General features: G+C 41.3%; 180 protein-coding genes and 1 riboswitch. Of the genes, 96 read left to right on the forward strand and 84 right to left on the reverse strand.

The genetic code is table 11. The features are described from left to right. Positions 1-189 precede the first annotated feature (189 nt). Positions 190-915, forward strand: coding sequence for an SH3 domain-containing protein (locus AACZ87_RS16265; RefSeq protein ID WP_339868749.1), 726 nt, complete (start codon positions 190-192; stop codon positions 913-915). A 70-nt stretch (positions 916-985) separates the two neighbouring features. On the opposite strand, the gene AACZ87_RS16270 is transcribed toward AACZ87_RS16265, so the two are convergent. Both AACZ87_RS16270 and AACZ87_RS16275 read right to left on the reverse strand, forming a co-directional pair. Beyond that, positions 986-1480, reverse strand: coding sequence for a DUF6265 family protein (locus tag AACZ87_RS16270; RefSeq protein WP_339868751.1), 495 nt, complete (start codon positions 1478-1480; stop codon positions 986-988). A gap of 149 nt (positions 1481-1629) precedes the next feature. Next, complete coding sequence (locus tag AACZ87_RS16275) at positions 1630-1950, reverse strand: iron-sulfur cluster assembly accessory protein (RefSeq protein ID WP_339868753.1); 321 nt, start codon at positions 1948-1950, stop codon at positions 1630-1632. 110 nt (positions 1951-2060) lie between these two features. Between AACZ87_RS16275 and AACZ87_RS16280 the strand changes: the two genes are divergently transcribed. The 6 genes from AACZ87_RS16280 to AACZ87_RS16305 are packed head-to-tail and all read left to right on the forward strand — an operon-like array spanning position 2061 to position 6340. Further along, positions 2061-2582: a hypothetical protein gene (locus tag AACZ87_RS16280; RefSeq protein ID WP_339868755.1), complete on the forward strand. Its 522-nt coding sequence runs from the start codon at positions 2061-2063 to the stop codon at positions 2580-2582. Positions 2583-2589: 7 nt separating this feature from the next. Continuing rightward, complete coding sequence (locus AACZ87_RS16285) at positions 2590-3003, forward strand: DUF1232 domain-containing protein (protein WP_339868756.1); 414 nt, start codon at positions 2590-2592, stop codon at positions 3001-3003. Between the two features lie 31 nt (positions 3004-3034). After that, the gene (locus AACZ87_RS16290; protein ID WP_339868757.1) at positions 3035-3655 is read left to right on the forward strand and encodes a thioredoxin family protein; all 621 of its coding nucleotides are present in this window, start codon (positions 3035-3037) and stop codon (positions 3653-3655) included. Positions 3656-3660: 5 nt separating this feature from the next. Continuing rightward, positions 3661-4380 (forward strand): NAD-dependent epimerase/dehydratase family protein, encoded by a 720-nt coding sequence (locus AACZ87_RS16295; protein ID WP_339868759.1) that lies wholly within the window; start codon positions 3661-3663, stop codon positions 4378-4380. Beyond that, positions 4377-4829 (forward strand): D-aminoacyl-tRNA deacylase, encoded by a 453-nt coding sequence (gene dtd / locus AACZ87_RS16300; protein ID WP_339868761.1) that lies wholly within the window; start codon positions 4377-4379, stop codon positions 4827-4829. The genes AACZ87_RS16295 and dtd overlap by 4 nt, the downstream gene beginning before the upstream one ends. 38 nt (positions 4830-4867) lie before the next feature. Next, the gene (locus AACZ87_RS16305; protein WP_339868763.1) at positions 4868-6340 is read left to right on the forward strand and encodes an ATP-binding cassette domain-containing protein; all 1473 of its coding nucleotides are present in this window, start codon (positions 4868-4870) and stop codon (positions 6338-6340) included. Positions 6341-6361: 21 nt separating this feature from the next. Here the strand turns inward: AACZ87_RS16305 and AACZ87_RS16310 are convergent, their stop codons facing one another. Together AACZ87_RS16310 and AACZ87_RS16315 are read right to left on the reverse strand one after the other, a co-directional pair. Further along, entirely contained in the window at positions 6362-9064 is a 2703-nt protein-coding gene (locus AACZ87_RS16310) for an alginate lyase family protein (protein WP_339868764.1), read from the reverse strand. A gap of 44 nt (positions 9065-9108) precedes the next feature. After that, positions 9109-9393: an RNA polymerase alpha subunit C-terminal domain-containing protein gene (locus tag AACZ87_RS16315; protein WP_339868766.1), complete on the reverse strand. Its 285-nt coding sequence runs from the start codon at positions 9391-9393 to the stop codon at positions 9109-9111. 172 nt (positions 9394-9565) lie between these two features. On the opposite strand from AACZ87_RS16315, the gene AACZ87_RS16320 reads away from it, so the two are divergent. After that, positions 9566-10834, forward strand: coding sequence for an aminotransferase class V-fold PLP-dependent enzyme (locus tag AACZ87_RS16320; protein ID WP_339868767.1), 1269 nt, complete (start codon positions 9566-9568; stop codon positions 10832-10834). Between the two features lie 101 nt (positions 10835-10935). On the opposite strand, the gene AACZ87_RS16325 is transcribed toward AACZ87_RS16320, so the two are convergent. The 5 genes from AACZ87_RS16325 to AACZ87_RS16345 form a co-directional block, all read right to left on the reverse strand. After that, a complete protein-coding gene (locus tag AACZ87_RS16325) occupies positions 10936-11316 on the reverse strand; it encodes a DUF1801 domain-containing protein (protein WP_339868768.1) in 381 nt (126 codons plus the stop codon). 11 nt (positions 11317-11327) lie between these two features. Further along, on the reverse strand, positions 11328-11684 hold the full coding sequence (locus tag AACZ87_RS16330; protein ID WP_283414501.1) for a helix-turn-helix domain-containing protein: 357 nt from the start codon (positions 11682-11684) through the stop codon (positions 11328-11330). Between the two features lies 1 nt (position 11685). Next, complete coding sequence (locus AACZ87_RS16335; RefSeq protein WP_339868770.1) at positions 11686-11979, reverse strand: type II toxin-antitoxin system HigB family toxin; 294 nt, start codon at positions 11977-11979, stop codon at positions 11686-11688. Between the two features lie 55 nt (positions 11980-12034). Further along, the gene (locus tag AACZ87_RS16340) at positions 12035-13597 is read right to left on the reverse strand and encodes a M81 family metallopeptidase (RefSeq protein ID WP_339868771.1); all 1563 of its coding nucleotides are present in this window, start codon (positions 13595-13597) and stop codon (positions 12035-12037) included. Positions 13598-13750: 153 nt separating this feature from the next. Then, positions 13751-14833, reverse strand: a complete 1083-nt coding sequence (locus AACZ87_RS16345) for a VanZ family protein (RefSeq protein ID WP_339868773.1) — start codon at positions 14831-14833, stop codon at positions 13751-13753. Between the two features lie 149 nt (positions 14834-14982). Here AACZ87_RS16345 and AACZ87_RS16350 point away from each other — a divergent pair, with 149 nt between their 5' ends. Then, entirely contained in the window at positions 14983-15321 is a 339-nt protein-coding gene (locus AACZ87_RS16350; protein WP_283414497.1) for a nucleotide pyrophosphohydrolase, read from the forward strand. A gap of 7 nt (positions 15322-15328) precedes the next feature. Here AACZ87_RS16350 and AACZ87_RS16355 read toward each other — a convergent pair whose 3' ends face one another. The 5 genes from AACZ87_RS16355 to AACZ87_RS16375 all read right to left on the reverse strand — a co-directional run bounded on the left by AACZ87_RS16355 (position 15329) and on the right by AACZ87_RS16375 (position 20859). Then, entirely contained in the window at positions 15329-16807 is a 1479-nt protein-coding gene (locus AACZ87_RS16355) for a sulfatase (RefSeq protein WP_339868775.1), read from the reverse strand. Positions 16808-16953: 146 nt separating this feature from the next. Further along, on the reverse strand, positions 16954-18432 hold the full coding sequence (locus tag AACZ87_RS16360) for an alpha-amylase (protein WP_339868777.1): 1479 nt from the start codon (positions 18430-18432) through the stop codon (positions 16954-16956). A gap of 184 nt (positions 18433-18616) precedes the next feature. Then, on the reverse strand, positions 18617-19330 hold the full coding sequence (locus tag AACZ87_RS16365; protein ID WP_339868778.1) for a 2-phosphosulfolactate phosphatase: 714 nt from the start codon (positions 19328-19330) through the stop codon (positions 18617-18619). Then, on the reverse strand, positions 19331-20425 hold the full coding sequence (gene gcvT, locus AACZ87_RS16370; RefSeq protein ID WP_339868780.1) for a glycine cleavage system aminomethyltransferase GcvT: 1095 nt from the start codon (positions 20423-20425) through the stop codon (positions 19331-19333). 107 nt (positions 20426-20532) lie between these two features. Beyond that, positions 20533-20859, reverse strand: a complete 327-nt coding sequence (locus AACZ87_RS16375; protein ID WP_192348245.1) for an iron-sulfur cluster assembly accessory protein — start codon at positions 20857-20859, stop codon at positions 20533-20535. A 90-nt stretch (positions 20860-20949) separates the two neighbouring features. On the opposite strand from AACZ87_RS16375, the gene mce reads away from it, so the two are divergent. Together mce and thiL are read left to right on the forward strand one after the other, a co-directional pair. Beyond that, positions 20950-21351 (forward strand): methylmalonyl-CoA epimerase, encoded by a 402-nt coding sequence (gene mce / locus AACZ87_RS16380; RefSeq protein ID WP_339868783.1) that lies wholly within the window; start codon positions 20950-20952, stop codon positions 21349-21351. A 254-nt stretch (positions 21352-21605) separates the two neighbouring features. Next, the gene (thiL, locus tag AACZ87_RS16385; protein WP_339868785.1) at positions 21606-22634 is read left to right on the forward strand and encodes a thiamine-phosphate kinase; all 1029 of its coding nucleotides are present in this window, start codon (positions 21606-21608) and stop codon (positions 22632-22634) included. 232 nt (positions 22635-22866) lie between these two features. On the opposite strand, the gene AACZ87_RS16390 is transcribed toward thiL, so the two are convergent. The 9 genes from AACZ87_RS16390 to AACZ87_RS16430 form a co-directional block, all read right to left on the reverse strand. Then, positions 22867-24444 carry a M1 family metallopeptidase gene (locus tag AACZ87_RS16390; RefSeq protein ID WP_339868786.1) on the reverse strand — a complete coding sequence of 526 codons (1578 nt, stop codon included), beginning with the start codon at positions 24442-24444 and terminating at the stop codon, positions 22867-22869. Positions 24445-24611: 167 nt separating this feature from the next. After that, positions 24612-25442, reverse strand: a complete 831-nt coding sequence (gene tsf / locus AACZ87_RS16395; protein WP_283414489.1) for a translation elongation factor Ts — start codon at positions 25440-25442, stop codon at positions 24612-24614. Between the two features lie 208 nt (positions 25443-25650). After that, positions 25651-26415 (reverse strand): 30S ribosomal protein S2, encoded by a 765-nt coding sequence (gene rpsB, locus AACZ87_RS16400; protein WP_283414488.1) that lies wholly within the window; start codon positions 26413-26415, stop codon positions 25651-25653. Between the two features lie 33 nt (positions 26416-26448). Then, the gene (gene rpsI, locus AACZ87_RS16405; RefSeq protein ID WP_111612705.1) at positions 26449-26835 is read right to left on the reverse strand and encodes a 30S ribosomal protein S9; all 387 of its coding nucleotides are present in this window, start codon (positions 26833-26835) and stop codon (positions 26449-26451) included. Between the two features lie 9 nt (positions 26836-26844). Continuing rightward, positions 26845-27288 (reverse strand): 50S ribosomal protein L13, encoded by a 444-nt coding sequence (gene rplM, locus AACZ87_RS16410; protein ID WP_091697417.1) that lies wholly within the window; start codon positions 27286-27288, stop codon positions 26845-26847. Positions 27289-27469: 181 nt separating this feature from the next. Further along, positions 27470-28180, reverse strand: a complete 711-nt coding sequence (locus AACZ87_RS16415; protein ID WP_283414487.1) for a pseudouridine synthase — start codon at positions 28178-28180, stop codon at positions 27470-27472. Positions 28181-28259: 79 nt separating this feature from the next. After that, entirely contained in the window at positions 28260-29336 is a 1077-nt protein-coding gene (locus AACZ87_RS16420; protein WP_339868790.1) for an ATP-binding protein, read from the reverse strand. Further along, positions 29337-30029 (reverse strand): response regulator transcription factor, encoded by a 693-nt coding sequence (locus AACZ87_RS16425; protein WP_339868792.1) that lies wholly within the window; start codon positions 30027-30029, stop codon positions 29337-29339. A 151-nt stretch (positions 30030-30180) separates the two neighbouring features. Then, positions 30181-30972, reverse strand: coding sequence for a DUF3108 domain-containing protein (locus AACZ87_RS16430; protein WP_339868794.1), 792 nt, complete (start codon positions 30970-30972; stop codon positions 30181-30183). A gap of 180 nt (positions 30973-31152) precedes the next feature. On the opposite strand from AACZ87_RS16430, the gene recA reads away from it, so the two are divergent. Further along, positions 31153-32184, forward strand: a complete 1032-nt coding sequence (gene recA, locus AACZ87_RS16435; protein ID WP_339868795.1) for a recombinase RecA — start codon at positions 31153-31155, stop codon at positions 32182-32184. A gap of 80 nt (positions 32185-32264) precedes the next feature. Here recA and AACZ87_RS16440 read toward each other — a convergent pair whose 3' ends face one another. Continuing rightward, positions 32265-33512 carry an ABC transporter permease gene (locus tag AACZ87_RS16440; protein WP_339868797.1) on the reverse strand — a complete coding sequence of 416 codons (1248 nt, stop codon included), beginning with the start codon at positions 33510-33512 and terminating at the stop codon, positions 32265-32267. Between the two features lie 208 nt (positions 33513-33720). On the opposite strand from AACZ87_RS16440, the gene queA reads away from it, so the two are divergent. From queA to AACZ87_RS16465, 5 genes are all read left to right on the forward strand, one after another. Further along, positions 33721-34770: a tRNA preQ1(34) S-adenosylmethionine ribosyltransferase-isomerase QueA gene (gene queA, locus AACZ87_RS16445; protein WP_339868798.1), complete on the forward strand. Its 1050-nt coding sequence runs from the start codon at positions 33721-33723 to the stop codon at positions 34768-34770. A gap of 100 nt (positions 34771-34870) precedes the next feature. Then, positions 34871-35560 (forward strand): 2-C-methyl-D-erythritol 4-phosphate cytidylyltransferase, encoded by a 690-nt coding sequence (locus AACZ87_RS16450; RefSeq protein ID WP_339868800.1) that lies wholly within the window; start codon positions 34871-34873, stop codon positions 35558-35560. 126 nt (positions 35561-35686) lie between these two features. Further along, the gene (locus AACZ87_RS16455; protein WP_339868802.1) at positions 35687-36526 is read left to right on the forward strand and encodes a DUF5668 domain-containing protein; all 840 of its coding nucleotides are present in this window, start codon (positions 35687-35689) and stop codon (positions 36524-36526) included. A 30-nt stretch (positions 36527-36556) separates the two neighbouring features. Then, a complete protein-coding gene (locus tag AACZ87_RS16460; protein ID WP_339868804.1) occupies positions 36557-37597 on the forward strand; it encodes a histidine kinase in 1041 nt (346 codons plus the stop codon). Beyond that, positions 37594-38319: a LytTR family transcriptional regulator DNA-binding domain-containing protein gene (locus AACZ87_RS16465; protein ID WP_339868805.1), complete on the forward strand. Its 726-nt coding sequence runs from the start codon at positions 37594-37596 to the stop codon at positions 38317-38319. The genes AACZ87_RS16460 and AACZ87_RS16465 overlap by 4 nt, the downstream gene beginning before the upstream one ends. Positions 38320-38534: 215 nt before the next feature. Here the strand turns inward: AACZ87_RS16465 and AACZ87_RS16470 are convergent, their stop codons facing one another. Beyond that, positions 38535-38756 carry a DUF2795 domain-containing protein gene (locus AACZ87_RS16470; RefSeq protein ID WP_024284896.1) on the reverse strand — a complete coding sequence of 74 codons (222 nt, stop codon included), beginning with the start codon at positions 38754-38756 and terminating at the stop codon, positions 38535-38537. Between the two features lie 78 nt (positions 38757-38834). Then, the gene (locus tag AACZ87_RS16475; RefSeq protein ID WP_339868807.1) at positions 38835-40082 is read right to left on the reverse strand and encodes a DUF349 domain-containing protein; all 1248 of its coding nucleotides are present in this window, start codon (positions 40080-40082) and stop codon (positions 38835-38837) included. A 132-nt stretch (positions 40083-40214) separates the two neighbouring features. Here AACZ87_RS16475 and ettA point away from each other — a divergent pair, with 132 nt between their 5' ends. Further along, a complete protein-coding gene (gene ettA, locus AACZ87_RS16480) occupies positions 40215-41894 on the forward strand; it encodes an energy-dependent translational throttle protein EttA (protein WP_339868808.1) in 1680 nt (559 codons plus the stop codon). 205 nt (positions 41895-42099) lie between these two features. Here the strand turns inward: ettA and AACZ87_RS16485 are convergent, their stop codons facing one another. Both AACZ87_RS16485 and AACZ87_RS16490 read right to left on the reverse strand, forming a co-directional pair. Then, positions 42100-42402 (reverse strand): type II toxin-antitoxin system RelE/ParE family toxin, encoded by a 303-nt coding sequence (locus AACZ87_RS16485; protein WP_339868811.1) that lies wholly within the window; start codon positions 42400-42402, stop codon positions 42100-42102. Then, complete coding sequence (locus AACZ87_RS16490; RefSeq protein ID WP_339868812.1) at positions 42390-42572, reverse strand: hypothetical protein; 183 nt, start codon at positions 42570-42572, stop codon at positions 42390-42392. Before AACZ87_RS16490 ends, AACZ87_RS16485 begins: the two co-directional genes overlap by 13 nt. Before the next feature lie 204 nt (positions 42573-42776). Here AACZ87_RS16490 and AACZ87_RS16495 point away from each other — a divergent pair, with 204 nt between their 5' ends. Together AACZ87_RS16495 and AACZ87_RS16500 are read left to right on the forward strand one after the other, a co-directional pair. Then, complete coding sequence (locus AACZ87_RS16495; protein ID WP_339868813.1) at positions 42777-43943, forward strand: hypothetical protein; 1167 nt, start codon at positions 42777-42779, stop codon at positions 43941-43943. Positions 43944-44595: 652 nt separating this feature from the next. Next, positions 44596-45042, forward strand: coding sequence for a hypothetical protein (locus AACZ87_RS16500; RefSeq protein WP_339868815.1), 447 nt, complete (start codon positions 44596-44598; stop codon positions 45040-45042). Positions 45043-45193: 151 nt separating this feature from the next. Here AACZ87_RS16500 and AACZ87_RS16505 read toward each other — a convergent pair whose 3' ends face one another. Together AACZ87_RS16505 and AACZ87_RS16510 are read right to left on the reverse strand one after the other, a co-directional pair. After that, positions 45194-45838: a DUF6266 family protein gene (locus tag AACZ87_RS16505; protein ID WP_339868817.1), complete on the reverse strand. Its 645-nt coding sequence runs from the start codon at positions 45836-45838 to the stop codon at positions 45194-45196. Between the two features lie 269 nt (positions 45839-46107). Beyond that, on the reverse strand, positions 46108-46365 hold the full coding sequence (locus AACZ87_RS16510) for a hypothetical protein (RefSeq protein WP_339868818.1): 258 nt from the start codon (positions 46363-46365) through the stop codon (positions 46108-46110). Positions 46366-46900: 535 nt separating this feature from the next. Here AACZ87_RS16510 and AACZ87_RS16515 point away from each other — a divergent pair. Continuing rightward, complete coding sequence (locus AACZ87_RS16515) at positions 46901-47314, forward strand: XRE family transcriptional regulator (protein ID WP_339868819.1); 414 nt, start codon at positions 46901-46903, stop codon at positions 47312-47314. Between the two features lie 282 nt (positions 47315-47596). Here AACZ87_RS16515 and AACZ87_RS16520 read toward each other — a convergent pair whose 3' ends face one another. The 3 genes from AACZ87_RS16520 to AACZ87_RS16530 all read right to left on the reverse strand — a co-directional run bounded on the left by AACZ87_RS16520 (position 47597) and on the right by AACZ87_RS16530 (position 53157). Next, a complete protein-coding gene (locus AACZ87_RS16520) occupies positions 47597-49414 on the reverse strand; it encodes an AAA family ATPase (RefSeq protein ID WP_339868820.1) in 1818 nt (605 codons plus the stop codon). A gap of 140 nt (positions 49415-49554) precedes the next feature. Further along, the gene (locus tag AACZ87_RS16525; RefSeq protein ID WP_339868821.1) at positions 49555-51339 is read right to left on the reverse strand and encodes an AIPR family protein; all 1785 of its coding nucleotides are present in this window, start codon (positions 51337-51339) and stop codon (positions 49555-49557) included. Positions 51340-51942: 603 nt separating this feature from the next. Then, complete coding sequence (locus AACZ87_RS16530; protein WP_339868822.1) at positions 51943-53157, reverse strand: metallophosphoesterase; 1215 nt, start codon at positions 53155-53157, stop codon at positions 51943-51945. A gap of 371 nt (positions 53158-53528) precedes the next feature. On the opposite strand from AACZ87_RS16530, the gene AACZ87_RS16535 reads away from it, so the two are divergent. Continuing rightward, positions 53529-54845, forward strand: coding sequence for a pyridoxal phosphate-dependent aminotransferase (locus tag AACZ87_RS16535; protein ID WP_339868824.1), 1317 nt, complete (start codon positions 53529-53531; stop codon positions 54843-54845). Positions 54846-54978: 133 nt separating this feature from the next. Here AACZ87_RS16535 and AACZ87_RS16540 read toward each other — a convergent pair whose 3' ends face one another. Together AACZ87_RS16540 and AACZ87_RS16545 are read right to left on the reverse strand one after the other, a co-directional pair. Continuing rightward, complete coding sequence (locus tag AACZ87_RS16540; RefSeq protein ID WP_339868826.1) at positions 54979-55350, reverse strand: four helix bundle protein; 372 nt, start codon at positions 55348-55350, stop codon at positions 54979-54981. Between the two features lie 110 nt (positions 55351-55460). Further along, positions 55461-56402 (reverse strand): zinc dependent phospholipase C family protein, encoded by a 942-nt coding sequence (locus tag AACZ87_RS16545; protein ID WP_339868828.1) that lies wholly within the window; start codon positions 56400-56402, stop codon positions 55461-55463. 212 nt (positions 56403-56614) lie between these two features. Here AACZ87_RS16545 and rpsT point away from each other — a divergent pair, with 212 nt between their 5' ends. The 9 genes from rpsT to AACZ87_RS16590 all read left to right on the forward strand — a co-directional run bounded on the left by rpsT (position 56615) and on the right by AACZ87_RS16590 (position 65217). After that, positions 56615-56869 (forward strand): 30S ribosomal protein S20, encoded by a 255-nt coding sequence (gene rpsT / locus AACZ87_RS16550; protein WP_057937416.1) that lies wholly within the window; start codon positions 56615-56617, stop codon positions 56867-56869. 96 nt (positions 56870-56965) lie between these two features. Continuing rightward, the gene (gene radC, locus AACZ87_RS16555) at positions 56966-57661 is read left to right on the forward strand and encodes a DNA repair protein RadC (protein WP_339868832.1); all 696 of its coding nucleotides are present in this window, start codon (positions 56966-56968) and stop codon (positions 57659-57661) included. Between the two features lie 106 nt (positions 57662-57767). Then, positions 57768-58385: a DUF1684 domain-containing protein gene (locus tag AACZ87_RS16560; RefSeq protein ID WP_339868833.1), complete on the forward strand. Its 618-nt coding sequence runs from the start codon at positions 57768-57770 to the stop codon at positions 58383-58385. Positions 58386-58503: 118 nt separating this feature from the next. Next, positions 58504-60915 carry a phenylalanine--tRNA ligase subunit beta gene (gene pheT, locus AACZ87_RS16565; protein WP_339868834.1) on the forward strand — a complete coding sequence of 804 codons (2412 nt, stop codon included), beginning with the start codon at positions 58504-58506 and terminating at the stop codon, positions 60913-60915. Positions 60916-60917: 2 nt separating this feature from the next. Beyond that, complete coding sequence (locus AACZ87_RS16570; RefSeq protein WP_283414465.1) at positions 60918-61202, forward strand: hypothetical protein; 285 nt, start codon at positions 60918-60920, stop codon at positions 61200-61202. Between the two features lies 1 nt (position 61203). Next, complete coding sequence (locus AACZ87_RS16575; protein ID WP_233754250.1) at positions 61204-61488, forward strand: cell division protein ZapA; 285 nt, start codon at positions 61204-61206, stop codon at positions 61486-61488. Between the two features lie 67 nt (positions 61489-61555). Further along, on the forward strand, positions 61556-63121 hold the full coding sequence (rny, locus tag AACZ87_RS16580) for a ribonuclease Y (RefSeq protein WP_339868836.1): 1566 nt from the start codon (positions 61556-61558) through the stop codon (positions 63119-63121). 85 nt (positions 63122-63206) lie between these two features. After that, positions 63207-63956, forward strand: coding sequence for a zinc-dependent peptidase (locus AACZ87_RS16585; protein WP_339868837.1), 750 nt, complete (start codon positions 63207-63209; stop codon positions 63954-63956). Between the two features lie 121 nt (positions 63957-64077). Further along, entirely contained in the window at positions 64078-65217 is a 1140-nt protein-coding gene (locus AACZ87_RS16590) for a glycoside hydrolase family 43 protein (RefSeq protein WP_339868839.1), read from the forward strand. A 94-nt stretch (positions 65218-65311) separates the two neighbouring features. Here the strand turns inward: AACZ87_RS16590 and AACZ87_RS16595 are convergent, their stop codons facing one another. From AACZ87_RS16595 to kduI, 4 genes are read right to left on the reverse strand one after another with little or no spacing between them, the layout of a single operon-like run. Continuing rightward, positions 65312-66721 carry a tagaturonate reductase gene (locus tag AACZ87_RS16595; RefSeq protein ID WP_339868841.1) on the reverse strand — a complete coding sequence of 470 codons (1410 nt, stop codon included), beginning with the start codon at positions 66719-66721 and terminating at the stop codon, positions 65312-65314. A gap of 27 nt (positions 66722-66748) precedes the next feature. Next, positions 66749-67780 carry a LacI family DNA-binding transcriptional regulator gene (locus AACZ87_RS16600; RefSeq protein ID WP_339868843.1) on the reverse strand — a complete coding sequence of 344 codons (1032 nt, stop codon included), beginning with the start codon at positions 67778-67780 and terminating at the stop codon, positions 66749-66751. Positions 67781-67820: 40 nt separating this feature from the next. Then, the gene (locus tag AACZ87_RS16605; RefSeq protein WP_339868845.1) at positions 67821-68606 is read right to left on the reverse strand and encodes a gluconate 5-dehydrogenase; all 786 of its coding nucleotides are present in this window, start codon (positions 68604-68606) and stop codon (positions 67821-67823) included. A gap of 1 nt (position 68607) precedes the next feature. After that, positions 68608-69447 carry a 5-dehydro-4-deoxy-D-glucuronate isomerase gene (gene kduI, locus AACZ87_RS16610; protein ID WP_339868846.1) on the reverse strand — a complete coding sequence of 280 codons (840 nt, stop codon included), beginning with the start codon at positions 69445-69447 and terminating at the stop codon, positions 68608-68610. Positions 69448-69772: 325 nt separating this feature from the next. Between kduI and AACZ87_RS16615 the strand changes: the two genes are divergently transcribed. From AACZ87_RS16615 to AACZ87_RS16690, 16 genes are all read left to right on the forward strand, one after another. Beyond that, the gene (locus AACZ87_RS16615; protein ID WP_339868847.1) at positions 69773-71017 is read left to right on the forward strand and encodes a DUF4861 domain-containing protein; all 1245 of its coding nucleotides are present in this window, start codon (positions 69773-69775) and stop codon (positions 71015-71017) included. Positions 71018-71058: 41 nt separating this feature from the next. Beyond that, positions 71059-72276, forward strand: a complete 1218-nt coding sequence (locus AACZ87_RS16620; protein ID WP_339868849.1) for a glycoside hydrolase family 88 protein — start codon at positions 71059-71061, stop codon at positions 72274-72276. Between the two features lie 2 nt (positions 72277-72278). Further along, positions 72279-73253 (forward strand): pectinesterase family protein, encoded by a 975-nt coding sequence (locus tag AACZ87_RS16625; protein ID WP_339868851.1) that lies wholly within the window; start codon positions 72279-72281, stop codon positions 73251-73253. A gap of 50 nt (positions 73254-73303) precedes the next feature. Beyond that, the gene (locus tag AACZ87_RS16630; RefSeq protein ID WP_339868945.1) at positions 73304-74899 is read left to right on the forward strand and encodes a glycoside hydrolase 43 family protein; all 1596 of its coding nucleotides are present in this window, start codon (positions 73304-73306) and stop codon (positions 74897-74899) included. Positions 74900-74920: 21 nt separating this feature from the next. Further along, complete coding sequence (locus AACZ87_RS16635; protein ID WP_339868853.1) at positions 74921-76597, forward strand: glycoside hydrolase family 28 protein; 1677 nt, start codon at positions 74921-74923, stop codon at positions 76595-76597. A gap of 1 nt (position 76598) precedes the next feature. After that, positions 76599-77357: a rhamnogalacturonan acetylesterase gene (locus AACZ87_RS16640; RefSeq protein ID WP_339868855.1), complete on the forward strand. Its 759-nt coding sequence runs from the start codon at positions 76599-76601 to the stop codon at positions 77355-77357. Between the two features lie 115 nt (positions 77358-77472). Continuing rightward, positions 77473-78258: a rhamnogalacturonan acetylesterase gene (locus AACZ87_RS16645; protein WP_339868857.1), complete on the forward strand. Its 786-nt coding sequence runs from the start codon at positions 77473-77475 to the stop codon at positions 78256-78258. Positions 78259-78375: 117 nt separating this feature from the next. Beyond that, the gene (locus tag AACZ87_RS16650; RefSeq protein ID WP_339868858.1) at positions 78376-80289 is read left to right on the forward strand and encodes a pectinesterase family protein; all 1914 of its coding nucleotides are present in this window, start codon (positions 78376-78378) and stop codon (positions 80287-80289) included. A gap of 369 nt (positions 80290-80658) precedes the next feature. Beyond that, entirely contained in the window at positions 80659-83946 is a 3288-nt protein-coding gene (locus AACZ87_RS16655) for a TonB-dependent receptor (RefSeq protein WP_339868860.1), read from the forward strand. A gap of 20 nt (positions 83947-83966) precedes the next feature. After that, positions 83967-85772 carry a RagB/SusD family nutrient uptake outer membrane protein gene (locus tag AACZ87_RS16660; RefSeq protein WP_339868862.1) on the forward strand — a complete coding sequence of 602 codons (1806 nt, stop codon included), beginning with the start codon at positions 83967-83969 and terminating at the stop codon, positions 85770-85772. A gap of 29 nt (positions 85773-85801) precedes the next feature. Further along, a complete protein-coding gene (locus AACZ87_RS16665; RefSeq protein WP_339868863.1) occupies positions 85802-87463 on the forward strand; it encodes a DUF4957 domain-containing protein in 1662 nt (553 codons plus the stop codon). Positions 87464-87543: 80 nt separating this feature from the next. After that, complete coding sequence (locus AACZ87_RS16670) at positions 87544-89034, forward strand: pectate lyase (RefSeq protein ID WP_339868864.1); 1491 nt, start codon at positions 87544-87546, stop codon at positions 89032-89034. Positions 89035-89058: 24 nt separating this feature from the next. Continuing rightward, positions 89059-89442: a VOC family protein gene (locus tag AACZ87_RS16675; RefSeq protein WP_339868866.1), complete on the forward strand. Its 384-nt coding sequence runs from the start codon at positions 89059-89061 to the stop codon at positions 89440-89442. Between the two features lie 9 nt (positions 89443-89451). Further along, a complete protein-coding gene (locus AACZ87_RS16680; RefSeq protein ID WP_339868867.1) occupies positions 89452-90807 on the forward strand; it encodes a pectate lyase in 1356 nt (451 codons plus the stop codon). Between the two features lie 72 nt (positions 90808-90879). Further along, positions 90880-91902, forward strand: coding sequence for a 3-dehydro-L-gulonate 2-dehydrogenase (yiaK, locus tag AACZ87_RS16685; protein ID WP_339868868.1), 1023 nt, complete (start codon positions 90880-90882; stop codon positions 91900-91902). Further along, positions 91889-92929, forward strand: coding sequence for a Gfo/Idh/MocA family oxidoreductase (locus tag AACZ87_RS16690; RefSeq protein ID WP_339868870.1), 1041 nt, complete (start codon positions 91889-91891; stop codon positions 92927-92929). The genes yiaK and AACZ87_RS16690 overlap by 14 nt, the downstream gene beginning before the upstream one ends. On the opposite strand, the gene AACZ87_RS16695 is transcribed toward AACZ87_RS16690, so the two are convergent. After that, entirely contained in the window at positions 92926-94572 is a 1647-nt protein-coding gene (locus tag AACZ87_RS16695) for an altronate dehydratase family protein (protein ID WP_339868871.1), read from the reverse strand. The genes AACZ87_RS16690 and AACZ87_RS16695 overlap by 4 nt on opposite strands. 292 nt (positions 94573-94864) lie before the next feature. On the opposite strand from AACZ87_RS16695, the gene AACZ87_RS16700 reads away from it, so the two are divergent. The 5 genes from AACZ87_RS16700 (at position 94865) to AACZ87_RS16720 (ending at position 98329) form a co-directional block, all read left to right on the forward strand. Continuing rightward, positions 94865-95851, forward strand: coding sequence for a TRAP transporter substrate-binding protein (locus AACZ87_RS16700; RefSeq protein WP_339868872.1), 987 nt, complete (start codon positions 94865-94867; stop codon positions 95849-95851). A 24-nt stretch (positions 95852-95875) separates the two neighbouring features. Beyond that, positions 95876-96364 carry a TRAP transporter small permease gene (locus AACZ87_RS16705; protein WP_339868873.1) on the forward strand — a complete coding sequence of 163 codons (489 nt, stop codon included), beginning with the start codon at positions 95876-95878 and terminating at the stop codon, positions 96362-96364. Continuing rightward, positions 96364-97659 carry a TRAP transporter large permease gene (locus AACZ87_RS16710; RefSeq protein WP_111610881.1) on the forward strand — a complete coding sequence of 432 codons (1296 nt, stop codon included), beginning with the start codon at positions 96364-96366 and terminating at the stop codon, positions 97657-97659. Before AACZ87_RS16705 ends, AACZ87_RS16710 begins: the two co-directional genes overlap by 1 nt. Positions 97660-97803: 144 nt before the next feature. Next, positions 97804-98007, forward strand: coding sequence for a hypothetical protein (locus AACZ87_RS16715; RefSeq protein WP_339868875.1), 204 nt, complete (start codon positions 97804-97806; stop codon positions 98005-98007). Next, positions 97997-98329 (forward strand): type II toxin-antitoxin system RelE/ParE family toxin, encoded by a 333-nt coding sequence (locus AACZ87_RS16720; protein ID WP_339868876.1) that lies wholly within the window; start codon positions 97997-97999, stop codon positions 98327-98329. Before AACZ87_RS16715 ends, AACZ87_RS16720 begins: the two co-directional genes overlap by 11 nt. 194 nt (positions 98330-98523) lie before the next feature. On the opposite strand, the gene AACZ87_RS16725 is transcribed toward AACZ87_RS16720, so the two are convergent. Together AACZ87_RS16725 and sucD are read right to left on the reverse strand one after the other, a co-directional pair. After that, complete coding sequence (locus tag AACZ87_RS16725) at positions 98524-100155, reverse strand: ABC-F family ATP-binding cassette domain-containing protein (protein ID WP_339868878.1); 1632 nt, start codon at positions 100153-100155, stop codon at positions 98524-98526. 318 nt (positions 100156-100473) lie between these two features. Continuing rightward, positions 100474-101355 (reverse strand): succinate--CoA ligase subunit alpha, encoded by an 882-nt coding sequence (gene sucD / locus AACZ87_RS16730; protein ID WP_339868880.1) that lies wholly within the window; start codon positions 101353-101355, stop codon positions 100474-100476. 286 nt (positions 101356-101641) lie between these two features. Between sucD and AACZ87_RS16735 the strand changes: the two genes are divergently transcribed. Genes AACZ87_RS16735 through AACZ87_RS16750 form a run of 4 tightly spaced genes read left to right on the forward strand, consistent with a single transcriptional unit; the run spans position 101642 to position 105179 of the window. Further along, complete coding sequence (locus AACZ87_RS16735) at positions 101642-102817, forward strand: ATP-binding protein (RefSeq protein ID WP_339868882.1); 1176 nt, start codon at positions 101642-101644, stop codon at positions 102815-102817. A gap of 2 nt (positions 102818-102819) precedes the next feature. Further along, the gene (locus AACZ87_RS16740) at positions 102820-103452 is read left to right on the forward strand and encodes an ATP-binding cassette domain-containing protein (RefSeq protein WP_339868884.1); all 633 of its coding nucleotides are present in this window, start codon (positions 102820-102822) and stop codon (positions 103450-103452) included. After that, positions 103449-104711, forward strand: a complete 1263-nt coding sequence (locus tag AACZ87_RS16745; protein ID WP_339868886.1) for an FtsX-like permease family protein — start codon at positions 103449-103451, stop codon at positions 104709-104711. Before AACZ87_RS16740 ends, AACZ87_RS16745 begins: the two co-directional genes overlap by 4 nt. 27 nt (positions 104712-104738) lie before the next feature. Beyond that, positions 104739-105179, forward strand: a complete 441-nt coding sequence (locus AACZ87_RS16750) for a hypothetical protein (protein WP_339868887.1) — start codon at positions 104739-104741, stop codon at positions 105177-105179. 171 nt (positions 105180-105350) lie between these two features. On the opposite strand, the gene AACZ87_RS16755 is transcribed toward AACZ87_RS16750, so the two are convergent. Beyond that, positions 105351-106172, reverse strand: coding sequence for an aminotransferase class IV (locus AACZ87_RS16755; RefSeq protein WP_339868888.1), 822 nt, complete (start codon positions 106170-106172; stop codon positions 105351-105353). Positions 106173-106301: 129 nt separating this feature from the next. Between AACZ87_RS16755 and AACZ87_RS16760 the strand changes: the two genes are divergently transcribed. After that, positions 106302-106721 (forward strand): hypothetical protein, encoded by a 420-nt coding sequence (locus AACZ87_RS16760; RefSeq protein ID WP_339868889.1) that lies wholly within the window; start codon positions 106302-106304, stop codon positions 106719-106721. Here the strand turns inward: AACZ87_RS16760 and AACZ87_RS16765 are convergent, their stop codons facing one another. Genes AACZ87_RS16765 through AACZ87_RS16775 form a run of 3 tightly spaced genes read right to left on the reverse strand, consistent with a single transcriptional unit; the run spans position 106722 to position 108351 of the window. Next, a complete protein-coding gene (locus tag AACZ87_RS16765; protein ID WP_339868891.1) occupies positions 106722-107162 on the reverse strand; it encodes a cytochrome c in 441 nt (146 codons plus the stop codon). Next, positions 107159-107809, reverse strand: coding sequence for an SCO family protein (locus tag AACZ87_RS16770; protein ID WP_339868893.1), 651 nt, complete (start codon positions 107807-107809; stop codon positions 107159-107161). The genes AACZ87_RS16765 and AACZ87_RS16770 overlap by 4 nt, the downstream gene beginning before the upstream one ends. A gap of 5 nt (positions 107810-107814) precedes the next feature. Beyond that, positions 107815-108351, reverse strand: coding sequence for a CopD family protein (locus AACZ87_RS16775; RefSeq protein WP_339868894.1), 537 nt, complete (start codon positions 108349-108351; stop codon positions 107815-107817). Between the two features lie 52 nt (positions 108352-108403). On the opposite strand from AACZ87_RS16775, the gene AACZ87_RS16780 reads away from it, so the two are divergent. Genes AACZ87_RS16780 through AACZ87_RS16790 form a run of 3 tightly spaced genes read left to right on the forward strand, consistent with a single transcriptional unit; the run spans position 108404 to position 110559 of the window. Beyond that, a complete protein-coding gene (locus AACZ87_RS16780) occupies positions 108404-108811 on the forward strand; it encodes a hypothetical protein (RefSeq protein WP_339868896.1) in 408 nt (135 codons plus the stop codon). Beyond that, entirely contained in the window at positions 108808-109806 is a 999-nt protein-coding gene (gene meaB, locus AACZ87_RS16785) for a methylmalonyl Co-A mutase-associated GTPase MeaB (RefSeq protein WP_339868897.1), read from the forward strand. The genes AACZ87_RS16780 and meaB overlap by 4 nt, the downstream gene beginning before the upstream one ends. Then, positions 109807-110559, forward strand: coding sequence for a DUF4163 domain-containing protein (locus AACZ87_RS16790; RefSeq protein ID WP_339868898.1), 753 nt, complete (start codon positions 109807-109809; stop codon positions 110557-110559). It abuts the gene before it with no gap. Positions 110560-110670: 111 nt separating this feature from the next. Here the strand turns inward: AACZ87_RS16790 and AACZ87_RS16795 are convergent, their stop codons facing one another. Both AACZ87_RS16795 and AACZ87_RS16800 read right to left on the reverse strand, forming a co-directional pair. Then, positions 110671-111720 (reverse strand): DUF5074 domain-containing protein, encoded by a 1050-nt coding sequence (locus AACZ87_RS16795; protein ID WP_339868899.1) that lies wholly within the window; start codon positions 111718-111720, stop codon positions 110671-110673. A 133-nt stretch (positions 111721-111853) separates the two neighbouring features. Beyond that, on the reverse strand, positions 111854-113710 hold the full coding sequence (locus tag AACZ87_RS16800; RefSeq protein WP_339868900.1) for a TonB-dependent receptor: 1857 nt from the start codon (positions 113708-113710) through the stop codon (positions 111854-111856). 112 nt (positions 113711-113822) lie between these two features. Further along, a riboswitch (cobalamin riboswitch) is annotated at positions 113823-114037 on the reverse strand. Positions 114038-114136: 99 nt separating this feature from the next. Between AACZ87_RS16800 and AACZ87_RS16805 the strand changes: the two genes are divergently transcribed. Genes AACZ87_RS16805 through AACZ87_RS16815 form a run of 3 tightly spaced genes read left to right on the forward strand, consistent with a single transcriptional unit; the run spans position 114137 to position 117284 of the window. Beyond that, complete coding sequence (locus AACZ87_RS16805; protein ID WP_339868901.1) at positions 114137-115297, forward strand: ABC transporter substrate-binding protein; 1161 nt, start codon at positions 114137-114139, stop codon at positions 115295-115297. Next, a complete protein-coding gene (locus AACZ87_RS16810) occupies positions 115284-116315 on the forward strand; it encodes an iron ABC transporter permease (protein ID WP_339868902.1) in 1032 nt (343 codons plus the stop codon). The genes AACZ87_RS16805 and AACZ87_RS16810 overlap by 14 nt, the downstream gene beginning before the upstream one ends. Before the next feature lie 3 nt (positions 116316-116318). Next, the gene (locus AACZ87_RS16815) at positions 116319-117284 is read left to right on the forward strand and encodes an ABC transporter ATP-binding protein (RefSeq protein WP_339868903.1); all 966 of its coding nucleotides are present in this window, start codon (positions 116319-116321) and stop codon (positions 117282-117284) included. Between the two features lie 127 nt (positions 117285-117411). Here AACZ87_RS16815 and AACZ87_RS16820 read toward each other — a convergent pair whose 3' ends face one another. After that, positions 117412-117750 (reverse strand): type II toxin-antitoxin system PemK/MazF family toxin, encoded by a 339-nt coding sequence (locus tag AACZ87_RS16820; protein WP_339868905.1) that lies wholly within the window; start codon positions 117748-117750, stop codon positions 117412-117414. Then, a complete protein-coding gene (locus AACZ87_RS16825; RefSeq protein WP_339868906.1) occupies positions 117737-117976 on the reverse strand; it encodes a hypothetical protein in 240 nt (79 codons plus the stop codon). Before AACZ87_RS16825 ends, AACZ87_RS16820 begins: the two co-directional genes overlap by 14 nt. Before the next feature lie 252 nt (positions 117977-118228). Here AACZ87_RS16825 and AACZ87_RS16830 point away from each other — a divergent pair, with 252 nt between their 5' ends. The 3 genes from AACZ87_RS16830 (at position 118229) to AACZ87_RS16840 (ending at position 121759) form a co-directional block, all read left to right on the forward strand. Then, positions 118229-119713, forward strand: a complete 1485-nt coding sequence (locus AACZ87_RS16830) for a DUF5687 family protein (protein ID WP_339868907.1) — start codon at positions 118229-118231, stop codon at positions 119711-119713. Beyond that, a complete protein-coding gene (locus AACZ87_RS16835; RefSeq protein WP_339868908.1) occupies positions 119710-120405 on the forward strand; it encodes an ABC transporter ATP-binding protein in 696 nt (231 codons plus the stop codon). Before AACZ87_RS16830 ends, AACZ87_RS16835 begins: the two co-directional genes overlap by 4 nt. A gap of 241 nt (positions 120406-120646) precedes the next feature. Next, positions 120647-121759, forward strand: coding sequence for a Fic/DOC family N-terminal domain-containing protein (locus AACZ87_RS16840; RefSeq protein ID WP_339868909.1), 1113 nt, complete (start codon positions 120647-120649; stop codon positions 121757-121759). A gap of 90 nt (positions 121760-121849) precedes the next feature. Here the strand turns inward: AACZ87_RS16840 and AACZ87_RS16845 are convergent, their stop codons facing one another. From AACZ87_RS16845 to AACZ87_RS16865, 5 genes are all read right to left on the reverse strand, one after another. Further along, positions 121850-123286, reverse strand: coding sequence for a TolC family protein (locus AACZ87_RS16845; protein ID WP_339868910.1), 1437 nt, complete (start codon positions 123284-123286; stop codon positions 121850-121852). Further along, the gene (locus AACZ87_RS16850; protein WP_339868912.1) at positions 123279-126446 is read right to left on the reverse strand and encodes an efflux RND transporter permease subunit; all 3168 of its coding nucleotides are present in this window, start codon (positions 126444-126446) and stop codon (positions 123279-123281) included. The genes AACZ87_RS16845 and AACZ87_RS16850 overlap by 8 nt, the downstream gene beginning before the upstream one ends. Before the next feature lie 30 nt (positions 126447-126476). Beyond that, a complete protein-coding gene (locus tag AACZ87_RS16855; RefSeq protein WP_339868913.1) occupies positions 126477-127565 on the reverse strand; it encodes an efflux RND transporter periplasmic adaptor subunit in 1089 nt (362 codons plus the stop codon). A gap of 170 nt (positions 127566-127735) precedes the next feature. Continuing rightward, positions 127736-128146, reverse strand: a complete 411-nt coding sequence (locus AACZ87_RS16860) for a hypothetical protein (protein WP_339868914.1) — start codon at positions 128144-128146, stop codon at positions 127736-127738. A gap of 195 nt (positions 128147-128341) precedes the next feature. Then, entirely contained in the window at positions 128342-129961 is a 1620-nt protein-coding gene (locus AACZ87_RS16865) for a helix-turn-helix domain-containing protein (protein ID WP_339868915.1), read from the reverse strand. A 130-nt stretch (positions 129962-130091) separates the two neighbouring features. On the opposite strand from AACZ87_RS16865, the gene AACZ87_RS16870 reads away from it, so the two are divergent. The 3 genes from AACZ87_RS16870 (at position 130092) to AACZ87_RS16880 (ending at position 157801) form a co-directional block, all read left to right on the forward strand. Further along, on the forward strand, positions 130092-130661 hold the full coding sequence (locus tag AACZ87_RS16870) for an outer membrane beta-barrel protein (protein ID WP_339868916.1): 570 nt from the start codon (positions 130092-130094) through the stop codon (positions 130659-130661). A 484-nt stretch (positions 130662-131145) separates the two neighbouring features. After that, positions 131146-131787, forward strand: coding sequence for a hypothetical protein (locus AACZ87_RS16875; protein ID WP_339868917.1), 642 nt, complete (start codon positions 131146-131148; stop codon positions 131785-131787). Further along, the gene (locus tag AACZ87_RS16880) at positions 131741-157801 is read left to right on the forward strand and encodes a gliding motility-associated C-terminal domain-containing protein (protein WP_339868918.1); all 26061 of its coding nucleotides are present in this window, start codon (positions 131741-131743) and stop codon (positions 157799-157801) included. The genes AACZ87_RS16875 and AACZ87_RS16880 overlap by 47 nt, the downstream gene beginning before the upstream one ends. 864 nt (positions 157802-158665) lie before the next feature. Here AACZ87_RS16880 and AACZ87_RS16885 read toward each other — a convergent pair. The 7 genes from AACZ87_RS16885 to AACZ87_RS16915 are packed head-to-tail and all read right to left on the reverse strand — an operon-like array spanning position 158666 to position 167359. Beyond that, the gene (locus AACZ87_RS16885; RefSeq protein ID WP_192085390.1) at positions 158666-160924 is read right to left on the reverse strand and encodes a lipid-A-disaccharide synthase N-terminal domain-containing protein; all 2259 of its coding nucleotides are present in this window, start codon (positions 160922-160924) and stop codon (positions 158666-158668) included. Then, positions 160917-161669 (reverse strand): glycosyltransferase, encoded by a 753-nt coding sequence (locus AACZ87_RS16890; RefSeq protein ID WP_192085389.1) that lies wholly within the window; start codon positions 161667-161669, stop codon positions 160917-160919. The genes AACZ87_RS16885 and AACZ87_RS16890 overlap by 8 nt, the downstream gene beginning before the upstream one ends. A gap of 40 nt (positions 161670-161709) precedes the next feature. Continuing rightward, positions 161710-162480, reverse strand: a complete 771-nt coding sequence (locus AACZ87_RS16895) for a hypothetical protein (RefSeq protein WP_192085388.1) — start codon at positions 162478-162480, stop codon at positions 161710-161712. Further along, positions 162480-164888, reverse strand: coding sequence for a TonB-dependent receptor (locus tag AACZ87_RS16900; RefSeq protein ID WP_339868923.1), 2409 nt, complete (start codon positions 164886-164888; stop codon positions 162480-162482). The genes AACZ87_RS16895 and AACZ87_RS16900 overlap by 1 nt, the downstream gene beginning before the upstream one ends. Further along, complete coding sequence (locus AACZ87_RS16905; protein ID WP_339868924.1) at positions 164878-165339, reverse strand: PepSY-like domain-containing protein; 462 nt, start codon at positions 165337-165339, stop codon at positions 164878-164880. The genes AACZ87_RS16900 and AACZ87_RS16905 overlap by 11 nt, the downstream gene beginning before the upstream one ends. Positions 165340-165398: 59 nt before the next feature. Next, positions 165399-166688 carry a HAMP domain-containing sensor histidine kinase gene (locus AACZ87_RS16910; RefSeq protein ID WP_192085385.1) on the reverse strand — a complete coding sequence of 430 codons (1290 nt, stop codon included), beginning with the start codon at positions 166686-166688 and terminating at the stop codon, positions 165399-165401. Further along, complete coding sequence (locus tag AACZ87_RS16915; RefSeq protein ID WP_192085384.1) at positions 166685-167359, reverse strand: response regulator transcription factor; 675 nt, start codon at positions 167357-167359, stop codon at positions 166685-166687. The genes AACZ87_RS16910 and AACZ87_RS16915 overlap by 4 nt, the downstream gene beginning before the upstream one ends. A gap of 379 nt (positions 167360-167738) precedes the next feature. On the opposite strand from AACZ87_RS16915, the gene AACZ87_RS16920 reads away from it, so the two are divergent. Continuing rightward, positions 167739-170120: a TonB-dependent receptor gene (locus AACZ87_RS16920; protein WP_192085383.1), complete on the forward strand. Its 2382-nt coding sequence runs from the start codon at positions 167739-167741 to the stop codon at positions 170118-170120. Positions 170121-170201: 81 nt separating this feature from the next. After that, on the forward strand, positions 170202-171263 hold the full coding sequence (locus tag AACZ87_RS16925; protein ID WP_192085382.1) for a PepSY-associated TM helix domain-containing protein: 1062 nt from the start codon (positions 170202-170204) through the stop codon (positions 171261-171263). A 395-nt stretch (positions 171264-171658) separates the two neighbouring features. On the opposite strand, the gene AACZ87_RS16930 is transcribed toward AACZ87_RS16925, so the two are convergent. From AACZ87_RS16930 to AACZ87_RS17005, 16 genes are all read right to left on the reverse strand, one after another. Continuing rightward, positions 171659-171952 carry a hypothetical protein gene (locus AACZ87_RS16930; RefSeq protein WP_192085381.1) on the reverse strand — a complete coding sequence of 98 codons (294 nt, stop codon included), beginning with the start codon at positions 171950-171952 and terminating at the stop codon, positions 171659-171661. 12 nt (positions 171953-171964) lie between these two features. Continuing rightward, positions 171965-172222 carry a helix-turn-helix domain-containing protein gene (locus AACZ87_RS16935; protein WP_192085380.1) on the reverse strand — a complete coding sequence of 86 codons (258 nt, stop codon included), beginning with the start codon at positions 172220-172222 and terminating at the stop codon, positions 171965-171967. A gap of 41 nt (positions 172223-172263) precedes the next feature. Beyond that, the gene (locus AACZ87_RS16940; RefSeq protein WP_192085379.1) at positions 172264-172548 is read right to left on the reverse strand and encodes a hypothetical protein; all 285 of its coding nucleotides are present in this window, start codon (positions 172546-172548) and stop codon (positions 172264-172266) included. 111 nt (positions 172549-172659) lie between these two features. Beyond that, positions 172660-173439, reverse strand: a complete 780-nt coding sequence (locus AACZ87_RS16945; protein WP_192085378.1) for a hypothetical protein — start codon at positions 173437-173439, stop codon at positions 172660-172662. A gap of 65 nt (positions 173440-173504) precedes the next feature. Further along, the gene (traN, locus tag AACZ87_RS16950) at positions 173505-174362 is read right to left on the reverse strand and encodes a conjugative transposon protein TraN (RefSeq protein ID WP_192085377.1); all 858 of its coding nucleotides are present in this window, start codon (positions 174360-174362) and stop codon (positions 173505-173507) included. Between the two features lie 10 nt (positions 174363-174372). Next, positions 174373-175680 carry a conjugative transposon protein TraM gene (gene traM, locus AACZ87_RS16955; RefSeq protein WP_192085376.1) on the reverse strand — a complete coding sequence of 436 codons (1308 nt, stop codon included), beginning with the start codon at positions 175678-175680 and terminating at the stop codon, positions 174373-174375. After that, complete coding sequence (locus AACZ87_RS16960; RefSeq protein WP_192085375.1) at positions 175677-176000, reverse strand: hypothetical protein; 324 nt, start codon at positions 175998-176000, stop codon at positions 175677-175679. Before AACZ87_RS16960 ends, traM begins: the two co-directional genes overlap by 4 nt. 2 nt (positions 176001-176002) lie before the next feature. Beyond that, entirely contained in the window at positions 176003-176620 is a 618-nt protein-coding gene (traK, locus tag AACZ87_RS16965) for a conjugative transposon protein TraK (RefSeq protein WP_192085374.1), read from the reverse strand. 11 nt (positions 176621-176631) lie between these two features. Then, positions 176632-177855: a conjugative transposon protein TraJ gene (gene traJ / locus AACZ87_RS16970; protein ID WP_192085373.1), complete on the reverse strand. Its 1224-nt coding sequence runs from the start codon at positions 177853-177855 to the stop codon at positions 176632-176634. Positions 177856-177881: 26 nt separating this feature from the next. After that, positions 177882-178508, reverse strand: a complete 627-nt coding sequence (locus AACZ87_RS16975) for a TerB family tellurite resistance protein (protein ID WP_192085372.1) — start codon at positions 178506-178508, stop codon at positions 177882-177884. 11 nt (positions 178509-178519) lie between these two features. Then, positions 178520-179167, reverse strand: a complete 648-nt coding sequence (locus tag AACZ87_RS16980; protein WP_192085371.1) for a hypothetical protein — start codon at positions 179165-179167, stop codon at positions 178520-178522. Between the two features lie 12 nt (positions 179168-179179). After that, the gene (locus tag AACZ87_RS16985; protein ID WP_192085370.1) at positions 179180-179884 is read right to left on the reverse strand and encodes a conjugal transfer protein TraI; all 705 of its coding nucleotides are present in this window, start codon (positions 179882-179884) and stop codon (positions 179180-179182) included. Between the two features lie 10 nt (positions 179885-179894). After that, positions 179895-182357, reverse strand: a complete 2463-nt coding sequence (locus tag AACZ87_RS16990; protein ID WP_339868928.1) for a TraG family conjugative transposon ATPase — start codon at positions 182355-182357, stop codon at positions 179895-179897. Between the two features lie 62 nt (positions 182358-182419). Next, complete coding sequence (locus AACZ87_RS16995; RefSeq protein WP_192085368.1) at positions 182420-182746, reverse strand: DUF4133 domain-containing protein; 327 nt, start codon at positions 182744-182746, stop codon at positions 182420-182422. A gap of 17 nt (positions 182747-182763) precedes the next feature. Further along, positions 182764-183093 (reverse strand): DUF4134 domain-containing protein, encoded by a 330-nt coding sequence (locus AACZ87_RS17000; RefSeq protein ID WP_111612336.1) that lies wholly within the window; start codon positions 183091-183093, stop codon positions 182764-182766. A gap of 64 nt (positions 183094-183157) precedes the next feature. Next, positions 183158-183604, reverse strand: coding sequence for a hypothetical protein (locus tag AACZ87_RS17005; RefSeq protein ID WP_192085367.1), 447 nt, complete (start codon positions 183602-183604; stop codon positions 183158-183160). A gap of 404 nt (positions 183605-184008) precedes the next feature. Here AACZ87_RS17005 and AACZ87_RS17010 point away from each other — a divergent pair, with 404 nt between their 5' ends. The 3 genes from AACZ87_RS17010 (at position 184009) to AACZ87_RS17020 (ending at position 187874) form a co-directional block, all read left to right on the forward strand. Continuing rightward, the gene (locus AACZ87_RS17010; protein WP_192085366.1) at positions 184009-184479 is read left to right on the forward strand and encodes a JAB domain-containing protein; all 471 of its coding nucleotides are present in this window, start codon (positions 184009-184011) and stop codon (positions 184477-184479) included. A 413-nt stretch (positions 184480-184892) separates the two neighbouring features. Next, entirely contained in the window at positions 184893-185876 is a 984-nt protein-coding gene (locus AACZ87_RS17015) for a zincin-like metallopeptidase domain-containing protein (RefSeq protein ID WP_192085365.1), read from the forward strand. A gap of 519 nt (positions 185877-186395) precedes the next feature. Continuing rightward, on the forward strand, positions 186396-187874 hold the full coding sequence (locus tag AACZ87_RS17020) for a Fic family protein (RefSeq protein ID WP_192085364.1): 1479 nt from the start codon (positions 186396-186398) through the stop codon (positions 187872-187874). 143 nt (positions 187875-188017) lie between these two features. Here AACZ87_RS17020 and AACZ87_RS17025 read toward each other — a convergent pair whose 3' ends face one another. Together AACZ87_RS17025 and AACZ87_RS17030 are read right to left on the reverse strand one after the other, a co-directional pair. Then, positions 188018-188317 (reverse strand): DUF3892 domain-containing protein, encoded by a 300-nt coding sequence (locus AACZ87_RS17025; protein WP_192085363.1) that lies wholly within the window; start codon positions 188315-188317, stop codon positions 188018-188020. 118 nt (positions 188318-188435) lie between these two features. Further along, complete coding sequence (locus tag AACZ87_RS17030) at positions 188436-188684, reverse strand: hypothetical protein (protein ID WP_192085362.1); 249 nt, start codon at positions 188682-188684, stop codon at positions 188436-188438. Between the two features lie 306 nt (positions 188685-188990). Between AACZ87_RS17030 and AACZ87_RS17035 the strand changes: the two genes are divergently transcribed. From AACZ87_RS17035 to AACZ87_RS17105, 15 genes are all read left to right on the forward strand, one after another. Next, positions 188991-189434, forward strand: a complete 444-nt coding sequence (locus AACZ87_RS17035; protein ID WP_192085361.1) for a hypothetical protein — start codon at positions 188991-188993, stop codon at positions 189432-189434. A gap of 445 nt (positions 189435-189879) precedes the next feature. Beyond that, positions 189880-190446: a hypothetical protein gene (locus AACZ87_RS17040; RefSeq protein ID WP_192085360.1), complete on the forward strand. Its 567-nt coding sequence runs from the start codon at positions 189880-189882 to the stop codon at positions 190444-190446. Further along, entirely contained in the window at positions 190439-192010 is a 1572-nt protein-coding gene (locus AACZ87_RS17045) for a type I restriction-modification system subunit M (RefSeq protein WP_192085359.1), read from the forward strand. Before AACZ87_RS17040 ends, AACZ87_RS17045 begins: the two co-directional genes overlap by 8 nt. A gap of 5 nt (positions 192011-192015) precedes the next feature. Continuing rightward, entirely contained in the window at positions 192016-193257 is a 1242-nt protein-coding gene (locus AACZ87_RS17050) for a nucleotidyltransferase (RefSeq protein WP_192085358.1), read from the forward strand. Positions 193258-193273: 16 nt separating this feature from the next. Beyond that, entirely contained in the window at positions 193274-193714 is a 441-nt protein-coding gene (locus AACZ87_RS17055; protein ID WP_339868936.1) for a hypothetical protein, read from the forward strand. 10 nt (positions 193715-193724) lie between these two features. Then, positions 193725-194939, forward strand: a complete 1215-nt coding sequence (locus AACZ87_RS17060; RefSeq protein ID WP_192085356.1) for a restriction endonuclease subunit S — start codon at positions 193725-193727, stop codon at positions 194937-194939. Next, complete coding sequence (locus AACZ87_RS17065) at positions 194936-196063, forward strand: SAVED domain-containing protein (protein ID WP_192085355.1); 1128 nt, start codon at positions 194936-194938, stop codon at positions 196061-196063. Before AACZ87_RS17060 ends, AACZ87_RS17065 begins: the two co-directional genes overlap by 4 nt. Before the next feature lie 107 nt (positions 196064-196170). Then, on the forward strand, positions 196171-196842 hold the full coding sequence (locus tag AACZ87_RS17070) for a DUF3800 domain-containing protein (RefSeq protein WP_192085354.1): 672 nt from the start codon (positions 196171-196173) through the stop codon (positions 196840-196842). A gap of 1 nt (position 196843) precedes the next feature. After that, entirely contained in the window at positions 196844-197383 is a 540-nt protein-coding gene (locus tag AACZ87_RS17075) for a hypothetical protein (protein ID WP_225586723.1), read from the forward strand. 477 nt (positions 197384-197860) lie between these two features. Continuing rightward, complete coding sequence (locus tag AACZ87_RS17080; protein ID WP_192085353.1) at positions 197861-201109, forward strand: HsdR family type I site-specific deoxyribonuclease; 3249 nt, start codon at positions 197861-197863, stop codon at positions 201107-201109. Further along, a complete protein-coding gene (locus tag AACZ87_RS17085) occupies positions 201106-201801 on the forward strand; it encodes a SprT family zinc-dependent metalloprotease (protein ID WP_192085352.1) in 696 nt (231 codons plus the stop codon). Before AACZ87_RS17080 ends, AACZ87_RS17085 begins: the two co-directional genes overlap by 4 nt. Before the next feature lie 98 nt (positions 201802-201899). Beyond that, positions 201900-202796 carry an FRG domain-containing protein gene (locus AACZ87_RS17090; RefSeq protein WP_192085351.1) on the forward strand — a complete coding sequence of 299 codons (897 nt, stop codon included), beginning with the start codon at positions 201900-201902 and terminating at the stop codon, positions 202794-202796. Between the two features lie 695 nt (positions 202797-203491). Beyond that, the gene (locus tag AACZ87_RS17095; RefSeq protein ID WP_192085350.1) at positions 203492-205441 is read left to right on the forward strand and encodes a hypothetical protein; all 1950 of its coding nucleotides are present in this window, start codon (positions 203492-203494) and stop codon (positions 205439-205441) included. Further along, positions 205422-207128: a hypothetical protein gene (locus tag AACZ87_RS17100; RefSeq protein WP_192085349.1), complete on the forward strand. Its 1707-nt coding sequence runs from the start codon at positions 205422-205424 to the stop codon at positions 207126-207128. The genes AACZ87_RS17095 and AACZ87_RS17100 overlap by 20 nt, the downstream gene beginning before the upstream one ends. Before the next feature lie 9 nt (positions 207129-207137). Continuing rightward, positions 207138-208202, forward strand: a complete 1065-nt coding sequence (locus AACZ87_RS17105) for a hypothetical protein (RefSeq protein WP_192085348.1) — start codon at positions 207138-207140, stop codon at positions 208200-208202. Positions 208203-208299: 97 nt separating this feature from the next. Here the strand turns inward: AACZ87_RS17105 and AACZ87_RS17110 are convergent, their stop codons facing one another. After that, positions 208300-208539, reverse strand: a complete 240-nt coding sequence (locus tag AACZ87_RS17110; protein ID WP_192085347.1) for a helix-turn-helix transcriptional regulator — start codon at positions 208537-208539, stop codon at positions 208300-208302. 1150 nt (positions 208540-209689) lie between these two features. On the opposite strand from AACZ87_RS17110, the gene AACZ87_RS17115 reads away from it, so the two are divergent. From AACZ87_RS17115 to AACZ87_RS17125, 3 genes are all read left to right on the forward strand, one after another. After that, positions 209690-211075 carry a TlpA disulfide reductase family protein gene (locus tag AACZ87_RS17115; protein WP_192085346.1) on the forward strand — a complete coding sequence of 462 codons (1386 nt, stop codon included), beginning with the start codon at positions 209690-209692 and terminating at the stop codon, positions 211073-211075. Next, entirely contained in the window at positions 211072-214287 is a 3216-nt protein-coding gene (locus AACZ87_RS17120) for a SusC/RagA family TonB-linked outer membrane protein (protein WP_192085345.1), read from the forward strand. Before AACZ87_RS17115 ends, AACZ87_RS17120 begins: the two co-directional genes overlap by 4 nt. A 148-nt stretch (positions 214288-214435) precedes the next feature. Next, entirely contained in the window at positions 214436-215815 is a 1380-nt protein-coding gene (locus tag AACZ87_RS17125) for a RagB/SusD family nutrient uptake outer membrane protein (protein ID WP_192085344.1), read from the forward strand. 55 nt (positions 215816-215870) lie between these two features. On the opposite strand, the gene AACZ87_RS17130 is transcribed toward AACZ87_RS17125, so the two are convergent. After that, positions 215871-216155 carry a DUF6520 family protein gene (locus AACZ87_RS17130; RefSeq protein WP_192085343.1) on the reverse strand — a complete coding sequence of 95 codons (285 nt, stop codon included), beginning with the start codon at positions 216153-216155 and terminating at the stop codon, positions 215871-215873. 404 nt (positions 216156-216559) lie between these two features. Next, positions 216560-216976, reverse strand: coding sequence for a MauE/DoxX family redox-associated membrane protein (locus tag AACZ87_RS17135; protein ID WP_192085342.1), 417 nt, complete (start codon positions 216974-216976; stop codon positions 216560-216562). A gap of 293 nt (positions 216977-217269) precedes the next feature. Here AACZ87_RS17135 and AACZ87_RS17140 point away from each other — a divergent pair, with 293 nt between their 5' ends. The 4 genes from AACZ87_RS17140 (at position 217270) to AACZ87_RS17155 (ending at position 221033) form a co-directional block, all read left to right on the forward strand. Continuing rightward, positions 217270-218823: a terpene synthase family protein gene (locus AACZ87_RS17140; RefSeq protein WP_339868942.1), complete on the forward strand. Its 1554-nt coding sequence runs from the start codon at positions 217270-217272 to the stop codon at positions 218821-218823. Positions 218824-218846: 23 nt separating this feature from the next. Further along, a complete protein-coding gene (locus AACZ87_RS17145; RefSeq protein WP_111612305.1) occupies positions 218847-219695 on the forward strand; it encodes an RteC domain-containing protein in 849 nt (282 codons plus the stop codon). A gap of 85 nt (positions 219696-219780) precedes the next feature. Next, positions 219781-220620 (forward strand): RteC domain-containing protein, encoded by an 840-nt coding sequence (locus tag AACZ87_RS17150; protein WP_111612304.1) that lies wholly within the window; start codon positions 219781-219783, stop codon positions 220618-220620. An 8-nt stretch (positions 220621-220628) separates the two neighbouring features. Next, positions 220629-221033, forward strand: a complete 405-nt coding sequence (locus AACZ87_RS17155; protein WP_111612303.1) for a hypothetical protein — start codon at positions 220629-220631, stop codon at positions 221031-221033. A 68-nt stretch (positions 221034-221101) separates the two neighbouring features. Here AACZ87_RS17155 and AACZ87_RS17160 read toward each other — a convergent pair whose 3' ends face one another. After that, positions 221102-221383 (reverse strand): hypothetical protein, encoded by a 282-nt coding sequence (locus AACZ87_RS17160; protein ID WP_111612302.1) that lies wholly within the window; start codon positions 221381-221383, stop codon positions 221102-221104. Positions 221384-221611: the final 228 nt, after the last annotated feature.

Consider the following 221611-nt stretch of genomic DNA (forward strand, 5'->3'; position numbering starts at 1 on the left):
AACCCAGGACCCATACATTAAAAGTGTATTGCTCTACCAGCTGAGCTAAGGAATCATATTGCTCTGAATATTTTCAGAAATTTTAACCATAAAATGGTTACTTAAAACCTTTCAAATTGACTTCTTGGCCTTGCTTTTTGCCAGATCATTGCCGTAATTGGACTGCAAAAATAAGGGGACAAATTTTAAATGCCAAACGTGAAATCAATCTTTCTCACAAAACTTTTGATATTTTTATCGATATCGCTACAAAGTATTCATTGTCAAGCAGATGTAATTGCTCTTGAAAAAGCAGATTCTTTGTTTAATGTTCGAAGCTACAAAGAGGCGATGGAGATTTACGACTCAAACTACCAATCAGGGATTTATTCTCCGGCAATGCTGCTGAAAATGGCCTTCATATCGGAAGGGATTGGAGACAATGAACGTGCGACTCTTTATCTGAGTAAATATTATGATTTGGACCCAAATCCTCAAGCTATTACCAAGATCAAAAGCCTCACTGGACAAAGCACATTAGTTGGTTACGAGGTAAGTGATGGTCAGCGATTTTTGATATTTTTGACTGAATATCAGGATTATATTGTTGGGGCATTATCTCTTTTTCTCGTGCTCTCTATTTTAACTAGTTGGATTACGGGAAGGAAATCTGAGAAAACTCAGACATTCTGGCCTACTATTTTGCTAATCGTCTTGATTTTTGGAGCCAATAACTTTCTAAATGGGCCCCGAACAGGACTCGTCACAAGTAGCCCTACGTTCATTGTCACAAGGCCTACTGCGGGTGGAGAGCTTGTTGACATGGTTGAACCTGGGCATCGAGTGCGAATTAAATCTTCAAAAGATATTTGGTATGAAGTCGAATGGAAAAATGAAAGGGCATACATCAAAAAGGAAGATGTGACCAGACTTTAGACTAGAAATCTTCTGAATCTATTCAAATCACATTTAACGTGGGGAAATTAAAAAGGTGAGATTTTAATAGCTAAAACGCTCGTTTCACATACTTCAATTCCTCAATCGTTCGTACTCCATCTTCTGTGAGAGCGAGCCATAGGTTAATTTCATCACCTTCCCGCTTCATGGTGAGGCCGTGGAAATACACAGCGTCCTCCCCGACTTCCACTAATCGAAAAGTAGTCCACTTGTCTTTTTCTTCCCAAGGAGATAAGTCAGCATTAAAATGTTTGAGTTTTAGAGAAAAGGTGTCTCCTTCCTGCACGATATTCATGAATTCTGAAAAGACAAGTTTCCCTTCACTCCAAAACCGAAAAGTGCCAATCATATTCCCATCTACAGCTGGCATCCAAACTTCCTCACATTCACCACCAAAACCAGTTCCTGTCCAAAAACCTTCTAGCCAATGCAAGTCAGAGACATTGCCTTTTCCTGGATCTTGATCTTTTTCGAGTTGTTTCACTTGGGAAAAAGCTAGGAAGAATGTGAAAAATAAAAGGGATGTGAGGATAGACTTTTTCATTGTATCGGTTTTATGCCGGATGAATTTATTAAAAAATCCGTGGATAATCCTCAGCTAATGGAGAGCTATAGTAGTCCAGCTTTTGGAGAGGCAGGACTACTATATAAATTGCGTTCACTGCGGAAAAAATCTGTGACCACCGTGGTTAATTAGCTTTCCACATCATGTCTTTTCGGGATCTCTGGATTGACGAAAGTAAAGCCCCGTGCTTCGTCTCCTTCAAAAAAATCAATCTGCATTCCCATCAAAAACATGTAGTGCTTTTTCTCAATCAGAACAGGAATCCCTGCTAATTCAAATTTTTGATCTTCTTCCTTTGGTTTGTCAAATCCCAAGGCATAAGACATTCCGCCACATCCACCGCCTTTTACGCCTACACGTAGGTGATAATCGGCAGGGATGTTTTTATTCGCCATGATATTTTTGATCTCAGCTTCTGCCTTTTCGGTGATTTTGATTGGAATTATCATGTGGAGAAAATGGTTTTGGCAGGGAATTGGTTCGCGAGAATGCAAATTTACATTCCCTGGAAGTTTTCTAACGGGGATAATTTGTGCAAATTCGAGTTTAATCCCCAAAAATGGAATACGCAGTCGATTTATTAAAAATTCTTTTGCCAGCCGGCATCGTCCTTTATGGCATGTATCTCGTGGTCGTGTCTTTTCTTTCCAAGGAAAGAGAAAAGACACTGGTAGAACTGAAAACCCAAAATTCTCAAACAATTCTTCCAATTCGTTTACAGGCTGCCGAGCGCATTTGCCTTTTCTTAGAGCGAATTACCCCAAATAATTTGGTGAGAAGATCTAATCCTGGAGGGCTTACTTCTGGTGAATTGCATTCGCTTTTGCTAGCAGAGGTTCGTGAAGAATTCAACCATAATTTTTCCCAGCAGGTGTATTTTTCAGAAGAAACTTGGGAAGCCGTGAAACGCGCTGTGGAAGAAGTGACTACGATCATCAATCAAAGCCGACAAGTACTTAATGAGGAAGCTACCGGGCTGGATATGGCAAAGTCAATTTTTGCTCAGGCCTTGGAAAGAAAGAACGATCCCATCAGTTATGCGTTGAAACAAGTGAAATCAGAGATTCAAATTTACTTTTGATCTAACTATGGACACCTTCAAATCTAAAACTTCCGCTACTATCGATAATGCCAAAGCGCTTTTTGGCAAACAGGTAGATGCGCTCGGAAAGCAAAAGGAAAAAGTTTCCGAGCTAATCGCTGGAGTTGGAAATAAGATTTCAAGAGTTGGAGAGAACCCACGTGTCAAGAAGCTCACTGAGCCAGTTTCTGTTTTTATTCGAATGATCAAAGCGCATTTCAGTGGAGTCCACAAAATGACCAATAGCACACTTGGCTTGGTTTTATTGGCTTTGGTTTACTTTGTTTCGCCCATCGATATCATTCCAGATTTCTTAGGGTTCTTTGGCTTTGCGGATGACCTAAGTGTAGTTTTAGCTATTTATGCCAAAGTAAAAGATGAGATTGATGATTTTTTGGATTGGGAAAGAACTCAAGACTAGCCAGGTCTGTTTACCTCCAAACTCCGAATTGATGCTAGACCAACAAACACACGTGATTACGGCTGAGCTGATTTCCTCAGCTCAAAATTATTCTGAATACAGAGAGATGATCGATCGACTTCTTGCGGAAAATAAAACCACAGGTATCAATCATTCCGAAAGTTATTTGGACTACACCAAAATGAATGTGCAACGGATGAATCGCTGGGATAAAACGGCAAAGATTTCTCCAGAATTGGAAAAAGCTGTCGCCTCCATTTCTTCTGCTCAAGTATGGTTGGTAATCACTGAAGCCTGGTGTGGTGACGCAGCGCAAAGTGTACCTTTCATCGCAAAATTGGCGGCCTTGAATCCGTTGATAGATTTGAAATTTGTATTGCGGGATGAAAATCCAGAACTCATGGATGCTTACTTGACCGAAGGAGCGAGGTCAATTCCAATTTTGATAGGCTTAAGTGGGGATTTAAGCAAAGAGCTTTTTGTGTGGGGACCAAGACCTGAGTTCCTCCAGAATCGCCTGAAAGCTTATAAACTCGATCCTCAAAATATTACTTCCAAAGAATTTGCCGATGGTACACACCTTTGGTATGCACGAGATAAAAACAAAGCAATCGCTGAGGAATTGACTCCGTTGATTGCCTCAACTATATAATTTCTATGAAAATCGCACTGATTTCCGGGGCTTCAGGTCTTGTAGGCAAGGCAATTCTTCACCAGCTTTTTAAAAGTGAAGCCTACGATTACGTTTTAAGCGTTGGTCGTAGGAAACTTGCTATTAAGCAGCAGAAGCTCGTCCAGATTGAAGGCGATATGGGGAAGTTATTGGATTGGAATTGGGAGGAAAAGGTTCGCGCTCAGAGCTTGGGAGGTGAGTATAATTCACTTGTGGAGGCTTTATCAGAAAAGACTGCCGAAATTCATGCATTATCAGCTCTCGGTAGCACGATGAGCCAGGCTGGGTCTAAGGAGAAGTTTTATGCCATCGATCATGATATGGTGATTTCTTTTGCCCAGTGGGCAAAGCAATTTGGAGCATCGAAGTTTCTATATGTTTCTTCTGGGGCGGCTGATGAGAATTCTAAGTTTTTTTATATGAAAGTAAAAGGAGAAGTTGAGCGAGATTTGAAAACCTTTGCATTTGACTATTTGGGAGTTTTCAAGCCTTCACTTTTGATGGGAAACCGAAATGAGTTTAGGTTTTCGGAGAGTGCTGCTCAGGTATTGATGAAGCCGCTGATTTGGCTTAATATTTTTAAAAATATCCGTCCGATCTATGATTATCAAGTTGCTAAGGCTTTAGTGAAAACTGCGCTTACGCAAAAATCAAATTCTGTAGAAGTGATTTCCTCTGGAGAAATGCAAGAGCTAAGTAAATGATAGTAGTTATTCAAAGAGTATCTGAGGCTTGCGTTAAAATTGATGAGAAACTAAAAGCTGAAATTTCAACTGGATTGATGATTTTAGTGGGAATTGAAGAGTCAGATAATCAGGAGGATATCGCTTGGCTTTCAAAAAAAATCGTTAATCTCCGCATATTTCCAGATGAAAATGAAGTGATGAATAAGAGCTTGCTGGATATCAACGGAGAGATTTTGTTGATATCGCAGTTTACACTTCATGCCAGCACAAAAAAGGGGAATCGACCTTCTTACATAAAAGCTGCGAGACCGGATATTGCCATACCATTGTATGAGCAGATGATCCAAACATTAGAAGCAGACTTGGGAAAGTCAATAGGCACTGGAGAATTCGGAGCTGATATGAAAGTAGCCCTTGTAAATGATGGTCCGGTGACTATTCTAATTGACAGTAAGAATCGGGTGTAATTACTTCCTGAATTTTCCAATTTTATAATCTTCCAATTTTGCAATCTTTACTCCAAATCCATTCTGCCCAAGTTCTTACCAAAGGGAAGCAAGTTTTTGAATCTCTGGATTTCAAATGGGAAGAAGGTCAGCAATGGGCAATCATTGGTACTTCTGGGGCAGATATGACTGCTTTTATTGAAACCATTCGAGGTAATTGCGTGATTCCAATAGGGGAGATCAATCGACCTTTTGCACAGGAATATACGGAGAGGAAAACCAATTCCGGTGAGATCAATTCTTTCCGAGACCTGATAGCCTACGTTTCTCAGCGCTACGAAATTCGCAATAAATCCAATCAGCAAAACTTCTATTTTCAGCAGCGATTCAACTCATCAGAATCTGAAGATACAGCCACTGTTCGGGAATATTTATTGGAAGTAAAAGCAAAAGTTGAAGGGCCTTGGACCTTGGAAAATGTATCTGAATTATTGCATTTGGAGAAGTTGCTGGATAAGTCTGTGCTCTTGCTTTCCAATGGGGAAACCCGACGATTGGCGCTAGGCCTGGGGCTTATGCGTCAGCCGAAAATCTACCTGATGGATCAGCCCATGACTGGTTTGGATGTCAAAAGCAGGGCAGAGTTTGGGGAGATTTTAAAAGTTATAATTTCCAAAGGTGTGCAGGTATTGTTGACTACTTCAGCAAATGAAATCCCTGAAGGAATTACTCATGTAGCCAAATTAAGTGGAAAAGGGATAGAGAATGTGTGGGAAGTAGCTGACTTTCATTTGACCGCCAAACATGAGCAAAATCTTGCTTACGATTGGGGATTATTAGATTCCTTGCTACCAAAAAGACCTAAGGAAAATACAGAAATAATTCGTCTGGAAAACCTCCATATCAAATACGGAGAAAAGCAGATTTTGACAAACCTCAACTGGGAGGTGAGGTCAGGAGAGCGTTGGTTATTGAAAGGCTCCAATGGTTCTGGGAAATCTACCTTGATCAGTTTGTTGGTTGGAGAGAACCCCCAGGCGTATTCTCAAAATCTATGGCTCTTTGGGCGGAAACGAGGAACTGGAGAGAGTATTTGGGATGTGAAGCGGCCTACTGGTTTTGTAGCCCCTGAGCTTAGCCGATTTTTTCCTGCCAATCAAACTTGCCGAAAAGTCATCCTTTCGGGGCTTTTTGATACAATGGGCTTATATAAAAAAGTAACAGCCGAGCAGGAAGCATTGGCTGAATCTTGGATAAAGCTTTTTCATTTGGAGGCTTTTTCAAGTATCGTGATTAACCGACTTTCTCTGGAAAACCAACGTTGGACATTACTGGCCAGAGCGTTGATAAAGCAACCCAAACTGCTTATTCTCGATGAGGCTTCACAAGGAATGGATGAGTTTCAGCGAAGACTTTTCAAAGATACGGTGCAGCAAATTTGTGAGCGAAGCTCTATCACTGTTATTTATGTTAGCCACTACGCTGAGGATGTGCCGGAGGCTGTTGAGAAGGTGATTGAGCTGGGTGGGTGAGTTAATGTCATTTAGTATGATTTAATGTATCTCAACCTTTACCTCCTTAAACATCACCTCATTATTACTGATTCTCAAATCCTTTCCACTTGTAGTGGTTACATTCTTAAGGCTAACTTCTTTGGTTAAGACATAAGGAAACTTTTCTTCGTAGGAATCATCTGTTCTTTCGGAATTGAAATTCCCGAAAATAGCGGGGCCTTGGTAATCATCAGGATGATTGGAGTCGTCAATTTTTAGGTTTTCGATAATGATTTGCTCAGGCATATAAGAGGTATAGCCGAAATCATGCTGACCGGAATTATAGCCATTGATCAGTGAAGCACTGTAGCTATTACCTCCATTTGGAATGAATTTACTGTTGCGGATAATTAATTTTCCCTCCCATGTGCTGCCATAGTCGGAGCGAAGATTGATTAGACTTCTTCCTCTAATAGTGGAGTTTTCTACAGTGAATGTCCCAGTTCCGATTGCATTAATTCCCATGTGCCCTAGCGTAGAGTTTCGGATGGTGGCATTGGCAACGCCCATGTGAGCATCGAAACGGGAAAAGACGCATTTATCGAAAAGCAGATTCTTAGAGTAATTTGATCCCATTATTCCCCAATAAACATTGTTATCGATGTCATTTGTTTGAGTACAATTGACAAAAGCTACATTCAGAGCTCGGTTCACTATGATGTCATAGGTTCCCATAGTTACAGGTTTTCCCGCATTTCCTATGGTTGAGTAGGTTTTATGCCCCGTCAAAATGGTGTTTCTAACGGTTACGTTTGTGCAGTTGGATATATTTAGAAATCCACTGTATGGGGCTCCTTGATTTCCTTCTTCAATGACGCGATGCTCCAATGAATCCACAATAACATTGGATCGCTGTATGGAGATATTTCGGCTGTAATAGTTGTATTTCGATTCCTCCTGATTGGCAATGGTGGTAAAAAATCCTCCGGAAATAGTCAGGGTTTTCTCATCAATGGGAAGAGCTGTGATCTCAGTGATTTGCTCAAAATCCCAAATAATAGGAGCATCCTGATCCACATTTCCATTTTTGTCTACTAGAAAAATATCTGTTTGGGGAGCGCCATTGTTTTGATTTAGCCCATATCGGATATACCGCATCTTGTTGGAATTGGTGACAGTGATCAACGTAGAACCTGGCAAAGTGATGTCAATTTTCTCCTGATTTCTCTTAAGTGAAGTGATGCCATCAAGTTTATAAGATTCTAGGCTTGAGCTGACCAAGAAAACGGGTGAAGTTCTATTTTCCACATTTCTATCGTCAATCAAGAAGGATGCTGTACCAAAGTCGGTATCAGTTTGGATGATGGCTGTACGAGCCTTTCCTCCAATGTAATAGCTTGCTCCATCATCCGCTATCACGTTTAAATCATGTTCATTGGCGAATTCATGCGCATCGATGATTGCCTGCATGTCATCGGTTTTGCCATCTCCTTTGGCCCCAAAGTCACTGTAATTCACTACTCCAGAAGCTATTATTTTTGCGGCTGCATCCGAAATTAATTTAGCGTCTAACTTCCCAATGGTTTCTTTTTCTTGATCAGAAAGCCAAAGCATAGGGAATCGAACCGGCATATTTCGAATGATTTCTGGAGTATCAAAATCAGCATCAAGTGAATTCCATAGCTCAAGGTATTTTTCCTGACCATAAGCAAGTCCTCCGAAAAGCAGAAAAGTATGTCGAACAGGCCATTTGTCCCAGTACATCACATCTTTTTGGTAGGGCCAGGAATCCTTGTTTTCCACAAAAGGGTAGAGGAATGAAATCCCGTTTTCCAACGATTTCCCGTCTGCTGTTTGGTAGCTAAATAGGTTTTCGGAATCGTCAGCATACACTTGACAAAGCGTTGCCATGGCATCTAAAGTGAAAAGGGAATACCCATAGGGTTTGGTACGCTTGAGTTCCAGTGGGAAACTTCCATCTGCCGCCATTTGATCTGGTAGGAGTACAGTTTTATACATTTCCTTGCAGTATTCCAGCACTTCTTCATTTCCTACAAGCTCCGCAAAAACGACTGCCTGCATTGCCCAGCACACACTGTGATTGTTTCCATGATCACGCTCATCTATCCCGTATGGATGAGTAGTTATCCAATTCAAATATTCCGAAAACCAGTCTTTCATCTGTTGAATTTCCGATTCATCAATCACAGCTGATTCTTCCACTGATTCAATCGCTTTGGCCACTTCCATGAGTTGAATGGTGTCGATGATGCCTATTCCCCGACCCGTAACTTTTCCTGTGATGGCTTGAGCATAAAGCAAGTTTGGATTCATCTTCGTGGCTTCGTCTATAAACCAAGCTTTCAGATGTGGAGCCAAAGCTGTCACGTATTTATCATGTTTGGTTACTAAATAGGCCGAGGCAAGAGCACCAGAAATCTGGCTGAAGCGAATCATCGCTTCACGATGTGCTGTGAAATTGTCAGGATTGGTCAGGCCATCACGCTGAATATATGGTCCATCTGGATTGTCTGGGTCTGGCCACCAATAATCTCCTTCTGAATAGAAATCATGTATCCCGCCTGCAGATCTTGGGCTACTTTCTGCCGTGACTGTAATTGGTTTTTCGCTAGCATATTTGTCTGCTAGTTGAATAACCCTTGCTCGTTCTTTTGCGAGATAGTCAGTTTCCGTAATCTCAGGTTTCGACTGATTAAAAAGTAAGCTGAATGCAAAAAGCAGAAAAAGGATGTACTGAATCATTTCGGGTTTTAGGGATAATTGTAACGAGAACTTTAAAATGCAATTTAATCCGGGGTTTTGAAAGTCAACCCCTTTTTCTCCATGGCATCTTTTAGTTTTGGAATAGAGCTTTTTCCCATACCATGAAGAGAGAGGATTTCTTTTTCGGTAAATGTGCCTAGCTTTTCTAGGGTGTCAATTTGCATTGACTCTAGTGCCCTTCGAGCTGGAGCTGGCAGTTTGGATAAAAAGCCTTCTGTGGGTTTTCTATCCTTTTCACAGATCGGGCATGTGGGGCAATCGCTGGTTTTATAGAATTGATGACCTTTGTCACAAGTTTTAAGTGGCATATCGTACTGTTTTTTTACAAGTAAAACCCTACTTTATTTTTTCTCAATAGTAAACTGGTTTTTTCTAGGGGAATGAACGTATTCCGACCAACCTAATTATTGACTCGCTAGTAGCATTTTCTTTGAATTATTGGAGATCATTTCCTAACTCATAAAGATAGCCACCGACCTTATGAATAGTAGAAGATCATTTATCCAGAAACTCAGTGCAGGAATAGCGATTCCAGGCTTGGTTTCATTCAAATCTCCAGAGGAAACCTCTCCGAAATCTATTAACCCTTCTTTGGTAGGTGAAGAATTCTGGGCTGAGCTCAGAAAGAAATTTCCTCTGAAGGACAGTGGAGTTTACTTAAATAATGGCACTTTTGGGCCTTCACCTCAAGTGGTTTTGGATGCTTTACAAAATTCCTTTGTTGACACTAATACATCTGGTGAATATGGTCATATAGAGCCAGAACGTGAGAAATTGGCAGCTTTTGTGGGAATCAAAACTTCTGAGATTTCTCTTACTCATAATACAACTGAGGGGATTAATATTATGTGTTGGGGTCTTCCCCTGAAGGCAGGAGATGAAGTGATTATCACCTTACATGAACATGTGGGAAATGCGTTGCCTTGGTTGAACCGGGCAAAATTGCATGGGATAGTATTAAAGCCTTTTGAACCCAAAGCTACTCAAGCTGAGAATCTGGAATTGATTAAAAGCTTGGTGACTTCTAAAACCAAGGTGATTGCAATTCCTCACATCACGTGCACAACTGGGTTAGTTTTTCCAATCAAAGAAATTTCAGCTTTCGCTAGAAGTAAAGGAATATTTACAGCTATTGATGGTGCCCATGGAGCAGGCACTTTCGATCTTGATCTTCATGAATTGGGCTGTGATATGTATGCAAGCAGTTACCATAAGTGGGTTTTGGGTCCAAACGGAACTGGTTTTCTGTATGTTAGAGAGGGTGTTTTGGACCAAGTGCAGGCCTATCAAGTAGGTGCATATTCTGATTTAGGTTGGGATTTGTACCAGAATCCACCAGAGTTCAAGGGATATGTACCAACAGCCCATCGTTTTGACTATGGAAGTCAGAGTTTGCCGATGATGCGAGGAGCCGTGGCGGCTGCTGAATTTCAGGAAGAAATAGGGAAAGAGAAAGTAAAAGCAAGAATTAAGGAGCTAAATCAATTCTTGTTTGATGGGCTATCAGAGATGGGATCTATGCTAGATATATTAAGTCCTGCGGAACCCGAATCCCGAATCAGTATGGTTACTTTCAAACCTAAGAAAATGAACTACCAAGAGGCTGCTGGTTTAATAAGTAAAGAAGGTTTTAGAATTCGCCAAGTTCCAGAAAGTAAGCTGGATGCAATTCGGATTTCAGCTCATATTTATAATAGTAAGGCTGAAATAGATAGTTTTCTTGATGCGACTAAAATGGTGTTGGGTTAAGATTCTGGTTTTTAACAACAAAGTCCTCAAAGGTCAAGCAAAGAACACAAATCTTTTAAGGCAGCTTATGGTCAGGATGAGCCAAATTGAACCCTAATAATTCACTTCTTTTTCATCTTGAATTCTGCTTTAGCCCCTGCTTCGGCGGCTCTAAATTGTGAGATAGCAGCGATCAATTCCAAGGGCAGTGGTTTGTTTAGAGGGAATTGGATAGCTCCTTTGGAAGTTACAAAACCTTCCAGTTCTTTCTTGAATTCGCTCACACCGCTGTTAGTTGGATAAAAACCAATGTGTTTTTTCGCCGCGGCAAAGTAAACCAGCACTTCTGTGGTTTTGTAAGCCGGCATACTATAACTGATGACTTCTTTTGCTTTTGGAATAGCTTTTTGGATGGTCTCACGCATTTGTTCAAGCTTCTCACGCACTTCCGGAGAGAACCAGCTAAGATATTCCTCAACTGAGGATGGTTTTGCATTCATCATGAGAATTCAAATCAGTATTCTTTAACTAGAATTTCAGTAGGGATATTTAGTTTAGAACTTAAATTTCTAATCATTTCTAAAGTCAATTTTCTTTTCTTATTAAGAATTTCACTTACGCGGCTTTTGAGTCCAACTACCTCCGCCAAATCTTTTTGTTTCAAACCCATTTGCTCCATTCTGAATTTGATTGCTTCAATGGGGTCTGGTAAATCTATGGGGTAATGAGTTTCTTCATAATTTTCTATTAGAATAGTCAGAATTTCTGATTCATCCCCTTCAGGAGTTCCTTTTTTAGAATCAAAAATTAGCTCAAGTCTATCCAAAGCATTTTGATAATCTTCTTCATTTCTGATAGGTGAGATATCCATTTTAAATTTCGTTTGCGTTTATTTTATCGTATTCTGCGTGAGTCCCTATAAACCGAATCCAGCAACGTTGATGTTCAAAACTGAATTTCACAATTAAACGGTATTTGTTTCCTTTGATATTAAAAACAATTCTACCTTCTTTTAAAATGCTAGCACTAGGATAATCTACCTTTAAATCATTAATAGAGGAATAAGAAGATTTAGCAATTTCATGATACCAAGCATTTAGTTGCTGTTCACAATCATTGTGAATTTCCCAGTATTCTCTAAGCGTTTTTCTGGCGATTATTCTCATTATCAGTCCTCTTGCAAAAGTAAAGAAATAAAGGAAAAGTTCCCAATATGGGAATTTATTTTTTTAGCTCATCCGCAGCAGGGACCAACTTAGCTTTCAAATCCGGGTCTGCCATATCCTTATCTAGAGGGAACATTGGGCGATTAATACGCTTATAGCCTAGTCGCTCCAAATCCTGATCAACTCCGCCCGGTGTCAAGGCCATAATCCAGTCTGCTCTCATATCATAGAGCTCAGGTACTAGATATCCGATTTTCACCACTACTATATCTGCTTCCCTTGGCTTCAAACCAAGATCTGTAAAATCACTTTCATTGTGATAAGGTTTGCGCTTTTTAGTGACGATCACATGAACGGAACCAACTTTCACCACTACTTCTACTTCTGCAGCTCCGTCTCCTTCTTTGATTGCTTCCACAGTTCCTTTGAGCATAATAGGTGGTGCAAATCGATCATCGATTGCGGCACCAGCTGTTCCTTCTACTTTTCCTCCCACTCCTGCGGCGATGGCTTTCTCCACCAACTCAGGGCCTGGGATAGAAGCATAAATCAATGTAGGGCCATTTTCAGATTTGAACTCTGGGCGCATCAGGATTTCTGTCAAAGTCCAAGTCACATCTCCAGCCCCGCCAGCTGTTGGGTTGTCACCCATATCAGAAATCATGAAAGGCTTTTTGTCAGAGGCGATCGCCATATCCAAACTCTCCTTCAATGATGCAACAGGCGCTACAAATTCAAATTCATTCCGCACGTCCCAAAAGCTTTGTGCCAATTCTTCCGCGGACTCTTTCACTGCTTTTTCATCATCACCTGTCACCATTACCACTGCATGATTTCTAGACTCATCTGCCCAAGCATAACCTATCCAAATAGCCGCATCGATCACGCCTTCTTTTTTAGTCATAGGATCTACTTTTGCATAAAGGCTTTTCCCTGGATCAATTCTGGTACTTGTTTTTTCGCCAGGAAGCAAAATTGGGACAGGAATCCAAGCCTTGAAGCCTGGCTTTCCTTTGCCACTTTCCAAGCGATCAAGCATGTTCTCAACTGCTCTTTGCTTTGATTCTAAAGCATCCTCATGTGGAGCCATTCTGTAGCAAGTAATCAAATCTGTGTTTTCCGCCAATCTCCAAGAAACATTTCCATGTAAATCCATAGAGGTGGAAATCAAGGTTTCTGGTCCAACCACATCACGCACGCGAATGATGAAATCACCTTCCGGATCATCCAAACCAACAACGCTCATCGCTCCGTGAATATCGAAGAAAAGCCCATCGTAGGGGAGATTTTCTTTAAGCATTTCCAGGGTTTTGCCCACGAGCTCTTCGTAAGCTTCTCTAGTAACAATACCGCCGGGAATGGCATGTCCACGTAGAGTTGGGAACCACTCAGCTCTTCCTCGATCTGCTGAAGCTGAATCCAAGAAAGGGTAATAGTTGAAAATATCGTTTCCTTCTCTAGTTCGGAATGCTGCCACATCACTAGTTGCTGGAGAAAAAGTACTGGACTCAATAGCCAATCCTGCGATGGCTATCCGAGGAAGAGTTTTTGATTCCTCTTTTGTAGAGCAAGAAATGCAAACTAAAATAGTGAAAACTAATGCGATATAATTTTTCATAGCTGATGGCTAATTATTGTTTCAAGTGAATAGACTAATGCCCATACCAGCTTTCAATTTAAACTAACATCGCGAAACATTCCATAAAAATTTTAAGGAATGGTATTTTCTTAACTTTAAAAAATTCAAAAAGGAGAACTTTTTATTCTTACACTATTTAGCAAGCACCTGTGTAGTGTGTGCAAATCTATCTAGCCAACCACGATGATCTTTTCTAATAAATGTGACCATGACCGTACCGAAAAACCAAATTGCTAAAAATAGGAGATAAAGAAATAGATAAAGTTTATCGTCAAATCTGGTGTCGATAAGGAATTTGGATACTTCCCCGACTAGAAATGGAAGTATCAAAAAGATTCCATAACGAGCTATCAGGTCCTTGTAAGTCAACGGAAGACCGTCCATTCTGACGATTCGAATTCCTAGTAGTCTTTTTCCTAATGTTTGCCCTTTCGTGATTTTACTGAAGAAAATAAAGTAGCTAAAAATCAATCCAACTTTTAAGATGGATAGCAGCCAAACATAATTAGTAAGCCCTTCAATTAGGTATGCAGTAATTAAAATTACCAATAGAGAGTCCAGAAAGATTGCCAAAAAACGCTGTGTCAAGGTGACATTGCTGCGATTCACAAGTGGTATACTGGAGATATTAGGAAGAACATCTGAGTATCGGGCAATTACAAAACCTATTAAACACCCAAATGTATTGGTGATCAGATCATCCACCTCAAAATGGCGGAATCTGCACGGATACAATCCGTAAATAGCAGTGAGCTGGGTGACTTCGTAGAATAGTGAAGTCAGAAATCCTATCAAGGTAACTAGCCATGCATTCTTAAGTTGGAACAAATACCTGAGAAAGAACCCAAGCGGCATCAGCAGTAATACATTGAAGGCGGTTACCTTAAAGGTGGTACTTTTCACTATACTGAAAAGGGAAATGTTTCCCTGAACCTCTCTGAATGTATCTTTTACAAATCTGAATGGGAAATAGCTGGGGATAAATCTCCCTGATCTTACTTCGCAGAAATCAGGAGTTATTTCCGGTAAGGGAAGCAATGTCAAAAAGAACGCTGTCATGGAGTAAAATCCAAAAACATAAAACACTAAGCTTCTGTTGAATTGGACATAGCCTATTTTCTTGTATTGAAAATAAGCATATGGCACAAAACTCAAAACTGCTGCTAGTGGGAAATAGAGGATAGATGTTCTAATAGCCTCAAAATATTGATTCATGCAATCGGTTTTAGCTTCACTGGAGGTATTATAGCTTTTCAGTACTATTCTGAAAAATATATTAATTATCAATAACTGATCCTTTTCTCTGAAAAATGACCTGCCAGTGCATCAATAGATTGTTAATTTTGGCTAAACCTAAATCATTTATGAAAGAGGAAATCACTATAAAAGAGGCGCAAGAGCAAGTGGATCAATGGATCAAGACAGTTGGCGTTCGCTATTTCAATGAGCTTACTAACATGACTATTTTAATGGAAGAAGTGGGGGAGTTGGCTAGAATCATGTCAAGGACTTACGGAGAGCAATCTTTCAAGGAATCTGACAAAGGAAAAGATCTAGGCGATGAAATGGCAGATGTGCTTTGGGTGTTGATCTGTCTCGCCAATCAAACGGGGGTTGACCTTACTGAGGCAATGAAGAAGAACTTCGAAAAGAAGAATATTCGTGATATCGATCGACATAAGAATAACGAGAAGTTGAAGTAAGGAAACCTTACTTTTTATCGTAAAGTCCAGTATTTCCTTCTTCCAATATAGGCATCAAATTCGCCACGAGTTCGGGGTTTCCCGCTGCTATATTGATAGATTCTAATGGGTCTGTTTGATGATCATAAAGCTCAATTGTCGGCTCAGCTTCTCTAAAATATTTAGTCAGTCTATAGCGGTCTGTCCGCATCGATATTCCATTATGATAATAAGAATAAGCTACATTTCCTTTTTGAGAATTTTTGGAATTTAATAGAGAGGCAAAACTTTCTCCATCCAGATTATTCGGCTTTTCCACGCCTACTAATTCCATCAAAGTTGGGTAAATATCAACAGACTCGACTATAGAATTATCAATTTTACTAACCTTAGAACCCGGGATTTTAAAGATCAGCGCTGAATTTAAAGCATTTTCGAAAAGTGTATGCTTGCCCCAAATTTGCTGCTCTCCTAAATGCCAACCATGATCTCCCCAGACGATTACGATTGTATTTTGATCCAATTCTAAAGCTTTCAATTCATTCAGAATCAACCCTATCTGAGCATCCGAATAGCTAGCTGCTGCATAATATGCATGCTTGATTTTTCGAGCGTATTCATTTGATAATACATGGTCCAACCCAGCTTTTTCCTCACCCAATTCGTAGCCATTGAATTCACCACTTTCCTGTAGGCTAGCGTTTGCGACATGTTGTGGTTTCTCAGGGTTTTTGGCAAGTGGAATTTTATCCTCATCATAAAGATCCCAATATTTTTTTGGAGCGGTAAAAGGCAAATGTGGTTTGAAGAAACCTACTCCCAAGAAAAAAGGTTGGGAGCTGTCTTTTAGTTCTCTAAGTTTTTTGATCGCTAATTGAGCTGTCAGTCCATCTGGATAACCCAAGTCATCCACATCACCAGCTTCATATGGTTTGACTTGTTTTTTCATGCTTTGGCGATTTTCTCCATCTGCATATCCAAAGAATGCATTCCAACCAGTTTCCCATTTCCCTGCGTCAAAAAGGAATTCATCCCAACTATAAGGCAGTTCTTTTATATCAGAAACTTCCTCTTCGTACCCATAAACAAAGCCATCAGCAGAGTGGGAAATTTTGCCCAATCCTATGGTGTAATATCCATTTCTTCTCAAGTGATGAACAAAAGTTTCAGGTATTTCTCCTTCTGGTTTTTTGGGAAATTCATCCTGCATGATGTTGTTACCTAGTTCTGCGGTTCGGCTTGGTCTTTTACCTGTCAGAAAAGCAGCACGGGAAGCTCCACAAGTTGGGACTTGGACAAAATGCTTGGTAAAACTTACACCTTCAGCAGCGAGCTTGTCAAGGTTGGGAGTGATGATGCTGCTATTTTCAAAATGCCCTAATTCTGATCGAAGATCGTCTACAGCGATGAAAAGTACATTTGGTCTATTTACTTGTGCAAAACTCGGAATAATAATTAATCCTAGTAAAGCAATAAGAAATGTATGTTTTAAAAATCTGTATGCCATTTACTGCTATGTTTTCAACCAGTCAATCTAGGGCATTTGCTGTCAAGATAAAAGTAGAATTTGATTGATTGGGTTTTATAGAGCTAGGAAGAAAAGAGAGAAAAGAATAAGAGCTGGAGATTAATATTCCAGCTCTTAGCAATAGTTTAATCCGCTTCTGTCCACACCGAGACTGATCCAGGAGCGCAATGAAAATCTGCCCAGCCTGATTCATTCACCCAAACCTCATCCTGGATTTTACCCAGCATGTCTTTGAACTTCTTCCCGGCATAACGAGAACCAATTTCCATGGAGACAGTTGCCCCATCTGCATTAGATAGTACTACAGCACAACCTCCGTGTTCCTCGTTTCCTTCTCTGGTCCAACCAAGCACATTTGGACTTTCGAAGTAGTCTCGTTGCGTGCCAAAAGCAAAATCTTTTCGCGCATAAAGCAAATTTTCCAACTCATCTACCCGATTGATGAAAATCTCATGATCCTCACCATCTTGGCCCTTGTCCCAATAGCTCGCGCCATAAAGATCTGGATGAAAGACGCAAGGATATCCATCTTTGCGAAGCAGAATCAAAGCATAAGCCAAGGGTTTGAACCAATATTCGACTGGAGCCTCCAAAGACTGCAATGGCTGTGTGTCATGATTATCGACCAGTGTGACAGCAAGGTCTGGGCTATGAGCAACCAATGTTTTGTCAAATATCTTCCTTAGATCATAGTCACTTCCAGAATTAGAAGCAATGTGAAAATTATGCTGCAGTGCTGAGTCAAACAAGCTCATCGTGCCGTCAGTAGCTTCAATATATTTTAGCAGCAATTCCAGATGGCCAGGGGCCCAATATTCACCTACAGCGAAAATGTCTTTTCCTGTTTTCTCACGGAGAAAATACATCAGTTCCTGAAAGTACTCTGGCGCAATATGCTTGACGGCGTCCAGCCTAACCCCATCGTAGTAAGTGAGCTCATGAAGCCATAAGGCATAGTGTAGAATTTCCTGTCGTACCGCGGGATTTCTGAATTCAATGTCGCAGAACATCAGGAAGTCATAGTTCCCTTTTTCGTCGTCAATCATTTCCTCCCAATCGTTTCCATATTCGCTCATGAGATTGAAAATACCATGTTCCTGATTTCTGTGGTCGAAATCTACTCCGCTGAAGCAATTGTGATCCCAGATAAAATCCGAATATTTCCCATTTCTACCCGGAAAAGTAAATCGTGTAAACGCCTCGATATCATAGGGTTCAGAGATGGTTTCCAGCCGGTTTTCCTCATTCACTTTCACAGCCTTCAGAATTTCAGATTCATCTCCTCCGGCTTTATGGTTCAGTACAAAGTCGACAATTACCTGAATGCCTCGGTCATGAAGTGCTTGAGTGGCTTCGATGAATTCATCCTTGGTTCCGTACTTTGTTCTTACTGATCCTTTTTGATCAAACTCCCCCAAGTCAAATAAATCGTACGTATCGTATCCGCTGCTTCTTCCCCCATTTTCTCCTTTGCCAGCAGGTGGCAGCCATACGCTGGTGATGCCGAGGTAGCCTAGGTATTCGGCTTTTTCTTTTACTTCTTTCCAAATGGTATCCTCTGGAGAATACCAATGGAAATATTGGATCATTGTCCCGTTTTTCATACTTAAAAGTTGGTTAGTTAGTGGTTAAGATTAATCGGTAAACGCCAAATTTTAAAGATGGTTTAAACAATTTTTAAGCGGGATTTTATGCTTCAAAATGGGGAACTATTAACCCTAAAAAACACCAAAGCTCGATAGAATTCTACCGAGCTTTGAAAGTATTCACTTTTGAAAATGTGAGTTTCTACCAATTTTCCACAGCTACTAATGTTTCATTTTCCACTTTACCAACTAAAGAATAAAGGTCTAGCGTTAGACAAAAATCTATATCAGAATCTATGTTATGATTTTGAAGGCGCTTAGCATGGGAAGCCTGAGATAGAAAGCCTTTCAAATTATGTCCTTCCTTCTCGTAGAGAGATTTCATGGCTATTGCAGCATCATCTTCTGCATCATGGCTAGCTTCTAAGGCTTTTACGAGAGCACCAGCGTACAAAGAATCTTCCAGATTGAATTTGCCTTTCCAGCCTGCACAGTGAATCAACACATCCTTATTGCGAGACTGTATATAGCTAACTGTAGCTTGAAGATTTGGAAAAGCGCCAATCAGAATTTCATCAGCACCCGTAGATTTAGAAATTGCCAAGGTGCCATTGGTCGTGGTCATGGCTAGCTTTTGGCTTTGATAATCTCTGGACAGGTAGGCTAGGGGAGAGTTTCCGAGTTGGAAGCCCTCGGCCATTATTCCATTTCTTTCGCCAGCGATCAAATAACCAGCAGATGCCATTGCTCTGCATTCTTCGAGATCAGCACAGGTTTTAATTTCTGTAATTCCATTTGCCAGTGCTGCAACCATGGTGGAAGTAGCGCGAAATATATCGACTACTACCACAATCTTGCCTTGCAGTTCATGCAGATGAATTAACTCTGGACTGAAACAGATTTCTACTTGTTGCATTTATTTTTTCAAAAGTGGAAGTTTCTCCACTTGAGCTTTAAGGTTCTTGTTTCTTACTTGGATGAAAATCTCAGTTCCAGCTTTGCTAAACTCAGTTTTCACATATCCTAGTCCTATACCCACTCCCATGCTTGGAGATTGAGTACCGGAAGTCACTTCTCCGATCTCATTTCCTGCTTCATCCACTATTTTATAATGACCTCTAGGAATTCCTCTTTCCTGCATCACAAAACCAACCAACTTCTTGGTAACACCCGCTTCTTTCTGAGCTTTTAGAGCTTCGGAATTGGTGAAGTCCTTGGTGAATTTGGTGATCCAACCCAGTCCAGCTTCCAAAGGAGAAGTGGTATCTGTGATGTCATTTCCATAGAGACAATAGCCCATTTCCATACGGAGTGTATCTCTAGCACCAAGACCGATTGGCTTGATGTTGAAGTCTTTTCCCGCTTCGAACACAGCGTTCCAAACCTTCTCAGCATCTTCGTTTTTCACGTAGATCTCAAACCCTCCAGCACCTGTATAACCAGTTCCTGAGATGATCACATCCTGAACTCCGGCAAATTCACCTACAGTAAAATGATAGAATTTAATGTCAGCAAGATTAACTGGAGTTAATGCTTGAACAGCTTCGATTGCCTTTGGTCCTTGGATAGCAAAAAGGGAAATATCATCAGAGATGTTTGTCAGCTTCGCACCCATGGTATTGTGCTGGTTTACCCAAGCCCAATCTTTATCGATATTGGAAGCGTTTACCACCAGCATGTACTTCTCGTCTTCAAATTTGTAAACGATCAGGTCATCAACAATACCTCCTGTAGCATTAGGAAAGCAAGAATACTGTGCTTGTCCATCCACGATTTTGGAGGCATCGTTGGAAGTTACTTTTTGGATTAGGTTGAGTGCCTCTGGGCCTTCTACCATAAATTCGCCCATGTGGGAGACATCAAAAACGCCAACACCATTTCTCACGCAAAGGTGCTCTTCATTATCAGAACTGTAACGTACAGGCATGTTATATCCTGCGAAAGGCACCATTTTACCACCAAGGGCAACGTGCAAGTCATTGAGTTGGATTTTTTTGATTTGCTCTTCCATAATCTGGGTTAATTTTCTAGTGGGCAAAGGTAAGGATTGAGGCGAAAAATGCACTAAAAAAGGCAACCTGATCAGGTTGCCTTCTAATGATTATCAAGATTTAACGCTTATACAGAGAAGCTTTCTCCGCATCCACAGGTTCTGCTTGCATTAGGGTTCACAAATTGGAAGCCTTTTCCGTTCAGTCCATCTGTGAATTCCAGCGTAGTTCCAGCTAGGTATAATAAGCTTTTTCTATCCACCAGGATTTTCACTCCTTTGTCCTCAAATACGTGGTCAGTTTCCACTTGAGCGCCATCAAATCCCAGGTCATACATCAAACCTGAGCATCCGCCACCTTTCACCGAAACACGTATATTCTCATTTTCTGCGCGTCCTTCCTCTTTTTTGAGCTGTAGGATACGCTCTTTGGCTTTGTCAGAAACGATTATCATATCTTTATTTATTACTTTGTCTTAAGTTGAAGTAATGGGAAAACAGTATCACTCCCAAAATGATTCAATGCAAATATAGCAATTTTAAGCATGAGGAAAATCGAACATATAGGCATAGCCGTTCAGGATCTGGAGAAATCCAATGAGCTCTTTGAGAAGTTACTGGGTAAAAAACACTTTAAAACTGAGGAAGTGGAGGGAGAAAAAGTAGCTACATCATTTTTTCAGGTCGGAGAAACGAAAGTGGAACTGCTTCAGGCTACGGATGAAAGTAGCCCGATTGCAAAGTACTTGGAGCGCAAATCTGAGGGAGTTCACCATATTGCTTTTGATGTGGAAGATATCTTGGCTGAAGTAGAAAGACTCAAAGGTGAAGGTTTCGAAATCCTGAATGAAACACCCAAACTTGGGGCAGACAATAAATTAGTGGTATTTTTGCATCCTCGGAGCACGAATGGTGTTTTGATTGAATTGTGTCAGGATGTGAGTTGAGAAGTTGTAGGTGGTAAGGTTGTAAAGTTTGGTGTACTTCATTATTCATAATTGAAACATTGGAAGATTGGAAGATTCCCTCCATAAGCTGATTAAGTGTGGCAAGGTTGTAAAGTGGTAAGGTTTGCAAAAGAACCTCAACTCTACTGTCCGACTCGTAATTCGTACTTCGTAAATCAGAAATACTCAAGAGTATCATTTAGTATAAAAATTAAAAATAGCGCCTTTGCGCCTTCGCGGGAGGTAATATAAATATGTCAGAAAAGAGAACAGAAATAAGCGATTTGGGTGAATTCGGATTGATCGATCACTTGAATGAAAAAGTAATAATTAAAAATTCCAGCACTGTGAAAGGTATTGGTGACGATGCTGCAGTGATTGAAGCTGGAAACATGGTCAAAGTTGTGACTACTGATTTATTGGTAGAAGGGGTTCATTTTGATCTTTCCTATGCGCCATTACCTCACTTGGGGTTCAAAGCAGTGGCAGTGAATGTGTCTGACGTGGCGGCTATGAATGCTGTGCCTAAGCAGATCACCGTAAGCATCGCACTATCCAATAGGTTCTCAGTAGAAGCTATTGATGCGCTCTATGAAGGGATTCATGCAGCTTGTGAGCACTATGGTGTGGATTTGATTGGCGGTGATACTACGGCTTCCAGAAGTGGTTTGGTGATCTCTGTTACGGCAATTGGCGAAGCAAAGCCTGAGCAAATCTCTTATAGATCCGGTGCCAAAGAAAATGATATTCTTTGTGTGACTGGTGATTTGGGAGCAGCTTTGGTTGGATTGCAAATCCTGGAGCGTGAAAAGGAAGTTTTTCTAGCTAATCCAGAAATGAAGCCTGATTTAGGGAAATATACTTTAGTCACTGCCCGCCAGCTGAAGCCAGATGCACGGGTTGATATCATCCATGAACTTCGAGAAATGGAAGTAGTGCCAACAAGTATGATGGATATTTCTGATGGATTGGCTTCAGAGATTTTTCATATCTGCAAAGCTTCAGGAGTAGGAGCTACGATCTATGAAGATAAACTTCCGATTGATAAGCAGACTTTTGATACGGCTGTGGAGCTGAATCTTGATCCTATCACTTGCGTGATGAATGGGGGCGAAGACTACGAGTTGCTATTCACCATCGATCAGAAGGATTTTGCGAAGCTGGAAAAGCATCCCGATATCCATTTTATCGGTCATATCAGTAAGGCTGAAGAAGGTAAATTCCTAGTGACTAAAAGTGGAACAGCTGTGCAGATCAAAGCTCAGGGCTGGAAGCATTTTTGATTGAAATAAATATCCGCAATTATACCATTAGTCTAAAATTCATTGCTCATCCGGTCAGAAGACCGATGACGGGTGACCGAAGTACCGGAAATGCGAATGTTTACCATCTATTAAGTAGCTTAAGCTTATTACTGGTTCAATTGCAATAGATATTTTAAAAAAAAAGCCTCTTCAAAATCAATTGAAGAGGTTTTTTATGTTTAAGAATCTTTTATGGTTCCACGCTAAAGAATTATTTTTTAAGCATTAGCCAACCTCTTGGATCGACGATTGGTGCAGTCTTGCTATTAATCAAAAGTGGTTTCTTACCTAGCTTAACTTTCTCGATTCCCTTATCTGTTTTCAGTTCCACAGGCAGTTCGAAGTCAATTCCTTGCAGTGAAACTTCAAAACCATTGTTTCCCTTTTTAGAGATTTTTACTTCTGGAATATCAGTTGTGTAGAGATATAACTGAAAAAAACCTTCCAAATTCTCTCCTGTAAATGAATTTACAAAATCAATAAAATCACGCGTATTGACTTGATTTTTATAGATGAATCGAGGATCATTTGCGAATGCTTTCAACATCGGGAAGAAAACTTCGTCACCTAATATTCCGCGTAGGGAATGCATGATAAAAGCTCCTTTCGTATAAATCTCTGAATGATAAGCCTCCTCTTCGGTACTATTTACAGGGCTGGCCACTGGCTTGGAATGACTGATAGATTTCAAAGTTCCATCTACTTTTTCGAAGTAGGCCTCTTCACCGCCATGCTCTAAGTAGTACAGCCAGTCTCCGTAGGCAGTAATTCCCTCATGAATCCAGAAGTCCGCCCAATCACCTACAGAAACCTTATTTCCAAACCATTCATGGCCTAGTTCATGGTGCAATAAATTATCATAATTCACCGCGCCCATTTTCACGAAACGATAGAAGTTTCCATATGCATTGATGGTCTGATGCTCCATTCCGAGATAGGGCGTTTCTACTATTGCTACCTTATCTTTTGGCCACGGGTATGCTCCAAAATATTTCTCATGAGTTTCTGTAGATACCTTTAGTACTTCCAAAATGTCTTTTGCTTTGGCTTTGTTTTCCTGTAAAACCCAGACATGCATGGGGATTTGATCACCAGAAACAGAGGTGAAACTTATCTTTTCTTCATGAAAAACGCCCATCGTAAAGTTGATCCCATAATTATTTATCGGATAAGTTGTTGACCAGTGATAAGTCTGCTTGTCTTCTTTCTGTGTTACTTGGGCTAGACGCCCATTGGCTGCTATGAAATACGGTTTTGGAACAGTGATCAAAAGATCAACGCCCTCTGCGGCTTCTGAAGATGGATGATCCAGTGCAGGCATGAATATCTTTGCCCCTTCACCTTGAGATGAAAGTCCCATCCAATCATTTCCTAATTGATCTTTTTTCCAAGTAAAGCCACCTTCCCATGGTGGATTTATCGCAATTGGGGTTATTCCCTCATAGAAAATATCCACCGCATCGCAGGAACAAGCAGTGATGAGAATATCTATGAGATCATTGTTATGTGAAAACTCCAATTCAGCTCCTTTGGCCTTGACGCTTGTTACTTTATACTCATCGATAAGGTCTAGACGAAGAGTGTCTAATTGAGTGCTGGTAGAAAATGTGACGGTGCTTTTACCTTTGATTGATTTACTCTCTGGGAAAAGTTCTAATTCCAGCCGGTAATGCTTCACCTCAAACCTTGCTTGCAGCGGGTCAATCGGTCCTCCCCAATCCCAATTTTGACCGAGGCTAGAAGAAACCAAAGCAACTAGTAAAAGTGCAGTAGTAAGAATATTTTTCATCTGATGTGGGGTATGAATTTCAAAAGCAAAAGCTAATATAATTTGCTGACTTGCTTTTGCGATTAAGGGCTTTGAATTTAAATTTTTCATCTGGCCTTTGTAACTAAAATAAAAAAACCTCTTCAAACTTAATTGAAGAGGTTTTTTGAGATTAGGAATCCTTCGGATTAACCGATTGATACTCTTTTGAATGCAGATACAGTCATTCCTTTGCTTACGCTATCAAGATACTGAGCGATAGTCTTGTTGTTGTCTTTTACGAAAGACTGGCTTAGAAGTGTATTCTCTTTGTAGAATTTGTTCAGTTTACCTAGAGCGATTTTCTCAAGCATTTCTTCAGGCTTACCTTCAGCTCTTGCTTGCTCTTTACCAACTTCGATTTCTCTTTCTACTACAGAAGAATCAACGCCGTCTTTATCAAGAGCTACTGGGTTCATCGCTGCAATTTGCATTGCCACGTCTTTTCCAGCTTCTTCTACGTCAGTTCCGCTAGTGTTAGTCAATCCCACCAATACACCTAATTTACCATTTGAGTGGATGTAAGGAACTACAGTTTCTGCAGTGATCACTTCGTAATGAGAGATCTCAAGTTTTTCGCCGATTTTACCAGTCATCTCAGTGATTTTCTCAGCAACAGTGATGTTTTCGTAAGGTAGTGCGAGGATTTCTTCTACAGAAGATGCTCCTTTTTCTACTGCAAGATCAAGTAGTGTGTTTGCAAATGCACCGAATTCTTCATTCTTAGCAACAAAGTCGGTTTCGCAAGTAAGTGTAAGCAAAGTTCCTTTAGCACCGTTTTCAGTTACTTTAGTTACAGCTACACCTTCTTTAGTTTCACGATCAGCTCTGGAAGCAGATACTTTTTGACCTTTCTTTCTGAGGATATCAACAGCTTTTTCGAAATCGCCTTCAGATTCCGTAAGAGCTTTTTTGCAATCCATCATACCGGCGCCGGTCATTTGTCTCAATTTGTTTACTTCTTGTGCAGTAATTGCCATGGTATTATCAGTTTGTATGATTAAACGATATAATTCTATTTCGAAAACCTTGTAGTCTTAGTGAAGAACTAGGAAGGTTGTAATTCGGTACTAGGGAGCATTTGGTCACAGGAAAAGCTTCACAGGACAAATGCAGGTAAAACAAAAAAATTGAACATAGGCCGAAACCTGATGTTCAATTTTTAATATATTTCAATCAAGTAGTGGATTAATCTTTTGTTTCAGCAGCGTCCACAGCTTTCTTCGCTTCTTCCTCTTCAGTAAGTTTAGCGTCTTCTTTGTCTCTCTTGCGTTCTGAAAGACCTTCTTCGATTGCTGCGCCGAACGCTTTAACTAGTAAAGATACGGACTTGAAAGCATCGTCATTAGCAGGGATAGGGAAGTCAACCTCATTTGGGTTGGAGTTCGTATCAACTAATGCGAAAACAGGGATACCAAGCTTTTTCGCTTCAGCAATTGCAATGTGTTCTCTTTTGATGTCTACGATGAAAAGAGCTGCAGGTAGTCTGCTCAAGTCAGCGATACCGCCAAGAACATCTTCCATTTTGTCTTTCTGACGGGAAACCATCAAACGCTCTTTTTTCGCAAGGTTCTTATAAGCTTCCTCCTTCATCAATTTGTCCAAACCGGACATTTTCTTCAATGATTTACGGATTGTAGCGAAGTTGGTCAACATACCACCTAACCATCTTTCAGTTACGAAAGGCATGTTAAGTCTCTTTGCTTCAGTAGCTACAAGATCTTTCGCTTGCTTCTTAGTAGCAACGAACATCACTTTTTTGCCTGAACGTACGATTTGCTTGATTGCGTTAGATGCTTCGTCGAGGCATACAAGCGTTTTATTAAGATCGATAATGTGGATACCATTTTTCTCCATGAAAATGTATGGAGACATTCTTGGATCCCACTTTCTCGTCAAGTGTCCGAAGTGAACACCAGCATCTAGTAAGTCTTTATATTCTAATTTGGCCATAATATAATTTGTATATTCTGAAGTAAATCCAGATTAACGTTTTGAGAACTGGAATTTTCTTCTTGCTTTTCTACGTCCTGGCTTCTTACGTTCCACCATTCTAGGGTCACGAGTAAGGAAACCTTCTTTTTTCAATGCAGGTCTGTGTTCTGCGTCGAATTCGCACAAAGCACGAGAGATAGCCATACGAGCTGCCTCTGCCTGACCTGTACTTCCGCCACCATCTACATTGATTTTGATGTCGTAGTTACCTTCTACACCTACTAGGGTAAGAGGCTGCTTTACTACGATCTGGTGAAGTTCAAAAGGGAAGTGAACGTCAAGTGCTCTGTTGTTCACGGTGATTTCACCTTTTCCTGGCGCCATGTAAATTCTGGCTACAGAGGTTTTTCTTCTACCGATTTTGTTGATAATATCCATTATAGTCGATTAAAGAGTGATGGCTTTAGGCTGCTGTGCAGTATGTGGATGCTCAGATCCTTCATACACGTACAAGTTGCCGTATAATTTTCTTCCCAATCTGTTTTTAGGCAACATGCCTCTTACAGCTTTCTCTATCAAGATAGTTGAAGACTTGTCTTTCAATAATCTTGGCGTAGAAATACGCTGTCCACCTGGGTAACCTGTGTGTCTCACATAAACTTTTGAGTCCCACTTGTCACCAGTTAATCTGATTTTGTCAGAGTTGATTACGATGACATTGTCACCACAATCAGCGTGAGGGGTGAAGCTTGGCTTCGTCTTACCTCTTAAGATTTTTGCTACCTCACTAGCCAATCTACCCAAAACTGCTGCTTGGGCATCCACTACCACCCATTGCTTATCTGCAGTCGCGGCATTGGCTGATACGGTCTTATAGCTCAAAGTATCCACTGTGTAACTGTTTAATATTTAGCTTGTTAAATTTATTTCACCCTCAAAAAGGGACACAAAGATAGGAGTATTTTATTTTCGATGCAAAATATTTCCAATACTAAGTCCTAATTTTCACAGGCTTAGCGTTTTACTACCTCTTAAAACCGGTTGTTTCTTGCTCTTTTTCGATCTAAATCTCTTAGCTGGTTTTCTCTAGTTGATTGACCAAAACCTTGAAATCCTTAGGATAGGGCGCATTTACGAATATTTCCTTGTCATCCAGACCCTTAAATCCAATCGAATAAGCATGAAGCGAAACCCGCTGCATAATTGGTAATTCTTCTGTCTCTTTTTTTAAATTGAAGCGACGCTTGATAGAAGAAAGGTATAAAGGGTTGCCTCCATATAAGGTGTCACCACAAATGGGTGACTTCAGATAAGCCAAATGAACCCTGATCTGATGCAGTCTCCCAGTGATGGGCTTGCACTCGACTAGGGTGTGCGCATAGTAAGTTTTCAAGGTGTTGAAAACTGTCTGTGCTGGCTTGCCATCCTTACTTACTTTGGCTATTCCTTTGTTGTTGGCTAAGAGATTTCGGTCTACCAGCTCATCGCTGAATTCCTTGATCCCTTCCACCACTGCATGATAGACTTTGTTTACTTTTCTGCTTTCAAACTGCATAGCCAAATGCCTGTAGGCCGCTGGATTCTTGGCAATCACTAGACATCCTGAAGTTTCCTTATCCAATCTATGGCACAGCTGGGCATCGGGGGTGTGTGCCTTGGCAAGGTCTAGGATGTTCTGCGCTTCGTGTCTATCGTCTAAGCTTGATAGGTACGGCGGTTTATTGATTACCAGGTAATCCTCGTTTTCAAACAGAATAAGATTGTCAAAATCTACTTTCTTCATGGATTCTCCTGCCTCTTTCAATTGAGGCTGCAAAAGTAGGAAAAAAAGGATGGTTAAAAAACTTCTCTAGGTTTTATTATTAGAGAGTTGCCGCTTTATGTTTGTCCTCCATAGAGTCGCTTTTCACCAATGGAAGAGAAAAGCTGAAAATAGAACCTTTACCAACTGTTGAACTCACCGAAATCTTGCTTTTGTGACCCTCCAGAATATGTTTTACAATGGCCAGACCGAGGCCTGTGCCTCCTTCTTTTTTATTTCTACTTTTCTCCACACGATAGAATCGTTCAAAAATTCTTTTCAGATCTTCCGGCGGGATACCCGGGCCGTCATCGGTCACATCTACTTGAATAGTGTTTTTATGGGTTTTTAATACTACCTGTACCTCACCGCCATTTTGATTGTATTTCATGGCATTGAAGATTAGGTTTTGACAAACCCGATAGATTTTCTGCCTGTCTCCATTCGTAAGGTAATGCTTGTCAGGCTGCACCTCAAACTTTATGTGCATGTCGCGCTTAGAAGCTTTGTGCTCCAGCTCTTCCATTACTTCTTCCAAGAGTTCCTTTAAATCAAATTCTGTAAAGTTAAATTTGATTACACCACTTTCCATTTGGTTAAGTGTCAGAAGATCTTGAACTAAGATGTCTAGAGAGTCGAGGCTTTTAGCTGCTCGTTTCAGAAAGCGCATACGAACTTGCTTGTCATCTATAGCGCCGTCAAGCAGGGTGTGGATGTATCCTTGGGTAGCGAAAATTGGTGTTTTCAATTCATGAGAAATATCAGCAATAAATTCTCGACGGAAAACAGCATTCTTCTGAAGTGTGTCGATTTCCTTTTGCCTGGCAATAGCATAAGAGTTGATCACTTTATTAATCTTGCGAAGAGGAGAAATAGAGCTTTTGCCTCCTTTTTCGCTGATTTCGGATAAGTCTTTTCGCTGGATTTTTTCCAAGAGAGAATAGATGTCACCTATTTCTTTGAAAATCAAAAACTCCAACATAAATGAAATCAGCAGATACGCGGATGAAAAAGACACGGCCCATGCAACTAGCAGCAGGAGCGGAGTCGCCCCATCCATTAAAGACAAAAAAGCCGCAACCAGAGCCGAGATGGCTAAAGCCAGGATCAAAGAAATTCCTCTGGATGTGGTAAACATTTATTGCCCTAATTCGAATTTGTAGCCTACACCTTTCACAGTAGTGATGTAGTCTTCTCCGATTTTTTCACGCACTTTTCTAATATGCACATCCACGGTTCTCGCCAATACAAACACATCAGCTCCCCAGATATTTTGAAGAAGTTCATCTCTACTGAAAACGATATTAGGGTTTTTGGCTAGGAAATACAAAAGCTCAAATTCTTTCTTGGGAAGGGTAATAGTCTTTCCAGCCTTGTCAATCGTATAGCTGCCTCTGTCAATGATCAAGTCACGGATTTTAATCTGGATCTGCTCCTGCTCTTTTTTGGATTCACGTCTGAATAAAGCAGAAATACGGCTCATCAGCGCTCTTGGCTTAATAGGTTTGGTGATGTAATCATCCGCTCCGACGTCAAATGCGGCAACTTCAGAATATTCTTCCATACGCGCTGTGAGGAAAATAATAAAGGTGTTTTTGAGCTCCGGAATCTGTCTAATCTGAAGACATGTCTCTACACCATCCTGATTTGGCATCATGATGTCCAATAGAATCACATCAGGTAAAAATTTAGCGGCAGTCTTTACCGCTTTCATGCCGTCCTCCGCAGTTGCTACATCATAGCCTTCTTTTTGGAGATTGTATTTCAGAATTTCAACAATATCAGGTTCGTCGTCAACTACCAGAACTTTGATTTTTTGCTTATCGCTCATCAGTGATTTCTTAATGTTTGGGTTAAAATTAAGGAATATTTAAGGATTGAAGCCAAACAATAGATTGTCTATGTATGAGCTACACTTTGAAAATGACAAGAAAATTTGGTAATAGCAGTACTATGTTATCCTAATGTTATGATCTTTTGAATTAGTTGTTTTTCAGTCCCTTCGCAGATATGATGTCTAAATTCAATGACCCTATAAAAAGATTTGCTTTGATTTTTACAGGGATTTTGTTCTGATCCTTTGTGACCCAGACCTTCACTGGATAATCGCCTCTGAAAAGTTTGTTCTTTGGGAGTTGAGGGGAGAAAATGTAAGTTTCTTTCTTACCAAGGTTGGTGTCTAATGTTTCAGTCCCCTCGTAGATTAACTTTATGTTATATATTTCCTTATCAAAGAATCCGCGGATTAAGATTGACTCTCCTTCCTTCAAATCCTTCAAATCTTGAGTTCTCAAATAGTAAAAACCGCTCACTAAATCCTGAACTTGTCCTGGTAAATCAAAATCCTTCGTTTCCTTCAAGTTTCTATTCTCTTTGTCAAAAAGCTTCATGGTAGCTTTCTTGTTGTTCTGATCAAAGTGAACGAACTCATGTTTTCTGTATTTTCCTTCTTCAATATGTCTGTAGGACACCGAGGGTAAATTGGTTGCTACATCTAAATAAGTTCCCCAGTTATCGTTTACCTTCCCGAATATGGTGGCAGCACCTTTTGTTTTCCCATACACATCAATTTTATAATGTGGTTTATCGTTCTGCTCTTGAGGTCTTTTGGAAACCTGCATTTTTGCGTCAGCAAGATTCAGCCATCCGTAGGATACTTCAAATGAGAGCTCTTCACCAAAAGTAAATGGAGTTGTGTCTTCCGAGCCTTGCGCAGAGAGATCGAAAAGGGTGAAAAAAAGAAGTACTGTTAATGTTCTAAGGATTCTTTTCATAAATTTTAATGACAATACCTGACGAAAAGATGGGTATTCTATAGGTATTACGAAAAAACGTGCCGAAAGGCGATTAAAATTACGAATTTAGTATCCCGAAACAATAGAATAGCGCACCTTGGTAATGGGCTGCTGTTTATTTACTTTCACTAAATAATTGATAAGACAAATTCAAAACGCATGAGTAATAACGCCGAAAAACTAAAAGCCTTACAGCTGACTATCGATAAGCTGGATAAAACGTACGGTAAGGGCACCGTAATGAAGCTTAGTGATAATAAAGTGGTGGATGTACCTGCGATATCTACTGGCTCACTTGGGTTGGATATAGCATTAGGGGTCGGAGGTATTCCCCGAGGCAGAGTGATTGAAATATATGGCCCAGAATCTTCTGGGAAAACTACCCTGACGCTGCACTGTATCGCTGAGGCTCAAAAGGCAGGTGGATTGGCGGCTTTCATCGATGCTGAGCATGCATTTGATAAGAGCTACGCAGAAAAACTTGGTATAGACACTGAAAATTTATTGATCTCTCAGCCGGACAATGGTGAGCAAGCATTGGAAATAGCCGAGCATTTAATTCGATCAGGAGCTATTGACATTATTGTGATTGACTCGGTGGCTGCTTTGGTACCAAAGGGTGAGCTAGAAGGCGATATGGGGGATAGCAAAATGGGCTTGCAGGCGCGATTGATGTCACAGGCTTTGCGAAAGCTAACTGGAGCTATTAATAAAACTGGATGCTCTTGTATTTTCATTAACCAGCTTCGTGAGAAGATCGGGGTTATGTTTGGTAATCCTGAAACTACGACTGGTGGTAATGCGCTGAAATTCTATGCATCCGTCAGACTGGATATCAGAAGAATAGGTCAGATTAAAGAAAGTGCCGACAATATTCTTGGTAATAGAACTAAGGTGAAGGTGGTGAAAAATAAAGTGGCGCCTCCTTTCAAAGTAGTGGAGTTTGATATCATGTACGGGCAAGGTATTTCCAAAGTGGGGGAAATCATTGACCTTGGTGTGGAACTGGACATTATCAAAAAGGCTGGATCATGGTTTTCCTATAATGGAGAGAAGCTTGGACAAGGTCGTGAAGCAGTGAAAACTTTGCTTCTTGACAATCCTGAACTAATGGAAGAACTAGAAGTAAAAATAAAAGCAGCCTCTGGATTATCCTCTAAAGGAGCCAGTGAGGTAGTCGAACAGGAATAAAGCTTAAGTCTTTTATTCCAAAAAAAGAGGTTGCTCATTAAGTTGAGCAACCTCTTTTCATATTCGAGATGTTCTGCTAGCTATGTGGTTCTAATTGCTTCAACAGGATCCATCCGAGCGGCAAGTGATGCAGGCACAATTCCCGACACAACTCCAATAATAGTAGATACTCCAAGACCCAAGATGATATTGCTTAGAGAAAGAGAGATTTCTAAACTGCCAAATTGGAGAAAGGTCAGGCAGTACACAATAAAAATCCCTGTGATTCCACCAATTAGACTCAAACAAATTGATTCAAAAAGGAACTGGAATAATATAAAGTAATTTTTTGCACCTAAGGATTTTTGGATTCCTATGATGTTTGTTCTTTCTCGTACAGAAACGAACATGATATTTGCGATACCAAATCCACCTACCAGAATTGAAAATCCACCTATTACCCAACCTGCGACGGAGATCACATCAAACACTGACCCGATGGCATTTTGAATAAATTCAGTTTTGTTCAGCGCAAAATTGTCTTCTTCTCGAGGTTTCAATCCTCTTTTTGCACGAAGGAGACCTGTCAATTCATTTTCCAAGGCCACAAGTCCTATGTCTTCTTCCATTCCTTTGATGGCAATGGAAGGCTCAAGACCATTTCTTCCAGTATAATACATTTTGCTGAAAGCCCCATAAGGTATCAGACATGCTTCATCCTTGGACCCCATGTCAAATAATCCTTCTCCCTCTTCTTCAAAAACGCCAATTACAGTGAATTTGCCACCTTTGATTTTGATTTCCTTCCCAAGGATTTCTTGATTAGGGTAAAGAGTACTAGCAATTTTTCTTCCGATAATCGCCATGTTTCGAGAAGCATTTATTTCAGACTGAGTGAAATATCTGCCTTCTTCTAGTGAAATTTCATATACGTCTTGGTATGAATAAACTACTCCTGTGAGTGACATTCCTTGGTAAGCATTGCTTCCTGCTTTTACAGTCGTGTTTGATGATGCAGATATGGTCACTCCTTCTGCACTGGTAAGTCTCTCCTGAAGGAATTCATATTCAGAAACTGTGCCTGGAGGTCTTTGGAAATACTTCCACCATGGATAGTCCTGCGGACCGTTTGCAAAAGGGAAACGATCTACCATCATCACATTTGTTCCCAAAAATGAAAATGAAGATTTAATGTTTTTCTCTAGAGAATCAACTAATGTGAACACCGCGATAATAGCGAAAATACCTATTGTGACCCCCAGAAGGGACAAAATGGTACGTGTGAGATTAGTCTTTAATGCAGAAATCGCGAAGCGAAAACTTTCCCAAGTGAGTTTGAAAAAGAGCATGCTTATTTAGTTGGTTTAAAACAATTTGTTAAGTTAGCTGAAATTGCCTGATATTGTTAGTATCTTTGCATTTTTTAGAGTTATTCTAAATCACTCAAGACATCTAAAACTTATCTATGAAATCGAGCAAGTCGGAGACGACATTTATTGGCATGAAAATCAGCCATGTGAGATTCCATATGGCCTTTAAAAGACAAATAATAAACATATGAAATTATCGGATTTCAAATTTGACGTTCCAAAGAAACTAGTAGCTCATTATCCTGCAGAAAATCGGGACGAATCCAGATTGATGGTACTCCATCGAGATACGGGTAAAATTGAACACAGAGTTTTTAAAGATATTACGGAATACTTCGGTGAGGGTGATGTCTTTGTCACTAATGACACTAAAGTATTTCCAGCTAGATTATACGGCAACAAAGAGAAAACTGGAGCAGAAATCGAAGTCTTTTTACTTAGGGAATTGAACGCTGAGTTGAAGCTTTGGGATGTGTTGGTCGATCCAGCTCGTAAAATCAGAGTTGGAAACAAACTTTATTTCGGAGATTCTGATCTTGTCGCAGAGGTAATAGACAATACTACTTCTCGAGGTCGTACCATTCGTTTCTTATTTGACGGGACTGAAGAAGAATTCCATAAAACGATTGATACACTTGGTGAGACGCCACTTTTGAAGGAATTCATCGAAAGAAAGGTAGAAGCGGAAGATAAGGAAAGGTACCAGACTGTGTTTGCTAAAAATGTAGGCGCTGTTGCAGCACCGACAGCAGGTTTGCACTTTACTCCACATTTGCTGAAAAGACTAGAACTTCAAGGTGTAGATGTAGCTCCAATTACACTACATGTTGGCTTGGGGACTTTCCGTCAGGTAGATGTGGAAGATCTGACTAAGCATAAGATGGATTCCGAGAACTATGAGATTCCTGCTGGAACGGTAGATTTGGTGAATAGATCATTGGATGCTAAAAAGAGAGTTGTTGCTGTTGGGACAACTTCATTGAAAACGATTGAGTCATCTGTGACTGCAAACGGTCGTTTGAAAGCGAGTGCTGGATGGACAGATAAGTTTATCATTCCTCCTTACGAATTCAAAATTGCAAATTCATTGATTACTAACTTCCACCTTCCAGAATCAACTTTGCTTATGACAGCAGCTGCATTCGGAGGATACGATTTGGTGATGAAAGCATATAAAGAAGCCATCAAGGAAAAATATCGATTCTTCTCCTACGGAGACGCGATGTTGATACTTTAATACTGAAAGCTCCGAAAGGAGCTTTTTTTATGTTCACACAGATATAACTTTGCAGTAAAACCTGAAGGGATTTGAATCCTTACTTTTGCGGAAAATTACTATGACTAACAAAGCTGCAATCCTGGTAGCAGGAGGAAGAGGTACAAGAATGGGAGGGCCAGTAGCCAAGCAATACTTGCCAGTGGCCGGAGAACCAGTACTGATGCGTACCCTATCTGTTTTTTATCAGGTAGATCCCTCCATTGATTTGATTTTGGTTTTACCTGAGAACGATTTTTCTTATTGGAAGCACTTATGTGACGAATATAAATTCAGCATTCCTCATCGCTTGGTTGCTGGTGGTAATTCCAGATTTCAATCGGTTAGAAACGGTTTGAGTTCTCTTAATTCCGAGACCACACTTGTAGCTATCCATGATGGAGTAAGGCCATTTGTGAAGCACGAAGTTGTTGTGGAAAGCTTTGAAGTAGCTGAGCGCGCTGGGAGTGCTATTGCGGTTGTTTCCTTGAAAGATTCAATCCGGAAGTTGAGAGATGATGGAAAATCATTTTATGAAGAGCGTCAGTATTTCCGTTTGGTACAGACTCCCCAGACTTTTCAGGTTGAGAAAATCAAGAAAGCATTCTCTGTCACCGAACTTCAGCAGTTTACTGATGATGCCACGGTCTATGAAAACCAGGGTTGGCAAGTGACGCTGATCTCAGGCAATCCAGAAAACATCAAGATAACGACACCTGAAGACATGGATTATGCGGAATACATTGCCGTTAAACAATTGTCCAATCGGTAAGAACGCAGTGTGAGTTTTCACCGACTTTTTTGTTGTCTTCACCGACTTTTAGGTTGAATTGACCTTATCTTCATTTCAGGAGGTTATGCCGTATCGTACTTTCGATCATCAATAAATTAAAAAAAGATGAAACGAAATCGCATAAACAACAATAATGACGGAGGGATGATCTTCGGATTCATTATCCTCGCTGTCGGTGTCCTTATTTTACTTAGGAAACTGGATATTTTCTACCCTGACTGGTTGCTTTCCTGGCCAATGATACTTATTGCCATTGGGGTTATTACCTTGGTAAAGCATGAGTTCAAAAGCTTTTTTGGGGTAATGATGCTGGGCTTAGGAATGTTCTTTTTGCTGGAGCGGGAATTTAATTTCAGTTTCGGATTGCAGCGATTTATTTTTCCCATCGCACTGATAATGGTTGGTATTTACCTGATCACCAAAAAGCGCAAGGAGCAACAGGTATTAGAAGATATTCAGGAAAAGATCAGGGCTAAATCCAAGATTTCGTCAGCACCAAGTGAGGAGTATAAAATAGGGGAGGAATATAATAAAGGAGAAAAGTCAACTTACTCTACAGGAGCGAAATCCTATTCAGGGATGTCCGGGGTTTCGGGTACAAGTTATTCGGATAGCGTTTCTATCGATTCTATCTTCAGCGGAATTAATAAAAGAATGCTCACCAAGAATTTCCAAGGAGGTAAACTGACTGCTGCTTTTGGAGGTATAGACCTGGATCTAACCCAATCAGACTTCTCCGGAATGGTAACTCTTCAGGTTGATGTGATCTTTGGAGCAATCAAACTGGTAGTGCCTCCTCACTGGGATGTGCGGGTGGAAGTGACTAATATAGCCGCGGGAGTGGAAGATAAGCGCGCCTATCGACAGTCTGAAGTAGATTCAGATAAAGTATTGGTGATTCGAGGAACGGTCTTCTTCGGAGGTTTGGAAATCAAATCATATTAACGAAATTCCCTACCTTAACTCATCCCTCTTTTGTTTTCCAGAGCATTTTCAAATCCTTCTAAAAGTAAATGGATCGTTCAGGGAGCCGGAGTAATCTGGTTCCTTGCGACGTTTGGTTTGCTACAGCTTTATGGGATTGAGCAAGCAATAGCAATTGTAGATGCATTGGTTTTCGCCTTAGTTTTTGTTTTTGGGGTGAATATCATAGATACCACATTTAACTTCTATGTTCCTACTGGGCGGAACAATAGCATGCTTTTAATATTTCCATTGCTTTATTGTTTTGTTGCAGTTTATTTCCATTACCAGCTCCTAAAGTGGATCTTTGATGCTGACCAGTTGTATTTGGTTTTTCTTCGTGAAAATTTTATCCTGCGCTGGGCTATATTGGGAATAGCTGAAATTTTTGTGGCAGTTCTAGCTTTGGCAGTATCCAAACTTGAAGAGCAAAAAGAAATCAAGAACAGAGAATCAATGATGAATGAACTCTCTAAAGAAGCTGAGTTGTCACAGCTACGGCAGCAACTTCAGCCACATTTTTTGTTTAATAGCTTGAATTCTATAAGTGCACTGACCGTTTCTCAACCTCAGAAAGCCAGGGAAATGGTGTTACAGCTTTCTGATTTTCTGCGGGGTACCATTCGAAAGGACCATCAGCAGTGGGTGAGTCTGGAGGAAGAGTTGAGCTACCTGAAAATGTATCTTGACATTGAGCGTGTTCGTTTTGGACATCGACTGGAGGTGGTTTTTGAATTGAAAGATGAGGTCAAACAAATGCGGGTTCCTCAATTGTTGATTCAGCCATTGCTTGAAAATGCAATCAAACATGGCTTATATGGAATCACCGAGGACGTTAAAATAGTTGTTCAAGCAGCTAAGGAACACAATTATTTATTGCTGCAAATAGAGAATCCATTTGATCCCGAAGTAGCTGCGCCAAAAGGAACTGGTTTTGGACTGAGCTCTGTAGACCGTCGCTTGTTTTTGCTTTTTGGAAGAAAGGATTTGCTGGAATCAAATTCAGTAGGTTCTCAGTTTACAGTAACTTTAAAAATCCCACAACTCAAATGATCAAGACATTAATCATAGATGATGAGCCTTTAGCAGCGAGTATAGTTCAGGAGTTTTTAGCTGGGTTTCCGCAGTTTGAGCTTGTGGGGATTTGTCAGAATGGATTTCAGGGACTCAAAGCCATCCAAGAGCATGAGCCTGATCTGATTTTTTTGGATGTGCAGATGCCCAAAATCTCAGGTTTTGAGATGCTGGAGTTGCTAGATGAACCGCCTGCAGTGATTTTTACTACGGCTTTTGATCAGTATGCTTTGCAAGCTTTTGATGCTATGGCGATTGATTACTTGCTGAAGCCCTTTTCGCAGGAGCGGTTTAATCAGGCAATAGATAAGTTTCTTGCACAGCAATCAGGGGCTGAAGAAAGCACTCGAAAACTGAATGAGTTGGCTGAAAAAAGAAATCGGCTGGTGGTAAGAGTTAAGAATGAGATCAAAATCATTCCAACTCATGAGGTTAGCTTTTTTGAAGCAGAGGACGATTACATCGCCATACACACGGCAACTGGCAAATACCTGAAGAAGATGACCATGAAATCCCTTGAGGAAGCGCTTGATGCTGCCAAGTTTGTCCGGGTACATAGATCCTACTTGATCAACTTGAATGAAATCACCAAAATAGAGCCATATGAGCGCGATAATTACCTGGTGCTACTAAGAGGTGGTGCGAAAGTACCAGTGAGTAAGACGGGGTATTCTAGGCTGAGACAGGTTTTGGGCTTATAGTTTTCAGTGAACAGTTGCGGTTTTTAGTTGTCAGGGATCAGTCGCAGTTTTCAGTTGCGAGTTGTTCAAGCCTGAATACTTTTACTAATTGAGTCTTCAGACTGCAAGGTCATGCGGACTACTTAGTGACTCTGCGAAATCTCTGCGTCCTCTGTGGTTAAAATAGTCTAGGTTACAAAAAAGAAAAAGCCCCGATCACTCAGGGCTTTTTTCATTTAATATTCGTCTTCGTTGAAAAAGAAGTCGTCTTTGGTCGGATAATCAGGCCAAATTTCTTCGATGGTCTCATAAGGTTCGCCATCATCTTCTAATTCTTGTAGATTTTCAACTACTTCCATTGGTGCGCCGGATCGGATGGCATAATCAATTAATTCATCCTTGGTGGCTGGCCAGGGTGCGTCCTCTAAATAGGATGCTAATTCGAGTGTCCAGTACATAGTGTTTATTTTAAAGGAGTTCCGGAGTTTAAGGGTTGCAAAATTATTCTTTTTTTGAAATAATCAGCGGTGTAAATACTATTTAAAAGAAAGTTGTTTTAAAATATAATTTTTCACGTCAACTTTCCTCTTCACCGCAAATAATTTTTTCTTCATCATGATATCAAAATCAGCTGACTGTACGCGGAAATTCTCCGTATTGTTTTGTGCCGCCTCCAGCTCAGTTTGATCTCTTTTCAATAAATCTTTTAGTAAAGCCGTTTTTATCTGGATTTGTTCCGCTTCGGGCTTTTCATCAAAATCCTCATATTTACCATGAACTAGTTTTTCTAAGAAAGCTTTCTCAAATACGATGTCGGAGAAGAATTGGAATGATCTAACGATCAAATTCGCTTCTCGTGGTTTGCGTGGAGGTAATTTTCTCCATTCTTCCTGAATCGCTTTGGCTCTCCCAATGAGTTCGTATGACGTTGGTTTACCAGATAATGCCTTGATTTCTTCGGTTAAAGTCTCCACTTTCCGCATTAGTTCCCGTGGATTCATCTGCGGGCCAGTTTGGAGCGTTCTTTTGTATCTGGAGAAAATACGGTTGTTCAATCTGGAGAATTCATCCCATAGCGGTTGTCTCTTCTCAGCTGGTACTTTACCGGCTTCTTTCCATTGACGTTGGATTTTCTTAGAGATGTCAAAGGCTGTCTTAGCATCAGGAAAGTCATGTGCTTCTCGAGCTTGCACGACCAGTGCCTCATACACTTTGATGTTTTCCTCCGCCTGCAGTGCAAGGCCTTCGAAGAAATGTCTTCTGTTTTCGAAGAAATGCTGAACGATGTCATTGAAAGTACCTTCGATTTCTTCTTGATTTTCTTTATCTACAGGCCCAGTCTTAATCCAGCGCAGTTTTAGTTCCTTGTAAAACTCGGTGGTTTCTTTCCAGTCAGTATCGTCTTTTTTCTCTTCAGCTTCTAGAATTAACCCTTTTTTTACTTCAAGGTTTTTGGTACGGTTTACCTGTATGATTTCATTCAGGTACTCCTCTTGTTGGCTTAGGTCGTTGATTAATGGTTCAAAATCCCCCAATGCATCAGATTGCATAAGCGATTCTCTAAGGTGAATGAGTTTCATCAGGAAAGACCCTTTGTTCTGGTTCTCCTGAATGTCATTTTTGAGCTTTTCTACTTTTTCCTTGAGTTGTTCGAATCGATCCTCAAAATATTTAAGTGTAGAAGCCTCATCTTCTTTTACTTCACCAATTATTCTATCGTCCTGCCCCAAAAATCCCCTCAAATAAACTTTGTCGTTTTTGATATATCCATACGGATGCTCCATTGTTCTACAGTAGGTTAGGTGGCGGTTTTCGAATTTCCGCAAATTAATTAATTCAAAAGCACTTATCCTAAGAAAGCGGTTTTTTTGCCATCTTTGATTCTTAAGTGCAATTTCTAAGTAAAAATATAACGCATGAGTTCAGAAAAAATCATCTTTTCCATGGCAGGAGTTTCAAAAATTTATCCGCCACAGAAAAAAGTCCTCAAAGATATCTATCTCTCATTTTTTTATGGAGCCAAAATCGGTGTTCTCGGTTTGAACGGTTCGGGTAAATCTTCTCTCTTAAAAATCATCGCTGGAATGGATAAGGAATTCCAAGGAGAGGTAGTTTGGTCGCCTGGTTATACGGTTGGGATGCTTGAGCAGGAGCCAAAGCTTGATCCTACCAAAACTGTGAAAGAAGTAGTGGAAGAAGCGGTTTCTGAGACTGTCGCTTTGCTAAAAGAGTTTGAAGAAATCAATGAGAAGTTCATGGATCCAGCCTTGATGGAAGATCCAGACGCGATGAATGACTTGATCGAAAAGCAAGGTGAAGTTCAGACCAAGTTAGACGCTGCCAACGCTTGGGAATTGGACACGATGTTGGAGAAAGCCATGGACGCGCTTCGACTTCCTCCGAGTGATGCTAACGTAGCTAATCTTTCTGGTGGTGAAAAGAGACGGGTGGCACTTTGCCGATTGCTTTTACAGGAGCCGGACGTTCTTTTACTCGATGAACCTACCAACCACTTGGATGCTGAGTCCGTGCATTGGCTGGAGCAACATTTACAGAATTATAAAGGAACCGTGATTGCGGTAACTCACGATAGATACTTCCTGGACAACGTAGCAGGTTGGATTCTTGAGCTGGATCGTGGCGAGGGTATTCCATGGAAAGGAAACTATTCTTCTTGGCTGGATCAAAAGCAAAACCGATTGAAGCAGGAGGAGAAAACTGAATCCAAGCGTCAGAAGACATTGGAGCGCGAGCTGGAGTGGATTAGAATGTCACCAAAAGCACGTCAGGCAAAAGGTAAAGCTCGTCTAAATTCTTATGATAAGTTAGTCGGAGAGGAGTCCAAAGAGAAAGAAGCGAAGCTTGAATTGTTTATTCCTCCAGGACCTCGTCTTGGAGCCAAAGTTATTGAGGTGAATGGCGTTTCTAAAGCTTATGGAGACAAGCTGTTGTTCGAAAACTTGACTTTTGCTTTGCCACAAGGTGGCATAGTTGGAGTAATCGGGCCAAATGGTGCGGGTAAATCCACGCTTTTCAAATTAATCACTGGACAGGAAAAACCTGATGCTGGTAATTTCGAAGTAGGTGAAACAGTTCAGCTGGCCTATGTCGATCAGGGACATGATATTCTGGATCCAAATAAGACAGTATACCAGACGATTTCCGAAGGGAATGAACTGATGAAGCTCGGAAATAAGGAAGTGAATGCAAGAGCCTATGTTTCCAAGTTCAACTTCGGTGGTGGAGATCAGGAGAAAAAAGTGGGAGTGCTTTCCGGTGGTGAGCGTAACCGAGTTCACTTGGCGTTGACGCTGAAGGAAGGTGGAAACTTATTGCTTCTCGATGAGCCTACCAACGACTTGGATGTGAACACACTTCGCGCACTGGAAGAAGCCTTGGAGAACTTTGGTGGTTGCGCAGTAGTAATTTCCCACGACAGATGGTTCCTGGATAGAATCTGTACACATATTTTGGCATTTGAAGGAGATTCTCAAGTGGTATGGTTTGAAGGAAACTTCTCCGACTACGAAGAGAATAAGAAGAAAAGACTGGGTGATGTGGAGCCGAAGAGAATTCGGTATAAGAATTTGAAGTAAGTAGGCAGTGGCAGTGATCAGTATTCAGGTAGTCTGAATAAAAGCCGAATGCTAAAATCTTAAAAATGTTTCGTCACTACGAGGTACGAAGCAGTCTAAAAGTAAACCTCCGGAGTAGAGAATACTTCGGAGGTTTATTTTCTGCGAAAATTTATTAGTTAACCCCTCAGAATCAATAAGGTTTTGAGGGTTTTTTAGTTCAATTTCAGAAAAGTAAAGTTCTTCGATTTAAATCCCTAGCTGAATGGTGATCGGTCAAAATATCTACCTGAGTATCTCCTCTTGTACGATATAGGATTATATAACTCCCCTCAACTAGTTGTCGGATATTTAACTCACCGAAAATTTCTAGCTTTTGGCCAGCTAGTTGATATTGTTTCAGAATATGGGTTCTCTGCCTTATTCTTTGGATTTGAATTTTAGCATAGCGTTTGGAGTCCTTGCTGATGTATTCAGCAATTTCTTTCAGATCGTTTACTGCTTGGTTCGTCCAATTTACTCGAACCATTTGTTGACTTCTTGATCCAGTTCTTCTTCTGAAATCACTTTACCTTCCTCGGAATCTTTGAGCCCAGTTTCTAATTTTTGGACTAGAATTAAATGCTCTACCAAGTCGTCTAAAGAAAACTCCTCAGGAAGTTTTTCCAATTGCCTTTTTACCAATGTTTTAGTTAACATATTGAAAGAGTTTAATCAAATATAATGATTTTAGGATTGGGGATGCTTTTTCTAACCAAGTCTAAATGCCTGTCTTTTTCGTTTTGTTAAAAAATGTAACGTTTCCTTTAAACCCTCTGATCACACTTGAACGAGATTTATCAGGACGAAAGAATAAGTTGTATTATTACGAAATTTTAATAGATTAGCTAAAAATACAATTAAATGAAGCTCCAATTCTCTTTAATAGGTCTTTTATTCTTGATTTTTTCATGCGGAGAAAAGACGGTGAAACCCAATGAAAACATGGAATTCGAATTCGTGAAAGTTGATTCCCTTGTCACGGATATTCTGGAGACAGTTCGGATTCTTGACTACCACGATGAAAAAGAATTGTACTTGACCGTGAAGCAGATGAGTATGGAAGGACATTACATGCTACTAGATAAAAATGGAGAAATAGTAGCAGAAAATAAACTGTCCGAAGGGCCAGACGCATTTGGGATGGTTCTACTCAGGGCCGGCTTTGTTGGGGATGAGATTATTTTTGTCTCAGATGGAGAGGCTTTTGTCTATGATCTTGACTTTAAGCAACTTCGGAAGTTTCCCTTTGAGCAAAACCCAAGAGTCAAGTTAGTTCATTTCACCTTGGACAATCTCAGCACTTTTAAATCTTCAAAGGGTGAGTTAAGTGCTATCGCAAATCTAAATGATGGCTATTTGCAGCCGTACCCTTTGGATTATTATGATACTCTAAACATGGTTCATCTGCTGGATGTTCGTACTGGATCTGTTTTAAAAGGAGGGAAATTGAATGAAAATGGGAAATTTCGTTCGGGAAGGTTTTATCCGTTTATGGACAAGCCCGTCTATTTTTCTGACCTTCAATCGAAGTATATTTCCACTATTTTACGCGGTGATACCACTCTGTACCAACTAGACCCAAATCAAAATTTCAACGTTGTAAATCAAATCAAGTTGAATAGAATACAGCCTGATATTGTCAAGGATATTCCAATGGAAGATGCTTCATTTACTAGCGTTAAAGAGTATAGGTCTGAAAATGTCAGGCTGGGTGGAGCCTTTGATCAAATGATGGGAAATGGGGATGAGGTCTTAGTAGGTTACCAGACGGGGGACGATTTGGATTTGGCAGCTTTAAATGCTGGTAAACAGGATGGCGAGGAATTAATTCAAACCAAAAAGAGATTTTACTTTTTAATTAGGGATGGAAAATTACTTGGGAAGGAGGTCGAGTGGACATTGCCAGGAAGTCTCCAATTAAATGTGGGACCAAATAGGTATTTACAGTACGGAGATCAAGCCGAACTCCATGAGTTTGAGAAGGATTATCAGTGCTACTATATCTATGAGTTAAGAGAAAAGGAATAGCCAAATCAATCCCTGCTCCCGAGCCCTTCGAATTCCTATGAATAGGCAACGTTATCTCGAATACTGATCTATAGATTATTAATCTGCTAGTTTTTAAAAACTTCAAATACAAGGAGGTCTCAATCCTCAACAATGGGCTAATTTTTGGTGTTTTATCCGCTTTTGTGGGATTTTAATTTATACGATCTTGATTAAAGATTAAACTTTCTATAGTTGAGCAGCAGGAGTAAAAACTATTACTTGTTGTTTATTGGAAGGATATCACATATCTTAACTAAGAATTATATAGTATGAAGACTTTGAAGATAGTATCAAAAATTGTGGGAGTACTTTGGATGGTGTTTTTCGGGATTTCCGCCCTATTCACTCTTAAAAGTCAAGCATTCGATTTTTCAAGCTTTTATGGTATAGGCTATTTCGTTGGAATGCTCTTAGCATTGCTAATCATAGTATCAATTGGTTTCTTTTTATTCAGATGGGGGGCCAAAAAGCCAGCTCTCTAAAAATCTGGATTTGTAAGAAAAATTTTGTGTTTAAAAATTTGAAACCTCAATCGGCTTTTAATGAAGAAATCTGACAATTTGGATTTTGATATTATTGGAGCAAATTGACCGTCTCCCTTAAGTCAAGGACTTTTGGGCAGCTTGGAGAAATGTTAGCCATCTCACAGCTCCTTCTTAAGGAATCAAAAATAGGTGTTCTGGGAATGTCCATGGGGACAACTATCATATCTCGTGCATATCCTGACATAAAAAGTAAAATAGATTTTATCATTGGAGAGGGGTACGTAACCAATACCTCAACTGTAGCAGAAAGACTGAAGGAATTAGGCAAACATGTCCTCCTTCCTGAGAAGTCAACCGATTACCAAAAATCGGTCAATTCTATTCAGGTTCCACTTTTGATCTTAACTGCATCTGAAGATACAATTACTACTTATGGTGATGCATTAGCTCTTGGTAATACATTAGGGGAAAATTGTACCGTTGTCCAATTCGAAGGAGAGCATCTCGCTGGTTTTCAGGTGGACTATGATAATAAAGGCTTTGGGGTTTGGTATTTGGAGCAGGTTGATCAATTTGTCAAGAGCCTCGAATAAAGCATTTTTAAGTCCATACTGAGACTGCTTACTGCGACTGGAAACTGAATTTTTGGTCTCTGCGATCAACTCAGCGTCCTCAGCGGTTAAAGTAAATAAACCTTCGAGGTTTTAAAAACCTCAAAGGTTATCAGATTATCAGATCCAACTCCTATACCCTTCCCAAATAAATAGAATCAGAGATTACTAGTTTTTTATTATTCAGAGGTCTGTAAAAAGCTAGGTAGACTTCCCATTCCTTTTCCGAATTTTCGCCCTCAAGTGCAGCCAGTGCTTGCAAGTTTCTTCTTCTCCCAGCCTCCTTTATCCAGATATGCTTTTGTAATTCCGGCTGGTTCAATAGAATCATCACACTGTCTCCTTCACTGGCATTTCCTTCCACTGAGTTGTCTTTCCAAGAGACAGTAATTCCGTCTGCTGTCCGAATTGCCAAAGGGGCTTCAGCTCCCAAAAGACTTCCCCTGCTGATTTGTAAGAAGGCAGGATTTATTCGTGGATTAGCTTTATGATTATACCCCTTGGTGGATACATTGGTATGCGCCCAATTTACCCCGGTTTTTTGGTCTAAAAAATTCTGATATCCAAAATCCAATACCCGGGAAAGAGGTCTGAGATAATCATTTACTTCTGCCAGTCTATTTTGATATACTTTTTGAAGAGGGGTGGGGTTGGTTCCGTTCTTATGAGGAGCACGGGGCAAACTTCTCATAATGATTTTGCCATTGAGCTTGTAAAAAGTAAAACCTCCCACTTTTCCTTGAGGCTGAATTACACTGGACTCTGAAATAGTAGCCATAGTTGTTCGAGTTTAAAAGTTTAACTACAAACAAAGTAAAAATAAATCTCTAAAGTTCAAATGGTTAAGCAATTATTAGTCGTTTTTTCAACTGTATTTTTACAGGTTAAAAGCAAGGTATGATTATATAAAACCTGTCTAATCCCTGTATAAACCTTGGATAAACCCTAAAGATCAAAAGCATTTTATCAATTTTCTCTCAGGGAAAAGTTTGGGATAGAGGTTGATATTGGCAGAGGTAAATAGAAAATGCCATATCCTGGATTCTTTTATGAAGTCTCTTTAATAGTGCTTTGGGCTATTTGGCTTGATGAGGTATTAGCTTGATCGAGTAATTGTTGTTTGGATATATGAGCCGCTAGGAGTTCAAAGAAGTATTGCCTATTGCTTACATCTAGGTGCGTTTTATCTAATTGTGAAAGTTCAAGCATCCAGCATTGGTACATTTCCCAGAGATACATACTGATATCTTGATCTGAGTAGTATTCGAATAGCGCATTTTCGGAATGGTCAAATGAAAGTGTCATCTTGAATAGGCTTTGATGTACCTCAAGGTCTTTGGTTTTATTAGGCTAAAGTATTCTTATGAAGGATGTTTTAGAGGGTGAACTAGGATAAAATATTCCGGTGGGTGGCACCATTTGTTTAATGAGGATTGAAACTGAATTGAAATCGTCCGTCCCTACAGGACTTGGCTAGATACTTTTGTCATTCATAATTCCAGAGGTTAAAACCTCTGGCTAGGAGATGGGCCGTCCCTCTGGGACTGATAAGGGATAGGCAGCTTTTAAAGTGTATAGCGAGCAGCCAGCCTGTAGGGTCGGATTTTTATTGCCTTAATGCCGTAGGCATGATCAATTACATAGGAATATGGATTTTGATAGGTTCCCAAAAATGCCATAGGCATGACCGATATCATTTAGAATTGGTATCCATATGACATATTCTGTCAAGATTTTTTAATCAATACGGCGATATCCTTGCTCCATTCCCAGAAATGGAATAATTTAGTTCAAGGACTTAGCAGAGAATTTCCTACTTTCCCATAACACTTAGCAGACTATGAACGAGAAGATCCACCACGGCAGAAATATCAAGCGCTTCAGGGAAATGATGGGCATCAAACAGGAGGCCTTGGCTTTTGAGCTAGGAGAGGACTGGTCCCAGAAGAAAATAAGCCTACTCGAGCAAAAGGAAGAAGTGGAGGAGGAGCTATTGCGTCAGGTGGCTGAGATTCTAAAAGTACCTGCTGAGGCGATTAAGAGTTTTTCGGAAGAAACCGCGATAAACATTATTTCGAATACATTCCATGATTTTAAGGATAACGCAACTGCTTCTGCCTTAAATTATAAATGTTCATTTAATCCAATAGATAAATTAATTGAAGCTTTAGAAGAGAATAAAAAGCTCTATGAGCGGCTGTTGGAATCGGAGCGGGAGAAAGTGGAGATTATGAAGAGGATGTTGGAGAAATAGGAGAATTTTTTTTTACCTCTATTTTTTGAATATTATATAATTACAAATTATAAAGGATAGTAAAGTGTAGTTACTGCCAACTACTTTAAGAGGCAAAGCTTAGATAATTGATCTGACGGTGCTAAAGCGGGGGGGGGAGAAAATTATTTGTAATTATCAATTTTAAAATCAGTTGTGGATTGCAAGTCGATTAAAATCCCTCACCACAAAAATTTTTAAATTGCACAATCTATGATTTAACCTATTCACCCGCTATTGGTCTTTTCCAATGTTGTGCTCTAGTTATTTCATTTCATTAAATATTGCAAGTAGGTCATCTAGAACTTCTGGTTTGTGTTGAAGTGCGATGTCAACATAAGCCTGCTTTATTCTCAAAGCATCTCCTTTAAGTATATCCGAACATAGTTTTGAGAATATTATTTTACCTTGAAATTTTGAAATCCATTCATTTGATTCCAATATTTGGTTTAGTTCATTTTCTTGATTGTTTAGCCAATCCCTAAGCTTTTCCATTTTTAGTCCTTCTGTTAAATCAGAAAGGTTTTTTTGAACACCTTCTATTAATTCATTTTTTATTTCTTCAGTTGACTTTGTGTCAACACTTTTTACTTTAGGATGTTTCAAATGATAATTTAAACTCAAATAATCTTTAGCATTTTTGAAAAGATTGAAATTCAAGGTTTCAAATGCGATTCTCTTTGTCTCTTGAGCTATAAAAGAAGGATCCAATGAGGGGTTAGTTCGAGTTAAATACAATTGTTCCGAAACTTTATATAAAATCTCTGAATCAAGAAGGTAATTTTCTATGTGTCGTCTTTTTAAACATTTTACCCTACCACTTTTCTCAATATCCAATATTTGAGAATCCGTCAATCCATCTCTGTCTCTTATCATATAAATGTCAATACCGAAAATGGAATTTCTAATTTGCTCCTCAATTTTATTTAATGTCATTAAGTTTAAAACAGAGCCAATAGGAGTGATTTTTAATTCTTTATCAATGCTTTGTGCAATAGTGTGATAGGTCAATCTATCCGTACTTGAATTTTCACCCTCAACAAACACTAATTTTTTCCCAACTGCAAAAAGTCCAAGATTTTGACCAATTAAATTCACAACTTCACTATGACTATGATTTAAATCGCTAAGTCTATGAGCTTGATTTGTACCTGTTTGTACAGTATCTATAAAGTAAACATTTCCAGTCGAATAATAGGTTGATATTAAATCAGCAGAATGAGTTAAAAATATAAATTGATTTGTATGCTCTCCAATAGATTTTAAAGCCTCAATTAATTTAAATGTTAATGTTGGATGCAAGTGAAGCTCAGGTTCATCAACTATTATTACGGAATGTTTAATTTCTTTTCGGGCTACATCAAATAAGACTTTGATAACCTCTTGTTCACCTGAACTTAGGGAACTAAAATTTAGTGCTTGACCGTGTTCATCCTTATATCGGAATTCACGTGGTCTAGCTGGGTCAATATCCAATAATTCCTTTCCCGGTAATAAGTCTGAAAAAATCTTTTTGTATTTTTCTAGTGGGTCTGGATTTTGGTTTATTATCTGCTCTCCAGTTTTAGGGTCTTTTTTTAGTTCATCAGCAAGTTTCTTATCCCTTGAAGCTGATTTTTGGTGGATGTAATTCACAAAATCCTGCCACCTATTCGAAAAAGGGTTGAAGTAAAAATTACTTGGTGATTCGGCATCATCAGGGTCACCACCCAGCCAGTTTACTGCATTATACTTAAGTGTCTGAATACTTCTGTTAGAATCAATCTGGACCAAGGAACCAACATAACGTCCTGAACCATACTTTCTACTATTAATGTAGTCGTTTAGCTTTTGATTAACTTGACCTTTTTTAACTTCTAATTCCAATTGACCAAAATACTTTGCGTCTTCTTCTTCTTTTCTGGATGCTTGAATTGTTAAGTCCATAATAGGACTTCCTTGAATGGTCTGAACTATAGCTTGTTTTAATCTGGTTTTACCAGCCCCGTTAGCACCTGCAATAATAACAACTTCCCCTAAATCATTGATTTCAATATTTTTAATGGGTTTATAATCAACTATTCTGAGAGATTTAATTTTCATTTTTCATGTTTTTATAATAATGTACTAAGGTAAGGAAATGGCTATTAGGCGATTGCTGGCTACAAACCTATCAAACCGAGATGGTGATGGTGGGGTAAAAACCATGGGATTCTACTGCCACGACTATTTGTTATAAAATGTTACCTACCATTATTCTTTAATTGATCGAAAACTTCGTCTTTAAATGATGTGGTTCTGATAACTCTTTGAACTGCAACATTGCTTGGGTGTTTTCTCTTTTCTGCTGCAATAGCTAGTTTTAATAATTCTATACTTTTCCCAAAATATTCTTTTCTTTTTGTATCATCATTTATTATGTTGACTATATCTTTACAATAAGAAATCATTTCTTTCGAGTTAAAATAAGGATGCTTTAGCTTATTTGTAGAAAGAACTTTGAAGATAAGACCAATGTAATATCTAAATAAGCCATAAGAACCTGGTATATTTCCTGATTTAATTTCTTTTAAAAATCCATGTAATATATAACTTGAAACAAAATAAGGCTCATAATGATGACTTTCTTGAAATATATCTTTTGACTTTTGTCTCAATATTTCAGTTGGATTATTATTATATACTAATTGAGGGCTAGACAAGAAAATTGCAGTAAATGCTCTAATTTGACCATGCAAATTGACAATCCTATTTTTGTCTATTCTACTGTCAAAATTTTGATATTCTTTTGAACGACGTTCATAAAATAATTGCTCAGGTTGTTGCTGAGACATTACAGTATAAAATTCTTGCAATCTTTTATGAAATTTTTCAAGTGTAATAAAAGCTTCATCAGGAACTGGAGTTTGAAAATTATTAGCTTTGATAATTCTTGTTATGGTATTATTGTCCAATGAATGAATAATTCTGATTGGAACCCAAAAATTACTTTCATTAAGCAATTTATCTCTATTTAAATATAAAATATTGCTCGTTTGACATCCATTGACAATTTGAAAGTCTCTTATCTCAAAATCATTTGAACCGAGAGATTTTAAATATTTAGCAACCACAGTAACTCCATTATTCAATAGAATAAACTTATCTCTTAAATCGTCTGTATTAACGGTTTCAGTTATATCTATATTGACTTTGTTTGCTTCTCCTTGAAAATCTCTTACGTTTTCATAAAATATGTTTCGTCGTAAATCCCCAACATTGTCAGTGACGAGTTTTAGAAATTCATTAAAAGATAAATAGCCAATATATGATTGCTCAATATCTGTAATTTTATCTAAGGCAAGGTTATTTTTAAAATTGATAATAGTATCATATCTATTTTCAATATCATTATATGTATCAATTACATAATCTGCACCTGTTAAATGAATTTTACAACTTTTTAATTCCTGAACTGCATTAAGTATAGTTATCTCCCCTTGATTTGCAACAGCCCTAGGTAAATCAGTTTCTGTTGTTTTAGATGTGGTAGAGTAATACATTATGCACTCAGGACTGAATTTATCAAATAACCTGGCGTTTTCATGCTTCATAAGCTCATTATAAAGCTCTTTATAATATATTACTTCATCTGTCAATTCAATTCCTGGTGAATTGGAAAAGAAATTTTGAACAGCCCCCATAAATTTATACAAATCACCAGTATCTATATTTGACGATGTCTTTGATTGAGTAAAGATTATTTTAACATTCAAAGTCCTAGATTTCTTATAAACTTCAATGTCGTTCTTGTTAGTCAACAGATTATTATTTACTAAAATTGCAATTCCGTCAATTCCAAAATTGCTTCCTGCGTCCACATTTATATCTTGTAAATCTGTGATTGATGAGAATGCATCAGGAATTAATTTTGTTACTACTAGATAATTAATTAAGTTTTCAAATGATTTTGATTCATCTTCTTGTTGTAGACTAAAATCATTTTTAAATTCAGTCAGTATGCCTTGTAAAAACTTGTTCTCAATCATATTATTTCTGGTTTTTAATTGTTAATCAATAACGCTAGCTCTGTTTTCCAAATGGAAGGTAACACTTGAATAAACGCAATGGTGTTTAAATTATTTAAAGATTTTAATTCTATTTTGACTTTAAATATTTGGTTATCAGTGTTTTGATGTTAAGTCTCGACAACAAATGATAATAAGCGTATGTTGTCGGATGAATAGAATTTATTGAAAATTAAAGTCTTTCATTTCTGATAACTAAACAAAACCTTAAGAACGTAATCAAAATCTATAGTTCCTATACCCAGTACAGGGTATTTTCTGTCTTCCTTATCTTTTTCTATGGGGTTTCTAACCTTAAAAATCCATTTCCAGCAATTGTAGTCTTGGGATATCATGTATAAGATACCGAAACTTGATCGAAACATTAGAAATCTTAAAAACTTTGTCCTTTCCAAAATATCTTGGATTAAAAATCCTACGGTCACGGTTCAGGATTGCATCCACGATAATAATCGGGACCTGAACAGCGCAGGTTTTAGACTTCTGACCTACCTCCGGTAGGCAGGCTTTAGCCTTCTGACTTTCAATATTAGACTTCTAACATCAGCTTTCTGAATTTCCCAATTACTTCTTTTTCAACGTCAGAACCGTGATCTCCGGCCAGATCCCCACCCTCCCCGGAAAGGCCAAGAATCCAAATCCACGATTGACATGGAGGTAGCGACCCAGTTCCTCGTACAGTCCAGCCCATTTCGGGTAGCGAAGAGAAGCCGGACTCCATTTGATGAAGCCGGGGATCTCGATTCCAAATTGCATTCCGTGGGTGTGTCCACTCAAGGTGAGGTGGATAAATTGGGAGAAATTTTTCACCTGCTCATCAAAATGGGAGGGGTCGTGGCTCATCAGAATTTTAAAGCTTTGATCACTGAGATTTGATGTAGCTTTCCTTAGATCTCCATATTGCCCAAATCCCTTTCCCCAATTCTCTACCCCAATCAGGTCTATGCTTGCGCTTCCTCGTTCAAGCTTGACATTTTCATTTCTCAAGAGGGTAAACCCCAATTCTTTTTGGATTTCATACAGACGCAGCATATTTGCTTCTTTGGCCTCCTTGCTTGGCCAGGAAACGTAATCTCCATAGTCATGATTGCCCAAAATAGAATAAATCCCCATAGGAGCCCTCAGCTTTTTGAAAGTCTCAATCCAAGGTTCCATTTCTATTGCTTGGTTGTTCACCAGATCTCCAGTAAATAGGATGACATCTGACCCTTGCTCATTTATTAGCTCAACGCCATATTCCAGCTTCTTTTTATTGTCAAAACTTCCGGAGTGTATATCTGAGATCTGCGTAATCGTAAAGCCATCAAACTCCTCAGGTAGGTCGTCAAATTCCAGGGTATGGTTTACTACACGGTATCTGTATTTGCCTATTAATACGCCATGCAATATTCCTAAAAAAGGAATTGCAGAAAGAACCAATGCAGTTTGACTGATGAATTTTCTGCGATCAGCTAGAAAATCACCTTCACGGTTTCCGGTAAGGGATTGATAGGTTCCACTTAAAAACCGAACGATATCCTCTCCAAATAGAAATGCCAGAATGATCAACTTTGGAATCAACGACAGCACAAGTAAGGAAATAAGCCTGCCAAAGTTGGGAGTAGGTCTACTACGACTGAAGGTCAGAAAACCGTAGGCGGCAAAAACGTAAACTGAAATAGAGAAGATCCAAAAGCTGATCTTAATCCAGTTTTGCTCAGGGAATAATGTCGAGAATGCTTGATAGGAATACCAGTCGATGAGGAATACAAAGACTAGGAGGATTATAATGCGAAGCAATAGTGGGATATTTTCTTGAACGAGGAATTAAAAGGTGATTTACCAGAGACTATGAAGCAAGGGCAGAATAGATTAACCTTCTACGTAGTATATGCCTATTTGGGTAAACAGAATTAAGAATTTTACTTAAAATTTTTCATTGAACTAAAGAAAAGGGTATTCTTAAGTCTGATTACTTAAAATAACTGAGTTTATCAATAAGACCCAACTTCGTTATTTGACTTATTAACCCAAGATTCCTTGAAAAGGAAATGAAGCTTGACTTAAGATGTCATCCAAATTCTATTTCTTTTTTTATCAGGTAAATCCACTTTCCTTTCACTTTTTTGTTTCTTTGCACCCGAAATAGTTGGAATTCAGCCTAAAAACCTATGAGACAGCAACTCCTAAGATCCGGAGCGGAAGAATTGACCTATGAGATTCGTGGTATAGTAAAGAAAGCGCGTCAGGTCGAGGCCTTGGGCTATTCTATGACTTGGGAAAACATCGGCGATCCTATCCAAAAGAGCAATCATGTGCCTGATTGGATGAAAGAGATTATCGCTGATTTATTGAAAGAGGATAAAACTTACGGCTACGCGGACTCCAAAGGAGTATTAGAAACCCGGAGATTTCTTGCTAATCTGAATAATGAAAGAGGCGGCAGCCAAATCACAGCAGAGGATATTTTATTCTTCAATGGTTTGGGCGACGCTATTGCAAAGTTGTATCAATTTTTGATCCCTACGGCAAGAATTATCGGTCCATCTCCAGCATATAGTACCCATAGTTCTGCTGAAGCTGCTCATGCCAATGCTGCACCTATTACCTATAAACTTGATCCCGATAATCAATGGCTTCCGGATATGGAGGATTTGTATTTGAAGGTTAGATATAATCCTTCGATAGTAGGAATCTTGATTATCAATCCTGATAATCCAACAGGGATGGTGTATCCAAGGGAGGTTTTGGAGGCTTTTGTGAAAATAGCTGAGGAGTTTAATCTCCTGCTCATCACCGATGAGATCTACCAAAATATCACATACAATGGAATTACAGCTGTTCCATTGGCTGAAGTAATCGGAGACAGACCTGCAATTTCATTGAAAGGAATCTCCAAGGAATTCCCTTGGCCAGGTTCACGATGTGGTTGGATGGAATTTTATAACCGGGAATCTTCTAAGGAATTCTCCAAGCTTTGCCAGACACTGGAAAACGCCAAAATGATAGAGGTTTGCTCTACTATTTTACCGCAACTAGCTATCCCGAAAATCATGAAGCATCCAGCTTACTTCAAGTACAGGGAAGAAGCAAATGCTCAAATCGGCAAGCGAAGCGAGTGGATGAGTGAAATCTTGGGGGATATTCCTGGAATCAAATTTAATCCTACTCAAGGAGCGTTTTATAACACCATCGTATTTGAGGAGGGCGTATTGAAAGAAGATCAGTTTCTACCGATTGAAGATCCGAAATTAAAAAGTTTGCTGGATTCCTGGCTGGAAGAGAAAAACATGCCTTTGGATAAGCGCTTTGTTTATAATTTATTGGCAGCCGAGCAGATTTGTGTGGTTCCTATTTCTTCTTTTTGCTCAGATTTGAGAGGTTTCCGAGTGACGCTTTTGGAGGAGAACGAGGAAGTGTTTAAGAATACGTTTAGGAGACTTGGGACAGCGATTAGGAGGTATTTGAAGTCGGAAGTGGAAGTTTAGTAAGGCAGTCTCAGCAGGCAGTTGCAGTGATCAGTCTCACTTTGCAGTTACAGTGATCAGTCTCAGTTTTCAGTCATAGAGATCAACCTTAGATGGCAATCTTAGGTTTCAGTTGTAGTGGCAGACTGAGGGATTATTTCGAGGAGACACCGAATTTAGAAGGATTCAACATCATATAGTTTATCAGTTTCCCGACTTCTGTTGCTTTTTGGGTGAGTTCTAAATGAGTTTCATCGCTTATATATTCGCATGCATGAGAGAAGTCTAACCAAACATTGGTCTCGCTATTTTCCATGTCAGCATCGCTGAGCTTAGATTTAAAATGAGCAGGGTATTGCCGTTTTCTATATGATTCAGCTATACATGCACACACAGATCTACTTGATCTTCTAATTTGATCCGTTAGAGAATATCTTTCTTCCTTTGGGAAATTTTTTGAAATCTGGAAAATGCACATTGCCAATTCAAATCCTTTTTTGAATGCCAAAAGTTCTTTGTAGTCCATGAGGTTTGATATTTAAGAATAAAAATTTTGTTTTTTTAACCACTTCGTTATTTAAAAACTCTCGAAATATCTGTGCACTGATCCCTGCGACTGTAAACTGCGACTGAACACTAATTATCATGTTCTCTTGTCTTGATTTTAGCGTCCTTCACAATATCTTCTTCTTCGAGAGCTTCCTTTGAAAAAGTAGATAAATCAGGTTGCCCGGCATTTACCCAGGCAGTAAACCAAAAGTCGGCGATCATCTTGATGGATTTTTTCATTTGTCGCTCGATCTGGCTGTCCAATGCAAGTGAGTAGGCTTCCGTGAATTCTCTGGAGTAAACACGGACGGTTAAGTTGTTCCGCTCTTCGTAGCTGTATTTTTGGTCTGGAGAGAAGCTTTTCGTTAGTTCTCTTTCTATTGTCAACACGCTATCTACCTGTGCATGTGCAGTGGCGACAGCATCCCAAAGTGCCAATTGCGGTTTTTCTACATACTCAGCCTGCCCAACCCAAAGCGGATAGTCTTTTGCCTGAAGCTCAGGAATTCGACTTTCCCAGAATCCATGGATACCAACTTGATCCGTAAGCTGTCCATTATAGTTCACTGTGGTATGGAGCGGCACATTCAGATCGCCTATGTAATGCCCCAAGTCAGCAGAAAGACGAAGAATAGCAGCCGAGTTCTTGGTTTCGAACGCTTTGGTAAGGTTTAGAAAAGTGAAATAGGCAGACCAAGGACCGATTCCATTCAGTCTCAAGCTGTCTTCAGTAAATTTTTCTACCGCTTCGTTCCAGTATTTTGGTAGAATTTGCAAAGCAGAATCTCCATAATAATCCAAATCTATGTAGTGTTTTTCCGCTTCTCCTTCCACTGCATATCGTCTGCGGTCTGGGTTCACGGCGTTCTCGGTAATGTATTGTATATGAGATTTGTATAAGCCGATCATTTCCTCAGGAAGAGAAAAGACAGCAAGTCTATTTATTAAAGAATGCGCATAAAATCCCCAAGTGGCGAAGGTAGCTGAGATCAAAGTCACAGAAAAAATGAGAGCTTGAAAAAATTTCATACCTAAAAATAATCAAAATCTTTGGCAGATAAATGAATGTATAATCGGTATATTTGCCCCGTAAACGATGGTTTTGCCAAATTATTGGATTTGAAAAGGACTGCTTTGATAGGGAATGTTTAAAATTCCTTTGGCAGATTTAATAAATTACAATAACTTTGCACTCCGATTCGGAATAGGGACACGTAAAGAAATTCAATTATAATTAAGATATGGCAAATCACAAATCAGCTCTGAAGAGAATTCGTGCTAACGAAGCTAAGCGTTTGAGAAACAGATATCAGGCTAAAACAACTAGGACTTTCATCAAAAGATTGAAAGCAACTACCGATAAAGTAGAAGCTTCTGAACTTTACAAGAAAGTATCTTCTATGTTGGACAAGTTGGCTAAGAAGAATGTGATTCACAAGAACAACGCAAGTAACAAAAAATCAAGATTGGCCAAGTTCGTTTCTGCTCTAGGTTAATTCTACAAGATTTTATTTCTCTAAAACCCTGCTTGTCAGGGTTTTTTTTGTGCCCTGAAGTAATTAAATTCATAGCTCACTTTTTAATGGATTGCTATGGATTCTTACTCCTCTATCAAAATCTCCCAGCTTGCAGAAGAAGATCGTCCAAGAGAGAAGCTGCTTCTCAAGGGTAGGTCTGCGCTTACCGATGCCGAACTTATTGCAATCTTGATTGGATCAGGTACTCCTTCTGTGAGTGCAGTGGATCTTTCTAAGCACATTCTTGGCAATGTCAATTATGATCTACGTGCTTTGGCAAAACTCTCAATTCAGGATCTAAAGAAATTCAAGGGAATAGGGGAGGCAAAAGCCATCTCAATCATTGCTGCTATGGAATTGGCTCGTAGGAGGAAGGATTCAGAACCTGTGGTGAAGCCTAAGATTAGCAGTTCGCAGGATATTTATGATCTGATGCGCCCAGAGTTACTCGATGAGCAGGTTGAGTATTTTTATTTGATATTATTGAATAGAGGCAATCAGGTGACGAAGAAGTACCTAGTGTCCCAAGGTGGTACTGCAGGAACAGTAGTTGATCCTAAAATCGTTTTTAAGATAGCTTTGGAGCACTTGGCGCAGTCAATAATATTAGTTCATAATCATCCTAGTGGTAATTTAAGTCCCTCTGAACAAGACAAGCGGCTGACTCAGCGTTTGGTCAAAGTAGGCAGAGAATTAGATTTGCCTGTACTTGACCATGTGATTTTTACAGATAGTGGCTACTTTAGCTTCGCCGATGATGGCATTCTCTAATTCCTTTGGAAATAGCCTGCTTCAATCAGATTGTTCTGAAAAGCTTAGCTCGCTATTATTTGGAAATTATTATTGCATATGGCTTTAAAAAGTCAATTATAAACAGATGAAAAACAATACAATTATACTTCTGATTATCTCAGTGGTGGTTTTTGCTGCTGTTGTTTACACTTTGACGAGTGCTGAATCTCCTGAAGATTACATTGAAAAGATAGAGGCTGAGCGGGAAAGACAATTCAAGTTTATCCGTTTCAACTTCGAATCACCTCTTACAGATGAGCAGAAGGCTTCTTTTACCAAATTGAATTTTTATCCAATCGACCCAAACTACAAGGTGAAGGCACGGATGGTGGACATAGAAGACAGGAAGGTAAGAGAGGTCCCGCTTACGGATGGGACCAAGGAGAAATACATAGAGCACTCTTGGGCTGAATTTGAAATCAATGGCAAGGCTGAGAAGCTCTTGCTGCTCCAAGCGATTAATGAACCGGATAAGCGAAATTTCTTTTTGGCATTTGCAGATGAAACCAGTGCAGTGGATACCTATGGAGGGGGACGTTATATCAACGCCCGTCAGGATGGGAAGAATAGCGTCACCATAGATTTCAATCTGGCATACAATCCATATTGTGCCTATAATCCCGATTATGCTTGCCCGCTGCCACCTAAAGAAAATTTACTGGACATCCCAATTCCAGTTGGGGAGAAAAATTACGAGAAATAGCCTTTCTGACTAGCTCAAATCTCTTAAATTTGTACGCATTATTGAATAAAATGGGGTTTTCGAACCCCTTTTGTTTATCACGCAGGTCAATTCTGATTTGCTTTATTTAGTACTACGAATGAAAATCTCGATAAATCGATTAAAAAAATATATCCCTCATACCGAATCTGCAGAGGAAATCGGCGCCTTGCTGACGCAGTCTGGTTTGGAAGTGGAGGGAATAGAAGAATTTGTTTCAGTCAAAGGAGGTCTTGAAGGCATTGTGATTGGAGAGGTGTTGACCTGCGAAAAGCATCCCAATGCTGATAAATTAAGCATTACCACTGTAGACATTGGAACTGGAATTTCACCGATTGTTTGCGGAGCACCAAATGTGGCTAAAGGCCAGAAGGTCTTGGTTGCAACGGTTGGAGCTACACTTTTTCCATCTGAAGGAGATTCATTCCAGATCAAAAAAGCTAAGATCAGAGGCGAGGTTTCTGAAGGGATGATCTGCGCTGAGGATGAGTTAGGCCTAGGGTCTAGCCATGCCGGGATTATGATTTTGGAAACTGACTTGCCAAATGGTACTCCTGCCTCAGAATACATTGAGATTGGTCAGGATCAGGTGTTGGAAATCGGTTTGACGCCGAACCGTGCTGATGCAGCTTCCCATTTAGGAGTTGCGAGAGATTTGAAAGCGCTCTTGGGAAAGGATTTAGTGATCGATGCTGCGCCTGAATTGAACCTAGAGGCTTCTGGTCCTGTGATTGAGGTGGAAGTTGAAAACACGGCTGATTGTCCACGTTACGCCGGAGTGGTGGTTACCGATTTGAAAGTTGGGCCTTCTCCGGCTTGGCTTCAGAATTTTCTGAAGGCATTGGATTTGGAGCCAATCAATAATGTGGTGGATATCACCAATTTTATTTTGCATGATTTGGGTCAGCCTCTTCACGCATTTGATGTAGAGAAAATTTCCGAAGGAAAAATCATCGTTGGCAAGCTTCCGAAGGACACAGAATTTGTGACTTTAGACCAAAAGAAGCGTAAGCTTTCCGGGGAGGAATTGATGATTAAAGATCCAAAAGGCGGTCTTTGCATTGCTGGGGTTTTTGGTGGAGAAGATTCTGGAGTTTCCGACAGCACCACTTCCATTTTCCTGGAATCGGCTTATTTTTCTCCCGATATCGTCAGAAAAGGATCCCAGTTTCATGGCTTGAAGACAGACGCTTCTTTCCGCTTCGAAAGAGGGACTGATCCTAATATGCCAGTTTATGCGCTGAAAATGGCGGTTAAACTGTTGCAGGAAATTGCTGGTGGAAAAGTGAGCTCTGATCTGATTGATATCTATCCAGAGCCGATCGAGGATTTCGTGATCGATGTTAATTACGGTCATATCAATCGTCTGATTGGAAAGAAAATTGAACCTGCTCAGGTGAAATCGATCTTAGAAAGCCTGGAGATCAAAGTGGAAAATGAAACGGCAGAGGGCTTTACTGTCACTGCCAAGCCATATAGAGTGGATGTAACTCGGGAAGCCGATATCATCGAAGAGATTTTAAGAATCTACGGTTTCCACAATGTGGAGCTTTCCGAAAACCTAAGAACGGATTACCTCGCGGAGCATCCCGTGAAGGATCTGAATAAGTTACAGTATCGTCTGACCGAGATTTTAACTGGTCAGGGCTACTACGAGATGATTACCAATAGCTTGACCAAGTCGACTTATGCTGAGAAGTCGGGCTTCCTTGATCCAAAAGACAATGTTGTTATTTACAACAAGCTTAGCGAGGATCTAGATGTGATGCGTCAAAGTTTGCTTTACTCCGGGCTGGAGGTTTTAGCCAGAAATATAAACCGTCGTCAGACCGATTTGAAATACTTTGAGTTTGGAACCGTTTATCATAAGGCTGAGGAAGGATATTCAGAAAGCAGGAGACTTTCTCTTTTCCTAACGGGAAAAAAGACTGCCGAAAGCTGGTTGGAGCCAACCAAGGCATTTGCTTTCGCAGATATTTATTCCACGGTTGAAGCTATTTTGGAAAAGCTGAATGTGCAGGCAGGCGATCTTTCAATGATTGAAACTGCGCCTTATGCCTATGGTTTGAAAATCATGCTTGGTCAGAAGGAATTGGCGACAATTGGCTTACTGGACGATAAGATTTTGAAGCAGGCAGAGGTGAGACAGGAAGTGTGGTTTGCTGATTTGAACTGGGATCTGCTTTGCAAAAAAGCTACAGGTTTGAAGAAGTTTGAGGAGATCTCAAAATTCCCTGAAGTACGCAGAGATCTTTCCTTGGTGATAGACAAAACAGTGAGCTATGATCAGGTCAAAACGGTAGCCACAAAGTTTGGTGGAAAATTATTGAAAAGAATTGGAGTTTTTGATGTGTACCAAGGTGATAAAATTGATGCAGGCAAAAAGGCATATGCATTAAGTTTTCACTTACAGGATCAGGAAAATACGTTAACTGATAAGGTAATTGACAAAACTATGAGTAAATTGATTCAAGCCTTTGAAAAAGAGGTTGGTGCTTTGATAAGAACATAGAAATGATTCAAGAGGAACTGCAAAAATTAGAGAAACTAGCGCTACAGGCGAGTACTAAATTGCTTGAGATCAGTGAGGAGAATCAGCAATTGAAACAAAAATTATCAGAAGTAAGTACGGCTTTGGATAAAAAAGAGCAGGAAATCGAACATTTTAAAAATAAAATTAAAATTAGTAACATTGTAGACAACCAACCGGTGAATCCGGAACAGTCAACTGAAATGAGTGAACTAATCAATAATTATATACAAGAAATCGATCATTTAATCACCTACTTATCTGAGTGATATGGAGACACTTGCCATCAGATTAAAAATAGGGGATAGAGAATATCCTATGCGCGTGAAGATCGAGGACGAGTCCAAAATCCGGCATGCTGGCAAGCTGATTAATGAAAAATTAAGAAAGTATAAAGAGGAGTACGGACTGGACGATAACCAGGATTTGCTGGCGATGGTAGCCTTCGATTGCATGGTGGAATCGTTAGAAACCAACCAAGTGAACACGGAAGATTCAGAGCATATTAAATCCAGTATTTCTCATATTAATGCCTTGTTAGCTAAGGCGTTGTAATTATTTATAACACAAAAATCAGGAGATTTTTCAGATTCCCCAAGGTCTAATTATATCCAAAATACCTATGGGAGACATACTATATATTGTCCTCGCAGCCCTTGTTGGGACTGGTGCAGGAGCCTCTATTGCTGGCGCATTGATAAAAAATAAAAACGCAAAATTAGAAGAAGATACTCGGGAACGCGTGAAATCCATGCTTAGAGAAGCTGAGATCAACGCTGAGTCTATCAAGAAAGACAGAATTCTAGAAGCAAAAGAAAAGTACCTCAAGCTGAAATCTGAGTTTGATGAGGAGATGAATAATAAGAAGAATATTATCATCACCAACGAGAATAAAGTTAAGCAAAGAGAGCAGCAGGTTTCCAAGGAATTGGAGCAGGTGAAGAGAAAAGAAGCAGAATTGGATAGTAAATCTGAGAACTTAAATGCTCAATTACATTCTTTAAAAATCAAAAAAGAGGAACTCGATCGAGTAACGAATCAGCGGATCGCAGACCTTGAAAAAGTTGCTAATCTTACCCGTGAAGAAGCTCGTGATCAATTGGTGACTATGCTTACCGAGGAAGCTAATTCCAGAGCCTCTTCCCAGATCAAAGACATTCTTGACGAGGCAAAACTTACAGCTACCAAGCAGGCGAAGAAGATCGTTTTGGATACCATACAGCGTACAGCAACTGAGCATGCTGTGGAAAACTGCGTGTCTGTATTCAACATCGAAAGTGATGATATCAAAGGTAAAATCATTGGTAGAGAAGGAAGAAACATCCGTGCGCTGGAAGCAGCTACAGGTGTGGAGATTGTTGTTGATGATACGCCAGAAGCAATTATTATTTCCGGTTTTGATCCGGTAAGAAGAGAGGTAGCAAGACTTTCACTTCATAGATTGGTGCAGGATGGACGTATTCACCCAGCGAGAATCGAAGAAGTTGTTGCTAAAACTGAAAAGAATATAGAAGAGGAAATCGTCGAGATTGGCGAAAGAACTTGTATAGATCTTGGCATTCACGGTTTGCATCCTGAGTTGATCAGAATGGTAGGACGTATGAGATACAGATCTTCCTACGGTCAAAACCTATTGCAGCACTCCAGAGAAGTGGCCAAGCTTTGTGCTACCATGGCTGCTGAGATGGGCTTGAATGCCAAGATGGCGAAGCGCGCAGGTTTACTTCACGATATTGGAAAAGTATGGCATGAGGAGCAGGAACTTCCACACGCAGTATTGGGTATGGAGCTTGCGAAGCGATACAAAGAGCATCCTGAGATTTGCAATGCAATCGGAGCTCACCACGATGAAATCGAGATGACATCCATGATCTCACCGATTGTTCAGGCCTCAGATGCGATATCAGGAGCGAGACCAGGCGCAAGACGCGAAGTGATGGATAGTTACATCAAGCGTCTGAAAGACCTTGAGGAGCTTGCTTTGAGCTTTGACGGGGTGAATAAATGCTTTGCTATGCAGGCAGGTCGTGAACTTCGGGTTTTAGTAGATGCAGATAACGTAGATGATTCTACAGCAGGTAAGCTTTCTTTTGATATTTCTCAGAAAATAGAAAAGGAAATGCAATATCCAGGTCAGATCAAGATTACCGTAATCAGAGAAATGAGATCTGTCAATTACGCTAGATAACTTAAGAATTAATTCTTAATTTGAGGGTAGTTACTAATTTAGTAGCTACCCTTTTTATTTTAAGCGTATGATGCCTTTGTATAGGATGAACAGTCTTGCAAGTTTGATAGAGGAACTTCGAATATTGTTCAGTAAGGTTCGATTGACAGAGTTTGAAATTCAGGTTCTGGAACAAAAGTTTCCATATTACGCCAGGCTTTCAGAAAAGCACAAAAAGGAATTCAGGGAAAAGCTTCAAGTGATTCTTACTACCAAATCGTTTATAGGTAGGTCAGAAATACGGGTTGTTACTCCAGAAATGAAAATCCTAATCGGAGCAACCATTGTGATGGTGACTTTTGGCTGGCATGACCTTCGTCTACGTCATTTCGATAAAATACTGATCTATCCAGATACCTATTACAGCACTATTTCCAAGAACTATCATCGTGGAGAGGTAAACCCAAGACATGGAATAATTGCAATGTCCTGGAACTGTTTTCTAAATGGAATGGAAAACGATAAGGATGGAGTTAATCTAGGAATTCATGAGGTAGCCCATGCCCTCAAACTGGAAAATCAGATATACTATAACGATGAATGCGAGTTTTTTAACCCTGAAGTGTACGACGCATTTCAGGAGATAGCTTCAGTAGAAATTAGGAAAATTAAATCAGGAGAGCTAACTGTTTTTAGGACAAATGCCGGCATTGACGATGATGAATTTTTTGCTGTGGTATTAGAGACTTTCTTTGAAAAAACGCATGAGTTTTTTGATTATAATCCAGTGCTTTATGGGACATTGGTGAGATTGATGCGCCAAGATCCTAGGGTTTGGATTAGAGTTGCAAATTGAAATTCATTTGAAATGTTGAAATCCATTTTGATCTTTTTCCCTGCTTTCTTATCTAGAATCAATTCCTTTTTAGCAAAAGAATGTACTTTGGTAGTTTAGAAAACTAAAAAAGTATTGCTACATGAGAAGTTCGCTTAAGTATGTTGGGGTTGTAATGTTGAGTTTGATCGGTTTAGGATCTTGCACGCCCAAGGAAACAAAGCAGGAGGAATCCACAGTTGATTTGGATAAGGAAACATATTCCAATCCATTGGATGTAGCATTTGGAGATCCATATATATTGAATGACGGGGGTGGGAAATACTATATGTACGGAACTGGAGGGGGAGCAAAAGATGGTTTTGCTGCTTATTCATCCGAAAACTTGATTGATTGGAAGTTTGAAGGTCAGGTCTATCAAGGCAACACGGAAGATAGCTGGGCAAGTAAATTCTTCTGGGCTCCGGAAGTCTATAAAATTGAAGAGAAATATTACATGTTTTTTAGTGCCCAATGGAAAGTCAATCCAACGAACGAAGAGGAGAATTTCATGATTGGAGTGGCAGAGTCTGATAGCCCGACTGGACCTTTTACAGAGATGTACGACAAGCCTATTTTTGACCCTGGTTATCCTATTATTGATGCGAATGTCTATTGGGAAAACGGGAAATATTACCTCTATTATTCAAGAGCATGCTACAAGCATCCTGTGGAAAGTGAAGTGGCAGATTGGGCCAAAGAGAAAGGTTGGTATGAGGAGATAGAAGAAAGCTGGGTTTACGGTGTAGAGCTCAAACCTGATTTCTCTGGAGTAATTGGCGAGCCTGTCTTATGCCTTCGCCCACCTGTAAAAATGGATGATGCACAAGCTGAGTGGGAAAGCAGGTCAGTTACCAAGCAGGAAATAAACAGAAGATGGACTGAAGGGTCTGTGATATTCAAGCATGAAGACACTTATTACATGATGTATTCTAGCAACTATTACGCTGGTGAAAATTATGCCGTTGGATATGCAACGTCCAAGAGTCCATTAGGTCCTTTTACTAAAGCGGCAAATAATCCGGTTTTGGAACTCAATACCCACAAAGGAGGCGAGGTGACTGGCACTGGACACAATAACATTGTTTTCATGGATAATGGAGACATGTATTGTGTTTATCATGGTCGTACGAAGGAATCAGGACAAGAGCGGGTGGTGTTTCTGGATAAAATGGAAATCAAACCTGACGGCACTTTAGTTGTCCATGGGCCAACAACTACTCCGCAGGTTATGCCTTTATAAGGATTGCACATTAAGACAAAGGGAAAGCAATAGTTTTGCTTTCCCTATTCTTTTTTTATAGACAGATTTGAATCTGATAATCTTATTTGAGATCCTACTTAGCTTGTAAAAGTTGGTCCACTGATCCAGATACAGCTTCCACCAGTCCATCGTAATTCCTCAGGTCCTCTCCCCAATAATCTCTCTCACTCAATAGTTTCTCAACAGTTTCCTTAGTAGAACCAAGCTCCCAAGCAGCATTGAATTCTGAAATAATCGTTGGGTTGTCGTTTACTGGAGTTTCTACTCCATTATAATTCCCTTTATAGAATACCAATAGCGCGGCAAATGATAAGGTTAATTTCTCTGGCCAAACTTTTTTCAAATCATAATAGGCTAGTAGAGAAGGCAGCACTCGCACCTTGAATTTGGAAATACTATTTAGCGCGATGGACTTTAATTCATGCACAATAAATGGATTGGCGAACCGCTCTAATACATCATTTGCAAATTGTTCCAATTCCTTCTGAGGCATGTCAAGTGTGGGAATGATCTCCTCGTAAATCGCTTTTTTCAAAAAAGCTCCGATTTCCGGGTTTTCCACAGCTTCTCTTACAGTTCTTAGGCCTTTCAGATAGGCATAAGGCACCATAGAAGTATGGCCGCCATTGAGGATTCTTACTTTTTGGGTACGGAAAGGAGCGAGGTTATCCACAAATTTCACATTGAGACCCGCCTTATCCAATGCGAATTCTTTTTTGACTGTGTCAGCCCCTTCTATGGCCCAGAAATGATAAGGCTCCACCATCACAGCCATATTGTCTTTGTAACCGATTTTCTCTTGAATTTCTTCAATCGATCCTTTTGGGAAACCAGGGACAATTCTATCTACCAGCGTATTGCAGAATATATTTTTCCAATCAATCCATTCAGAAAACTCTGCTGGCAACTTCCAGAATGAAATGTATTTCTGAATACATTCCTTTAGTGCCTCTCCGTTTCCTTCGATCAATTCGCATGGGAGGAAAATCAGGCCTTTGGAAGAGTCCCCATTGAAAGTTTTAAAGCGATGGTAAAGCAATGCTGTAAGTTTACCAGGAAAAGTTTTGGAAATGCTGTCTGCTGAATGATCAGTTTGGTCGAAAACAATTCCTGATTCAGTGGTATTTGATACTACAAATCGTAGGTCCGGATTTTCTCCAAGTTTTAGGTATTCCTCATAATCTTCAAACACATTTGTAATTCCTGCTACACAGGTGACAAGCGTGGATTCCTGTACCAATTCTCCCTTTTTTAACCCTTGCTCAATCACATGAAAAAGACAATCCTGGTCTTTCATTGGATTATTTGCAGACTTGCTATGGACTTGTACAATGTGTATATCACCATTAAATACTTCAGCTTGATTTGACTTTTCTACCATCCAATCTGTAAATCCACGAAGGAAATTCCCATTTCCAAATTGAAGAACCTTGACAGGTCTTGGAGAAGTATGAGGTAGAGTAGTTTTAGAGAGAAGTTTCATGTAATGTTGCGTGTATAAAGCGAATTATTACTTCTGTTGGTTTAAGGAAGAATTCCGAATTATCAACTCTGGTTTTAGAATTGTTTTTTTGGAAATAATATTTGTTTGGTCCTTTTGATTTAGAATTTCAAAAAATGTTTCCGCTGTGATATTTCCCATCGGAATACTTTTTTGGTTGACTGTAGTCAATGTTGGTTCGGTGAAGGAGGTAAATGGCTCGTCTCCGAAGCCAACTAATTTTACGTCTTGAGGAAGCTTGTATCCATTCTCTTTCAATACCTGCATAGCTCCCATGATAGAATAATCCGAGGCTGAGAATACTGCGTCAAAAGGGATTTTTGCATCTATGACTTCCTGCATGGATGCCCGACCATCTTCCAGCTGAAGCTTACTAAACCTGATCAATTCCGGGTCAACAGAAATTCCATGTTTGAGCAAAGCATCTTCGTAACCCCTTTTTCGCTCTTTGTAGATGTTGATGTTTTGAGAATTAGAGAAATGTACAATTCGCTTACACCCTTCATTGATCAGGTGCTCAGTTGCCTGAAATGCCCCATAATAATCATCAATCACAACTTGGCTCACATCCAATTCATTTGTAACTCTATCAAATAGAACCAAAGGAATGCCTTTTTTAATGATTTTCTTAAAGTGGTCGACGTTCTCAGTTGTTTTCCCAATTGAAGCTATAATCCCATCTACCTGCACATTGAGTAATGCCTCAATTGTTTGCATTTCCTTTTCGTAGTCATCGTAAGACTGTGAAATAACCACCTTATAATTGACGGAGTTTGCTATTTCCTCAATTCCTCGGATGACTGAAGAGAAGAAATTTCGATTTGCAGTAGGGACTACTACCCCTATGAGTTTACTTCTACCGCTTCTAAGTGCGGAAGCAATATTATTTGGTTGATAATTGAGTTCTCTAGCGGCTTTTAATACTTTTTTCTTCGTTGCATCAGAGATCCTAGGGTTATTATTTAATGCTCTTGAAACTGTAGAGGCAGTTACCTGTAGCTTTTCAGCTATATCGTGAATGGTGGCTTTTCCGTTTTTCATTGCCTATAGGGTGGGTTTACAGTTGCAAAAGCTAAAATAACTATTCTCCGATGGGCTTTCCTATTGTCGCCAAAATACCCCCATCTACATAAATGATCTGACCGTTGATGAAATTACTTGCTGGACTCGCTAGGAAAACTACTGTTCCTCCAAGATCGTCTGGGTCACCCCATCTTCCTGCAGGAGTTCTATTGATAATAAAGTCGTTGAAAGGATGTCCATCTACGCGGATCGGCGCTGTCTGTTCAGTAGCAAAATACCCTGGCCCAATACCGTTAACTTGAATGTTGTATTTAGCCCATTCTGTTGCCAGGTTTCTGGTTAGCATTTTCAAACCACCTTTGGCTGCCGCATATGCACTTACTGTGTTTCGGCCAAGTTCGCTCATCATAGAGCAAATGTTTATGATTTTGCCACTACCATTTTTTACCATAGTCTTGGCAACTCTTTGGGAGACTATGAAAGGTGAGACCAAGTCTATGTCAACGACTTTGCGAAAGTCTTCCGGCGCCATTTCTAGTGCTGGCACCCGCTGAATCATACCAGCATTATTTACCAAAATATCAATATCACCAACTTCCTCCTCGATTTTAGTGATGGCTGCATCCACAGCTTTTGCATCACTTACATCAAATAAATAGGAATGAGCCTTAATGTTTTCGCCAGCATAATCCTTTAGTGCTGCTTCCATCTTAGAAGTCGTATGACCGTTGATGACCAAAGTCGCACCTTGATGTGCTAGGGCTTTTGCCATGGCCATACCAAGGCCGTGAGTAGCTCCCGTTACGAAAGCAATTTTGCCTTTTAGATCAAAATTAGGTTTCATGTTATTTTAATTCAGTTGGTTTGACCATGTCCATGTCTCCATAGTCCATGTTTTCCCCAGCCATTCCCCAGATAAAAGTATAATTGGAAGTTCCAGCACCACTGTGGATAGACCAAACTGGTGAGATGACTGCCTGATGATTTTTCATCCAGATATGCCTGGTCTCATCTGGAGCACCCATGAAGTGAGAAACAACGTTCTCTTCCTTCAAATCAAAGTAAAAGTATGCTTCCATTCTTCGGTCATGAACGTGTGCTGGCATGGTATTCCATACAGAGCCTGGTTTCAACTCAGTCATTCCCATTTGCAATTGGCAGGTGTCAACAACTGAGTTTACTAAAAGCTTATAAATAGTTCTGTGATTTGAGTTTTCCAACGCACCAAGAGTTACGACTTCCGCATCTTGCTGCGTTATTTTTCGGGTTGGATAGGAGCAATGAGCAGGTGTAGAATTGAAATATAATAATGCTTTGCCTTCTGAAGCAGGGTGAAATACTACATTCTGAATCCCTTTACCTATGTAAAGTGCTTCTTTGCGACCAAGACTGATTGATTCTCCATCCACTTCAATAGAGCATTGATCACCTACGTTTATGATACCGATCTCTCGACGTTCCAGAAAGTAGGGTGCTTTTAATTGATCGACAGACTCCAATTTTACCGGGTTGTCTAATGGGTGAATTCCGCCCACAATCAATCGGTCTTCCATGGTATAGATTCCAGTGATTTGATTGGGGACGAAAATTTCCTCAAGTAAAAACTTATCTCGAATTTCTTGGGTAGGGTATTTTTTGAAATCCTCAGGGTGTGAGGAATACCGTGTTTCAATGCTAATACTCATAAGGGTCTATGTAATCGTTTGCGCAATATAGTATTAATTTTGAAAATCAAAGATGAATAATACCAATCGTTTATTGAGTTATGACAAACTAGTATTTTGTAAATGAATTAAAAATAGTCCGTTAATCTATAAAAAGGCGAATAATGCCTACTTAAAATTTTTTATTATTTAATTTATTTATAATATGCAATCGATTGCTCAAATTGTATGGATTATTGAGCTTTTGATTTCATGATATTGAGTTTATTTATTGTGTAATTCATTGATTTTAAGACTGCTAATGATAATACTGCCCAAAATATTAAGTAAGTCAAAACCACTGTTTTTGTATCTAATACCTGGTTTTGTGTTAATTGTTGCATTAAGTTGTGCACAGCATAAGAAAAATGAAAACTTGGAAGATTCGTCTGAATCTGTTCATTTTTCTGTAGAAAACCCATTGTCTATCCATAGAAACAATGAAATGCTCCATATCAGCCTTGAAGAATTAGATGAGAAATTTGATTTGGCGGATGGTGTCAGCTTTCGTGTTTTTTTGGGTGAGGAAGAGATTCCTTCTCAATTCAATAAAAAAGGTTCTGATAAAGGGCTTGTTTTTGTTATCCCTTCTATTGATTCAAATCAAAAACTTGAAATTGAAGTGAAAGCTTCCTTAGAGCTTTCTGATCCAAATTATCCAAAACTTACACAGGCTGAGCTTTCTCATAAGTTTGGTGGAGAGTTCAAAAACCGCGAATACCTCGGAGGCCATTTTGAAAATGTAGATTCCTTGCATGTTCCTGCAGAGCATACGGACCATTCCTGGTTTATTCGCTACGAAGGCCCGGGTTGGGAGTCCGATTTAGTAGGATACCGATTTTACCTGGACTGGAGAAATGGGATAGATGTTTTTGGTAAAAAAGTAAAAACTCCGGTTTTGCAGGATGTAGGTCAGGATGGTTTTGATTCCTATCACGAACCATCAGATTGGGGAATGGATGTCCTGAAAGTTGGTAAGACTTTAGGTCTAGGAAGCATAGCCACCTTTGAAAGTGAAAAGGCTAGAAGAGTGGATGTTACCGATAGTCTTTATGCAGAAATCACCAATAATGGACCGGTTTACTCTTCAGTATTTACAAGATATTCTGGTTGGAATTTGCCTACTGGTAAAACAGATATTCTATCAAATATCTCAATTCATTCGGGTACACGATTGTCTAGAATGGATCTAGAGTCCACTAATACAATTGACAATTTTGCCACTGGCTTGATTAAAGATGCGAAAGCTGAAGTATTAAAAAGCGATTCAAGTCTTTCTTATAGCTATTTAGCTACGTACGGTCCGCAGAGTTTAGTTGAAGATAATTTGGGAATCGCAGTGATTTACCCAACTTCCCAGTTGACACAGGATACAGAAGATGAGCTGTCACATATTTTAGTCTTTGATTCAAGTAGCAAAAAGTTGAGTTATTACTTTTTGGCAGCTTGGGAGCAGGAGCCAGATGGTATCACTTCTCAAGAAGAATTCAAAAAGTACTTAGATGAGGGAATTCTAAAAATTTCTAATCCACTGAAAATTTCTGTAAAGTAATTTTCAGTCCAATGCAATAACAAGTAAACCCAAACTAAGCGATGCTTAAATTATTTAAATACACTTCATTAGCACTCTTTTCAGGAGCTCTTTTGCTAGGCTGCTCCGCAGAGAAATCATCAGAAACTTCAGAGGTAGAAATCACTCCAAAGAAAGATTATTCCATCTGGATGGCTGATTCAGAAATTGCCAGAAATCCAGAAGGATGGACGATTGACTTCAATAAAAAGCCAAAATGGGAATATACCCATGGTTTGATTATGTCATCCATGCAGGCCGTCTGGAAGCAAACTGGCGAGCAGCGTTTTTACGATTACACCAAGAAGTTTGCGGACTTTATGGTAGATAGTGCAGGGAATATCCTGACTTATAAAAAAACTGATTTCAATATTGACCGTGTGAATGGCGGGAAGTTTTTGATCAATCTTTATGAAGAGTCGGGTGAGGAAAAATATAAACTTGCAATAGAAGAACTGAGAGATCAGATGCGCGATCATCCCAGAAATTCAGAAGGTGGTTTTTGGCACAAAAAAGTCTATCCCCACCAGATGTGGTTGGACGGAATTTACATGGGCTCTCCGTTTTTGGCGCAGTATGCAGCAACCTTTGATGAATCGGCACTTTTTGATGATGTTGCCAATCAGATCCTGACCATGGATAAATATGGCTACAGCCAAGAAACGGGTCTTTATCATCATGCTTGGGATGAAAGTAAAGAGCAAAAATGGGCTGATCCGGAAACGGGGCTTTCTACAAATTACTGGGGAAGAAGCATAGGCTGGTTTGCAATGGCAGTGGTAGATGTATTGGATTTTCTTCCTACAGATCATCCAAAAAGGAATGACATCATCGCGATTGCTCAGAAGCTTGCCAAAGGAATACAACGCTATCAAACACCGGAAGGTGTATGGTATCAGGTCGTGGATCAAGGAACACGTGAAGGTAATTACCTGGAATCCTCAGCCTCTGGGATGTTCACCTACTTCCTGCTGAAAGGTGCTGAAAAAGGATACTTGGATCAGGATGATCTTGCTGCTGGTAAAAAAGCCTACGAAGGAATGCTGGCTGAATTTGTCCGTGAAGATGCCGATGGAGGTGTTAGTCTGACAAATGTTTGCGGTGTAGCTGGATTGGGTGGGAATCCTTACCGGGATGGATCATTCGAATATTATGTGGGGGAAGAGATTCGGGTGAACGATCCGAAGGGTGTAGGTCCTTTTATTCTGGCTTCCCTTCAGTATGAAAAGCTGAATAAGTAGTCATGAAAAAGTCTATAATTTATTTATTTATGTTTCTCCTGAGCGGGTTTGTGTCCTCTCAGGAATTTGATTTTGTGGTAGCAAAAGACGGTTCCGGGGATTTTAAAACTGTTCAGGAAGCCTTTGATGCTGTTCCGGATTTTAGAAAAAATGAAACTAAAATCCTTCTGAAGCCGGGTACTTATAAAGAGAAGCTAGTGCTGGCAGCTTCAAAAACCAACATTTCCCTCATCGGGGAAGATGCGGCAAATACGCTTATAACTCACGATGATTTTGCGCAGAAGAAAAACAAGTTCGGCGAAGAAATGGGAACGACTGGATCGACAAGTTTCTATGTGTTTGGAGATGGGTTTTATGCCAAAAATATCACGTTTGAGAATTCATCTGGGCCAGTAGGGCAAGCTGTTGCTGTACGCGTGGATGGAGATAAAGTGGTGTTTGAGAAGTGCAGGTTTCTCGGATTTCAGGATACGCTTTATCCGCATGGAGACCGTAGCCGACAGTATTACAAGGATTGCTACATAGAAGGAACTGTCGATTTTATTTTCGGATGGTCAACGGCAGTTTTTGATAACTGTGAGATTTTTTCCAAAAATGGCGGAGGCTACGTGACGGCAGCATCAACTGAGGAAGCTACTGAATTCGGTTTTGTATTCATCGATTGCAAGCTTACAAGCGATGGTGAAGCTGGCTCAGTTTATCTAGGAAGACCTTGGAGAGACTTTGCCCAAACTGTATTCATCAACACGGAAATGGGAGCTCACATCAAGGCGGAAGGCTGGCACAATTGGAACAAGCCGAATGCTGAGGAGACCGCGTTCTACGCTGAATTCGGTTCCAAAGGAGCTGGTGCAAATGCGTCACAGAGAGTTTCTTGGTCGCATCAATTGACTGAAGAAGAAGCTTTAAAATATTCTGTCAAGGCTGTGTTAGCAGGAGTTGACGACTGGGATCCAACTGAAAGGATTAAAAATTAGTAACATTGAAACACCCAAAAGTGAATAAGTTAGTTTATAGTTTTTGTGTTTTGCTTGCTGCTATAAGTTCAGTTTTTGCGCAGCAAAAAGAAGTGTCCAAAGTGTGGGTAGCCGATCAAGGTGACGGAACCTATATCAATCCGATTTTGCATGCTGATTATTCAGATCCTGATGTAGTTCGGGTAGGGGAAAATTTCTACATGACCGCCTCTTCTTTCAATGCTGTTCCAGCTTTGCCAATCTTGCATTCCAAGGATTTGGTCAATTGGGAATTGGTGAATTATGCCTTGAAAAGACAAGTTCCAGTTGATCACTTTTCAAAGCCTCAGCATGGAAATGGAGTTTGGGCGCCTGCGATTCGCTACCACGAAGGGGAGTATTTCATCTATTGGGGAGATCCGGATTTTGGGATTTATATGGTGAAAACCAAGGATCCGCTGGCAAAATGGGATGAACCTGTGCTTGTAGAAGCTGGCAAAGGACTGATAGATCCATGTCCACTTTGGGATGAGGATGGCAAGGCTTATTTGTCACATGCATTTGCTGGTAGCCGAGCTGGTATCAAAAGTTTGTTGGTTGTGAAACCGATGAATTGGGAAGGAACCAAAACTACTGGTGCCGGAAAAATGGTTTTTGATGGGCATGATGCCCACCCAACTGTGGAGGGAACGAAGTTCTACAAGCGAAATGGTTACTACTATATTTTTGCTCCTGCAGGAGGAGTTTCCACCGGTTGGCAGTTGATTTTGAGATCAAAAAATCCCTATGGACCTTATGAAGAGCATATTTCTTTGGCACAAGGAAATACTCCGATCAATGGTCCACATCAAGGTGCCTGGATAGATACTGAATCAGGAGAAGATTGGTTTGTACATTTTCAGGATGTGGAGGCTTATGGTAGGATTACCCATTTGCAGCCGATGAAATGGAACAATGACTGGCCAACCATGGGAGAGGATCCGGATGGAGATGGAACTGGGCAACCGGTTTTGAAGTATAAAAAGCCAAGTGTTTCAGCTAAATCAACGATTTCTACTCCTGCTGATTCAGATGAATTTGACGGGAATGATATCGGGCTGCAATGGCAATGGCAAGCTAATCCTGTGGCAACTTGGGCTTTTGCCAATCCAGCTGAAAGCAGATTGAGGTTGTTTACAGTTCAACTTCCAGAGGATGCCAAAAATCTTTGGGATGCTCCTAATTTACTGCTTCAGAAATTCCCTGCGGAGGAATTCACTACGACAACATCTCTTGAGTTTTATCCAAATCCTAAACTGCAAAATGAGCAAGTTGGCTTGATCGTCATGGGGATGAGCTATGCCTACTTGGCTTTGGAAAGTACCGAGGATGGGATTTCGCTCAATTATGTGACCTGTCTAGATGCAGAACATGGTAAGCCGGAGGTGAAAAAGGAGATAGCCAAATTGGATAAAAACTCCATTCAGCTTCGGGTGAAGGTAAGCAAAGGGGGAGTCTGTACCTTCTCATATTCTGAAGACGGAGAGAAGTTTGAAGAGATAAATGAAAGTTTTACAGCAATTCCAGGTAAATGGATAGGAGCCAAAGTTGGGCTTTTTGCCATAAGAAATACCAAAACCAATGACAGCGGATTTGCAGATGTGGATTGGTTTAGATTTAAAAAATAAGACACAATGAATACCCAAAATATGAAAACCAGATCAATAAGTTTAGCGGTTTTAATTGCTCTTTTTACGAGTATGATGCCGATGTATGCGCAGCAAACCTTGGAAACCATCTATGATGGAGTGGAGTTTGATATGCCAAAAGTCAAGGAGGCCAGCTTTCCGGATTTTGAAAAAAGTATTAAAGAATATGGTGCTATTGGCGATGGGCTGACCAAAAATTCCGAGGCTTTCAAATCCGCCATCGAAGCCGTAAATAAAGCCGGTGGAGGTAAAGTGGTAGTGCCAAGAGGTGTTTGGTACACTGGCCCAATTACACTTCTCAGCAATGTGAATCTTCATCTGGAAGATGGGGCTCTGGTAATTTTCAGCAAGGATAAAGACGATTATCCTTTGGTGGAGACAAGTTTTGAGGGGTTAAATACAGTTCGTTGCCTTTCTCCGATCAATGCTTATCAGGTGGAGAATATCGCTATCACCGGGAATGGAACGATCGATGGAAGTGGTGAAATATGGAGAGCAGTGAAGAAAGGGAAAATGACGGATTCTCAGTGGAACAACTTGGTCAAAAGTGGGGGAATAGTAGAAGGATCGAATTGGTTTCCTTCGGAATCTTACCTAATGGGGCATAATGCAAGTTCCAGTTTTAATGTACCGGATATCACCGATCGCAATGAATTGCAAAAGATGAAAGATTTCCTTCGGCCAGTGATGGTAAGCATCCGGGAAAGCAAGGTGGTTTTATTGGACGGACCTACATTCCAAAATTCCCCTGCATGGAATATCCATCCGCTGATGAGTGAAGATGTGATTATCCGAAATCTAAATGTGCGAAACCCTTGGTTTTCGCAGAACGGGGATGGTCTGGATTTGGAATCCTGCAAGAATGCCTTGATCTACAATAATACCTTCGATGTGGGAGACGATGCGATCTGTATCAAATCAGGAAAAGACAAAGACGGAAGAGAGAGAGCCATTCCTACAGAAAATGTGGTGATTAAAAACAACATTGTTTATCATGGCCACGGTGGAGTGACTGTGGGGAGTGAAATGTCCAGTGGAGTGAGAAATATCCATGTTTCGGCCTGTACATTTATTGGAACAGACATTGGCTTACGATTTAAAAGTACCCGTGGAAGAGGTGGAATAGTAGAAAATATCTGGATTTCGGATATCGATATGGTCGGAATTCCTACTGAGGCGATTGGTTTTAATATGTTTTACACAGGAAATAGTCCTGTGATCGAGGAAGATCAAAGTGCTGATGACGAGGCGAGACAAGAAAACCTGGAGCCAGTAACAGAAGAAACTCCGGTTTTCAGAAATATCAGCATGAAAAATATCACGGTGACAGATTCAGAAGTAGCTGCCTTTTTTATGGGATTGCCTGAAATGAAACTGGAAAATGTAAGCTTAGAAAATGCTGTTTTGCAGGCGAAAAAAGGCATCACTGCGATCGATGCAGCCGGTTTGGAGCTTATCAATGTAAAAGTGCTTGGCACTGATGAAGTTCCATTGACGATATACAATAGCCAAGGAGTGAAGGTGAGTGGATTTACATTTGAGGAGAATGGAAAAGCTGCGGTTCGCGTACTTGGAAACTCTGATAATGTTGAGTTTGATAAGGCAGATTTTAAAAGTGCAGAAGATCAGATTACCACAGGAAATGGTGTTTCAAAGGAAGCGATAAAACTAAAATAAGATGAAGGCTATTGTAATTCTATTTACAACATTCACCCTGTTTTATGCGGCGATTTTTGGTAATGATAAAGTAGAAGAAGAAATCACCTTTTTCCTGGTCGGAGACTCCACCATGGCGGATAAGCCATATGCTGGAAGTAACCCTGAAAAAGGTTGGGGGCAGGTTTTTCCGCTTTATTTCAAAGAAGGAATCCGCTTTGAGAATCATGCGATGAATGGCAGAAGCACGAAGAGTTTCCGTGCCGAAGGTCGTTGGGATGTGGTGATGGAAAGAATAAAACCGGGAGATTATGTCATTGTTGAGTTTGGTCATAATGATCAGAAAATCAATTCTGAAGATCGCTATGCTTTTGCAGATTCGACATATCGGGATAATCTGATTAGATATGTCAGTGAGATTCGTGAAAAAGGAGGAAAACCAGTTTTGGCAACTCCGATTTCGAGGAGAAGCTTTGATGAAAATGGAGTGCTTACCGATACACATGGCAGGTATTCTGAAGTGGTTAGAGAAGTCGCTTCAGAAATGGACGTTCCACTTTTTGATTTACACAAGAAGACTATTGAGGTTCTAGAGCAGTTTGGAGTGGAAAAATCCAAGGAATTATTTCTTCATTACCGTCCTGGGGATTATTCCCAATTTCCCGAAGGGAGAGAAGATAATACGCATCTCTCGCCAACGGGGGCTTTCAAGGTAAGTGACTTGGCTATAGAAGAGTTGCGACGTGAGTTGCCCGAGTTAGTGAAGTTTCTGAAAGATTAGAATTAGTCCTCGGAACATAGACAACTGTCAAATTAGGATTGGTTTAGAAATGAATTACACCAAAGATAAGGAGCACATTCCCATATCGACTATGGACTGACAAAACAATAAACTCATGAAAAAATGCCTTCCCATACTTCTAGTTTTGCTTGTTATCTCCGCTTTTTCCCAAAAAGAGAAGATTAAAAAAATCTATCTCATCGGAGATTCTACCATGGCGGATTATTCCCTTTATGAAGGGGAAGATTATCAGAAAGATCGTTATCCTTTGATGGGTTGGGGGCAAGTTTTTCAGCCTTTTATGACCAAAGAAAATTTGAAATCATTAAAGGGCGTGGTAGATGCCGATTCAGTAATAGTGGATGATAGAGCTCGAGGAGGGAGAAGTACCCGAACATTCTTTGAAGAGGGAAGATGGTCAGCCGTTTATAAGGAATTAAATCCTGGCGATTTGGTGATCATGCAGTTTGGGCATAATGATGCGGCGAAAGAGAAAACTGAGCGCTATGTCACCGTGGAGGGCTACAAGGAATATATCCGGCTTTTTGTCAATCAGACTCGAGAGAAAGGTGCTACTCCAATCGTGTTAACTCCTGTGGCAAGAAATTATCCCTGGAAAGACGGGAATCTGGAAAATGTACATGGAGAGTATGACGCTGCTGCTAAGGAAGTGGCTGAGGAGTTGGGAGCTTTAATGATTGATTTGAACCAGCTATCGATGGATTTTTTCTCTGAAAAAGGGCAGGAATATGTGACAGAAAATTATTTCATGAATTTCGGCCCAGGTTTATACAAAGCTTATCCAGATGGACAAAAAGACAATACACATTTTCAACCTGCAGGTGCTAAGGCGGTTGCAGAATTGGTGCTGGATGGAATGAAGGAACTGGCAATAAAGTAAGGAGAATCTAGAATTGAGAGTCAAGAATCTAGAGATAAGTATTAGGTGTCTAGTTGTTAGAATCAAGTATCAAGACAATAGAATCAAGAACAAAGAGCCTAGATTAAATCAGATATTATGAAAGAAGTGATGAAGAGCTTTATGAAATCAGCATTTTTTTATCTGGTGTTTTTGCTCTTGATAATCAGTAATTCTTATTCTCAGGTGCCTTCACAAGATATTCAACCACTTGATTCAGAAAAACTGAAGGGCAAAATAGAGCATGACATCGTCGTGGCTCAGGATGGTTCCGGACATTTCAAAACAATTGGAGAAGCTCTCGAAGCTATTCGGGTTTATCTTCCCAAGCCACTGACGGTCTATATTAAACCTGGGATTTATAAGGAGAAGCTAGTCATTCTAGGTCCGGTGACGAATGTGACTTTTGTAGGGGATAGCCCCGAAAACACCATTATCACTTATGATGATTATGCCTCAAAAGACAATATGGGGACTTTTGAAACCTACACACTCAAGGTTCTTGGTAACTCACTGACTTTTAAAAACCTCACCATTCAAAATACAGCCGGAAATGTGGGGCAGGCTGTTGCCCTCCATGCTGAGGGGGATCGATTGGTTTTTGAAAATTGCCGTTTTTTAGGAAATCAAGATACCATGTTTGCCTCAGGTGAAAACTCCAGACAGCTCTATAAGAATTGCTACATCGAGGGTACTACTGATTTTATATTTGGATCTGCTACAGTACTTTTTAAAAATTGTGAGATTCACTCCAAATCAGATTCCTACATCACTGCTGTTTCTACACCTGAATGGGTTGAATATGGCTATGTGTTTAAAAACTGCAAACTCACAGCTGCTGAAGGTGTGACCAAAGTATACCTAGGAAGACCTTGGAGGGATTTTGCCAAAACGGTTTTCATCAACACAGAAATGGGTAAACATATTTTACCTGAAGGCTGGCATAATTGGGGTCGGCAGAAAGCTGAGCAAACTGTTTTCTATGCAGAATATGGAAGTGTTGGAGTAGGTGCTGATCCGGCTTCACGGGTGGATTGGTCGCATCAATTAAATAAAGAAAAGCTCAAAAAGTACAGCAATGATTTGATTTTCTCAGGGAAAACCAAGGATGCAGATCACTTTGGGAATCGCTGGTTTGGGTATGAAAAAGATACCTCTTTTAATCTGCATGATGCCTGGAAAAAGGATGTGAAGAATTTTCCTCAGATCAAACCTATTGAAATCCAGCCCAGTGAACTAGTAGCTGGAAGCAAAGGGCATATCTATAAAAAACTTGGAAATCGGGAGCTGAAATTGGATGTGTTTTCACCTTTGAACGCGGAGTCTTTACGGCCTGGAATAGTCATGGTTCATGGTGGAGGTTGGAAGTCAGGTGATAAGGAGCTCCAGATTCCGATGGCAATAGCTTTGGCAGAAAAAGGCTATGTGACTGCAGTTGTAGAATACAGACTTTCGCCTGAAGCGCAATATCCGGCTGCGATTCATGATGTGAAGGAAGCGATTCGCTGGCTGAAAGTGCATGCCAACGAATTTGGAATTGATACCAGTCAAATGGCTATTTCCGGGAGTTCTGCGGGAGGTCAAATCGCAGCTTTGGTGGGGATGACGAATACATCAGAATATGAAGGCGCGACTGAGTTGTCTGCTTCTTCAGAAGTTCAGGCGATTGTAGATATGGACGGAGTATTGGCCTTTCATCATCCTGAGTCGGCAGAGGGCCAGGTAGCATCAGAATGGTTTGGAGGAACGTACGAGCAAAAGCCTGAAATTTGGGATGCTGCTTCACCCTTGTATTTAAAATCTCCTGTTTATAAACCTATACTTTTTATCAATTCCCAATACCCGAGATTTCATGCGGGTAGGGATGAGTTAATTCAAAAACTTGATGCAGCAGGGATCTATTCAGGAGTCCACACTTTACCCGAAACACCGCATCCATTTTGGCTGTATGAGCCATGGTTTAATTATACAGTAAAAATCATGGATGAATTTTTTGAGAGAATTTTAAATTAATTCCTCAAGGTATTAGATTATTTGATTTATGTAAGCGTAAACGATTGCACGATTTTAGGTGAAAGCTAAAGAGAAAATACGTCTAAGTATCCTTCCTCAAATTATTATTTTGCAAGAAATAGCCTTCTGAAGCAATTATTTTGAATTCCTGAAAATTTTTATGAAAATCTTGCGACAGTAAATATTAATATGTATAATGCAATCGATTGCGCAATAAGTTTCTAAAATTGGCACTCAATAATAGCTGTATTAATTATTTAACTACTTAAATTTTAAAATATCATGAAACTATCTCTGGTCAAATCCTGAAAATTTGACGGATGCTCTTTATCCTTAAAAAGAGATTTTACAACCCAAAAAGCCAATGAAATGAAAAAAACTCTACCAGTATCGGAAAAGTCCCGATATCTATTTCTCTTAATTTGCTTACTGTGCAGCCTAAGTTTTCAGGCCTCTGCGCAAACTAGCCCAATCACTGGAACTGTTATAGGTTCAGATGATTTGCCACTGCCCGGTGCATATGTTACCGTAAAAGGTACAACGCGCGGTGTGGTCACAGATGTCGATGGAACCTACTCCATCCCTGCGGTTTCTTCCGAAACGCTAGTTTTCTCCTTTATAGGAATGGAAACTCAAAACATAGAAGTAGGAAACCAATCAGTCATTAATGTTACGCTCCAAGAAGACATGGCCCAGCTGGAAACAGTGGAGGTGGTGAGCTTTGGCTATGGAACAGTGAAAAAAACTGATCTGACAGGTTCCGTGGCCTCTATTTCCGGCAAAGATCTTTCCAAAATCCCTGTTGCCAGTGCTGCACAAGCGATCACAGGGCGACTTCCTGGTGTAAACGTCCTTACTACGGATGGTTCTCCTGATGCTGATATTGTCATCCGTGTTCGTGGTGGAGGCTCGATCACTCAGGATAACGCACCGCTCTATGTAGTGGATGGATTTATCGTGAGCAGTATCCGTGATATTCCACCTACAGATATAGAAAGTATCTCTGTATTGAAGGATGCAGCAGCGACGGCTATCTATGGTGCTCAGGCTTCCAACGGTGTCATTGTAGTGACTACCAAAACTCCTACAGCAGGCAAGGTTTCGGTTTCTTACAACAACTTTTTTCAATTCAAAATGCTGCCAAAGGATCGACGATATGAAGTGCTAGATCCCTATGAGTACGTGTTGGCAAATTATGAATATGCCAAATTAAGATCAGAAGCTGACCTGAAGAGATTTGAGAGATTCTATGGTGTTTTTGATGATTTAGAGCTTTACAAGCAAAAGCCAGGGACAGATTGGCAAGAGGAATTATTCGGAGACCCGAAACTGTCGATGTACCATAATATTTCCCTTTCGGGAGGTACTGACAAGACTAAAGTGATGCTGAGTGTGACCAATAATACCGATGAGGGATTGATGATCAATTCGGGTTACAAGAGAAATGTAATCAACTTCAAATTGAATCAGGTGCTTGCAAAAAGGCTGACATTTGACGCAGGTGCCCGTATCACCAATACGGTAGTTGACGGAGCCGGTACTTCAGGAAATGCTCAAATTAATATCAAAGACGCTGTACAAACTAGGCCTGTCAATGGTGTTGCTGATGAGTTGGAAATAGATTTAAATCAACTCAACTCAGAAGATGATTTTCAGTCATTCCTGTTAAGCCTTGTTAGTCCGGTAGAATTGGCTGAGCAAGATTGGAGAAAGCGTACAGATAACGATTTTGTGTTCAATGCAGGTCTTAACTGGAATATCGCCAATGGCTTGGATTTCAAAACGACTGTTAACGGTTCAAAATCATTCAGAGAAGAATTAAGGTTTTACGGACCATTGACAGGTGAGTCTTTCAATAATGGTGGTAGTCTGCCACTAGGTGTCAAAACTAATAGAGATGGTAATTCCTTAAGATGGTTAAACAGTGTGAACTGGGTTGTGCAAGGACTTGGAGATAAGCACAAGTTAGATTTCTTGGTTGGGCAGGAGATATATTCTACTGGAGGGACTTACAATATGATCCGTTCAGAGGATTTTAGATTGTCAATTACCCCAGAGGAGCTTTTTGCCAATATGACTTTTGGTCGTGTAGATAGATTAGAAACGAGTAACAATACAGATGCGAATAGATTCTCACTTTTTGGTAGAGTTAATTATCAATTCAACAATAGGTGGCTCCTGACGGGTACTGTGAGGGCAGATGCTTCCAGTAAATTTGCCAAGGAAAACAGAGTAGGTGTTTTCCCGGCCGTTGCTTTGGGATGGAAAATTTCCGAAGAAGGATTTCTTCAGAATTCAACATTTGTGGATGAGTTGAAATTGAGAGTTTCCTATGGAGAAACAGGAAACGACAGAATAGACGCTACCGCAACCCAATTCCTTTTCCAAGGATCTACTAATAAGGGCCCTGGTTTTGGCAACGTAGATAATGTGTATTATACGCCAAGTAGCTCAGTATTGTACAATCCTGACTTGGTATGGGAAACTACTATCAATAGAAACTTAGGTTTGGACTTTGCATTTATGCAGTCAAGGATCGAAGGTAGCTTGGATTTCTATTCGAATACTACCCGTGATTTATTGCTTCAATCCGCTATCCCTCCTAATACTGGGTTTAACTCTCAATGGGATAATATTGGTAGCACTTCAAACAAAGGTTTCGAATTGGGAATCAATGTTTACTTAGTAGATAAGCCTGATTTCTCCCTTTCTGTCAATTTCAACACTGGGGTAAACATCGCCAAGATTGAAGAGCTTGACGGTACCACAGATCGTTTTTTCCAATCCAACTGGGCAAGTACTGACTTGAATAATATAAATGATTACTACCTGCGTGTAGGTGGTAAATTAGGGGATATTTATGGCTATGTAAGCGATGGATATTATAGCGTGGATGATTTCCAATCGTATGACGCAGTTACAGGAAGCTATATACTTCAGGAAGGAATACCTAGCTCCGGAGGAGTAGTAGGAAACACCAACATCAAGCCTGGCTACATGAAGCTGAAGGATCTTAACGAAGACGGAGTAATCGACGCTAATGACAGAAAAGTAATCGGTAATGCACTTCCAAAAAATCAAGGTGGATTTGGTGTCAATGCTAGATGGAAGGGATTTGACATGCAGGCGTTCTTCAATTACCAATATGGTAATGACGTGTACAATACAGGTAAAATCCAATACAATCAGTTTAGAAGAACTACTTATGGCAACCTGCTGACCACGATGAGTTCTGATAATCGCTTCACTTACATCGATGTGGATGGTGGTTACACTGGAACTCCCGGTGAAGTAGTCACTGATCTTGTCCAGCTAGGAGAAATGAACGCAGATAAAAATATCTGGTCACACAGTAGCTTCGGCATAGCTGGAGCAGTTATCTCAGATTGGGCTGTAGAAGACGGGTCATTCATTAGACTGAATAACCTTACACTGGGCTATTCATTTGCCCGGGATTTGATTTCAAGAATTGGATTATCTCAATTGAGAATTTATGGTACCGGAAGCAATCTAAAATTGTGGACAGATTACTCAGGATATGATCCTGAAGTAAGTACGAGCCGTAGCAGCACTTACGCAGCCTTGACTCCGGGAGTTGATTACTCCTCATTTCCACGAAGCCGCTCTTATACGGTGGGGTTAAATATTACATTTTAATGGATCTGAATTTTAAACCAATGAACATCAAACATATAGTAATAGCAGTTGTCGCAGGCATGAGTTTTTCTTGTGACGACTTCCTTGAGCCGGAATCACTTTCCACCTTCGATACGAATTACATCTATTCCAATGTAGATGATGCCCGGAAAGGGGTTAATGCAATCTATGCCAATTTTGGTCAGGATGCTTTCCGTTCCCGTCTTTCAAACAACATGGCGGGAAATACAGATATAGAACATCAAAGTGGCTGGACCAGCTCTTCGGATCGATACCAGATTTGGGATCTGAATGCGCTAGAGACAAACAGAGATTTGGATATTGTGTGGACCTATGCATACCGGGCCATCCGGGATGCCAATATTTCTATCGAGGGACTTCGTGCCTCCGGTAAATTGGAGTCAACGGATGTGGCAGAGGCGAAAACAATGAATCACCTGCTGGGTGAAGCAATTACGCTGAAAGCATATTGGTACAGCATTTTGGTGTATTATTTCGGTGATGTGCCTTATGTGACTGAAGCTCCTAAAGCAGGTCTTGAATTTAACCTTCCAAAAGAAGACCGTAATGTGATTTTATCCGGAGTGATTACGGATATGATAGAAGTAGAGGAAAAAATGCTTTGGGCAGATGAAACTCCTTTTGGAATCGAGCAGGTAACTAGAGAATATACGCTGGGCATGATTGCCAGAATCGCCTTGCAGCGTGGAGGATATTACATTAAAGAAGATCTATCCCAAACTAGAGATGGAGATTATTTGGAGTATTATCAGATCGCAAAAACCTACACTCAGAAGTTGATGCAGCTGAAGGATCGTGAACTTCCTTCCGATTACCGACAGGTATTCCTGAATCAGTCTAAATTCATTTCTCCGGTAAATGCAGATGTTCTTTTCGAGGTACCATTTGCGCTAGGAAATGGTGACGTGGCCTGGAACATCGGTATTACAGTAGAAGGTGGCCCAACTGCGGCGCATAGCTTCGGATCCGGGAATAACTACATGGCAATTCCTCCTACCTACTACTTCTCTTTTGATACCCTGGATGTGAGAAGAGATGTGACTTGCGCACTGTATAAGATCAATACCAATTTCGAGAAGGAATTTGTGAATAACAGAACAAATATCGCCCAGGGTAAATGGAGTAGATCGTTTTTGGAGAATCCTCCGGGAGCATCCTCTGCAAAAGGAACTGGAATCAACTGGCCAATGATGCGCTATGCGGATGTGTTGTTGATGTTTGCGGAAGCTGAGAACGAGTTGAATGGACCCACAGCAGAGGCACAGGAAGCTCTGAAAAGAGTGAGAAGAAGAGCATTTAGCGATGACCTTTGGGCAACGCGAGTAGATGGGTATGTGTCTAATATCTCAGCCAGCAAAGAGTCCTTTTTTGAAGCGATTGTGGATGAAAGAGCTTGGGAATTTGGTGGTGAAATGATCCGTAAATACGAATTGATTCGCTGGGGAAATTATGCTGAAAAGATGGAGGAAACCGTCGAAGGCTTGAAAGAAATGGCTGATGAGGCTTTCAATGGTACGGGTGATTTACCTGATTACATGTACTGGAAAGTAAATGAGTCTGGACAGTTTGTGCTTTTGAATCCTAATACAAAAGTGGTGGCTCCGCCAGATGATACATGGAATCAAGTTCCTTTCTTGTTGAGTCTACATAATGAGACGCTTCAGTATGAAGAATGGATCACAAAGGATTGGGCTAACTACTACAATGGACCAAATCCAGGTGTAGCACGCTACATTTTCCCGATTCCTTCCACAGCTATCAACAATAGCCAGGGGACATTGACCAACGATGGTTATGGATTTTAATGAGGCTGTCAAAATCTAAAAGATCAACAATGAAAATTCTAAATAGAAATATAAAAACAACTCTTTTTATGCTTTTGATAGCTGTTTTGGCAGTGTCAGCATGTAAGGAAGATGAAGAGATGTTCGAAGAAACGAGGTTGTTCAGACCTGTTTTGAACGAAGACTTGTATTCAGAAGGGAACACGATTATTGTCAATCAGGGTAATATGAAAAGTGCTATTTCCTATACACTGGAAGTGAGTCGGGATACATTCAACACCATTGAGTATGTAATTGAGACAGATACTTCTTATATCGAGATCAATAAAGCGCTGATAGGAGAGGAGCTTTTCTGGAATACGCTTTATCAAGTTAGATCGACAGCTAGAGCTGCAGATCCGCAGTTTGATAGCAAGGCTTCTGATTTGGGAAATGTGCGTACACAGCGTTTTCCTACCATCCTGAATAATCCTGCTGTCTACGATGTCACAGATATCGCTGCCAGAGTCACTTGGGTGAAAGCTGGTGCTGCCGTGACTGGAGTGAAAGTATTTGCCGCGGATGACCTGCAGTTGAATACTCCGCTATTTGATGAGCAGATGGTCACGAGTGAGGAAGAGGAAAATGCGGAAGTGATTGTAGAAGGATTGGATCCTGAGATGGAATATCAGATTGCTATCTACAGTGAAGAAGTACTAAGAGGTTGGGTGAATTACACCACACGTGTGGCAGATATAGACCCAACTGCTCCTGGAGTGATAGATATCCGCGATAATGAAAGTCCAAGTGCTGTGGCAGACGCGGTAGAAGTGGCAGCGGATGGAGATCTTATCTTGGTGAAAAGAGGAGTGACTTATGACCTACCTTCTGAGGCATTGGATAAATCTATCACCATTCAAGCTGCTTATGGTTTCGGCGAGCAAAAAGCAAAACTCTATACTACAGGTAACTGGAATATAGCCGAAGGAGCACAGATTGACCACATCAGATTTATTGATTTGGAAATTCGAGGTGCTGATTACTCTGGAGATTACGTATTCAATCCGAATACTAAAAATGTCAATGTAAAAGAACTTCTTTTTGAAAATTGCAAGATGGGCACTTTCAGAGGCATTCTAAGAGTAAGGGGAACAGTAACTATAGAAAACTACCTCATCAAAAACACCTTGGTGGATAGTATTGGGGGGTATGGATTGCTCACTACGGATACAAATCCAAGTGATGGTGAGATGACGGCGAATGTTCAGAACATCGTTTTTGAATCTTCTACTTTCAATAAAATCCAAGGTGGGATCACTTCCAGAAACAATTCTACTTCCATTATTATTGATGGATGCACCTTTGGGAATTTCATTAGCCCTGGTGGACTGATGTTCCGCTACAGAGGAGGTGATGGAAATAACAACGTTACAAACGGCATCAGTATCACCAACAGTATATATGGACACGCATGGGACGAAGCTGAAGCAGAGAATTACGGAATACGAGGTATAGAAGGTCTGGAAAGTACCAACTTCAATTTGGTGAACAATTACAGCACAGGAGATTTTAGTTTCTCAGGAAATGAAATTCCAGGTTTCCCTGTCGGGAACTATTCAAAAGGTCAAGCGGATCTTTGGGTAAGTCCAGCAATTAATGATTTCAATTTCAAAGACAGTGGTTTTGCCGGAAGATTTGATACAGGTGACAAGCGCTGGAGAGTTACATTATAGGAAAGTATTGGGTTATTAATTAATTGAGAAAAGGTGTGGTTTTGCCACACCTTATTCTTTTCAACCCAAATTAAAAGCCAATGAAATTGATAAGTAAGCTATTATTTATATTCTTATTTCTTTTTACAGGAACTGCCTGTAGCGACTCTGAAGAGCCAAATCCGGTGGTGGATGTGGATGAGGAAATTGAAGAAGTGATCTCACCTTATGAAGGTTTGCATTATGCATTCCCTGGTGCGGAAGGATTTGGTCAGCTGACGACTGGTGGTCGTGGGGGCAAAGTCTTTTATGTGGACAAATTATCTGATGATGGTTCCGTCGGAACTCTTCGCTATGCGGTCAATCAATCAGGTAAACGGACCATTGTGTTCAATACAGGAGGCACGATTCAGCTTAAATCCAAGCTTCAGATTAATTTTGGAGACATTACCATTGCTGGTCAAAGTGCTCCTGGAGATGGGATTACAATTCGCGATTTCCCTGTAGTGATCAATGCTGATAATGTTATTATTAGATACATTCGATTTAGAATGGGGGACGAAGCCGAGCAACAGGCAGATGCTTTGGAAGCACGTTTTCATAAGGATATTATAATTGATCATTGCTCGATGAGCTGGTCTACGGATGAAACAGCTACTTTCTATGCAAATGAGAACACCACATTGCAATGGAGTATTATTTCTGAAAGTCTGAAAAACTCAGTTCATGAAAAAGGATCTCATGGCTATGGTGGAATCTGGGGTGGAAAAAATGCTTCTTTTCACCATAATCTTCTGGCACATCATGATAGCCGAAATCCACGGCTTGGAGAGGAAGCTGGAAAAGCTTTTGCTTTGACTGACCTTGTCGATGTCAGAAATAATGTGATTTACAATTGGGGATCAAACAGTGCTTATGGTGGCGAAGCTATGAATGTGAATATTGTCAATAATTATTACAAGCCTGGTCCTGCTACGCCTTCCGGTTCTAAGCGAAATCGAATTGTATCAATTGACAAGAATAAAAATGAAGGAACTGAGGTTTATAATATCTGGGGTAAGTTTTTCGTCGATGGAAATGTGATCGAAGGCAGTACTTCAGCTTCTCAGGACAACTGGACTTATGGTGTGCTGAATCAGTTTCACAACAGTTATGGAACCGTTCCACAAACCGATATCGATGGGTTTCGCTTAACGGCCCCACATCCAATCAACGATAATGTGACAACACATACAGGCGAAAAAGCACTGGAACTGGTATTGCTTCATGCAGGAAGTTCTCTGAAAAGAGATGAAGTCGATTTAAGGATTTTGGACAATGTCACGAATAATTCCTATTCCTTTGAAGGATCGCTGGGTTCTACGAATGGCATTATTGACTCTCAGGCAGATGTGGGCGGATGGCCAGAACTAGCAGCTGGAACACCAGTTATTGATTCTGATAAAGATGGGATTCCTGATGCTTGGGAAAAATCCAATGAGCTTGATTCAAATCTTGCTACAGATGCAGCGAAAATTAAACCAGGAACGCCCTACAGCTATTTGGAGATTTACCTAAATAGTCTGATAAAGGATTTTCCATTGAGTAATTGATTCTAAAAAAAAATATACCTAAAAATGAAATTCGAACACTTTGCACTAAACGTTTCTAATGCATCAGCAGCTTCCCACTGGTATGAGGAGCATCTTGGATTGAAAGTGGTGAAGAAAATGGCAGAGCCACCGTACATGACATTCTTGGCGGATGATAGCGGGACGGTGATGATTGAAATTTATTCCAATCCGAAAGGTGAAACGCTTGATTTTGAAAAACTTCATCCACTTGCGGTGCATCTCGCATTGGTTTCTGAAGATCCAAGCGTAGACCGGGACCGTTTGGTGGAAGCTGGAGCTAAGGTGATTTCTGATGATATTTTGCCTGATGGTTCTCATCTTGTAATGGTGAAAGACCCTTGGGGGTTGGCACTTCAGTTATGCAAGAGAGCTATTCCTATGATCTAATCTTTGTCTATGATTCTAAAAAAAATTGGTGGATTTGGTTTGATACTGCTGCTTTCTTTAAGCTGTAAAGCTCAGGAAGTTAGCATAACTAAGAGTGAATTTTTAGTAGAAAATGCAGGTAAAACGTTGGCTTTTCCTGGTGCTGAAGGATTCGGGAAGTTCACCACAGGTGGTCGGGGAGGGAAGGTTCTGGTGGTAACTAACCTTAACGACGATGGACCAGGCTCACTTCGGGATATGATCCAGAAAAAAGAGCCTAGAATTATTGTTTTCGCTGTTGCAGGAAATATCAAGTTAAAGTCAAGTCTCGATATCAATTATGGGAACCTGACTATCGCGGGACAAAGTGCTCCTGGTGGCGGAATCACACTTCAAGGCTATCCTATCAAAGTGAAAGATGATAACGTTATCATTCGATATATCCGAAGCCGACTAGGCGATGAGCTCAACGTTCAGGACGATGCCATGAGTGCGATTCGGGTGAAAGATGTAATTATTGATCATTGTTCGTTGAGCTGGGCTACAGATGAATGCGGGTCGTTTTATGATAATGAGAATTTCACGTTGCAGTGGACGATTCTATCAGAAAGTCTCAATATTTCTGTTCACGAAAAAGGGGAGCACGGTTATGGAGGGATTTGGGGTGGAAAAAAGGCTTCTTTTCTCTATAACCTACTCGCAGATCATAATAGCCGAAATCCTCGTTTTAACGGCGCTCGCTATCATAAAGAGCCGGAAAAAGAATGGGTGGATTTCCGGAACAATGTAATCTACAATTGGAAGGGAAACAGCTCGTACGCCGGAGAAGAAGGGCAATACAATATTGTAAATAATTATTACAAAGCCGGTCCAGCAACCAAGTCAAATCGTGATAGAATCGTTGAGCCTTATAAGCCGTATGCGAAATTCTATGTGGATGGAAATGTCGTGGAAGGATTTGAGAAGGTGAGTGCAGCTAATTCTTTGGGGATACAGGGAGTCGATCCGGTAGAAGTAGAAGTCTCTACTGTATTTGATTTTGCAGGAGCAAAAACAATGACTGCTAAAGATGCTTTTCAGGCAGTCTTGCAGGATGTTGGTGCAAATTTCAGTCGTGATGTGATCGATGTTCGGATACTAAAAGAAGTTGAATCTGGCGAAAATGAGTTTGGGGAAAATGGAATTATCAACTCCCAAACAGAAGTAGGAGGCTGGCCTTTAGTAAATCCAGGAGAAACAAAACTAGACACCGATCAAGACGGAATGCCAGATGATTGGGAAGAGAGGAATGGCTTGAATCCTAAGAATCCTGATGACTCCGTAGAATTTACTTTGGACAAAAAATACAGTAATGTGGAGGTTTATTTGAATAGTTTGGTCAACTAATTTTTGCAAAGCAGGTAAAAGTGAATCATTGATTTTATCTTAGAGGATATCACGCTTAGAACCCAACTTTTAATGGTCGATCTTTCAATTCCTTTCGAAGAAGTCAGTAAAACTCTAAAAGATATATTACTCAAATATGGATTTACAGAGGAGCGGGCGCAGCGATGTGCCCATCTTTTTGCCAAGGCTGATCTGGATGGAGTGCGTTCACATGGCGTAAATCGCTTTTTCCTGTTTCTGGACTTTATTAAAAAAGGATTGGTAAAACCTGATCAGGAACCTGTTGCTTTAAGTCAATTGGCGATGTTTGAGCGATGGGATGGTAAATTAGGCGTGGGGAACCTCAATGCTGATTTTGCCATGAAACGTGCAATTCAACTTTCGAAAGAATTTGGAATCAGCTGTGTGACGTTGCAAAACACCAATCATTGGATGCGTGGTGGGAATTTTGGTTGGCAGGCTGTGGAGGCTGGATGCATCGGAATTTGTTTTACGAACACCATTCCCAATATGCCGGCTTGGGGTGGAAGTGAACCGAAAATTGGCAATAATCCCCTCGTAATAGCTATTCCCCGAGCAAAAGGACCAGTGGTGTTGGATATGGCTTTTACTCAGTTTGCCTACGGAAAGCTTAGTATTTCCAAAGCCAAAGGGGAGCAGATGCCTTATGAAGCTGGGTTTGACAAGGAAGGTAATCTCACCAAAGATCCCGGAACTGTACTTGATAATCACCTAGGTTTACCGATAGGATTATGGAAAGGCTCAGGACTGAGCATGGTTTTGGATATGTTGGCAGCTGTGCTTTCCGGAGGAAATGCTTCATTTGAAGTTGGAAGCTCTGGCCATGAAAGCGCCGTTTCTCAGGTTTTCCTTTGCTTTGATCCAACCAAACTCGAACTCACTGAATGGATAGAAACTAAGTCTGGTGCACTGATTGGAGATTTGAAAAGCTCAGCAACGTTTGCTGATAAGTCAGTCAGATATCCAGGAGAGAATACCTTAGAAACCCGAAATATGAATCTTAAAAATGGAGTTCCGATTTCAGAAAAACTCTGGAATGAACTTCAAAATGAATTGAAAAATGAGAAGTTTTAAAATAGGAATTATTGGAACTGGGGCGATCACTGGAAAGCATGCAGATGCGATTGCTGAAATTGAAAATGCTGAATTAGTTGCGCTTTGTAGTAGTTCACCTGAGCGGGCAAAAGCCGCCCAAGATAAATTCGGTATTGACACTTACTCAGATGTTTCTGCTTTTTTGACCCATCCCGAGCTTGATATTGTATGCATTTGCACCGCGAGTGGCCACCACATGGAAGCTGGTTTATTGGCAGCAAAAGCAGGTAAGCATTTGTTAATTGAGAAACCTATTGAAATTAATGTGACCAGAGCTGATCAGCTGATTGATGCCTGCGAAAAAAATGGTGTAAAATTGGGTGTGATTTTCCAGAATAGATTTTCGGAGGATTACATGAAGCTAAAGGCCGCAGTTCAAGAAGGGGAATTTGGGAAACTACTGATGGGAAATGCACATGTGAACTGGTACCGAGCTCCAGAATATTACAGCAATAGCCCATGGAAAGGAACGCTGGAAGGAGATGGAGGAGGAGCTTTCATGAATCAGGGGATTCATACCTTTGATTTGCTACTTGATATCATGGGCGATGTGAAGTGTGTATTTGCAAAAGTAAAAACCTCGCTACATCCTATAGAAGGAGAAGATCTGGGGGCAGCTTTGGTCACTTTTGAAAATAAAGCCTTGGGAAATATTACTGCCTCTACGGCTTTGTATCCAGGTTTACCTGAGCGTTTGGAGATTTTTGGAAAGTGTGGGTCCGCCGTTTTGGAAGCAGGAAAATTGATTCAATGGAGTATTCAGGGAGAGGAGCCGGAACCGATTATTGCTGATACCAATTCAGGGTCAGGTGCTGCAGATCCGATGGCAATTGGCCATGCGCTTCACAAAGCTCAATGGGAGCATTATTTGAATGCCATTGAAAATAATGAGCCCGTTTTAGTAGAGGGAAATATGGCTCGGAAATCAGTTGAGCTGATCCGAGCCATTTATAAGTCCTCTGAATTGGAGAAGGAAGTTGAGCTCCCTTTTCTTGATCATGCTTAAAGAGAAACTCCTCTTTTCCAAGGGATAAAGTCATCTTGGCCGAGAATCATTGCTTTTGATTTCTCTTCACCACTGGCTACTTTGATTACTTTCTCCAGGATTTCTTCTCCCATTTGCTGTATGTTTTTCTCTCCTGAGATCACAAAGCCTGTGTTGATATCTATGATATCCGGCATGCGCTCGGCAAGTTTGTGATTGGAAGAAACTTTGATCACAGGAGTGACAGGATTGCCAGTAGGTGTACCTAGGCCTGTTGTGAATAAAATCATATTTGCGCCAGCTCCAGCCATAGCCGTGGTACTTTCTACGTCATTTCCAGGTGTGCAAAGCAAGTTCAAACCTGGCGTATTTACGTATTCACCATAGTCGAGCACATCAGTAACAGGGGAAGTTCCTCCTTTTTTGGCAGCGCCAGACGACTTCATGGCATCAGTGATCAGACCGTCTTTGATGTTTCCCGGACTTGGATTCATATCGAATCCAGAGCCTGAAGCTTCAGCAGCAGCTGCATACAGTCGCATCAAGGTGGAAAAACGTTCTGCCTTTTCATCAGACACACATCTGTTGATCAGCTCTTGCTCTACACCGCATAGCTCTGGGAATTCAGAAAGAATAGCTGTTCCTCCTAACGCTACCACCAAATCAGCAGCATAGCCTACAGCTGGATTTGCTGAGATTCCAGAGAATCCGTCAGATCCACCACATTCCAAACCAACCACCAACTTGCTCAGTGGAGCTGGTTGACGAGTTTGGGTGTTGGCATCCGCCATTCCTATAAAGGTCTCTTTGATAGCTCGGGTGAGCATCTGCTGCTCGGTACCTTCTACCTGCTGCTCCAGAATGATCAAAGGTTTTTTGAAATCCGGGTTGATGAGGCGAAGCTTTTCTTCCATAAAAGAAGACTGCGCATTTTGACAACCCAAGCTCAAGATCGTCGCTCCTGCTACATTAGGATTGTTGATGTAACCAGCAATAATTGCGCAAAGAGCCTGAGAATCGGTTCTTGTACCCCCGCAACCAGTTTGATGATTTAGGAATTTGATTCCGTCTATATTTTCAAAAAGTCTTTCTTCTGCTTTCTCAGCAAAGGTCTCTACAGAAACTGAGTCAAAAGAATCTTTTTGACCTAACTTATAAAGACTTGCCATTTCCCGCACCATTTTCTTAAATGGATTTGGTTTCCCGAAACCAAGCTCTTCCAAAAAAGCATCTTTGATGATATCCACATTTCTATTTTCACAGAAAACCATTGGGATCACCAGCCAGTAATTTCCAGTACCAACCTGTCCGTCAGGACGGTGAAAACCCATAAAAGTTTTATCCTTGAATTTGCTGATATCAGGAGCATCCCATTTGTATTCGCCGGATTTTTGACCAAAATCTTCCGCTTCATGGGTTACATTCTGTGTGCTAAGGACCCCTCCAGAGGGGATCGCTGACAGCGTTTTGCCTACAATTCCGCCATACATAAAGACTTGATCCCCCTTAGCTAATTCGTTTATGGCGAACTTGTGCTTTGCTGGTGTGAAGTCTTTAATATTGATAGTCAGTCCATTATGTTCTACTTGTTCACCTGCTGTAAGATCCTGCAAAGCGACCAAAACATTGTCCTTGGGATGAATTAATAATGTCTTATGGTTCATTAGAATTAATTATTATATTGCGCAATCGATTGCGCAATTTATATTATTCATTTGCAATAACGAAAATCCTTAATGAAAATTAAAATATTTGTGCAGATGTACTAAAATCAAATTGGTGATTTATCAAAATGGGAAAAATGAGTGCTTAGGTTCATTAATAAAATTTTCTAATTCTGATTTTCAAGAAGAATTACCATTCATCGACCTGACTAAATCGTTTCCGTAAATCGACCCAACATATCAGCTTAGAAAGACCTATTATTGTATAGTATGTTTTATGTTCAATAAACCCATGACAATCAAAAAACTTCAAATTCTTTCCTTATGTATGGTGCTTGTGCTTTTTGTCTCCTGCCAGGCGACAGGGGATAAGCGAATAATCAAGCTCGGTCATGGCCTAGGTATCACCCACCCAGTGCACGAGGCCATGCTCTTTTTGGCAAAAAAAGTTGAGGAGAAATCTGGCGGCAAAATGGTCGTTAAAATTTATCCAAATCAGCAATTAGGCAGTGAGCGTGAGCTTGTTGAACTCCTTCAGATAGGCAGTTTAGGAATGACTAAGGTTTCCTCGGCTGCGTTGGAAGGATTTGCTCCAACTATGCAGGTGTTTGGAATGCCTTATTTATTTAGAGATGATGCGCATCAGCTTTCGGTTTTGCAGGGCGAGATCGGGAAAAAACTTTTGCTCGATCCTCAAAAATATCTTTTGAGGGGGTTGTGCTATTATGATTCTGGGAAAAGAAGCTTTTACACAAAAGATAAGCCTGTGGAAACCCCAAAAGATCTTGCCGGGTTGAAGATCCGAGTGATGGAGTCTAATACGGCTTCCAATATGGTAAAAAGCCTTGGAGGTTCCCCAACTCCCGTTTCCTATGGAGAACTTTACACTGCGTTGCAGCAAGGAATAGTGGATGGTGCGGAAAATAATGCACCGAGTCTCTATACGTCCAAGCATTACGAAGTTTGTAAATTCTACAGCATTGATGAACATACGGCTTTGCCGGATGTGATGATAGTAAGTACCAAAGTATGGGAAAGCTTAAATGAACAGGAACAGCAATGGCTTCAGGAAGCTGCTGATGAATCCGCAACGTACGAATACAAAATCTGGGCAGAGGCTACAGAAGAGTCTTTGAATGAGCTTCGAAAGGCAGGAGTGACGATCAGCTATCCTGATAAGGAGCCATTCAGGGCAGCCGTGGAGTCCATGTATTCAGATCTTAAAGTACAGCAGCCTGAAATCTATAAAATTGTAGAAGAGATTCGCGCTGTAAAATAACCATTAACCCAAAGTAAAAGACTTATGTTTTCACCCCATACCAAGCTAAAACTTGATAAATGGATTGCCCATTTTCTGGTTGTCTTGATGGCACTAATGGTGCTCAATGTAACCTGGCAAGTGGTTTCCCGCTATGTTTTTCAAAGCCCCAGTTCATTCACGGATGAATTGTCCCGATACATGCTAATCTGGGTAGGAATGCTGGGCGCTGCCTATGTTGCTGGGAAAAATGAGCATTTAGCAATTGATATACTCTTAACAAAACTTGACGAGAAGGCCCAGGATAAATTGATGATTTTGATAAATGCCTGCATTTTTATCTTCGCATTGGTAGTTATGGTCATCGGAGGTTCAAATCTCGTGTATCTGACTTTTATATTGGAGCAAAAATCAGCTGTACTTCAGATTCCACTTGCTTATATCTATGGAATCATCCCTTTTAGCGGATTACTAGTGATTTACTACCAAGTAGTCGCTATCAAATTTTTGACAACTTTAAAATCTGCTGTGTAATGGAGGTCTTAAGTGTATTAGTATTAGTTCTTTCCTTTCTATTCTTTTTAGGAATCGGTGTGCCAGTCGCCTGGAGTCTTGGACTTTCCAGTATGCTGACCTTGATGGTTACCGTTCAAACCATGCCAGCAATCACTACCATCGCCCAACGTATGGGAACTGGATTGGACAGTTTTTCTTTGTTGGCTATTCCTTTTTTCATTCTCGCAGGGGAATTGATGAACCGGGGAGGTATTGCCAATCGACTCATTGAATTTGCAAAAGCACTCACCGGCAGAATGCGGGGTGGATTGCTACATGTAAATATTATTGCAGCGATGCTGATGGGCGCGATTGCAGGTTCTGCAGTAGCAGCCGCATCTTCAATGGGTGGTATTCTAGGTAAAAGAATGGAGAAGGAAGGCTATCCAAAGGAACTTGGAGCAGCAGTAAATATCACTTCTTCTACGACTGGTTTGATCATTCCACCCTCCAATGTATTGATCGTTTATTCCCTTGCATCCGGTGGGGTTTCTGTAGCTGCATTATTTGTTGCTGGATATTTACCCGGACTTTTGGTTGGGTTGTTGTTGATGGTGACCGCTGCTATTATGGTACGGGTTCATAAACTACCTGCAGGGGAAGGGTCTTCATTTGGAGTAATCTTGAGCACATTTTGGAAGGCAGTTCCTAGTTTATTCTTGCTGATTGTCGTGATCGGAGGGATAATCGGAGGAGTTTTTACTGCTACTGAAGCTTCTGCTATTGCCGTAGTTTATTCTCTGGTTTTATCACTGATTTATCGGGAATTGAAAGTGAAGGATTTGCCATCAGTATTATTGAAATCAGCGGAAACTACAGCCGTGGTGATGCTCTTGATCGCAACATCCATGGCTATGTCATGGGTGATGTCCAGTGAGGAGATTCCTCAAAATATTTCAAATGCATTATTAGGATTGAGTGATAATATCTTTGTGATTCTTATCATGATCAATCTCCTGTTGTTATTTGTTGGAATCTTTATGGATATGACTCCGGCGGTATTGATTTTTACTCCGATTTTCTTGCCTGTGGTGACAGCATTGGGAGTCGATCCGGTTCACTTTGGTATTATGATGGTGCTTAACCTATGTATTGGGCTTTGTACCCCGCCGGTGGGCTCTATTCTCTTTATTGGGGTAGGTGTCGCGAATACAACCATACAAAAGATCCTTAAACCCATGTTGCCATTCTATGCGGCCATGGTGTTGGCTTTGATACTCATTATGATGTTTCCCGAAATTACGCTTTGGCTTCCAAGAGTATTTGGGGTTTAAAATAGGCAGGTGATTGATGTCCGTTGCCAGGTGTTTAATACAAAACAAAAAACGGCAGTTTAATGACTGTCGTTTTTTGTTTTTAGCTGTTTTGATCTTTGGCTGAAGATTTCCGTAAATTAGAAGTAGCTAAACAATTATATAATGGAATCGATAACAATTGAGATATTAAATCCTAAAGTTAAAAGTATCTTGAATGATTTGGCTGATTTGGAGCTCATATCTATCAAAACCCAATCAAAAAATGAAATGATTGAGAGAATCTTGGATTCTTTTGGTGAAGTTGAAGCTCATGAAAAAGATGGGAAAAAACTTAAGAAAATAGCCGATGTTCTAAATGAGCTTTGAGATTCTAGCGACAGATGTATTTGAGAGAAGTCTTAAAAAAATCGCAAAGAAACACAGATCTATAAAACAGGACATGAATTTGCTAGTTTCTCAATTAATGGAAAATCCAAGATTGGGAAAGCCTCTCGGTAAAGACTGTTTTAAAATACGCCTTGTGATATCTTCCAAAGGAAAAGGTAAAACTGGAGGAGCGAGAATAATCACTTTTTTAAGAGTAACAAAAAGCCAGATTTACCTGCTGGATATTTTTGACAAATCAGAAAAATCCTCCCTATCAGATAAAGAATTGAAGCTTCTGATACGCCAGATTTCAATAAAGTAGAACTGGAAAAACTATTATATCTACTTAATATTTTATGCAATTGAAGACGAAATCATTGTGGTTTATTCAATCTTCAATACTGCTCAAGACCCAGCGAAATGGCCATGGAATAAGCAATAGAATTAATTTTTTACTTTTAGAAACCTTTAGTAATAATCTAAGTTCGCCTTATCCATCCGACATCCGACATCCGATTACCTTTCGACTTCCTTCAGATTCTCAATTTTCTTATTTCTCAAGAAGCCATTGATATCTTCGAAGTGTTCTTTTACTCGCTTATTACCAAATTCAAATACTTTAGTAACTAGGCCATCCAAGAAGTCTCTATCGTGTGATACGATGATCAAGGTTCCGTCAAAAGCTTTCAAAGCATCTTTGATGATATCCTTTGTCTTCATATCCAAGTGATTGGTAGGCTCATCGAGAATAAGCAAATTCACCGGCTCAAGCAAAAGCTTAATCATCGCAAGACGGGTTTTTTCTCCGCCTGAAAGCACTTTTACTTTCTTGTTGATATCATCGCCCTTGAACATGAAAGCTCCCAGAATATCTTTCACTTTGGTGCGAATTTCACCTACGGCGATATGATCAATGGTTTCAAAAATTGTCAAACTTTCATCTAGCAAGGAAGCTTGATTTTGTGCGAAATAGCCAATCATGGAATTGTGTCCCAATTCGCATTTTCCTTCAAAATCGATCTCGCCCATGATGGCTTTGATCATGGTGGATTTACCTTCACCGTTTTTGCCTACAAAGGAAACTTTTTGTCCACGCTCAATGGTCATGGAAGCATTTTTGAAAACAACATGCTCATCGTACCTTTTGCTCATGTCTTCTACGATCACTGGATAGTTTCCAGATCGTGGAGAAGGAGGGAAGCGAAGTTTCAGAGCAGAGGTATCTACTTCATCTACTTCGATAATCTCCATTTTCTCCAGCATTTTTACGCGGGACTGTACTTGGAGCGTTTTGGAATAAGTGCCTTTGAAGCGATCTATAAATCCTTGAATGTCGGCGATCGTAGCTTGCTGCTCTTCGTATTGCTTCTGCTGCTGCTCACGACGCTCTCTTCTGAGCTCTAGGTAATGGCTGTATTTAGCTTTGTAATCGTAAATACGACCCATAGTCACCTCGATTGTGCGGGTGGTAATATTGTCCACAAAGGCTCTATCGTGAGAAATAACCACAACAGCCTTTGCTTTATTCAAAAGGAAGTCTTCTAACCATTGAATCGATTCTATATCCAAGTGGTTAGTGGGCTCATCCAGAAGGATAAGATCTGGCTTTTGAAGAAGGATCTTGGCCAACTCAATTCGCATTCTCCATCCTCCGGAAAATTCTGAAGTAGAACGGGTCAAATCTTCTCTTTCAAAGCCTAATCCTATTAACACCTTCTCTACTTCAGCCTCATAATTCACTTCCTCGATGGCGTAGAATTTTTCACTCAATTCCGAAACCTGCTCGATCAGCTTGTAATATTCATCGGATTCGTAGTCAGTTCTTACAGTCAATTCCTCATTGATTCGCTCGATTTCCGTCTTCATGTTCAGGTAGCTTGCGAAAGCTTTAGAGGTTTCTTCCATCACAGAGCAATCATCAGAAGTAAGTAAGTGCTGAGGCAAATAAGCCACCACAAAGTCTTTCGGAGCAGAAACGGAGCCTAAACTCGGTTTGGTCTGCCCAGCGATGATCTTCAAGAGTGTGGACTTACCAGCTCCATTTTTACCCATCAAGGCGATCTTGTCGGTTTCGTTGATGGCAAAAGAAACATTACTAAAAAGAGTGGTGCCGCTGTGGATGACGCCGACGTTATCTACTGAAATCATAGGAGTGAATTGTGAAGGCGCAAAGGTAAGAAATAGATGATTGAAAAAACTTGTTCGCCGTGGCTAATTGGAAGATTTGAAAATTGGGAAATATTGACGTGCAATTTGAGTTAGGATTGTTGAGTGTAATTTGGCGATTATCTCACGTTATGAAAATTTGACTGCGTCAAGAATCTGAAAATGAACATTAATTTCAAGATTTCCAGTCTTGATACTTGAGTCTTACATCTGGCTTCTAAAAAATAAAAACCGCCCCGAACTAAATCGAAGCGGTTTTTTTAAGCATTGGGCATCAGTCACCAAACACCCAACATATATTTAAGCATTCACACCCAAAGCTTTCGCCATGGTAGCTCCGATCTCCGCTGGAGAATCTACTACGTGAATTCCATTTTCTCTCATAATTCTCATTTTGGCAGCTGCAGTATCGTCAGCTCCGCCGATGATCGCACCAGCGTGACCCATTCTACGTCCAGCAGGAGCAGTTTGGCCAGCGATGAAACCTACTACTGGCTTCTTGTTGCCATTTTCTTTGATCCACTTTGCAGCCTCAGCTTCGTAGTTTCCTCCGATTTCACCGATCATTACGATCGCGTCAGTCTCAGGATCTTCCATTAGCAATTGTACAGCTTGCTTAGTAGATGTTCCGATGATAGGATCTCCACCTATACCGATGGCTGTAGATACGCCTAGACCCGCTTTTGCAACTTGGTCAGCAGCTTCATAAGTCAACGTTCCTGACTTAGACACGATACCTATTCTACCTGTTTTGAAAACGAAACCTGGCATGATACCAACTTTTGCTTCTCCTGGAGTGATTACACCTGGGCAGTTAGGACCGATAAGGGTTGCGCCTCTTTCAAGGATATAAGGCTTAGCCTTCATCATATCAGCTACTGGAATTCCTTCAGTGATAGCGATGATTACTTTGATACCTGCATCTGCAGCTTCCATGATCGCATCAGCAGCAAAAGCCGGTGGTACGAAGATGATTGAAGTATCTGCACCAGTTTTTTGAACAGCTTCTTCTACAGAGTTGAAAACAGGCTTTTCCAAATGAGTCGAGCCTCCTTTACCAGGAGTAACACCGCCGACTACGTTTGTACCGTATTCGATCATTTGCTGTGCGTGAAAAGAACCCTCAGACCCGGTGAATCCTTGTACGATCACCTTGGAATTTTTATTTACTAGTACACTCATGATGCGATTTCTATAGTTTGGCACAAAAATATAATAAACCACCCGCCCACAAAAGAAAAGAATAACATAATACTGGGATTTCAGAGATTCTTTGAGAAACCTCTTGATCTGGGACTGACATGTAGCGGCATTTCTAACGATTGAAATTGCTTTTAGTATCCAAAGATTTGATTTTTCAAGTGAGATTGAGCACTGTTTTCCCAAGCATTTGTGCTTTTTCCATTTGTCAGAGCCATATTTTTTATATTTTCGACTCAAATTAGATCTGCCACCTCCAATACCATCCATGTTTAGCCTCAAAATCTTAATAGTAGAAGATGATGCTGTCTCGGCACTTTTGCTGCAGCGTGCATTAGAAAAAAACAGACACGAAATTCTTGGAATTGCTGATTCAGGGGAAAAAGCATTGGAGATCTTATCGGAAAATCATGCCGATATGGTGATGATGGATATCAATTTGGCTGGTGAGTTGGATGGAATCAAAACGACTGAAATCATCAATGAAATTTATGATATTCCAGTTGTTTATTTAAGTGCGAGCTCTGATGCTGAGACACTTAACAAGGTGGTGGGGACAAATCCAAGTGCGTATGTGATCAAGCCTTTCAATATCCGTGAGCTAAACATGGTGATAGAATTGGCGATTTATAAAGACCATAAAGAGAAGGAGCTCCAGAAGCTTAATAATGAGCTGGAAGAAAAAGTAAAACAACGGACTATTGAACTTTATGATGCCAATCGTGAGCTGACCAAAGCACTTGAAAAGGAAAGGGAAATCAACGAATTGAAGTCAAGAATCGTAATGAACGTTTCGCATGGATTCAAAACACCCTTGACTTCCATATTGAGTTCAGCCCAATTGCTCCAGATTTATGCGGAAAAGGAACATCCTTTTAAACCGAAAATCACCAAGCATGCTTTCAAAATTGAAAATTCAGTTAGGACGCTAAATAATTTGCTGACGAGTGTTCTGTTTTTTGGAAAAGCGGACGCGGATAAGATTGAATACAAGCCTAAAAAGATGTTTTTGGGTGCTTTTGTAAAAGAGGTATTGGATACAGTTAATGCAGGCAAAGAAAATGATGTAAAGATCAAGTCAGAGCTTGTCAATCTTCCCAAAGTAATCACTTCCGACAGTGATCTTTTGTATCAAATTTTTGAAAATCTACTGTCAAATGGTGTGAAATACTCCAAGGATGGTCAGGAAGTAAATTTTAAAATTGAGTTTGAAGACAATAAATTGATCGGAACCATCACTGATCATGGTATCGGAATTCCGCAAGGAGAACAAAGTCAACTCTTTGATCGCTTTTTCAGAGCAAAAAATGTGGGTATAGTCGAAGGTTCTGGCTTGGGGCTTTCTATTGTAAAAAAGTGCATAGATGTTTTAAAAGGTGAAATTAAGTTTGAAAGTAGCACTAAGTCTGGGACAACTTTTAAGGTAGAAATCCCCGTTCATTAACTATGCTTTTTGAATCAACAAACCTAAAATACAGTCATCCTGGACAGCAGACCTTAGCATTTCCAGATATCACGCTTTCTGATGGTGAGAGTCTATTGGTGCTAGGCAAATCAGGCTCGGGGAAAACGACATTGTTGAATTTGCTTGCTGGATTACTTAAGCCGGAAGCCGGCGAAATAATATTGTCCGGTAAGAATTTAGCCAATTTGAAAGGACAGGAGTTGGATTTGTTCAGAGGGAAAGAAATCGGAATTGTTTTTCAAAAACCTCATCTTTTGGCTGCACTAAATGTGAAAGATAATCTTCAGATGGCTCATTTTTTCAGTAAAAAAGAGGGCCAAAATATTGATGAATTACTCGGAGAATTAGGACTGGCAGCAAAAGCTAAATCTTCAGTATTAACTTTGAGTGAAGGGGAAGCGCAGCGTGTCTCAATAGCGAGAGCACTTGCAACTAATCCGAAATTAATTTTGGCTGATGAGCCTACTTCCAGCTTGGATGATGAAAACACGGAGAAAGTAATCAAGCTTCTCAAAACTCAAGCTGCCAAAATCGGTGCTGCCTTAATTATCGTCACGCATGATCAACGTGTGAAATCACATATTCCAAATTTTGTAGAAGTAAAATCACTATGAATTTATTTAAACTAAGTTGGAAATATTTGACCTTCAGACCGCTTTCTACTGGTTTGAATGTGTTTTTGCTTGCACTGGGACTGGCTATAATCACTGTGCTCTTGCTTATTCAAGATCAGTTTGAGAAGAAGATGAACCAAGATGCAGCCGGAATAGATTTGGTCGTCGGAGCAAAAGGTAGTCCGCTTCAATTGATTTTAGCTGGGGTTTATCACATAGATTTTCCTACAGGAAATATACCGATGGAGGAAGCTCAAAAGCTTTCCAGAAATCGTTTGGTGAAAAACATCATCCCTATGGCTTTGGGGGATAATTACCAAGGGTTTCGGATAGTTGGCACCAACCATGATTATCCGGCGCTTTATGAGGCCACCCTTGCTGATGGGTCACTTTGGCAAAAGCCTTTTGAGGTAGTCCTGGGATCTGAGGTTTCGGAGAAGTCTGGCTATAAAGTAGGTGATGAGTTTATAGGAAGTCACGGCATCAGTGTAGGAAGCCATGAGCATGATGCAAATAAATTTAAGGTTGTAGGCGTATTAGATCGAAAAGGCAATGTACTCGACCGATTGATCCTGACGAGTGTGGAGTCAATTTGGTATACCCATGATGAAGGTGAGACAGAGCCTTCTGACTCTACGGCTTCACACGAAGAGCATCTGGTATTAAATCTTCAAGAGGATGTAGCAATCAAAGGTTTCCCAAAAACTATCGAAGCCAGAGAATTGACCACACTTTTGATTCAGTACAGAAATCCTATGGCGGCCATTCAGCTTCCTAGGTTGATTAATTCGGGAACTTCTATGCAAGCGGCTTCTCCATCCTTTGAAATGTCTAGACTCTTCGAATTACTGGGTGTGGGAATTACATTGTTACAAGGTCTGGCGGTTGTGATTATTGGCATTTCCGGATTAGGGATTTTCATTGCGCTTTACAATTCATTAAAGGAGAGAAAATATGATCTGGCAATTCTACGAGCTATTGGTGCTTCCAGAGGGCAGCTTTTACTCCTGATTTTTCTGGAAGGAATAATGCTAACCTTTATGGGTGCAATTCTCGGAATTTTACTTGGTCATACTTTTCTGTCTGTAATTATTTCTCAAAATGAACAAGGCGTAGTTGGGTCTCTTCAGCCATGGATTTTCCTAAAACAAGAACTTTGGATAGTAGTTTATGCGTTAACGGTAGGAGTTTTGGCCTCTATTATACCAGCATTCGCAGCTTATCAAACAAGTATTGCAAAGCAATTAACAAAGGCTTAACTAGCGCCTGATTTAAAACCCGAATATATGAGAACGATAAAAATAGTCCTTCTGGCAGTTGCAGTGATGATTTTGGGACAAGTTTCCCTTTTGGCTCAAAGCACGAATGTTTGGAAAAACCTTACGGAGGTTACTTATAAAATCTCCGAAGATGAATATGGAGAGTTATACGTTCCTGTTTTTTCAGAAAACATCACCAAGATGGAAGGAAAAATAGTGGAGGCCGACGGTTATATCATTCCATTTGAAGGCATGTTCAAACCTGAGCATATTATTCTTTCAAGCTTGCCTCTAGCAGAATGCTTCTTCTGCGGATCTGGAGGTCCCGAGACTGTAATGGAAGTAGATATGGCTTCGCCAATCAAATACACTTCGAATAGAGTACGAGTACGTGGAACCCTGACCTTGAATAGCAAGGATCCTGAGAAGCTGATGTACATTATGAAAAATGCTACATTGGTGAACTAAGAGGGTTTTTAACCACAAGGGCACAGAGGTTTCGCAGGAGGGTGCAATAAGAAAGATTCTACTGTTTTATATGCAATTCTGCTAATAAAGATTGAAAACCAATTTTGGCTTTTTTAAACTTTAAATTTCAAGCTACTTCGGTCACAATTCATCGATCTTCTAGCTTCTAAATCAATAACAAAGCTCTTTTTCCAACTCTCGGAATTTCTCCAACAATCCAAGGGATACAGATCCAGGTTTCCCAGATCCGATTTCATGTCCATCGATTTGAGTTACAGGTAACAAAACCTTAGTTGTACTGGTGATAAAAGCTTCGTCTGCATTCAATGTTTCCTGCATACTAATTGGTCTGATTTGCACATCACCAGCCAGTTTAATCACATGTTTACGGGTAATTCCCATCAATACATGTGCATCTGGAGTACTGATTACTCCGTCCTTTACGATGAAAAAGTTGCTTCTGGAACTTTCACTCAGGTTGCCATTGAGGTGATAAAGCACATCTTCAGCTCCGGCATCTTTCCAGCGCATGCTGTCCCAAACTGGGAAAGCATAATTTGTGGTTTTGATTTCGGCAATTGGGCGCACATATTCCAGTGATAGTAATTTGATCCCTTTATCATATTTCTCTTGAGCTGGGAAAATCAATGATTCTGCGAAGATAAATAGCTTTCCTTTGGCTGGGGAAAAGTGATTTGGAGAAATGCCTCCGCTCAATACCATTCGAATTCCACCCTCTTTCAAGTTGTTTTTCTCAATCAACTCATGAATCACCGCCTTTAATTCAGCACGAGAATACTCCAATGGTAAAAAGGTCTTTTCTGCAGATGCCAAAAATCTGTCCAAGTAGCTATCTAGAAAAAGAGGTTTGAAATTCACAGTTCTGAAAAAATCAAAAATCCCATATCCTCTTATCAAACCTAAATCCATAGGGTGGATACTGGCTTTTTCGGAAGATATAATTTGCCCGTCGGCAAAGCAAAATGGTTTCATAGTCTACGGTGTTTAAGAGCACTTAAAAATAATAGCTCTTGTTGGATAAATCACCTTCCAAACTCATCTTACTTTATACGAATATCTAAAGATTAAATAGTAACTTTGAGGTATAATAGTTAAGTAATTATGAAGAGAACCATTCAGTTTTTGATTTTGACATCATTTTTTATGCTCAATGGCTGTGGCACAAAAGGTCCAAGTGAAAGTGAAATACTTCGAAATGAAGTAATTGCTATTCATGACGAGGTTATGCCAAAAATGGGAATGCTTCAGTCACTTCAAAGGAAAGCACTGGATAAAGCAGGGGAATTAGAACTTGAAAATCCAGTTGATTCGGCAAAAGTATTGGAATACAAGGCAGTTGCCTACGATCTTGATCATGCTTACGATGCGATGTTTGATTGGATGCATCAATATAAATCAAAAGATGACGAACAAACTCAGGAAGAACTCAAAGAGTATCTTGAGGAGCAGATGGTTTTAGTCACAGAAGTCAACGTGGAGGTAAAGACTGCTTTGGAAAAGGCGGAAAAACTGTTGAAGTAATTAGAAATTAGGTTTTTCCTGAAGATATTTTTCCACTTGCTTTGAAGATATTTTTCCTTCTTTCATTCCCCAGATGTTGTAAAGATAGGTGCTGATTTGAGAGATTTCCAATGGGGTAAGTTTTGGACTCGCTGGCATTGGTTGATTATATACTTGGCCATTTACGGTGATTTCTCCTTCCTGTCCATGCTTCATGATCCAGACGGCGCGATGCACACTTTCTTGGAAATAATCCGCATCTCTAAGTGGAGGGATCAATTTACCAAGTCCCAAACCGTCGTTTTGATGGCAATTCCCGCAGTGATTTTCATAAATAGTTTTGCCATCAACTGCATATTTCATCACTTCAGGATCCTCTATTTGCGAAAGGGTATTCTCCTCTGAAGTGTTTTTCGGACTGCATGCTACCGCAAAAAGTAGAATAATCAGGTATTTTTTCATTCTCCCAAAATCTTTGGAATATCCTGCATCAATTGATCCACTTGATCAGTTTTCGTCCCATCATAAACCCCTCTGATATGGCCTTCTTGATCAATCAAAAGAAAAGCGCCTGAGTGAAGAAATCCCCCTGCTTCATTTTGATCTTCTTGTGCGGTGGTAAAATAGCTTGTTTGTCCTAGTTCGTAGATTTTCTCTGCCTCTCCAGTTAGGAAACTCCAAGTCTTAGCATTCTCTATACCCAATTTCTGTGCATAATCTTTTAATACCTCTACTGTGTCATGTTTTGGATCAATGGTGTGGCTTAGAATTTTGAAGTTGGGATTATCTCCAAATTTTTCATACACACGTATCATTTCCTTTTTCATGATGGGACAGATAGTCGGGCAGGTGGTAAAAAAGAAATCCGCTACATATACCTTTCCCTTTACTGATTCATTGTTTATCGTTTCTCCTTCCTGATTGGTGAAGGAAAAATCAGCGATTGTATGATAAACGGTATCCTGAACAACCTTTCCGTCCACTGTTTTTTCATCCACATGCCAATTCCCAAGTTTAGGTAATGGATTGCTCTTTTCTTCTGCAGGTGTGCATTGAGAAAATAAGAGTGAAATCAGAAGAAGCGAAAGGATTGAAAACCTAGTATGCATAATGATTAAGCTTTATTTCTAAATTTTTTGTAAAGTCTGATAGCTAGCATCAGTGTTACTCCAAGTGTGATTAGTCCAGCCAAGCCCCACACCATACTCAGGGTGCTTTTTAACACAATTAAAAATACAATTGCAAAGAGGAGCAAGGTGGAAGCCTCATTCCAAATTCTTAACTGAGTGGAGGTCCATCTAGTTCGGCCAGCTTGCAGTTCTTTGAAGAGTTTGTGGCACCATAGATGATAGCAGTAGAGTAGGAATACAAACCCGAGTTTGGCGTGCATAAAAGGCAACTGTAAGAATTCCATGCGGTGTGTCAAAACCAGCGTGCCAAAGATCAATGTGAGAACTGCGGATGGCCAGGTAATGATATACCAAAGACGGGAAGACATTAAGTCTAGCTGAGGTTTGAGGATTTTTCGCTCCGCTTCAGGGCGTTCCATCGCTTCAGTCTGATAGATGAATAATCGAACGATATAAAATAGCCCTGCAAACCAGGTGACTACAAAAATGATGTGAAGTGCTTTGAGGTACTCGAAAGTCATTCTCGGAATTTTCGGCTAAATTAAGGCCTAATCTTTATAACCGCACTAGTTTTTGAAAAGCTCTAAAATCATTTTCTGGATTATCGCCTTAATCGTGGGCGGACTCGTAGTTTATATCTCCTTGGATTCACTTTCTCAGCCTGGAATGGAGCGATTCGAAGGGAAGTACAAGGAGTTGTCAAGCTTTAGAAATGAGAATAATACAGGGCCGGTGGTACGGGTATATGCGATTAAAGCATTGGATAGTTCTAAAGATTGGATGCGTGAATATGGTGATGCTATGCCACACACCAAATATGGCAGGACAATGGTTTTCTTTTTCAAAGATGAGATTGATCAGGAAATCAAACTTTCCCCAACTGAACCATATTTCATGGAAGCTATGCAGCCTTACGTGATCGCTACCTACCAAAAAAGACCAATGGGCGATGTTAGTTTTACCGATGGTTATCCAAAATGAGAAAACGCTTCACGCTACAGGAATATAAAGAAGGCGTTCTTTCCGGCGATAGAACGAAACTCAGCCAGGCAATTACCTTGGCTGAAAGTTCACTGGAAACAGACCTCAAACTTGCTTCTGACTTAGTTCAGGAGATTTTGCCTTATACAGGAAAGTCAATTAGAATAGGAATCACTGGAGTTCCTGGTGTAGGGAAAAGCACCTTTATAGAAGCCTTTGGACAGGTGCTTGTAGCGCAAGGAAAATCAGTTGCCGTTTTGGCAGTGGATCCTTCCAGTCAAAAAAGTAAGGGAAGTATTCTTGGAGATAAAACCCGAATGGAAAAGTTGGCCGGAGATAAACGGGCCTTCATTCGGCCTAGTCCTACAGGGGCTACTTTAGGTGGAGTGAGTTCAAAAACCAGAGAAGCCATGTTGCTCTGTGAAGCAGCAGGTTTTGATGTGATTTTGATTGAGACAGTGGGTGTAGGGCAATCAGAAACTGCTGTAAAAAGCATGGTGGATTTCTTTCTTTTGCTCATGCTAGGAGGTGCTGGAGATGAGCTTCAGGGGATCAAAAAAGGCATAATGGAAATGGCTGATGGAGTAGTGATCCACAAGGCTGATGGAGAAAACTTTAGCAGTGCTAAGAAGGCAAAATCATCCTATGAAAATGCCCTTCATCTTTTTCCATTAGGAGAAAATAACTGGTCAACTCCCGTGATGACAGCTTCTTCATTAACCAAGGAAGGATTGAGTGATATTTATGAAACAGTTCAGAAGTATGCCAGCCAAATGCAGCTATCAGGATTTTGGGAATCAAACCGTGCTTCACAGAGGTTAAATTGGTTGGATGAAAACCTACAGTTTTTATTAGGGAAATTCTTCATGGAGCACGAGCAAGTGCAGGAATTGCTTCGGAAAAATCGTGCTCGAGTTGAAAATGGTGAACTCAGTCCTTTGTCTTTGGCGAGGGATTTGATCACTACTTTTTTCCAATTCAATGATAGACGATAAATGAAATATCTAGTAATTATAGTAGCATACCTATGTGTAGCCTGTAGCAAACCAACGAAAGTTGAGGAGCAAATTATAGAGCAGCTAGACTTCAGTACCAAAACCTTTACTTCTGAAAGATGCATAGATGACAATTGTGCGAAGGTTGAATTGACTTGGCCAATAGCAGAAAATGGGGCGGCAGCATCTTCAATTAATCAGGAAGTAAGTCAACAATTATTGGCATACTTTCAACAGGATAAAACTTACAATAATCTAGATTCTGCAGCCAAGGAATATTTGGATTCTTACGAGGAATTTAAATCCGATTTTCCAAACGCTCCAGGAAGTTGGGCTATTGAAGTGAATGTAGAGAAGAGTTATGAATCAGACAGCACGCTGAGTTTTAATTTTTCTGAATACAATTTCTCAGGAGGAGCACATCCGAACTCAAGTGTTTATTATATGAACTTTGACAAAACTTCCGGTGAATATCTAAGCATTGACCGAGTGGTTTTGGATAAAAGCAAAATGCTGGAATTGGCGGAACAAGCTTTTCGAAAGTATCATGAAGTGGAGGAAGGAGTTGAACTTAAAGATGATGGCCGATTCTTCTTGCCTGAGACGGGTTTCTTTCTACCCAATGCGATTGGCTATGAAAACGATAAACTCCACCTGACATACATCCCTTATGAAATCGGTCCGTATGCGCTTGGATATACTGAACTGGAGTTTGAGCTGAATGAACTAGAGGGAATTGTGAGAACAAAGTAGACTACAAGAATCTCCCATTTTTAAATCAAAAAAACCGCTGAGAAATCAATCTCAACGGCTTTTTATTACCTAATATCCAATGTTAAATGTTGAATAATGAAGTCGGAAATCCTAATAAACCAAGAACCCAGAAGGTCCTCTTCCTACTTCGAAGCTTCGGACTACAGAACCAGTTTCAGAAAGAACAGTTACAGTTCCGTTACCTTGGAAGCCATTCGAGTTGGCTACATAGATCTGATCTGAGTTGTGGTCATATCCTATACCGTAGAATCCTGAGCCAGTCAATAATTCAGTGGCAGTAGCGTTGCTCCCTTCGATGTCAATATTAACCACTGCATCATTGTAATCAGGCCATCCCGTGCTAGTCAAAATATACATCTCATCATCTCCGTCAAATGCAATTCTACTTGTAGCATCTGCCAAAGGAATTGTATACGTGTTTCCTAAAGTCAAGCTATTCAAATTCACTGTATAGAAAACCACATCATCAGAAGTCACTGCATATACCCAAAGCACATTGCCTTCTGCATGAAATTGCTTCGGTGAAGCCTCAAGATCTAGTGTTGAAACTACAGTTTCTTGAGATGCATCTATGATTTCGATTTTGTTTTCTTCAGAACCAGCGACAATGATGTAATTTCCATAAGAAAAGAGAGCCTCTGGTTTATTCGAAACCTCAATTTTCTTTGAAACCACACCCCCGTCAAGACCATTTACCACAGCAACATAAGAATCTGGAGTGCCATAGTTGTCGTCATAAGGTCCATAATCACTGATGAAAAGCTTGGTGCCGTTCACCGCCAAAGATCTAGGCTGATCCAATTCAGATGCCACAGCACCCAAACTCTTGAAGTCTGCTGGATTAACGATTTCTACTTTGCCGGTATTTGCAACTAAGTACAATCTATCACCTTCAAGGATCATATCTTCCAACAAGCCTGCGAATGGTCGAAGGTTTTCTGCTTCAAAAATATTGGGAAGAAGTTCTTCTGTAGTTGGGTTTAGATGGTAGACTTCACCATCATTAGTTCCAAAATTCCCTTCGTTCATGATCAAAATACCATTGTCGTATTTGCCTAAAGGTTTTTCATCTCCGCTGTCGGAACATGCAAAGGATACTGATACAAGGGCGGCAGCCCAAAATAGTTGGTTTAGTTTCATATGATTATAATTTGTTTTTTAATGGTCAGATAACCTGTCCCGATTTTCCATCGGGAGGATCTCGCATGGTTGATATTCAGCAGTATTTGCTCACTGTGTCATGCCTGTCTGCCTCCTTTAGGCAGGCTCGATTTCATAATAGTATGGATAAGTTAAATTGATAAGATCTTCCAGGCATTGCCCTTAGGTAAAGCACTTGGTAGTCAGTGTCTAGAATATTGTTGATTTGAAAACTTAAAGGAACCTGAAGCTTGCCCGCAGTAAGTTGGTCGTAGCCCAACCCTAAATTGAAAAGCTGAAAGGAGGGCATCAAGCGAGGGTTGTCGGCTGTGACCGATCTTTCTCCGACGAAGTTTGTGGCTATAAAGCTGGTAAAGTCGGATTTCTTTATTTGCACTTTTGCGTTTGCCTGATGCTGTGGCGTATAGGGCAACTGCTTTCCTACTGACTGGTCATTCTCATCTGTTCCTTTGGTAGTCACAGCTTTGGAGTAGGTGTATGATGTGGTCAGCTCCCAATTCCAAGTTCCAATAGCTCCATCTAAACTCCCTTGGTATTCCAGGCCCTGGTTACTGACTTGTTTGATGTTTTCAGGAGTCCAGACATTTCCTTTAGGCAACCAAATGATCCAGTTGTCCACGGACATTTTGTAGTATGTCAGGCTTTGAGTCCAGTTTAAAATTCCCTTTTTATCCCAGGTCAAGCCAATTTCTCCGCTCAGACTTTCCTCTGGAAGCAGATCGGGATTACCTCCGGGATTCCAAAAGCGATCATTGAGCGTCGGAACTTTGAAGCCTTTCCCTAGGGAAGTTTTTAGTTGCAAAGCCTGGGTATTTGTATTCCAAAATCTCCAGTCCATTCCCAGATTTGGAGTGAAGGGAGCGAAAGTCCCTGAATAAACTAATTGGCGCAAGTTTAGCGCAAAGGAAAGGTTATCAGTAGCTGAAAATTTCGTGCTTTGATACAATTCGATGCGTTCATCATCGGCTTGATAAGTGCTTAAATCTCCTTTAGTCAGCGTGTATCTAGCCCCAAGTTTAGAAGTCCATTTGTCGGAAATCTCCTGATCCCAATCGCCCGCTAGAAAGTATTGTGTGCTGTTATTTTGACTGGCATTGAAAAGTTGCTCATTCTTCACGAAGCCTGTTTTTAGATTCCAAACTGACTTTTCTTCAAAATGAAAGAAGTCAATCGCTGCCCGAAAAGCCTGATCTTCCTGTTCATCATTGGTGTTTGATCCCATGACCGGCTGAACTTCCCGATTGGTTTTATTCCACCAAAATGCAGTTTTCAGTTGGTTGTTTGCGTTCAGATTCCACGCCAAATCCTGAACTATTCCGATCTGTTCAAACTGTGCATGATCTTCTTTTACTTCTGGTGTTCCGATTTGCCCCAGGTTTTTGTAAGGGAAATTGTTCTTGGAGAATTCGCGATAAAGCTTGGTTTTACCACTGAAATTTTTCGAAGAAAACCCCGCAAAGGCTGAGGTATTAAACGAACCAAAGCTTCCGAACTGCTGAGAAATGCCAGCTTGAAAGCCTTTCCCAAAATCAGTAGAAGTGCCTAAATGTACAGAACCACCAATAGCTTCATTCCCGAAAAGTGCTCCAGCATTTCCAAACTGAAGACTTACCTGATCGATGGCTGTCACAGGTAAAATTGATAAATCACTTTGCCCAAGTGAAGGACTGTTGATCGGCAAGCCATTCCAAAAAACTGCTGTGTGACCAGCTGAGGTGCCTCGGAATGAAGGAGATGCGATCATTCCAGCCCCGTATTGTCTGACAAAAACCGGAGATTGCTCCTGAAGGAGATCGCCAAGAGAGCGGCCTTGGTAGTTTTCCAAGTCCTTTTTAGTCCAGCTGATTACTTTTTGGCCTTGGGCAAATCTATCTAGAGCAGGAGCATAGACTTCCACTTCGGCCAATTTTACCGTGTCCTGAATAGGGCTAGAAGCCACAAAAGAAAATGCCCAAACAAGCAAAAACATCCCTGATCGAATTAGTTATAAATTCGATTCGGGCTTAGAGAGAAATGGGAAGAAGGGATCGAAACCGAAAAATCGGTTCTGGTACTTTCTTCATTGCTTTTCCTCCGAAAGCACAGAATCAACAGAAATGGGCAGGTCTCCTGGCTCACCGAATTTGCCGCCTTCTCATCCCGAATTGGTTTAGGAACAATGGCATTGTTGACAAATCATTTGCGGAAAAATCCGCTAGGCTTACAGTTGCGGGGACAGCTTTGGTTTTACACCAAATTCCCTTTTAATCCCAAGAGCTCAGATGCGAGATTGAGAACCTATTTCGACCGCAAAAGTAGATTGGGAAAGCGTAGAAAAAAAATCTGTTTGTTGAGAAATTTTGGAAGTGGCGAAAACCCGAGCTTATTTTGGGCTTTAATATCTCCAATTATTTCTGTGAAAAATCAACTATTTGGGCTCTTTATTAGGCTAGTTTTTATAAGTGTAACCTATTCTTTTACAGCGTGTAATACAAATAAAGAAGAGGGGAATACGGAACTGGAAAAAGTAGACTTAACCTATGCTTCAGGATTTACAATTTCCCGAGGAAATAATTTTTGGGAGTTGGAAGTTACTCAGGCATGGTCAGGTGCGGATAAGATCTTTACCTATTTGGTATTGGAAGAAAATGCTGAAAAACCAGCCGGAAATTTCGATGCAATTATCCAGCTTCCAGTGGAAAAAATCATCCTGACTTCGACCACTCATATTCCACATTTGGATATGCTGAACAGCACAGAAAAGTTGATTGCTTTTCCCAATCTAAATTTGATTTCTTCAGAAAATACCTGGCGACAAATTGATGCTGGAAGGGTGGAGGATTTAGGATCGGGTCCCTCTGCAAATACTGAAATGGTCATTGATTTGGCACCTGATTGGATCATGATTTCTACGCTGGGAGATGATTTGAAATACCTGGATTTACTGGCGCAAGCTGAAATTCCTGCGGTAATCAACGGTGAGTATGTGGAGCAACATCCACTTGGAAGGGCGGAGTGGGTCAAGTTTACAGGTGTGCTTTTAGGGAAATATGAAGAAGCAAAAGCTGTTTTTGAAGAGGTAGAAAAAGACTATTTAGAGGCTGAGAAATTGAGCGATTCAATCATCGATTCACTTCGGCCGACAGTGTTAAGTGGGGTTCTTTATCAGGATATCTGGTATGCTCCGGGAAGTGAAAGCTGGGGCGCGAACATCCTCCAAAATGCTGGGGGAAACTATATTTTCTCAGATCAAAAAGGAACCGGCAGTGCACAATTGAATTATGAATTTGTGATTGAAAATGCTCTGGAAGCTGATTTTTGGATTGGGTCTGCAGACTTTTCAGACTTGGAAACAATGGGGAATGCTGAGCCTCGTTACAAAGCTTTTAGGGCTTTTAAATCTGGAAATGTATTTTCTTATACGCAAAAAAGAGGTAGAGCTGGTGGACTTGAATATTTTGAGTTGGGATACATGCGCCCGGATTTGATTCTAAAAGATTTGATCAAAATTCTTCATCCGAACTTACTTCCAGCGTATGAGTTGTATTTTTATCAACAACTCGATGCGAAAAAATAGTCCATTTCTTCTTCTCTCGGCTGCGCTGGTTCTGCTTATTTTGAGCTTTTTGCTCAATGTCAGCTTAGGATCTGTGTCTATTTCTCCGAACGAAATTCTGTCTGGGATTTTTACTGGAGATTGGATCAAAGCATCAAGGGAGCAGATTATAATGAACTATAGACTGCCAAAAGCTTTAGTAGCAATATTAGCTGGAATAGGACTAAGCATAAGTGGGCTTCAAATGCAGACATTTTTTAGAAACCCACTTGCAGGGCCCTTTGTGTTGGGAATTAGCTCCGGTGCTGGATTGGGAGTAGCGATCCTAATGTTGGCAGGTTCTGCCTTTGGATTATCAGCTTTTGGTGGAGCTATTAATCCTTGGGCAATTGCGATTGCAGGCACTTTGGGTGCAAGTTTGGTCTTGCTTACGGTAAGTTTAGTGGCATGGAAAGTAAAAGATAGTATGACACTTTTGATTGTAGGATTGATGTTTGGCTCTGCTGTTTCTGCTATTATTTCTGTTCTTTCTTACTTCTCCGGTGCAGAGGCTTTGAAGCTTTTCACGATGTGGTCCATGGGGAGTTTAGGAGGTTTGGTTTGGGATCAGGTTTGGATTTTAGGTCTGGTGATTTTTATAGGAATCATTCCAGTGATAGCCTCGATCAAGTCCTACAATGGAATGCTCCTAGGTGAGAGCTACGCAAAAAGCATGGGGATTAATCCTGACCGATTGCGATGGCTGATGATTCTCAGTACAGGATTATTGGCAGGAAGTGTCACAGCATTTTGCGGTCCGATAGCTTTTATAGGGATTGCAGTGCCGCATTTGGCAAGGATGGTGTGGAAAACCTCAGACCACAGAATTCTTTTTCCAGCTTCAGCCTTGATAGGAGGGAGTTTATTGCTCTTATGTGATGCCGTTGGGCAGTTGCCAGGATCTGCACAGACCTTGCCGATTAATGCTGTGACCTCACTCGTTGGAGCTCCGATAGTGATAAGCTTGGTGCTTCGCAAAAACTTCAGTAAAGAATTCTAAGCCATGAAGAAGTCATCGATCGTAGGCACTAACCTTAACCTTGGGTACTCCAAAGGCAAGTTGAAAAAGGAGATTCTGAGTGAATTGAGTTTTGAGCTTTTTGCAGGTGAAATGACCTGTTTGCTTGGTCCAAATGGTGTAGGGAAATCAACTTTGGTAAAGGCAATCTTGGGACAATTGAAGCCTTTTGGGGGAGAAGTTTTGTTGAATGAGAAGCCTATTTCTACTTATTCAAACGAAGACTTAGCCAAGCAGCTTTCAGTGGTGTTGACCGAGCCGTTTTTACCTGCAAATATGACGGTAGGGCAATTGGTGGCGATGGGTCGAATTCCACATACAGGTTGGACGGGAAAGCTGGAAGATAAAGACCGAGAAGCAGTTCAGCAGGCACTTTCTGCGACGAAAATTGAGAATTTGCGAGAAGAGCGACTTTCTGAAATATCTGATGGACAGCGGCAAAAAGCACTGATAGCACGCGCGCTTGCTCAAGATGGAAAGGTGATGGTATTGGATGAGCCGACTGCTCATCTGGATTTGGTGAACCGATATGAAATCATGCATCTGCTTCAGGAGATCGCCAAAACTCAAGGTAAATCAATTCTTGTGGTCACCCATGATTTGGAGATTGCATTGGAGACAGCAGACCGATTCTGGTTGTTGAACTGTGGTACGCCACTAATCTCAGGATTGCCGGAAGATTTGGTGATTTCCGGTGAAATCAATCAGCTATTGCATGGAAAGAAATTTCATTTCAGCGTAGAAAAAGGGAGAATTGAATCTAAGGTCCAAGATTTGAAATTTGAAATTTCAGGTCCCGAGGATCTCGCTGGTTGGATTTCAAAAGCACTTGAAAAGGCTGGGATAAATGGATTGGCAGGAGCTATTGAGGTTAGCAGAGATCCGTTTTCTATAAGTTACAAGGGATGTATTTATAACACTGTGGAGGAATTTCTAATGGCTAACCTTTGAAGTGTCATTTCGAAAGTGGTACAATTGAGAAATCTCTTCGAAGGTTTAGAAGTTTTTTAAATATCAAATGATGAATGGCTAATGATGAATTTTGAAGTTTTGAAGACTGGTGATTTTTTCCATTAATCTAAAAATCCAAAATAGCCTTCACCTTACTTCTTAGCTCAGTAATTTCCTTTTGACCTAAGTCTCCTAGCTTCTCCAGAAATCTCCGATTGTCCAAAGCTCTGATTTGATCCATAAGAATTTCAGAGTCTTTTTCTAGACCAAAATTCCCTTCAGATATCCGCACTCGAAGTATATTTTTCTTAGCAGTAACCTGCGTAGTGAGTGGGCAAACAAGTGTAGAAGGGTGATCAACTTGATTGAGGAGATTTGTTTGAATGACTATAACTGGCCTAATCTTTCCTGGCTCAGTTCCTTTGGAAGGATTCAAATTGGCAAGCCATAGTTCAAATTGCTTCATCTTCTTCGATTAAAGCATCAAATTCAGCCATGATTTCAGATGAACTTTCCTTGCTTAAGTCAGAAGCTTCAGCAAATTCGGTACTCAATGTCTTTCGCTTTTGATACCTGTTATAGAATTCGAGTGCTTGATTAATATACCTGTTCCTCGCAATCTTTTTATCCTTAATAATTGCCTCCGTTTCTTCGAAGACCTCCAAGTCAAGTTTTAAAGAGAGTGTTTTCATGTGTTTATAATTTGATATTTAAAGGCCATATGGAATCTTTGACGATTTCATAACCATTAGTATATACTATAAATGTATACTATTTTTGAATAGTTCCTTTTATTTAGCGATTCGATTTTACAAATCGTCTTGCATGAAAAAGCTAATCTAAATCCCCTCAAAACTCATTAATTACATAGTGGGACTATGATTAAGTGATCTTTTACCTATATTTTGAGATCAATTTAGAACCTTATTTACTTTTGAGATTATATGTTATTTGAACTGATTCGGTTGGAATTCCTGAAGAGTTTCCGATCTACTTCATTTGCCAAAAGCGTGATGGTTGCCATATTTCTTGGCTTCCTAGCAATTATGCTTTTGGGATATCTGCTGATAACAGGTATTTTCCTCAATAGAATTCTTCAAGCTTTAGCAGAAGGGCAGGATAGTATTGTTGTGTTGAATTCAGGCCTGATTTTCTTTTTTCTGGTGGAATTCATGTATCGATATTTCCTTCAGAAGTTGCCAGTTATAGAACTTGAAAGTCTTCTGCATTTACCTATTTCTAAAAGGAAAATCATGCATATGCTACTTGGGAGATCCTTTTTCTCTCCACTGAGCATTATCGCCCTGATACTGTTTACTCCTTTTGCGTTTACCGAGATTTCAATTCAATATGGAGTTGCTGGTGCGGTCTCCTGGCTGGGAACTCTCCTGTTTATTAGCTGGACCTTGCATTGGTTTATGCTTTGGTTCAAGCAAAGATTTGAAGATAGTTTGATCGGAGTGGTGATTGTATTTGTCATTTTGCTTTTGGGTGGCGGATCTACTTATATGGGGTGGTTTAATTTGGGAGAGTTAGTTGCTCCTTTCTTCACCTTGGCTATGAGTAGTTTTGTGCCGATGGCCATCATGTTGGTATTGTGTTTTGTTGGATACTACATGGCATTTTCCTACTATTTGAATAATGCTTACCTGGAAGATTTGGCTAAGGAGGAAGAGGCTAGATTTGTGAATCAATCAGTAGGGTTCTTTGCCCGATTTGGTATGGCAGGGGAGTTAGCAAATCTAGAATGGAAGTTAATTATCCGACATAAAAAGAGCCGAACCTTTCTGATGCTTAGTGCTTTTTTTCTGCTTTACGGTACCATTTTCTATGATAATCCAGCTTACCAAGATGGTCCAATGAGGAACATCTTTATTTTCGTAGGAATCTTTATCACCGGAATATTTATGATCCAGTACGGTCAGCTTTTCTTAAGCTGGAACTCTGGGTATTTTGACTTTTTCCTGAGCCGAAGAGATGGTGTTAAAAATTTAGTACGAGGAAAATACCTACTTCTACTTTCTATTTCCTTACTGTGCTTTTTGTTGTCAATTCCCTATGTATACTTCGGTTGGTCATTTCTGTTGATTCACCTGGCTACATTCCTATTTAATGCTGGAGTAATGATCCATTTGATCATTTACCTTGCTCTTTGGAAACCAAAACCTATGGATCTAAATAAAGGCGCCATGTTCAATTACGAAGGTGTAGGAGCAGCTCAATTCCTTATGATTATCCCGATGATGGTTGCTCCGTATGTGATTTATTTACCTTTTGCTATGTTTTTCAATTTCTATGCAGGACTTGCTGCTTTAGGGACGGTGGGAATCGTAGGAATTATATTCTTCAATAAGCTATCCTCTATTAATATTAATCGGGTTTTAAAAAACCGATATGAAATTTCATCTTCATTCCGTCAAGAATTATGATACAAGTAACTAACATAAAAAAGCAATATAAAGAAGCTGTAGTCTTAGATATCCCAAAATTAGATATCCCAAAGTCAGAGTGCTTTGGTTTAGTAGGGAACAATGGCGCGGGCAAAACGACCTTGTTTCGAATCATGCTTGATCTCGTTCGTGCGACGGCCGGAAAGGTGGAAATCGATGCGAGAGATGTGAGTAAAACTGAAGATTGGAAAAAAACTACAGGAGCATATTTGGATGAGCACATGCTCTTGTCCTATCTGACTGCCGATGAGTATTTTCAGACGCTTCGTAAAATCTACGGCCTTTCTGAGGCTGATTTGCAGCTACATTTGAGCAAGTTCACCGAGTTCTTCAATGATGAGATTGTAGGGAAGGAGAAATACATACGTGACCTTTCAAAGGGTAATCTAAAGAAAGTAGGAATCGCAGCTGCACTCATGGGAAATCCTGAAGTAGTCTTTTTGGATGAGCCCTTTGAAAACCTGGATCCTAGTTCTCAGATCCGTTTGAAGAAATTGATCCTTCAGGAAAAGGAAACATCCCAGGTTACTTTTTTGATCTCGAGCCATGACCTTACTCATGTGACAGAGATCTGTGATCGCATAGTGCTCTTAGAAAAAGGTAAAATCATTAATGATCTGAGAGATAAATCAGCCATGCTTGCTGAGTTGGATGCTTATTTCACAGGGTGAGAAACTGGTCGAATGTGTCCAATATTCTGCATATAATGAACATAAGATAGGGGATACCTCTTTTGCTGGACATGTTTGGCTAACCTGTCCATTTTATCTATAAATATGGATGCATTGTCAAGAGACGTCCATTTGGTGGACATATTTTTGCTATATGTCCAATTTTTGGAAATATATGAACATGTATATCGGTTTGTGTTCATATTTTTAATAAATTTGGACACGAAAAGCTTTTAGTCTTATGCCTTACGACAGGAATTTTCCTTATAATGATTTGCCTCTACTTCCACCTTCCAAGGCAGTAGAGGAAGATATCGCAGTATTGAAAAAATTGGTCACTGCATCGAGGGCATTGGCCTCAGTAAATGCCAGCGTACTTCGCTTGCCTAACCCCACTATGTTGGTGAATACGATTGCCCTGCAAGAGGCGAAAAGTTCTACGGCTATAGAGAATATTTTTACCACAGAAGATGAGCTATATAAGGCCGTTTCAGGCTTGATTCAGGAGGAAAAGGCAGACTCTGCTACGAAGGAAGTGCTACGCTATCGAGAAGCGCTGTGGGAAGGATATGCTAAGATGAACCATAAATCCCGAATAGATGAGGAGGTGATTCTGGATGTTTTTCAGGAGGTCAAAAATACCAATGCAGGCTTTCGCTCGCCAGCTACGCAGACGGTTATCAAGCGGGGCAATAGTGAGTTTCGCTCAGGTGAGACTATTTATACTCCACCTAGAGGAGAGCAATTACTTCAGGATTTAATGGACAATTGGACAGAATATCTCGGTAACGACACAGATTTTCCTACAGATCCACTATTGAAAATGTGCATATCTCATTATCAATTTGAAGCCATTCATCCCTTTGCAGATGGAAATGGAAGAACTGGCAGGATATTGAACCAACTTTATCTTGTTAATAGAGACCTTCTTGATCTTCCTGTGCTGTATCTATCCAAATACATCATCGTCCACAAGGAAGATTATTACTATCACCTTGGGTCAGTCACTCAGCGTGGAGACTGGAAATCCTGGATCTTATTTATGCTGGAAGCGGTGGAGAAAACTTCCAAACTGACGGAAGATTTAATCCATGAAATAATTGTGCAGATGGAAGCAACGCTAGACCACGGTAAATCAAAAATCAAGTGGTATTCGAAAGAGGTCAATGAGTTGATTTTTTCACAACCTTATCTCAAATCCAAGACCCTTGGAGAATTGATGGGAGTTAGTTCAAGAACGACTTTGACGAAATATTTCTCAGAGTTGATCGAAGCAAAGATTCTCTTTCCGAAAAAAGACGGAAAGGAAGTGTATTACGTGAATGAAGAGCTTGTCAGGATTTTAGGAGATTAACAAAAAAGTCCCTCCGAACCTTCGGAGGGACTTTTGAATATGCTATCCATTTGATCGTATGGATAGCGGTTCAACCTTTAATCAACCAATTTATTTCCAACCGCCACCAAGCGCTTGATAGATATCAACCGTGGCATGCATTTGTTTCATCTTAGTTTCGATTAATTCAAATTTGGATTCCAGCGCATCTCTTTGAGTCAATAGCACTTCCATGTAATCAGCTCGAGCAGAGTTGAAGAGTTCATTAGAAATGTCCACTGACTGGGTGAGTGCCTGTACTTCCTTAGACTTCAAGTCATAGGTTTGTTCCAAGTTGCTGATATTGGAAAGCTGATTGGCTACTTCTACATAAGCATTCAGGATAGTTTGCTCATAATTGTAGATAGCTTGAATCTGCTTTGCGTTAGCTGTCAAATACCTCGCTTTTATCGCATTTCTATTTATCAGAGGAGCTACCAGTTCACCGGCAAGTGAATAGATCAGTGACTGAGGAGAAGTGAATATGTAGCTAGGGTTAAAAGCATTGAACCCAAGGCCTGCTCTGATTTCCAAAGAAGGGTAGAAGTCAGCTTTAGCCACTTGAATGTCAATCTTCGAAGCCGCTAATTCAAGCTCTGCTTGTCTGATATCTGGTCTGTTAGCCAAAAGCTGAAAAGGAATTCCCGCTTGAACAGCCTTTGGCATAATGTCTCCAAATGCGTTTGGGTTTCTTTCAACTTTCTGTGGGAATCTACCCACCAAAAAGTTGATTCTATTCTCGACTTCTATGATGTCCTGCTGAATACCATACTGAAGACTCTTGGTGTTTAGTACCTGAGCTTCAAACCTACGCACAGCCAACTCAGTAACTCGGGCTGCATTTTTCTGATATTTTACGATTTCAAAAGCATTATTTTGGATCTCGATGTTCTGCTTTACAATTGCCAGTTCATTGTCCAATGCGAGAAGTTCGTAATATGAGTTTGCTATCTCAGCGATCAGATTGGTTACCATGAAGTTTTTACCTTCAACGCTTCCCAGATACCTGGTCATTGCTGATTTTTTAGCATTTCTCAGTTTATGCCAGATATCGACTTCCCAAGTAGCATAGGCTCCTAGCATATAGTCCTGCAAAGGTTCAGGCATTTCCTTGCCAGGCTTGATTTCAGTATTGGCATCATTTGCACCTTGGCTAGTATATCTACCTACTTTATCTACTCCAGCTGCAGCTCCAAGTCCTACCGAAGGCAGTATTTCGCCTTTACGCACTCGAACCTCGTTCTGAGCTATCTGAATTTCCTGCAAAGTGATATTCAATTCCTGATTGTTGCTCAAAGCAGTATCAATCAAGGCTTTCAGATATGGGTCGTTGAAATAGTCTTGCCATATCATAGCTGCAGTATTTGTAGTGTCCTGAGAGCCATTTGCAAAGCTCTCAGGTACTGCATTATTTACATCTTTCTGTACTAGCTCCGGAGTTTTGCAACTAGTCACTGCAAATGTGATAGCCACTGCCCCAAGGCATATATATATGATTCTCTTAAGCATGTGAGTGTTGTTTTTGTTCGGAAAGTGGAGATTCATCTTCGTTCTTGATCAGGTGACGACCATCCGCCAAATTCCCAAATATGAAATACAAGCCAGGTACGATGATTACCCCGAATATGGTCCCGAATAACATACCACCAAGTGCTGATGCACCAATTGTATGGTTACCAATAGCACCTGCTCCTGATGCCACGATCAATGGAATCAAACCAGCAATAAAGGCAAAGGAAGTCATCAGAATAGGACGGAAACGAACTTTGGCGCCTTCGATAGCAGCTTCCAAGATGCTCAATCCTTCCTGACGTTTCTGTACGGCAAATTCCACAATCAACACGGCGTTTTTACCTAATAGTCCGACTAACATGATCAAACCAATCTGTGCGTAGATATCATTATCCAGTCCCATCATTTTCAATAAGAAGAAGGAACCAAATACCCCCGCCGGGAGCGAGAATACTACTGCAAGTGGAATGATAAAACTTTCATACTGTGCTGCCAATACAAAGTAAACGAACACCAATACGATCAAGAAAACGTAAAGAGCTTCATTCCCTCTATTGGATTCATCGTAGGATAAACCTTCCCAAGCAATGTCATAGCCTTTAGGCAATGTTTGAGCAGATACTTCTCTAATCGCCTGTATCGCATCAGCAGTGGTATAGCCTTTGCCCGGAAGGCCTCGAATCGATGCTGAGTTGTACATGTTGAAACGAGTCACCTCATTCGGTCCCTGAGTTTTCTTCATTGTCATGAAGGCTGAGTAAGGGACCATTTCTCCAGCTTCATTCTTCACAAACAGATTCAAAACATCTGAAGGAAGTCTTCTAAATGCAGGATCTGACTGTACGTATACTTTGAAGAATCTACCAAATCGGATGAAACCCTGTTCGTATGTACTACCGATAAGAATGTTCAGGTTTTCCATTGCATCTCCGATAGAAACTCCTTTTTGCATTGCCTTATCATTATCTATTTCCAATTCATATTGAGGATAGTTGGCAGCGAAGAATGTGAACAAACCTGTTATTTCAGGACGTGCACTAAGATCATCCATGAACTTCTTGTTGATCTTGTCAAAATCCTGATAATCAGTTGTGGTAGTCTTGTCTAATAGTCGTAAGGAGAAACCTCCGGATGAACCGAAACCTGGGATTGCAGGTGGTTCAAAGAATTCCACAACGGCACCTAAACCTTTTGATTCCTCTTCCAGTTCTTCCATGATTTCTTTCACGGTATGCTTACGATCGCCCCATGGCTTTAAGTTGATCAAACAAGTACCAGCATTGGAACCACGACCTTCCGTCATGATCTCGTATCCTGCGAGGGATGAAACGGATTCTACTCCATCGATTTCCTCACATATTTTCTGCAGCTTCTGAGAAACCTGATTGGTACGCTCTAATGTAGATCCTGGAGGTGTTTGGATAATCGCATAGATTGTTCCCTGATCCTCACTAGGGATAAAGCCAGCTGGTAGAATTTGGTTTTCGAATACTATACCAGCTCCAAAGAGCAATAGTATACCAAAGGTGAGCCATCTACGGCTTACCATGGACCGAAGTAACTGCACATATTTACCTGTCAACTTATCAAAACCACTGTTGAAGCCATCTAAAGCTTTGGTGAGGATATTTCTTTTCTTCTCTTTTCCATGGTGGTTTTTCAAGAGCATCGCGCAAAGCACTGGAGTCAGCGTCAAGGCAATGATTGCTGAAATCACAATTGAACTAGCCATAGTTATGGAGAACTGGCGGTAGAAAGTACCTACAGGCCCACTCATAAAGGAGATAGGTAAGAATACAGAAACCATTACAGCTGTGATGGCGATGATTGCTCCAGAAATTTCACCAAGAACTCTTTTCACTGCTTGATATGGCGACAAATGAGGCATTTCTTCCATCTTAGCATGCACAGCTTCCACTACTACAATCGCATCATCGACCACAATACCAATAGCAAGTACTAAGGCAAAAAGGGTAATGATGTTGATAGATAGTCCAAACATCTGAAGCACGAAAAACGCTCCGATCAGTGATACTGGCACAGCAATGATTGGAATCAATGTCGATCGCCAATCACCCAAGAATACAAATACAACTAGCGCAACTAGGATAAATGCATCTCGCAACGTATGAATTACCTGCTCTGTAGATGCATCCAAGAATCGGGATACGTCATAACTGATGCTGTAATCCATTCCCGGAGGAAAGGACTCTTTCATTGTCTCCAGTTGCGCTTTTACTTCTTCAATTACATCACTGGCATTACTGCCGTAGTTTTGTTTCAATACAATCGCAGCGGATGGATGACCATCCAGATTGGAGTAAATATCAAAGAATTCACTTCCTAATTCAGTTCTAGCAATATCCTTTAAATGGATACTTTCACCATCAGAATTCGCTCGGATGATGATGTTATCATATTCTTCAGGCTTACTGAAACGACCTTTGTACGTCAATACATATTCCAGAGATTGTGCTTCAATACCCGAGCTTTGTCCGATTCTACCTGGACGGCCTACGATACTCTGCTCTTGCATAGCTTCCATTACCTCATCTACTGAGACATTGTATGCTCGCATACGATCAGGATTCAGCCACACACGCATTGCATAGGTACGGCTACCTAATATTTGAGATCTTGCTACCCCTTTGATTCTGTTGATTTCAGGGATCATATTCACGTTGGCGTAGTTATACAGGAATTTTTCATCCATGTTTTCGCTCTTGGAATACAGATTGACATACATCAACATACTAGGCTGTATAGGTGTGATTACCACACCTTCACGCTGAACGAGTTCGGGTAGAAGAGGCATTACCTGATCCACCCTCGTTTTCACTCGTATTACTGCCTGGTTAGGATCTGTGCCAGGTTCGAAGATGATGTTAATCGTTGCTTCACCTGCAGAAGTAGCATCCGTTGCCATGTATCTCATATCCTGCACCCCGTTGATTGCGTTTTCCAACGTGATCAAGGTGGATTTCACAAGTACATCTGCACTTGATCCAGGGTAGGCTATGAAGATACTTACCGTAGTAGGGGCAATCGGAGGAAACTGAGATATAGGTAGTTGTTTGATAGACAACGAGCCTATAAATACGATAATGATCGAAATCACAATCGCGAGGACTGGTCTTTTTATGAATGTGCTAAACATTATTGTTTCTGGTTTTTATGAGAGAATTGACTACTCTGCATATAAGTCTAACTGAGACAATGCTGTGTGAGGCTGTACAAATTCGTAGTGTATTTCCTCATTCTCTCTTACCAGTCGAAGACCTTCCAGAAGGATTTTGTCACCCTTTTCCAAACCAGCAGATATCACATAGATGTGAGGTATTTCTGCTGCAATTGTCACTTCTCTGGAGCGGATTTTATTTTCTTCATCTACTACATAGACATACTTTTTTTCAAGTACTTCGAAGGTGGTTTTTTGAGGAATTAATAGTGCATCCTTTAAAGGAATACTCATCTCGATATTACCAGTTTCACCGTGTCTTAATAGACCATCCGGATTAGGGAATGTTGCTCTGAAGGCGATGTTTCCAGTTTCATTGTTGAAATCTGCCTCTATAGTTTCTACTACGCCAGGATAAGTGAAGTACTTGTTATTTGCCATTAGTAGATTCACAATGACATCATCCTCACTTTTCACTTCAGCTTTGTACTCTAAGTATTCTGCTTCAGGTACATTGTAATAAACCCACATTTTGCTATTGTCTGAGAATTCAGATAGTAATTCTCCTTCGTCTAGCAAACTACCTTCCCGCACACGGAACCGACCGATAATACCGTCAAATGGTGCACGAATCTCAGTGAATTGCAGGTGAACTTCTGCCAATGCAAGTTCAGCCTTAGCTTTAGCTAATTTGGCTTTTGCCATTGCCAGCTCATTTGGAGCAACGATATTTCTATCTGCCAGCGTTTTGGTGTTTTGATATTCGATTTCTGCAAAATCTACTTCAGCTTTGGCACTTTGTTGTTCTGCTTCGTAAAGCTTAGGCATGATCTTGAACATGATTTGCCCTTTTTTCACAAATTGACCTTCATCTACATAGATCTTTTGTAGATAACCTCTTTCTTGAGCTCGCAGCTCAATATGCTGAATTGAATGTATTTGGGATACATAATCTTTGGTGATTAAGGTATCCATGGTGAGGGGGCTAGTCACCTGAAAGGTGGTTTCCTCTTCGTGATGCTCTTCTCCGTGTGAATTACAGCTTGCGATCCACATTGTGCTGCACAGGCTCAAGAGCATGAAAATTTGATTTTTCATAGGTTGATTTAATAAAAACGATACTTTTTTCCGGGTGATTTTGGGTGGTTGTGTATAGGGAAATACACGAAAACCGTTGAGCATCAAGAGCTATAAGCTGATGTTCTAAGGGTTAATTAAGAAAAAGGGAGTGTTAGGCAAAAATGATTTTCTGCCTCAAAAAAGTAGTATTATATTCTAAATACCTGAATGACTACGTGTTTACGAAGCTCTATTGTATTTGGAACAAACTTGCTGAAATGCAAGTCATGTGATGAAGTTTGAAAAAGAAAACCGAAAATCCGGGTAAAGTATATGGCGCTGAAGTATGCGCTATCTAAAAAGCTATGATTTGTGACAAACTCATCATCCTCCTCTTCAACTTTCGAATTGTTGACGGTAAATATATCACTACCGTGCTCTTTTGTAGCAGAAAAAGATAGGGGATGTTGTTTTGTATTGTTGATTCCTACAGAGGTCTCAAAAGAGCCTCCTGCGCTTTCTAAAGCATTATCACTATCAATGCTGGCATAGATTGCGCTATAGCCACTTGAAATGAGAATACTCAGCGATAATAAGAATCTAACTAGATACTTTGCCATTTGGACACAAACGTATATAAGACCTAGGTAATTGTCAAGGGGACGGTGTTAAATATTCTAATATTCATTCGATTACCGCCTTTATGGACGATTAGGTTGGTATATTATTTTTCATTCTACATAAATATTAGAGGGTAAAATGTTGTTTTCCATCTTCATAGGGCGATTATAGGCCCTTAAGCGTATCTAAAAATTTTATTCTTCTTCCAGTTCTTTCTTTAGAAATCTGGTAGAATATCCAATAAGGTTAGCAACATCTTCTATACTGCTTCCATTTGCAAGTAGCTCTTTTGCATATTCCAATTTGACTGACTTAAGAAATTTTCCGGGTGTGATATCTTCTTCTCTGAAGTTTCTGTTAAGCTGGACAGTATTGGTATTTAGGTAAGTAGCCAAAGCTTCAACAGAATTTATTCTATTGAGGACAATCAGATTCCTCAATTCCTCTAAATCTATTTTAGATTTTCTTGTTTCCTCTGAGCCTTCTGAGAGCTTAGTTTTTTTGCGCCAACGGACAAACCAAAATAGTCCACCAACTATCGAAACAAGTAAGAGGATGGATAAATAGGCTATAATTCTCCTATCAGGAGATTGGATTTCCAATCTGTTGATTGCTGCAGGAATAAAGCTTTTCGAGATTTCTATTGTATTTAAAGAGTATAGTCCATCGATCGCGCCAACAAATATTGAGTCACCGTGGATTATGAATGCTTCCCTATTGAATTCAACTCCTCCAATTACGGGCAATAACTGAGGATATTCTTTAGTATAAACAAAAAGCCCATTTTCAGTTGAGATCCATGTATTACCTAGGTTGTCTTTTTCAATATGGATATTAAATTTTGTGTCAAAAACTTTTTCAAGAGTAGCTGGATCAAGATTTTCTATAGTGTAAACTCCATCGTCAGAAGCCAGGTATAGAATATTCTCAAAAGGATAGATATCTCTTATTTTGGAGTCAAGACTGGCTAATTTTATGGTGTTTTCTCCATTCCAAAAAAAGCAGTTTCCCTCCGCAGATGAAAAAATCAACCCCTCATTAACTTCCACTAAATCCATGTATTCCTGTTCTCTGTGGATAGGGGTCAATTCATAATCATCTGAAAGAAGATTAATGGACTGTGTATTTTGAGTATATAACTTTCCTTTCCATTCCACCATGTTCCTGATATTCCCTGCAAAAACATTAGTGGCAGATTTTATTATACTAGTGGAGTCAGGCGGGTAAAACTTAAGGAGTTCATCTATGCAGAAGTAAAAAGTGCTGTCTAGGTAAACCAAAGGGCCATTAGAGTATGGCGGTAATCCCGAGCGAAGTGCGCCGTTGACAAAAATTCCAGAATAGGTTGATATTACTTTAAGGCTATCATTGATGAAGATATCTCGGATTGAAGCATTGTAATAGCTTTTGGAATAATGGTCGAAAATATAGTATTCAAAAAGGGAACTACCGCTGGCTATAAATAATCTAGAATCTTTAACCGCCGAAGTAGTAATAAATAATCCTCTTTGAGGAATTAGATCTTTCATACCACTGGCATCAAACAGCTCAGAATTGGGGATGTAATCGGACTCGTAAAACCCCTCTTTAAAAAACACATAGGTTTTCTCGAACTGTGATTTTTGTTGTATCCAATTATCTTCCTCCATTTTATAGAGGTATTCGCCGATTTTAGCATATACCTCTCTTCCTACATTAAAAACATTGCGGACTGGAGAGGAAAAATTATGCTTGGTCACAAATACAGTGTCCTGAGCTTTTATTCCTATAAAATGGCTAAAAAATATAATTAAACTTAGAAATAGTCGCTTCATGCTCAAAAATTACATTCAAAAATAACAAGATTAATAAATAAAACAGCTCCTGTAATAAAAGAAACAAAATCAAAATTCCTCAACTGGGTTTGTATTCTGATTTTCGCTTAAATTTTAAACTATATAAACAATGAAAAAATTTCTATTAGTTATTTCTGCAATTGTAGTGGGCATGTCTTTTTCTCTAGCCCAAACTCAAATCAAACCTGGAATAGGGATTAATGCAACCAATGTAACAGGTGATGGAGCTGATGCAAAAGGTCAAGTGGGTTGGCAATTAGGTGCCAGCGTTGCTTTCGGTGAGAAATTTTATTTCGAGCCTGGGGTTTTCTACCAAAGTTCTTCTTTTGAATACACAGATATCAATCAGGGACCTGCGACAGATGCTTCTTATCATGGTTTCAGAATTCCTGTCGCCGTAGGTTTAGACGTGTTAGGAAATGCTGATTCAGCATTCGGTCTTAGAATCTTTGGTGGAGGTTCTACTTTTATTGTGACAGGGACGAGCGATGAATTTTTGGATAAAGACCTAGTAGAATCTCCTCAATGGGGAGTTTTTGCTGGAGCAGGATTGGATATAGCTATCTTTTACATTGATGCCAGTTATCAGTGGTCTCTTACAAATGTTCAAAAAGATGTTGATCAGATAGATCTGGGTAAAACCAAAGGCTTCTTCCTAACTGCTGGATTAAGGTTTTAATCAAGATTTTTAAAAAAAACCAGATGGATATAGCGCTATCTGGTTTTTTATTGTTTTACTGGCAATATGTTTTGACAACATTAATTAATTGCAAAAAAAAATTGAATTTCTTCTATATTCTTGAAATAGGGTTCTTTTTAAATTAAGATTTTTTTACTTTAGAAATCTTGAATTCCAGTCATTTAAAAACGCGAATCGACTTAACCCGTGTTCAAAAAAATAATAAACCCTTAAGGCTGTCTGAATTAAAGTATTGGTTGTTAGTAAGTTGTTTCCTTTCTGTTTATGTCTAAACAAGATGTTGTTAAGTTAATTAAGAGGGGATATAATCCAATTTAAAACATAACGACTTTTTGAATTTCTTAAATTGATTAACTATTTCTGATCAAATTATATGGTAAGATTTTTACTTAATGCTTCTTTTTCCTTTTTCAAAAACTTTTCAGGGATTTTGTCAAGAAGGAATTTTTTAGGCTTTAAAAGTTTGATGCTTCTTTTGGCTTTTGGGATTTTTACTCAAGCCTTATATGCACAACAACCTGGCGGTGTTTCTGGTGCAAATTTATGGTTGAAAGCCGACGATGGAACAACGAATAATGGTGGTAATCTTACCGACTGGATTGACCAAGCAGGGATTAATACTTTTTTTATAGCCGGTAATCCAGTATTTATAACGGATGGTATAAATTTTAATCCGGCGGTTTCAATCAATAATCAAAATGCTGCTAGTAATCAGCTACCACCAAATCGAATAGCTGGTAATACTGCTATTAATGCTGTGGAGGCATTTGCTGTTTACAAAGATGCAGTAAATGCTCATGGCTCATTAATTGGATCCACTGTTTCAGGGAATGGGAATCAGACCCCAGGTTTTTTCACTGGAAATAACAGTTCAACAGGTAATGTATTTGTTTCAGATGGTTCAGTTTTTGATTTGTATCAATATTCACAGGGAAGTACTTTTCACATTGCTGGTTTTGATGTTTCCTCCTCACCCGCTACAGCCCGCATAAATGCTTCTCCAACAAGTATTGCATTTAGCCAAGGTAATTTTTCCAGTGTGAATATAACCCCTTTGATTGGGGGGGGTAGCAAATTCTCCTACTTCCACTTACCGGCATTTTAATGGAGAAGTTGCAGAAATCGTATTTTATTCAAATAATTTAAGTGCGACTGAGAAACTCAGAGTTGAATCCTATTTGGCTGTCAAATATGGGATAACTCTAGATCCATCTGTAGGCACTTATGTCAATTCATCTGATGCCCCAATTTGGTCAGACACGAATTATTGGAACGATGTATTTGGTATAGGTAGAGATGATGCTTCTGGACTAAACCAAACTCAATCTAATAGTATAAATACTGGTTCTGGTAATGGGAATCCGCAAAGCGGTAAAGGAAATATATTGATAGGAGGGGCCAATTCCTTGGGCAATGGGGATTACCTGATGATCGGACACGATAATGGGGCTTTGACAGAACAGACTACTGATTTGCCGGCTTCACTGGTAGGTAAAGCGAGAGTTTCCAGAGAGTGGAAGGTCAAGCAAACCGGTAATGTTGGGACTTTAAATTTAGGTTTTTACATCAATGGGCTCATAGTGACAGGGTCTGTTACTTCTGATTTCAAACTATTGATTGATGAGGATGGAGATGGTAATTTTACTACTGGAAATGTTCAAGTTATTGATGCAAATTCTCTCCAAAATGGGACTGATGTAATATTCAATGCTGTTACTATTCCAGATGGAGCTGTGGTTACATTTATTACTGGACCAGAGCCAGCCCTTGGTATGTCAAACCTTTGGTTGAAAGCTAATGAAGGTGTATCCACAAGTGGTTCCAATCTAACCGGATGGATTGATCAATCTGGGATAAATACTTTTTCTTTGGTTGGGACTGCCACGGTTTCAAACAATAGCGTAAACTTTAACCCTACCGTTTCAATCAGCAATTCGCCTCTTGTTAACCCTACGAATTATTTAGCAGGCAACACTGCTATCAATGTAGTAGAATCGATTTCTGTTTACATCAGGAAAACTAATGACAGTGGAGCTTTGATCGGGAGTAGTGTCCAGAGTTCAGGAGGTATTGGCAAGCAGGTTATTGGAGGGTTTAACGGCAATGATGCTTATGTAAGTGATGGGGCATTATCAGTATTTTATTCTTTGTCTTCACCTTTATTGGCTCCCGCCAGTACCCCAATTGTAAATGTGGATTTAGCTACAGGTGGTACAGCTGTCCAAGCTTACCTGAATGGCTTGGCTACCCCAATTAGCCCAACAAATGGTGCTTCCTTTACTAGCATAAACCTAACTCCATGGATTGGTGGTACGAATCATGAAAATTCAACCATAGGAAATAGATGGAGACAATTTGATGGAGACATTGCTGAAATACTGACGTTTTCCAGTAGCCTTTCTCCTAAAGACAGAAAAATTGTTAGTAGTTACCTAGCCATTAAATATGGGATTACCTTAGATCCTTCCGTTTCCAGCTATGTAAATTCCTCAGGCAATGTCGTTTGGGATAATGTCAATTATTGGAACGATGTATTTGGTATCGGAAAGGATGATGCAAGTACCTTAAACCAACCAGAATCCAACAGTATCAATACTGGAAGTGGAGACGGTACTGGCCAAAGCGGTAAAGGAAATATTTTAATCAAAGCACCATCTTCTTTGGATGATGGTGACTTTTTGATGATAGGCCATGATGGTGGAGCTTTGACAGAACAAACCTCTGACATTCCTTCAGGATTTGGTTTTTTTAGACTAGGTAGAGAATGGAAAGTTAAACGAACCGGAGATCCTGGAACTGTTGATTTAGAATTTGACTTTAATGGAATAACCACCTCAGGTGGAACTACCGATTTAACAAATTATCGCCTGCTCATGGATTCTGATGGAGATGGGGATTTTAATACCGGTACTTTACAAGAGATCACTCCAAACTCTTTTGGGAGCCCTAAGCTGATTTTTACAGGAGTAAATTTACCGGATGGAGCAGTTTTGAGTTTTGCAACAGGACCGCTCGATCCTTCAATGACCTTGGTCAAATCAATTATCAGCCCAGAAACGACTTATGACCACGTTGGGCAAGCGATTGAATATTCTTTTGTATTGTCTAATACCGGGAATGTAAGCATTTCACCTCCTAGCAATGGTGAATTCATTAGAGATCCAAAATTCATTTCATTTTCACAAACACCAATTGCAGGGTCTGATATAAACAACAATGGAATCTTAGATCCTGGGGAGGCTTGGGAGTTTCATGAGACCTATTCTGTCACCCAATCCGATATAAGTAACGGCCGGATAATAAATACTGCATTTGCAAACGGGGTATATGGAAGTAGTAATACTCCTATTCCGCAAGTTTCTTCAAATCCTGTGCAGATCGATGCAGATCAATACAGGACCTGGGAGCTTAGAAAGTCTACTACCATTACAGAATATTCCGGGGTTGGAGATGTGATTGAGTATCGATTTGAATTGGAGAATACTGGCAATTTAGTGATTGCGGCAGTCTCGATTTCCGATCCATTATTACCTTCCGGTCCAACCTATGTGTCTGGCAATAATCCTAATATAAACGCATTAGAGCCGGGTGAAACTTGGATTTATTCAGGTTTTTACACTATTACTCAAGCGGACTTGGATCGAGGCTTTGTGGAAAATTCTGCTATAGCCAAGGGCTTTACTGTTGGAGGGGCAATGCCGGACGCTCCCTCCAATCCAGTGACAGTACCTGCTGTACAAACCCCAGACTGGACACTGACCAAATCAAGTCCAACGGCTGACTACTCAACTCCTGGTGAGGTGATCACCTACGAGCTTGTTTTGGAAAACACTGGCAACGTATCCATCTCCGGAGTCACAGTCACAGATCCGAACACCACGATCAGCGGAACTGTTACAGGCGACTCCTCACCTACAGATACTTTGGATGTTGGGGAAATCTGGACTTATACTGCTAGCTACACCATCACGCAGGCAGATGTCGATGCGGGTGGCCACAGCAACACGGCAACTGCCTCAGGCACGCCTGCCGGTGGCAACTTGCCGGATGCGAGCAGCAATCAGGTAGATGTGCCTGCCGTGCAAACGCCGGACTGGACACTGACCAAATCAAGTCCAACGGCTGACTACTCAACTCCAGGCGAGGTGATCAGTTATGACCTTGTATTGCAAAACACTGGCAATGTCTCCATCTCTGGAGTGACAGTCACAGACCCGAACACCACGATCAGCGGCACTGTTACTGGCGATGGTGCTCCTACAGGAACCTTGGATGTGGGCGAAAGTTGGACCTACACTGCCAGCTACACCGTCACTCAAGCCGACATCGATGCAGGTGGCCACAGCAACACGGCAACTGCCTCGGGCACGCCTGCCGGAGGCAACCTGCCGGATGCGGGCAGTAATCAGGTAGATGTGCCTGCTGTGCAAACGCCGGACTGGACACTGATTAAATCCAGCCCAACTGCCAGCTATTCGACTCCAGGCGAGGTGATTAGTTATGAACTGGTATTGCAAAACACGGGCAACGTATCCATCTCTGGAGTGACAGTCACAGACCCGAACACCACGATCAGCGGCACTGTTACTGGCGATGGTGCTCCTACAGGAACCTTGGATGTGGGCGAAAGTTGGACCTATACTGCCAGCTACACCGTCACCCAAGCCGACATCGATGCCGGCGGCCACCAAAACACCGCAACCGCTACGGGTACTCCAGCCGGAGGCAACCTGCCGGATGCGGGCAGTAATCAGGTAGATGTGCCCGCCGTACCCAATCCAGAACTAACGGTAGACAAATCAACCTCAAATCTCAACTACAGCCAAGTAGGCAGCTCTATCAGCTATACCGTTGAGGTAGCAAACACGGGCAATGTAACCATATCCAATCCAACGCTGGATGATCCTCAGGCTACTACCGGCCCTACCTACGTTTCTGGAGATACTGGAAATGACGGGGTCATGTCTCCAGGCGAGACTTGGGTTTATACGCTGACTCACCAAGTGACCCAGGCGGACCTCGATGCCGGATCGATCGTGAATATTGCAACTGCCGATGGTACTCCTTCTCAGGGAAATCTTACTCCTGGAACGGGCAGTGCGACGATAAGCGCTGTGACCAATCCGAACATCAACATCATCAAGACTGCCAACAAAACCGGTTACAGTCAGGCAGGCGAGATCATTGAATACTACATCAATATCAATAACTCGGGAAATGTCACTTTGAATGGATTTGAGGTGGAAGATGTGAATACTGGTGACATTTTCCCTGTCGCAAGTATCACACCTGGAGAAACCCAGACTTATACCGTCACGTATACGGTGACCCAAGCGGATATTGATTCGGGTAGTATTGATAATGTGGCAAGTGTCACTGGCACTGACCCGAATGGGGATCCTCTAGACAAAGGAGATGACCTGGTGATCAATGCTTCCCAGACCCCAAGACTGGATATTAACAAGACCACCACGACTACCCAGTTTTCTTCAGCCGGTGAAGTGATCACATATACTATTGTAGTCGCAAACACAGGAAACATCACCATCAATAATCCAGTGGTGACTGATTTGAATGCTGATACCGGACCTACTTACGTTTCCGGCGACGTGTCAAATACGGGTGTACTGGATGTGGGAGAAGTATGGACCTATCAAGCGACACATACAGTGACGCAAGCAGATATGGACGCTGGCTCCTTCACCAATTCCGCCACCGCAAGTGGTAGCCCTGCCGCAGGAACGTTGACTCCTGACACCTCAACTATCACTACTCCGGGTGACCAAAACCCAGACTGGACAGTTGAGAAAAATAACACGAACAGCCCAAGCGAATTCACTAATGCAGGCGATGTTCTGACCTACGACATCATCGTGACCAACTCCGGAAACATCTCCATATCCGGGGTCAACGTCTATGATCCAAAAGCGAGCACCGGCCCAACTTATTCTTCGGGTGACATCGCGAATACCGGAATTCTGGATGTAGGTGAAAGCTGGACCTATGAGGCTACGTACACCGTCACCCAAGCGGACGTGGATGCGGGTGGATATACTAACTCCGCAAGCATCGATGGCAACTCCGTCATTGGTCCGATGCCGGAGAAAGACGACGACGAAACCGTTCCCGCTACCAGCAATCCAAGCTGGACATTGGACAAATCGGCTTCCCAGCCTACCTATGACCAAGCCAACCAAACCATCACCTATACCTTTGTCCTGGAGAACACCGGTAATGTGACCATCTCCAACGTGGTGCTGGATGATCCGAATGTGACCTCCGGCCCAACTTTGCAGGGTGGTGACACCAATGGTAACAACATGCTGGAGCCTTCTGAGACTTGGACGTTCACGGCTACCTATCAGATTACACAGTCGGACATCGATTCGGGTTCCTTCACCAATACGGCAACCGCTACAGGCGACCCTTCGCAGGGAACTCTTGACCCTACTGATGCAGACGAAACAATCACTGCCGATAAAAATCCGGATATCACGGTCAACAAAACCGTGAGTCCGACGACTTACGACACGCCGGGGACAGTCATTACCTATACCTTGGAAGTCACCAATACGGGTAACATGACCCTGTCGGATATTAAGGTGAATGATCCGGAGATCAACTTGGCGCAGACTATTCCGACACTTCCTCCGGGACAGTCCAGATCCTTGACGGGCACTTACACCGTGACTCAGGCTGATATCGACAACGGCTCACTGAGCAATTCCCTGACCGCCAACGGAACCGATCCAGATGGGAATGCCGTGGGAGATACCACTCAAGTGGACGCCAACGCGATCCAAAATCCTGATTTGGAGATTCTCAAAACTTCCAATGCAACAGGATACACGAAAGCGGGGGATGTAATCGATTTCACCATCATCATCGGCAATACGGGTAACGTCACCCTCAGCGATCTGAATGTCACCGACCCAATGACGGGCTTGGATGTGGTCCGGCCAACTTTGGCTCCTGGACAAGTCTATACCATCCACACGAGCTATACAGTCACGCAAGCTGATGTGGACGCAGGTACAATCACCAATACGGCTTCGATAGATGCTTTGGATCCAAATAACGACCCAGTTGTCGGCACGGATGATATTGTGATCAACGGAGCCTTTACGCCATCGCTAGACATAGACAAGACGGTGATCAATTCCGGCTATGATCAGGCCGGGGATGTGATAGACTATGTGATTACAGTAGAAAATGACGGAAACGTAAATATTAGCGGCGTTGAGGTAAACGATCCGTTGACCGGTGACGATATTCTCATCGGAGACATGAGTCCCGGTCAGATCGAAACCTATACTGTTCACTACACAGTCACTCAGGCTGATGTCAACAACGGGTCTATCACGAATACCGTCGACGTGGACGGCACAGATCCAAAAGGAGGCGACGTCATCAACACGGACGACGATATCTTGAACGGAGCCCAGAATCCGGATTTATACCTTGAAAAACAAAATATCAACACCCCGAGCGCTGTGGGTGACGTGGTCGAATACCAGTTTGTTGTGGTCAATACCGGCAATGTGACCATCACAGATATCGAAGTCAATGATCCCATGACCACGCCATCGACCATCCCGGTAGGAGACTTGGATCCGGGGGAAACTGCCACGGTCACCGCTTACTACACCGTCACGCAGGCTGACATTGACAATGGACAGGTCACCAATACGGCGACGGCGACCGGACAGGATCCAAATGGAAACGACATAGACGATACGGATACCAACTGGATAGACAGCAATCCAAATCCGAGGATCGATGTAGACAAAAGAGCTGGTTCTCCAGGCTATTCCTACGCCGGACAGGTGGTCAGCTATACCATTGTGGTGACCAACAATGGGAATACCACGCTTGACAATGTCAGCGTGGTGGACAGTAAGCTGGCCTTCCAAAATACCATCGGTACACTAAACCCAGGTGAAAGAAGGGTGTTTAACCCGACCTATGTGGTGACCCAGCAGGATGTGGATTTTGGAGAAATCACCAACCTCGCCTCTGCCTCGGGAACCGACACCGGCCTGTCGGTCACCGTATCGGATGCAGATGCGGCGGTGATCTATGCCAGTCAAACTCCAAAGATCAACTTGGAAAAACGTGCAATTACAACCGGCTACGACGCGGCCGGCGATATTGTCCAGTATCAGTTTATCGTCACTAATACCGGAAACGTCACACTGAGCAATGTGGAGGTCAATGACCCGCTCCTCAGAGCGACGACCTTGCCGCTTCCGGACATGGCTCCGGGTGCGACCGTCAGCAGGGTAGTACCATATACCGTGACCCAGGACGATGTCAATCGAGGCTCGATCACCAACGTCGCCCAAGCCGAAGCGACGGGTCCAAAAGGACAGCGTGTCTTCTCCCAAGACAATGCCATTGTAAACGCTGCGCAAAATCCCGGATTGGTTTTCGTCAAGACCTCTACACCAAAAGTCGTAGATGCGGTAGGCGACGTGATCACCTATACCATCCGGGTAGCGAATACCGGAAACGTATCTCTAGTTGACGTACACGTCACTGATCCGTTGGTCAATTTGGATGAAACCATCATCCGTCTCGATCCAATTCAAACCCAGACCTATACCACCACCTATACCGTTACCCAGGCCGATCTGGATGCAGGCGTAGTGAAAAATGCCGCCCAGCTGCAAGCAACGGACGCCAACAACAACACCTACAACAGAAACTCTTCCACCACTACCAGAGTAGATCAAAATCCGCAGATCGACATTTCCAAAACGGCAGATGTAAGTAGCTTCGATACTGAGGGCGACGTGATCAATTATACGATCGAGGTAGAAAACACCGGAAATATCACCGTATTGAATCTTCAGGTGACTGACCCTAAGACGAACGCTACAACCTATGTGTCCGGCGATGATGGGTCAGATGGTATCATGTCTCCGGGTGAGACCTGGATCTATACCACGAGCTATACCACAACGCAGGATGATGTGGACAAAGGAGGATTCAGAAATGACGCAAACGCATCAGGCACCACTTCTACCGCAGGGGCAGTATCTGACGATACCAATGTAAACGTGCCGTCAGATGTGCAGCCGGGCTGGACAATTGCCAAAACTGTGACAACCAACCCAGCGACGTATCAGGCGGTAGGAGATGTGCTTTCCTATCAAATCGTAGTCACCAATACCGGGAATGTCAGAGTCAACACGGTGACAGTGACAGACCCCTTGGCAAACGGTGCGCCTACTTACGTCTCTGGAGACGGCAACAATGACTCCAAACTTGACTTGACTGAGTCTTGGACCTATACGGCCGTCCATTCGGTGACCCAAGCTGACTTGGATAAAGGTACCTTTACAAACGTGGCCACAGTTTCCGGTAAATTGGACAGCGGAAGCATTCCAAATGCCACGGACTCTGAGACGGTGACTGGTCAGCAGACTCCTTCCTGGACTTTGACCAAGGTCAGCACCACGCAACCAAACTCATTCAGAACGCCTGGACAGGGACTTTCCTACAACATTGTGGTAAGAAATACCGGGAACGTCAGCATCAAGTCAGTCTCTGTTACCGACCCGGGAGCCACTTCAGGTCCTACCTATAGGTCAGGTGATTTGAATAACAACCAGGTACTTGAAGTGGCCGAGGCCTGGACTTATTCGGCAAGCTACACGACCAAGCAATCGGATATCGATGCTGGACAGTATGAAAATATCGCTACCGCCACAGGCTCCCCTGCAGGTGGCACGCTGCCCAATGCAACGGACAATGAGATCGTGCCAGCCGTTCAGACGACCACCATTGACATCTCTAAGACCGTCACCCAAAACGGATACAATAAAGTCGGAGAAGTCTTGAACTACACATTGGTAGTCAGAAACACCGGAAATGTCACGCTTACGAATGTGCTGGTAGAGGATCCTAATACAGGTCTTTCGGAGGTGATTGCCAAGATGAATCCGGGCGACAGCAAAACATACCAGGAAACTTACACGGTGACCCAAACTGATATTGACAGTGGGCATATAGAAAATATAGCGACAGCCACGGGCACCAAACCAGATTTAACTACCATAGTTGATACTGCTACAGAAATCATAAATGGAGCCCAAACTCCGGGATTGAATCTCTTCAAAGACGTGCAGCAAAGCGGCTTCTACCTACCTGGGGAAGTGATCAACTATACCATCTACGTCCAAAACCCAGGGAACATCAACATCTTTGACTTGAGAGTGGTTGATTCCAAGGTGGGACTGGATACGACGATCGCAGTATTCGGGCCTAAGGAAATCGTACGGTTCGACGTGGACTATGTAGTCACCCAGGAGGATGTAGATCTGGGTAGTATCACCAACGTGGTGACCGCCGAAGGACACGACTTCAACAACAACGTCCTGTCAGACAGCGATTCCAAGCTGCTTATCGGTACTCCGGATCCGAAGATGGTGGTCGGCAAAACGACCTCCACCCAAAACTATGCTGCTCCGGGGGACATCATCGAGTACCATGTCAGTGTGCAAAATACCGGTAACCTGACTTTGTTCAATGTTTTCGTAGAAGATCCAAAAGCAGACATCATCACGCCGATGCCGATCGCCTCGATAGCGCCAGGGCAGACAGTAGTCGTAGACGCAGCACATACCGTCGTGCAGGCAGACATCGACGCAGGGCAATACGTCAATACCGCGACCGTCACAGCTTCCGAACCGGATAGCACCAAGATCATCAAGCAAACCAACCAGGTGCGTGTGCCGGCTATTCAGACCCCAGACTATACGGTCACCAAAGCCAGCTCGACTCCTAACTACGACCAGGTAGGGGATGTGATCAACTATACGTTTACTGTCCAAAATACGGGAAACGTAACCCTTTCAAATGGAGAACTGACCGATCCAAAAGCACAGCTCATCCCTCCGACCACATTTACGACCTTGGCTCCTTCGCAGGTAGTCACTGTGAATGCGGTACACACCGTGACGCAAGCGGACCTGGATGCGGGACAGTATGAAAACACCGGCTCTGCAAAAGCCAAAGACACGAACAGTAAGGACATAAGCAGAAACTCCAACAAGGTGGTGGTTCCCGCTATTCAAAATCCTGAACTCGACATTGTAAAAAGCGCGGGGCAGTCTACCTACTCCACACTGGGTGAGGTGGTCAACTATCAATTTGTAGTGACCAACACCGGTAATGTGACCCTTTCTGATACGAAGGTCATTGACGCGAATACTGTGGTGGCAGGGAATTCCTTTGTGCTTAGCCCAGCGGCGACCCGTACCGTCACTGCTACACATACAGTGACCCAGGCTGATTTGGACACAGGACAAATTGTCAATGTGGCTACTGCCCAGGCTAAAGATCCTAAAAATGCCCAGACTTCGACTGTCTCCAACGTGGTGACTGTAACAGCTGTACAGAATCCAAGTGTGCAGGCTGTGAAATCCTCATCTGTGCAGACCTACAGCCAGGTAGGCGAGGTCATCCACTATAACATTGCCGTTACCAATACGGGTAACGTTACCCTTTCCAACTTGACGGTGACCGATGTCAGGGCGACGGTGACTGGAGGCAGTCCGATAGCCAAATTGGCTCCGGGCCAGACCTCGAATGTGTCCGCTTCCTATCAAGTGACTCAGGCGGATCTCAATGCGGGAAGGATTATTAACGTGGCCTCGGTAGACGGCGTGGATGTCAACAATGACCCGGTCAATGACATCACCAATACGGTCACTGTTACCGCTATCCAGGATCCTGAAATACTGGTGACCAAAGAGGTTAATCCTGCATCCTACGATTCGCTAAACGAAGTCCTTAACTATACACTGATCGTCGAGAACACCGGCAACGTCACCTTGACTCAGGTGCAATTGACCGATCCGCTGACGTCTTTGACAGTGAATATTGGCACGATGGACGGTGGGGACACCTTCACCACTACGGCTACCTATACGATCACTCAAGCAGATCTGGACAGCGGATCTGTGCCAAATACCGCGACCGCCACAGGAATTGATCCAAACAATTTAACGATCACAGACACCGACAAAGAGGAAGCGGTGGGCGTGCAGGATCCAGGAATTGATATCCAGAAAACTGCAGATGTCACCCAAGTGCGAGATGAAGGCGATCTGATCACCTACACCTTTGTAGTGGAAAATACTGGTAATATGACACTGGGCAATGTGGAGCTAGTGGATAACAGAATTCCATATACCCAAACCATCGGAACAATGCTTCCGGGAGATGTCAGTACCTATTCGGTTACCTATACCGTGACTCAAGCTGATATTGACAGCGGGGCGATTGTGAATCCGGCCACCGTGACGGGAGATGTACCAAATGGACAGGCAGTTTCTGATACTGATCAGGTGACAGTGGATGTGGATCAAAATGCTCAGATCGAGTTAACCAAGACCGGCAGTCAGTCCTTCTACACTGCGCTTGGGGCACAGATCAACTACACCATTATCGTTCAAAACACGGGAAATGTTACGCTGACGAATGTCAATACCCGCGATAGCCAGCTCGGCTTGAATCAGACAACTACTTTGGCACCGGGAGCTTCAGTTACCTACAACGGGGTTCATACCATTGTCCAGGCAGATTTGGATCGTGGAAGCTACGTGAACACCGCAAGCGTTCGCGCCGACCAGCCTTCCGGTCCGGCCTTGACTGCTTCGGACTCTTGGACCGCCACGGCTGTTCAGTACAGCCAGCTGGAGGTGAAAAAATCCGTATCCCCGGTCATCTATGACAGTGCCGGCGATGTATTGAGTTACAGCATTCTGGTGACCAACAAAGGCAATGTGACCCTAAGCCTGGTGAAGACGGAAGATCCGGCCACGGGATTGACGGAATCAGCGCCTACCTTGGCACCGGGAGCCAGTCTCACCTACAGCACCACTTATACAGTGACCCAGCAGGACGTAGATAATGGACTGTTTAGAAACGTAGTTCAGTCTGTCGGCAATAGACCAGACGGAAACAAGGTTACCGGACAAGACGACGCCGTTGCGCTTTCCAATGGAAAAGGGGGGATCCAGTTGACCAAAACACCACTTGCCAGCAGCTATTCCCAAGTGGATGAAGTGATCGAGTACGAGTTTACTATAACCAACATCGGTACTCTCACCTTGGATAATGTGCAGCTTTCCGACACCCGCATAGGCTATAGCGAAGCGCTGGCTACCCTTTCTCCAGGCCAGTCAGTATCATTTACCGCCGCTTATTCGATTACCCAAGCTGACTTGGATTCCGGATCTGTTGTCAATTCGGCAACTGTGACAGCCACAGATAGTGACAATAAGACGCAGAGCGATATAGATGATGCGGTTGTTTCAGCAGCACAGAATCCAGAGATCACCTTGACCAAAGAAGTGAATCCATCGACAATCGCTGCTGCGGGAGTAGATCTCACCTACACCTTCACAGTGACTAACACTGGCAACGTGAGCCTGACCGATGCGCAGCTCACTGACAATAGGTTGGCGGGCTTCAATCCGGCGCCGTTCGATCTGGTTCCGGGGCAGTCAGAGGTCTTCACGGCCAGTTACCAGACTACACAAGCCGATGTGGATAGAGGGTTTATTCTAAATGTCGCCACCGTGCGGGCGATTGACCCAAGACAACAGACTGTTTCTGATACCGATAATGCCACGGTAAATGTGCAGCGAAATGGTGCGATTGAGATCCAAAAAACCGCTGACCTTGCTACTGTGACCACCGCGGGAGAGGTCGTTACCTACACTTTGACGGTGACCAACATCGGTAACCTCACACTCAATGACGTGACTACCAACGATCCTATGACGGGCCTTAGCGAATATGAAGTGAGTTTGATTCCCGGCGCGACAGTGACCTATACCACTGCATATACCGTCACGCAGGCGAATATCGATGCCGGCACCATCCACAACGTAGCCACCACCGAAGGTATTACGGTGTACAATGTGACCAGAACAGATACCGATGATGCTACCGTCAACGTGGTTCAAAATGGAGCGATTTCTATTACAAAAACTGCTAATCCTCAGATTTACTCTGTCCCTGGACAGGTGGTGACTTACACGTTTGTAATAGAAAATACCGGTAACGTGACTTTGGCTCCGGTGACCTTGTCTGATCCTGCGCTTTCCCTGACTCAGGATTTTGCCAGCTTGGCTCCTGGACAAATAGCCACCGCTACGGCAACCTATACCGTAACGCTGGCGGATCTGAACAGAGGATACATCTTCAATGAAGCCACCGCCTCCGGTATCGGACCTAAAGGTAAGACATTCAGAGATACGGATACAGAGCGCATAGTTGGTACCAACAACCCAGGCATAGGCATTACTAAGACTGCCAACGTGACTAACTATCAAATGGCTGGAGACTTGGTAGAATATACCATAGTAGTGACCAACTCCGGGAATACATCTTTGCTGGGAGTTACAGTAGTCGACAGGCAGATTCCAATCCTTCAGGTGAAGCCGGGCATGGTACCAGGGGAGACCTGGACCATCACCGGCACGCATACCATCACACAGGCTGACGTGGATGCAGGTTCGCTGACCAATGTGGCCACCGTCACGGCTAATTCGCCGCAGGGAACCAATGTAAATGGAATGGCATCGGTGACTATCAATGCAAATCAGACACCGGATGTCAGATTGACTAAAACCTCGGATGTGAATCAGGTAGATGCCGCCGGCGATGTAGTCAACTATGAATTGATTGTAGAAAATACGGGAAATGTCACGCTGCAAAATGTAGTGTTGACGGATCCACTGACCGGTTTATCTGTGGATATAGGAACGTTGATTCCTGGCCAAATCGTGACCAATACGGAAAGTTATCCGGTCACTCAGGCAGATATCGACGCAGGGTCTATTGTGAATGTGGCGAGTGTCACAGGCGAAGATCCAAATGGACAGACGATTGATGACGACGCAACAGTAACCGTCACGGCGGTTCAGAATTCGGATATTCAAATCGTCAAGACGTCGAATATCTCCACCTACAACGCTGCCAATCAGGTAGCAATCTTCACCTTGACGGTGACCAACACAGGCAATATGAGTCTGTCCGACGTGACCGTGACAGATCCGCTGACCTCGCTGACGGTGGATGCTGGCGATCTGGCTCCTGGAGAGGTAGCTACATTTACCACGCCATATACTATTAGCCAGGCAAATGTGGATGCAGGAAGCTTTACCAACACGGCTACCGTGGAGGGAATTGACCCAGGTGCAACTACTGTGGAAGACGCCGACGCCATCACCCTTACCAGTATCCGTAGACCTGGTATTCAGCTGAGCAAAACCGCCGATAAGGCTACCTATAGTGTAGCAGGCGAACCTGTCACTTACACACTTGTAGTGACTAATACTGGTAATGTGACGTTGAGCAACGTTTCACTCAGTGATCCTATGGCTAGCGCTGGACAGAGTGTGGGTAACCTCGCTCCGGGTGCAAGCCAGACAATCACTGCGGTCTATACGGTGAAGCAGTCCGATGTGGACAATGGCATTATTCATAATACAGCTACGGCACAAGGTACATCTCCTGCCCAGCTTGTGGTGAGAGATTTTGATTCCGAATCGGTCACAGCAGTTCAGACCCCAGGCATCAGCCTGACGAAAACACCGAATCCTGCTACTTATTCCCAAGCCGGGGATCAGATCAGCTACGCGTTGACGGTTACGAATACGGGCAATGTGACCCTGGATAATGTGACGGTAAGCGATGCGGGCACGACGTTGGGGAATCCACAGGTAGGTACGCTGGCCCCTGGGCAGAGTGCAACGGTTGGAGCCGTCTACACGGTAACCCAGTCAGATGTGGATGGCGGCAGCTATGTGAATATTGCAACAGTAACGGGCGAGGATCCGAACAGTGTGATCCAGACAGCTACGGCTACGGCCACTGTGACGGCAGTTCAGAGCCCTGGTATCGCCTTGACAAAAACCCCTACTCCGACGGATTACAGTCAATTGGATGAGGTGATCAGTTACGAGCTGGTTGTTACCAACTCAGGCAACGTGACGTTGACCGGCGTTGCGGTAAGCGACGTGGGCACGACCCTTGACAACCCTCAGGTAGGCACACTTGCACCAAACCAGAGCGCCACGGTAACGGGCAGCTATACGATAACGCAGTCAGACATTGACAACGGCAGCTTCGTGAACACGGCTACGGCGACGGGTCTGGATCCGAACAGCGGAACGCAGACTGCTACGGCCACGGCGACGGTGGCTGCGAACCAGACACCTGCTTTGGATCTGAAGAAAACAGCCAACCCGCATACCTACAGCCAGGTGGGCGAGCAGATCAGCTATACCCTTGAGATAGAGAATACAGGCAACGTGACCCTGACCAATGTGGTGGTAAATGATCCGTTGGCCAACTATACTTCCCCAAGTTTCACGTTGGTTCCTGGCCAGACCGAATCGGTATCCGGCATCCTGACCATTACCCAGGCAGACCTGGACAGAGGCTATGTGGACAACGTGGCCACGGCGGTGGGCACCGATCCGAACAATACCGTACTGACGGTGACTGCACCTGAGCGTATCACGGCAGGTCAGAGTCCATCGATCAGTCTGTCGAAGACTGCTGACAGACAGACCTACGACCAGGCCGGTGATGTGATCACCTATACACTGGAAGTGGAGAACACGGGCAACGTGACCCTTTACGGTGTGGTGGTGACCGATCCGCTGCGCAACTTTACCTCTCCGACACTGCCTGAACTGGCTCCCGGCCAGACGGCAAGTTATTCAGTCGGGTTGACAGTGACCCAGGCAGAAGTGGATGCAGGCGGTGTGATGAACACGTCGACAGCGACGGGAGTATCCCCGAACAGCGTGACCGTGACCGATACAGACGACGAGCTGGTACTGGCCAATGTGGCCCCGGCACTGGATCTGGTGAAGACTGCCAACCCTAAGGTCTTTGTGAACGCAGGGGAAGTAGTGACTTACACCTTTGAGGTAAGCAACGTAGGCAACGTGACCCTGACAGGGGTATTGCTGAGCGATCCGTTGATCCCATACAGCCAGAGTATCGGTACCATGGCTCCTGGCGACAGCCAGATATTTACAGCTACTTATACGCTGACCCAGACAGACATAGACAACCGCATCCTGATCAACACGGCGGCGGTGACAGGCACTGCACCGGACAACAGTACGGCCACGGCAACAGACAGAGCATTGATTGCCTCGCAGGACTTCGGTGCGATCGAAGTGGATAAGGTATCGCTGGATCAGGTATACAGTACGATAGGGGAACCACTGGAATATGAGATTACGGTGACCAACATCGGTAACGTTACCCTCAACAACGTGGTGTTGACAGATGATCTGACCAGTCTGACCCAGAACATAGGCACGATGGCACCTGGTGCAAGTTCGGTTTACACGACGACTTACGTGGTCACCCAGCAGGACCTGGATTCAGGGCTGATCACGAATGAGGCCACGGCCACGGGAGTGGAAGCGACGCCTCAGGCGACCCCTGTGAGTGATAAGGACAATGCGGTTTCGGTAGCCAGAAGACAGCCTGGTATCAAACTGAACAAGCAGAGCAGTACAGCAAGCTATGCCCAGCCGGGGGATGTGATCGACTACACGTTGACGGTTACCAACATAGGCAATGTGACGCTGGACAATATTGTACTGGATGACCAGTTGACAGGAATTACCCAGGTGGCATTGAACGACCTGTTGCCGGGAGCATCAACGGTAATAGCGACCAGCTATACGGTTACCCAGACAGACCTTGACGCAGGTACCGTGGACAACACGGCCAGCGTGAGCGGGGAAGGTCCGGGTGGAAGAACTGTTGCCTCAAAAGACAGTGAATCCGTACCTGGCGTACGTGCAGGCGGGATTCAGCTGATCAAGACGGCCACGCCGAAACTGTATGTCAGAGCCGGCCAGGTGATCAACTATACCTTGGAAGTGACCAATACGGGCAACCTGACCCTGGACAATGTGACGGTTACTGATCCGCTTACAGGAACCAATACCAATCTGGGAACGCTGGCACCTGGGGCTATGACGGTGGTACCGGCAACTTACACGATTGTACAGTCGGATGTGGACAACGGCACGGTGACCAATACCGCCACAGCCGAAGGCACGGATCCGTTCAATACGACCCTGGGCACGACGGACAGCGAAGTGGTACGTGCAATCGGGGTGTCCCAGTTGAGACTGACCAAGACCGCGAACCCTACTACCTATGATCAGGCAGGAGATGCGATCAGCTATACCCTGACGGTGACCAACAGCGGCAACCTGATCCTGAATGATGTGGTGATTACAGACCCACTGACCAACCTGACCTACAACGTGGGCACGTTGGCACCGCAGCAGAGCGCAACGATAAATGAAACATATTCAGTAAGCCAATCAGATGTCGATGCGGGATGGGTGGTGAACATCGCGACCGCAACGGCCAAGGACAGCCAGGGAGCGGACAAGTTGACCACAGCCACAGCGACAGTCACAGCAGTTCAGACCCCAGGCATCAGCCTGACGAAAACACCGAATCCTGCTACTTATTCCCAAGCCGGGGATCAGATCAGCTACGCGTTGACGGTTACGAATACGGGCAATGTGACCCTGGATAATGTGACGGTAAGCGATGCGGGCACGACGTTGGGGAATCCACAGGTAGGTACGCTGGCCCCTGGGCAGAGTGCAACGGTTGGAGCCGTCTACACGGTAACCCAGTCAGATGTGGATGGCGGCAGCTATGTGAATATTGCAACAGTAACGGGCGAGGATCCGAACAGTGTGATCCAGACAGCTACGGCTACGGCCACTGTGACGGCAGTTCAGAGCCCTGGTATCGCCTTGACAAAAACCCCTACTCCGACGGATTACAGTCAATTGGATGAGGTGATCAGTTACGAGCTGGTTGTTACCAACTCAGGCAACGTGACGTTGACCGGCGTTGCGGTAAGCGACGTGGGCACGACCCTTGACAACCCTCAGGTAGGCACACTTGCACCAAACCAGAGCGCCACGGTAACGGGCAGCTATACGATAACGCAGTCAGACATTGACAACGGCAGCTTCGTGAACACGGCTACGGCGACGGGTCTGGATCCGAACAGCGGAACGCAGACTGCTACGGCCACGGCGACGGTGGCTGCGAACCAGACACCTGCTTTGGATCTGAAGAAAACAGCCAACCCGCATACCTACAGCCAGGTGGGCGAGCAGATCAGCTATACCCTTGAGATAGAGAATACAGGCAACGTGACCCTGACCAATGTGGTGGTAAATGATCCGTTGGCCAACTATACTTCCCCAAGTTTCACGTTGGTTCCTGGCCAGACCGAATCGGTATCCGGCATCCTGACCATTACCCAGGCAGACCTGGACAGAGGCTATGTGGACAACGTGGCCACGGCGGTGGGCACCGATCCGAACAATACCGTACTGACGGTGACTGCACCTGAGCGTATCACGGCAGGTCAGAGTCCATCGATCAGTCTGTCGAAGACTGCTGACAGACAGACCTACGACCAGGCCGGTGATGTGATCACCTATACACTGGAAGTGGAGAACACGGGCAACGTGACCCTTTACGGTGTGGTGGTGACCGATCCGCTGCGCAACTTTACCTCTCCGACACTGCCTGAACTGGCTCCCGGCCAGACGGCAAGTTATTCAGTCGGGTTGACAGTGACCCAGGCAGAAGTGGATGCAGGCGGTGTGATGAACACGTCGACAGCGACGGGAGTATCCCCGAACAGCGTGACCGTGACCGATACAGACGACGAGCTGGTACTGGCCAATGTGGCCCCGGCACTGGATCTGGTGAAGACTGCCAACCCTAAGGTCTTTGTGAACGCAGGGGAAGTAGTGACTTACACCTTTGAGGTAAGCAACGTAGGCAACGTGACCCTGACAGGGGTATTGCTGAGCGATCCGTTGATCCCATACAGCCAGAGTATCGGTACCATGGCTCCTGGCGACAGCCAGATATTTACAGCTACTTATACGCTGACCCAGACAGACATAGACAACCGCATCCTGATCAACACGGCGGCGGTGACAGGCACTGCACCGGACAACAGTACGGCCACGGCAACAGACAGAGCATTGATTGCCTCGCAGGACTTCGGTGCGATCGAAGTGGATAAGGTATCGCTGGATCAGGTATACAGTACGATAGGGGAACCACTGGAATATGAGATTACGGTGACCAACATCGGTAACGTTACCCTCAACAACGTGGTGTTGACAGATGATCTGACCAGTCTGACCCAGAACATAGGCACGATGGCACCTGGTGCAAGTTCGGTTTACACGACGACTTACGTGGTCACCCAGCAGGACCTGGATTCAGGGCTGATCACGAATGAGGCCACGGCCACGGGAGTGGAAGCGACGCCTCAGGCGACCCCTGTGAGTGATAAGGACAATGCGGTTTCGGTAGCCAGAAGACAGCCTGGTATCAAACTGAACAAGCAGAGCAGTACAGCAAGCTATGCCCAGCCGGGGGATGTGATCGACTACACGTTGACGGTTACCAACATAGGCAATGTGACGCTGGACAATATTGTACTGGATGACCAGTTGACAGGAATTACCCAGGTGGCATTGAACGACCTGTTGCCGGGAGCATCAACGGTAATAGCGACCAGCTATACGGTTACCCAGACAGACCTTGACGCAGGTACCGTGGACAACACGGCCAGCGTGAGCGGGGAAGGTCCGGGTGGAAGAACTGTTGCCTCAAAAGACAGTGAATCCGTACCTGGCGTACGTGCAGGCGGGATTCAGCTGATCAAGACGGCCACGCCGAAACTGTATGTCAGAGCCGGCCAGGTGATCAACTATACCTTGGAAGTGACCAATACGGGCAACCTGACCCTGGACAATGTGACGGTTACTGATCCGCTTACAGGAACCAATACCAATCTGGGAACGCTGGCACCTGGGGCTATGACGGTGGTACCGGCAACTTACACGATTGTACAGTCGGATGTGGACAACGGCACGGTGACCAATACCGCCACAGCCGAAGGCACGGATCCGTTCAATACGACCCTGGGCACGACGGACAGCGAAGTGGTACGTGCAATCGGGGTGTCCCAGTTGAGACTGACCAAGACCGCGAACCCTACTACCTATGATCAGGCAGGAGATGCGATCAGCTATACCCTGACGGTGACCAACAGCGGCAACCTGATCCTGAATGATGTGGTGATTACAGACCCACTGACCAACCTGACCTACAACGTGGGCACGTTGGCACCGCAGCAGAGCGCAACGATAAATGAAACATATTCAGTAAGCCAATCAGATGTCGATGCGGGATGGGTGGTGAACATCGCGACCGCAACGGCCAAGGACAGCCAGGGAGCGGACAAGTTGACAACAGCCACGGCGACAGTCACAGCAGTTCAGACCCCAGGCATCAGCCTGACGAAAACAGCTGATAGGTCTACTTACCAGCAGGATGGTGAGATAGTCACTTATTCTTTGGAAGTAGAGAATACTGGAAATGTAACATTAACAAATGTGACCATTGTAGATCCTCTGACAGGCATGAATCAGGCAGTTGGTACTTTATCACCAAGTCAAACAGCATCCTTCAACAGTACTTATACAGTGACGCTGGCTGATTTGAACTTTGGTACAATCTACAATCAGGCAACTGTGACTGGGCAAGATCCAAATAGCTCTACCTTATTTGATGTAGATGAAGTGACTTTGGTAGCTCTGGCTGCACCAGCCATAGAATTGGTTAAAGAGGCAAATCCACGAATATTTGTAAACGCTGGAGAGGTAGTTACTTATAGTTTAAAAGTTACCAATGTGGGTAATGTCACATTAAATAATGTGATCATTAATGATCCTTTAACTAACCTGAATCAAAATATTGGTTCGATAGATCCATTGCAAAGTCAAACGTTGACTAGTACCTATACCTTGACTCAAGCAGACATAGATCGAGGAATTTTGATCAATACTGCTACTGCGACAGGTGTTGCACCAGATCAAAGTACTGCTTCAGATATCGATAGGGCAATTATAGTGGCTAGAGATTTTGGCGCAATTGAAGTAGTTAAATCAACTAACACTCCTGTTTATTCCAATGCCAATGATGTTTTGACTTATAATATTGAGGTTAGAAACATTGGCAATGTGACATTGGATAATGTGGTCTTGACTGATGATCTGACATTGACTACTGTGTCCATTGGTACAATGGCTCCGAATGCAATTACTGTGATTCCAACAAGTTATACAGTATCCCAGCAAGATGTGGATGCAGGATCTGTGACAAATACGGCCTCTGTAACCGGAGTGGAAGCTACCACGATAGGCAGAAGCGTAAGTGATCAGGATAATGCCGTTTCTATTGCGAGACAAGGTACATCCATAGATCTGGTCAAAACAGCTTTGGTTTCCACCTATAATGCTGTGGGAAATGTAATTCCATATGAGCTCACTGTTACCAATACAGGAAATGTGACCCTTTCGAATGTAACCTTGACAGATCCATTAACTGGTTTGGCTGTTGATTTGGGCTCAATTGCACCAAATGTTGCCACAGTAGTTTCCGAGAGCTATACGGTTATTCAATCTGACATTGATTTTGGAAACATTAGCAATACAGCGACAGTAACTGCTGAAGATCCGAATGGAAATAACCTTTCTGATGATGACACCGCTGTAGTATCAGCGGTTCAATCTTCAGGAATTGCCTTGACGAAAACAGCCGATGTAGCAACCTACGACCAGGTGGGTGATGTAGTCACCTATACTTTGACCGTAACCAATACCGGAAATGAAACCTTGACCGGTGTGACCTTGACAGATCCATTGACCGGATTGAATCAGGCTATTGGTTCGATGGCACCTGCCCAGGTAGTGACAGTAACAGAAAGCTATGCCATTGCCCAAGCTGATATCGATGCTGGTCAAGTGGTGAACATTGCGACTGTTACCGCAACGGATGCTACCAATGCGAACTTAAGTGACACTGCGACTGCGACTGTGACTGCGAACCAGTCTTCTGGCATTGATCTGACGAAAATAGCAGATGTGTCAACTTACGATCAGGTTGGTGATGTGATTACCTATACTTTGACTGTAACCAATACAGGCAATGAAACGCTGAACAATGTGACCTTGACAGATCCATTGACAGGATTGAATCAGGCTATCGGCACCATGGCACCTGCCCATGTAGTGACAGTAACAGAAAGCTATACCATTGCCCAAGCTGATATCGATGCGGGTCAAGTGGTGAACGTGGCGACAGTATCTGCAATTGATGCGACTAACACCAATTTGAGCGACACTGCGACTGCGACTGTGACTGCGAATCAGTCTTCTGGCATTGATCTGACGAAAACTGCAGATGTAACAACTTACGACCAGGTAGGTGATGTGATCACCTATACCTTGACCGTGACCAATACAGGTAACGAAACACTGGACAATGTGACCTTGACGGATCCATTGACAGGCTTGAATCAGGCTATTGGTTCCATGGCACCTGCCCAAGTAGTGACTGTTACAGAAAGCTATACCATTGCCCAAGCCGATATCGATGCTGGTCAAGTGGTGAACATTGCGACTGTTACCGCAACGGATGCTACCAATGCGAACTTAAGCGACACTGCGACTGCGACTGTGACTGCGAACCAGTCCTCTGGCATTGATCTAATGAAAACTGCAGATGTGACAACTTACGATCAAGTGGGTGATGTGATTAGGTATACCTTGACTGTGACCAATACTGGCAACGAGACCTTGAACAATGTGACCTTGACAGATCCATTGACCGGATTGAATCAGGCTATTGGTTCGATGGCACCTGCCCAGGTAGTGACAGTAACAGAAAGCTATACCATTGCCCAAGCTGATATCGATGCTGGCCAAGTGGTGAACGTAGCAACAGTGACCGCGACAGATGCTACCAATGCGAACTTAAGCGACACTGCGACTGCGACTGTGAGTGCGAACCAGTCCTCTGGTATTGATCTGACGAAAACTGCAGATGTGACAACTTACGGTCAAGTGGGTGATGTGATTACGTATACCTTGACTGTGACCAATACTGGCAACGAGACCTTGAACAATGTGACCTTGACAGATCCATTGACCGGATTGAATCAGGCTATTGGTTCGATGGCACCTGCCCAAGTAATGACAGTAGCAGAAAGCTATACAATTGCCCAAGCCGATATCGATGCTGGCCAAGTGGTGAACGTAGCAACGGTGACCGCGACAGATGCAACTAACGCCAACTTGAGTGACACGGCCACTGCCACTGTGACTGCCATCCAGTCCTCTGGCATTGCTCTGACGAAAACAGCAGATGTGACAACTTACGATCAAGTGGGTGATGTGATTAGGTATACCTTGACTGTGACCAATACTGGCAACGAGACCTTGAACAATGTGACCTTGACAGATCCATTGACCGGATTGAATCAGGCTATTGGTTCGATGGCACCTGCCCAAGTAATGACAGTAGCAGAAAGCTATACAATTGCCCAAGCCGATATCGATGCTGGCCAAGTGGTGAACGTAGCAACGGTGACCGCGACAGATGCCACAAACACCAACTTAAGTGATACAGCGACTGCGACCGTGACGGCAGTTCAGTCTTCCGGTATTGATCTAACGAAAACAGCAGATGTGTCAACTTACGATCAGGTAGGTGATGTGATTACCTATACTTTGACCGTAACCAATACCGGAAATGAAACCTTGACCGGTGTGACCTTGACTGATCCATTGACAGGCTTGAATCAGGCTATTGGTTCCATGGCACCTGCCCAAGTAGTGACAGTTACAGAAAGCTATACCATTGCCCAAGCTGATATCGATGCAGGCCAAGTGGTGAACGTAGCGACTGTAAATGCGACAGATGCCACAAACACCAACTTGATTGATACAGCGACTGCGACCGTGACGGCAGTTCAGTCTTCCGGTATTGATCTAACGAAAACAGCAGATGTGTCAACTTACGATCAGGTAGGTGATGTGATTACCTATACTTTGACCGTAACCAATACCGGTAATACAACTCTAGTAAATGCATTGATCACTGATCCATTATCAGGATTAGTAGAAATTTATCCTTTAATGGCAGTGGGAGAAACAGTCTCTTATACTACGACATATACTGTAACTGAATCCGACTTACAAGCTGGAAGCATCACAAATACCGCTTCTGTTGTAGCACAGGATCCTATAGGAAATGATGTAGAAGCTAGTGATGATGCGGTTGTAGTGACAGATGCACAGCCAGGGATTGAAATTGTCAAAACCGCAGATAAAGATGTGGTGATTGCAAGCGGTCAAGTCATCAATTATACGCTGACTGTGACCAATACCGGAAATATTGATTTGGTTGATATCCAAGTGACGGATCCTTTGACTGGATTTGACGAGACAATTGTGAGTCTTTCTCCACAAGAATCAATGGATTTTGTCACCGCTTATACCGTAACTGAAGCGGATGTTGACGCAAGTGATCCGATTGTCAACATAGCATATGTGACAGCTTCAAATCCGGTAGGTCCTGATCCATTGACTGATGAGGATGATGCCGTTACCCGCATAGAATGTAATGGCGAGACTTTGGTAACTGGACTTCTTTATCATATTGTAGGTCAGGAGCCATTACCAAATGTACCAGTCATTCTTCTCCCAGGAGTAAATACATCGGGTGATACTTTGATTAGTGTAACAAACAGCTTAGGTAGATACGAATTTAGTGGGGTGGCTGTAGGTGACTACCGCATCAAAGTGTTAGATGAAAACCTTGAGATCAATCAAAGCTTAAGAGCCATAGATGGTGATGAAGCTGAGATTACTGTGTCTCCATGTAACTATAACCCGGTTGATTTCCGATATGCTAGAACAGGTTCTGGACCAGTTGCTAACAATCCATTCTTAAGAGGATTTATCTGGTATGATGTCAATGGAGATGGTATCCAGAATGAATGGTACGATGCAAATGGTGACGGAGAAGTGACCCAAAACTTCATCACAATTGGACAACCTATCAGTATTTCAAATTGGGAATGGTTTGATCTAAATGGTGATGGAAGCTATGAAGGTCCAGAAAATGAAGGCGAGTTGAACAAAGCCGGATTTGGAAATCCAGCTGGCCAGAATATTTCAATCAAAGGACCTGATGGCTACGAGGCAATGGCTACTGTTGGCCAGCTTGGTAATTGGAAACATGAGTTGACCCAGTTGCTTCCATATGGTGAGTATGAAGTGACTTTAGTGACTGATCCGGTGTTTGATGCAAATGGATTAAAGCTTGGAGCTTCAGGTCTGGTAAAAATACTTCCAGATCCTTCCGGAAGGATGACAGAGACAGAAGCAACCAATCGTTTGGTATGTGAAGTCACCACTCCTATTGTGCAAACAGGTTCGGTAACTCTACAAGACCCAACAGCATTCAACTTTGACTATGGCCTGCGTTGCTTCTTAGTGGATGATGAAGTGAATTTGGCAGTTGAGAAGACGTCTTTTGAAGTAGAAATCTTCGAGGGAGATGAATTCGAATATGAAGTAGTCATTCGAAACATTGGTGGAGTAGATGCGACTGAAGTATTATTGACAGATGATCTTCCTCAAAACGTAACTTATCTGAGCTCTGAGGTGACAGGCAATAGTAGCGATGCAGAGGTTACCACTTCGGTCACTGGAAGCAGAATCACCTGGACTATGCCATTATTCATTGCAGATGCGGAACTTGTAATTAGAATAAGAGTGAAAGCAGGAGATGCTGGTATTATTACAAACGTAGCTGAAATTAGCGCTAATGAGGTAGATACTGACGAGATGGATAATCAGGATGATGATGTAAATACCATCTTGCCATTCCACATCCCTAACGTAATTACTCCGACTAATCAGGATGGAAATAATGACACGTTTGAGATTCAGGGACTTGGTAAATTCGTGAGCAATGACATCGTCATTTTCAATAGATACGGTGATCATGTCTTTGAGAGAAAAGACTACCAAAATGATTGGGATGCTCCGGGCCAAGTGGCAGGAACCTATTTCTATATCCTAAATACCGTGGATAAAGACGGAGGTAAACATGAGTTCAAAGGATGGATTCAGGTGATCAAAGACTGATCACTTGATGATGCCTAAGAGTTAAAATAATAAAGCCCTGTAAATATGATTTACAGGGCTTTTCTTTGGGGAGTTGTGGAGCTGGCGAGATTCGAACCTTTCTTGTAAAGTGTTGGTATTCAGTAGTTTTGAAAATAAAATTTTACCTACTACACGATTTACGCAACGAGTTTTTTAATCTTTTGTCTTTGCCGGTTTTTGCCACAGAATATTTTTTCTGAATTGTGCCTACACAACTGCTATTTGAATGAACTTGATTTCGAGGTTAAAATTTAAGAAAATAAAATGAAATTGACTAAGATATTATGTTTTGGTAAAGCAGATATATGAGAATTGATCTTATCTTCTTCGAATTTGTTGATGCTTGAAATTTTAGCATTTTATTAATTGTTAATTCCTCAATATTTTCGATTCTATTCATTTTTTAATTGCTTTTCATTTAATAAAGTGATGGTTATTTGAAAACATCAACTCTCATGATTCTTGAATGATCACCACTACGATTTCTCTAAAGAATTTTCCTATTCTTACTTATTTCAAAGGGATTTCTTCATGCCTAATAAGTATTAATCGCAGGGTCAGATGCTCCATCGCTATACTTTACATAAGGATTTACGAAACTGTCACCGTGCTTAAAGAGATGATGATCATTTCTGGAGTTAATTACACTGATCTTTAGGGTGGAGGTGACAAGAAAAATATATTCCTATCGATAAGTTAAACTGCTATTTTATAGCAAATCTTCTCTTAATCGAAAAGTTGCTTTAATAGTGATGAGGGTCAATTAGAGTTTGAATTTGTCGATATTTTTAATTCTTCATATTCATAAAGTAAACTTGAGAATCAACAAAAAAATGAAGAAATTTAATAATGTAACAGCCTCATTACTTTCCACCCATCTACCACTGTAAGTTGCTCCCATTTTCCTTTTCCATTTAAATTAGGTAGTTCACTTTTTTCTTTTGCAATCCAAATAGAATGGTTGGAAGCTGATTGGATAATCCAATTCGGTTCTGCTTGCAGATTGATTAAATTGGTCTTCCAAGCGTCATTATTTTGAAACTGGGTTTCCCTGTTCAGACTTTCGTCCCCGTCATAAATGGAAATTACTTTCAAATCCGAATTGAAAAGAAGGGAAGGGAGACGTTTGTTGTATACTATCACCTCCTTAAGATCAGGTTCATTTTGTTGGAGCCAAGTGGTTACATTTCTGGTGTCATTTGTTATTCCCGGATTTTGACTCATGAAATAGGTTGACATACCTGTTAGCCCCATGGTGAAGATAAATGCTGAAATCACCGTTCTTTCAATCCTTCGGATATCCACTTTCTGCATAGCCACTAGCAATGAGGCAGTAATAAACCAGAGGAAGTAAAATTTAAAATTCAGGGAGATCCTAGGCTCAATCCATGTTATTGAAATTAATCCAATCATTAGTAGGATATGGAATCCCATTTGCCATCTCTCCCAGATTTTTTGTTGGGTATCAGTTAGTCTCTGCCAATAGTAAATTGCTCCAATGGCCAGCCCTGAATACAAGGGCAAAATGTAAAGCACCAGTTTGGACTGGCTGGATGAGAAAAAGAGCAAAGGCAAAAACACCCACATGAATAACATTGCCCCCAGATTTTTTAGGTCAGGGCGATTTTTGGGGAAATTTCGCAATAAAATTATGATCCAAGGAAAAGCCGTTGCCAACACTACAGCTCCATAAAAATAGAAGGGTTGCCCCCGATGAAAAGTATCCGTCGCAAATCGATCTATGGTATGTTTGAAAAGGAAGTAATTCAGAAACCGAGAATCTTCTAAATACAGGAACACAAACCAGCTCAGCCCGATAAAAAGCATGACTAGTACACCGGAAAGATGTATCTTCAGGGAACCCATTTTTTGTCTCATAACCCATCTCTGATATAACCAAATCAATAGCGGCACTATCAACACCACCGGTCCCTTGGTCAGAAATCCAATCCCCAAAAACACATAACACACAAGTAATTTCCATTGCTTACCATCCTCTAAAAATGCAAACCAGAAATACAGGGCTGCCAATATGAATAAAGTCAAATAGGTATCTGTGGTCAATGCCCTGCTGCCGATAATCACTGCAGGAAATGAGCCATAAAGCATGGCAGACAAAAAGGCAGCATTGGATCTCTTCAATAAAATGAATGCAATCTTATACACCAGCCAGATCTGAACCAGCACTGAAATCTGAAGTAAGAATCTAGCCGAAAAGGGAGAAATTCCCAGCACCTTAAAGCTCACTGCGGTGAGCCAATATGTTACCGGAGGCTTATGATAATGGTAAATTCCCATAAGCTGCGGGTGTAACCAATCTCCGGTTTGCACCATTTCTTTGGCAATCTCAGCATAGCGCGCTTCGCTCGATTCAGTAACAGACCAGGCACCCAAATTGAAAAACAGAACCGTGCCGACAAGTGCGAGCAGTAAAGTCAACCTTATACTCTTAAGTCGATCCAGGAAACTGAGTTTTAATTCATTGCTTGCTCCATAGTGGATCATCAGATTTCTTCCATACACCAGGATCCCAAATGCCTGTCCAATGAATAGGACAGAATCTTTCCGCAAAATCGCATAGGAGGCAATCAGAACGGCACCTACCAAACTGATATACCAAAAACTCAGCGGAAAGCGGGATTCTTTGCTGCGTTCGGAATCAAACCATTGCACCACAAACCTGCTTGTAAAGATCACCTGACCCAGCGTTCCCCAGGTTAGGAGCATTCCGCTGATCTCAGGATTATGCACCAAACTGTGAAAGTTATAGTGCGCATGAAAAATCAGGTATGCAAGAAATAGAAGCGGTAGAAAAATAAAACCGATTCGAATCCATTTTGGAAAGAGCTGCCATGCATTCTGGATTTTTAAATTTCGGATATAAATAAAATATCCCAACAACTGCCCGCCTACAATCACCAAATCCTGCCGAAACGTCCCATAAACGAGCAAAAGAAAAGAAGCAACCAAACTAAGCTGCCAGAAAATCACAGGAGACAATACCTTTCCTGCTTTTTCTGATTTGACCAATTGTATCAGAAACCGGGCTGAGAAAAGTCCTTGGGCAAGAAAACCAATGCCTAGGAGGAAGGAGCTATTCATTGACTACTTCTTTATGAGTTTTGATTGAATTCTCTGAAATCGTATAGGCTGTTTGCCGCTTCATCATCCAGCGTAGGGCAAAGGTGTCCTGAAGTGGAGACAACAGCCGGTTCCACACATTGAACTTGGATTTGCCCGTGATTCTTGGAAAGTGCTTAACAGGGATTTCGATCACTTTTTTACCTTGGATCAATGCCAGGGCGGGAAAAAACCGGTGCATCCCTTGGAAAAAAGGCATATCCATCACAACCGATCTTCGCATGATTTTCAGCGGACAGCCGGAGTCATGGACGCCGTCATGAAGCATGGAATCCCGAAACCAGTTGGCAAAAGTGGAAGAAACCTTCTTTACTCTGCTGTCCTTTCGTCCTTCCCTTCGGCCGGTTACCAAATCATAACTTGGAACCATGGCTTCAAGTCTGAGAAAGTCCAGAGGATCTGTCTGCAAGTCAGCATCTATGTAGCCAACCCAGGTAGTGGTGCATTTTTCAACTCCTGCACGGATAGCAGCACTCAATCCCGCATTTTTTTCAAAAGATAGATATCCTACATGTTGGTGGAGTTCAGCTAATTTTTTGATTTCAAGCAGGCTGTTATCTGTAGAACCATCGTTAACCAGGAGAAGAGTTACTTTAAATTTGGATTGGGATATATAGTCTTCAAAAGCGGGCAATAGTCTAGCTATGCCTTCCTCTTCGTTGAAGATGGGAATTACGATGGTGATTGCTTTAGGATTAATTTTCATTTCAACATTAAACAGTGGCAATTTTTCTTTTGAAATTCATTCATTTTAAATTTTTAGATTGTCCTATAGACTTTTGTTTCCTACTTGAAATAATAATCATCACAGAAATCAACAGTAGAGATACAAGAGAGGCATTATTGGTTCCCAAGTCCAAGCCACCTTTCGAAACAGGTTTGGTTAAAAAATCCCCAAATGTGGCCCCAAAGGGTCTGGTGAACACGAAAGCAATCCAAAACAAAAAGATCTGATTTAAATTGGTGAATTGGTGGAGTAGGTAAACAATCAAAATAATACTTGCTGTAATCAGAGCCCCTTGCAAATAGCTAAATCCTAGATTGTCGGATAAGAAGTCTCCAAAAGCAGTTCCCAAACTGTTGGAGAATAGGATCGCTGTCCAATAGAACATTTCTTTTTTCCTATCAATAATGGGGTATACAGCCAGTGTCCTAAATTTTATATACCAAATCACCAGGGTTAGCAATAAGGCTCCAAATAAGATCAGACTTCCCCATGTGTAACCCAACTGGAGACTTCGATCCATAAAATCTGAAATCTCCGTTCCCAGAGTAGTAGTGGAAATGATGACCAGCCAATAAAATATAGGTTGGTAGGACTTGGCTATTAATTGCACTGTTAACACAGTAAGAAAGAATCCCGCAGTAATCAATATCCCTGTGAGATAACCGAGGTTTAGGGTCATTGACAAATAATCTCCTAAAGTTTCTCCCAGTGTGGTTGCTACAATTTTCATCAACCAGAAAAGCAGGGTGATTTCAGCGACCTTATTTGCAGAATAGATTTCAGTTTTCATTAGAATTTATAATTATATCCAACTCTCATTACCTGTGTTTCATAGTAATCCGCACTCGTGTAGCTGAAGTCGTTTCCGTCAATAGTCCTCTTGATCACCATGGTATTCAGCAAATCTGTGGCATTGAAAAACAACTCCCCGTTTCCCTGTTGAATCACACGATTTAGCCCCACATCCAAGGAAAATCTAGACTGTATCCTTCCTTGCGGAATAATGTCTGGAGCTAAATAAATTGCAGTCAGTTGACCGGAGAACTTATCCGAGAATTTGAACTTGGAATTCCATTTTACATTTCCGGAAAAAATCTCCTGTTTGTCTACAGTGAAGGTATGTGGTGTGGGATATTTATTTTCCACTGTAAATTCATCGATCTGATTGTGATAACCAGTTAGGTTTAGATCAAAAGAATACCAATCCGTGACATCCTGATCCCATATCAGCTCAAGACCTGAGGTATAACTTTTGTCACCATTCTGGAAAATAGCGTAGATCAAAGTACTGCCTGGTACGGTAGTCGAGATGCGGGTGATCGTCCCGTTGACCATGCGATGGTACAATGCGGAATAAAGGTAACCTGAGCTCCAGCCTGTTTTCCATCCTAACTCATAAGAATTGGTGAATTGGGGTTTTAAAGCAGGATTTCCCACTTTGATAATTTCGGCATCATCGTATTTGGGAAAAATCCGGATATCTACCTCATTGGGTCTATCCACTCGCCTGTTGAAAGATGCCGTCAGCTTATTCAATTCGTTGATTTTATAAGAGACTCTCGCATTTGGGAAAGGCTGGAAGTAGTTGTATCCATCACTTTTGTAGGTAGGATGGTTTGGATTTACCTCATAATTCAGGTTGACGTATTCCAGTCTCAGCCCAATTTCTCCTTCCCATTTTTTGCTTTCGTAGACATAGTTCCCATAGACTGCCGGAATGGTTTCCTTATAGGTAGCTGCTCCTCCCGCTAAGGAATCGATGGGAGAGTTTAATCCAGGGAAAAACTGCATGTTGGTGGGAATCCATCGTCTTCGAAGCTTTAATCCCGTTTCAAGCCTTCCATTTTTCAGGGGTTTTACATAGTCAAGCGTAGCGTCTACCACATTCTCATCGGAAAGCAGTTTGAATGCATCCTCCCCTGTGAAGGTGGGCAGGGTGTTGGTGAAAAAGTACTGTTCATCCTCCCGGTGAAAGGTATAGTTCAAGCCAGCTGAAAGACTATGTCCAGGGTCAGTAAAATTATGCTTGTATACTGCCGTCGCCATCACGGTGGTCTTCAGCTCATCTTCCAAAAATTGCCAAAGTCTCAGTTGCTCCGAAAAATCCCCGTTGAAAAAGGGCTGATCCCCGCGATCTATGATTTTTTCACTGCCAAACATTCCCGACACGGTAAGAGTATTCGTCGAATTAAGTGTCCAATCGATTCCTGCTCGAGTGGTAAGAAAGTTGGTGTTACGGTTCCGCTTCAGCTGCTGATTGATGACGGTGCCATCCTCGTAGGTCCTGGTCACAAACTCGTTTTTATTTAAGGTTTGCGTGTAGAGATTATCCGCTTGTAGAAAAAAGTTCACGTCCTTTTTTCTATAATTCAGAGATAATGATGGATTAACCTTTGGGGTATTTTGATATTGGGGACGAATGCCGGGAAGATTGGCTTTCTTTTCCCAGAGTGTACCAAGGCCAAGAGCTAACCCTACTTTTCCATTAAACCCTTCCTGATTTTCCTTTTTGAGAATGATATTGACGATTCCGGCATTTCCGTTTGCATCAAACTTAGCAGAAGGGTTGTTGATGATTTCAATTTTTTCCACCGAAGAAGCGGGTAAATTGTCCAAGCCACTTTGATTCCCAAATCCGGTTAAAGCGGTTTGCTTTCCATCAATTAGGACGGTTACCCGGTTATTTCCTCGGATTTGAATTTGATTGTCCACTATGGCCACACCAGGTAAATTGGACATTGTTTGCAATATCGAGCCACCTCTTTGGCTGATATTATCATTCAGATCGAATGTTTTCTTGTCCATTTTCAAACCCACCGCATCCTGAACGCCTACGACTTCCACAGCACCTAATTCCTGATAGGATTCACTCATTGCAATTTCTCCGATATTCAAAAATGGGGAGCTCGAGCCGACAAATACTGGGGTTATACTTTTCTGAAACCCTATGAAACTAGCTTCCAACACATAGTCTCCCGGTGCTACCTCCGAGAGGGTAAACAGTCCAGATTCATCTGTGATTGCTCCGGTGACGAACGCGGAACCTGATGCGGATTTGAGAAGTATATTGACAAATGACAAAGCTTCCAGGGAAGCCTTGTCGGTAATTTTTCCTGAAAGCTTCACCTTAGTTTCCTGGGCGAAAATTGCCTGGGAAACCAATAAGAGAATTATCAGTGAGAGGTTTTTAAGTTTCATCGTCTTCTTCGATCGCTTTCTTTTCCAATAATTTCCCGTTGGTGTCAAATACCAATTCCCATTCTTCTTCTCCTTTTTCTACTGCCACTTCATAGACGCTTGCATCCGATTTTTCAGAAATTTCCGCTTCTTCGATTTTGAAGCCTGCGAAATCCTGAGCTAGGATTTGTTTGATGGATTCTGGGATTTCAGTTGTTTTGATCTCATGCTCGGTCTCCTGCCATGTTCCGTCTGTTAAAAAATTGGCGGAGTATTCTTTACCATCGAGTTTGAATTCCGCTTCCCATTCGGTGGCAGATTCCATGTCCCAGCTCACTTTTTTTGCATCGGGAAATTTCTGTGAGAAAGCTGATTTGACAGCTACAGGGACGTCTTTTTCAGAATGCCCTTGGGCACAGGCTCCTGCTGATAGCAATATGCCAATCGATAAAATTGATAGGGACTTGTTCATTTGAAATTTGGGTTAGTAAAATATGATTACCCAAAAGTCACATGAGATTTAGAAGACATTTAGAATTTGCCGAGGCGAACAGAAAAAACATGGAAAAAATCAGAAAATTCGTAGCTGACTTCCCAGCCATTTTGCTTGCAGATCTCTTTCACGATGGCCAAACCCAATCCGCTGCTTGTAGTCTCCGTAGTTGAGATAGAAAAACGCTTGAAGAGAAGCTCCTGATTTAGCGCCTCCTTGCCTGAATTTTTAAATGAAAAGCCATAAGTATCCCATTCTACCATGACTTCACCATTATCGGAAGTATGCCTAATCGCATTGGAAAGCAAGTTGTTGATTAATGTTTCGGCTAAGAATTGGCTACACTGAAACACACAAAGCCCCCATTCATTTTTAAGTAAGGTCAATTTCTTTTCAGAAATATAATCCTGCAGCAGCTCTTCACTTTTTTCAACTTTCACGGCAAAATTTATATCAGTGATATCCGAAAAATGACTGTTGTCTATCCTGGCCAATAAAAGCAAATTCTTATTCACGCGGGTAAGTCTTGCGAGCGGAACCTGAATGGCATTGACCAGTTCTGATTGGGTTTCACCGAACTTTTCATCCTGAAGGAGCATATCCAATTTGGATTTCAATAAGGCAATTGGAGTTTGCAGTTCATGTGAAGCGTTGGCTACAAAAGCCTTTTGCTGGTTGTAAGCATTGATATTTTCGGAAATCAGCTTAGCTATTGTCTGATTCAATGTTTCGAATTCCTCTATATCACTTACCTCGAATGTTATTGCCTTGCCGCTACTCAGATCAAATGATTTCAGCTTAGTCAAGGTGATGTCAAAAGGCTTCCAGACATTTTTGGATATTTTTCGATTAAGCTGGATAAAGCCAAAAACCAGCAGTCCATAAAGCACTACGGTCACTAAGCCAATCGCAAAGATGGTCTCGTAAGCCTCTTCTACATTGGTTTCAATGTTTAATTGATAGGGCTTTTGATTGATAAAAATAACTGTTTGTAAACCTCGAAAGCGGTCCCATTCCGATTCGTATTCATTGAATTTTGTGACTTCATAAATGCTGTCTTTATCTGAAAAATTTCCAGCAATGGGTTTTATAGTTGAATTGGGCTGGAGCGTGTTCCATGTAGTTAGGATGGTTTCCAAATCAACTTCCGAAACATGGGCTTGCTCAAATCGATTTTCAATTCGCTCCATGATGATTTCATGATTGTCGTCGATTTCAGTCACCCATATCCAGTCCACTACCAAAAAGTAAACAGGTATGCTTATAAGCAAAATGACCAAGGCATAAATAGTGAATGCTTTGAAGGGTTTATCAAGCAGTTTTGTCATATTTCCCATTTATAACCTGTTCCATAGATTGTTTTAAGGTATCCCCCGTACCCCTGCTCGTTGAGCTTCTTTTTGAGATTTTTCACATGGGCATAGACGAAATCATGACTGTCAAACATATCGGCCAAGTCACCTGAAAGATGCTCTGCCAAAGCACTTTTTGACAATACCCTGTTTTTATTCCCAATAAAAAATAAAAGTAAATCATACTCTTTCTTCGTCAAAACGATAGTGTTTTTACCAATTTGAACAGTTTTAGAAAGCAAATCAATTTTGATTTCTTTCTGTATTATCAAATTTGAGGGATCGAATTGCTTCCTGCGTATGACCGAGTGAATTCTGGCTGCCAACTCGGAATGGTGAAATGGCTTTGCCAAATAGTCGTCCGCACCGATATTCAACCCTTTGATTTTATCTTCAAGCGTATTTTTAGCAGAAATGATAATTACCCCATCCTGCTTATTCTGGCTTCGCAGATGCTCCAAAATTTCAAATCCGTCTCCACCTGGCAGCATCAGATCAAGTAAAATACAGTCATATTGATACAGACTCACTTTTTCTTTTGCCGAAGCAAAATCGTTGGCAGTCTCACATCGATATTCTTCCTCTGAGAGATAATTGACGATATCCCTTGCCAACTCTTGCTGATCTTCTATTACCAGGATTTTCATGGGTTCAAAATAAGCATTGAATTTGGAAGGAATTTAGAATTGGGATGGTATAAAGGATTGAAAACCCGTGGAAACTGGGAAAGAGAAATGATCATCTTGCAAATATTTGCACTTAATTGATGGATTAAAGTAGTTTGGTGTACTTGTGATGTATTTGCCAAACGAACGATTATATTTCAGAAACCCAATTTTTTTACTCCCCCGAGATCCTAGCTCAAACCTAAGTTGAGGCCTTATTTTTTGTTTTTAATAAAATCACATTAAATCTACTGATCAACAGGTCGTTAGTCTTTTTACTCTCATATAATTAGGGTTAAGGTTTGTTAATTAAATTTCCGACTATAGATTTGCGTCCTATTTGTAATAAGTCTAAATAAAAATGAAATACTGTTTAACAATAGTTGCGATATTATTCTCAATTAGCGCTTTCTCCCAATCTGTCTTAACTGGAAAAATAACCGATCAAAAGGATCAGCCACTTATTGGGGTTAGTGTTTATGTCCAATCTTTGCAAAAAGGAGCAGTCTCGGACCATACTGGTAAATTTGAAATAGCAGGATTGGACAAAGGAACGTACAAGGTTTCATTCAGTATGATCGGTTATTTGACAGAAGTAGTGGAAATTTCAGTTGATGGTGAAGGAAAGTTAGAGTGGTTTCAGGTTCTTATGGAAGATCTAGCCAACCTAAATGAAATAGTCGTGTCTGCGAGCAGGCATTCAGAATTTCTTTCGGAAATCCCCGCTTCCGTTACTGTTGTGAATGAAAAACAGTTGGAAGACCTGAGTCAATCTACAAGTAATATCAGTGAAATTCTGGAATTTACGGTTCCAGGTTTGGGTGTTTCCACAGGTACTTTTTCCAACTGGGGGCAAACATTGAGAGGTCGTTCCCTATTGGTAATGGTCGACGGGATTCCCCAATCTTCACCTTTGAGAAATGGGCAACTCGGAATCAAATCTGTCAGTCCTTTGGATATTAGCAGAGTAGAAGTGATCAAAGGAGCTACTTCAATTTTTGGTAACGGAGGAAACGGAGGGTTTATCAACTACATTACCAAAAGACCGAATGCTTCAAGAAAAATCGAAGGCACCACAAGTCTGTGGGGCACGTCCAATTTAGCTAAAACCAAGGATGCATTGGGATATGGGGTTTACCAATCCCTAAAAGGAAAATTGGATAAATTCAGCTATTTAGTAAGTGGTAGTTTTGAACAAACTGGAAATAAATACGATGCAAATGGTGATGTGATCCTGCCAACTTATGGATTGGATAATACCCAAATCGTAACCGGATTAGCGAAAATTGACTATCAGCTATCAGATAAACAGTCAATTACTTTGGGAGGGAATATTTATAATTCACGTCAGGACACTCCTTTTATACCTGTTCCAGCGAGTTTTGAGGTACAGGAGAATGGTGATTATACCTTAACTCCAGGATACGGAGTCGAGGGATCCATTGAAGGAGAGGAACCAACTGGCTCAAAATTGATCAATGGACAGTTAACGTATAATTATTACTCGATTTTTAGAGGTTCCACCGATTTTGCCACCGATCTATATTATCAGAACACCAAAAATGTGTTCTTTTATTCAGACAAATTCGAGAATGGAGGGCAATCTGTGATCAATGCAGAAAAATTCGGTATCAGACCAAATTTCACCTCTAATATCCCAACCAAAGGCTCCACAAACATTACTTTAATTTATGGTCTGGATTTATTGAATGACAAAACGAACCAAGGTCTTCTCGATGGTAGATTATGGGTTCCCAATATTGATATGTTCAGTTGGGCTCCGTATTTGCAATCTACCGTCAAATTTGACCAAGATTGGGTGCTTAAAGTTGGGATGAGGTATGATGATATGCGATTGAATATTGATGATTATAATACCCTTCCATATTCTGCCCTTAGCGACGGTAATTTTACTCCTTCAGTAGCAGTCGAAGGAGGGGTCATTGGGTTTAATAACCTATCATTTAACGCAGGGCTTAGATTTATTAAGCATCAGGAATTTATTCCATATGTTAGTTATTCTCAGGGTTTCTCTATCTCTGATTTAGGCTCTGTTTTGAGATCTGCTACGGCATCCAATATCAACGATATTCAGCTCGAGCCGGCCGTGACTGAGAATTTTGAATTTGGGTTTACTTCCATGTTCAATAATTTCAAACTGGAGGCAGTGGGATATTATAGTACGTCAAATTTGGGTACCGGGGTGGTATTTGACGAATCCATTAATTCCTTTGTTCCCTCAAAACAGCCACAGAATATCTATGGGGCTGAAGTTGCATTGGACTATAGAGCTTTTGACAGTAAACTACTATTGGGAGTGAGCTATTCTTATGTTGAAGGGGTCAACAAAAGTACTGGCAGTGGAAGCACCTTAACCTACCTTGGCGGTGATGTCATTAATGCTCCCAAATTGACAGCCTATGTTACCTACAACCCAAGTGATAAAATCAGTACCTCACTTCGGATGACCTCTTTGGGAGATAGAGATCGATTTGATCCATATCTGGATGGAGCCGGAAATTATACCTATAGACATACCCAGTTTCCAGTAGAAGGATATACTCTTGTAAATTGGTCTGCTAACTATCAAATGCTAGAAAATCTAGGCCTTTCTTTGGCTATCAATAATTTGTTGAATGAGTTTTATTTGCCAGCCAGATCACAATGGGCAGCTCCTTTAAAGACTTTTTCTGGAACAGGGGAAGGAATCAATGCGAAGTTAAGCCTTCAATACAATTTCTAAACAGAAATTGATAAACAACAAGTATGTTTTAATTCAACCCAGAGCCTATTAAGCTTTGGGTTTTGTTATTAAGAAATCAGATTGACACGCTTCCAGAAATTCAATAGAAAACTCCATCTCTGGTTAGGAATAACTTGCGGATTGATTGCATCATTCTCGGGTTTAACAGGTTCCATGTATGTATGGCAGCCCGAAATTTCCGCATTTTTAAATTCTGATTTATTGGAAATCCAGCAAAAGGAGGAATTTGATGAGAGTTGGCTGTTAAATACGGTGAAGTCCCTGATTGAAGAAAGGGGAGGGGAAATCAGTCAAATCCATTTGCCTTATAGAGAGCAGCAAACTATTTCAATCGATTTTAAAGATGGAAAAACGGAGTATTTTCATCCTTATTCGGGTACGTATCTTGGTGAAAAATCGAATTCAATTAAATTTTTCGAAAAATTATTGATTTACCACAGGACCTTGGGAATAGCCGATTATGGTAAATATATCATCGGTACCAGCGCCTTGATTTTTGTTTTCCTCCTTTTAATGTCTGGATTGAAAATTTGGTGGGATATCTATGGAAAAAAGGTGTCAAGTGGATTTAAGCTGAAATGGAATTCGCCAAAAAGACTTTTTAATTATGATTTGCATAAAGTCCTGGGAATTTTCTTCTTCCTTCCATTAGGATTTATGGCTTTCTCAGGTGCATATTTTACCTACAATTCTTCTTACAAAGAAGTCATGCAGGTTTTTGATTTGCCTGAAAAAGTAAATCAAATGTACGTAGATCATAGCATACCGTCTTATCGTTCATTTGGTGAATACTTAACTCATTATGATGAAACTTACTTCATTCGAGCCATATATTTTCCTGTGGATGGGAATGGGAAATATAAAATAAGATTGATAGAGCGTCGGGAAATTCAAACAGGACTAAGAAAAACCAAGGAAATAGAGTTGCATCAAGATGGAAGCGTCTTTACACTATCAGATTTTCCTAATGATCCCTTAAGCTTACAAACGGCCGGTCAATTCTATCCCATCCATATTGGTGAAATAGGAGGGAAAGTTGGTCGTTTTTTAGTGTTTATATCAGGATTTATCCCTTTAGTTTTGCTGGTTTCTGGTTGGGAAATTCATAAGTTAAAAAAATAGAGGATGGATATTTTCACTTAAAAAAGGATAGAAGTTTGTTTACCCAAATAACATGTTCCTCTAATATAGATTCAAACTTGCGATCAAATAACCCTTTTGTCATAATTCAATTTGCCTCTATGTCTCTGAAGTTTATACTGAATAATTTGATTCCAGCGAAAAGGTGAAATTTCAATTTGTTAAATAAATTTGAAACTGTACCCATGGAAATAAATAAGCTGTTGAAAGAATTTCCACAAAAAACAGTGTCTTAATTATTAAAGAATATTAGATTTTTTATCTAGTAAGTAATCCGCTCAACCTAAACTTTGTTCCTACGGAGATGGATTAATTTTTTTATAAAATGTAGTTTCGAAAGGAAGGTTAGTGTCTCTTGGAGTTTTGGATAATGTTTTTTAGTTTTCCTTTATGCACTTCAATTTCACCCCACTTCCCAATTTCGGATGATAAGAAGGATTATATTCTACTAACCCTCGATCTTTTAATTCGGAGATACATTTATGATAGGTAACAATACTTTTTACTCCAGATAGTTTCATGATTTTGCGTCTGGAGATCTGAAAAGGATTGCAGCGTTTCTGCTCTTTCCAGAGTTGTAGCATGGCTAAAAAAACGGATACCCGCGTTGGTTTGATATCCCTTTCTTTTACGATTCTATCCACGTAATATTCCATTTGGAGAACTTTCATAACTGGTTACTTTTATTGTTTGAATAAAGATTTCAACTCTTCGGATTTGTAGTAATAGAGGCCTGAGATTTTAACAGGATGCAATAGTCCCCGAATCCGTAAATTCTGTAAGGCTGCATCGGAAATACTCAGCATTTTTTTTACATCCCGGCTTCTTAGCCATTCCTTTTCGTTTGGTTTATTCTCAGTTGGTTTTTCCAGTAATTTTTTGAGATCTGCAAATAGCTGAAATCGTAAGGTTTCCAAATCTTCTTTAGTGATGGTTTCCATGGTCTTGGAATTGAAATTGAATTGACTTAGGCTTGGTTACTTTAAGGTTCTTTAGCTAATGCGACCCGACTTTGACTCATACGGTTGAACGTTGGCAGGTAGCATATGTAGCCATACTCATGGAGTTGCCGGATGATTTTGAAGTAGGTGGCTGTGCTGGATATCTTAGCAGCTTTCATCAGCTCTTCCCGTTTTATTGGAAAGGGTTCAGTACCTCCATATTCTTCACGTGCATGAAGCAGCACGGAGAAAACCCCGATATGGGAAAGGCATATTCTGGGATCTTTCTCAATCCCTGCCATAAATTCCTCCAATGCTTCTTTCATCTGTACATGCTTTTTTTTAAATGGTCAGATGGAATCTTGCAAGCTAAGTAATACTTCTAATGTATTGCGTTCTCTGTCATGCTTGATTTCATCTGCTCCATTTTGGGTGAATTAACCTGCTACTCCTGCACTTTTCCTTTTTCGTGTCTTCTTCTTGGGACTCTCATCCGATTCTTCATTGACTTCCTGTTTTTGGGATTTGCTCTGTGATTCACTTTTGCCTTCCCGCTGAGTTTCTGTGGTGCGTACCTGATTAGCATCGTAGGTATTCACATTTTTGAACTGTGGGTTTGCTTCTACAAAGCGCTTTTGTTCGCCTTCACTGCCAGTAAAAGTCACCGATTGTCGGTTTCCCTTTTTTAAGGAATCCATCAGCTTGCTTTGGTCTTCAGGATTACCAAGTTCTTTTATCGGGTGCTTTTCCAATGCCTTTTGCAGATCAAAGCCGTAATTCTCATGGAACTGCTTTAGTTTAAAGTTTCCTTGATTATCCGTTTCCTTAAAGTCCAGTTGGACCCAGGCATTATACTTTTCCTGTTCCTTGTTTACCAGATCTTTGTTTACTGCACGTCCGTCCAACAGATTGTATCCTTCCTTCAATGTGATGTTGTTGTCCTTGCCGATGTAAAAGGTCTGATTGATCGCCGGTTCATCCTGTCCGGATTTGGTCAGACTCAGATCGTACTTGTTAAAGAAATACATATCAGTCATTTCTGACTTTCGAAAATGCAGGTTTGAATTGACGGTATCCCCTCCAAAATTTGCTTGATGATTTAGCGTGAAATTGGATTCTCCCTTGCTGATCTTTTCTTTTAATTGAGGCTCCAAAGCTTCGCCGAATCCGGTGTACTTAACCTGGTTTTTGAGGTAATCGAAATTTTGCTCGTTCATGATCTATGTTGTTTGTGGTTAACTGATAAAGATTTATTGATTGGTTTTTCTGTAGGTAAGGAATCTTACTCTACCACAGCTGCATGGATAATGTGGTTGTTTTTGACTTTTATTTTCAAATGTCTTCCGCCTTGTTGTTCCATTAATTCAATTCCTAAATGCTTTTGGTCTGGAATGGTAAACTTGGGAAGTGCGACTACTATAGTCTGGGTTGATTGGGCAGGAATTTGTGCTGTATTGCCAAGAATCTGAATGGGGATTTGCTCCAGTTCCTGTACTGCTGTTCGTTTGTCTTTTCTGTTGTCCCGGATAAAAAAGCGGAACTGTTCCACATCGTAGGTAATATTTGTTTGGTTCTCCAGCCTGATCTGAAAATAGAGTAGGTCTTCTTCGATGTAGATACCGGTCAGACTTAGCCCGGTCATGTATTTACGTTGTCTGATCGGCTTAATTTGCCTGTTTTTTACAGCTACTTTTTGAGCTGTTTCTAAAACGGCCACTTCATTGGATGTTCCCTTTGGGAACTCAGCTGCAGGTTTTTTGGAACCTGGAATTACAGTCAAATTGAGCTGTTGGGGATTTGCTGAATAACTTACTTTAAATGAGTAAAACTTACCGTCTGATGTGATCACAGTTAGGTTGCTATTGTTCATTTCGCTTGTTTCAGCTTTCACCTGAAGGACGTTTTCAACGGTATTTGCACGTTGAACCATGATTTCTCGATTTCCTCGGTCCACACTTTTGATGGCCTGCGGGAAAATCAGGTTGGTAGTGAGCTGCTCGCTGATCTGTAAGGAAACAGAAGGGATTGCTTGCGTAGTAAAGGATGAATTTGATTGGGCTTGTACACTACGGCCAACCAGAGAAGTTATTCCCACAAGCATTAGTGTGACTGTCCATTTTGTAAGTTGATTGCTGTTCATAGCATTGGATTTAGAAGTTAGCGTTGGTTTTTTCATCACTGAGCCAGATCTGATAACCTGCTTTTAGCGTAAACTGAATCAGTTTGGTCTTTTTGCTTAAGAAGGTTTTTGCCGTTTCGATTCCCGCACTTGCAGCCTGAGCTTCCAGTGAGGTATCGAATGTGCTGATCCCAAATCCCTGAATTGCCCGATCACTAGCTTGTGCAGTCACTTCTCTTGATAGTGATCCTGGGATGTAAATTCCTTCCATTCCATCTGCATCATGAACAGTCAAAGCCACGGGTAGGATCTGGTCATGTACCCGAATGTGCTGGATTTCAATTTTTAGACGTTCACCGTTGAGTGAAGCGGTGCCATATACCAGTTGATCTTTGGGAATAGTTAGCCCATTGATACTTGCTGCCTCAGTCAACCGAAGTTTCACTGTAGCTCCTGATGTCAGTGTTTGTGTTTCATGGATTACAGCTTTAATGGAGTTTGCCTGCTCATTTATATCGTCTGGACTTTCTAAGCCAAAGAAGCCATTTCTCTCTGCCGTAACTATTTCTCCTGCAGTAGCTGCCTCAGTAGGGTCTAAACTGGAAATATGTTGAGTATTAGAAATTGGGTTTACACTAAATACCTGGTTTTGCTGCTGGATCTGGTTGGAGCGTATTCTGGCTTGTACACGTTCAGGATGCTGTATGTCCAGAATCTGTTCGAGTAACTGGCTCATTTGCTGCATTTCAGGATCTGTGCTTGCATTTCCTGCCTGCATCTGCTGCATCATGTGATCTAGCCGATCTAAGTCTGCGCTTAGTGTTGGATCACCGGCAGTTTGAGTGAGTTGGTTTGTCTCAACTTTTTTATCGTGGACTTTAGCAATCGGCTTTTCCATAAGCGTTTGGTTGAGTGCTTCCAGTTTTTCCATAATCAACCGTTCATTCGGGTCCTGAAATTCAGCCATAGGAACACTTCCCAACCTGCCATTTTCCAAGGATTGGGAATCAGTTAGTTGATCCTCAATACCGGTGCTTTTTTCCGGTTTATAAGCCATGCGATAGTACGGGTCATTCTTTACTGCCTGTAGAAATCTAGCAGAGTCTGTTTGGGACTTTTTATAATGCCCTAGCTTGTCAAGTACTTGGGTTTTATTATCTGCAATACCTGGCAGCTCCATGTTGATTCCACTTTGCTGGCTTTGCATAGGATCAGTTGCTATCCCGTTTCCACCGCCGAGAGCCCAGAATGTAAAAGTCAAAAAGGGTACTGTGAGCAGGGGTAGCATTAGAAGAAATTTTCGTTTCTGCTGTTGTTTTTGGGTTGTTGTGTTAGTCATGGTTTATATTGTTTTGAAGTGTTAGGGTTTGAAGTGAGACTGTCGGGATCGGAATTTGAATTTCCCAAATCAGGAAAGTAGGGGAGGTTGGTTGTTGGTAATGGTTCTGTTGGAGGAGAAAAGGAGGAGCTTTTAAAAACAAGCAGGTAGGCACATCCACTTAATGAAATGAGGAGAAAGAGAATTAAGTATAGGTATTTAGCTCTTTGACTGAGTTTCTCAGTTCTGTGGTGGAGCAGTTCCGCGAATTTTTGGGCTTGGAGTTGCCCAAATTCTTGGACTGCTTCGATGGGATTGGGATGTGTTTGAGGGGTATTCATGCTTAGCGGTTTTGAATATGTGTATCTGTATTTTCCAATGTCTTCCAGCCTTCGATCAGGAAACCATGAGGATTATTATCACTGCGGGACACCTCGCGCAGGTAACCTTCAGTTACTAGTTTTCGGGTAACGATGGAGCCTGTCCGGGTCAACTGCTGGGTACCATAATACCGGAAGTAAGACGGGGTTTGCTGCAGATCAATGGATACACTGTCCATGTTGATTTCCTGACTGATATTCCCTGCAATGATATTTGAGTAGTAATTGCTTTCCGTCAGGTTATCGTATTGACGTTTTGCAGAAGCATCTGCCAGATAGAGTGCTTTGGCTGTATTGGCGATGATGACTTTTTCATCAGGATCGAGTGTGAAGAAATACCGATGAAAGGCGGATATATGATCTTTTGCCTCGACTAGAATATTATCCCTGCGGTCTGTTGCAAAAGCTTCCAAAGCCTTTCCATTGGCCAGGATGTAGACTTTTTGCTGAAGCGATGCGGTCAATTGCTGACTCTTGTAGAGGGTGAAACCTGAAAAGAGGAGACAAGCGAGGATTATCGTAAGTGTGAATAACCGGATTTGTCGAAAGGCGGTGTCTATGTTTTTTGGTTTGCTGAACATGGGTAGTAAGATTAAGAGTTGCCTTTAAGTTTGCTGGATTGAAAATCACTGCCATCCTTGAAATAACCGGCAGCCGTACCACGTGAAGCCATGGACTGGTTCATGCTTCCTGCCTTATCCCCATAGGAATCAGCAGACATACTTGATCCTCGTGTTGTAGCTATTTTGGCGGCGGAGCTGGCCATGGAAACAGTGCTGAATGCAGCTTGAGTGAAAAAGCTGGATGCTTTATGCGGAAGTGCTCCACCTGAAGCAGCATGGACAATGTAGTTGGCTACTGAGGGTACTGAGAAATAGCCTATGATACCGATCACCAAAAAGATCAGGTATCCTGTATCTGTGGCAGAGAAGAAGGTGTCCCCGGTGCTTTCGATTTGTCCTATGTCCAGCACGAGCATTTTTTCCTGTACGGTGCTGATGATGGCACCGAAGATATTGGCCACGGGTAGCCAGAGGTAGATATTAATATAGCGGGCAAGCCAGACCGTAAGAGTATGCTGGAATCCATCATAGACAGATAGACCGAAAACCAAGGGACCCAGAATGGATAGAACAACCATCTGAAAGGTTCTCAGGGTATTGATGCAAAGCGCGGCAGCTTCAAATAGCAATTGCAATATTTCAGCAAGGGCTTGTTTGATCCAATGTTTAAAATTGAAGCTCCATTTTGCATTTGAGAAAAGTTCGTTGTTCCATAAAGATTCTAAAAAACCTTCCTCCGGAGCAGTAGCTTCCTCAGGCAAACCCTGAGTGTATTTCAACCATTTTTCATAATCCCCCTCCCTGTAATTACTTCGGTACATTTGGCCTTTAATAGTCCCTTTAACGACTTCTTCTTTATGCTTCAGAAGGTTTTCAATAGCTTGGTTGGAATTGTCCATCATCGAGGCTGTAGCGTTGACAGTTGGATTCATCACTCCATTGATCAGGGAAAGAACAGATGGGAATAGCAGGATACAAAAGCCGATGGCAAATGGCCGGAACAAGGGATAGAAGTCTATGGGCTCAGCATTTGCTATGGATCGCCAGACTCTGGAGGCGATATACCATAAAGCTCCAAAGGCAGCAATTCCCTGAGCCACGCTGATCAATTGACTGCATAATGGCATCATCTCAGAGTAAAGGTCTTCCAACACGCCATGGAGTCCTCTATCATAGCCCACCTGGGCCTGAGTAGTCAGTGGTAGAAGGATGGAGAATAAAATGATAGCTATGGATTTAGGAATTACTTTCATGGCGATGGTTGAGCTTAGTTCCCTATTTATTGATAGAGGTTTTTGATTCCATTTACTTCCTGATTTGCCTTGATTCGGCTAATTGCCAGAACCTGGTTCTCCTGATTGAATGCAATTAGAAAAATCAGCTGGTCTTGCATGTGGGTATGGATCTGATCAATGGCTGCCAAGCGTTCCTCATCTGACATCCTAAGTCTATTTGCAGTTAAGACTAAGGTTAGTTCGTCGAGCTGTTGCAGACTTTTTTTGAAGAGATTGTTATACACTGAAGAGAGGTAAGAAATTTCCCTGCTCGTGAACTGACCGGAGTTTTTAAGTTTCGTAAAGGCCGATTTGTAATCCTTCACCAACTTGATTTGAAAACTGATAATTTCTGCGACTTTGTAATAGTTTTTTACCGTTGGATTTACTTGTAGCAAGCCATCCAGGAAGGCTTCATGGATTGTGAAATTTCCTGACGCGATATTTGAAATCTGTGAATAGCCGGAGTTCAGTGTGTTGTATCCTTTTTCCAGATCGCTGAGTATTTGCTTGAGCTGGCTCAGTTTGGTGACATTCAATAGTAACTGAGCAATTTCGTCTGCCTGTGCAGATGCTGGCTGAATGTTTATCGTGAAAATGAGCGGGAAAAGCAGTATCAGTAATTTTTTCATGGTTGAGTAGGTTAGAGTTGATCATGGGTATGAAAGTTTCTTGCTTGGCTAATCCCGTTTAGTTCCTGCTCTCTAAGGCTGGATAATTGAATGGCTTCCTGTCCAAACCGCATTGTATAGGAATAGATGCTTTGCATGTGCAAGAGGAGTTGTTCCAGTCTGATGATGCGCTCTGAATCAGACAGGCTGAGTTCGCTGTTTTGCAAAAGGGCTTGTAGCTCAGTGAGCAGTTGCCCAATTTCTTTTTGAATGTTTAAAAAGACTTGGCTGACCACATTTTCTTCGGAAGCATTGAGCTGATTGAGTGAGCTAAGTTGCTTTTGGTATTGTCTTGATACCTGTTGAATAGTTGAAGCCAACTCTATTATTTGCCGGGTGTCTGGATGGTTTTTTACTTTAGAATTTACCTTCTCAAAAGACTGGAAATGATCCTTATGCTGATCAAAGTCTCCATTTGTAATGTTACTGACCAAGCTGAGCCCTCGTTGGCTAACCTCATAACCTTTTTTAAGGACAGTACGGTAGGATTGTAATGCAAAGATCTGCTCGGCCAGATACTTCTTTTTGGTCTGCTTTTGTTGAAACCATTCCTGGAAGTTCTGTGCTGATACTGGCAAGGCCGTAGCGATGAGGAAAAGGAAAATAAGTAGCTTTTTCATAGGTATAGGGTGTTAGGGTTGGATCCCGTAGAGTAGCTGTATGTGTGAAATCTCTGTGTTGCTTCTCGCCCGTTGTAAACTCAGCTGTCCGTTGCTGCGGTTAAATGAGAGCAAGTCCTGGTAGTTTTGGTCTACCTTTAGAGCAGTTTCATTCAGTAGGGTCAGTCTTTCTCCATCACTCATTTGAAGGGTAAATGCTTTGATAAGAATTGACAGTTGATCCAGGTTTTCTACCGTATCTCCCAGAATTCCGGCATACACCTGCCCCATGTACTCTTTTTCCTGGATGGTGAAATGATCATCCTGCTGGATTACTGCCCAGACTTTTTTGTATTCAGTGACAATCAGTGTTTGTTTTTGGGCGATGTCACGCACCCGATGGTAGCTGGAAATCGCTGATTTGACCTGTTGGAGCTCGTCGAAATATTTTTCGTAGAGTTCGCGTTGCTTTTCTGTCCAGCTGGAGATCTCATCCAACTTGAGTTTGGACATGGTGTTTTCCAATACTTTTTGGGCATTCTGTAGCCAGATCACTTTATTTTGCTGCCTCTGGATTTGAAGATCTACTGCAACGATGACTTTCTTGACAGCAGCCTTAATGATCTCCACAATAGGAATTGTTGCTGCCGCCTGAGTCCGGGTTGGCGGAAGGATAAATGCTACACAAAGTACCGTGAGCAGGACTGTAAGGCGGATGTTTTTATGGGAGCTAATCATGGCTGTGTTTTTAGTGTTGGACTTGTTCTACTGTAAGTGCTGCTATTCCTTTTTGTATGGAGCCGTATCGATGGGCATAATCCATCACCTTGATTTTCTCGGTTTCTTCAGTCGTATAGGCGAGGTACTCTTCTTTGGATACCTCGGTACGATACACTTTGGAGAGCATTCCTCCCAGACTGATGAATACCTCCTTGTAGATGCGATTGGGATCATTGGCCTTGTTGACTGAAAGTACCATTGCCCGTTCCTTGTCAGTTAAGCCCAAGAGTTCTTGGATCTGATCAAATTTGTTCTGGTACTTGGATTGGTCCAGTAGGATCTTGCAATCACTGTTGTTGATGATGGCCTGCTTAACCACAGGGGAGCTGATGATATCCTCGACTTCCTGGGTGACTACAATGGCTTCCCCGAAGAACTTTCGGACTGTTTTAAATAAGTATTTGATGTATTCAGCCATGCCTTCCTTGGCAATGGCTTTCCAGGCTTCCTCAATGAGAATCAGTTTGCGGATGCCTTTGAGCTTGCGCATTTTGTTGATGAAGACTTCCATGATGATGATGGTCACCACTGGGAATAGGATAGGATGGTCTTTGATATTGTCCAGTTCAAAGACAATGAATCGCTCCTGAAGCAAGTCCAGGTTCTCAGTGGCATTTAAGAGGTAATCGAATTCTCCCCCTCTGTAATAGGGGCGAAGCACATAAAGGAAATTGCTGATGTCAAAATCCTTCTCCTTGACTTTATCGATTTGAAGAAGAGGCAGAAAGTCTGACTTCACGTACTCGTAAAAGCTGTTGAAACTCGCAAATAGGGATGAATCTGAAGCCAATTTTTCATAATATCCTTTTAAGGCATTGGATAGCGCTACATACTCGCTACGCGTGAAGGTTTCGTTGTCTTTTTTCCAGAGTGCAAGCAGCAACGTCTTGATGCTTTCTTTTTTTTCGGTATCCAGCTGGTCACCTTCAGCAATGTAAAAGGGATTGAATTGGATCGGGTTTTTCTCATCATAAGTGAAGTAATAACCTCCGACCAGATCACAGAGTCCTTTGTAGGAATGCCCCACATCCACAAGGACTACATGCGTTCCCTGCTCGTAATAACTGCGGATCATGTGATTGGTGAAAAATGATTTGCCGCTACCACTTGGACCAAGGATGAATTTGTTTCTGTTGGTGCAGATGCCTCTTTTCACAGGTTCATCGGATAGATCCACATGAACTGGTTTTTCAGTGAGCCGGTCTCCCAAGCGAATTCCAAATGGACTGAGCGAGTTGCGATAGCCAGTTTCCAGATTTAGGAAACAACTGGCTTGCTCCACAAAGGTGTCAAAGCTATCATTCATCGGAAAGTCGGCACTGTTGCCAGGAATTCCTGCCCAGAAGATCTGGGCAGCTCCGACGGTTTCTTCCCTTGCAGTAGCCTCCATCTGGGAGAGGGCAGCGCCAACCTGCTTTTTGATTTCAGGGATCTGTAGCGGGTCTTCTGTCCAGGTTAGGATATTAAAGTGGGCTTTAACTGGTAGCCTTTGTTCACTGATCGCCTCATTCAAATAGTCATTGGTCGCATCCCTTGCAATGGCATTTTCCCTGCTGTAATTGGCAAGTGACTGGAGACGGAGCCGTTTGGATTCCAGTCTTTTTAGCGTTTGCTGTACATCTTCAATAAAGATGTACTGGTTGTAGATGTGGTTGCAGGGTAGGAGTTGCCCCAGCGCTGAGGCAAAGCCTACGCTGAATTTGGTAGTGTCCGTACTGTATTTGTCGTAGTTGATTCTGCTTCCGCAAAGAGAAGGCAAATCACTGGCATCGGAAAGGGTGAATAAACGGCAGTGCTTGTTACCAATGCTTAGGCTTTGTTTGAAGTTAATGTCTGAAAGCCAGGTTGGTTCCTTGGATTCCGAGAGACTACAGTATTTTTCCAGTATTCCCTTTTGGGTTCGAGTGCTGTAAATGTCGAGTTCTTTTAGTCGCTTTATATGCACAAATCCACTGTCGGTCAGGATGCGTTCGAACTGTCCGCAGGTATCCAGAAAGTTGGGAATGGTGCCAGCAAGAATCAATTCCTCAGGTACAATATGGGAGCGGAGTAGGGTGGAAAACAGGCTGCTTGAAACCTTCCTGTTTTTAGGACTTAGCGTTAAGTATAGGTAACAGCAATGATCTAAATAGGGACGTTCGTGAAAGAAACGCTCACTACTTCTATGCAGAAAGCTTTCTTCGGATTCCGTGAAATTAGCTTGATGGCGGCTGTCTATAAACCAATCCTGTTTGTGTAGAATACTGTGCTTGGGAAGTGATTTGATAGCCTTGATCCACACCTGATGAAAGGCTTCGTATTCCTGATTACTTAAGGTAAAGATCTCTGGAAGTTCTGCCTGGAAAGCTACCGTGATATCCCCTTGTTTGGAAAGGATACAGTCCTGCTCTATACTCAGGATAGGAGAATGGGTTTCAAGTGGTCTTTCCATGGATTGGTTTTATTTTCTCTTTGGGAATGAGGGTTTTTGTGGGTTTGACTAGCGTATATGGGCTATTTTTTAGTTTTGGGTTTCCGATAGATCCCTCTTGATTTAATGCGGATGGCATGTGGGATCTGACGGTGGGCAAGCTTTTTCATCATGCCGTATTCCCCATATTTATGGCTGAGTTGATAGACCTTGACGACTAAAACTGATCCTGAGATTGCGATAATGATCAGACAGATAAAAGGATTTACCCCAAGAATAAAGAGGATGGCGAAGCTGACAAGTAGTGCAAGCACACAGGCACCGAGATACCAGATGTACTGGGCTTTTAATCCTTTGAATTCGATGGACTTATTGATGCCTTTATTGATTTTATAGATGCTAGTTCCCATGGGTGTGTAAGTTTTGATTATACCCCGAAGAAGGATTTGATGACTGTGGCGACTACCACGAGAAACACGCAGCTTCCAAACCAGGCAGCGGCAACTTTTCCGGTGTCCGGGTCGCCTGCATTCCATTTTTGGTAAACTTTTACTGCGCCTATCAATCCCAGAATAGCGCCGATGGCATACATCAGACTTGTGCCTGCATCAAAGTAGCTTCGCACCTGTCGGTTGGCTTCGTTGATTCCTGCAAGACCATCCTGGGCTTTTGCAGTCAGTGTAGAAAAAACTAGCAGTAGGGCAGACAAGCCTGCTCTTGACTTGGATGAGGTAAGGAGTTGCTGGTTCTTTTTCATATTTGCTTTATTTAGTGGTTGTTGTGATGCTGTAAAGTTTTGGGAGGGTTATGCTTGATTGGGATTAAGGAGAATGAGCAGCCCAAGCTTCTTCGAGTTCTGTTTCGCTGAAGGAAATCCTGCACTGCTTTTCAGCGTTTTCTAAAATGAAATTGATAACGGCAACCCGGTAGGCGGGCTCCCGAAGCCCGGTGTGGTTTGACAGCATCTGGATCAGCTGCAATAGCAATGTTTCCTTGCTTGTCCTTTTTTGTCCCGCCTTCCCGAGGATGCCGCTTAATTCCGCAACTGTTGTTTCCAACTCTTCAAAATGATCAGTAGGCTTTCCATCAGTCCTCCTGTGGTCCTGCTCCTCTTCCTGTTGACGGTTCTGACTGATCTTATTTATCCTGCCGGAAAGCAGGCTGCGAAATTCTTTTGGGTAGTATGCTACCAGTATGGTTATATAGTAAGCCGCTATGCCTACTGCCAAGGTGCTGAAGTATGTGTTCCAGGTAATTGCTTCCAACATAGTGCGACTGTTTTAAGTCAGCGTCCTTGTTTTGTCTCGCTGACAGAAGCAAATGTGGGTATGATAAATCCCTGTTTTTTACACCGTTGTGGTAGCTACCAAAAAAAATGAAAGTATTTTTAGGTTGGGGAGTATGTATTTACTGACATCTTGCCTTAGTGGTATGCATATATATCTAGATGGTTATTTGGGATTTATTCTAGGGAATTTGATAGCAAAAAAAAATGAGAGTTTTGGCCCCTGAATTCCTCACCAAGTTAGTCCTCTGGGCTCTGGGCGACCGAAAGCTTCCGGCATAAAGCCGCTTGCTGCGCTGCGCTTTTTATTCCTTTGCCTTCCGGTCTTTGTCGCCCACGGCCTGATGAAGCTTCATAATTCATTGTTCCACAAAAACGAAAAAGATTATGAAGACCCAAGAAAGAAAAATTGATTTGTTTGAAGTAGCTGAGATCAAACTGAGCTACAGCGCAAAAGTAAAAGCTTCACTTCGTCCAAGAGTAGAAAGCTCAAGACAGGTGTATGAGGTTTTTGCCAAAGCCTGGGATCAGGACAGGATAGAGTTTGTTGAGGATTTTAAAGTGATGCTGCTGTCTAGGGCAAACAGGGTTCTTGGTATCGTAACTATCAGTTCTGGAGGAACAGCAGGAACTATTGTAGATGTAAAACTAGTCTATGCAGCTGCTATCAAATCAAATTCCAGTTCTGTTATCTTGGCTCATAATCATCCGAGCGGAAATCTACTTCCCTCAGAACAGGATAAAAGATTGACACAGCGAGTAAAAGAAGCTGGAAGAATCCTAGATATTCCGGTACTGGATCATGTAATCATGACTGCAGAAGGATATTATTCATTTGCCGATGAGGGGGAGCTTTAGGCTTCCTTTTTTATTTTTCTGAATTCAACTCCGTTTTTCATTTTCGATCAGTACGTATGTTTTTATTCAAAGTCATTTTTGCTTTTAGATACGATAAAAATGTGATTGTGATTTCAATAAGTTGACCTATTTCAAATCAGTAAGTCATATAGAGCAAGTTTTTCAAATGCAATTTTGAGGGTTCTTTAGTGTAATGGTTCTTTAGGGGTATTGTGTGAGCCTACAGTAAAACTTTAATTTTTTCTATTCCTTCTTCAGCCAATTTAGCCAGAACCGGTCACACGAGGCAAGAGACTTCGGCATAAATCCCATGCTTTCGCCCCTGCTGGTTTATTCCGATTCCTCTTGCACTTAGTGCCCGGCACAGGCTGGTGCAGCTTCATAAGTATTTGTCAAACCAAAACACAATAGCTATGAAGACTGAAGCAAAAAGATCAGTAAGTGAGACTCCTATAAGGAAGGGCCAGGAAGCCTATTCAAGTAAGGCTGTAATCTCAAGACAGGCAAAAGGATCATCGGATATCTATCAGAAGTTTACCGATCTGATTATCGAGAAACTGGAACAGGGAGTGATTCCCTGGAAGCAACCTTGGCATGAGATGGGATTGCCTTCCAATTACCTCACCAAGAAACCTTATAAAGGGATTAATCTCTGGCTGTTATTATCCTGTGGACATCAGTATCCGTATTACCTGACTTTCAAACAGGCCAATTCATTGGGAGGTAAAATAAAGAAGGGTGCAAAGGCTCTTCCCATCTGCTACTGGAACTTTGTCTTCAGGGACAAAAAGACAGGGAAGACGATTCCCGAGAGCAAACTGGACTTCTATGATCTTAAACAGGTGGGTAGATCCGGATTTCTCAGAGAATTCAAGGTCTTTCCTATAGAACAGATCGAAGGGATAGATTGGGAGTTTCCAGAGGCATCACCTAACACCCAGATACCGGTAAATGGGGCCTGCCAGAAAATTTATGCAGAAATGGTAAGACCTCCCGAGTTGATTCATCAAGGTTCCATGGCATATTACAGAACGGATCTTGATCAAATTACCATGCCGGAAAGGAAATTGTTTCCATCGAGCGAAGCCTATTTTGGAGTGCTTTACCATGAGCTTTGCCATGCGACAGGGCATTCTTCGAGACTTAATAGGACAGAGATCACAAAACCACATTCATTTTATGATTCCGGGTATGCAAGGGAAGAACTTTTGGCGGAAATGGGTGCAGGTTACCTAAATAACTACACAGGGATATTGGATGAAAATCTGCTGGAAAACTCAGCAGCGTATATCCAAAGCTGGTTAAAGGAACTTCGGAACGACAAACATCTACTAATAGACGCAGCCAGCAAAGCGCAGAAAGCAGTCGATTATATTCTCAATGAGTGTCCATTCTAGAGAAAGGGGAGCTATCCCCTTTTTTTGTCATGACTGGATACTGAAAAGGGTTTGGTCTATAAAAGATCCGTATTTAAAACTGAAGCTATTGAGCAGTTGGTGGATCTTTCGAAGGGTAAAAGATGAAAACATATGCTACCAATGGCCACGTGACTTACTGAATTGAAAAATTCAATGTGGCCAGGGAAGCAAGAGTTAGTGAAGAATTACCGGTGTTTGTCTTTTCAGTAGTTTACCGAAAGATGTTTTTTTAGATTGGTTGGAATTGTTTAGTGGTGGAAACTTATGATGGTTTTCTTAGGTAAGTACTTAGAAGTTCAAGCTGGGATGATCTATCTATATTGGAAAATATTCTCATTTTGAAGCTTTATAACTGAAAATATTTAACATTTTTAGTTAAAATCGCTCATGTATTGGAAAAAACTTGCAAGGATAATTTTCCTTATAATAGAAAATATTTGTCTGTTAGTTATTTATAATGGAAAATATTTATAAAATTGAGCTTCAACCTGATTTATAATGGAAAAAAACATCCCAATCCACTTACAGGAAATTATATATAGCTCCTCTGATCCAACCATCTCCAGATTTGTTTCAAAACTGGAAAAAGAAGGTAAAATCAGAAAAATTGCACCTAGATTATATTCAGCTAATTTCGAGGATAGTCCAGCAGCTATCATAAGAAGAAATCTGTTTTCTGTTCTTGGGAAATTATATCCAGGAGCAGTATTAAGCCATCGTTCTGCGCTGGAATTTAAGCCTACGAATGCAGGTCAGATATTTCTGACGTATAAATACACCAAGAAAATTGAATTGCCGGGCATAATGATCCACTTTTTGAAAGGTAACGGGCCAATAGAAGGAGACAACCCATTATCTGGGGAGTTGTATGCTTCCCAACGTGAACGGGTATTTTTGGAGAATCTACAGGTCTCAAGAAGACCGGGGCCTGATTCAAAAACGTTGACATTTCCTGAAATAGAAGATCGCCTGGAACAAATTATAAGGGTAAATGGAGAACAGGAGCTGAATAAAATAAGAGACCGGGCTAGGATCCTAGCGAAGGAATTAAATATGCAAACCGAGTTTGATAAACTAAACAAGATAATCAGTGCACTACTGACAACGCATCCGGCAACTATATTAAAATCTCCGGTAGCTGCCGCACGTGCATTTGGTAATCCCTATGATCCTGCCAGGATTAGTTTATTCGAAATGTTGTTTCAGGAATTGGTTCAACAGGAATTCAAATACAGGGAAGAGCAAAACCTCAGTAACAAGTCGTACAGGAATTTTGCGTTTTTTGAAAGTTATTTTTCTAATTACATCGAGGGTACCGTTTTCGAAGTTGCGGAAGCAAAGCAAATTATCCAGACCCAACAACCACTTTTAAAGAGAAATGAAGATTCGCATGACGTTTTGGGGACCTACAAGATTGTCTCAAATAAAAGCGAAATGAGTACTACTCCCAATTCACCTGAGGAATTACTTACCATATTGAGTTATAGACACCAGCTATTGTTATCAGCTAGGGCAGATAAGAATCCCGGAAGTTTTAAGCATATTAATAATTATGCCGGTCAAACTGAATTTGTTGATTCTTCACTTGTAAGGGGAACGCTGATCAAAAGTTTTGACTTTTACCAAGCACTCAAGCACCCATTTGCGAAGGCAGCCTATATTATGTTCGTTATCAGCGAAATTCATCCGTTTTTGGATGGAAACGGGCGTGTGGCCAGGGTAATGATGAATGCTGAGCTAACAAAAGCAATGCAATCCAAAATAATAATACCAACAGTATATAGGGAGGATTATTTGGGAGCCTTAAGAAAATTAACCAGACAAAATGATCCTAAGCCCTATATTCGAATGCTTTCCCGCACCCATGAATTTAGCGCCACGATTGTAAGCGAAGACATGGACAAAATGCAGGCACTGTTGGAACAAAGCAATGCCTTTTTGGAACATACAGAGGGAAAATTAAGAATTATTGGCTAAGTGCCCAGTAACTATTGATAGCTACATCCAATTGCACCTATTCGGATACTATTTGCGGCAATGCCTCTTTCTTATCCTGTACTCTGTATTACCTATGGTTAGGTAAGGAAATATGGAATCTGGCATTATTTCGGATTATCAGATTAAAGAATTTCCTCCCAATTGATTTCCGGTAGATCTTCCAGTATGTTGTGGAGGTAACCGTCTCCCTGGGCAAATAATATCGGAGGTGTGTTTTCGGTCTCTTTGATTCGCACCGGGATTTCATTGGTGTTTGCTAAAACAAACAACTCCCAACTTCCGGAACGTATCCCTTCGATAGCCTCTTTGGTGCTGATCGCCCATCGCTGACCAGTATTGTTAACTCCTCCGATCTTTAGGATAAGAATTGAATCTTTACTCTTGGAATCCTTTTGTATAAAATGGACGATTAATTTTCTCATGTGTTTGATCTATTCTCGTACAAATATGTCAAATAATATAGAGGAAGTATTAGTTCGTCTACCAAATGCTGATTTATTCTCTAGTCGGAGTGCAAACGGTTATATGATTTTTTTCGCTCTATTCCCTCACCGACTTTAGTTTTACTCCCTTTTCCAGAAGCATTTGTAGGAGAATAGAACCATCCTTTTCATTATCCTGCTCAATAAATCCTCGGATTGCTCTGGAAAGAGATGCAATTTCATGCGCCTTTTTAAGGCGATCAAAAGGGAATGGATCTGGATTTGTGCTTATAATCAAGCTTACTTTTATTTCCACACGCTTCTCTATCCCTTTTAATTCACTACATATTTCTGCCCAGTTGTACATGCGATTTTTGAAATGATTCTTATCGCAATATCGAATGACTTTGAGTTAATATTTTGGTTCTGCCTTGTTTTAAATTCTTTTTGAACCAAACTGTCTCAGTGGTTTTGAAAAATAAGGGAAGGGCTGTGTGTTCGCCATAATCTTCGAGGCAAGGCCTCTTTTATCTTGGCGGTTAATTTAAAAAGGTAATAAATTTCCCCGACCAAGTCATCCCGGAATTTGAGACTGAGTTTGTTGAATTAGTAAAGTGTTAACGGTCACTTCTCAAAAACTATCTTATATTTAAATGGTCATAGATAATTAGTAATGAGGAACTTAAATGGTTATTCTGATTGGGAGCATAGAAGAGACAGGGAAATCGCATTGATTGATTCAGAAACCAGGTCATTAAATGTGTGGTTTTTTAGGGTTTTCATCCTATTCCCTATTATTGTTCTAGTTTTAATTATTACAAATGAATTACTGGGTAATTCTTACAAAGCAAAAGGAACTGTAGTTGGATTTTCTTTTTCTGAGGGTGAATGGGTGGGACCGCCGTCAATGTTTTCTGATCATCCTAGTATGATGTCTTCATTTACCCATTATAGAGAAGATGCGTATAATGTGAGTGCATTAACGGAATCAGGTGAAGTCATATCGTTTTTATGTTTTTCATGTAAGGCATCCAGTTATAAAAGTGGTGATTCTGTTGATTTCATCATTTCCAAACCCTTAGTAGGCCGAGCAAAGTATTCAGAAGCGAAGAAGTAGCTTTCGGCTTATATTATACAGGATTTTTGAAGTAAATTAATTGTTTGCTCACTGTCCTGAAATATAAACTAGGATAGATCAATTCTTATAGGAGAAAAATGAAACTCACCAAAGAAACAGCTGGTGACCTGGATCTAGTGATCAAGGAGCTGATAGCAACTAATTCTAGAATAGCCTCCGTGGAGGATATGAAGGCAGTTCTTTTTTCCGGATAAACATGAGGGCTATTTGATTTGCAGAATACCAAACAGATCAATAAGACGTATTAGTGGACTTTAACCTTCGATTGACCATGATTTTTAGTTTTAATCAAATACTCGTTTTGATCTATGATTTCATTTTTTTAGTAATACGCGTACTTAAAAATAAATTTTCCATTTTGTGTTTTTTTTAAGAATTTCTCCTTAACTATGTAAAATCGTAATTGATGTACTAAGAAATAAAATTGAAAAAAGCACTCAAAAATATAGCGTCCATAAAATCCGGTGTTTTTCTAAAACCCCAGGCTCAAGGTGATTTGGTTTACTTGCAAGCTAAGCATTTCAATGCTGATGGCGAGCTTGACTCCGAGCTTTTCCCAGACGTTCAATGGCAGGATATTTCGGAGAAACATGTATTGAAGCCTGGAGATATCTTATTTTCAGCAAAAGGATTGAAGAACTTTGCAGCTGTCTATGAATCACGGAACTTGCCTGCGATAGCTTCCACATCATTTTTGATTATTTCTATTTGGGAGAAAACGGTGGATCCTGAGTATGTTACCTTGATTCTTAACTCGAGGCATAGTCAGGAATATTTGAAAGGAGTCGCTAAAGGGACTTCGATTCCCTCAATAAGTAAAAAGCAATTGGAGGAATTTGAAGTTGTGATGATTCCAAGGGGAATCCAGCAAAAGTTGGTCGCATTAAGTAAATTAAAAAAAGAAGAAAATGATCTGGTTTCAAAGATAGAGCGATTAAAGAAGCTGAGTTTTGAGCAGGATTTAAATACTATTATACAGCAATATGAGTAAAATAATAACGCAAAAAGACATCAACGACGCGGTCTGGAGAGCCTGTGATACGTTCCGTGGAAGCATTGACCCCAGTGTCTATAAGGATTATGTGTTGACCATGCTTTTTGTCAAATACCTGAGTGATGTGAATGATGACACAGAAGAGGAATACTTAAAAAAATATCACGGAGACCAAGAGCGTGCAAAGCGAGCCATGCGTCACGAGCGATTTATTGTTCCAGAGCATAGCCATTTTAAGTATTTGTATGCCAACAGAAATGCGGTAAATATTGGAGAGTTGATAGATATTGCCCTTGTGGACCTGGAAGAAGCCAATCGCCAAAAGCTGTATAGTGAAGATGGAGCAGGGATTTTTAAAAATATCAGCTTCAATAGCAGTGTATTGGGAGAGCCAAAGGATAAAAACAACCGACTCAAAAATCTACTTTTGGACTTCAATAAGCCTGAGTTGGATTTGAGGCCATCTCATCTTTCTGGGGTAGATATCATTGGGGGAGCTTATGAGTACTTGATTTCCAACTTTGCTTCCGATGCAGGAAAGAAGGCGGGTGAGTTCTTTACACCAAGTGAAGTCTCCACTTTGTTGGCTAAGTTGACTAAATCAGCACCAGGTTCAAGGATATGTGATCCTACATGTGGATCTGGATCCTTGCTGATCAAGGCAGGTCAGGAGGTTGGTTCGTCTAATTTCTCGCTCTACGGTCAGGAAGCTAATGGTAGTACCTGGGCTTTGGCGGTAATGAATATGTTTTTGCACGGATTTGATAATGCTACCATCAGATGGGGAGACACCATACGGAATCCTAAACTGAAAGAAGGGGATTCTCTGATGAAGTTTGATACTGTGGTTGCTAATCCACCTTTCTCCTTGGATAAATGGGGGAAAATCGAGGATAAAGATGGAGAAATAACTACGGTAACTTGGGACCCTGAAACGGATCTATATAATCGTTTTTGGAGAGGGGTGCCACCAAAGAGTAAAGGCGATTGGGCATTTATCACCCATATGATCGAAACGACCTATGAGGGAAAGGGGAAGGTTGGAGTGGTTGTTCCTCATGGAGTACTTTTTCGAGGAAGTTCTGAAGGACGTATAAGACAGAAAACCATTGAGGAGAATCTGCTGGAAGCAGTGATCGGTCTTCCGGCAAACTTATTTTTTGGAACGGGTATTCCAGCAGCAATCCTGATTTTCAACCGGGATAAAAAGCAGGGTAAGAGCGTCTTATTCATAGATGCTTCTCAACATTATGCTGCTGCCAAAAATCAAAATAAGCTTCGGGATTCGGATATCAAGCATATTGTAGATACGTACCGGAATTTTAATGAAGGTAAATCCCAGCCTGGTGTGGTAGAGGATAAATTCAGCTATGTCGCCACATTTGAGGAGATCAAGGAGAATGACTTTAACCTGAATATTCCACGATATGTGGACACCTTTGAGGAGGAACCTGAAGTGGATATCCAAGCGGTGCAAGAGGAGATCAGCAGATTGGAGGGAGAGTTGAAAGTAGTTCAGTTGGAAATGAAAAAGTATTTAGATGAATTAATTAAAAAATAGAAGATATGCTTTCAAAAGATCAAAGAGATCAGTTTAGTGAAATTTTAGAAGAGCTTGGTAAGACTCTGGATATTACTGAAAAACAATATAATTCAGCCGTGCAAAGTTATAATGCGGTCGGTTCTTGGTTGTCTAGCCCTGATTCTACTTTGGCACCCTACCGCCCCGAAATTTTGCCTCAAGGCTCATTTATGTTGGGTACCATGATTAGACCCATTTGCGATGACGATGACTTGGATATTGACCTAGCGTGTCAGCTTAAAGGGAAGAATCCTAACTGGACCCAAGAAGATTTAAAGAATAAAGTTGGCGATCGATTGAAAGCTCATGGTACCTATGAAGATATGATAGATGAAGAAGGTAGGCGATGTTGGACATTATTATACAGGCAAGATTCTGGGAATACACGAGAGAGGTATCATATGGATATTTTACCATCCATTGTTGATTTTGGTTATAGGATGATTCTGGAAAAAGCTTTTTCAGTGAAAGAGTTTGAAGATGTAGAACAGCTAGGAATTAGGATTACAGATCGAGACGATGATGGATATAAATGGGATACAAATCATTTGAACTGGCTTAAAAGCAACCCTTTTGGTTATGGTAGATGGTTTTTTAATCGAGCCAGTTTAGATCTTGAAAAGTCTTTTTCCTTAAGAGAATCAGTTGCTCCAGTACCAAAATATCAGAATGAAAAATTGCCATTGCAGCGTGTGGTTCAAATTCTCAAAAGGCATCGAGACATGATGTTTAATGGTGACGAAAACAAGCCAATATCAATTGTTATCACAACACTTGCTGCTCGAGCTTATCAGAAGGAAACAGATATACTTTCTGCATTAATGAATGTTGTAAGGGGAATGAGAAGTCAAATCGAGGAACGATGGTCTAGTGAGTACGTTAAGTTTATCAAATGGGTATCAAACCCTGTGAACGATAAAAATGAGAATTTTGCAGATAGGTGGCAGCAGTTTCCAGAGCGAGAAGATTCATTTTTCAATTGGTTAGATGAGGTTGAAAAAGACGTGAATTTGATTGTTTCAAAACGAGGAGATTTGAGATTGATTAAGGAATCAATGGAAAAACCATTTGGAAAAGAATTAATCGAAAAATCCTTCAGTGCATATGGAGCAAATCAATTAAAATCCAGAAATGACGGATTGATGAAAATGGCCTCAGGTTCTGGAATGCTGGGCAGTACCGGGATTACTGTCAAAAGACACGATTTTCATGGGGATGAAAGTTAAGATTCATCCTTTAAACATGGCTTTGCAAGCTCAAAGATTAAAAGCGTTGTTTCCGAATTCTGAAATAAATTTTAATTCTCAGGTTTTGAATTGGAGGTGTGTCATTACCCCAAGTCCATTAAGTAGAGAATATCAAATTAAGCTAGTCTTAGGAAGGGGGGAGCAACCAAATGTTTACATTGAAAGCCCGCTCCTTGAATTATATCCTGAGAAAAATAGTCTACCCCATGTTTATAGTACGAAAAAGCAATGGTTGTGTCTTTACTATAAAAAAGTAAAGCAATGGAATAGTGGGATGTATTTGGCTGATACAGTAGTCCCTTGGATTAGTGAGTGGTTGATGCACTATGAACTTTGGCTTTGCACAGGGATTTGGCACGGTGGAGGAATACACGATGAAAAGAAGGTCGAAAATCTAAAGGAAGAACTAATTGAGGGAAATAAAGGAAGAAGTTAAGTTTACCGAAATGGGAAAGGTGTTCTTTAATAAAGAAATCCCTAGTGATTGGGATATAAAAAAATTTGAAGATATCGCTGAAATAGATAAAGAAAGTCTTAAGAGTAGTACTTCCAAGGATTACGAGTTCGATTACATTTCACTTTCTGATGTTGACTCTGGTGATTTCAAAATTGAAACAACAAGACAAACATTTGTCACTTCGCCTACAAGAGCAAGAAGAGTCGTCAGAAAAGGAGATATATTGATGTCAACTGTTCGCCCCAATCTTCAAGGTTTCTCCATAATTAAAGATGAAGTGAAGGATTTAATCGCTTCAACTGGATTTGCAGTGATCACAGCGAGTAAATGCAACAATGAATTTTTATTCCAGTACCTGTTTAGTTCATGGGTTTCAAGGCAATTTTATCTATTGCTGGTTGGGTCTAATTATCCTGCAATAAATTCTTCAGATGTAAGAAGACTTCAAATCCCCCTCCCACCTCTTCCCGAGCAACACGCCATAGCCCAAGTGCTGGGGACGATCGATCAGTCTATTCTGACTACTGAGCGCCTGATCGCCCAAAAAGAACTCCGCAAAAAATGGCTCATGCAGAATCTACTGACGGGGAAGATGAGGTTGAAGGGATTTGATGGAGAGTGGAAGTTTATTTCTATTTCAAATCTTTTTATTCCGGTTAATAGATATGTCGATTGGAACGAAAGCGAGCTATATAAATTAATAAGTATTCGCAGGAGGAATGGTGGTGTTTTTTATCGAGACCCTCTTTTTGGATATCAAATAGGAGTTAAGAAATTGAAAACCGTTCTAAAAAATGATTTCTTGATTTCAAAACGACAAGTCTCACATGGTGCTTGGGCCATTATTAATTCCGACTTTAATAAAGCAAAGGTTTCAGACGAGTATGTTTGTCTAGAAATTGCAGATAAAAAAATAATCACAGCTGATTTTTGTAAGTGGTATTGCCAATTTCCAATTCTTACTCATTATGCAAATGTAGACTCAGATGGTGTGCATATTGAAAAGTCAATCTTTGATTATGATCTTTTCAAGAAAAGAAAGGTATTAATACCAGATACCATTGAAGAACAAACCGCCATTGCCGAGTTGCTGAAAACGGCAGATAAAGAAATCAAGTTACTCAAAGCTATGGCGGAGAAACTCAGGGAGCAGAAGAAGGGATTAATGCAGCAGTTGTTAACAGGTAAAAAGAGATTGGTATGAGTATATCCTATATTTCAGCGACAACAAAATACATTCTATGGGGCAAGGCAGCAGGAAGATGCCAATATAGAGGCTGCAACAAACCCTTGTTTGTTGATGCACTTACCAAAAGTGAGTTTAACCAATCATACATAGCCCATATTGTTGCAGACGTACCTGGCGGACCAAGAGGTGATGTGGTTCGATCTGACTTACTCAAAAAAGATATTACCAATTTGATGCTCATGTGTGACGAGCACCATAGGCTAATTGATAAAAAAGATGTCGCCGGACATCCTGAGCCATTGCTTCTGCAAATGAAAAAAGAGCATGAAGATAGAATTGAAAAAGTAGCTTCAATCAATCCAAATATGCATAGCCATATTGTGACCTATAGAGCCAATGTCGGCGTTCATACTCCAGTTATCTCCTACGAATCGGTTCGTGAATTTCTGCTCCCATCTTATTATCCTGCTCAATCGCAAGCGATTGATTTAAGCTTAAGTAATAGTCCGCAAAGAGATAGGAATTCGAGTTTTTGGCAGACTGAATTAGAGAATTTGGAAACTCAATTCAATGAACAATTAAGGCCTAAGTTCAGAAAGGGGGAAATCAGTCATTTGTCTATTTTTGCCCTAGCTCCAATTCCTTTATTGATAAAACTGGGAACTTTAATCAATGATATTCAAAATGCGGAAATTCATCAACCAGTTAGAGGTCCAAATACTTGGAATTTAAATAGTGACTCTTCTGATTTCCAGTACCATATAAATGAGAATTTGCAAAGTCCTGAATTTGTGGCATTGGCAATTTCATTTAGCGGAACGATTGATAATCAAAGGATAATTAGAGTTTTGGGCGAAGGTTGCTCGATTTATACATTAACAATAGAGGAACCTTTTAACGATTTCTTGAAGTCAAAGAAGCAACTTCAGCTGCTCAGTATCGAAATAAGGTTGCTATTTGATAGAATTAAAACAAGGTTTGGTTCTCAAAAAACTCTACATGTATTTCCGGCAATGCCGGTTGCTACAGCCATTGAATTTGGCAGAGTTTGGATGCCTAAGGCTGATATGCCTTTGAACATCTATGATGAGAATACTGCTAATGGTGGATTTTCTTTAGCAATTCAAATAAAAAACTGAAAATAAAGGAATTTAAAATGACTAAGAATTATTCCCATATTCAATTTCAAAGTAATTAAAAGGTTGACCAGATGATATCTGGTTAATATTTCCAATACTCAGCATATATGACCAAAACCTTCAATTTCTACTGCGATGAAAGCTGTCATTTAGAGAATGACGGTCAGCCCTATATGATGATCGGCTATGTCAGCAGTGCCTACAATCAGGTGAAAATGCACTCCCAAAATATCCGCCAGATTAAGGAAGAACATGGGGTGTTTTCGGAAGTGAAGTGGAGCAAGCTGTCCAAGTCTGCCTATCCGCTGTATAATGAGCTGATCGAGTACTTTTTTGCGACAGATCTCCAGTATAGGGCTATCGTGATCGACAAGAGCAAACTTCGTCATGCGGATTTTTCCCAAGACCATGACGATTTCTACTACAAAATGTATTTTCAGCTTTTGAGTAAGAAACTGGTGCCGGAATATGGTCATAATATCTACCTGGATATCAAGGATACCCGAAGTGCCAAGAAGGTAAACGGTCTCCGGTCTTTCCTTTCTTCCAATCTAATCCAGGTCCGAAACCTTCAGAATATCCGCTCCCACGAAAGTGAGCTGATGCAACTGGCGGATATTATTACGGGAGCTTTGTCTTACCACCTGCGAGGATTGGATCAGGTGATTGCCAAAAACAAAATCATCGAAAAGATCCAACAGCATTGCAGGCTTCCCCTGACTCAGTCTACCCCCAGGGATCATCAGAAGTTCAATCTTTTCTTTATAGATCTGAAGTGATATGATGCCAACCAATCTTTTAAAGAAATATCCGGATTTGCTGGAAATCATGCATTTGTCAGAGAGTGAAAGAACCGGTTCTCTACGCTCAATTTTCAATAGAGATATCGAAGAAAATCCTGGCTTGAACTTCCGAACTAAGATAATTCGCCCCATAAAAGGAGAAGAGCCTGCTATGGATTTGCTTTTTAAGCATTTGACCACGGAGGAAATCCAGGAGGTGGATGCTAATGGAAAGGAGTATCCCAAACGGATTTTTGAAAAGGACAGATCTCAACGCCTGCATTGGATTAGGTTTCATTTGGAAGAGACAAAAAAAGACAGGGTTGAAATCTTCAGTGTTGAAGAAAGAGATCAGAAAAAAAGAGAAGATATCATTAGAACTTACATTTTCGATGTAGATCAAAATTATATTATAGTTCTGGATCCACAGAGAAGTAAAAGAGATTATTATTTGGTTACTGCTTATTTTCTCAATAAGAACTATGGAGCAAAAAAAATCAAAAAACTTTTAAAGAGAAGGCTTCCTGAAGTCCATTAAAACCGCAGGGCTCGATACATATCGTGATGTATCGAGCCCCGAAACTCCTTTTTCCAATGGTAAAATGAGCAAGACAAAAGTATTAGAATGAATTGGTTATAAAAAATTTATTTAAATAAATTAACACTTGACCTCAATTGAATTAGTTGATTTCATTAGTCGATAGTTAAGTTTTGGACTAGTGTTATTTTCAATAAATTAAACGCTTTACAATCTTCCTAAGAAGAAAAAGCCAAAAAAAGCTAAACGAAAAGGATCAATGATGAGCACCAGAAATAAAGAGAATTCAGATAAGCTTTCAAATTCACAATGGAGGATTTAAGAAGAAAACCGCATTTCAATGAATGCGGTCCGCATTTACGGATCTGCGGGCAACCAGGTCTTTCACCCTTTGGGCAATGACCCTACAAATTTCACCATTCTACTTATTTTAAACAATAAAACATTTAATTTTTCCTAATCGATTAGGACTTCCCTATGGATACTCCCAGTTTCAAAGAAGATCATATTTCACAGATTCCTGCAATACAATGGCTCTGCAAACTTGGGTTTGAGTACCTGCCGGAAGGAGAGGCTTTTAAACTGCGTGGAGGAAAAACTACCCAGGTTTTGCTGGAAGAGGTACTTCGAAGGCAACTTCGTTTGATTAATTCTGAAAAGAAAGTCAGTTCCAGTCGTAACACTTACATCAGCGAAGCAAATATTGAAAACGGAATCCGAAAACTTCAGGAGATTCCTTTGAACGAAGGCTATATCCATTCCACCGAAATAATCTATAACCTGCTGACTTTGGGAATGGCCGTGGAGCAGACTGTGGATGGAGATCGGAAAAGTTTTACCCTACAGTACATAGATTGGGAAAATCCCCAAAACAATAAGTTTCAGGTTTCAGAAGAATTCAAAGTCTTACGTAGCAACGGCAAAGATCATTACATTCCGGATCTAGTGATTTTTATCAACGGAATTCCCATTGTGATCCTAGAGTGTAAGCGACCGGACATGAAGGAGCCGATCAAGCAGGCTATCTCCCAACATTTGAGAAATCAGCAGGAGGACGGGATTAGAAATTTTTATGTGTATGCCCAGCTGCTGGTATCATTGGCAAACCAAGAAACAAGCTATGCTACCAATGGTACTCCGTTGAAATTTTGGGCGCAGTGGAAAGAAAAGATTTCATCCGATTTGAAAAGGAAGGAATATGAGGATCAATTAAGGGTAATCAAAAAAGAGAAACTAGATCCTACCACACACCAGAAACTGTTTTCGGATCGCTTTTCCTATGTCAAGCGATATTTTGAAGACTTGGAGAAGGGAGAAGTACAATTTACGGCGCAAGATGAGTTTTTATTCAATTTATGCCGACCGGAGAGGCTTTTTGATTTGATATACAACTTTATTCTGTTTGATGGAGGTACGAAGAAGGTCACTCGATATCAGCAGTACTTTGCAGTCAAGAAGACATTGGCACGTCTTAAGGTTTTAGTAAAAGATGCAAAAGGTAGGGATCGACGAGAAGGTGGGGTGATTTGGCATACACAGGGAAGTGGTAAATCTCTTACGATGGTCATGATGGCGCAGGCGATTGCCATGGAAAAAAGCATTTTGAATCCAAAAATCATTTTGGTAACGGATCGGACGGATCTGGATAGACAAATTACCAGTACGTTTCGAAAATGTGGGATGGCAGTTAATAATGCGTCGACGGGAACGCAACTGGTACATTTGCTCGAAAGTCCAAGTGATGCTGTAGTCACCACAATAATCAATAAATTCACCGCTGCAATAAAGAAGATTCAAAAGCCGCTGGAAAATCCGAATATTTTTGTTTTGATAGACGAAGGACATCGGACCCAGCATGGAACCTTCAATATAGAAATGCAAAAGACCCTGCCAAATGCATGTTTTATTGCGATGACAGGTACTCCTCTTTTCAAGAAAGAGAAGAGTACAGCTGCCAAATTTGGGGGAATGATCGATGCCTACACTGTAGATGAAGCCGTGAAAGATGGGGCGGTCGTCCCACTCTTGTATGAGGGGAGATTGCCATATCTAAAAGTGAATTCAGGCCCTCTAGATCGATTTTTTGATATGGTTTCAGAGCCTTTTAATGATAGGGAAAAGGCTGATTTCAAGCGGAAATTTAGCCGTGCTGACCAGATCAACTCTGCTGAGCAAAGAATTTATGTGACCTGCTGGGATATCAGTAGACACTTTAGGGACAATTGGCAAGGAACAGGGTTTAAAGCTATGTTGGTCTGCGACAAAAAGCTAAGCGCAATCAAATACAAAGACATCTTGGATGAAATAGGACTGGTAAGCTCTGAAGTTTTGATTTCACCCATTGACGACCGGGAAGGAGAAGACAATGCCTATGAGCAAAGCAGTGACAAAGTGCAAAGGTTTTGGAAAAAGATGATGCAGGAGCATGGATCTGCCAAAAAGTACGAGAGCCAAGTGATCAGTCGCTTTCAAAACCTGCCTGATCCAGAAATTATTATTGTCGTAGATAAACTTTTGACGGGCTTTGATGAACCCAAAAACACGGTTCTTTATTTGACCAGAAATCTCAAAGATCACAAACTGCTCCAGGCTATTGCCCGTGTGAATCGAGTAGAAGAAGGTAAAGATTTCGGATTTGTGATAGACTATTATGGAGTCATTGAAAATTTGGACGATGCATTGAAGATGTATGCTGCTTTTCAGGAGTTTGATGAGCTCGATATGGAAGGAACACTGGTGAATATAGAGGTAGAGATCAACAGACTTCCGCAGAGGCATTCTGAACTTTGGGATATTTTTAAAAGTGTAAAAAACACAAGGGATGCGGAGGCTTATCAGCTTATCTTGCGTGACGAGTCAGTTAGGGTGATTTTTTATGACAAGCTCACTTCTTACGGTAAAAGTTTGAAACTTGCTCTTTCGACCATTTCCTTTCATGAGAGAACTGACCCAAAGGAAATCGATCGGTACAAATCCGATCTGCTTTTTTTTATGAAGCTACGTGTCGCAGTTGTTGCCAGGTTTTCTGACAGGATAGATTATAGTCGATATGAAGAGCAGATTCAAAAACTGCTAGATACTCATGTGACTGCAGAGGAGGTAGAGCCCATTACTGATTTGGTCAATATTTTTGACAAAGACAGTTTTGCTAGTGAAGTTGAGAAGACGGTGGGAGAGGCAGCGAAAGCAGACAAAATTGCCAGCCGGACAGCCAAGTATATTTCCGAAAAGATGGATGAAGATCCCGCTTTTTATAAGAAGTTTTCTCAACTCTTATCCCAAACAATTGCCGACTATGAGGCGAGGAGGATTTCGGAAACCCAATATCTTCAAAAGACAAAAAATGTCATGGATGCGGTGCTCAATCATACAGACTCGGACATTCCCGAGCTGCTTAAGGACGAGTCGGTGGCAGCTGCTTTTTATGGATTGACCAAGGTGTTTTTGGATGAAAAGATTTCCAACACCGATGCGCTAAAGTCTATCTGCGAAACTTCCGCATTGAAAATAAATCAGCTTATAAAAGCGGAGGTTTTTGGTCAGGGGCAGAGCCCTATTGTGGAGTGGGAGTCCAAAAGAGAGATTACCGGTAAACTTATTATCGAGATAGGGGACTACCTGATAGATGAAGTCCGTGATAAACATGCGAGGGAGATTTCCTACTCAGAGATCGATTCCTTGGCTGAAAGAATCTTGGCCGTTGCCAAAAAACGCTATCGATCATGAAAGATTCAATTCAGTTTGGTTCTAGGGTGATCGATTATGAAGTGAGTTTTTCGGATCGGAAAACCTTGGGAATAACTGTCACACCTACCTCCGAAGTCTTGGTCAAAGCACCTGCCTTCGCCAACAGAGAAAAGATTAGACAGGTTTTGCAGAAACGTGCTGCATGGATTATAAAGCAGCAGAGTTTCTTTTTGTCATTCCAGCCGAGACTAACAGAGCGTAACTATGTAAGCGGAGAGACTCATCTATATCTGGGAAGGCAGTACCGATTGATGATAGAAGAGGCAAGTCAGGATTCGGTGAAGTTACTTCATGGAGAAATTCGTGTAGAGACTACAGATCGTGATAAAGTGAAAGAATTGATGAAGGCTTGGTATCTACAACTAGCTCGGAAGAAATTTGAGAAAATTGCTTCTGAGTTAATTCTAAAATTTAGATCAGAAGGTGTGGCTCCAGATTCAGTGGTCATACGAGATATGGCTTTGAGATGGGGAAGCTGCACTCCAAAAGGAAAAATAATACTAAATCCTGAGTTGATCAAAGCACCCAAAGGATGCATAGAATATGTCATTATTCATGAGCTATGCCATTTGGTTCACCCGGATCATTCTCCTGCTTTTTTCAGACTTCAATCCCGTTATATGCCTGATTGGGAAAAATGGAAGGAGAAGTTGGAGCGGATGATGGCTTAATTTTGATTCAGAGGCTTAGAAAGTGTTCTTTGTGGGGGTACGCTAAAGCACCAGATTTTATAAAGCAAAAGTAGGTATACGGAATTGATAAGTAAGGAATGAAACAATTATATATAGAATGTAGACTAAATCAGTGGTCTGATATTTTTACTTTAAATCAGAGATTTTTAGATCAATTTGTGTTTAGAGGTCAAGCTAATGAAAATTGGCCCTTATCTACCTCTCTTGAAAGACTTATCAATTCATTGTTCCCAAACTTGGTAGACAAAGCAATGATCCCACACCACGAAAAGGAAATGTTAAAAGAGTTTAAGTGGAAATATCCGCTTTATTCGCAGAATTCGCCGGATAGCACAAATAATATCGAGTGGTTAACTATTATGCAACATTACGGAGCGGCAACTAGGCTCTTGGACTTTTCTAAGTCTCTATTTGTGGCAATAAGAATGGCTATCGCAAATAACGAAAGTAATTCTGCCGTATGGGCTATAAACAAAAATATTTTGACATACAGTATCTCAGATAGTTTTTTGCGAGAAAAATATGAAAAAACGGGGAAAGGTGGAGGTATGAGTATGGATAAAGAGTATCAGCTTAGTAATGAAAAAGCAAACTGTGTAATTACTGACAAAAGTTTCGATAGGGAATTGGAAAAGGAGTTGCTGTTGATAAACCCGGAACAATGTAATGAACGCTTATCTATTCAGCAGGGATTATTTGTTATGCCTACAAACATAATGGTTCCGTTTTCTCATTCATTAACGTACTATTTGTCCTCACCAACCCCTACAAAATTACATTTTGATGACTTGTCAGGATACAACATAAGGGAAATCGCCCTATTAAAGATTACAATAGCTAAGGAATTGAATTATAGTGTACTGAAATATTTAAGACAAATGAATATTACTCCAGAAACTTTATTTCCTGGCTTAGAGGGATTGGGGAAATCTCTAAATTATCCGAGAATTAGTTTTAATAGAGATGGTGATTAGCCTCACACGAAATACTTTTTTTGTAAACTGATAGCACTACTAATGCTATCGAATCAGATTTTAGACAGCAGGTCAAAATAAACCGATATCTAACAGGACTAGGGTGATTGCTATTGGGAATGGATTTAGCTTTATTATAGGGTATATATGATATAACTTTTTGGCATAGGCTCACTATCCCAACCTTAATTAAGATACTGCAAATGTAGAGTCATTAAATGGGTAGAGGTTTTTTATTTTGATCCTACCACGGATTTAAAGGAAGCATTTTCAATTAATGGAGATCATAGGAAGCGATCTCAAATGGAAGGTCTTCAAATGATTCCTTGAAAGCACTTAAATGGATAATATTTCTATAATCATACCAACTAGGAATTATGTTTCCAATAACTTAAGGTTGAACCTTTATTTAAAACTTTGTTCTTCATTCAATCATCTTTGGCCCAAATTAGAGAAATAGGTATGGGGATTGTATTAATATGGTTAATATTAGATGGCTGAAGCATCAGAAGAAAGCCCATTGCAAATTGTTTAGGATATGAGAATTGAATTACAAATTCCGACCAGTCAATACAAACGATCTGAATACCCCCAGAAGGGAATGTTGGCTATTCGATTTTGCTCAGAAGAGGATTTATTTTAATAAAGTTTAAATAGTATGAACCCTATTTCATTGACCATTCAATCGGTATTTCATGTTTAGACAAATTGACTATGCTAAGATCATCAGCCTTTTGGATACAACTAAATCTTTTCCTCCACAACTGGATTTATTAGAAGTTTTATTACCTAGTGATTTAGAGATTCAGGCAAACAGGAAATCAATAAGTAGTTACATCTTTTTGGATTGGCTGAATAATCAAAGAGGGTGGGAGGATTTCTTCCCAAGTCAAGGTTCACATCTGATTGACATAGAAGTTTTCCTCTTAGCTCATATTCAAGGCTGCCTGTATCAAAACCTAGATAAATGTAAAACTATCGGGTCAGTTCGTACTGCTTTGGAAGGGGCCCTGATAGTTTCAAAGTTCAAAAAACTCGAAAACCAACTTGAGTTATTGGCTTTTTCCTGTCTAGTTTACAACAATTCGGGATTTTGGAGTGGATTGGCAAAAGAGTTCGATATGGAAGATTGGGATGATATTTTTCTGCTAGCCGATTTACTTCCTTTTTCTGATGTTTCTGTGGAGGAGTTGTTTGATTGGATCATTAGGATTATGGAAAGAAATCCTAACGATGTTGGGATAGAAGATGTCCTAAAAAAAGTTGTGGTATGGGGAGATTTTTGCAAGTATGGAGCCGTTGACATTGAAAAATTTTTGCCTGTTCTTTTTACATCAGAGTCTGCGAGAAAAGCCCTTCCCGCATTGATCCGAATGATTGATAAAAAGCAATCCAAAGGAGTCAAATATTATCTAAGTTTGTTTGAATCTGATGTATTCGGTCATTTTTGGTATGAGAAAATGTTTGCCATCGGCAATGTCTTGAAAGGTGAGGAAGAAAGGGAGTACTATTTTCAGCACCTCGTCTCATTGAATGATGTTGGAAAACTTAATGCAAAAGATTTCATATTGATTTGTGGCTCTTTCGGTTTTATAGACTCCCGTGTAACAGATTTCATTGATCAGTCTTTAGCCAGACAGGGAAACGGTGACAATTATTATTTAGGAATTGGTTATTTTTTAACCAAGCAGAAATCCAATATAGATTGGGACTGGTTTTTTTCAACGTTAAAGGCTCTTATTTCTGTCGATGAGTTACAGATAGAATACTATCAATCCAGCCTTTTGAGATCTTTGATGGAAGAGAACTTGGATGCCTCCTACGAACTAGTTGAGCACAGGATACAGCTTGACGGGGGTAGCAAGGTTTTGGATGACAGTGTTTTGCGTCTTGCGCAGCTTGACATCATTTTTTTTCAGAAGAAATTTCTGTCTTGGCTTAATTCCGACGATTCCAATTTCCATAGGGGTGTGTTTCGCTTTTCTTCGGGAAAATTACCCGATACCATTTTTGATATCCCAAAAGAGCTGTTTGCGGGATTCTCCGATTTGGATTTGGCGTACATGGCTTCAAAAACTGTCGGTTTTGTATTCTCAAAGGAGCCTCTTCAAAAATTGTTGTTGTCCATAATCAGGTCGGTGAACCATGGATCTTCTGGATTATCTGGGTTTTTGGGCCGTTTGCTGAAACATTACCTGATTTACAACTATCGAAGCACACTTGAAATTATCAAGGAAGATCTAAAGTCTGGAACTCTTTCTCCTTTCACTAAGATTTTGTTCGAAGATGCATTGGTAGTATTCGAGAGATATTTTGAAAACTTGAATACCATTCTCCCAATGAAAGAGCTGAAGCCGTCTTCCAAGCTCGTTCAATGGGTGAATTTCTATGAAGGGCGGAGCCTTACGGAATATTCAAAGGCAATAAAAAAAAGAGGGATTTTTAGTATTGGTAAGACCCTAGCCATAAATTCTCATAAATGGGCTATAAAAAGGCCAAATGAGTTGCTTCATAAAGTCCAACCATTAGGTAACATCAGGGTAGAACGTGAATTTCCCTCGGGAGAGAACCTGAATCCAGTCCATCAAGAATCAATAAGAGTCCAAATGAAACTATTGAAACGGTATGAAATTAATATTGGCTGACTATGTCGCATCGCTAAAAGAAGACAGGGAACTTGATGCTTTGATTGAAGAAATTTTAAGGGAAAATGGGTTTGAGATACTTTTCGGGCCTCAAAAAGGCGTACGTCAGTATGGAGTCGATATTTGTGCGATAGGCAAAGATCCTGATGACAAAAGAAAAAAACTCTTTCTAATTACAGTAAAACAAGGAAATCTTGATCGAAAGAATTGGCAGGGCGGGAACCAGGCACTTGAGCCTTCTTTACGCGAGATTATCTCTGTCTATATCAGAAATAACATCTCGCCTGCACACAAAAGGCTTCCCATTGTCATCGTAATCGCACACAATGGAATCAACGAAGCTGCTATTCAGCAGAATTGGGCTGCATTTCAAAAAGATTACCCAAAATATAGCTTTGATATTTGGCAGCTGGAGACACTTGTCTCCATGGTATATGATTCAATGCTCAACGAGAAGGTTTTTTCCGAAAGCGCAAGGGAGTTGCTCAGAAAGGTGATTGTCAACCTTTATAATTCCGAATATGACCTTTCAGATTATTCTTTGTTGATAGATGACGTATTGGCGGCTAACTCAAAAATTAAGAACACTAGCACGAAGGAGAATCTGAAAATCCTTCATAAAATCAAGCTTATACTAGCAATTGTTTTTAACTACTGCAAAAGGGAAGAAGATAGTATGTTGGCAATCAAGGCAGGAGAACTTACGGTATTAAAGGTTTGGGAGCGATATTGGGAATCAGGGATTCTCTCAGATACATCTCTAATGGAGGTGTTTATTGGCCTGTTATTTCTAAAAAACCAAATCAATCAGTTCTATATGTCCAGGTTACTACCCGTTTGCGAGATTGAAGATGGATTTGGAAAATACTGTTCGAATCCTGTCACTTACAATTCGGTCGTCTATAGCCATTTTGGGCAGATAGCCCTCTGTGGAATTGAAAGTGTGACACTACAGGCATTGTTTGGACAAGATAATCCTGAATTGAGGGATATTCTGGATTCCTATTCAACAGCAGCTGCAAACGGATTGTTGAGGTTATTCGAGAATAACGAGATCATCACCGGGCCGGATACAGATGACAGAATGATCGAGATAAACCTTGCTTTCACGCTACTGTATCTGTTTGGAAGGGGGGAAGATATCCAAAAAATGATAGAGGATTATCTAGAAAGTATGGCTGAAGGAATTGTGCTGATGAAAACTTTTCCTGAATATGGGAATAGCCTGGAAAAAGTAGCGGAATTTCGGGCTACACCAGAATTGCGGAAGTCAGATGCAACAAATTCGTCCTCTCTTTTATCATGTCTGATGGAGTGGATTGCTGTTTTGGATGCTCCGTCATTATATGCCAGAGCACAAATATATCTCAATTCCGTTTTTAAGGAGGTCAACCTTATGCTTTGGTTTCCTGAAAAGGAAACAGAGTCAGTTATGTTCCGTCGTCGGGCTGTTCCTGAGACTGGATATACACTGACCGTGTTGTCATTTCCGGATGACTATCAGAAATTCAAAGATGGAGTGTTATCGGATTTTCTTTATAATTCCCAAGAGTATAGTTTTGGCTTTGTTAGAACTGGCTTTTGGCCAGTTGGTTTAATGTCTTGTCTTCATTACAGAACTTACGTTCCCCCTTATTACTGGCGGCGGTTTATAAAGAATTTCTCCGAATTGCAATCCTGCAATTAAATCTAAAGTTTGAATCAAGCAATTGTCAAAAATATAATGGATCGAATCTGCAAACTTTGCAACAATCATATTGCTGACAAAACAGGATCTCATATAGTGCCGCATTTTTTACTTAAGCGTATTGAAAATGAGGAAGGGAAAACAGGGAGAGGTAATGAACTAGGCTTTGTTATCAAAACTGGAGATACATTCTCTTATTTTGGAAGAGAAGTATCTCCTGAAAAACTTGAAGAGGTTTATGGTGACCTCACAGAAGAGGAAATAGAAGCAAATTCACATCCATTGATAATTGACCATATTTTCTGTTCACAATGCGAGAGAAAACTGGGTGTAATTGAAGAGAAGTATTCTCAAACTTTAAATTTGAAATCAAATAATAACTATTCATCAGGTGTTCAGTCAGCGTTGGGGCTTTTATTTTGGGCAAGTATAATTTGGAGATTATCAATTAGTGGAAATGGAGGAATGCGTCTTTCAGACCCTCAGAATGAAAGGCTTAGAGAAATGCTTTTCAAAATATTAAAAACTGATTTTAAGGAAATGGATCTAACTATTTTGAAAAAGATGAAATCGGCAAAGGGGATTACTTACAAATTGATTAGATCCCCGGATTATTCTAAATCATCCCCTACATTTCTTCATTTTTATCCGGATTCTAAATATCCATATACCCTCATTATTTGGGAATATATCTTATTCTTTTCCTTCAGTGATAACTATACTCATTTCTTAAAAGATAAGTTTTTCGGGATCCAAAATCAGATTTTTGCAGCTTCTACTAATAAACCTGCTGGTGATGAAGAGCTGATCTTTTATTTGCCAATTGATGTGATGAAGAGATTTAACAATGGCCTGATTGAATTTATTAAGAACATAAGGGTTGATAGTATTTTCTCGAAATTAGATGCGTTGCATGTTAAGTTGGGTGGGAATGGTACCTCTATGCCAGATATAATCAAAAAGGAAATAATGCAGGAAATTACCTCAGATGAGAAAAAAATCGGCAGGGCACAGACTGCAGAAGACCTGGCTGCTTCATCAATCAAAGTTCTGCAAAAATATATTAGGAAATAGGTGGGAGCATTATATAAGTTTTTTCCTTGACTTCCCTTTAGGACCAGAGAGAAGGAAGCTAAACAAAGTTTCTAATGATAGACTGAAGAGTATGGTTTTAAATTTTTGGCTCATCCGAAGGTTTAATCTTTAAGAGATTCGAAACCAGTAAAGTCCTCACATCAACCTCCAAAAAATCAGCTATTTCAAAAAGCCTTTCAATTGAGGGTTGAGAATCATTTGTCACCCACCTAGAAACTGTAGTATCTTTAACACCTAGATTTTTTGCTAAATCAATATTTTTCTTTCCTTCTTCAGCCAAAACGGCCTTAATTCTATTGTAATTCTCTCTTTTCATTTGAAAACTGCCAAGTTTCCCAAATATAAGTAAAGGAAAACTTACAGTATTCAGTATTATAATTCCATAAAAAGGGTATAAAATATATTTTAAAGTAAAAATATTATCGTTTTATGAAATCTTTTTATATTTTTGGTATAGTCATTGAAAATAGAGCATTGATTTTCAAAGAGAAAAATTGGAGAGGTTCCTCAAATGCATTTGCACTTTATAGTCTCGTCTAAGAAAACTGCCAAATTTCAATATAGACGGTAGAAGTGAAGTGAAAATGCTCACGCTACGGCGTGAGCTCACTTTTACTAGATTATATTGAAGCCTTTTCTTTTAGGGACGATTGAAATATTTCCTGTTGGGATATCTCAAAATGACTTAGTAATAACCCAAGTATCATGGAACAGATGGTGATTTTTTCTGGATTAAGTTGCTTCCCGGGCGTAGTATTCTGGAAGAAGGATCTGTCTGAGCTTTTTTATATTGGGTCACATTGCTCACTACCTTTATCCTATTACATCCTTCCAGAGGAACATGGCATCGCCGCGGTCGATCGACTGTATCCTCTAAAGCCCAAGAATCCGATCTAAGGATCAGGGCACTTTTTCTCTCTGATTGCTTCCGATTGGGCTTTGTATGTTTGGCGGAACGATCCTTACAGATCAGAGAGTGACGATTATTTCGTCATTGCGAGAAAAGCCCCTAGATGAAAAGATAGGGGTTGCCGAAGCAATCTTATGAAGGTTTGTACTTCACACTTTGAGACTGCTTCGTCGTTCCTCCTCGCAGTGACGACAAAATGGAGATCATCTGCTGCAGCAGGTCAATAGCTCCATTACTTCTGTTTATTTCTTATTCATTAATGCTGGTTGCCTGAGAAAGGCAGGATGGAAGAGGTATGTCTTGAAAAATGTACCGAGTACCAAGTACAAAGAGCCAAGAATCAAGAAGTTAGAGTTGAGAGATTTCTCATTTGGAACTCCTTCGAAATGACCTGAAGGTCGGTTGTAAGGATTTTAGATTTCTTACTTAAGCTTTTAGCTTTCTGACTTCTGCTCACTGCGACTTCCTGCTTCCAACGCCGGACATCGGGCATCCGACACCGGACACCTTTCTTCCATCTTCGGTCTTCCGTCTTCCAGCTTAAAATCGTAAAAGCATGAAAAAACACATACTCATATGCTTAATGGGACTGCTATGTCTACCCATAAGCACCACCACAGCACAGGTTGCTGATTCACCTACTCCAGGGCAGGATTTGGTTTATTATGCCGGAGTCCATCGGGGCGGGGAGACCCGCTCCGATACCTTGAGTATAGGAGACCAGATTCCTAAGGGCATCGAATTCTCCGAGGTCTTGAAGTTTGACTCGGATAAGCTCCGATTGGACGATTACCGCGGCAAATACCTCATCCTGGAGTTTTGGGCGCCTACCTGCACAGCAAGTATTGCTTCATTGCCAAGGATGGCAAATCTGAGTCAGGAGTTTAGGGATCAGATTGCAATTATTCCTATGACCATCTTTGAAGAAGAGCGGGTTTCCGAGGTTTTTGCCGGTTACGAATCCCTTGTCGGGGTTGATTTACCCCTAGTGCTACATGCAGGTAAGATGCGAGAGCTGTTTCCGCATTCCACGATTCCTCATTTTGTTATCGTGGATCCAGAAGGGAGGGTGATTGCAATTACAGGTTTGGAGGATCTGACTAGTTCCAATCTGGAAAAAATGCTCACAGGGGATGCTTCGGTTTTCCGCTACAAAGAGGACCGTAAAATACTACTGGGAAGGTATGACAAACTGATTTCTGAAAGCCCCCAGGTACCTTCTAAAAACATCTGGTTTCAGTCTGCGCTGACAGGATATATCCCCGATGTATCGGGTTCTATCATTCAGGAATACGAGGACCTTTCCCATATCCGCATCGTCAATATGCCCTTGATCAGGCATTACCAGTTGGCTTTTTCGGAAAGGGATCTGGTGGATTATTATGGGAGAAACCGTATTCAGACTATTGGATTTGAAGCCGAAGAACTCTTTACCAAAAAGACAGGAATGGATTATCTGGACTGGAAAGAACAGGGTAATCATGTTTTTGGCTATGAGTTGATCGCTCCTCCTTCCCAAAATCCCTATGCGCTGATGCGCGAGGATCTAAACAGGTACTTCCCCCATATCAAGGCCTCTGTCAAAAAGGAGAAGCGGAAGGTGTATGCGATAGTTCAGCAGGAAGGAACTAACTACCCCAAAGCGCAAGAGGTTGAAAGCAGCTATCAAGCCGGAGCCTTTGGGCTTAGTATGCAAAATTATCCCTTGCAGGGCTTTGTCTATCACCTTAATTTCTATTTCTATCAACGATCAGAATTCCCTATCCTCAACCTGACCGGAATAGACTATCCCATTGATCTGGAACTGGAAGCACAGCTATCCAGTATTTCCAGCCTGAAGCAGGCGCTACGTCAGGTGGGTTTGGATCTGCTGGAAAAGGAAGTGGAGATCAACGTATTGGTTTTGGAAAAAATAGGGGATGCTAAAGTACTGGCTTTATGAAAAATCTACTGATTCTAATTTTTGTTTTGGCCTTTTCTTCTATGGATCTATGCGCCCAGAATCTGCAAGTTGTAGGAAGGGTGCAGGATCAAACTACCGGTGAAGCATTGATCGGAGCTTCGGTGCGTGTTCTGGAAAGCGGAACGGGGAAAATTACCAATGAGGAAGGTGTATTCCGTTTTGAGTTGGACGCAGGAACCTATACGCTTCGGATTAGCTACCTGGGTTATACTGTCCGGGAAATTGAAATGGAAGTTCCTCTTTCGGAGCAGTTAACTATCCTTTTGGCGCCAGAAGACTTTGAGTTGGGAGGCGTAGAGGTACTCGCCACTGGTTATCAGGAGATTCCGAAGAGCAGGGCTTCAGGTTCTTTTGTTTCCTTGAATGAGGAACTGGTGGATCGTAGGGTAAGTACCAACCTGATTGATCGATTGGAAGATGTTACTTCCGGTCTGATCCTGAACCGTACCGGTGACGTGGGGAGAGATCCCATTTCCATCCGAGGCAGAAGTACCTTGGGAAGGTTTTCCCAGCCTTTGATTGTGATAGATAATTTTCCATATGATGGGAATCTGGAGGATATCAATCCCAATGACGTATCCAGTATTACCGTATTGCGGGATGCAGCTGCAGCCTCTATCTGGGGGGCTCGTGCAGGAAACGGGGTGATCGTCATTACCACCAAATCAGGAAAGAACAATCAAGCCACCCGTGTCAGTTTTACAGGTAATGCCAATTGGATACAACCAACCGATCCTTTTCTTGCTCCAAATCTAGGAGTTGATGATTACATCGATGTGGAAGAAATGCTCTTCGGTCAGGGCTTTTATACTGCCTTGGAATCAGATTTTGGAAATGAGGTGTTGAGTCCGGTGGTGGAAACACTCATCGCAAAAAGGGATGGCTTGATCTCAGCATCGGAAGCGGATGCTAGGATAGCAGCATTTCGAAGTTATGACCTCAGAAATGAGTTGAAACAATATATTTATCGTCCCCAACTCAATCAGCAATACAATCTGGGAATAGCTGGGGGAGGAAATTACCATACCTACCGGATTTCTTTAGGTTACGACGATATACGTCCGGAAATCAGTGGGGATGCTTCCAATCGGATTACCCTTTCCCTCAAAAATGATTTTTCATTTCTTTCGGATAAGTTGAAGGTACAGACAGCTTTTTATGGGGTGAAAAGCAAGTCTACGGATGCCCATATGGCAGCAGATGACATTACTTTCAGCAGTTATGCAGGAACCTATCCCTACGCTAGACTGGCAGATGATTCAGGAACTCCATTGCCACTAAATCGGGATTATCGCAATAGTTTTAAGGAGGAAATGGAGACTTTGGGCTTTTTGGACTGGTCTTTTGTTCCCTTGGAAGAAAGAGGAAGATCAAATTCAAATTCAGTTCGGGATGATTGGCGGGTAAATTTGGGATTGACTTATGAAGTGCTTCCAGGTTTATCAGTTCAGGCATTGTATCAATATTGGCAAAATACTGGTCTTACAGAACGTCAGTATCAGGACAATAGCTATGATGCCCGAAACCTGATTAATCAATTTACACAAATGGCAGAAGAGGGAGCTTTGTCCTATGCAATACCATACGGAGGTATTTATAACTACTCGAATTCGAGAGCTAATTCCCATTCAGGTAGGCTGCAAGCCAATTATGCTAAAGATTGGGAACAGGGATGGAAATTAAATGTACTGGCAGGAGCGGAAGTAAAAGCCTTGGAGTCCAACGCCTTTTCAGGGAGATATTATGGGTATAATCCTGAATTGGCTACCACACAGGTTGTGGATTATGTGAGTTTGTTCCCCTTGTCTACCAATCCTTTTGCTACTGCACGTATTCCCAATACAGATGGAATCAGCTTAATGCGTGATCGATTCTATTCAGGTTTTGCCAATGCTTCGCTAATGTATCAAGAACGATACCTGCTCACTCTAAGCGCCAGAAAAGATGCTTCCAATCTCTTTGGCGTTGCTGCCAATCAAAAAGCTGTTCCGCTCTGGTCTGCTGGTTTGGGGTGGACGTTGAGCGAGGAAGGCTTTTATCACTGGAATTGGATGCCGTTTATGAAGCTTCGGGCATCCTATGGATACAATGGAAATGTGGACCGCAGCCTGACCGCCTTTACCACAGCGCGTTCCACTACATTTAATCCTATTACACAAATCCCGTATTCCATCATCGTAAATCCACCCAATGAAAACCTACGATGGGAACGCATCAAGATCCTGAATCTGGGTCTGGACTGGGAAAACAGATCAGGCAGGATTATGGGCACTTTTGAAGTCTATAAAAAAGAAGGATTGGATCTAATTGGAACAGTTCCTTATGCTCCGTCCACGGGAATTACGGCTTTTTCAGGGAATAACGCCGCTACGCAAACTCAGGGATTTGACCTCTCACTGGAAACGGTCAATCTGAAAGGGAAATTTACCTGGTCTTCGGTACTATTACTTAGTGGAATTAAGGAAAAAGTCACTTCCTACGAAGATGAGATCAATGTGAATAACCTGCTGAACTATGGTATAAACGGGTTGGGAGGAGCCTATTTTCCAATCGAAGGAAGACCGCTTTTTGGGGTTTATTCCTTGCCTTGGGAAGGTTTGAATCCTGAAACCGGAGATCCTGTAGGCTTGCTGGATGGAGAGGCGAGTGAGGAATACCGGGAGATTATTAATGAAGCTACCCTGGAATCGCTGGTTTATCACGGTCCTGCACGTCCTACTGTGTTTGGCTCTTTTAGAAATACCCTCAGCTTTCAGGGTTTCAGTCTTTCAGCCAATATATCCTATCGTTTCGGGTATTTCTTCCGCAGATCTTCGGTGCAATATGAATCTATTTTGCAGGGTCGGGGCGGTCATTCTGATTATAGTCTTCGCTGGCAGGAAGCAGGGGATGAGTTGATTACACAGGTGCCTTCCATGCCAGAGGAAAGGGATGCATTTCGAGATCAGTTTTATAGAAGCAGTTCGGTTTTGGTGGAAAAGGGGGATCATATCCGGTTACAGGATATACGGCTCGGCTATAAAATCCCTTCCTCATCAAATAAGGCTGGGATGTTCAACAATGCTGAATTCTATTTATATGCGAATAATCTAGGCATGATCTGGAAAGCTACGGATACAGACTGGGATCCTGATTTTGGAACGTTTAAACCCAGGAAAAGTATAGCGGTGGGAGTTCAGCTGGATTTCTAAACAGCGAAAAGATCATCAAGAATTAAAAGGGGACTGGTCATACATTTTCTTAATCCTCAATGGCAATCGGGAAGTGAGGGAGGTTCCTCTTTTAGATCTGTTAGGGGAGAAATTCATGGCCCTATTTATCTTATAAACAATCAATCAAATGAAAAATATACTAGAACAGATGAAACGAAAGAAAGGAAGATTGACAATCCTGCTGTTTTGTTTTTCCCTCATAGGGCTGATGTCCTGTGAGGAGTTTTTGGATGCCAAACCGGATCAAAGCCTGGTTGTTCCCAAAACTTTGGCAGATGTGCAGAGCCTGCTGGATAATACGAATGTATTCAATGGGCAGGCAACTTTACCTAGTATTGCATCCGAAGAAGTCTGGATTTCCGATGCAGGCTATGCATCCTTAAGTAATCCTATTGAGCAAGCGGTATATATCTGGTCTGATGATCCCTATCCCTCCGGGTTCAGTGGAGACTGGAACGGGTTATACGAACAGGTTTTTTATGCCAATGTCGCATTGGAAGTTTTGGAAGATTTCGAAGGGGAGAAGACTGAATTGTACAATGTCTTACTGGGTTCGGCTTATTTCTACCGTGGCTATGCTTACCTGCAATTGGTTTCTGAATTTGCGATGCCCTACCAGAAAGTAGGAGGAAATGAGTCCCTTTTGGGTATCGTCCTGAAATCCACAGCAGATGTAAATGAGAACCTGGAGCGAGCTAATCTACAGGAAAGCTATGATCAGATTTATTCAGATCTGAATAGAGCGGTAGAGCTGCTGCCTTCTACCAATGCACCCAAAACCAGACCAACCAAAGCAATAGCTTTAGGAGTGCTCTCCAGAGTATATCTAAATACCTTCCAATATGAATTGGCAGCCAAATCCTCTATAGAAGCTTTGGGGATTTATACTGATCGTCTGGATTTTAATAATATAGATGTAGAAGCTAGAAGACCTTTTACACGCTTTGATGAGGAGACTATATTTTACTCCACCTTATTTAGTTATTCCTATTTGAGATCTACTCAGGTATTTGTGGATTCAGCCTTGATAGATCTTTTTGAGGAAAATGATTTAAGAAAACCTGCTTTTTTTGATGAGACATCCTCTGGAAATTTTAATTATACAGGAAAGCTTTCTGGGGCTACACAGAATTTTGGTGGGATCAGTGTAGGGGAACTGTACCTGAATGCTGCGGAAGCATTGGTCAGAACAGGCGAGGATGACCAGGCATTAAGTATGCTCAATGACTTGCTTTCCTTAAGGTATCAATCAGATTCTTGGGTGCCATTAGCCGAATTGAACTTAGAAGAGGTATTGGAAAGAATTCTGCAAGAACGAAGAAAAGAGTTGATAGGGAGAGGGTTGCGCTGGATGGATTTGAGGAGATTGAATCAGGAAGGTGAAACAGAAACTTTGGTGAGAGAAGTGAATGGGATTCGATATGAATTGGCTCCTAATTCTCCTAGATATGCATTTCCTATTCCATTGGATGAAATCAGCAGAAGTGGAATAATCCAGAATCCTTGATCCACAAAAACCCAAGGCTCAGCAGAGCCTTGGGTTAGTGCCTATAAGTTTTAAATTATAATTCTACGAATTCTCCTTCGCTCAGGACGTTAGGGATGCCAGTCGCAGGGTTATCGTTGGAGAATTCTACCAAACAATCCATTCCACTGGCATTACACTCATAGTCCTCGGATTGAACCTGAATAGTGACATCCCGGTAGCCATTAGGTTGGGAAGTGTCTGGGGTCCAGATTTTAGTTGCCGTAGGTTCGCTGCCTATGACAGGAGCATTGAATGCAAATGCAGCAAAGGCTGCTATTACAAATGCAAAAGCAGGTAATCTTTTAATTAAAGTATTCATCGTTGTGTCCTGTTTTTTAACAAATCAAAAACAGGGAAAACGTTTAGGATTCCCGGATTGAGCTACATGCTGTTTACCGGAAGTGGTTAAAATACCTACTCTGTTTAAAGGGTTTTCGGCATCTCCCTCTTGCATCACCCAGTATAGTCTGGAGTCTCCACTTCCAGATTCGGAGACAGGTAATGCGGTGAATTGAGTTGATTTTCATTAAGCTATTTTTTGGGGTGGGATAATGCCTTTTCCTGCCCCGTTTTTTCAAATGCCTAGTGACAAGTCTTTATTCTTCAGAGCGATAGTGTTTAATTATTTACTCTTTAGATGCTGATGTAATTAATATTTAGTTTATATTGTTTAAGGAAATAGTTGCTATCACCTACTAAAAACTTAACGCCTCAAGGCGGGATCTAAGGATTCCGCTTTTTTGTGAAGTATAGTCCGATGATACTTATTCCAATCATTCCACTGTTAAGCCAGAAATGTGCTTTCCAACCTAAGCTTTCTAAAACTCCCGCACAGTTGCAGGGAACTCTGGGAAAAGCTCCTACCCAGATCAATCCCACATAGGTGGTGAAGACGGTGAGGAGGAGGATACTTGAGAGGTATCCCCACCATCTACTGACTGAAAAGAGTAGGAGTAAGGCAATCAGCAACTCAATAGTCGGTACTGCATAGGCCAGTACTTCTGCCAGCTCTGCAGGAAAGGTCTGGTTATGGAATGCTTTTCTGCTGTCCTGCCAGTGTAGGATTTTGTCAATTCCAGTATAGGTCCATAAGAGGATCAGCAGGATGCTTGGGATAGCTGATTTTTCTGTGTTTTCCATTCATTTTAATGTTCGATGGAAAGTTGGGTATTATAAAAATCCAGAATTCACAAGGTGGGTGATAAACTTAAAAAGTGTATCAATTATACAATTTTAGATGGTTTTGAAAAATAAGTGATTGATTACTTGGTTTTTAGGTGTCGGGATTTTAAACTGGACTACTGTTTTTTTAGTGAATAATAGAACTAAGCAAGTTCGGCAGTTGGGTCTTCAACTGCAAAGGCAATTTAAATGTAAGCTCTGGCAAGGAGTTTTGTTATCGGAAGTACTGTGTAATCTAAACAGTCATCATCATGAATGGGTATGATTTGGATCCAACGTTTTTAAAGAAACTTTTCGGACTGGGAGGTAAAGTGAGTGATAATGCTTTTGAAAAAGTAGGTGAATTTCTGGAAATAAGGATTGCTAAACGAAAAGCTACCATCCGTCATGCCGGTACTGTGGAAACCGAATCCAGGTTTCTGGTGGAAGGAATGATCGGGATGTACTATATGGGTAAGTTGTCCAGACTCTACTTTCCGGGTGATGTCTTTATGGATTTTGAATCCTATCAAACACAGATGCCCAGTAAATATCGCTTTAGGTCTTTGGGAGAATCTTTTTATATAAGCCTTTCCTACCCAAATGAAACGCTATTGCTGAAGGAAATACCTGAGTTCACAGACTTTTCAAAATCCCAGATTGCAAAAGTCCGACATTCTGATGTGGAATGGCATGCATTTACCCAGATGAACTACCGGGACAAACTCAAGGTGATTGAAGAGAAGTTCCCCAAGTTCACCTATGATCTGACCAATAATGAAAAGGCGAGCCTGCTGGGGGTAAGCTACGCTACAGCAGCACGTATTAAGAAAGAGTCCACTGGTAAAAAACCTGCTGATAAAAGTGGAAAACTTGGAAAATTGCTACACTATCCATTTCCTGCCTATGTCCACACTGATGCAGCTGAAATCGAGGAGCAAACTGTCTCCTGGGCTTTTTACTTCCATTCAATCCTTAGGAACAACGATGAGATCACCTATTACAAAGAACAAAAATTCAGTTACCTGTCCTCCTGCCTGTATCCGGAAATTGATATTGAAAAAGGGGTTTGGATTTCCAAGCTCTACCTCTGGCTGTTTTATCTGGATGATTTGACAGATGATTTGCATTTCGGGCAGAAAGCAGGTTTTTGGGATTATCTACTGACTGGGGTTGATAACATCATGGGGGGTAAGCCATTGGGATTTAATCCTGATCGTATAACAGTTTTCCTAAATGCTTTTAGTGATCTGGCTACAGAATTCGATGCGCTGGTTTCTGGCCATAAGGAACTGAAGGGACTGATATTTTCCGAGGTTCTGAATTATATGCAAAAGAATAAAATTGAAGCGGAATTTAAGGACAAAAAGACTCTGCCTAGTTGGGAAGAATACCAGGTTATCAGGCCAGCTTTTTCAGGAGGAAATCTAGCCTTGGCCCTTTGTGCCTTTGAATCAAGTGAGAATTTTTCAAGTGATTCTTTTGATTGGAAAGAAACATCCGATCTCCGTGTGCAGGCTGCCAAGCTGATCTACTTAACCAACGACTTGATATCTTACCAAAAAGAAACTGATAGAGGTGATTTTATGAATGCCGTGGCGTTATTGATGCAACATAAAGGAATGAGTTTCAAAGAGGCCCAGCAGGAAATTTTGAACCTGCATGCGGAAACACTGGAGGAATTTATGGTGCTGGAAAGAAGATGGAGAGAGGAATACAAGCCTGAAAACAGTGGTATACTGAAATACCTCAAGCAGATCAAATACAAGATTGCAGGTTCAGTGCATTGGTCACTTTCGATTTCTCCACGCTACAGGAAGAGTTGATTCTTCACTTAAAATTCTAATTTATGAGCATTCTCGCGTTTTCGGACCAGATAATCTCCAGACTGAAAAATGATCTGGAGGTTTTGAAAATGGATGGAGAAAACAAGCTCATCCAATTTGAATCTGCCTTTCACCTAGTGGATAGGGCTTTGGATAAGATCAAACTGTTCATGGATAAATACGAATTTGCGTCTGATACTGAGGAGATAGAATTCTTCAAACACCATATGACCTACCTCCTAAGGGAGTCTGTCTATTTCTCCGAGCTTTTCAATATGGAGTCTGTCAAACCGGCTGGGTCGGAACATGAAATCAGAAAATTCTACGAAAAGGAATTGCTGAGTGTACAGGAGTTCTTACAAAGCAACCAGAACCTTTACAATTATCTCCTAATGAGAAAAGAGAACCAGGACAAGGTTTTTTTCTTAAGAAGTGCTCAGGCGCCAGTATATAAGCCGAATTTATTCTGGCATACCCTGGATACCAGATATTGTACTGTCTATACTTTGTATTGTGCCAGGATCATGGGCACTCTTTCATTGGCAGGCTATATCCATGATCAACTATTGTTCTTACATGACGCCAAGAGCCCAGTTAATGAAGGTAAAAATCCCCAATTGCTTTGGACTGGGAAAAAGGCGGACTTGGTGGAATTGGTATATGCCCTGAAAACTTCAAATGCAATAAATTACGGAAATGCCAGTGTTACGGAATTGGCAACCATTCTGGCAGAAGTATTCGGTAGGGAACTGCAAGGGTATTATAGAACCTTCCTGGAAATTAAGACGCGTAAGAAAAATAGGACTGTATTTCTCGACAAGTGCAAAGAAAGTCTGGAGGCTTATATGAGTAGTTTTGAAGCTGCGAAGTAGTAATCATTCCCTACGTATTAGGATTAAAAAAAGGCACTGAATGAGTTGAGAGGCAATCAGAGTTCTGGAAATAAATAAGGAGGATATGAAAGCATTTGTAGAAAAGCTTTTTGAGGAGATGGAGTTGTCACTGAAAGAGGTGGCGAAAGAAACTTCAAGCGAAATACAAAAAGCTGAGAAAAGTGGAAGAGCTGTCCATGCTATTTTACTCAAACTTAAATTGTTTATGGGGGGATATCAATTTGCTGATAGTACCGAGGAGATAAAGTTCTTTAAGGAGTACAAACCTCTATTTTATAAAGAACTAATATTTTATTCTGAGCTTACCTACATTGAATCAAGAAGACCTATAGGAAAGAAAGAGCTTATCAAGTCGTATTATCATCATGTAATGGATCAGATTCAGGATTTTTTTGCTAGAAACCATCAGCTCTATATCTACCATCAGTTGGATAGGAGTGACCAGGACGAACAGCTGTTTTTAAGAAATTCTCTCCCTGTTTCATTTATCCCAGATTATTCCTTTGATTTTGACCCGGAGTTTTCTACAGTGAACAGCAGTAAGTTGGCCAAAATAATGGCTTATGAAAGTCTGATTGAATATATGCAAGAACAGTTAATAAAATTAGAATTGGGGCTAGGTAAAAGTGGGGACAAAAATTCAAACCATGAATGGACGGACTCAAAGTCTGCATTGATTGAATTGGCTTATGCGCTGCATTCAAGAGGCTCTGTAAATCACGGAAAGAGTGATGTGAAGATGATCATATCGATTCTGGAGAAAATCTTTCATGTGAAAGTTGGGAATTTCTACCGCACATTCCAGAGCATGAGGGGCAGAAAAAAAGGGAGAACAATCTTTTTGGATGGTCTGAAGGAAAGCTTGGTGAAGCGGATGGATGATACGGATATGGGATATCAATAGGACAAATTATGTTTTGGGAAAATTTATTTATTGTATCGGTAGGAATTTGTCTTTTGGGAGGAGGCTTTGCGTTGAGGGTATGGGTGAATCGTAGGAGGTTTTACCGGCGAGGACCTGGAGGCTTGCAATATTATTCCAGATATAGCAAAGCAGTTTTAAGTTCTATGGTTGAAGGTTTTATGATGTTTGTGAGTATTCCAATGATGATCTTGGGAATGCTGATTATATTTTTATGGAGCATTTATCTGATTGACAGAGGTAAGTATAAAATTCAAGACTCTGATAAAACAGAAAAAAGTCAAGAAGATCCCACAGCCCACTTCCTTGTTCCGGCGGAACAGGGCTTTGGCAAAAGATTGATCTACCCTTTACAAACCGATTCATTCCCTCCGTCAATGAATCGATTTGTATAAGGTAGGTTTGATCATTGTAATGATACCTAAGCTTTCTGTATTTTTTAGCAATAAGTAGCCTGTTTCTCCTAGCCTTGACTTGTCAGCCTTTTAAGTTTGGAACTTAGGGTAGTTAGTCCCGCTTTCTCCAAGCTATCGGAGATAATAGCATTCAGCTCTTCTTCTGATTCTTTTGAAATACGAATAGGGTTTTTACCGGGTTCAGATTTTTGTTCCATTCCACGTGTGATTACTTCACTTAGTAATAACACGGTTTTGCGGGGAATTTTCAGATCGATTTTTACTGTGTCATTCATGCCTGGAACGGCAAGTAGGGTATCGTAAATTGTTTCAAGAGATGAGATAGCCATGGCTTCTTTGGTTTTGAGTTGGAAATAATGTTTTCCTAAAACTACTGTCTATCAATGAAATGAGCCTATTTAGAAATTGATCAGGATAGGTAAATGATCCAAGCACTTTTTATACTTGTATCACCTACCGACTGGGATTATAAAATGGATCAGCGATTTTTCCAAAGCTTGAAAAACCTTCAATAAGCTAACGGGATTTCCTGTGTCCTCTGAAATCGGCAAGATGTA

This window comes from uncultured Algoriphagus sp., assembly GCF_963974365.1.
Lineage (GTDB): Bacteria > Bacteroidota > Bacteroidia > Cytophagales > Cyclobacteriaceae > Algoriphagus.

Coding starts and splice junctions, on each gene's coding strand:
- AACZ87_RS16585 (WP_339868837.1), top strand. CDS start 63,207: ATGAACAGTCTTGCAAGTTTGATAGAGGAACTTCGAATATTGTTCAGT.
- AACZ87_RS16625 (WP_339868851.1), top strand. CDS start 72,279: ATGAAAAAGTCTATAATTTATTTATTTATGTTTCTCCTGAGCGGGTTT.
- AACZ87_RS17005 (WP_192085367.1), bottom strand. CDS start 183,604: ATGTTGGAAGCAATTACCTGGAACACATACTTCAGCACCTTGGCAGTA.
- thiL (WP_339868785.1), top strand. CDS start 21,606: ATGTCAGAAAAGAGAACAGAAATAAGCGATTTGGGTGAATTCGGATTG.
- sucD (WP_339868880.1), bottom strand. CDS start 101,355: ATGAGTGTACTAGTAAATAAAAATTCCAAGGTGATCGTACAAGGATTC.
- AACZ87_RS16870 (WP_339868916.1), top strand. CDS start 130,092: ATGAAAAAATTTCTATTAGTTATTTCTGCAATTGTAGTGGGCATGTCT.
- AACZ87_RS16825 (WP_339868906.1), bottom strand. CDS start 117,976: ATGAAAACACTCTCTTTAAAACTTGACTTGGAGGTCTTCGAAGAAACG.
- AACZ87_RS16575 (WP_233754250.1), top strand. CDS start 61,204: ATGGAGACACTTGCCATCAGATTAAAAATAGGGGATAGAGAATATCCT.
- AACZ87_RS16330 (WP_283414501.1), bottom strand. CDS start 11,684: ATGGATATCTCACCTATCAGAAATGAAGAAGATTATCAAAATGCTTTG.
- AACZ87_RS16695 (WP_339868871.1), bottom strand. CDS start 94,572: ATGAACCATAAGACATTATTAATTCATCCCAAGGACAATGTTTTGGTC.
- AACZ87_RS16960 (WP_192085375.1), bottom strand. CDS start 176,000: ATGAATACCCCTCAAACACATCCCAATCCCATCGAAGCAGTCCAAGAA.
- AACZ87_RS16990 (WP_339868928.1), bottom strand. CDS start 182,357: ATGGAAAGACCACTTGAAACCCATTCTCCTATCCTGAGTATAGAGCAG.
- AACZ87_RS16895 (WP_192085388.1), bottom strand. CDS start 162,480: ATGAAAACTGAAATCTATTCTGCAAATAAGGTCGCTGAAATCACCCTG.
- AACZ87_RS16645 (WP_339868857.1), top strand. CDS start 77,473: ATGAAAAAATGCCTTCCCATACTTCTAGTTTTGCTTGTTATCTCCGCT.
- AACZ87_RS16820 (WP_339868905.1), bottom strand. CDS start 117,750: ATGAAGCAATTTGAACTATGGCTTGCCAATTTGAATCCTTCCAAAGGA.
- AACZ87_RS17085 (WP_192085352.1), top strand. CDS start 201,106: ATGAAAGATTCAATTCAGTTTGGTTCTAGGGTGATCGATTATGAAGTG.
- AACZ87_RS16760 (WP_339868889.1), top strand. CDS start 106,302: ATGAAGAGAACCATTCAGTTTTTGATTTTGACATCATTTTTTATGCTC.
- AACZ87_RS16375 (WP_192348245.1), bottom strand. CDS start 20,859: ATGATAATCGTTTCTGACAAAGCCAAAGAGCGTATCCTACAGCTCAAA.
- queA (WP_339868798.1), top strand. CDS start 33,721: ATGAAATTATCGGATTTCAAATTTGACGTTCCAAAGAAACTAGTAGCT.
- AACZ87_RS16830 (WP_339868907.1), top strand. CDS start 118,229: ATGTTATTTGAACTGATTCGGTTGGAATTCCTGAAGAGTTTCCGATCT.
- AACZ87_RS17025 (WP_192085363.1), bottom strand. CDS start 188,317: ATGAGAAAATTAATCGTCCATTTTATACAAAAGGATTCCAAGAGTAAA.
- AACZ87_RS17155 (WP_111612303.1), top strand. CDS start 220,629: ATGTTTTGGGAAAATTTATTTATTGTATCGGTAGGAATTTGTCTTTTG.
- AACZ87_RS16635 (WP_339868853.1), top strand. CDS start 74,921: ATGAAAACCAGATCAATAAGTTTAGCGGTTTTAATTGCTCTTTTTACG.
- AACZ87_RS16545 (WP_339868828.1), bottom strand. CDS start 56,402: ATGAAATTTTTTCAAGCTCTCATTTTTTCTGTGACTTTGATCTCAGCT.
- AACZ87_RS16425 (WP_339868792.1), bottom strand. CDS start 30,029: ATGAGCGATAAGCAAAAAATCAAAGTTCTGGTAGTTGACGACGAACCT.
- AACZ87_RS16500 (WP_339868815.1), top strand. CDS start 44,596: ATGTTAGCCATCTCACAGCTCCTTCTTAAGGAATCAAAAATAGGTGTT.
- AACZ87_RS16815 (WP_339868903.1), top strand. CDS start 116,319: ATGAAGAAGTCATCGATCGTAGGCACTAACCTTAACCTTGGGTACTCC.
- AACZ87_RS17090 (WP_192085351.1), top strand. CDS start 201,900: ATGAAACAATTATATATAGAATGTAGACTAAATCAGTGGTCTGATATT.
- rpsB (WP_283414488.1), bottom strand. CDS start 26,415: ATGGCCAAATTAGAATATAAAGACTTACTAGATGCTGGTGTTCACTTC.
- yiaK (WP_339868868.1), top strand. CDS start 90,880: ATGGTCGATCTTTCAATTCCTTTCGAAGAAGTCAGTAAAACTCTAAAA.
- traK (WP_192085374.1), bottom strand. CDS start 176,620: ATGTTCAGCAAACCAAAAAACATAGACACCGCCTTTCGACAAATCCGG.
- AACZ87_RS17050 (WP_192085358.1), top strand. CDS start 192,016: ATGCTTTCAAAAGATCAAAGAGATCAGTTTAGTGAAATTTTAGAAGAG.
- AACZ87_RS17115 (WP_192085346.1), top strand. CDS start 209,690: ATGAAAAAACACATACTCATATGCTTAATGGGACTGCTATGTCTACCC.
- AACZ87_RS16890 (WP_192085389.1), bottom strand. CDS start 161,669: ATGAAAATTAATCCTAAAGCAATCACCATCGTAATTCCCATCTTCAAC.
- AACZ87_RS17145 (WP_111612305.1), top strand. CDS start 218,847: ATGAGCATTCTCGCGTTTTCGGACCAGATAATCTCCAGACTGAAAAAT.
- AACZ87_RS16765 (WP_339868891.1), bottom strand. CDS start 107,162: ATGAAAAAATACCTGATTATTCTACTTTTTGCGGTAGCATGCAGTCCG.
- AACZ87_RS16980 (WP_192085371.1), bottom strand. CDS start 179,167: ATGAAAAAGCTACTTATTTTCCTTTTCCTCATCGCTACGGCCTTGCCA.
- AACZ87_RS16320 (WP_339868767.1), top strand. CDS start 9,566: ATGAATAGTAGAAGATCATTTATCCAGAAACTCAGTGCAGGAATAGCG.
- AACZ87_RS16810 (WP_339868902.1), top strand. CDS start 115,284: ATGCGAAAAAATAGTCCATTTCTTCTTCTCTCGGCTGCGCTGGTTCTG.
- AACZ87_RS17120 (WP_192085345.1), top strand. CDS start 211,072: ATGAAAAATCTACTGATTCTAATTTTTGTTTTGGCCTTTTCTTCTATG.
- AACZ87_RS16945 (WP_192085378.1), bottom strand. CDS start 173,439: ATGAACGAGCAAAATTTCGATTACCTCAAAAACCAGGTTAAGTACACC.
- tsf (WP_283414489.1), bottom strand. CDS start 25,442: ATGGCAATTACTGCACAAGAAGTAAACAAATTGAGACAAATGACCGGC.
- AACZ87_RS17000 (WP_111612336.1), bottom strand. CDS start 183,093: ATGAAAAAGAACCAGCAACTCCTTACCTCATCCAAGTCAAGAGCAGGC.
- recA (WP_339868795.1), top strand. CDS start 31,153: ATGAGTAATAACGCCGAAAAACTAAAAGCCTTACAGCTGACTATCGAT.
- AACZ87_RS16745 (WP_339868886.1), top strand. CDS start 103,449: ATGAATTTATTTAAACTAAGTTGGAAATATTTGACCTTCAGACCGCTT.
- AACZ87_RS16665 (WP_339868863.1), top strand. CDS start 85,802: ATGAAAATTCTAAATAGAAATATAAAAACAACTCTTTTTATGCTTTTG.
- AACZ87_RS16755 (WP_339868888.1), bottom strand. CDS start 106,172: ATGAAACCATTTTGCTTTGCCGACGGGCAAATTATATCTTCCGAAAAA.
- AACZ87_RS16485 (WP_339868811.1), bottom strand. CDS start 42,402: ATGGTTCGAGTAAATTGGACGAACCAAGCAGTAAACGATCTGAAAGAA.
- AACZ87_RS16855 (WP_339868913.1), bottom strand. CDS start 127,565: ATGAAAAATCAAATTTTCATGCTCTTGAGCCTGTGCAGCACAATGTGG.
- AACZ87_RS16770 (WP_339868893.1), bottom strand. CDS start 107,809: ATGCATACTAGGTTTTCAATCCTTTCGCTTCTTCTGATTTCACTCTTA.
- AACZ87_RS16700 (WP_339868872.1), top strand. CDS start 94,865: ATGACAATCAAAAAACTTCAAATTCTTTCCTTATGTATGGTGCTTGTG.
- AACZ87_RS17045 (WP_192085359.1), top strand. CDS start 190,439: ATGAGTAAAATAATAACGCAAAAAGACATCAACGACGCGGTCTGGAGA.
- AACZ87_RS16470 (WP_024284896.1), bottom strand. CDS start 38,756: ATGTACTGGACACTCGAATTAGCATCCTATTTAGAGGACGCACCCTGG.
- AACZ87_RS17015 (WP_192085365.1), top strand. CDS start 184,893: ATGAAGACTGAAGCAAAAAGATCAGTAAGTGAGACTCCTATAAGGAAG.
- AACZ87_RS17125 (WP_192085344.1), top strand. CDS start 214,436: ATGAAAAATATACTAGAACAGATGAAACGAAAGAAAGGAAGATTGACA.
- AACZ87_RS16835 (WP_339868908.1), top strand. CDS start 119,710: ATGATACAAGTAACTAACATAAAAAAGCAATATAAAGAAGCTGTAGTC.
- AACZ87_RS17080 (WP_192085353.1), top strand. CDS start 197,861: ATGGATACTCCCAGTTTCAAAGAAGATCATATTTCACAGATTCCTGCA.
- AACZ87_RS16620 (WP_339868849.1), top strand. CDS start 71,059: ATGCTTAAATTATTTAAATACACTTCATTAGCACTCTTTTCAGGAGCT.
- AACZ87_RS16705 (WP_339868873.1), top strand. CDS start 95,876: ATGTTTTCACCCCATACCAAGCTAAAACTTGATAAATGGATTGCCCAT.
- AACZ87_RS16940 (WP_192085379.1), bottom strand. CDS start 172,548: ATGAAAGAAGCATTGGAGGAATTTATGGCAGGGATTGAGAAAGATCCC.
- AACZ87_RS16515 (WP_339868819.1), top strand. CDS start 46,901: ATGAACGAGAAGATCCACCACGGCAGAAATATCAAGCGCTTCAGGGAA.
- AACZ87_RS16285 (WP_339868756.1), top strand. CDS start 2,590: ATGGACACCTTCAAATCTAAAACTTCCGCTACTATCGATAATGCCAAA.
- AACZ87_RS16885 (WP_192085390.1), bottom strand. CDS start 160,924: ATGAATAGCTCCTTCCTCCTAGGCATTGGTTTTCTTGCCCAAGGACTT.
- AACZ87_RS16345 (WP_339868773.1), bottom strand. CDS start 14,833: ATGAATCAATATTTTGAGGCTATTAGAACATCTATCCTCTATTTCCCA.
- AACZ87_RS16265 (WP_339868749.1), top strand. CDS start 190: ATGCCAAACGTGAAATCAATCTTTCTCACAAAACTTTTGATATTTTTA.
- rny (WP_339868836.1), top strand. CDS start 61,556: ATGGGAGACATACTATATATTGTCCTCGCAGCCCTTGTTGGGACTGGT.
- AACZ87_RS16655 (WP_339868860.1), top strand. CDS start 80,659: ATGAAAAAAACTCTACCAGTATCGGAAAAGTCCCGATATCTATTTCTC.
- AACZ87_RS17095 (WP_192085350.1), top strand. CDS start 203,492: ATGTTTAGACAAATTGACTATGCTAAGATCATCAGCCTTTTGGATACA.
- AACZ87_RS16350 (WP_283414497.1), top strand. CDS start 14,983: ATGAAAGAGGAAATCACTATAAAAGAGGCGCAAGAGCAAGTGGATCAA.
- AACZ87_RS16280 (WP_339868755.1), top strand. CDS start 2,061: ATGGAATACGCAGTCGATTTATTAAAAATTCTTTTGCCAGCCGGCATC.
- AACZ87_RS16490 (WP_339868812.1), bottom strand. CDS start 42,572: ATGTTAACTAAAACATTGGTAAAAAGGCAATTGGAAAAACTTCCTGAG.
- AACZ87_RS16650 (WP_339868858.1), top strand. CDS start 78,376: ATGAAAGAAGTGATGAAGAGCTTTATGAAATCAGCATTTTTTTATCTG.
- AACZ87_RS16600 (WP_339868843.1), bottom strand. CDS start 67,780: ATGAAAAACGGAAAAGCCACCATTCACGATATAGCTGAAAAGCTACAG.
- AACZ87_RS17010 (WP_192085366.1), top strand. CDS start 184,009: ATGAAGACCCAAGAAAGAAAAATTGATTTGTTTGAAGTAGCTGAGATC.
- AACZ87_RS16735 (WP_339868882.1), top strand. CDS start 101,642: ATGTTTAGCCTCAAAATCTTAATAGTAGAAGATGATGCTGTCTCGGCA.
- AACZ87_RS16995 (WP_192085368.1), bottom strand. CDS start 182,746: ATGGGAACTAGCATCTATAAAATCAATAAAGGCATCAATAAGTCCATC.
- AACZ87_RS16985 (WP_192085370.1), bottom strand. CDS start 179,884: ATGATTAGCTCCCATAAAAACATCCGCCTTACAGTCCTGCTCACGGTA.
- AACZ87_RS16850 (WP_339868912.1), bottom strand. CDS start 126,446: ATGTTTAGCACATTCATAAAAAGACCAGTCCTCGCGATTGTGATTTCG.
- AACZ87_RS16845 (WP_339868910.1), bottom strand. CDS start 123,286: ATGCTTAAGAGAATCATATATATATGCCTTGGGGCAGTGGCTATCACA.
- AACZ87_RS16910 (WP_192085385.1), bottom strand. CDS start 166,688: ATGACAAAACTGCTTGATAAACCCTTCAAAGCATTCACTATTTATGCC.
- rpsI (WP_111612705.1), bottom strand. CDS start 26,835: ATGGATATTATCAACAAAATCGGTAGAAGAAAAACCTCTGTAGCCAGA.
- AACZ87_RS16640 (WP_339868855.1), top strand. CDS start 76,599: ATGAAGGCTATTGTAATTCTATTTACAACATTCACCCTGTTTTATGCG.
- AACZ87_RS16335 (WP_339868770.1), bottom strand. CDS start 11,979: ATGAGAATAATCGCCAGAAAAACGCTTAGAGAATACTGGGAAATTCAC.
- AACZ87_RS16660 (WP_339868862.1), top strand. CDS start 83,967: ATGAACATCAAACATATAGTAATAGCAGTTGTCGCAGGCATGAGTTTT.
- AACZ87_RS16935 (WP_192085380.1), bottom strand. CDS start 172,222: ATGGAAACCATCACTAAAGAAGATTTGGAAACCTTACGATTTCAGCTA.
- AACZ87_RS16295 (WP_339868759.1), top strand. CDS start 3,661: ATGAAAATCGCACTGATTTCCGGGGCTTCAGGTCTTGTAGGCAAGGCA.
- AACZ87_RS16860 (WP_339868914.1), bottom strand. CDS start 128,146: ATGGCAAAGTATCTAGTTAGATTCTTATTATCGCTGAGTATTCTCATT.
- AACZ87_RS16390 (WP_339868786.1), bottom strand. CDS start 24,444: ATGAAAAATATTCTTACTACTGCACTTTTACTAGTTGCTTTGGTTTCT.
- AACZ87_RS17060 (WP_192085356.1), top strand. CDS start 193,725: ATGGGAAAGGTGTTCTTTAATAAAGAAATCCCTAGTGATTGGGATATA.
- AACZ87_RS16915 (WP_192085384.1), bottom strand. CDS start 167,359: ATGAAAATCCTGGTAATAGAAGATCAGCAAGAGTTGGCAAGGGATATC.
- AACZ87_RS16690 (WP_339868870.1), top strand. CDS start 91,889: ATGAGAAGTTTTAAAATAGGAATTATTGGAACTGGGGCGATCACTGGA.
- AACZ87_RS16525 (WP_339868821.1), bottom strand. CDS start 51,339: ATGATTGAGAACAAGTTTTTACAAGGCATACTGACTGAATTTAAAAAT.
- AACZ87_RS17135 (WP_192085342.1), bottom strand. CDS start 216,976: ATGGAAAACACAGAAAAATCAGCTATCCCAAGCATCCTGCTGATCCTC.
- AACZ87_RS16340 (WP_339868771.1), bottom strand. CDS start 13,597: ATGAAAAATTATATCGCATTAGTTTTCACTATTTTAGTTTGCATTTCT.
- AACZ87_RS16590 (WP_339868839.1), top strand. CDS start 64,078: ATGAGAAGTTCGCTTAAGTATGTTGGGGTTGTAATGTTGAGTTTGATC.
- AACZ87_RS16865 (WP_339868915.1), bottom strand. CDS start 129,961: ATGAAGCGACTATTTCTAAGTTTAATTATATTTTTTAGCCATTTTATA.
- AACZ87_RS16315 (WP_339868766.1), bottom strand. CDS start 9,393: ATGCCACTTAAAACTTGTGACAAAGGTCATCAATTCTATAAAACCAGC.
- AACZ87_RS16595 (WP_339868841.1), bottom strand. CDS start 66,721: ATGAAACTTCTCTCTAAAACTACTCTACCTCATACTTCTCCAAGACCT.
- AACZ87_RS17065 (WP_192085355.1), top strand. CDS start 194,936: ATGAGTATATCCTATATTTCAGCGACAACAAAATACATTCTATGGGGC.
- AACZ87_RS17075 (WP_225586723.1), top strand. CDS start 196,844: ATGATGCCAACCAATCTTTTAAAGAAATATCCGGATTTGCTGGAAATC.
- AACZ87_RS16715 (WP_339868875.1), top strand. CDS start 97,804: ATGGAATCGATAACAATTGAGATATTAAATCCTAAAGTTAAAAGTATC.
- AACZ87_RS16535 (WP_339868824.1), top strand. CDS start 53,529: ATGAGACAGCAACTCCTAAGATCCGGAGCGGAAGAATTGACCTATGAG.
- AACZ87_RS16920 (WP_192085383.1), top strand. CDS start 167,739: ATGAAATACTGTTTAACAATAGTTGCGATATTATTCTCAATTAGCGCT.
- meaB (WP_339868897.1), top strand. CDS start 108,808: ATGAGAAAACGCTTCACGCTACAGGAATATAAAGAAGGCGTTCTTTCC.
- kduI (WP_339868846.1), bottom strand. CDS start 69,447: ATGAGTATTAGCATTGAAACACGGTATTCCTCACACCCTGAGGATTTC.
- rpsT (WP_057937416.1), top strand. CDS start 56,615: ATGGCAAATCACAAATCAGCTCTGAAGAGAATTCGTGCTAACGAAGCT.
- radC (WP_339868832.1), top strand. CDS start 56,966: ATGGATTCTTACTCCTCTATCAAAATCTCCCAGCTTGCAGAAGAAGAT.
- AACZ87_RS16740 (WP_339868884.1), top strand. CDS start 102,820: ATGCTTTTTGAATCAACAAACCTAAAATACAGTCATCCTGGACAGCAG.
- AACZ87_RS17055 (WP_339868936.1), top strand. CDS start 193,274: ATGGCTTTGCAAGCTCAAAGATTAAAAGCGTTGTTTCCGAATTCTGAA.
- AACZ87_RS16520 (WP_339868820.1), bottom strand. CDS start 49,414: ATGAAAATTAAATCTCTCAGAATAGTTGATTATAAACCCATTAAAAAT.
- AACZ87_RS16455 (WP_339868802.1), top strand. CDS start 35,687: ATGAAACGAAATCGCATAAACAACAATAATGACGGAGGGATGATCTTC.
- gcvT (WP_339868780.1), bottom strand. CDS start 20,425: ATGGAAGAGCAAATCAAAAAAATCCAACTCAATGACTTGCACGTTGCC.
- traJ (WP_192085373.1), bottom strand. CDS start 177,855: ATGAAAGTAATTCCTAAATCCATAGCTATCATTTTATTCTCCATCCTT.
- AACZ87_RS16710 (WP_111610881.1), top strand. CDS start 96,364: ATGGAGGTCTTAAGTGTATTAGTATTAGTTCTTTCCTTTCTATTCTTT.
- AACZ87_RS17070 (WP_192085354.1), top strand. CDS start 196,171: ATGACCAAAACCTTCAATTTCTACTGCGATGAAAGCTGTCATTTAGAG.
- AACZ87_RS16975 (WP_192085372.1), bottom strand. CDS start 178,508: ATGAAAAAATTACTGATACTGCTTTTCCCGCTCATTTTCACGATAAAC.
- AACZ87_RS16475 (WP_339868807.1), bottom strand. CDS start 40,082: ATGGAGCATCCGTATGGATATATCAAAAACGACAAAGTTTATTTGAGG.
- AACZ87_RS17020 (WP_192085364.1), top strand. CDS start 186,396: ATGGAAAAAAACATCCCAATCCACTTACAGGAAATTATATATAGCTCC.
- AACZ87_RS16310 (WP_339868764.1), bottom strand. CDS start 9,064: ATGATTCAGTACATCCTTTTTCTGCTTTTTGCATTCAGCTTACTTTTT.
- traN (WP_192085377.1), bottom strand. CDS start 174,362: ATGAACAGCAATCAACTTACAAAATGGACAGTCACACTAATGCTTGTG.
- AACZ87_RS16900 (WP_339868923.1), bottom strand. CDS start 164,888: ATGAAACTTAAAAACCTCTCACTGATAATTCTCTTATTGGTTTCCCAG.
- AACZ87_RS17100 (WP_192085349.1), top strand. CDS start 205,422: ATGAAATTAATATTGGCTGACTATGTCGCATCGCTAAAAGAAGACAGG.
- AACZ87_RS16560 (WP_339868833.1), top strand. CDS start 57,768: ATGAAAAACAATACAATTATACTTCTGATTATCTCAGTGGTGGTTTTT.
- AACZ87_RS16670 (WP_339868864.1), top strand. CDS start 87,544: ATGAAATTGATAAGTAAGCTATTATTTATATTCTTATTTCTTTTTACA.
- AACZ87_RS16415 (WP_283414487.1), bottom strand. CDS start 28,180: ATGAAGAAAGTAGATTTTGACAATCTTATTCTGTTTGAAAACGAGGAT.
- AACZ87_RS16905 (WP_339868924.1), bottom strand. CDS start 165,339: ATGAACAAGTCCCTATCAATTTTATCGATTGGCATATTGCTATCAGCA.
- pheT (WP_339868834.1), top strand. CDS start 58,504: ATGAAAATCTCGATAAATCGATTAAAAAAATATATCCCTCATACCGAA.
- AACZ87_RS16270 (WP_339868751.1), bottom strand. CDS start 1,480: ATGAAAAAGTCTATCCTCACATCCCTTTTATTTTTCACATTCTTCCTA.
- AACZ87_RS17110 (WP_192085347.1), bottom strand. CDS start 208,539: ATGAAAAGAGAGAATTACAATAGAATTAAGGCCGTTTTGGCTGAAGAA.
- AACZ87_RS16420 (WP_339868790.1), bottom strand. CDS start 29,336: ATGTTTACCACATCCAGAGGAATTTCTTTGATCCTGGCTTTAGCCATC.
- AACZ87_RS16675 (WP_339868866.1), top strand. CDS start 89,059: ATGAAATTCGAACACTTTGCACTAAACGTTTCTAATGCATCAGCAGCT.
- traM (WP_192085376.1), bottom strand. CDS start 175,680: ATGACTAACACAACAACCCAAAAACAACAGCAGAAACGAAAATTTCTT.
- AACZ87_RS16680 (WP_339868867.1), top strand. CDS start 89,452: ATGATTCTAAAAAAAATTGGTGGATTTGGTTTGATACTGCTGCTTTCT.
- AACZ87_RS16930 (WP_192085381.1), bottom strand. CDS start 171,952: ATGAAAGTTCTCCAAATGGAATATTACGTGGATAGAATCGTAAAAGAA.
- AACZ87_RS16840 (WP_339868909.1), top strand. CDS start 120,647: ATGCCTTACGACAGGAATTTTCCTTATAATGATTTGCCTCTACTTCCA.
- AACZ87_RS16450 (WP_339868800.1), top strand. CDS start 34,871: ATGACTAACAAAGCTGCAATCCTGGTAGCAGGAGGAAGAGGTACAAGA.
- AACZ87_RS16750 (WP_339868887.1), top strand. CDS start 104,739: ATGAGAACGATAAAAATAGTCCTTCTGGCAGTTGCAGTGATGATTTTG.
- AACZ87_RS16505 (WP_339868817.1), bottom strand. CDS start 45,838: ATGGCTACTATTTCAGAGTCCAGTGTAATTCAGCCTCAAGGAAAAGTG.
- AACZ87_RS16430 (WP_339868794.1), bottom strand. CDS start 30,972: ATGAAAAGAATCCTTAGAACATTAACAGTACTTCTTTTTTTCACCCTT.
- AACZ87_RS17030 (WP_192085362.1), bottom strand. CDS start 188,684: ATGTACAACTGGGCAGAAATATGTAGTGAATTAAAAGGGATAGAGAAG.
- AACZ87_RS16775 (WP_339868894.1), bottom strand. CDS start 108,351: ATGACTTTCGAGTACCTCAAAGCACTTCACATCATTTTTGTAGTCACC.
- AACZ87_RS16275 (WP_339868753.1), bottom strand. CDS start 1,950: ATGATAATTCCAATCAAAATCACCGAAAAGGCAGAAGCTGAGATCAAA.
- mce (WP_339868783.1), top strand. CDS start 20,950: ATGAGGAAAATCGAACATATAGGCATAGCCGTTCAGGATCTGGAGAAA.
- AACZ87_RS16510 (WP_339868818.1), bottom strand. CDS start 46,365: ATGACACTTTCATTTGACCATTCCGAAAATGCGCTATTCGAATACTAC.
- AACZ87_RS16725 (WP_339868878.1), bottom strand. CDS start 100,155: ATGATTTCAGTAGATAACGTCGGCGTCATCCACAGCGGCACCACTCTT.
- AACZ87_RS16290 (WP_339868757.1), top strand. CDS start 3,035: ATGCTAGACCAACAAACACACGTGATTACGGCTGAGCTGATTTCCTCA.
- AACZ87_RS16325 (WP_339868768.1), bottom strand. CDS start 11,316: ATGATGAATGCAAAACCATCCTCAGTTGAGGAATATCTTAGCTGGTTC.
- AACZ87_RS17130 (WP_192085343.1), bottom strand. CDS start 216,155: ATGAATACTTTAATTAAAAGATTACCTGCTTTTGCATTTGTAATAGCA.
- AACZ87_RS16355 (WP_339868775.1), bottom strand. CDS start 16,807: ATGGCATACAGATTTTTAAAACATACATTTCTTATTGCTTTACTAGGA.
- AACZ87_RS16800 (WP_339868900.1), bottom strand. CDS start 113,710: ATGTTTTTGCTTGTTTGGGCATTTTCTTTTGTGGCTTCTAGCCCTATT.
- AACZ87_RS16465 (WP_339868805.1), top strand. CDS start 37,594: ATGATCAAGACATTAATCATAGATGATGAGCCTTTAGCAGCGAGTATA.
- AACZ87_RS16570 (WP_283414465.1), top strand. CDS start 60,918: ATGATTCAAGAGGAACTGCAAAAATTAGAGAAACTAGCGCTACAGGCG.
- AACZ87_RS16720 (WP_339868876.1), top strand. CDS start 97,997: ATGAGCTTTGAGATTCTAGCGACAGATGTATTTGAGAGAAGTCTTAAA.
- AACZ87_RS16790 (WP_339868898.1), top strand. CDS start 109,807: ATGAAATATCTAGTAATTATAGTAGCATACCTATGTGTAGCCTGTAGC.
- AACZ87_RS17150 (WP_111612304.1), top strand. CDS start 219,781: ATGAAAGCATTTGTAGAAAAGCTTTTTGAGGAGATGGAGTTGTCACTG.
- AACZ87_RS16795 (WP_339868899.1), bottom strand. CDS start 111,720: ATGAAACTAAACCAACTATTTTGGGCTGCCGCCCTTGTATCAGTATCC.
- AACZ87_RS16365 (WP_339868778.1), bottom strand. CDS start 19,330: ATGCAACAAGTAGAAATCTGTTTCAGTCCAGAGTTAATTCATCTGCAT.
- dtd (WP_339868761.1), top strand. CDS start 4,377: ATGATAGTAGTTATTCAAAGAGTATCTGAGGCTTGCGTTAAAATTGAT.
- AACZ87_RS16540 (WP_339868826.1), bottom strand. CDS start 55,350: ATGGACTACAAAGAACTTTTGGCATTCAAAAAAGGATTTGAATTGGCA.
- AACZ87_RS16440 (WP_339868797.1), bottom strand. CDS start 33,512: ATGCTCTTTTTCAAACTCACTTGGGAAAGTTTTCGCTTCGCGATTTCT.
- AACZ87_RS17160 (WP_111612302.1), bottom strand. CDS start 221,383: ATGGCTATCTCATCTCTTGAAACAATTTACGATACCCTACTTGCCGTT.
- ettA (WP_339868808.1), top strand. CDS start 40,215: ATGAGTTCAGAAAAAATCATCTTTTCCATGGCAGGAGTTTCAAAAATT.
- AACZ87_RS16605 (WP_339868845.1), bottom strand. CDS start 68,606: ATGAAACCTAATTTTGATCTAAAAGGCAAAATTGCTTTCGTAACGGGA.
- AACZ87_RS16360 (WP_339868777.1), bottom strand. CDS start 18,432: ATGAAAAACGGGACAATGATCCAATATTTCCATTGGTATTCTCCAGAG.
- AACZ87_RS17035 (WP_192085361.1), top strand. CDS start 188,991: ATGAGGAACTTAAATGGTTATTCTGATTGGGAGCATAGAAGAGACAGG.
- AACZ87_RS16495 (WP_339868813.1), top strand. CDS start 42,777: ATGAAGCTCCAATTCTCTTTAATAGGTCTTTTATTCTTGATTTTTTCA.
- AACZ87_RS17140 (WP_339868942.1), top strand. CDS start 217,270: ATGAATGGGTATGATTTGGATCCAACGTTTTTAAAGAAACTTTTCGGA.